Origin of the sequence: Rhizobium sp. YTUHZ045 (assembly GCF_051124255.1) — a bacterium.
In the GTDB taxonomy this organism is placed as follows: Bacteria; Pseudomonadota; Alphaproteobacteria; order Rhizobiales; family Rhizobiaceae; genus Rhizobium.
This window is the reverse complement of the sequence record NZ_CP101432.1, coordinates 1,914,208-2,140,358: the sequence shown is the minus strand read 5'-3', so window position 1 is coordinate 2,140,358 and position 226,151 is coordinate 1,914,208. Positions and strand designations below refer to the sequence as shown.

Sequence of the window (226,151 nt, the reverse complement as noted above, 5' to 3'; positions counted from 1 at the left end):
GCGCTATAGGGCGCGCCCGTTGCGACCGAGATCATGTTCGAGGAGTCGGTGCTGGTCACGTCGCGATAGAAGAGCTCGGTTTCAATGCCGGGGCACATCTTGGCGCAAGTCTGGGCATCGCGGCCGAAATCCACCGAACTGGTATTTGAGCTAATCGGGAAGAAGCCACCGTCGCAGCTGCGCACGCAGATGGTGCTGATCGGTGAAAACATTTCGGCCCTCGGCAGGCCGTAACGCAGATCGGTCTCTTCACCGCCGCCGAGCGGAATGAAGGTATCGGTGCGCATCGCCTGTTCCTCGACACTCGGGGCGGGGTCGTCTGCGCTACGCTCGGTCGGGGCATAGAAATTGTCGCTGTTGCAGCCGTTGCGTTCGAGTGCCGCCGTCAATTCTCGGCGCGCGTCGTCAGTGCCGTCGCCCTGGTTGCGCAGCTCGTCGCGGCGCTCCTGGAGATAACGGATATTGTCGATCATCCGGGCTTCGGCGTCAGAGAGTTCGGCGCAAAAATCGGCGTTGTCACTGCCAATCACGACCATGCTGCCGGAAGTGCATCCGTTATTGCGCAGATCGTTGCGGACCTTGCGCAGCTCGAGGTTCTGCTCGGCCATGGCATTTGCATATTGGCGCGCTTCCGGCCCGTTATTGCTACCGATCGATCGTGGCAGGTCGGCAAGGCGACCGCGCAAGTCGTTGCAAATAGCGCTGGTCTGTGCTGCGGCCGGTGATGCCAGCGCAAGCATAAGAGCAAGAGACAGATTTCGGCGTTTCACGGCGTCGTCCGGGAATGAGAAAGTGTCGATCGGTCAAAGGTGGCGTCCATCCGCCGTACCTTGTCTCTTAACGTGTTTCTCTTAATAAGCTTGGATCAATTCCTAGCGCATTTTCGAGATTTTATCCAGAAGATGCGGGTATTCTTCCGTGAGGTAAGTCGGCACTCGTTGCATCCGGAGGCGGACACTGAGCCGTCACCAGCAGTTCCCTTCTTCATCCGAATTGTTATTCTCGGCGCTCGTTCCCGCGGGGAATTGGTTTCACTGAGGATAAAGCGATGCGCTACATGCTGATGCTGCATGCGGACGAAACTGCCGGGAGGTCCATAGCGCCTCAGGACATGGGGCGCTTCATGTAGCAGATGTATGCCTATCAACAAGCGCTGGAGAAGGCGGCAGCATTTGTCTCCAGCAATGCGCTCGTCAGTTCCTCTGAGGCCAGTCTCGTTCGTGTTCAAGGAAACGAGGTCAGCGTTTTGGACGGCCCTTATGCCGATGTTCGCGAACAGTTCGGTGGGTACTTTATCATCGACGTCGCCGATATGGACGAGGCCAACAAATGGGCGGCACGCTGTCCTGCCGCGACCTGGGGAACGGTTGAGGTTCGTCGCATCAGGGATGCGTCGGAATATGCGGGATGACGGTTTCTGGTTCCAGCGTTGCCCGAGGTGTAGCAGAGCGGGTGGCGCGCGAGAGCTATGGACGACTCGTCGCTTACCTTGGCGGGCGTTTGGGTGATATCGCGTCCGCGGAGGATGCGCTCGCGACGGCTTTCCTCACGGCTCTCGAAAAATGGCCTGTCGATGGCGTGCCCGACAACCCCGATGCCTGGCTGTTGACCATCGCGCGCAGGCGCAAACTCGATGACTGGCGCAAAGACAAAGTGAAGGCGAAGAGCGCCGATCATCTTGCCCTCGTTACCGAGGAACTCTCGGCCGCGGCGGAAATGGACGAGGAGATTGCGGACAGGCGACTAGCGCTCATGTTTGCCTGCGCACATCCTGGCATCGATGCGTCGGCGCGAACGCCGCTGATCCTCCAGACCGTGCTAGGCCTGACCGCTGCGGACATCGCCGCGCGGTTTCTCGTCTCTCCGAAGGCCATGGGGCAGAGGCTTGTAAGAGCCAAGGCGAGGATCAGGGATGAGAAAATTCCGTTCCTCGTGCCGGAAAAGGAGGAACTGTCGGACCGCCTGCCGCCAGTACTCGCCTCCATCTACGCCGCCTATACCAACGGGTGGATGGACGTCGACGGGGCGGAAGCGCTTGGACATGAGGCAATCTGGCTTGCAAGCGTGGTCGTATCCCTGCTTCCGCAAGAGCCGGAACCGAAAGGTCTTCTCGCGCTGATGCTTTATACGGAGGCGCGGCGATCGTCTCGCAGAGGCCCCGATGGCGCATTCGTATCGCTGGACAGCCAGGATGTCGGGCTTTGGGATCATGAGCAATTGCGCCTCGCTGAAGGTCTCCTCAGAGAAGCAAATGCAAACGGTCCGACCGGCCGCTACCAAATCGAGGCGGCCATCCAATCCGCTCATGTCGCGCGCCGTTTGAGCGGCATCTTAAACTGGCAGGCCGTGATTTCCCTCTATGACGTGCTGGGCAGGATTGCTCCGTCGCCCGTCGTGACGCTCAATCGGTCCGTGGCTCTCATGCGGATAGGGCAGGCAGAGGCGGCTCTTGCTGACATACATGCGCTTGCCGGGGATCTGCGAATGGCCGACTACCTGCCGTACTGGACGGCCCGCGCGCAGATTTGCGCCGATCTAGGCAGGCTTGTCGAGGCGGCGGAAGCTTTCACGGTCGCTATCGGATTGTGTTGGTCGGAGGCAGAACGACGCCACCTCGAAGAACAGCGCTCGAAAGTTTTGTATTGACGCGAGCTTTTTTTGCGCGGCCAGTCGAAATCGAGAACTCCTGCACGACATCCACTTGTCCAACCAAGGAGTACGACATGACCACCACTTCAATAATCGTCCAGAGCATCTTCGCCTCCGCCACCGTTTCCAACTTTGACGAGGCGCTCGTCTGGTATGAGAAGTTCATGGGACGTCCCGCAGACAGCAAACCGATACCGGGCATGGCTCAGTGGCGTAATATGGGCGAAGCCGGCCTGCAGGTCTGGAAGGATGACGAACGCGCCGGCAACGGGATCATAACGATCGTCGTACCCGAGCTCGAGGTTGAGCTCGAAAGGCTTTCGCACCAGGGCTTGCAACCCGCCAACAAAATCGAAGGCGACTTTGGGCGCGTGGCTCAGATATTCGACGGTGAGGGCAACCGGATCAACCTGGCCGAGCCTCCCAAACGATCTGCGAACAACTGACTTCGCCGTCTCCAGACCATTAAGCCTTTGGCCCAGAGCAATTTGGGCCAAGACCGGTGATAACTGAATGGCACGGAAGCGGCTGCCAGACCATCAAACACCCTTGGAGCGCGCCATTTCAGCGCGCATCCAGCTTGAGTCTCCCCATGTCGAGAGCCAGATCATCAGGTCGGTGAGCGCGGCGACGACTGGCACAAGCAGGGCGTGGCCGATGCCGCGTTTCGTCTGGTTGCTCTCAGCCTCCCTGAGATGCGCCAACTCCTCTTGCTGGATCGAGGCGATGAGGCCGTGAAGCTCCCGATCACGGGTCGTGAGGAAGGCCAGTTGATCTTCGAGATGGCGGTGAACCGTGCTCTCGACCGCCTCGGTGCAGATCCAGACCATGTTGCGTCCACCGAGGGCCGTCAGCAAACCGAGTAGATAACCGCCGAGGCTCCAGAATGCCATGACGCGGCATGGTCTGGCATTCCTGGATGGCATCGCGTCGTGAAACAGGCGGCAATGCTCGATCTCGTCGTTCCGCATTTTGCGAAGTACTGGCACGATATCAGGAAACAGCCGAGCGGCCATCCAGATCTGCGTTCCGTAGATGCGAATTGCGCCGAATTCGCCGGCGTGATTGACCTTGAGAATGCGGCGAACGGTTACGGCATGATCGCGCTTGCCGGCGCTGCTCAACGGATTGTCCATGGCGCTGCCCCTCACAGTTTCCCATCGGCAGTAGGCGCTTTCGGTGCCACCGTCGTCAATAGTTGACACGAGGGAACGTGCAATTCCAATGTCGGCTTCGGGTGGCCGTCGCAAACCGCGCAGGTCAGGGCAGGGGCGCAGCGAAGGCGAAAATGGCAGGCATTTGCAAGGAGCTAAGCTCCCCCACAACGACGGCCCCGACAGCCCAACACGGTCTCCACGTCTTCGTGGATGGTTGTTATGACCCCGGTTCCGGGCACGGAGGCTGGGCCTTTGTCGCCTATCGCGATTCTGTGGAAATCGCGTCCAGCTTCGGCGGTGTGCGTGAGTCCGCCAATAATTCGATGGAATTGACCGCCGTCTTGCAGGCAGTCATGTGGATCAGTAGCGATGCAACGGGCGAAGCCGCGACCATCTGGTCGGATTCGATCTATGCCGTCAAAGGCTGCAACGACAGGCGGCACATTTGGAAGAACAACGGCTGGAAGAAAAACAATCCGAATGGGAACGCCCGCAGCCGGGCAATCGCTAATGCGGAACTCTGGAAAGCGGTCGATCTTCAGCTATCCCGGAACGCCCTCGTAACCATTGCCTGGTGCAAGGGCCATTCCGGCATATCAGGCAACGAACGCGCGGATGAGCTTGCGGATGGAGGACGGCTGTCGATACGGGGCCCGTGATATGGGGATATCCACTGGCTGCGGATGCCTGGGATGGCACGGCGTCAAAACTCCACGCGGCGCCATTGCATCAGGGCACAAGGCCGCCGCCAGAGATGGCATAAATGCACCCTTCAGTGATTTCCGGTTTATGTCCAAGTTTCAGCATCAGCTAACGGCGTCATCGAGGCCGATCAGGCTTGAAGAATGTGCCTGCGCGTCAGCTCCATCAGACCATCGGTATCGCGTCGCTCTATCGCATCGACCATCTGCTGATGTTCGCGGCCGGATTGCTCGATGCGGGCGCGCGTTCGCCACTGCGACACCGGCGCGGAGGATGTCCGCTGGCGAATTTCCGTGATCAGCTCCACGAGTTCCTGGTTGCCTGCGAGAGCAAGCAGATGGCGGTGGAAGGCGAGATTGGCTTCGTAAAGTTCGAGCGTGGTGCCGTTCAGCACCAGATCGTCGAAGCGTGAAGCCAGAACCCGCAACTTCGCAATATCTGCCTCGCTCGCATTCGCGACGATGCGGTCGCTGACGGCGACTTCGAGGATGACGCGAATGTCGCTGACCTCCCGGGCGCGGCGCCCGTCTTGCTCATGGACGTGGTAACCACGATTGGGGACATGCTCCACCAGTCGCTTCTGCACCAACCTGTCGAGAGCTCTGCGGACCTCGGGCCGCGTACAGTTATACCGCCTTTCGAGATCGATCTGCTTCAGCCAGGTTCCGGGCGGGAGACGGCCGGCAAGGATATCCTGGAGAATGAGTTCGGTCACATCGGAGGTTTGCGGCTCTTGTGCTTGCGCCGTCGCTCCGCTTTCCAGCGAATTCATGCAATTCTCCCCAGCCCGATTTCGGCGATGACTATCATAGCTCTCCCCCGGCCAACAACGAGGCCGATTGACAGCGTCGAAAAATATTCCAGCTCATGGCTTGCGTGCCCGATTTAATTGGAGCATAAAATTGGCGCCAATTTGATTACCATTATATGAGGCGGGTTGTAAATCCATGCAGAACTCCGATGCGGTCTGGGAAATCGTCGAGAGAAAGCGCGCGGCGTTCTTCGAGTTGAGTGACCGCATCTGGGATATTCCCGAGACCAATTACCTCGAACATCAATCTGCCGAAGAGCACGCCCGCATGCTGGAAAGAGAGGGCTTTCGTGTCGAGCGCGGCATTGCCGGGTTGCCGACGGCGGTCATGGGAGAGGCGGGCGAGGGTGGCCCGGTCATCGCAATCCTTGGCGAGTTCGATGCGCTGCCGGGATTGAGCCAGGAGGCCGGTATTGCCGAGCAGCGGCCCTTGGTCGACGGCGGCAATGGTCACGGCTGCGGCCATAATATGCTGGGCGCCGGATCCATGCTCGCTGCCGCTGCGGTCAAGGATTTCCTTGCCGAAAGCGGCTTGAAGGGAAGGGTGCGCTATTATGGCTGCCCCGCGGAGGAAGGCGGCTCTTCGAAGGGTTTCATGGTGCGCGCCGGCGTTTTCGACGACGTGGATATCGCGATCTCCTGGCATCCGGCAGCCTTTGCCGGCGTCAACAACCCCATCTCGCTCGCCTGCAATGAGATCAACTTCCATTTTTCGGGGCGGGCGTCGCATGCCTCCGCGACGCCGCATCTCGGCCGCAGCGCTCTCGACGCAGTGGAACTGATGAATGTAGGCGTCAATTATATGCGCGAGCACATGCCTTCCACCGCGCGCATCCACTATGCCATCACTGACGCGGGTGGTGGGGCGCCTAACGTCGTGCAGGCACGCGCGACGGTACGCTATCTCGTCCGTGCTCGGACCTTGCCGGAACTCCTGTCTCTGGTTGCCCGGGTCAAGAAAGTTGCCGAAGGTGCTGCCCTGATGACCGAGACGACGGTCCGGAGTGAAATTGTCAGCGGGGATGCCAATCTCGTTGGCAATACCCCACTCGAAGAGTGCATGTTCGCCCATCTGCAGCGGCTTGGCCCACCCGTGTTTGATGATGCCGACCGAGAAACGGCCCGCAAGTTCCAGCAGACCTTCAACGCAGAGGATATCGCCGCGTCCTATGGTCGTTTCGGGCTGAAACCGAACGACGACCAGCCGCTCTGTGAGGAGATTTTTCCGTTGAATGCCGGTGACGGCACTCTGGTCGGCTCCACTGATGTCGGGACGGTCAGCTGGGTGGTGCCGACCGTGCAGATGCGAGGGGCTACCTACGCTGTCGGTACGCCCGGACACTCCTGGCAGCTGGTTGCGCAAGGGAAACTGCCGGCTGCCCACAAGGGAACCGAACACGCCGCCAAGGTGATGGCGAGCACGGCCGCCGATCTCATCGGTAACCCCGCATTGATCGAAGCTGCCAAGGCCGATCACAGGGCGCGTCTGGAGCGTACGCCTTTCGTCAATCCGATACCGGATGACGTTAAGCCGCCATTGCCGGAGAAGGCTGATGCCTAACCCCGACCTGCTGCCCGACCGTGACCGCCTGATGGCGCATATCCGCGAGTTTGCCCGTCGGGTGAAATTGTCCGGAACGCCGGAGGAGCTCGAGAGCTTTCATTATCTTCAGGCGCAGATGGAGAGCTACGGATACGGAACGCAGCTGCTGTCGCATGATGCATTCATCAGCCTGCCCGGCCCGGCGAAGGTCGGGGTCGAAGGCGAAGACCTCCGTTGCATTACCCATTCGATGTCGGTTTCCACGGCTGCAGCGGGCATCAGCGGAGACCTTGAATATGTCGGCGACGGCAAGGAAGCCGATTTCGTCGGCAAGGACTTGTCCGGCAAGATCGTCCTGGTCGACGGGATTGCGACGGAGGAAGTCGCCGCGTTGGCGAGCGCGGCCGGCGCCCTCGGCGAAATCCATGTCAGCCCGAATGAGCATCTCTACGAAATGTGCGTGTCGCCGGTCTGGGGCAGCCCGTCGCAACACACGTGCGCCTATCTGCCGAAAACAGTGATCTGCACCATCGCGCGGGAAGATGGAGTGCGCCTGAGCGACAGGCTCGCGCGCGGCCAGAAGGTCCGTGCGACGCTCACGGCAGAGGTCGACACCGGCTGGCGCAGGACGCCGCTGCTTGTTGCAGAGCTTCAGCCGGCAGGCGAGGACAAACCGTTCGTACTGTTTTCGGGCCATCATGACACCTGGCACTTCGGCGTCATGGACAATGGCGGCGCGAACGCGTCCATGCTTGAGGCGGCACGCTTGCTTGCCCTTCATGCGGGTGATTGGCGACGCGGCCTGCGTATCTGCTTCTGGTCAGGCCATTCGCACGGTCGCTATTCCGGCTCGGCCTGGTATGCGGATGAATTTTTCGACGAGCTCGATCGCCGGTGCGCAGTGCATGTCAACGTCGATTCCACGGGCGGAGAGGGCGCAACCGTCCTCACCAATTCCGGTGTCATCGATGAGTTGAAGCCGCTGGCGCTTGAGGTGATCGAGAATGTCACCGGACAAAGACATGCCGGCAGGCGGCATGGCAGAGCCGCGGATCATTCATTCTGGGGTGTCGGCATCCCCTCAATGTTCGGCAGCGTCAGCCATCAGCCGCCCGGGCCCGTCAAGACGCTGACGGCGCTCGGTTGGTGGTGGCACACGCCGCATGACACGGCAGAGCACATCGATGCCGGCAATCTGAGCCGGGATACGCGAATCGTGCTGGAAACACTTTGGCGGCTGCTGACCTCGCCGGTCCTGCCACTTGACTATTCCGTCTACGCACAGGCTCTCAGCCAACAGCTTGCGCGACTGCAGGCTGAGCTTTCCGGTCGCATCGACATTTCGGCTCTCGCAAATGCAATTGACGAGTTGGGCAGCAGCGCGAAGGCGGTATTGGAAATGAAGGGCCTGTCTTCCGCTAAGACTGCGCGCGTCAACGCATCGCTGATGCGCGCCGGCCGCCATCTCGTGCCGCTGAATTATACGAGCGGCGAGCGCTTTCACCATGATTCCGCCCTCCCGCACCCCGCCTGGCCGTCACTTGAGGGGCTGCGGGCGCTGGCCGCGCAGCCCGTCGGATCGCCAGACATACCTTTCTACGCTGTTCATGCGCGCCAGACGAGAAATCGCCTGATCCATGGACTGAGGGAAGCCAATGCGGCTTTGCGTGCGGCCCTGGAGGACTGACGCAGCCATAGCAGAACTGACAGGTGGCCATTTGGCCGCCGAAAGGGGAACAGAAAATGAAAAATAGAAAATTGCCTGCCGTTTTCTTCGGCGCCATTGCCTTCCTGACTTCATTCGCTGCCGGCGCCAAGGACTGGACGCATGTCAAGGTCGGCATCGAAGGGGCTTTCCCGCCCTGGAACCTCATGGATTCCAGCGGCAAGCTGGCCGGCTTCGACGTCGACCTCATCAATGACCTGTGCAAACGCGCCAAAGCCGACTGCGAACTCATCGCAGGCGATTGGAATGCGATGATCCCGAGCCTCAATGCTGGAAAATTCGATCTAGTGATGACCCTCGGCATCAACGAGAAGCGGAAGCAGGTGGTCGATTTCACCGTGCCCTACGCGAGCGGGGTCGCGAGCTTCCTGCTTCTGAAGGACGGGCCGGTGTCCCCTCTGCCGATGGCCGGCGAGCGGCTGAATTTGAACGATAAGTCCAAGGCAGATCCGGTGATGGCCGCAATCGGCGAAGCCCTCAAAGGCAAGACCGTCGGCGTCGTCCAGTCGACCAGCCAGGAGCAGTTGATCAACGCCTATTTCGGCTCCGACGTAACAGTGCGCGCCTACAAGAATTCCGGCGAGCGCGACCTCGATCTGAAGGCCGGGCGCATCGATGCAGGCTTCGATAGCGGCGTTTATGAAACCTCCGTGCTCGGCAAGCCCGGCAATGACGATCTGATGATGTCCGGCCCGCTGGTGAAAGGCGCGATGTTGGCTACCGAAGTCGCACTCGGCATGCGCAAGGGCGAGACCGATCTGAAGGCCAAATTTGATGACGCAATCAGGCAAGCCGCCAAGGATGGCACGATCAGGCAGCTCTCGGAAAAATGGAGCAAGATCGACCTGACACCGACCTTTGACGCTCCCTAAGCGCCTTTTCGGCGCATCATGCTCAGCAGAGGCTATGATAATGTCAGTTGCTGCAAAAACATGCTCTTCCGGAGCAGCATCATGAGCCAGCCTGGTTTTTTTGAGCTTGCCGGCTTCGGTGCGGATGGCTGGGGCCATGCTCTTCTGGCCGGAGCCTGGATGACCATCCTTGTTGCAATCGCCGGCTATGCCGTCGGCGCCTGTATCGGGACCCTTGGGGCATGGGCCAAGATTGCCGGCAACGGTTTTGCTCGCGCGGCCGCCGATGCTTATACGACGGTGCTGCGGGGCATTCCGGATCTGCTGGTCATCTACCTCTTCTATTTCGGCGGCAGCGCCGTGGTTACGGCGGTCGGCCGGCTTCTCGGCGCCGAAGGTTTCCTCGGCTTTCCGGGCTTTCTTGCGGGCTCCCTCGCCGTGGGCGTCACCTCCGGCGCTCAGTTCACGGAAGTGCTGCGAGGTGGATTCAGGGCGGTCCATCCGGGTGAGATCGAGGCGGCTATTGCCTGCGGCATGCCGCGCTGGCTTCGCCTGCGGCGGATCGTTGCGCCGCTGACCCTGCGTCACGCGCTTCCCGGTCTCGGTAATGTCTGGCAGGTCGTCCTAAAGGAGTCGGCACTGGTATCGATCACCGGTGTTGCCGAACTCCTGCGCCAGGCGCAGGTCGGCGCTGGATCGACCGGGCTGCCATTCGATTTTTACCTGATGGCCGGCGCGATCTATCTGATGATCTCGACAGTTTCGAGCATCCTTCTCCAGCAGGCGGAGCGGCATCTGTCGCGCGGCGTGGGGAGGAGCGGATGATGGATTGGCAGTTTCTCAACGAAACATTTGTGAGCCTGGTCGCCGCAATTCCGCTGACGATCGAGCTTGCCGTGACATCGATCTGCCTTGGTGCCATTCTGGCCCTGTTGCTGGCGCTTGCCCGCCTCTCCGGCGTTGCCGCGCTCGATTGGTTCGCGCGGCTCTATGTCTTCATCTTCCGCGGCACGCCCCTGTTGGTGCAGATATTTCTTATCTATTACGGTCTCGGCCAGTTTCCAGCCGTACGGCACAGCGTCTTCTGGCCGTTTCTCCGCGATCCTTATTGGTGCGCGGTGCTGGCGCTGACCTTGAATACAGCCGCCTACGCCAGCGAGATCATTCGCGGCGGCCTGCTCTCGGTACCGCACGGGCAAGTTGAGGCTGCCCGCGCTTGCGGCATGCATCGCTTCCTGTTGTTTCGCCGGATCGTCCTGCCGCTGGCAATCCGGCAGGCATTGCCCGGATACGGCAACGAGATGATATCAATGGTCAAGGCGACGTCACTTGCCTCGATCATTACGCTGATGGAGGTAACCGGAGTCGCCGCCAAGATCATCTCCGAGACCTACCGGGCAATCGAGGTCTTCGTCGTCTCCGGTGCCATCTACCTCGCCCTCAATTTCTTGCTGACGCGTCTCATTCAATTCGCCGAGTACAGACTTAGCCCGCATTTGCGCGCTCCCGTTCCTGTCAGCCGAGAGAGCAGCACCATAGCCACCCCTGCAGGAGAGCATCGATGACGGCCACAACAATCGCACTCAGCGTGCGCGACATGCACAAGAGCTTCGGACCTCTCCAGGTCATCAGGGGCATCTCGCTTGATGCTCTGGAAGGCGATGTCGTTTCCATTGTCGGCTCGTCGGGTTCCGGGAAATCGACGTTCCTGCGTTGCATTAATCTGCTGGAAACGCCGGATTCGGGTGAAGTGACTGTCGACGGCGAAACGATCTCGATGCAGCGCAACGCCGACGGTGTGCACCGCCCGGCGGATCGAAAGCAGGTCGATCGTATCCGCTCTCGGCTCGGAATGGTGTTCCAGAGTTTCAATCTCTGGTCTCACAAGACGGTCCTCGAAAACCTTATCGAGGCACCGATCCATGTTCAGCGCCGTTCACGCGCCGAATGCATAGATGAAGCTGAAGCGTTGCTGGCCAAAGTCGGCATCGCCGATAAGCGCAATTTCTATCCCGCTCATCTTTCCGGCGGTCAGCAGCAGCGCGCGGCCATTGCCCGCGCCCTCGCCATGCATCCAAAGGTGATGCTCTTCGATGAACCGACATCGGCGCTCGATCCGGAGCTTGTAGGAGAGGTCCTACGCGTCATGCGCGCCTTGGCGGAAGAAGGACGCACCATGCTGGTCGTCACACATGAGATGGGATTTGCGCGCGACGTCTCCAGCCGCGTCGTCTTTTTACACAAGGGCGTGGTCGAGGAAGAGGGCAAACCTCAGGATGTCTTTTCGAATTCGAAGTCGGAGCGCTTCCGCCAGTTCATCAATCAATAGTTCATCAAGCTCAATCAAGAAGGGGAACTCAGTATGAAATACCTGACCGCAATCATAGCCGCGATCACTATGGTCGCCAGCTTAGCCGTTTCGACGGCGGCACGCGCCGAGGAGAAGAACTGGACGCATGTGACGATTGCGACCGAGGGAGCGTTTCGGCCGTGGAACTTCACCAAGGCAGACGGTAGCCTTGACGGGTACGAAATCGAGCTGATCAAGTATTTTTGCGCTCATATGAAGGTCGAATGCACGACCGTGATCCAGCCTTTTGACGGCATGATCCCGGCTCTTAACGCTGGAAAGTTCGACGCAATCGTTTCGGGGATGTCTGCAACCGCCAAGCGCGAGGAGGTCATTGCCTTCAGCGATTCCTACGGCACGACGGGTCAGACCTTTGCGACATTGAAAGACTCCCCGCTCGCAAATCTGCCTTTGAAGGGCGAGGTATTTTCGCTCGCCACCGATGAGGCTGGCGCTGTGGCCGCGCTGAAGCAGATCGAGCCGTTGCTCAAGGGTAAGACAGTCGGCGTGCAGACTGCATCGATCGCCGCGAGCTTCCTCGACAAATATTTGAAGGGCGTCGTTGATCTCCGTGAGTACAAGACGACGGAACAGCACGATCTCGATCTTAAGGCCGGTCGCGTCGACCTCGTCATGGCGTCCATGGCATATCTTTCGACAGCGGCGGCGAAGCCGGGCAACGAGGACTTCATCGTCACTGGCCCTCGTTTCCAGGGCGGCATGCTTGGGCGTGGAAGCTCAGTTGGTCTGCGTAAGGAGGATACGAAACTCAAAGCTATGTTCAACGAGGCGATCGCAGCAGCCAAAGCAGACGGCACGATCGTCAAGCTATCGCAGAAGTGGTTCGGCTTTGACGTAACGCCGAGGTAAAACGCGGCTGGATGCCAGCACTTGCGAAATCTCGGCGAGTGCTGGTTATCCGTGAATCTTCTGGTCGCAATGCCGGCTTATGCCGGCTGCGATGCCTCGACGACGGCGAGCGCTGCCATGTTGACGACGCCGCGCGAGGTAACCGACGGCGCGAGGATGTGCGCGGGCATGGCGGCGCCGAGCAGAATCGGGCCAACATGCAGGCCGTCGGTCATCGACTTGACCACACCGAGCGTGATGTTGGCGGCGTCGAGGTTGGGGAAGACGAGCAGGTTTGCCTCGTCGTGCAGCGTGGTGTGCGGCATGACGCGCTTGCGCAGCGCTTCGGTGATCGCGCTCTCGCCGTGCATTTCGCCGTCGACTTCGAGATCCGGGGCAGCATCGCGCACGAGCTGCAGGGCATTGCGCATTTTCGTGGCGCTTTCGGATTCGCGTGAGCCGAAGTTGGAATGCGAGACGAGGGCGGCGCGCGGGGTGATGCCGAAGCGGCGGATTTCCTCGGCAGCCATGACAGTCGCCTCTGCGATCTCTTCGGCGCTCGGATTGAAGGTGACGTAGGTGTCCGTGAAGAAGGTGGCGCCGCGCTGTGAGATCATCAGGCTGAGGGCTGAGAAATCGCGGACATTCTTGCGCTTCCCGATGATCTGGCGCACGTCGCGCAGGTGTTTCTCGTAACGGCCTTCGAGGCCGCAGATCAGCGCATCGGCCTCGCCGCGCCTCAGCGCCAGCGCGCCGATGACGGTCGTGTTGGTGCGCACGATGGTGCGGGCGGCCTCGGGGATGACACCACGCCGGCCGACGAGCGAGAAATAGAGATCGACATATTCGCGGAAGCGCGGATCGTCTTCCGGATTGATGACTTCGAAATCCTGCAACGGCCGGATGCGCAGGCCGTAGCGCTTGAGACGCGTCTCGATGACCTGCGGGCGGCCGATCAGGATCGGTTTTGCCAAGCCTTCCTCAAGCAGCACCTGGGCGGCGCGCAGCACGCGCTCGTCCTCGCCTTCTGAGAAGATGACGCGCTTGCGCTCGGCGGCCTTTGCCGCGGTGAAGATCGGCTTCATGACGAAGCCGGAACGGAAGACAAAACGGTTCAGCTGATCGAGATAGGCGTCGAAATCCTGGATCGGGCGGCGTGCGACGCCGCTCTGTTCGGCGGCCTTGGCGACGGCAGGGGCGATGCGCAGGATGAGGCGCGGATCGAAAGGGGAAGGGATCAGATAGTCGGGCCCGAAGACCGGGGTCTCGCCGGAATAGGCGCGGGCAGCGACGTCGGAGGGTTCTTCGCGGGCAAGCGCTGCGATGGCGCGCACGGCCGCCATCTTCATTTCCTCGTTGATCGTCTCGGCGCCGCAATCGAGCGCGCCGCGGAAGATATAGGGGAAGCAGAGGACGTTGTTGACCTGGTTGGCGAAATCCGAGCGGCCGGTGCAAATCATCGCGTCGGGGCGGGCGGCGCGGGCGAGATCCGGCATGATTTCCGGCGTCGGATTGGCGAGCGCCATGATCAGCGGCTTGTCGGCCATCTGCGCCAGCAGCTCCGGCTTCAGCACGCCGGCGGCCGAGAGACCGAGGAAGACGTCGGCTCCGCCGATATTTTCGGCGAGCGTGCGTGTCTCGCTCTTCTGGGCATAGACGGACTTCCATTCGTCCATCAGTTCGGTGCGGCCCTCATAGACGAGGCCTTCGAGATCGTGGACCCAGATGTTTTCGCGCTTGGCGCCGAGGGTCACCAGCAGATTGAGGCAGGCAAGGGCGGCAGCACCCGCGCCCGAGGCAACGATCTTGACGTTCTCGATCGCTTTGCCGGCGAGTTCCAGCCCGTTCAGGATAGCGGCGGCGACAATGATCGCCGTGCCGTGCTGGTCGTCGTGGAAGACCGGGATCTTCATCTTCTGGCGCAGGCGCCGCTCGACGTCGAAACATTCCGGCGCCTTGATGTCTTCAAGGTTGATGCCGCCGAAGGTCGGCTCCAGCGAGGAAACGGTCGAGACCATCTGTTCGACGCTCGCGGCGTCGATCTCGATGTCGAAGACGTCGATGCCGGCGAATTTCTTGAAGAGCACGGCCTTGCCCTCCATGACCGGCTTCGAAGCCAGAGGCCCGATATTGCCGAGACCGAGCACGGCGGTGCCATTGGAAATGACGGCGACAAGATTGGCGCGCGAGGTATATTCGGCCGCCATTTCCGGATTGTCACGGATGGCAAGGCAGGGCGCGGCAACACCGGGCGAATAGGCGAGCGCGAGGTCGCGCTGGTTGCCGAGCGGCTTGGTTGCCTGGATCTCCAGCTTGCCGGGGCGGGGATAGCGATGAAAGAAGAGCGCCTGCTCGTCGAGATCGCCGCCCGGCAGGTTCTTGTCCGTCTTGGATTTATCCTGGTGATCCATTGCCGCCTCCGTGCACGTCTTTTTCTGGAGTTTCTCCATACATCAATCGGATACGGGCGACAGTATGGAAATGAGGGATGGGAGAAGTTTTCGCGCGGGGCATGTCCCACGGAACCACGGGCCGGCCGAGTATCGGCATCGCCGGTACTAATCCTTTTGGAAACTTGTTTGATGCCGCCTGCAAGCGCAAAATGCCGCCGCGACGGTGCGGGGCGCCGGTCGCATGGAGGAAATCATGGACAATTTGAACCTCACGACCCTGCAACGGGGTCAGACGATGGTCAATGACGTGGCCATGGATGCGTTTGCCGCCGGTTTTCGCGGCAGTCTCCTGACCAGCAAAGACATGAATTACGGTGAGGCGCGGGCGATCTGGAATGCGATGATCGATCGCCGGCCGGGTCTGATTGCGCGCTGCGCAGGGGCGGCTGATGTCGTGCGCGCGGTGCGCCTTGCACGCGACAACAATCTACTGGTTTCGGTGCGCGGCGGCGGGCACGGCATTGCCGGCAACGCGGTCTGCGAGGGCGGCGTGGTCATTGATCTGTCGCCGATGAAATCGGTGCGGGTCGATCCCGAGACGCGCCGCGCCAGGATCGAGCCGGGCGCAACGCTAGGTGACGTCGACAAGGAAACGCTGGCCTTCGGGCTGGTGCTGCCAACCGGCATTAATTCCACGACCGGCATAGCCGGCCTGACGCTCGGCGGTGGTTTCGGCTGGCTCACACGGAAATTCGGGCTGACCCTCGACAATCTGATTTCGGTCGATGTGGTGACGGCCAACGGCGAACTGGTGAAGGCGAGCGAGACGGAGCGGCCGGACCTGTTCTGGGCGCTGCGCGGCGGCGGCGGCAATTTCGGCGTCGTGACGTCCTTCGAATTCCAGCTCAACCCGCTCCAGCCCGAAGTTTTCGCCGGACTGGTCGTGCATCCCTTCGCCGATGCGGAAAACGTTCTCAGGGAATATCGCGAGGCGCTGGAAACAGCACCCGACGAGCTGACTTGCTGGGTGGTGATGCGCCAGGCGCCGCCGCTGCCGTTCCTGCCGGCCGAATGGCACGGAAAGGAGATATTGGTGCTCGCCATGTGCTATTGCGGGGACATGGCGGCGGGCGAAAAGGCGGCAGCGAGATTGCGCGGAATCGGAAAGCCGATCGCCGACATCGTCAGCCCGATGCCGTTCATCGGCTGGCAGCAGGCATTCGACCCGCTTCTAACGCCCGGCGCCCGTAACTATTGGAAGAGCCAGGATTTCGCCTCCCTTTCCGATGCGGCGATCGAGGTTCTCATCAATGCCGTGCGGAAGCTGCCAGGGCCGGAATGCGAAATATTCGTCGGCCATGTCGGCGGCGCCGCCGGCCGCGTGCCGACCGAAGCCACGGCATTTCCACAGCGCAGTTCGCATTTCGTCATGAATGTCCATGCACGCTGGCGGGAAACCGAGATGGACGGAAACTGCATCGGCTGGGCGCGCGAACTTTTCGAGGCAACCAAGCCGCATGCTGTGGGCACTGCCTACATCAACTTCATGCCTGAGGACGAGACCGACCGGGTCGAAATGGCCTACGGGGCTAATTATGCGCGCCTTTCGGAAATCAAGCTGCGCTACGATCCGAACAATTTGTTCCGGATGAATCAGAATGTGAAGCCGATGGCGGCGGTGCGAGCTGCTTGAATAGATGCAGCGTAGAAGACCCCGCCCCAAACCGCTCCCCACAAGGGTCCCTTGTGGGGAGCGGTTTACCCACCACGCTTCGGCGTCATCGTCACGTCAGCGCCATAGGCATCGCGCAGCTTGTTCTCCTGTCCCGGCTGCCGGTCGGCGGCCTGGTGCAGCGGTATCGTGTCGTAGCCCTGCAAACGCGTTCCCTCGATCAGCGTAACGTCGGAATTCCCAGGATTGTCGGAGCGCTCGAACCAGTCAACGGAGTGGTGCAGGAAATTCATTTCGACCGCCCGGTTGGTGACCCCGTGGCCGACGATCGCGACGTTGTGGTCGCCGTTTTCGGCCTCGCGCATGACGGTCTGAAGGAAGAGACGCACCCGCTGCGCCACGTCCGCCCGGCTTTCGCCGTCCGGCGGCCGCGCATAGAACTTGCCGCTATTGTTGCGCAGCCTCGCCCATTTTTCGAACTCCTCGGGGAATTTCTGCTTCTGCTCGGCACGGTCGTAGATTTCGGTGAAGAGGCCGAAATCCTGCTCGCGCAGAAGATAATCTTCCCTGACATCGCCGACGAAGTTTTCCGGCAGCGCTTCGAGCAGCGCATCCTTGCTCTGGCGCGTGCGCAGAAACGGCGAATACCAGATATGCAGCTTCTGGAATCCCTGGCTCGGCAGCCCTTTGAGGTACGAAGCGATGACAGCGCCTGCCTCAGCCGCCTGGCGATAGCCCCATTCAGTCAGCGGCACATTATGATCGCCGAATTGGCGGTAGGCCTGTTCGTTGATGTTGCCGAGGGATTCGCCGTGGCGAACGAGAAAGAGACGCATCGGCCATCCCGCTTTGTCGGACATGGAATCGTTGTCATCATGAACGCGCTCGATCGGCAGGGCAATATTGCCGGCCGAAAAGGGGCGTAGCGTCTGGTCGCCGCTTGCCCCCAATCCGCTTGGCCCGTCGATCTTGTTCACTCGGTTCCAAATCGAGGAGCGAGAGAGCGTCTTCCGGGCTATCAGCGGCCCTGGAAGATCTTGATGAGCTTTGGCGTAAACCGGTGAGCCTTGATGTCGAGCAGATCCTGATACGTAGCGCGACCGGAGATCGCGGCCGTCAGATATCGCTGGCAGGCGATCCTCGGAGCGTCATTGTCGGAGACGTTTGTCACGATCCCCGCGGCGCGCCGCGCATTTGCATCGAAATCCTTTGTGCACACTTTGACGAACTCGTTTCTCGCTCTCGCGCTGCCTTGCAGCAGCGTTACTGTCGCATCATAGTCCTGCTGCGTCGGTGCACAGCCGGCAAGCAGTGCAATAGAAATCATTATTGTCGCGGTTCGGGCGCGCATCATCAATATCCCCAGGTTACGCCTTGATCGGCAGCTGCTGTTAATTTGATTCTCGGCATGCGGGAAAGATCCAGGACCTCGCGGCGAGAAATTATGATAATCGGATTTGCGATGTCGCTATTGCGGGCTTCGATGGGATCTGCGTTTACCACCAGACGGAACGGCGGGTTTGCAGGGCTTTTCCCCAGCTTGTCATCTTCCTGAAACACGAGTCTGGTTTTGGAAGGCTAGATGAAAGATGGGGCACGAGCACTGTTCGTGACAGACATGATGGAACCCAGACATTTCCGCACGCTCTTCATTTCCGATGTGCATCTCGGCTCGAAGGCCGCGAAGGCTGATTTCCTGCTGGATTTCCTGCGCTACCACGAAGCCGATACGATCGTGCTCGTCGGCGACATCGTCGACGGCTGGCGCCTGAAGCGCAGCTGGTACTGGCCACAGGTCTGCAACGACGTCGTCCAGAAACTGCTGCGCAAGGCGCGCAAGGGCACGCGCGTCGTCTACATCCCCGGCAATCACGACGAATTCCTTCGCGACTTCCCGGGCATGCATTTCGGCGGCATCGAGGTCGTCGAGCGCATGATGCATGACGGCGCGGACGGCAAGAAATACCTGATCCTGCACGGCGACGAGTTCGACGTCGTTGTCCGCAACGCCCGCCTGCTCGCCTATCTCGGTGACTGGGCCTATGATACGGCAATCCGCATCAACATCCTGCTCGCCGCCGTCCGCCGTCGCCTTGGCATGCCCTATTGGTCGTTTTCCGCCTGGGCGAAGCTGCAGGTCAAGCATGCGGTCAATTTCATCGGCGAGTTCGAACGCGTCGTGGCTGAAGAGGCGCGCAAGAGCGGAGCCGACGGGGTGATCTGCGGCCACATCCACCACGCCGTCATCCAGGAGATGGACGGCATCCGCTACATCAACACCGGCGACTGGGTGGAAAGCTGCACAGCGGTTGCAGAGCATGAGGACGGCACGTTCGAACTGATCACCTGGCGAGCGCTTGCTAGCGCAGTGCCGGCGCTTACCGCAGTCGAGCGTCTCGAAGAGGCGGAACTCGCCGCGCAGGCAGCGTGATTTTACAGCCGTCGCAGTCGCGGCGGCTCGCCAGCAATTTAGCCGTTACCGCGAGGTAACAGGCCCAATTTATTTTCTAATACGTTTCCGGACGGCTATTTCTCGCAATGGTCGCCCCCCGGGGTGGTGTGTTAGGAAAACATCTAGTTTCCTTCAGGTCCACCGATGATTCCCGCTCAACATTCTCCGGGTGAGGGAGCGCCGCCGCGCTTCCGGCTGCTCAGCGCGCTGTCCTATTGCGCGCCGCTGCTCGTCAATGGCGTCGTGCTGCCATTTTTCCCGGTCTGGCTGCAAACCCATAGTTTCAGTGACCGTGAAATCGGCATTATTCTCGCCATACCGATGGTGGTTCGAGTCCTGGTAGCACCTGTCGTCGCCATGATCGCCGACCGCATGAAGGAGCGCGCCACCGTGCTGCTCTGGTCGGGTGGCCTGTCGCTGCTGACGGCGATCGCGCTTTACTGGACGACCAGCTTTTGGCCGGTGACAATCGTCTTCGCGCTGCAGGGCGCCACCTTTGCGCCCTATGTGCCCGTGGTCGAATCGATCGTCATTTCAGGCGTGCGCCGCTGGGGGCTCGATTATGGGTCGATGCGCGTATGGGGCTCGATCGCCTTCATCGTCTCGACGCTCCTCGGCGGTCAGCTGATCGGGCAGGGGGGCGGCGGCATGGTGCTCGTCGTCATGGTGTTCGGCTTCACGATGACGGTGGCGATGGCGATCTTCTGTCCGCGGATCGGGCCCACACGGCGGCGCGGCCAGCCAATCGACCTGCCGGCCGCCACCGGCAGCGGGTTGCGCGAACCACATTTGCTGCTGCTCCTGATCGGAGTTGCCATCCAGCAGTCGAGCCACGCGGTGCTCAATGCTTTTTCCTCGATTTACTGGCATCAGCTCGGCTTTTCCGGCACCGAGGTCGGCTTGCTCTGGAGCGCCGGCGTTGCTTCGGAGGTGACGGTGTTCTTTCTATCGAAGCGTCTCAATCGGCGCTTCAATGCCTGGACATTGATCCGCTTCGGCTGCGCCATCAGCGTCTGCCGCTGGATCCTGTTTCCCATGAATGCCGGCTTTGCCGGCTTCTTCCTGCTGCAATGTTTCCACGGCTTCACCTATGCCTTCGTGCATACCGGCGTGCAGCGGAGAATCGTGGCGACGGTGCAGGAAACGCAGGAGGCCTCGGCGCAGGGCGCCTATTTCTTCTATGTCGGCATGGCGATGGGGTTGATGACCATCGCTTCGGGCTACCTCTACGCCTGGCTCGGCCTTGTCAGCTATTACGTCATGGCGCTCGTCGCGCTTTCCGGCCTCGGGCTGGTCATCTCAGCCTACTATCTTCAGCCCCAGAGGGTGCTTTCCGGCGGAAAGACCAGGGAAGCGGCGTAGCGCAGGCCCGGTTGGCGGTCGCGGGCAAGCAGCAGCGGGCCATCGAGATCGACGAAATCGGCATCCTGCGCGAGCAGCACGGCTGGCGCCATCGCAAGCGAAGTGCCGACCATGCAGCCGATCATGATCGAAAAGCCGAGCCTCTCCGCTTCGGCCTTCATCGCCAAGGCTTCCGTGAGGCCGCCTGTCTTGTCGAGCTTGATATTGATCGCATCATAGCGGTCGGCAAGGCTTGCGAGGTCTCCGGTGTGATGCACACTCTCGTCGGCGCAGACGAGCAGCGGGCGGCGGATTTCGGCAAGCAGCGCATCGCGGCCTGCTGGCAACGGTTGCTCGACGAGGGCAACGCCCGCCTCCGCGGCGATCTGCAGATGACGTTCCAGCACCGCCTCCGGCCAGCCCTCATTGGCGTCGAGAATGATCGCAGCATCGGGTGCGGCCGCGCGGACTGCGCGGATGCGGCTTTCATCGTCACCGGTTCCCACCTTGACCTTGAGCAGAGCGCGACCGGCATGTTCGCGCGCCTGCGCGGCCATCACTTCCGGCTCGCCGAGCGAGATGGTGTAGGCTGTCGTGAGCGGTTTGAGCGCCGTGAGGCCGAGGCGGGCGGCGACCGTTTGGCCCGTCCGTTTTGCTTCGAGATCCCAGAGAGCGCAATCCACGGCGTTGCGTGCGGCACCCGGCGGCATCGCCGACAAGAGGTCGTCGCGCGAAATGCCGGATTCGATCAGCGGGCGCGCTGCCTCGATCTGGGCCAAGACGCTCTCCATGGTCTCGCCGTAGCGGCGGTAGGGCACGCATTCGCCGTGCCCTTGCGCGCCTTCTTCCGTGACTTCGCAGCTAATGATCTCGGCCTTAGTCTTTGCGCCGCGCGAGATGGTGAAGGTCCCGGCAATCGGAAAGGAATTCATCTGGATATCGAGGGTGCGCGGCATTATTGCTATCCTGCGAGCATGGAAATTGGACGTTGCTTCTGTATATTGACGCGCCGGCGGCGATCCGCTTCGCGAGTCGGCAATGTCGCCGTAAGCCTTGAAAGACACAAGTATCTTGAACGCCGAGAATCGCAACGCCGCCTCACTGCAAGTGGACGACCGGCCAGATGGTTCGGGGCAGCATGTTCGTCTCAGCGGCAATTGGCGCAGCGCCTATGTGCATCTTGTGCTGCGCGACTTCGAAAAGCTTCGGCGAGAGAAGACCGGCAATCTGACGCTCGACCTCTCTGATATATCGGAGATCGATACCGCCGGCATCTGGCTTCTTTGCCGGCTAAAGAAGGGGGAGGAAGCAGCCGGGCGCACGGTGCGCTTCGTCGGCACCAATCCGCATATCGATGAAATGCTGGAGATGTTTTCCGAGGAACCGGCCAAACCGGAGCCGGAACAGAAGGAGAAGGTCTCGCTTGCCGCGCGCATCTTGGCGCCGATCGGCAAGATGACTTATGATATCTGGGATAATCTCGCTGCCTCGATGTATATCCTGGGTTCGGCGGTGCGCGGCGCTCAGATGAAGCTCGGCCGCGGCAGTGGCGTCTCGCCGGCCTCCATCGTCAACCAGATCGATCATATGGGGGTTCGCGCCGTTCCGATCATCCTGCTGATGTCGTTTCTGATCGGCGCGATCATCGCCCAGCAGGGCGCTTTCCAGCTGCGTTATTTCGGGGCGGAGGTTTTCGTCGTCGATCTGGTCGGCATTCTGCAGCTGCGCGAAATCGGCGTGCTGCTGACTTCGATCATGATCGCCGGGCGCTCCGGCAGCGCGATCACGGCTGAAATCGGCTCGATGAAGATGCGCGAGGAAATCGACGCGCTGAAGGTGATGGGGCTGAACCCGATCGGCGTATTGATCTTCCCGCGGCTGGTGGCGCTGACCATCGCGCTGCCGCTTTTGACGGTATTGGCGAATTTCGCTTCGCTGGCGGGGGCTGCCGTCGTCGCCTGGGGCTATTCCGGTATCACCTTCGCCAATTTCCTGGCGCGACTGCACGAGGCGATTACGCTGTCGACCGTGCTGTCGGGCATGATCAAGGCGCCATTCATGGCGCTCGTCATCGGCATCGTCGCCGCCGTCGAAGGGCTGAAGGTCGGTGGCAGTGCGGAGTCGCTCGGCCAGCACGTGACGGCCTCGGTGGTGAAGGCGATTTTCGTCGTCATCCTGATGGACGGGCTTTTTGCGATGTTCTATGCAGCAATCAACTTCTAGTATGGCGGGCAGGGTGGACGAGCAGCCGATCGAAAGCGAAGAACGGGGCAGGGATGTCGTGCTTTCGGCGCGCGACGTGACCGTCGCCTTTGGCTCCAAGGTGGTGCTCGACAAACTGAATCTCGATATCTATCGCGGTGAGATCCTCGGCTTCGTCGGTGCTTCGGGCACCGGCAAATCGGTGCTGATGCGAACGGTGCTGCGGCTGCTGCCGCGCCGCTCCGGCACGATCAAGATCCTGGGCCAGGACTTCGACGAGCTCAACGAGCCGCAACGCAACGCGCTCGACATGCGGCTCGGCGTGCTCTTCCAGCAGGGCGCATTGTTTTCGTCGCTGACTGTCAAGGAAAACATCCAGGTGCCGATGCGCGAATATCTCGATCTGCCGCACTCGCTAATGGATGAGCTGGCGCATCTGAAGATTCGCATGGTGGGGCTCGCGGCCGATGCCGCCGACAAATACCCGTCCGAACTCTCAGGGGGTATGATCAAGCGCGCAGCTCTTGCCCGCGCGCTGGCGCTCGATCCGGAGCTCGTCTTCTTGGACGAGCCGACCTCCGGTCTCGACCCTATCGGCGCAGCCGAATTCGACGAACTGATCGCCAACCTGCGCGATAGTCTCGGACTGACCGTCTATATGGTGACGCACGATCTCGACAGCCTGTTTTCGGTTTGTGACCGTATTGCCGTGCTCGGAAAGAAGCGAGTAATGGTGGAAGGCACGATCGACGACATGCTGGCCTATGACGATCCGTGGGTGCAGGCCTATTTTAGAGGTAAGCGAGCACGGTCGATCGTGCCGCAGGACAATGGCGCGCGGCACGGCAACGGCAGCGGCGGGAAGTGACCGGATAGATGGAAACCAAAGCCAATTACACGATTGTCGGTTTTTTCACGGTGCTGGTGATCGCGGCCGCCTTCGGCTTCGTCTACTGGATGGCCGAATATGGCCGTGGCGGCCCGATGACGGAGCTGATCGTGCGTATTCCGGGCTCGGCGAACGGGCTCAGCGTCGGCTCACCGGTGCGCTTCAACGGTATCCAGGTGGGCTCGGTGCAGACGCTGTCGATCGATGCCGACGATCCGCAATATTCGCTGGCCTTCACCCAGGTGCGCACAGACGCACCGATCTACCCCTCCACCAAGGCCGCGCTTGAAATTCAGGGCCTGACGGGCGCCGCCTATATCGAACTGTCGGGCGGCCGCAAGGGTGAGGAGAGTATCCTTAAACATGCGATCGAAAACGGCAAACGCGCCGTTATCGTCGCCGACCAGTCGAGCGTCACCAATCTCCTGGCGACCGCCGATAAGATCCTTGATCGCGCCAATGACGCGGTTGGCGAACTTCAGGGTTTCATCGAAGATTCGCGTGCTCCGCTGACCCAGACGTTCAAGAATGCCGAAACCTTCTCGGATGCGCTGGCCAAGAATTCCGGCAATATCGACGCCTTCCTGCAGAGCGTCGGTGAGCTCTCCAACACGGTGAAGGCGGTTTCCGGGCGTGTCGATTCGACGCTTCAGGCCGTGGAATCACTGGTCAGGGCCGTCGACGCGCAGAAGGTCGACAATATCGTCTCCAATGCCGAGAAGATCACCGCCAATGTGGCCGATGCCTCAGGCGATCTCAAGGGCGCGATCAGGAAGTTCGACGAGACGGCCACCACCTTCAACGATTTCGGCAAGCAGGCGCAGGCAACGCTCGACCGCGTCGATACGCTCGTTGCCCAGATCGACGCGGCGAAGATCAAGGGTTCGGTCGACGATATTTCGCAAGCCACAAAGGATGCGCGTGCGGCAGTTGCCTCGATCCGCGACGTCGCCAATACGGTTTCGTTGCGCCAGAAAGATATCGACCAGACGATCCAGGACGTGTCGCAGCTTGCCAATAAGCTGAATTCGGCTTCGACACGCATCGACGGCATTCTCATCAAGGTCGATGCGCTGCTTGGAACCGACAACACGCAATCGCTGTTCGCCGAGGCGCGCGATACGCTGGAATCCTTCAAGAAGGTGGCCGATAATCTGAACTCGCGAATCGGTCCGATCGCCGATAATCTTCAGAAATTCTCGAGCGGCGGCTTGCGCGACGTGCAGACCCTCATCAACGACATGCGCGGAACCGTGAGCAATCTCAACGATACGATCAGCAACTTCGACCGCAATCCGCAACGCCTGATCTTTGGCGGGGACACGGTCAAACAGTACGACGGCCGGACGCGGCGTTAACAGGGAAAGTCAGGGGTAGCCCAGTATGGTCGCATCGCATCTGTTGTCGCGCCGTTCGTGGATCAGGGGAACGGCGATCGCGCTGCCGCTGACTGCGTTGATCCTGTCGGGCTGTGGCACTTCAGCCAAGAACGATACCTATGATCTCTCTGCGGCCGTCGATGGCGATGGACCTGCTGCCAAATCCCGCCAGATCCTGATTGCTGGGCCGACGGCACTCAGATCGCTCGACAGCGATCAGATCGTTATCCGCGTCTCGCCGTCGGAAATCCAGTATCTGTCGCGGGCGCAGTGGGGCGACAAGCTGCCGCGCATCGTGCAATCGAAACTGGTCGAGGCCTTCGAGAATTCGGGAAAGCTCGGCGGCGTCGGCATGCCGGGGCAGGGGCTGGCGATCGATTACCAGATCGTCACCGATATCCGCGCATTCGAAATCGACGCCTCGAGCGGCAACCAGGCGGTGGTCGAAATCTCCGCCAAGATTCTCAACGACCGAAACGGCTCGGTACGCGCCCAGAAGGTGTTCCGCGCCATGACGCCGGCCGGCGGCGACAACGTCGGCTTCGTCAAGGGTCTCGACCGCGCCTTTTCGACGGTGGTGTCGGAGATCGTCGGCTGGACGCTGCGCGCAATCTGAGATTGCGTTTTCGCAGGTGCAGCTTGGAAATCATAGGTTGCCGATACGGAAAAAATATTGGCGCTACGAGGTTGAGGCGTTCAGCCTATTAAATTTATTCATGAATTTGTGGAAAGCGTCGTGTTAGCGCTGTCAGGAGGCATGCTGCATGGTGGTCGCACGAGTATTCGGAAAGTCGTCATCTGAAGCGGTTCAGCGAGAAAAGGAACGGCTGGCAGCGTTGCAGCAACTCGATCTGCTCGACACGCCCAAGGACGAAGGCTTCGAGCGAATCGTCCGCCTTATACAGCAGGTATTTTCCGTCGACATCGGCATCGTGTCACTGATCGATGCGCACCGGCAATGGTACAAGGCCTGTTCCGGCATGTCGGGCGACGAGGTCTCGCTCGAAGACACATTCTGCCGCTACGTGGTGGACTGTGACGAGCCTGTCATCGTTCCTGATGCCAGCAAGGATCTGCGCTTTGCAACGCATCCTGCGGTCACCGGCGCGGACCATATCCGCTTTTATGCCGGTGTTCCGCTCAGAACGAAGGCCGGCCACATGATTGGAACCGTGTGCGCCATCGATCGCCGGCCCAGATCGTTCGGCAGCAAAGATCTTTGTATTCTCGAGGAATTGGCGGGAGCAGCGATGGACCGCCTCGAACTCATGCAGTCCGCCGCTACCGACAGCCTGACCGAGGCCATGACGCGGCGAGCTTTCAAGCAGGAAGCCGATCAGCTGATTTCCCTCGCCCTGCGGCATCAGCATGACCTGTCCTGCATCGTTTTCGACATCGATCATTTCAAGAAGGTGAACGATGGGTACGGGCATGCCGCAGGTGACGCGGTTCTCAAGTCGGTCGCATCGATCTGCAGGGCGACCCTTCGCGCCGGTGATTTGTTCGGCCGTATCGGGGGCGAGGAATTTGCCGTCGTTCTGCCGCATGTCGATCGGGAGAGAGCGGCCGCCGTCGCCGAAAAACTCAGAACCGCCATCGCCTCGCAGGTCATTTTCGGCGATCACGGCTCGCTGACCGTCACGGCAAGCCTCGGAACTTCGGCGCTATCTATCGTCAGCAGAGACATCGAAACACTGCTCGCTCAAGCGGATGCGGCGATGTATCAGGCAAAACAGGGCGGGCGCAATCGCTGCGTCTCATGGAGTTCTATTCACGCCGATCACGCCATTGGCGCGCGGCGGCGCGTGCTGAAGGCAGGTTCGATCCTATTTAACGACCGGCGCTCGACTATCGACTGCACCGTCAAATCGATCGGCGCGGAGAGCGCAGGCATTTCGGTTTCGAATACGGCGGGCATCCCCTCGGAATTCACTCTTGCCATCAAGGGCGAAGGTTTCGAAACCAATTGCCGCGTGATCGCGCAAGACCGGCAAAACCTGGAAGTGGCTTTTCGGTAGCAAAACGTGTCGCCATCCTTCAACGTCGCATGCCGGTTACCTCGTCGGCTGCGCATCCGTCATCGTCGCTGCAGGCTGGCTGCCTGGCGTGGTGGAGGCGGTGGCGGTGGGCGATGACGGCAGCGTGCTGTCGAGGAGGCTCGCCATCTTGTCGTCGCGCAGGCTTGCAGTCTTTTCACCCATGACGACGCCGACGACGCGGCGGCCATCTTTCAGCGCCGAGGTCACGACATTGTAGCCTGAGGCATCGGTATAGCCCGTTTTGATGCCATCGACGCCGTCATAGCGGTACATCAGGTTGTTGTGGCCGCGCAGTTTCATGCCCCGGAACTTAAAGCCGCGCATGGAGAAGAGCTTGAACTCCTCGGGGAAGTCCCGCATCAGCGAGACGCCCAGGGTCGCCATATCACGCGCCGTGGTGACCTGCTCCGGATCAGGCAGGCCCGAAGGGTTCTTGAAAACCGTGTCGTTCATGCCGAGTTGGTGCGCCTTGTCGGTCATCGTTCTGGCGAAGGTCTGTTCGGAGCCGCTGAGATGTTCGGCGATCGCCACGGCAGAATCGTTGGCGGACAATACCACGATGCTTTCGACAGCTTCACGCAGCGTCACCTGGCGGCCGGCGCCAATAGCGAGTTTGAAGGGTTCCTTGCTCTCGGCATTTTCCGACATGGTGAGCTTCTGGTCCCAGCTGAGACGTCCCTCGTGCAGCGCCTCAAAGGCGAGATAAAGCGTCATCATCTTGGTCAGCGACGCGGGATAGTTGAGATCGTCCTGGTTAGAGGCTTCAAGGACCTGACCGGATTGCGCATCAATCACAAAGCTTGCCTGACCGGCCTCAGCCGGAATGAAAGCGCCCATCAGCAGGGTGGACGAAAACGCGATGGCAAGAAGCCGGGATGTCGTCGTGGTCATCGGTATTGCTGTCTCTTTCGTTACGCGGCCGAGGAACCGTTGGCTTTAAACGCAAGCGGATCGAAAAAGTTTGTGACGGAATGAAGGAAGGCGGGCAATAAAAAAGGCCTGTCCACAGATGATACCTTTTGTCTCGGCCCCTGCGGTTTTGACAATCGCGCGCATGGCACGTAGAAATCCGTCATGAGCATTAAGCGCGCGCCGTTCTCCCATCATGACCGCACCTGCCTGCAGGTCGCGATCGCGCGCGCCATTGGCGGACGAGGTCTCCGCGTCCTGCTGTGACGTCCGGGCGCCACATGCGTCCGGCGCGCCGCCGGACGTAAAGCCCTTCACCACGTCAACAGGGTTGCCAGGGAGACAGGCACCATGCTCAATATTTATCACGTCAATTCGCTCGTCCATTGGGAGGAGCGCGAGATCAATCTTCGCGATCATATGATCGGCTTCTTCTCGCAGGAAGTCCGCAACTTTCTCAGATCGGTCAATCCGGCCTGGGATATGCGAAGGGTCGAGGCGCCGGCGCTGATGCCGCGGCCGCTGGTTTCAAGTGCCTATTCGAACGCCGACATCTGGGTACAGGAGCAACTCGGGGCTGGCGATGCTGTGCTGGTACTGAGGCCGGAGACCACGCCTTCGACCTATGTCTACATGCAGCACATGCTCGGAAACCATTCGAAGACGCGGTTGCCTCTCTGCGTCTGGCAGGCCGGCAGGTCGTATCGCCGCGAGCAGGAGCAGCCGACGAAACACATGCGACTGAAGGAATTCTGGCAGCTCGAATGTCAATGCGCCTTCACCGCCGACAGCGGCAACGACTATCACGCGGCCTGCCTCGAACCGGTCCGCCGCATGATCGCCTCGCTGATCCATCTGCCGACGCGGGTCGTGCCCTCCGACCGGCTGCCGGCCTATTCAGAGGTGACGATGGATATCGAGGTCGATAATGGCGACAAGTGGATGGAGGTCTGCTCGATCTCGCGTCGTACCGACTTTCCGCACCGTTACCGGTCGCAGCCTGGGAAGGGAGCGGCCGTCGATCACAACGTCCTCGTGCTCGAAATCGCCATCGGCCTCGACCGCTGCGTCTACAACTGGGGCATAGCGGCCGAGGCGTGAGGGGCGGAAAACCGGGACCGCATGGCAATCCCGGTTTTCGCTGCAGTTGTTCAGAAGATATAAGCGGTGGTTGCCGGAGCCTTATGAAAAGGTAATGTCGCCGGCAGAGCGGACGTTCACACCCGCCTTGCCGGCATCGAAACCATCAAGCGTTTCATTGTGGTGAGCGATGATCGCGGAGAAGGTGAGGGTCGCCGTGTCACCGGTTGTGTGGCCGTCGGCAACCAGGGTCACGTCATAGCCGAGCGAAACGGCCCGCCTGACGGTCGTGTCGACGCAGAATTGCGACATGCAGCCGCCGACTATGAGGTGTGTAATTGAACGTTCTTGCAAGGGGTCGGCAAGATCGGTCCCGAAGAAGGAGTCGGCGCTTTTCTTGCGCACGACGATCTCACCTTTTTGCGGCGCAATCTCCCGGCGCAGCGCCCATCCCGGCGTGCCCACGGCCAATCGATGACCGCTGTCGCCATCATGCTGCACTAGCACGACCGGCACGCCGGCCTGTCGCGCTTTTTCCTTGAGCAACGCCAGCCGAGCAACGGTCTCATCAAGTGCGGAATCGACCTCGGCCTGGCGCTCCGGCGTTGCCTTTCCGGAGAGAATTGCATTCTGTACGTCGATAATTAGGAGGGCCTTGGTCATCTTGTTCGCGGTTCCAGGCTGGGGAGAAGATCATACCCCCGGCATCAGTGAAAGCCGCCTGACACATGTTCAGGCGGCTTCATTTCCACGATATCGGCCAGACTCTATCTCAGCCTGCCCGCTGCGTGGGCGAGCATGGTGTAAACCTTGCCCGTATCCGACGTCAGATAGGACTGTGTGACTGTCTGGTTCGGGTCGGTTCGGGCGACGTCGGCGAGCAGCTTTTCGAAATCGCCGATATAGCGGTCGACGGCGGTGCGGAATTCCGGTTCGCGGTCGTATTTGCGCTTGATCTCGTCGAAGGTCTGCTGGCCCTTCAGCGTGTAGAGGCGTCGGGTGAAGACGTCGCGCTCGCCGCGCTGGTAGCGGCGCCAGAGATCGACCGAGGCATCGTGATCGATGGCGCGGGCGATATCGACGGAGAGAGAATTCAGCGATTCCACGACATGGCGCGGATTGCGGCTGTCGTTGCTGCGTGCGGTCGGTGCGGCGGTTTCCGCCGAGCGGGCGGGAGCACGGGCAGGCGCTTGGTCGGCGGCCTCTTCACGGGATGCGCCCCGCAGAAGATCGCTAATCCAGCCACCGCTTTCCCGGGCCGGTTCCTGGCGGCCCAATTCCTGGCGAGTGGGGGCTGGCTGCTGCGCGGCCCGCTGAGGAGCGGCGGCCGAAGCGGGCGGCGTAATCGTTCCGCGCAGACCTGCCGCTTCGATCGGCGCAGGCGCTGCCGGCCGCGGCGGCTGGGCTGCGATCGGCTGAGCCGGGCGCGGAGCCGGCTGCGCCTGGGCAAGCGAGCGGGCGGCGGGTTCGGAGATTTCGAGCTGCTGGCTGGAGCGGCCGACAAGCTGCGAGATATCCTGCAGGGCCTTGATCTGTTCGGCGACGGCGCGGCGCATGGCCGAGGCGCTTTCCTTGGCTTCCTCGGGCAGGTCGAAGGCGCCGCGCTTCAGTTCGGCGCGGGTGGCGTCGAGCTCGTTGCGGATGTCGGCAGCGGAGCGGCGGATGTCCTCGGTAGCGCCGGAGAAGCGGCCGACGGCATCTTCAATCGCCTCGCGCAGCGATTCCCGCATGTGCTGGGCAGCACCGTCGGAGGCGCGGCCGGCTTCGCCGAGCATGCGCTCGACTTCCGACAAGGAGGCGGTGAGGCCGCCGCGAATGCGATTGGAGAGATCGCCGGAACGGCGTTCGACATTGGCGAAGGTGCTGTCGATCGTCGTATTGGCCTCATCGCCGGCGCGGGTGATCGCCTCGCGCATCGTCTCGGCGGCCTCCTGAGCGCGCTTCTCGGTCTCCGTCAGAACGCGGCCAATATCGGCGAAGGAAGATTGTACGCCCTGGCGCAGGTTGCCGGTGACCTGGTTGGAGCGTTGCTCGGCCCGCTCGAACACGGTTTCGATCATGTCGCCGAGGCCGCGCATGGTCTTTTGGATCTCATCGGAGCGCTGGACCAGGCTGACGGATAGGGCCTGCAGCGCGCCTTCACGCTCCTCGAGCGTCGAGGCAAGGTTGGACTGGGCGGCACCCAGAAGCTGCGAGGCCTGGGTCAGAACCTTGGAATGTTCGTCGAAGCGGCCGATGATGCTGCCGACCTGGGCCAGCGTCTGGCCAGAGATGTCGGAGAGGCGGTCGACCTTGCCTTCGAGAAGCCTGGTCGATGCGTTGACCATTTCGGCCGCCTTGGTGGCGGAGTCGGCAAAGCGGGTCGTGGTTTCGCCGAGACGCCCGTCGACGCTCGTCAACTGTTCGGCGGCGCGGTTCATCATCATCGCCATCGCCGCGCTGCTTTCCGACATGCGCTGAACCAGGCCGTTGACGTTGCCGACCAGGCTATTCTCGATGGCGCTGACGGCGTTGGCGACATTCTCGGTGCGGGCGGCAACGGCGCTGGCGAGCGCTTCGTTCTCGGCGCGCAGACGGTCGGCGCTGAGATTGGCTGCGGCGGTAATGCGGGCAGCCGCCTGTTCGCCGGCATCGGTGTAGCGATCGATGATCGGGCGGGCGGTTTCGTCAAGGATGCGGGTCAATTCGACAGAGCGGCCTGACAGCATCGAATTGAGGTCGCGGGTGCGTTCCTCAAGCGTCGAGCGGATCGAGTTGCCGCGCGCTTCAAGCGCCCGGTCGACGTCGGAGAGAGAGGTATCGATCTCGCGGGCGCGCTCCTCGAGATTGGAGCGGATGGCGCTGCTGCGCGCTTCGAGCGCCCGCTCGACATCCGCCATGGTGGCGGAAATCTCGCTGCCGGCCCCCGACAGCGTCGTGCGGATGGCATTGCCGCGCGCCTCGAGAGACTGGCCGGCGTCCGACAGGGCCCTGGAAATGGCATTGACCTGCGTGCCGACAACGGTCTCCGCCTCGGCGACCTTGTTGACGATGGCATTGCCGGCTTCCGAGAAGGTCTGGGCGACGGCAGCGGCCTGGGTTGCCAGGCGGTTCTGAGCTTCGGCAACCCGCGTGACGATCTGCGAAGAGCGTTCATCCATGGTGCGGGTGAATTCGTCGCTTTTCGCATTGAGATCCTCGGCGAACTGCTGGCCGGTCTTGCCGAGCAGTTCCGTCGTTCTCGTCGCTTCGCCTTCCATTCCCTGGGCTGCTTCGGCCACCGCGCTGCGCAGCGTCGAGGCGAGGCCGGCGGCCTTGCCCTCGATGGTGCGGTTGACGGCGTCGAGGCCGACGGTCAACGCGCGATCCATAGTGGAGAGGCGTTCCTCGATGCGTGCGTTGCCGCGGTCCAGGGTTTCGCCGAGACTTGCCGTGCGGCCCTCGATGGCGCCTGCAAGCGTGGTCGTGCGGCTGTCCAACGTCTCGGCGAGATTGGCGGTGCGGCTGTCGATTGCCTGTGTAAGATTGGAAGCGCTGCCTTCGAGCGTCGCCGAGATGCGTCGGGTGGCGTCGTCACCGAGCGCGCCGAGGCGGGAAATGCCGTCGGCAAGCACGCCGGAGAGCTGGCTGCTGGCGGCTTCGACCTTTTCGGCAACGCCGCCGACGCCGTCGCGGATGCGGGTCTCGATCGCCGTAAGGCCGGCCTCCATACGAGAACCGGTTTCTTCAAGACGTCCCGCAAGGTTCTCAACCGACTGGTCGAGATGGGCGGAAAGGTCTTGGGCGGAGCTCGAAATCGTGTTCGCCGCCTCCTGGAAGCGGCCGGCGATCTGGCCGGCGCCGGCGCGCATGCGATCTTCCAATGTCTGGGCGCCGGCATCGATCGCCTGGCGGATCGAGGCTTCACGGTCTTCCAGCGACATTTCGAGCATGCTGACGCTCGTCGCCACCGAAGTGCCGATGCTGGTCGCCTGTTCAGTGAGCGTATCGCTGATCTGCGCATGCGCCTGGCTCAGCGACAGCTCGATGGCATTGCCGCGATCCTCAAGCGTCGTGCGGATGCGCTCATGGGCGGAAGCGAGCCCGCCTTCGATGCGCGCCGCGGCCTCCTCGGCCAGGCTCCCGAGCCGCGCATGGGCATCGCTGAGGCGGCCTTCGATGCGGCCGGTCAAGCCGCCGACGAGATCTTCAAAGCGAGCACCGCCCGCATCGAGAACCCCCGAAATCACCGCACTGTGCTCGGAGAGCGCGGATTCAAGCCGCCGCTGATTATCGGCATAGGCGTTATGGATAGCGTCCGTCTTGTCGGCAAAGGCGCCGGCGACGCGGGCCTCGGCGCTGGTGACAGCCTCCATGATTGCATTGCTGCGGGCTTCGAGGGCGCTGTCGAATCGGCTCTGGTTGTCATCGAGCGAAATAGCGAGCGCCATGGTCTTTTCGTCGAGCGCATCGGTGAGCCGATCATGGCTTGCCGTTACGGCACCGACGAGCGCGGCTGCGCGGTGTCCCAGGGCTTCCTCGATGCGGATCTGCCCTTCGCTTAGCGAGGCGGCCAGCGCGCTGGCCTTCTGGTCGAGCACACCATTCAGGCGTTCATGTGTGCCGGAGACCGCATTGTTGATCGCATCGGCGCCGGATGTCAGCGTCTCCTCGAGACGGCTCTGGCTCTCGTTCAGCGAAATGGCAAGGGCCATCGCCCGATCGTCGAGCGTCTCGGACAGGCGGTCATGGGTGGCGGAAACTGCGTTGAGGAAGGATTCCGAGCGGCTCTCCAGCGTGTCCTGCAGACGGCTCTGGCCTTCGTTTAAGGAGGCGGTAAGTGCCGAAGCCTTCTCCTCGAGGGTCGCGGCGATACGCTCATGCGTACCGGAGACGGCCTTGAGGAAAGCCTCGGAACGGGATTCCAGCGTGTCTTCGATCCGCGTCTGGTTCTCGTTGAGAGAGATTGCGAGCGCCATCGCCTTCTCGTCCAGCGTTTCCGACAGGCGGTCATGCGTGCCTGAAACGGCATTCAGCAGCGCCGCCGACCGGGTCTGCAGCGTGTCCTCGATGCGAGCCTGGCCTTCGGTCAGCGAGATGGCAAGCGCCATCGCCTTTTCATCGAGGGTCTCCGAGAGACGCTCATGAGTGCCGGATACGGCATTCAGCAGGGCAGCGGAGCGGGTTTCGAGCGTATCTTCGATGCGTGCCTGAGTTTCGTTCAGCGAGTTGGCAAAAGCTGCCGCCTTACCTTGCAGCGTTTCGGCAAACCGGTCATGCGTGCCGGAGACGGCGTTCAACAGGCCTGCGGAACCATTTTCGAGCGTTTCCTCGATGCGGGCCTGGCTCTCGTTCAAGGAAATAGCAAGCGCCATCGCCTTTTCATCAAGGGTCTCGGCAAGCCGGTCGCTCGTGCCGGACACGCTGTTCAACAAGGCTTCGGCGCGGGTTCCGAGCGCGTCCTCGATGCGGGCATGGCGCTCGTCGAGCGAGGTCGTCAGGGCCGCAGCCTTGGTATCCAATGTTTCCGACAGCCGATCATGCGTGCCTGAGACGGCGTTGAGGAAGGCTGCGGAACGGGTCTCCAGCGTGTCTTCGATGCGGCTCTGGCTCTCGTTCAAAGAGATGGCGAGCGCCATTGCCTTTTCGTCGAGCGTTTCGGAGAGGCGGTCATGCGTGCCGGAAACGGCGTTAAGCAGCGCCTCGGAGCGGGTTTCGAGCGTATCCTCAATGCGGGCCTGGCTCTCGTTCAAAGAGATGGCGAGCGCCATCGCCTTTTCGTCGAGCGTTTCCGCAAGACGGTCATGGGTGCCGGAAACCGCGTTGATAATGGCGTCGGAGCGGGTCGTCAGCGCTTCCTCGAAGCGGCCGTGATGGGTGGTCAACGCATCGATCAGCGCTCCGCCGCGCTCCGCCATGACGCTGTCGATACGCTCATGGGCTGTGCCAACCGCGTCCCGGATTTCTGCTGCGCGCGCTGTCAATACGCTGGTGAGTTCCTCGGCGCGGCCGCCGAAGGCCGTCGTGACCTGCTCGGTGCCGGCGGCAACGGCGGCGGTCAAGTCGGCAGTGGTTGCGCGCAGCGTATCGCGGAATTCGGCTGAGCGGGCCTGAAGATTGTTGTGCAGGTCGGAGGCACCGGATGCCAGCGCCAGCGCGATGTCCGAGGTGGCGCTCTGCAGCGCCGAGGTCAGCTCGCCGGTGCGGCTGGTGAGTGCGGTGGTGATTTCTTCGGTGCGGCTATTGAGCGTGCTCTCCAGCACTTCATGGCCGGTTGCGAGCGCCGTCGCAAGCGCCAGCGACTGGTCGGTCATCGACGAGCCGAGCCGGTCGATACTGGAGCTCAAAATGCCCTCGATCGAATCCGAACCGCCGGTCAGCGTTTCGTTGATGCGGGCAAGGCTCTCCATCAGCTTGGTGTCGAGCGACCCGGTGCGCTTGTCGAAAGCGCTCGTGAATTCGGCAACACGCTCGTCGAAGGCGGTCGACAGCTGGGCAACGGTCGTCTGCAGGCGCTCTTCGAAGAAGCCGGAGCGCAGATCAAGATCCATGACGGCGTCGTCGGCGGTGCTCTGCAGGCTCTGGCGGAAGCTTGCGCCCTTCTCATCGAGCGCGCTGTTCAGCTTCGAGAGCACGTCGTCGAGCGTGCCGCTGATGGTGCGTTCGCCCGATGTCAGGCTCTCGTTGATCTCGCGGGTGCGGGCGATCAGGATTTCATTGAGCTGATGCGTGCGCTCGTTTAGCGCCGCGTTCAGCTTCTCGGTGCTGCTGTCCATGGTCGAGGCGCGCGTCTCAAACTGGCTGAGCAGTTTTTCGCCGTGTTCATTGAGGTTGACGGAGAGCGCCTCGAGGCGGTTGTCGAATTCGGTGGCGAGCGCAAAACCGGAGGCGTTGAGGGTCTGGAGCAGGCTGTCGGTCTTGGCGGCGAGCAGGCTGCCCATCGACTGCAGGGCGCTGTCCGATTTTTCCAGGATCGTCGCTGCGCGCGTGTCGATCAGCGAGGCGAAGGCTTCGCCCGACGTGGCGAGCCGCACGGCGATTTCTTCGGTCGCCAGCGACAGTTCTTCCTTCAGCTGGTCGTGGACGCTGCCGATCGAGGTGCGGATGCGGTCGGCATGGTTGACGATCGCCTCCCGCTCCGAACCGAGTTCATGGACGAGGCCGCGCACGCGCAACTCGTTGTCCGCATAGGAGCGTTCCAGCGCGTTGACCTCGGAATGGACCAGCGTTTCCAGCTCGGAAGCGCGCGCGATGGTGCGCTCGATGCCTTCGTTCATGGCCGAGACCTCGCGACGCACTGCCTGGCCAACGGTCATGATGCGCTCGGAGGCAATGGTTTCCGGCTCCGCCAGGCGCAATGCCACCTCTGCCATGGAGCGGGCGGCGTTGCGCATGTCCTGAGCGCGGGAGATCATGATGGCGAAAGCATAGAACATCATCACCGGAATGATGATGCCGACGAGGCCGGCAATAACGCCGGGCAGGGCAACCAGATCGGCGATCGAACGGATCTGCCAGATCTGCGGCGCATAAATCAGCGACATCAGGCCGAGGCCCGCCATGACCCAAAGCACGGAAAACAGGGTAGCGGTGCGCACTGCCGAGCGGCTGGAGGCGCCGTCGAAGGATTTTAGGATCGAGGCGGGCGTATTGCGGCTGGCATCATTGGCGGGCGCGAAGGCCGGCGCTCGGGAAGCCTGCTCGGCCCCGGCGCCGCGGCGGTTGCGGCGCTGCGCTTCTTCCTGGGCCTGCTGATTGCGCGCATTCGATGGATCAGACACATTTCCCTCCGGCGCCTGAGGCGCGTCGCCGCGGCGAGACGGCGCGTTATCCTTGCCGAAGTCGATCTGGAGCGCCTCGTCCAACGCCTTGAACGCCTTGTCCTCGATCGACTCATTGTATTTGTTATTCGCCATTCGATTACGCCTCGTTACTGTCGGCCGGCCCGGTAGCGCATCCCCGGTTTCCGCCTGCCCGGGAACAACTTTGCCGTTACGGCTCTCCATCCCAATCGCGGACGGATAAGCATGTCATTTCAGAGTAGATAGCCGCTTTTTCAAACGGAAGGTATCAAAACACTACCATTATCCACTCACTCGGCAAAGGCGCGTACCATAAACCCGCTCCACCAGTATCGTAGTGACACATCTGGGCTCAGCACACAATTAATGAAGGCTTGAGATTCACGACTTGTTAACTTGTTGTTAACACCTTTGAATCCGAAGCCCTGCTTAAAAACCAATAATTTAGGGATGTTTAACGGATGTTAACCATATGGTGAGATTTCGGTGCCGATGTGCCGGAATTTAACGCGATGGCCACCCTCCTGACGCAGAACTGTAGCAAGTGCGGACGATGTGAGACGGGAGACGTGGCAAATGGCAGGTCAGTTGGCAGCATTGAAAATCGTTTTCGAGGCGCCTGATAATGGACAAGGGCCGTGTCCCTCGAAGGTACGGCCGATCGATCTCGTCCATCTCGCAAAACAGACAATGGGCGACAAGTCTCTGGAAATCGAAGTCCTTCAGATGTTTGCGCGCCAGGCGCGGGCGTGCCTCCAGGATATGGCGAGCGGCGAAACCGTCCGTGTCGGCGCGGCTGCGCACCGGCTGAAAGGTGCGGCGAGTTCGGTCGGCGCATTCCGCGTTTCGCAGACGGCTGAGGTCGTCGAGGAAACCGGCGGCGATGCCGGCGCAATGGCGGCGCTCGGCGCTGCCGTCCTCGACGCCGAGAATTTCATTCTCAAGCTCTGCCGCGGCTGACCTCCAACTCTTCTTTCGTTGATCGAACGGGGCCCGTTGTTTCATTGCGGAACCACGGGTCTTTTTGCGACGTCCCAGATGACGCTTTGAAGACGGCGGTCGAAGGCCCGATCTGCGAGGTTAGGGCGGATTTCCGAATGTTGACTGACGCGTCGATTTGTCGGAAGAAACTCCGCCCACCCATTTGAAGACCGGAAATAGTCCTGATGCCCAAACTTACCATCGTCGCCTTCGACGGTACGCGCTTCGACCTCGACGTCGACCAAGGCTCCACCGTGATGGAGAATGCCGTGCGCAACTCGGTGCCCGGCATCGAGGCAGAGTGCGGCGGTGCTTGCGCCTGCGCCACCTGTCACGTCTATGTTGACGAGGAATGGACGGAGAAGGTCGGCCAGCCGGAAGCGATGGAAGAGGATATGCTCGACTTCGCCTTCGACGTACGCCCGACCTCGCGGCTCTCCTGCCAGATCCGGATGAAGGCGGCCTATGACGGGCTTGTCGTGCACGTGCCCGAACGCCAGGCCTGAGATATCGCTGCCAGCACATTGTCCCGAAAATCGGAGTCCGATCTTCGAGGCGAATATCCGCCAATCATAACCAAAAAAAAAGACGCCTCGCGCGCTGGTGCGAGCGAGGCGAGGCGGGCGCATTACCAACGGATGAGGGAGGAACATCCGCGGCTTCGGAACGCGCCAGGAGAACCCAGCGAGGAAAGTCCAGATGCCGTACCTGAACTTTCGAATGTGTTCATATTAACGCGTTCCGGTTGAGTCTGCCAGGATGAAAAATGACCATTAAAACGCTGGGGAAGGCGTAAGTTTCGCACAAGTTTCGTTGCGCAGCTAAGTTTTTCTGCTCGTCATCAGCTCGAAAGAGCCTTATTTTCCGCCGGCTCGACCGTTGATTCGATTTTTCAGCAATCTCAGCATGCGCTTCTGGAAGTTGACCGCCTCAACCCGATCGAATCGCGCCTGCAGCCGATCGTGCTCCTCTATGCCGCGAGTTGATTCGTTGGAGACGAGCTCCTGCATGGCCTCGCAGCTGCGCTGCTGCGGCAATGTGCGGATGGCGCGCTCCATGGCGCGGGCCTGATCTCTGGCGATCTCGGCATGACGCTCCTCGTGGCGCTTGATGTCACTCGACAATGCGTCCCATATCATCGACAGCTCCTTGCTGGCGCCTCTGCGGCTGTTCCAGCGCGGCAGGATGATCTGGGTGTGAACCGTGACCTTGACATTGCCGACGCGGCATCGGCCGTCATCCTGGATATAGGTGGCCTCGCCGCCGAAGCGAATCTTGGTGGCGCCGGGATGGCGTGCCGACGATCCGCTCGCCGTCGGGCCGCGGCGGCTGAGTTCCCGGTCTAGTTCATCGGCGGTTTTGCCGCGGATGTCGAAATAGGAATAACTTTTCGATGCGATCACTTCAGCTGCCGCTGGACTGCTGAGGGAAAGAGCAATGGAAAAGGCGACAGGAAGGCACATATAACGCATTGCAAGCGGCATTCTGAACGCAACCCATGTTGAAATCGGCAGGAGCTTGGGGCATAGCCACCGTAAGCGCAATATCGGATGGCGGCTTTTTTCGTCATCAATAGGACAAGTCTGGTGACAGGGCTCGAAGGCAGTTTCTGGCGTGTCGGCCATGGCCGGGAAATCGAACTCGGCCGTCGTTCGGCGATCATGGCGATCATCAATGTGACGCCGGACTCCTTCTCCGACGGCGGACGTTTTGAAACCGTCGATGCCGCCGTCGAACACGCATTGCAGGCGGTCAGCGACGGTGCTGCGATCGTCGATATCGGTGGCGAATCGACCCGGCCGGGTGCGGCGTCGGTCAGTCCTTCGGAAGAGCAGGCGCGGGTGTTGCCCGTGATCGAGGCGCTGCGCGGTCGTACCGAGGCGCTGATCTCGATCGATACGTACCGTGCCGAGACGGCGCGGCTGGCGGTCGGCGCCGGCGCCCATATTGTCAACGACGTCTTCGGACTACAGAAAGATGCAGGTATCGCGGATGTGGCCGCGGCCACCGGGGCGGGGCTCTGCATCATGCATACCGGCCGCGACAGGGTCAAACTTGCCGATGTGATTGCCGACCAAGCGTATTTCCTCGAACGGTCGCTGGCGATCGCCGCCGCGGCCGGAGTTACCAGCGACCGGATCGTGCTCGATCCGGGTTTCGGCTTCGCCAAGGAGACGGCGGAGGAAAACCTGGAGCTGATGGCGCGGTTTTCCGAACTGTCGCGCTTCGGTCTGCCGCTGCTTGCCGGCACGTCACGCAAGCGCTTCCTCGGCGCGGTGACGGGGCGCGAGGCGCCGGAGAGGGATGCAGCGACGGCCGCATCAAGCGCGCTGCTCAGGCTTCAAGGGGCTGCGGTTTTCCGGGTGCACAATGTCGCAATCAACAGGGATGCGCTTGCTATCGCCGATGCTATGCTCAATGCGCGCCAGGAATTCGAGAGGAAGCGGCCGACATGACCACCTACACGATCACGCTGCAGAACTGCGCCTTCTTCGCGCGCCACGGCGTGCATGACGAGGAGGAATTCCTCGGTCAGCGCTTCTTCGTCGATGCCGAGCTCGATGTCGTCGCGGGCGAGGCGCTGGAAAGCGATTCGATCAACGACACCGTCAATTACGGCATTGCCTTTACGGTGATCGAGGAGATCGTCACCGGCAAGCGACGCTATCTCATCGAAGCACTGGCGCTCGATATCGCCAAGGGCCTTTGTCAGACGTTCCCGGAGGTGCGGCGGGCGAAGATCACAGTGCGCAAGCCCAATGCGCCGGTGCCCGGGGTGCTCGATTTCGTGCAGGTGAGTGTTGAGCATTTTGCCTGAGGCTGCATCGCAATCGGCCACACTCGGCCTCGGTGGCAATATCGGCGATCCGGTAAAGGCGATGGCCACGGCGCTGCAGAGACTGGACGGGCGCGACGACTGTCGTGTCACCGCCGTGTCGCGGCTCTATCGCACGCCGCCGTGGGGTAAAACGGACCAATCGTTCTTCTTCAATGCCTGCGCTGCGGTCGAAACCCGGCTCCCTCCAGAGGCGTTGCTCGATGTTTGCCTGTCGATTGAGCGCGAGATGAAACGCGAGCGTATCGAGCGATGGGGACCGCGTACGCTCGATATCGACGTGCTGACCTATGGCAATGTCGTCCAGCAGGCACCGCGGCTGGAGTTGCCGCATCCCCGTATGACCGACCGCGGTTTCGTCCTGATGCCGCTTGCTGATATCGCCCCAGGCCTTCTCGTCAGGGACCGGCCGGTCAGCGATTGGCTGCTCGAGGCCGACGTGACCGGCATCGAGGTCGCCGATGACAGCGGCGACTGGTGGCGGAGCGCGTGAAGCACGGATCCTAAAACGCGATACGGCGGGGAAACCCACCGCTTCAGGAAAATCCGTCATGCAATCCGTCTACTGGATGGAGCCGACGGCCATTTCGTCGACCTGACGAGTCAATGTCAGGCCGATAACCGGGATCATCTGGCTCTCGACCTTGACCGACACGGTGACGTTCATCGTCTTGTCGTCACGCACGCGGGCGATCATTGCGCCGTTCAGTTTGGCGCGGTTGATGCCCACCACGACGGTATCCTCGGTGACGGCGCCGGAGACAACGTCAAGACCCTTTCCGGCGGCGCCGTCGAGGAATTTTCCCTTGTAGGTGGAGCCCGACTGCGAGATGACGGCGCTCATCGGCTGCTTGAAGACGCCGACGCGGCAGGTGCCGTCGAGCTTGATGCCGGCAGTGCCGTCGCCGGTGGGTTCACCGGTCAGATTGCAGGTGAATTTCGTGCCCTTGTACTTGCCGGCGACGATCTCGCCGGGGCCCTTCCACGAGCCGGTGACGGATTCGAAGAAGGCCTTGTCGCGGGTTGCGGCCGTGGCTGCCGGAGCGACGTCTGCGACAGGAGACAATGCCGCGGCGGCGAGGCCGCATAAGAAGAGAAACTGGCGCGAATACATGGATTTTCCTTGGCAAACACCACTCACGAACTGGTGCCAAGTTTTGCCGAAGAATGGTTAATCCTTCCTTGCGATTGTGCCGAAATGCGAGGGATTGGATTTCTGTCATGCCCCGCGGATTTTAGGATCCGGCGGCTACAGTGTTGAATCTCCTTAACTTCGCCAACTTCACCCAAGGGAAGGTGAGAGCTGCGGAATCGCCTCGTCAGTTAAGAATTGTTGCCGCGCGGCGACATTGAAGGTGTGAGATCGCCGATAAAATCGCCGATTCCCGGCCGCTTTACCGCGCGAAAGGCAAGTGGACGACAAAGATCCATCGCCGCGATTCCGATGCGAGCAGTCATCAGACCGTTGATCACGCCCTCGCCGAGTCGGGCCGATAGCTTTGAGGCCAGCCCGTGGCCGAGCACCTGCTGGACGAGACTGTCGCCGACAGCGATCGAGCCGGTGACGGCGAGGTGGGCCAGCACGTCACGCAGGAGGCGGAACATGCCGAGCGTGCCGGGGCGGCCTCCGTAGAGCTCGGCCATGGCGCGGATGAGGCGGACGGACTCGTAGAGCACATAAAGCAGATCGACGATCGCGCGCGGGCTGACGGCGGTGACGATCGAGACACGCTTGGAGGCGTTGACGATGAGCGCCCGCGCTTTGCGGTCGAGTGGGGCCAGCAGCTCGCGTTCGGCCAGGGCGATCAGATGCGGGGGGTCGATGACCTCACCCTCGGTCGCCTTCAGCGTCGCGCGGCCCTTCGATGTCTCGGGATTGGCCGCAAGAAGCATAGTGAGGCGCGCAACGACGGCGCGCGCTTTCGCCGGCCGTGTTTCGAGGATCGCCGCCTCTGCTTCCGCCTTGATCGCCTGAACAGCGGCAAGGCGCATCATGCCCGCGGTTTCGCGGATGACAAGGGCAAGCACGGCGAGTACGCCGATCGCCAGCACGCCAAGAGCTGCATAACCCAGCCAGTCGGCGCGGGTGAAGAGATCGCGGATCAGCCGGTCGGTCCAGAGGCCGATGCCGAGCGACAGCAGGATCCCGAAGGCGCCTAGTGCGATCTTGCCGAAGGAGGAGCGCCGCTTGCGCGGTGTTGCCACCGGCACTGCGCTCGCATCCCTGTCCGGACTGATGAAGGGATCCTCCTCGTCGGGCGTCAAGACGATGTCTTCCGAGAAGCTTTCCGGTCTGCGCCGGCCTTGCTGTTGCCGACCATTGTCGCGCGGCACGGCAGCCTCATCCTCATAGGCGAAGGCGGCGGGTGGGCGGTGCGGCAAATCGGAGGGGGGCTTACTCATGCGAGACGGTCTCCGAACAGGAACTGCATGGCGCGGTCAAGGCGGATATGCGGCACCGAGAGCTTGATGCCGCCGCCGGTCTCCTCGAGATGGGGTGGGCGGAATCTGACGACGTTAACGTCGGGCAGGATATCGGCGGTCTCGCCGGAAGCGATGCGGTCGAACAGGCTTTCCGGATCCCGCGGCAGGTCTCCGGGGAAGATCGCGGTCTTTCTCTGGCCGTCGAATCGTTCGCCGGCAATGGTTTCGCCCTCCATCGGCGTGCCGACGATGACAGGCAGTTCATGGCCGTCGCGTTTTACCGATGCCTCGCGCGTGGCGCGTACGGAGGCGAGCGCCATCACGTCGATGCCGGCTCCGGCCATGCCGATGCGGGCGATGGCGCGATCGACGAGGCGGCGGGTCAGCGCATCGAGCTGATCATGGCTCTCATGATGGAGATGGTCGGCCTTGGTTGCGGCAACCAGCACACGGTCGATGCGGCGCCCCAGCAGCGACGAGAGCAGCGAATTGGTGCCCGGGCGGAAACAGGCGAGCACGTCGGTCAGCGCGCGCTCGAGATCCTGGACGGCTTCGGGGCCGCGGTTCATGGCCTGCAGCGCGTCGACCAGCACGATCTGGCGGTCGAGCCGGGCGAAATGCTCGCGGAAAAATGGTTTGACGACGACGGATTTATAGGCCTCGTAACGCCGCTCCATCATCGTCCAGAGCGAGCCGCGATCGGGACGTGTGCCCGGCGGCAGGACGAGCGGGGCGAAAGTCAGCGCCGGCGAGCCGTCGAGATCGCCGGGTAGAAGCAAGCGTCCGGGCGGCAAGGTGGATAGCGAGCGCTCGTCGGCCTTGCAGGCCTTGAGGTAATCCGCAAAGGCGGTGGCAAGCGCGCGGGCAGCCATCTCGTCGGCGCCGGCATTTAGATCGGCGGCACGGGTCAGCGCCAACCATTGCCGCGACAGTTCGGAGCGCACGCCGATTTGCGCAAGCGCGATCGTTTCCTCGCTGAAGGTGCGGTAATCCTTGCCGAGCAGCGGCAGGTCGAGCAGCCATTCCCCTGGATAATCGACGATATCGATTGACAGCCGGCCGGGCGAGAACAGGCGGTTCCAGCCGCTGGCGCTCTGATAATCGAGCGTGATGCGCAGTTCGGAAATGGCGCGAGTGGAATCCGGCCAGACGCGATCCTTCACCAGCGCCCGGATATGATCCTCATATTGGAAACGGGGCACAGCGTCATCCGGCTGCGGCTCCAGCCGCACGGCTGAAACGCGCCCCGACTGCACCGGCTCGAACAGCGGCAGCCGGCCACCATGCAGGAGATTGTGAACAAGCGAGGAGATGAAGACCGTCTTGCCGGAACGGGAGAGGCCGGTGACGCCGAGCCGCACGGTCGGATTGACGAGGCCGCTTGCCCTGTCGGCGAGATTATCAAACGCGATGCGGGCGTCGTCGGCGAGGGATGTCAGGCGTGGCGGCAAGGCGCAATTCCGGTTGATGACTGCCGGCAATATAGGAAGACTGCGTCGCCCGAAAAAGAAGCGCAGCGAAAGACTTCAGACGACGAGGAAATCGATAAGGCGCCAGCCGCTGGCGGAAGCGTCAAAATCGACAACGGCGAGGCCCGCCGTCGGAAAGCCGGCGGGAAGTGCGTTCACCATAGCCTCGTGGCCGATCAGCGCCTCAAGCGCCTGCTCGATCGTCGGGTTGTGGCCGATCAGCATGACGGCGGCCTTATCCTGCGCATCGACGATCTCGACATACGTATCGACCGTGGCGTTGTAGAGCGCGTCGATGTAATTCACGTCCAGTGCCACACCCATCGCCCGATGGACGGCATCGGCGGTGTCGCGGCAGCGCAGCGCCGTCGAACTGATCAGAAGATCGGGACGGTAGCCCTTGTCGGCGGCTTTGTCGGCGATAACCTCGGCATCGCCGTAACCTTTTTCGTTGAGCGGCCGGTCGAAATCGCGCTGTCCGGGTTCTGCCCAGGCGGCCTCGGCATGACGCAGGAGATAGATGCGATTGGGCGGAGGCAGCGGTACGGTCATGGGCAAATCCAGGATCGGCGGGTCTTTTCAGTAGCGGTAGGGATACTCCGCCGTCAACCGCCAGCCATGCCGCAACGGCCCAAAACGTGGCCGAAAACACGGCGTTTTGAAGACGAGACCAAAATTGCGGCCGGGAATAATCATGAGAAAATAGTCCGTTAGCTGAAAATTGTAACAGATTTAAAAATCTGTTTAGCTGTCGTATTTGGCTTGAATCGCGGCTAGCGCTTGGGATATACACCCCGCCAGATGAGATGTTCTTCAGGAGAATCGCGTTGAGTGAGAAGATCGATCTTAGCAATTACGTTCCCTCGGAAGAGGAAGAATTCATGAACGTAAACCAGCGTGCCTACTTCAGGGCAAAGCTGGTCGCCTGGAAAAACGATATCCTTAGAGAAGCGCGCGAAACACTCGACCATCTGGCCGAGGAAAGCGCAAACCATCCCGATCTCGCCGACAGGGCGTCGTCGGAAACCGACCGGGCGATCGAACTTCGCGCCCGCGACCGGCAGAGAAAATTGATCTCCAAGATCGACGCGGCGCTGCAGCGCATCGAAGACGGCACCTACGGCTATTGCGAGGAAACCGGCGAACCGATCGGTCTCAAGCGTCTCGACGCCCGCCCGATCGCGACGCTGTCGATCGAGGCGCAGGAGCGCCACGAACGTCGCGAAAAGGTCTACCGCGACGAATGACCATCCCCATGCAGAGATGAGACAAATTCAGCGCCGCGATCCGATCGCGGCGCTTTTTGTTGAGCCATCTCCCGGCGTGTCGAAGAAGAGGTTACGGGCAAGCGTCGGTCGCCAGAGCTTTCCAGATTGGTTCCCGCTCCGCCTGCGTGGGGAGATTGATTGTGACGAGGGTGCCATTCATGATCCGCCGTCGCATGATGTCGGCCCGGTCGGGCTCTGTTCGACAGAGGCCCCGATCGTGAAGAGCCTGGAGGCGGGAGCGTGACATCTGCAACTCGCCGGCCAGCAGCCGATCCAGGCGTATGCTCGTTGGAAACGGAGCCGCCAGTTCGATTTCCAGGCTCGTCCAGCCTCCGGTCTCGTGCCGGATCTCCTTGGCGATGTCGAATTCGGCGAACTCGTCCACACGCTGTGACTTGCGCCGCAGCGCATCAAGATTGAAGGTTTCCGCCCGAATCCAGTCCGGGTCGTTGGACTGCAGCGCGTCGAGAATCATCGGATCGACGTCTCGAATATTCCGGCGTTCGAAGATCGGGCGGTTCCATGTCCTTTCGCAGATCAGGCATTTGTAAATCAGCCAGGCGTCGAGCTTGCGACCGTTGGCATTGAGCCGGACCTTGCCGCTGGATCGGAAAGCTCTGAGGCCCCCGCATCCACCGCAGGCAATCCATGGCTGGGGCGCCGTTTTGGGAGTAATGGTCCATCGGACCCGAAGTGTCTTGCACATATCGTCTTGGTCTTCCGTTCGGAAGTCCACCAAGATGGTGCATGAGAAAACCCTTGCGGGCGCGGTATGGCGATGTTGTGGGCGGCTGAAGAGCTGAGACAGCGGAGCTGCACATGGCACATTGTAACAATGCCAAACCGGTCTCTCGCCACCACCCGATGAACATGTTCGCATGCCGCCAGCGCGTCGCTTACGGCTACACGGGTGAAACTGGGGTGAGACCGGTATTTACTTAGGCAAAGTCTACCTCGGATGCGCCAATGCTCTTCAACCTGATCGATAGCAAATGATCGGCGTGATAGGGAGTCCCCAAGGTGTTGGCGAGGTGAAAGCCGCAGCATTGCGGCTTTTATGCAACTTAATGACGAAGCTAACGGATGACAACCGAGATGTAAGCGTTTGTCTTACTTGTCGCGATTGACGCTCATTTCGCCGAAGATGCGGGCGACTTCTTTCTGCAGGTCGGTGTCGGCACCGGTGATGGGGGCAAGCTCGGGATCACGGCGCGGCTGGTTGGCCGGCTGCGGTGCGGCCTGGCGAGGGGCCTGGTTTGCCGGAGCCGGCACGAGCCGCTCGGCCGTCAGATTGTTCGACATTTCCTCTTCCAACACCCGTTGGAAATCACGGCGGATCGCCGCTGCCGATTGGGCAGCCGCTTCATCCTCGGCCGTAGCGGCAGCGGTGCGCGGCGCCGGCATGTCCGGGGCGGAGACCTCGGGCTCGATGCGCTGCTGCGGCAGCACGCGCTGGCGGGCGGCATCCAGGATTTCGGCAGCGCTTGCGGTATCCCGGAACGATGCCGGTTGCGCGCTGGCGGGAGCAGAGGGGCGCTCCGGGGTGCGCGGCTGGGGCGAGGCAGCGCGCAGGGGCTGGTCGCGTTCGGCCGATAGAGGTGCCGTCGCCGGTTCTGGCGGAAGAGGGCTGGTGGCCACCGGCGGCGGCATGGTGGGCGGGGCCGATGGTTCGGGGCGCGGCCGCGGCTCCGACGCGGGCGCAGCGAAGGAGGGCTCGGTGGCCGGCTCGGCGCGGGGGGTGACCGGCGCACGGGCGGCGGAAACAGGCGGTGTTTCCGGCCGCGGGACTGCGATCGGCCGCTCGGCGGCAGGCTCCGGGCTTGAGGGGCTTTCCGGCTGTTCGGACTTCTCCGGCAGGATGCGGCTTTCAATGACGATATCGGTCGGGCCACCGATCATGATAAGATGCTCGACATCATCTCGGCGCACCAGCACCAGCCGGCGGCGGGCGTCGACGGCTGCCGCATCCAGCACCTGCAGGCGGGGCTGACGGTTGCGGCCGCCGCGTACGAAGGGCGAAGGGGCGCGACCTCGCATCAGCCAGAGTGCGAGAATGAGCAGGAGGAGCGCCAGGCCGACGCCACCGGCCGCAAGCAGGAAACGGCTGCCATAGGCTGCGACAAGATCATCGAACATGGTCACTCACTCCATTTCACATTCGGCACATATTGACGACTTTTCCGTTCCTTAGGCAAGGGCAGCCGGTCCTGTCCAGCCATGCACGAACGCGATTTCGTGTTATGCCGAATTGCAGCTGCCGGCTTCGCGCGGGACGCTGCCGCAGGTATCCGGCGCAGATGGCGCTCTTGCCTGTGAATTCAAGCGGTCTTGCCGGCGACCGGTGTTTTTGCCGGCGTGGCAAATTGCTAAGAAGGAAAGAGCGCCTGATTCCCGCTTCTTGTTCGTGCTACGAGGTGGGAAAGGCTTATGCGAGGAATATATGACGAAACCGCGTCAGGTCGACGACTATAACGCACCGCTTGTGGATCGTGGGGGGCGTTCTGGCACGGTTTTGCGCATTCTTCTCCTGGCGCTCGTGCTGATCGCGGCCGCAGGGGCTTTTGTCGTCTTCAAGCGATCGCTCGACAACGAGATGGTACTCGGCGGTCTCGGCGTTCTCGCCATGGTCGGCATCTTCTTCCTGGTATCTTCCGTTATCGGCTTCATCGAGGTGATGCCGCAGCGCCAGTCCGACAGCTTGGCGCGCGCCTTCCTCAACAGCCACCCGGACGGCACGCTGATCACCGACGATAAGGGCCGGATCATCTATGCCAACGCCGCCTATGGCGCGCTCACCGGCGCGCGCAAGGCAACCGAAGTGCAGACGCTGGAAACGCTGCTGTCGCGGCACCGCGAATCCAACGAGGCGCTCTACCGGCTGGTCAATGGCCTGCGCGAGGGCAAGGAGGGCCGGGAGGAATTCCGCCTGCTGCGCGCCGTCGGGCCCGGCAGCAACAGCTCGGGCGCGCATTGGTACCGGCTGAAGGTGCGGCTGCTGCAGCCGGAGGATGATGGCGGCAAGCCGCTGCAGATCTGGCAGATCACTGACATCACCGCCGAACGCGACGATCAGGAGCGCTTCTTCAAGGAGCTGCAGAATGCGATCGATTATCTCGACCACGCGCCGGCCGGCTTCTTCTCCGCCGGCAGGAAGGGCGAGATCTTCTACCTGAACGCGACGCTTGCAGAGTGGCTGGGCCTCGACCTGACCAAGTTCCTGCCGGGCTCGATGTCGATCGGCGACCTGGTGGCGGGCGAGGGGCTGGCGCTGATCCAGTCGGTGCAGGCCGAGCCCGGCCTGAAAAAAACCGTGACGCTGGATCTCGACCTGCGCAAGACCAACGGCCAGAGCCTGCCGGTGCAGATCATTCACAGCGTCACCTCGATGCGCGACGGCGCGCCTGGCGAAAGCCGGACGATCGTGCTGGCGCGCGGAAAGAGCAGCGAGAGCGGCCAGTCGGCTTCGGCGGCCGCCATGCGCTTCACCCGCTTTTTCAACAATACCCCGATGGCAATCGCCTCGGTCGACGGCGACGGACGCATCCTGCGCACCAACGCGCCGTTCCTCAAGCTGTTCTCCGGCATCGTCTCGCGCGACGACCTGGAAAAGGCGCCATATCTGGAAACGATCGTGCAGGAGAGCGATCGGCCGCAACTGGCCGCGGCGCTGACGGCCGCCAAGGACCGGCAGAGCGACATCCCGCCGCTCGACACCCGCACGCCGACAGACGAGGCGCGCTATTTCCGCTTTTATGTCAACGCCGTTATCGACCAGAGCGACGAGGCGCCCGAAGAGGCGGCGATCGTCTATGCCGTCGAGGTGACCGAGCAGAAGGCGCTGGAAGCGCAGATGGCGCAGACGCAGAAGATGAACGCTGTCGGAACGCTCGCCGGTGGTATCGCTCATGATTTCAACAACGTCCTGACGGCGATCCTGCTTTCTTCCGATCACCTGCTGCTGCAGGCGCGTCCTTCCGATGCAAGCTTCGCCGATCTGATGGAGATCAAGCGCAACGCCAACCGCGCCGCGGTGCTGGTGCGCCAGTTGCTCGCCTTCTCACGCAAGCAGACAATGCGGCCCTCGGTTCTGAACCTCACCGATGTCGTCGGCGACCTGCGCATGCTGGTCGACCGGCTGCTCTCCGGCACTAATGTCAAGCTCGATGTGCAATATGGCCGCGATCTCTGGCCCGTCAAAACCGACCTTTCGCAATTCGAGCAGGTGCTGATCAATCTCTGCGTCAATGCGCGCGACGCCATGCCTGACGGCGGCACGCTGACGCTGCGCACCCGCAATTTGACCGCAGCCGAGGTCGCGGCCTTCAATTATTCCTACATGCCGGCCGAGGACATGGTGCTGGTCGAAGTCGCCGATACTGGTACAGGCATCGCGCCCGAGATCATGGACAAGATTTTCGAGCCCTTCTTCACCACCAAGGATGTCGGCAAGGGCACCGGGCTTGGTCTCGCCATGGTCTACGGCATCGTCAAGCAATCGGGCGGCTACATCCAGCCGGAATCCGAAGTCGGCAAAGGCACGACCTTCCGGGTCTTCCTGCCGCGCCACATCCCAGAACCGGCGATTGCCGCGGAGGCGGGTTCGATCGACAACGCCATCAATGAAGTCCCAGCCGCGCCGGCGGTGGCCGCGCAGCAGCCGGAGGACCTGACCGGCTCGGCCGTCGTCCTTCTCGTCGAAGACGAGGAAGCGGTGCGCCGCGGCGGCAAGCGCATGCTGGAAACGCGCGGCTACACCGTGCATGAGGCTGGCTCGGGCGTCGAGGCGCTGAGCATCATGGAGGAGCTCGAGGGCAAGGTCGACATCGTCGTTTCCGACGTGGTGATGCCTGAAATGGACGGCCCGACGCTGCTGCGCGAGTTGCGTAAGAACTATCCCGACCTGAAATTCATCTTCGTTTCCGGCTATGCCGAGGACGCCTTCGCCCGCAATCTGCCGCCGGATGCGAAATTCGGGTTTTTGCCGAAACCGTTCTCGCTGAAGCAGCTTGCCGTGGTGGTGAAGGAAACGTTGGATAGCTGATTACGGCTTGATGGTTTGCGGGGAGGCACACTGTGTGGCACCCCCCTCTGTCCTGCCGGGCATCTCCCCCACAGGTGGGGGGATCGGCTGGGCGCGATGGCTTCCTCAAACAATTGCCGTATGATTGTTCCGCTACTGTAGCGAGGGAACGATGGGGCGGCCTCTTGCCGATCTCCACCCTTGTGAGGGAGATGTCCGGCAGGACAGAGGGGGTGCCACACGGCCAACCCTCTCTGAAAATCCTCAAGCCGATAAAACGAACCCACCAATTACTCACCCAACGCCACGGCAATCTCTGCCGCAAGCCGCGCATTGTTTTCCACCAGCGCGATATTCGTCTTCAGGCTCTGGCCGTCCGTCAGGTCGAAAATGGTCGAGAGCAGATAGGGCGTCACCGCCTTGCCGGTGATTTCGTCGCGTTCGGCACTATCAAGCGCCCGCTCGATATAGATCTCCATCTCCTCACGCGCGATTTCGTCGGCTTCCGGCACCGGATTGGCGACGAGCATGCCGCCGTCGATGCCGAGCTGTTCGCGCACCGTCTGGAAATTGGCGATGGCCGCCGGGCTGTTCAGCGAGAGCGGGCTGCGGATACCCGATGAACGCGACCAGAAGGCGGGGAATTTTTCGCTCTCATAGGTGACGACAGGTACGCCGCGGGTCTCCAGCACTTCAAGCGTCTTTGGAATGTCAAGGATCGCCTTGGCGCCGGCGCAGACGACGATAACGCCGGTGCGCGCCAATTCCTCAAGATCGGCTGATATATCGAAGCTTTCCTCGGCGCCGCGATGCACGCCGCCGATACCGCCTGTGGCAAAGACACGAATGCCCGCGCGGGCCGCCGCGATCATCGTCGCAGCAACCGTCGTTGCGCCGGTGCGCCGTTCGGCGATCGCGAAGGCGAGATCGGCGCGTGACACCTTCATGACCTCCTTTGCCTTGGCAAGCTGCTCCAGTTGCGCAGCTTCAAGGCCGATATGAAGGGTGCCGTGGATGACCGCGATCGTCGCCGGCACCGCGCCCTGTTCGCGAATGATCGTCTCGACGCTGCGCGCCATTTCGATATTGCCGGGATAGGGCATGCCATGGGTGATGATGGTCGATTCCAGCGCCACCAGTGGCGCGCCGCGCTGCTTGGCGCTGGCGACCTCCTTCGAATAGGCGATCGGCAGAAGAGGGGAGATGGGCTTGGTCATGGTCTTGTCCTGTGATCGGCAGAGCATGATACCAAAAGCGTGGGCGGCTTTCGAAACGGCATCTTGCTCAACTCTTTAATTCAGCCGCTTCAATGCAGAATTCTGACCTTGGGAACAAGGGCAAGCGCCTCATTCAAGAGATCCGGAGTCAGATTTTCGTTGACGGCGTGCCGTGACTGCACCGTGAGCGCTGCCGCCGCCGCGCCGTAGCGAACGGCCTCCTCGAGCGGCAGGCCTGATATCAAGGCGGCGAGCGTGCCGGCGGCAAGGGAATCGCCGGCGCCGGTAACATCGGCGACGGTTTCGGCGATTGGCGGCTGCAGCGCCACGGCGCGGTCTTTGCAAATCGCAACGAGCTCGCGCCGTCCGCGGGTGACGACGGCGTTTCTGATGCCGATCTCATTCAGGAGCGGCGGCCAACCGCCCGAATCCTCCGGTTGCAAGCCGGTAACGGCAGCGGCTTCGGCCTCGTTCAGGAACAGATAGTCAATATCCCTAATACAGGGTTTCAGCCGGACCACCTTGGCCGGCGAGATGGCGATGGCTGCAACGGGTTTGGCCAGGGAGTTCGCCTTGGCGACGATCGCCGCGATCGTCTCTTCCGGAAGATTGGCGTCGACGAGAATGAAATCATGCGTGGCGAAGGCCTCGCGCACCCAGCGGATGGACAGGCGCCGCGGCACGAAGAAACGGTAGAGATCCATATCGGCGAGGGCGATCACGAGGTCGCCGTTCTTCTCGATGATCGCCGTATAGCTCGGTGTCTTGCGGTCGAGGAAGACGAAAGGCCGGTCGTCGATTCCGGCGAAATCGGCAGCTTCGCCGACCATTTCGCCGAAGGGATCGCCGCCGCGCGGCGAGATCATCGTCACGTGAAAACCCAGTCTTGCAAGGTTACGCGCCGCGTTGAAGCCGCCGCCGCCCGGCTCCTCGAACCAGGTGCCGGGATTGCTGGCGCCTGGCGCCGTTTCGCCGGAGATGCGGCCACGCCTGTCGATATGGGCACCGCCGAGAACGAGAATCTTTTTCATCAACTTACCCGGGATCATTAAGTGCGAAGGGCGAATCGATGCTCATTGCCCGGCTGCGGCAAAGCTTGCGCAGAGGGTCTAAGCCGTTGCTTTGCATCGATAAAACAAATGTAGAACACGGACCGTTTTACCTTTTTCTTTCAAATGTTTGTGCGCCTATTGCGGGAATGGAACAAATAGGGTACAAACTCGACATTGCTTGAGCGGCTTCAATAACCTAAAGGTGGATCGGATGTCTCAGAATACATTGCGGCTGGTAGAGGACAAATCGGTGGACAAAAGCAAGGCGCTTGAAGCGGCACTCTCACAGATAGAGCGGTCGTTCGGCAAGGGCTCGATCATGAAACTCGGCTCCAACGAGAACGTCGTCGAGATCGAGACGGTTTCGACGGGCTCGCTTGGTCTCGATATCGCGCTCGGAATTGGCGGCTTGCCGAAGGGCCGCATCATTGAAATCTATGGGCCGGAAAGCTCGGGCAAAACAACGCTTGCGCTGCAGACCATTGCGGAATCGCAGAAGAAGGGCGGCATCTGCGCCTTCGTCGATGCCGAACACGCGCTCGATCCAGTCTATGCCCGTAAGCTTGGCGTCGATCTGCAGAATCTGCTGATCTCGCAGCCAGATACCGGCGAGCAGGCGCTCGAAATCACCGACACGCTGGTGCGCTCCGGCGCCGTCGACGTTCTCGTCGTCGACTCGGTCGCCGCGCTGACGCCGCGCGCCGAAATCGAAGGCGAGATGGGCGACAGCCTGCCGGGCATGCAGGCCCGCCTGATGAGCCAGGCGCTGCGCAAGCTGACCGCGTCGATCTCCAAGTCGAACTGCATGGTGATCTTCATCAACCAGATTCGCATGAAGATCGGCGTCATGTTCGGTTCTCCGGAAACGACGACCGGCGGCAATGCGCTGAAATTCTATGCCTCCGTGCGCCTCGACATTCGCCGTATCGGCTCGGTCAAGGAGCGCGAAGAGGTGGTCGGCAACCAGACCCGTGTCAAGGTCGTCAAGAACAAGATGGCGCCTCCCTTCAAGCAGGTCGAGTTCGACATCATGTACGGCGAAGGTGTGTCGAAGACAGGCGAACTCGTCGATCTCGGCGTCAAGGCCGGTATCGTCGAGAAGTCGGGCGCCTGGTTCTCCTATAACAGCCAGCGTCTCGGCCAGGGCCGCGAAAACGCCAAAACCTTCCTGCGCGACAATCCGGATCTCGCCCGCGAAATCGAGCTGGCGCTGCGCCAGAATGCCGGTCTGATCGCCGATCGTTTCCTGCAGAACGGCGGTCCGGATGCCGATGACGGCGATGCCGCCGCGGAAATGTAATTTTCGCGCTTGCACTTGATCCGATATCTCAGCCGGCTGCATTCCCTCATCAGAATGCGGCCGGTTTTGTTTGTCGGCTGGACAGTGGCGGAGGCGAACGTTAAAAGCCGATGGATTTGAATTTATCTGCCTACGGCAGCATTGAAGGGCATAGAATGAGCGGCGTAAACGACATCCGGTCGACCTTCCTCGACTATTTCAAGAAGAACGGCCACGAGATCGTTCCGTCCAGTCCGCTCGTGCCGCGCAACGACCCGACGCTGATGTTCACCAATGCCGGCATGGTGCAGTTCAAGAACGTCTTCACCGGCTTGGAAAAACGTCCTTATGCAACCGCGACAACCTCGCAGAAATGCGTGCGCGCCGGCGGCAAGCATAACGACCTCGACAATGTCGGCTATACCGCGCGTCACCTGACCTTCTTCGAGATGCTCGGCAATTTCTCCTTCGGCGACTATTTCAAGGAGAATGCGATCGAGCTGGCCTGGAAGCTCGTGACCGAAGGCTTCGACCTGCCGAAACATCGCCTGCTGGTGACCGTCTATTCCGAAGACGAGGAAGCAGCGGCTTTGTGGAAGAAGATCGCCGGTTTTTCCGACGACAAGATCATCCGCATCCCGACCTCCGACAATTTCTGGCAGATGGGCGATACCGGACCCTGCGGACCCTGCTCGGAAATCTTCATCGACCAGGGCGAAAATGTCTGGGGCGGCCCTCCCGGTTCGCCTGAGGAAGACGGCGACCGGTTCCTAGAATTCTGGAACCTGGTTTTCATGCAGTTCGAGCAGACCGAGCCGGGGGTTCGCAATCCGCTGCCGCGTCCGTCGATCGACACCGGCATGGGTCTGGAACGCATGGCCTGCATCCTTCAGGGCGTTCAGAGCGTCTTCGATACCGATCTTTTCCGCACGCTGACCGGCACAATCGAGGATACGATAGGAGTCAAGGCGGAAGGCAGCGCCAGCCACCGCGTCATCGCCGACCATCTGCGTTCCTCGGCCTTCCTGATTGCCGATGGCGTGCTGCCGTCGAATGAGGGCCGCGGCTATGTGCTGCGCCGTATCATGCGTCGCGCCATGCGGCACGCCCAGCTTCTCGGCGCCAAGGAGCCGCTGATGTATAAGCTGCTGCCGACGCTGGTGCAGGAGATGGGCCGCGCCTATCCGGAGCTCGTGCGGGCCGAGGCGCTGATCTCGGAGACGCTGAAGCTCGAAGAAGGTCGCTTCCGCAAGACGCTGGAGCGCGGCCTGTCGCTGCTGTCGGATGCGACCGCTGATCTCGGCAAGGGCGGCATGCTGGATGGCGAGACCGCCTTCAAGCTTTACGACACCTACGGCTTCCCGCTCGACCTGACGCAAGACGCCCTGCGCGCTCGCGAGATCGGCGTCGACATAGCTGGTTTCACCGATGCCATGGAGCGCCAGAAGGCCGAAGCCCGGTCGCACTGGGCCGGCTCCGGCGAGAAGGCAACTGAAACCGTCTGGTTCGAGCTTAGGGAAAAGCATGGCGCAACCGAGTTCCTCGGTTACGACACAGAGAGCGCTGAAGGCGTGGTGCAGGCGATCGTCAAAGACAACGCCGTGGCCGACGAAGCCAAGGCCGGCGACAAGGTGCAGATCGTCGTCAACCAGACGCCGTTCTATGGAGAATCCGGTGGTCAGATGGGCGATACGGGCGTCATCTCCTCTGACCACGGTAAGATCGAGATATCGGACACACAGAAGAAGGGGGAGGGCCTCTTCGTGCATTCCGGCACGGTCGTTGAAGGTGCATTCAAGACCGGCGATGCTGTCGTTCTGACTGTCGACCATGCCCGCCGTTCGCGCCTGCGCGCCAACCATTCGGCAACCCACCTGCTGCACGAGGCGCTGCGCGAAGTGCTCGGCACCCATGTCGCGCAGAAGGGCTCGCTAGTTGCGCCCGAGCGTCTGCGTTTCGACGTTTCGCACCCCAAGCCGATGTCGGCCGAGGAGTTGAAGGTCGTCGAGGACATGGCAAACGAGATCGTTCTGCAGAATGCCCCCGTCACGACCCGCCTGATGAGCGTTGATGACGCGATCGCCGAAGGCGCAATGGCGCTCTTCGGCGAGAAATACGGCGATGAGGTCCGCGTCGTTTCGATGGGCACGGGTCTGCACGGCGCGAAGACCGACAAGCCTTACTCGGTCGAACTTTGCGGTGGTACGCATGTGTCGGCCACCGGCCAGATCGGACTCGTCCGTATTCTCGGCGAAAGTGCAGTCGGCGCCGGCGTCCGTCGTATCGAAGCCGTGACCGGTGAAACGGCGCGTGAATATCTTGCCGAGCAGGACGAGCGCGTAAAGACGCTCGCGGCGTCGCTCAAGGTGCAGCCGTCGGAAGTCCTGTCGCGCGTGGAAGCGCTTATCGACGAGCGCCGCAAGCTCGAGAGGGAATTGGCCGACGCCAAGCGTAAACTCGCCATGGGCGGCGGGCAGGGCAACTCGGCCGATGCCGTGCGCGAAGTTGCCGGCGTAAAGTTCCTCGGCAAGGCTATATCGGGCGTCGACCCCAAGGATCTGAAGGGCCTGGCCGACGACGGCAAGACCAGCATCGGCTCCGGCGTCGTCGCCCTCGTCGGCGTGTCCGACGACGGCAAGGCGAGCGCAGTGGTTGCGGTGACGTCGGATCTCGTTCAGCGCTACAGCGCTGTCGACCTCGTCCGCATCGCCTCGGCTGCTCTCGGCGGCAAGGGGGGCGGCGGCCGCCCCGACATGGCCCAGGCCGGCGGCCCCGACGGATCGAAGGCTGATGACGCCATAGAGGCCGTGGCTTTGGCGCTCGCCGGCTGATCATCAGATCTGCGGGATTTTCAAACGGCGGAGGCTCGGCTTCCGCCTTTTTTCGTTTCAGCTTCCGCAGCAGGTCCGCAGGATTTGTCAATTCGATATATGGTTGTCTGTGGTCATTCGGTTTTGCATAAGGCTTTGACATGAACGGCGGCACGGCATGGGCGCTTTACGAGACCCGTCTAAGACGGGTTTCGGCCTACATTCACGACCATCTCGATGAAGAACTGGATATGGAACGTCTGGCCGAGATCGCCTGTTTGTCGAGCTATCACTGGCACAGGATTTACCGGGCGATCTATGGCGAGACGCTGGCGGCCACCGTCAAGCGGCTCAGGCTGCATCGCGCCGCGGGCGAGATCGTCCGCACGGAGCTTGCCGTCAGTGATATTGCGAAGCGATCAGGCTATCCCAATCTCCAATCTTTCAACCGCATCTTCAAATCGGTCTATGGCATGCCGCCGGCGCGCTACCGGAAAGAGGGAAGCCATGCAGCGTTCCAACCCTCACCTAACGGAAAGTCCAAAGCCATGTTTGATGTTACCTTGCGGCAGATCGAGCCGATCGAACTGATCGGCGTCGCCCACACCGGTTCCTACATGCAGATCGGCAAAGCCTTCGAAACATTGTTCGGCACGCTTTACGCCCGCGGCCTTGCCAAGCCGGATATGCGGATGATCGGCGTCTATCTCGACGATCTCGACATCGTGCCGGCCGAAAAACTGCGCTCCATCGCCTGCGTCACCAGCACCCCAGGAGTTCCCACCGAAGCGCCGTTCGAGCGACATACGATCGAGGGTGGCAACTATGCCGTCCTGCGCCATAAGGGTCCTTATGCGGACATGTATAGGGCCAATCAGTGGCTTTATTCCGAATGGCTGTCGAACTCGGGACGACAGTTGAAGGACAGTGTCATGTTCGAGGAATATCTCAACAATCCGCGCGATGTGCCGCCGACAGAACTGATGACGGATATTCACATGCCGCTTGCCTGACGGCTGATCCCAGCGCGGCGTTCCGGACGTCGCGCCGGATTCACAGTCAGGCAGCCTGCATCGTCTTGCCGGCCTCGTCGTCCAATGCGTTCGCGCGTTTGTAGGCCTCGCGCTCGCTGATGCGGCCGAAATAGTCGATGAAGGCCTGGCGCTTCTCGATGCTGCCGAAACCCAGACCCCAGCCGATATGCGCACCGACATAGACGTCGGCGGCGGTAAAGCGCTCGCCGGTGACGTAGGTCGATTGGGAGACCGCCATCTCAAGTGTATTCATGACGTCGCCGAAACCGCCGCAACCGGCCATGCGAAGGCGTTCCGCAGGGATTTCGAAGCCGAGCGCCTTCATCGTCACCGCCGATTCCAGGGGGCCGGCAGCAAAGAACATCCAGCGGTAATAGCGGGCGCGTTCCTCCGGCCTCGGCGCCAGGCTCTTTTCCGGGAAAGTTTCTGCCAGATAGGCGCAGATCGCTGCACATTCGGTGACGACGGTGTCGCCGTGGCGGATTGCCGGCACTTTGCCCATCGGATTGACCCGAAGATATTCCGGCGCCTTCATGGTTTCGCCGAAAGTCAGCAGCTCGGTACGATAGGGCTGGCCGATCTCCTCCAGCATCCAACGCGCGATGCGGCCGCGCGACATCGGGTTCGTATAGAATACCAGCTCTTCGCTCATGACGTCCTCCTCGTGACGCTGTTGTGCGGAATCAATAGCGCGGCGAAGTCTTTGTGCAAGCCCGGAGCTAGAGCGCTTTGCGGTACTGGATGAAACCCGAGCGCTCGGCGATCCTGTCGTAGAGGCGCCGCGCGGTCGCATTGCTTTCATGAGTCATCCAGTAGAGCCTGCCGGCACCCCTTGAGCGGCCAAGCTCGGCGACGGCTTCGATCAGCGCGGCTCCGGTGCCGAGCCCGCGTTGACTGTTTTCGACATAGAGATCCTGCAGATAGCAGGTCCATCGCGGCAGCCAGCAGGAGCGATGGAAGATCGCGTGCACGATGCCGACGAGGCGGCCGTCTTCGTCGAAGGCGCCAAGCGCATGCATGGGTTCGTCGGGATCGTGGAAGCGAGCCCAGGTAAGATCGGTCGTCTCGGCCGGGATAACCACTTCGTAGAACCGCTGGTAAGCTGCCCATAACGGCTCCCAGGCGGCACGATCTGAAGGTTTGAGCGGGTGCACGGTCACCGTCATTTTCTCTCCCAAATGAAAACGGCGGGGAAATCCCCGCCGTTCAATGCTATTGCGAAAAGACGGGCTTACGCCATTGCCTTCTGCAGGTTCTGGTCGATCTTGTCGAGGAAAGCGGTGGTCGAGAGCCACGGCTGATCGGGGCCGATCAGCAGCGCCAGGTCCTTGGTCATGAAGCCGGATTCGACGGTGTCGACGCAGACCTTTTCCAGCGTCGAGGCGAACTTGGCAAGTTCGGCATTGTCGTCGAGCTTGGCGCGGTGCGCGAGGCCGCGGGTCCAGGCGAAGATCGACGCGATCGAATTCGTCGAGGTTTCCTGGCCCTTCTGGTGCTGGCGGTAGTGGCGGGTGACTGTGCCATGAGCCGCTTCGGCTTCGACCGTCTTGCCGTCGGGCGTCAGCAGAACCGAGGTCATCAGGCCGAGCGAGCCGAAGCCCTGGGCGACGGTATCGGACTGAACATCGCCGTCATAATTCTTGCAGGCCCAGACATAACCGCCGGACCACTTCAGGGCCGAAGCGACCATGTCGTCGATCAGGCGGTGTTCGTAAGTGATGCCGGCTTCCTTGAACTGATCCTTGAATTCGGTCTCGTAGACTTCCTCGAAGATGTCCTTGAAGCGGCCGTCATAGGCCTTGAGGATGGTGTTCTTGGTCGAAAGATAGACCGGCCACTTGCGCATCAGGCCGTACATCATCGAGGCGCGGGCGAATTCGCGGATCGATTCATCAAGGTTGTACATGGCCATGGCAACCCCGGCGCCCGGCGCGTTGAAGACTTCCTTTTCGATGACGGTGCCGTCTTCGCCGACGAACTTGATCGTCAGCTTACCCTTGCCGGGGAATTTGAAGTCGGTGGCGCGATACTGGTCGCCGAAGGCATGGCGGCCGACGACGATCGGCTGCGTCCAGCCGGGAACGAGGCGCGGTACGTTGCGGCAAATGATCGGCTCGCGGAAAATGACGCCGCCGAGGATGTTGCGGATCGTGCCATTCGGGCTCTTCCACATTTCCTTGAGGTTGAATTCCTTCACGCGGGCTTCATCAGGCGTAATGGTCGCGCACTTGATGCCGACACCGTACTTCTTGATGGCGTTGGCGGCGTCGACCGTGACCTGGTCGTTGGTGGCGTCGCGATTTTCGACCGAGAGGTCGTAATAGTCGATGTCGAGGTCGAGATACGGATGGATCAGCTTATCCTTGATGAGCTGCCAGATGATGCGCGTCATTTCATCGCCGTCGAGATCGGCGACGGGATTAGCGACCTTGATCTTCTTCATGTATCTGCCTCGTTAAGCTTAGAAGGGGATGTTGTCCCGGCTGGGTGATGTAATCCGGAGCGCTATAGCATTGTGAGCCGGGAACGCAAAGCTGCAACGGGCAGGGACATGACGTTTTTGCCTCCATTGCCAAGTGCTGGAAAATGGCTACCCTCCGCCGCCTGAGCCCCGAGTCCCGGACATTTACCATGAAGAAGATCGCCGTTCTGTTCGCCGGCCTGCTTGCCGCCGGGTCTGCCGCACCTGGCCTCTCGCTTGCAGCTGACACGGCTGCGCCGGTGAAGGAAATTGTGAAGGACACGCAGACGAACTGGGCGAGCGACGCCAGCGACTGGATCGATGTCTTCGAGGAAAGCATCCTCGGCCGGCTCTACAGCAAGGATTTCAGCGACAAGTACAAAGCAGCCGCTCAGAACCCCGCTGCCGACGAGGATGGCATTTCTCCCTTCGACTATGACGTGATCGTCAACGGGCAGGATGCCTGCCCGCTGCAGGATCTCTCTATCGAAAACGGCCAGCCGGCAAACGGCACGACAGAGGTGACTGTGAAATTCAAGGCAGCGACTTGCCTGGAAGGCGCCCCCAACAGAGATGACTTTACGACGGTGCGTTTCGAGGTAATCGAGGAGAATGGCAAATCGGTCGTCGACGACATCATGGTTCAGGGTGAGGAGGGGCAGGGGCCGATCTCGCTCAAGGCTACCATGGCGCAGATTGCCAACGGCCAGTAAGCGAGACATTCGAGCGGCGGTTTGATTTCCGCTCCCGCGGCGGTATCTATCGATCGTCATGGCATGAGGGGCTCATGCATTTGTCTTCCAAGTTTCAGTTCCGCGACTGGCTGCTTGCCAACGATCCGGCGCTGTCACGCCTTCGCATGGCGACGCGGGTGACATTGACGATCGTCCTTTCGGTCTTGATCCTGCTTGCCATCCAGGCGCTGATCGCACCACTGCCGAGGGCCGCCTTCGGCCTCGGTATCGTTCTGTCGATCGAGGGCGGGGTGGCTGTGCGCGACAAGGGCAATTCGCGCCAACTGGTGACGCGGCTTCTCGGTTGTGGCGCAAGCATTGCAGTTGTGGGCATCGCGGCCGGGCTGGAGGATCACCGATTTTTCTCCGATCTCGTCTTTCTGGCAGTGATCGCGCTGGCGTCAGCCGCACGGGTGTTCGGGCCCCGCGGCTTTGCGATCGGCATGTTCGCTTTCACCTCCTATTTCATGGGCGCCTATTTCCAGCCGTCGTTTGCCGAGCTGCCTGAAGTGGCGTTCGGTCCTATTGTCGCGGTGCTTGTCGGCCATGTGGTGAGGGCGGTGCTGCTGCCGGACGATTGGCGGCGCGATCTGCTGCGCTCGCTAGAAAGCGTCCGCGGCCGGATCAACCAGATCCTCTTCAAGCTTGCTGCCCTTGCCGCCGGCGATGTCGGCGACGACGACCGGCAGGAGCTGCGCCTACTGGAAGATCGGCTGAAGGAGGCGGTGCTGATGGCCGAGACCTTCATCCCGCGTCCGCCCGGGGGCGTGTTCGACGGCGCCGCAGATCCGGCCGCGGAGCTGGCGATCCGGCTCTTCGATGCCCATCTTGCCGCTGAAAGCGCAATCGTGCTGAGCGTTCAGAGCCCGCCGCCCTTTGCACTCGTCCACGCAGTGATCGAAGCGGATACGGCGGAGCTGGCAAGATATGAGGGTATGGCCGAAGCCATCAGGGATCAGCCGCAGGGTGAAACCATGCGGGCGCTTCTCTGGCTCGGTGAGGCGCGGCAGCAACTGAGCGAAGTGATCAACCAGGGTCAGGCCCACTTTTTTTCCCGTATCGATGTGGCCGAGGACACCGGACGATCCCCGGTGGTCGATTATTCGTTGGCCAACCCGCTGCTGAGAGCAGCGTTGCAGATCACGATCGCCGCGGCGATCGCCATGAGTTTCGGCCTGCTTTTGTCGCGCGAGCGTTGGTTCTGGGCAGTGCTTGCCTCCTTTCTGGTCTTCACCAACACCAATTCGCGTGGTGATACGGCGATGAAGGCGCTGTCGCGTTCACTCGGCACCGTGCTCGGAATTGCCATGGGCCTCGTGCTTGCAACGCTCATTTCAGGCCAGTCGGCGATCGCCATTCCAGTCGCGGTCATCTGCATCTTCCTCGCCTTTTATTTCCTGCAGGTTTCCTACGCGACGATGACCTTCTTCATCTCGATCGTGCTATGTCTGGTCTACGGCATGACCGGCGTGCTGACGCTCGATCTCCTGAAGCTGCGTATCGGCGAGACCATGATTGGGGCAGCGGCCGGAACGGCGGTCGCTTTCCTCGTTTTCCCCACCCGCACGCGCGGCGCGCTCGATACGGCGCTCGACCGCTGGTTCCTAGCGCTGCGCGCCCTGCTCGATGCGATCGGCGAGGGCAAGAGCGGCTTCGAGCTGATCGCCCTGTCGCAGAGGATCGATGCCTGCTACCGCGATGTGACGGTGGCAGCCCGCCCGCTCGGCTCCTCCTGGTCGGTGGTGACGCGGCCGGGCCAAATCCGCCAAACGCTGGCGATCTTCCTCTCCTGCACCTATTGGGCACGCATCCTGGCGAAGAATTACGAAGCGACGGCTGTCACTGATCAGGAGAAACTGATCGCTGCGGATCTGGCGCTGATCGCTGATGCGGCGCCACGCGGCTCTGCTTGTTTCTTCATCAAGCGCAAGGCGTCGCGAACGACGGGAAGGCATTTGCCGGTGTCGCGCGAGGGCGCCAGGGTGGGGCTCGAAATGATCGGTTCGGCGCTGGAGAGGCTCTATCCGCAGCCTGACGTCTTGCCGTTTGCGTCAGGCGAGGCTATTGCGCGCTCGAAACAGGGATAAGAGCATGGCAGGCACGAACAGCGAGCGTCAACTTTTGGCCGAGGGACCGGCCATCATTCTGGTCGAGCCGCAGATGGGCGAAAATATCGGCATGGTGGCGCGTGCCATGGCGAACTTCGGCCTGGCGGAACTGCGCCTCGTCAATCCGCGCGACGGCTGGCCAAATGAGAAGGCGCAGGCGACTGCCTCCAAGGCCGATCACGTGATAGAAGCGACGAAGGTCTATGACACGCTGGAGCAAGCGATCGCCGACCTCAATTTCGTGTATGCGACGACGGCGCGCAGCCGCGACAACTATAAGCCGGTGCGCTCCCCGGTCTTTGCCGCGCAGACCCTGCGCACAAGGTTCCGGGCAGGCGAGGCAACGGGTATTCTCTTCGGCCGCGAGCGTTGGGGGCTGACCAATGAGGAAGTGGCGTTGGCCGACGAGATCGTGACCTTCCCGGTCAACCCCGCCTTCGCCTCGCTGAATATCGCTCAGGCCGTGCTTCTGATGTCTTATGAATGGATGAAATCCGGCATGGAAGATCTGGAAGCGGTGCCGTTCCAGGCGCTCGAGCAGCGGCCTTCCACCAAGGAGCAGCTCTTCGGCCTGTTCGAGCAGCTGGAAGAAGCGCTCGATTCACGCAACTATTTCCATCCGCCCTCGAAAAAGCCGAAAATGGTCGACAACCTCCGCGCTGTTCTCTCCCGCCGTGCCTTCACCGAACAGGAAATCAGCGTGCTGCGCGGCGTCATCTCCTCCCTCGATCGCTTTTCGCGAAACAGTCCGCGCAAAGGCGGTTCCACCAGATCCGGCAAGGAAGCGCCAACCGATGACAGCGCCGATCAATGAGCTGAAACCCGTCCTGGTCTTCGATTCAGGCATAGGCGGGCTGACCGTGCTGCGCGAGGCGCGTGTGTTGATGCCGGAGCGCGGCTTCATCTATGTCGCCGACGATGCCGGCTTTCCCTATGGTGGTTGGGAAGAACAGGCGCTGAAGGAGCGCATCATCGGGCTCTTCGGCAAGCTGCTTCAGGAGCACGATCCCGAAGTCTGCATTATAGCCTGCAACACCGCCTTCACGCTCGTCGGCGCCGAACTGCGCGCGGCCTTTCCTCAGATGACCTTCGTCGGCACCGTACCGGCGATCAAACCGGCGGCGGAGCGGACGCGTTCGGGCCTGGTCTCGGTGCTGGCAACCCCGGGTACCGTGAAGCGAGCCTATACGCGCGACCTCATTCAGTCCTTCGCGCAGCAATGTCATGTGCGTCTTGTCGGCTCGGAAAACCTTGCCCGCATGGCCGAAGCCTATATTCGCGGCGAAGCCGTATCCGACGAGGCCGTGCTCGCCGAGATCGACCAGTGCTTCGTCGAGAAAGAGGGTCACAAGACCGATATCGTGGTGCTTGCCTGCACGCACTATCCCTTCATGGCAAATCTCTTCCGCCGGCTTGCACCCTGGCCGGTCGACTGGCTCGATCCGGCCGAGGCAATCGCGCGGCGCGCCCGCACGCTGGTGCCGCTGGTTGCCGATGCCGTGCATCCGGACAATTTCGACTTTGCACTCTTCACATCAGGCAATCCCGATTTTGCCACGCGGCGGCTGATGCAGGGATTCGGCTTGAGGGCATGAGCGGAATTGTCCTGTGGGTTGGCAAAATCCGGCCCTGAAAATCAGCAGATTCTTTGATAGACGGGGCGCTGCCGTTTCGGAAGAATGGCACTTCATTCATGTGAGTCTCTTCGCCGCGAGGATCAGCATTGCAGGTTGGCATCGATATGGGATTGGCGTCCGGCGCTCCGGCGACGCTCGATATCGAGGAGCTGCTGGCGACCCGTCTGCTCGTGCAAGGCAATTCAGGCTCCGGCAAATCGCATCTCCTGCGCCGCCTGCTCGAGCAATCCGCCCAATGGGTGCAGCAGGTCATCATCGATCCCGAGGGTGATTTCGTCACGCTTTCAGACAGGTTCGGTCATATCGTCGTTGACGGCGAACGCACCGAGGCGGAACTGGCAGGCATCGCCAACCGCATCCGCCAGCATCGCGTTTCCTGCGTTCTGACGCTCGAAGGCCTGGATATCGAGCAGCAGATGCGAGCTGCCGCTGCCTTCCTCAACGGCATGTTCGATGCCGATCGCGAATATTGGTATCCCGTCCTCGTCGTCGTGGACGAGGCGCAGATGTTTGCGCCGTCCGTCGGCGGCGATGTTTCGGAAGATGCGCGCAAGATGTCTTTGGGCGCGATGACCAATCTGATGTGCCGCGGCCGCAAGCGCGGGCTTGCCGGCGTCATCGCCACGCAGCGGCTTGCGAAGCTCGCAAAGAACGTCGCGGCGGAAGCCTCAAACTTCCTGATGGGCCGCACCTTCCTCGATATCGACATGGCGCGCGCAGCCGACCTGCTCGGCATGGACCGGCGCCAGGCGGAAATGTTCCGGGATCTGAAGCGCGGCAATTTCGTCGCCCTCGGGCCGGCCCTGTCGCGCCGGCCGCTGCCGATCCAGATCGGCGCGGTGGAGACCTCGGCGCGCTCATCGAGCCCCAAGCTGATGCCGTTGCCCGATGCGCCGCAGGATGTGGAAGAGCTGATCTTCACACCCGACCCGGAGGAATTTCAGCGCCCGATCATGCGTCGCGCGCCGCCGGCGCCGCGGCCCACGACCGATATCCTGGCGGAACTCTCGCGCTCGACGCCGGCCGCATCCCCAGCACCGGTGGAGGCGAGGGCGAGCCAGGTGGAGATCTCCCCCGAGGAACGGGAGGAGCGCCTGGCCGGCGTGCTTGCCGAAATTCTTGACGATCCCGCATCCGGCTTTCGCACCGACTCCGTACTCTACCAGGATTTTCTCGTCCGGCTGCGCATGCGTCGTGTTCCAGGACCGCCGATCGCGCTGCCGGATTTTCGAAGGCGCGTGGCGATCTCCCGCTCCGGAGTCGATGCGGCGACGGCCGGAACGGAGGCCTGGGCAACGGCACTGTCGCTATCGGCGCGAGTCACCGACGACCTGCAGGGCGTCTTCCTGATGCTCGCCAAGGCCGCGGTCTGCGATGAGCCGTGCCCGTCGGACGCACGCATCGCCCGCGCCTATGGCACCCATTCCGCACGCCGCGCCCGCCGTTTGCTCGGCTATTTCGAGGAGCAGGGCATCGTCGTCGTGCATACGGATTTTTCCGGCAAGCGCATCGTCGCTTTCCCCGACATGAACTGCCAGACGGCACCTGGCGACGCAAACGCGCCGGATACGGGCGATCAGCCTCTGGCTGCGGAATAGTAGCCTTATTGCGCTTCGGCGCTGTTGACATTTTCATGACGGGCCTCTAAAGACCGCCCCAAGCACCGGGCAGCAATGTCCGGTGTTTCATTTGACATGTCCCGTGGATCGTTTCTGTTCGCGTAACCGAAACATCCTGTCAGGCCTCGGAAGAGGTCAGAGGAGGGCGTGTTTCCTTCGCGCGGTTTGGCAGCAAGCCGGGATAAACCTTTGAAAGGAAATACGATGAGCAAGCGCGAATCGTCCAAGTATAAAATTGACCGCCGTATGGGCGAAAACATCTGGGGTCGTCCGAAGTCCCCGGTGAACCGCCGCGAATACGGCCCGGGCCAGCACGGCCAGCGCCGCAAGGGCAAGCTGTCGGACTTCGGTGTGCAGCTGCGCGCCAAGCAGAAGCTCAAGGGTTACTACGGTGACCTGCGCGAGAAGCAGTTCCGCGCGATCTTCGCCGAAGCCGCCCGCCGCAAGGGCGACACCTCGGAAAACCTGATCGGTCTGCTGGAATCCCGCCTCGACGCGATCGTCTATCGCGCCAAGTTCGTTCCAACGGTCTTTGCTGCCCGTCAGTTCGTCAACCATGGCCACGTGACCGTCAACGGCGTGCGCGTCAACATCGGCTCCTACCGCTGCAAGGCCGGCGACGTCATCGAAGTTCGCGAAAAGTCGAAGCAGCTGGTGACTGTTCTGGAAGCCGTCAGCCTCGCCGAGCGTGACGTGCCCGACTATATCGAAGTCGATCACAACAAGATGGTCGCCACTTACGGCCGCGTTCCGACGCTCAGCGACGTTCCGTTCCCGGTCGTCATGGAACCGCATCTGGTCGTCGAATTCTATTCGCGTTAAAAAACCAGGCGTTTCGCATATGGAAAAGCCGCTCTTTCGGGCGGCTTTTTTGTTATCCGGAGAGAAGCGATGGCGGATTTGCAGGCGACCCTTGATAGCATCTACAGCGATATCCTGCCGCGCATCGGCGAGGGCAAGGTCGCCGACTATATTCCCGAGCTTGCCAAGGTCGATCCACGGCACTTCGGCATGGCGATCGTCACCGTCGACGGCCAGGTCTTTCGTGTCGGCGATGCAGACATCTCCTTCTCGATCCAGAGCATCTCCAAGGTCTTCATGCTGACCTTGGCGCTCGGCAAGGTGGGGGAGGGCCTGTGGAAGCGCGTCGGGCGCGAACCATCGGGATCGGCCTTCAATTCGATCGTGCAGCTCGAACATGAGAGCGGCATCCCCCGCAATCCCTTCATCAATGCCGGCGCGATCGCCGTCACCGACGTCGTCATGGCCGGCCATGCGCCGCGCGAGGCGATCGGCGAGCTGCTGCGTTTCGTGCGTTATCTTGCCGATGACGAGTCGATCACCATCGATGACAAGGTTGCGCGGTCGGAGACGCAGACCGGATACCGCAACGTGGCGCTTGCCAATTTTATGCGCGCCTATCGCAATCTCGACCATCCCGTCGACCACGTGCTCGGCGTCTATTTCCATCAATGCGCTCTGTCGATGAGCTGCGAGCAACTGGCGCGGGCGGGGCTGTTCCTGGCGGCGCGCGGCAGCAATCCGATGACCGGTCACTCCGTGGTCTCGCCGAAGCGGGCGCGGCGCATCAATGCGCTGATGCTGACCTGCGGCCATTATGACGGCTCGGGCGACTTTGCTTATCATGTCGGCCTGCCCGGCAAGAGCGGCGTCGGTGGCGGCATTTTTGCGGTGGCGCCCGGCATCGCCTCGATCGCGGTATGGTCGCCGGGGCTGAACAAGGTCGGCAATTCACAGCTTGGCGCCGTGGCGCTTGAGATGCTTGCGGCCCGCACCGGCTGGTCGGTTTTCGGCGATTGAGACTGTGTTGCCGGATGACTTTCTGCTAAGGCAGGCAGACTTTCGATAGGACGGAGCAATGAATATCGCAGCCAACATCGCTGATGATCCGGGGACTGGCGAAATCGACGACGGCGCCGGCCCTGCACTCTTTGCCGATGCGCCACGTTCGGTCTCCTTCAACAAGCTGCGCAAGCGCCTGCTCAGGCAAGTACGTCAGGCTTTCGATGACTTCGACATGCTGAAGGGGCAGAAGCGCTGGCTTGTCGGCCTTTCCGGCGGCAAGGATTCCTACGGTCTCTTGGCGCTGCTGCTTGATCTCAAATGGCGCGGGCTGCTGCCCGTCGAGCTCGTCGCCTGCAATCTCGACCAGGGACAGCCCAACTTTCCAAAGCATGTGCTGCCGGATTATCTGACGAAGATCGGCGTCCGGCATCGCATCGAATATCGCGACACCTATTCTATCGTGAAGGAGAAGGTGCCCGAAGGCGCCACATATTGCTCGCTCTGTTCGCGGCTGCGGCGCGGCAATCTCTACCGCATCGCGCGGGAGGAGGGCTGCGACGCCTTGGTGCTCGGCCATCACCGTGAGGACATTCTCGAAACCTTCTTCATGAATTTCTTCCACGGCGGGCGGCTTGCCTCGATGCCGGCAAAACTTCTGAACGACGAGGGTGACCTGATGGTGCTTCGGCCGCTCGCCTATGCCGCCGAGGACGATCTTGCCAGGTTTGCCGTCGCCATGCAGTTCCCGATCATCCCCTGCGATCTCTGCGGCTCCCAGGACGGGCTGCAGCGCAATGCGATGAAGGACATGCTCGCCGATATCGAACGGCGCATGCCTGGACGCAAGGACACGATGCTGCGGGCGCTTTCGCATGTGAATCCGTCGCATCTGCTCGATCCGAAACTCTTCGACTTTTCCAGCCTTGGTGTCACCGATCCTTCATGAAAGGCCGGCTAAGCAGGCTGGCTCTTTGCATGAAGGACAGCAATTCGCATGACTATTTCAGATCAGGATATTCTCTTTCTCGGCGAATGCGTGAGGGAGGCGGCGCGCGCGGAAATCATGCCGCGCTTTCGCAACCTCGGCGATACGGATGTTTCTGAAAAGACCTCGGCAACCGATCTGGTGACGCAGGCGGATCTGCTTGCCGAACACCGCATCACCGCGGCCCTGAAAGAGCGCTTTCCCTCAGCGCTTGTCGTCGGCGAGGAAGCCTATGACGCCGACAGATCGGTGGTGCCGGCGCTTGCCGATGCCGAGCTTGCCTTTGTCATCGATCCCGTCGACGGCACGTTCAATTTCGCTGCCGGGCTTCCCGTTTTCGGAACGATGCTTGCGGTTACCGTCAGGGGCGAGACCGTCGCCGGCATCATTCACGATCCCGCTCTTGGCGACACGGTGACGGCGATCAAGAGGGCGGGCGCCTTTCTGGTTCGCCAGGATGGACAATCGAGCAGGCTGAAGGTGGCTGAGCCTGCCGCCTTGAACCAGATGGTGGGCGGCATGTCGTGGGGCCATATGGAAGAGCCCGATCGCTCGCGCATCTGCGCCAACATGGCAAAGGCGCGGATGACCTTCGCCTTCAACTGCTCAGCCTACGAATATTGGATGGTCGCGTCCGGCAAGATGCACTTCATCGGGCATGCGAAGCTGATGCCCTGGGACCACCTGGCCGGCGTGCTCGCGCACCAGGAGGCGGGCGGCCACACGGCGAAATTCGATGGCACGCCCTATCGTCCGGGCGAGACAGTCGGCGGCATCATCTCGGCGCCTGATGAAGAAAGCTGGCAGCTGATCCGGCGCGAAATCGTCGGCATCTGAGTTGAGGCTTCGGCCGCAGTGAGAGGATTTGATATGACAACCAGTATTGACGTGACTGTTCTTGCCGATCTCTTGCGCCGCGCGGCAAAGGCCGAGATCCTGCCGCGTTTCCGCCGGCTCGGCCGGGACGAGGTGCGTGCCAAGAGCGAGGCGACCGATCTTGTCACCGAGGCCGACGAGCGGGCCGAGCGGATGATCAAGGCGGAAGCGCAACAGCTCTGGCCGGACGCGCTGTTCCTCGGGGAAGAGTCGGTCGCGGCCGATCCGGCGCTGCTTGGGAGGCTTGCCGATGCCGATTTCGCGATCGTGGTCGATCCGGTGGACGGAACGTTCAACTTCGCCGCCGGCATCCCGGCCTTCGGTGTCATGGCTTCGGTCATATCAGGCGGCGAAACCATTGCCGGCATGATCTACGACCCGATGGGCGATGATTGGGTGATGGCGGAGAAGGGCGGCGGCGCCTGGCTGCGCAGGCCGGATGGCGAGGCGCAGCGATTGCGTGCAGCCGAGCCTGTTGCCCTCGACCAGATGGTCGGCATGGCTTCGACCGGCTACCTGCCGGTGGAGAAGCGCGCCGAGGTGCTTGGCAATCTCGCCAAAGTGCGGTTTCTCACCAACTACCGCTGTGCTGCCCACGAATACCGCACTCTTGCCGGCGGGCACGTCCATTACCTGATGTACAACAAGCTGATGCCTTGGGATCATCTTGCCGGCACGCTGATCTCGCAGGAGGCCGGCGCCTATGCCGCCCGCTTCGATGGCTCGCCCTACCTGCCGCAGCATCTCGACGGCGGACTGCTGATTGCGCCCGACAAGGCATCCTGGGACACGCTGCGGCGTGAGGTCGTTACCGTCTAAACCTATGCGACCGGCCGTCGCAAGCCGGTCGCAAATTGACAATTCAGGTGCAGAATTTTTCCATCAAAAAGTTTTCCAGGTCCTGTCCGCGCTTTTTGACGATTTGCCGGGTTATCACGCGAAATCCTTTGCGTTCAAAAAACGGGCGAGCAGTTCTGCTTGCTTCTGTATATATTCGGCGAAACCCTAGCGTGAGAGCCTCTTCTTCGACTCTGCCCAATAGGCGGGTTGCTACGCCGATCCCTTGATAGCCAGGGTGCACGAACATCATGTCGAGGCACCCGTCGCTGGTGAGATCCGAAAAACCCACGCGGTTTCCGGCAATCTCTGCCATCCAGGCCGGCCTGTTCATCCTTCGTTCCGCCCACGAGCGGCGATCCTCCACCTCTGCCCAAGCTTCGATCTCGGCGGCGGAATAGTCCTTTGACGAGATCTCCCGAATGGAGCGCAGAAATATCTCGATCGTGGCGTCCACGTCACTTGGCGCATAAGGCCTGATCAGAATTCGTTCGTCCATCGAGGATGCCTTGAATTGACCGGGTTCACCTGCCTCAGAAATGGGCGGCGCCCGGATCGAGTTGCGGACTGTCGCCCGGATGGGTGAAGAGCTTGCCATTCTCAGCCCACAGCGTGGCTGCGATCGTCAGCAGACCGAACAGCGCGAATCCGCCGAAGAGTGGCTGCACCGTGCCGTTGAACATCTGCCCGACCAGACCGCCGAGGATGGCGCCGAAGGTCGTCGAGACAAAGCCGGTGATGGCGGTCGCCGTTCCGGCGAGATTGCCCATCGGCTCAAGGCTGATGGCGGTGAAATTGGTGGCGATCACCGCAAACATCATCAGAACAATTGTGAAGATGCTGTAGGCGGTGGCGAAATCCGGCTTGCCCGCCAACGCGGTGACGAAGCCGAGTGCTGACAGCGCCGTGAAGATCAGCAGCGCTGCGTGCGAGATCCGACGCATGCCGAATTTGCGGACGAAGAAGCCGTTGGCGAAATTGGCGACGGCAATGCCGCCGGCGGTCGCCGCAAAGGCAATCGGCAGCCAATCCCCAAGGCCATAGACTTCGCCGAAAACCTGCTGCACGGAAATCACATAGGCGCTGATGACGCCGGTGAACATGGTCAGACCGATCATGTAGCCGCAGGTGATGCGGTTGGTGAGCACGGTCTTGAAGCCGTCCGCGACGGAGCCGACCGACAAAGGCAGGCGTTCTGCCGGGGGAAGCGATTCCTTCAGCCGCAGAAGAGCCCAGACGAACAGGATGCTGGCGACGGCGCCGAGCAGGATGAAGATCCAGTGCCAGTTGGCATAGAGGATGATGAGCTGGCCGACCGAAGGAGCAACGATCGGCACGATCATGAAGACGATCATGACATAGGACATAACGCGGGCCATTTCGCGGCCGCCGAAGCAGTCGCGGACGATGGCCATGGTGGTGATGCGCACGGCCGCGCCGCCCACGCCCTGAATGAAGCGCATGAGGAGCAGCATTTCGAAGCTACCGGTTGCGGCAGCGGCAAACATTGCGACCACATAGCAGGCGAGGCCGCCGAGCAGGATATTGCGGCGGCCGAACGTGTCTGAAAGGCTGCCGAAGAATATCTGCGAGACGCCGAAGCCGAGGAAGAACACGCCGATGATGAGCTGGGCGTCGTTGGTGTTGGTGACGCCGAGTGAATGGCCGATATTGGGCAATGCCGGCAGCATGCTGTCGATCGCCATGGCAATGCTGGCGGTCATGACGGCGATGGTGACGACGAATTCGCCGAAGCCCATGCCGATGCGGCGGGACCCCTGGTTTTCCTGGTGCGGTTTGTGCGGCGTCATGCGGTGAAATCCTGGATGCGGAAGGGACCGGCCGTTCAAACGGCCGGATTATGCTGATGGAAGAGCCGGCCCTTCTCGGCGATCAGCACGAAGATAAGGCCGATGATCGAGACGATGAAATAACCGGCGACCATCGGCAGTGCCGTGCCGTCGAAAGCCTGGCCGATGCCGGCGCCGATAAGGGCGCCGCCAACCGTGCTCATGAAGCCGAGAACGGAGGAAGCGGTGCCGGCGACGTGTCCCAGCGGCTCCATGGCCAGCGAATTGAAGTTCGAGCCGATCCAGCCGAACTGGAACATGGCAAGCCCGAAGAAGGAGATGAACAGTGCAAAAGGCATCGGCTCGGAGCTTGCCATCTGGACGATCAGCCAGATGGTGTTGATGGCGATGAAGCCGATGAGCGAGCCGTGTGACAGGCGGCGCATGCCGAGCTTGCCGACAAAACGGGAATTGAAGAAGGACGACAGCGACATGAAGATCGCCACGCCGGCAAAGGCGAACGGGAAATACACGCCGAGGCCGTAGATGCCGACATAGATCTGCTGGGCGGAGTTGATGAAGCCGAACAGCGCACCGAAGATGAAGGTGCTGGCGATGGTATAGCAGAGCGCCACGCGGTTGGTCAGCACCAGCTTAAAGGCGCCGAAGATCGAGCGGGCGGTGAAGGGGCGGACATTCCGTGGATGCAGGGTTTCCGGCAGGCGGACATAGGCCCAGACGCCGATCGCCGTCGCCATTGTGGCGATGAAGAGGAAGATCAGGTGCCAGTTGCCGAAGAACATGACGACCTGGCCGGTGCCGGGCGCAATCACCGGCACGATCATGAAGACCATCATGATGAGCGACATGACCTCGGCCATCTGTCGGCCGCCATAGATGTCGCGGACGATGGAGATGGTGATGACGCGGGTGGCGGCCGAGCCGACGCCCTGGATGAAGCGCAGCACCAGCAGGCCTGCGAAGGAGGGAACGAAAACGATTCCGATGGCGGACGTGATATAGACTACGAGGCCGATCAGCAGCGGCGTGCGGCGGCCGAAGCGGTCGGAGAGCGGACCGTAGAAAAGCTGGGCGCAGCCGAAACCGAGCAGATAGGAGGAGACGACGAATTGCCGGTGATTCTCGCTCTCGACTCCGAGGCTCGCGCCGATCTGCTGCAGCGCCGGGAGCATGATGTCTATGGCAAGCGAGTTGATGGCCATCAGGAAGGCGGCAAGCGCGATGAACTCACGCTTGCCCATGGGCAGGCGGCCCGCGGACACGGCTTGTGATGAATCTGTCACAATGAAATTCCCATAAACAGGCCAAGGCGCTGCTCACCGCAGCGCCTCGGACTCGAGAAACAGATTTGGAAACCGGGCGGACGTCCGGTGACCGGTCAGGCGGCGCCGCGAACGGTGACGCCGTTTTCCTGGAGATGCTGCTGCAGTTCACCGGCCTGGAACATTTCCCGCACGATGTCGCAGCCGCCGATGAACTCGCCCTTTATGTAAAGCTGCGGAATCGTCGGCCAGTTGGAATAATCCTTGATGCCTTGGCGGATTTCCGAATCGGCGAGCACATTGATGCCCTTGTAGTCGACGCCGATGTAATCGAGAATCTGCACGACCTGGCCGGAGAACCCGCACTGCGGAAACTGCGGCGTGCCCTTCATGAAGAGGACGACGTCGTTGCTCTTGATTTCGTTGTCGATGAATTCGTGAATGCCGCTCATGGGATCTGATCCTTTCAACAGGCGAGTTAAAGGCCCGCCGTTTCAATCGTTTTCCTTAGATAGCATGTGACAACAGGAATTCCAGCCGCCCGATCCAAAAAAACCAATGTGGTGAGACCACTTCGGGATTGTTGCCGTCGCGTTACGGCCGAAGTGTTGCCGCGTGTCTCAGACGCGACGCTGACGGCTGCGGCCGGCGGCGGTTCTGCGCTTGCTGATCTGCTTGCGGGCCGGCTTGCGCTTGGGCGCCTTGCGGGCAGCCGTCGTGGTCGCGGCAGGGCGCGCCTTGCGCCTCCTGCGCTTCGTCGTGACGCGGCCGGTGGTTTTCTTCAGAATTTCCTTCAGAACGCTATCGACGACGCCCGATATCAATTCTTTGACAAGATCAGCCACAAAACCCCTCCATTCGCCGCGAAAACAACGTGGCTGCTATTGAATTCCAGAAGAGTTCGGTTAGCAAGGCGCCTTTGAGATCATGCCTGCTTTTTGGCGATATCAGTGACCGGCAGCCGGATCGCTGCAACAGACCGGTCTTTGGCCGGGCGGAACAGTGAAATGAAATTGATAAAGAAGCGGGTCGTCCTTCATTTCCCAGGCTTCGAGCCGCTCGACGGGCTTGCCCACAGGGCACGGTACGAACGCTCAGCCAGACAGAGTGCTGCCGTCTGGGGCTACTCGGTCGAAACCGGCGCGCCGGAGGCGGGAAGCGATCCTCTCTGCTTCGAGGTCACGACGGGCAGCGCAGAAGTGCGCGAAACGGCGCCTGCGGCCGAGACCGGTTCCGCCGGCTGGCGGACGAAGAGCCGGATCCACATGGTTGATCACGACATGCTCGTGCGCGGGCTGCGCAGCCGCAATACGCTGAGCCGGATCATTGCAGGCTTTCGAAGCTGCGCCGAGATCATGCTGGAAGGTGGCATGCGGGGATATTTCAGGCATGCGTGGCGTTTTGGCCTGTTCTTCCTCTTTCCATTCCTGCTGACGGCGCTGGCAATCGCGCTGACGCCAGAGATCGTTATCCTGCCCTATAGTCTCGGCTTCTCCGCCTGGCATGTGCTCTGGAGCGGGCCACTGGCGCTTTGCTTCTTCATCTTCGCCTTCCTGCCTTTTTCCGAGCGTTTCCATACGCTGCATCTTTTTGCCGATTGGGAAATGGCAGTGGCGCTCGGCCGTATGGATCGGGTCGACTTCAACGACTGGCTGGAAGAGCGGGCGACCGCGGTGCGCAAGGCGCTCGCCGAGGAGGCGGACGAGTACGTGATCTCCTCGCATAGCATGGGATCGAGCGTCGCCGCCCATGTGATCGGCATATTGCTTGAAAGGGAGCCGGAGATCTTCAAGGGCAGGCGCGTCGTGTTTGCCACACTCGGCAGCGCCATTCTGCAATGCGCCCTGCTGTCATCGGCAAGCCTGCTTCGCGCTCGCGTTGGCCTCATCGCCCGCTGTCCGGAGATCTTCTGGCTTGACGTGCAATGCCTGACGGATTCGATCAACTTCTACAAGGTGCCGGTTGTGGCCGTCTCCGGCCATGCAGATGCGCCGCCGGCAAAGATCCTTCTTATCCGCGTCAAGCAGATGCTGACGGGCGAACATTACCGGAAGATCCGCAAGGACCAGCTGCGGGTCCATCGGCAATATGTGCTAGGCCCAGATCTCAAGGCGTCCTTTGATTTCACCCTGATGACGTCAGGACCGATGCCGGCCTCTGTCTTTGCCTCTCCGGAACAGAATAAGCTGCCGGCTTGAAGGCTGGCCTCCAGCGCTGTTGGCTGGTTACGATATTGCCGATCTGATCCCGCCACAGCCAGCACGCGTCCAAGAGCCGAGGACGTTACGTTACGGCGCTCCAGCGCTTGCATTCAGACGGTGTACGAAATCCGCAAAGAAGGCTGAGGCATGAATGGCTCTTCGGTGGACGGCGATCGTCTGGGGAATTTCAGAGAACGCTCCCTCTACCAGCCGGAAGCCGGAAATTCGCTCCGAACTCTGAACGAGGAATTCGGTCAATCCTGCAGCCGCGTCGCACTGCGACCCGACAAGAAGATCGATTGCCGCTGCCGGGCTGTCAGTATGCGAGACAGTGGCTTTTTCAAGAATACGATCGAGCTGCTTCGTATAGGCGGCGCTTCTTGCGGAGGCTATCCGCACTCCTTCAGCATCGACGTCTCCGACCGTTCGAAACGCTGAGTCCTCCGGCACCAAATAGGTCGCTCTGACGGAGATGTAGGGAGGTGAAAAGGAAAACCGGTCGGCTCTCGAGGGGTCCGAGGCAATGAAAGCAATGTCCCACTCGCCGCGATCCGAAGCGGCGAGGATGTCGGCGGCTGAGCCGTACTGGATCAGCGACAGGCCGCGATCCAGTTGCTCGGCAATTTTGTGACCGATCTGAGCGCTTGGACCCACCAAGGCGCCGGCCTGATCGTCCCAACGGACCAGCGCTGCATTCGACATGTTGACGGCGGCCCGGATTACACCCGCCGGGGCTATCTCGGACAGAACTTTCTCTCGCGTCGACATCGGCGCGAACTCCTAAGATGCAAACCGGGCTGCGAGCGCCTCCGATCCTCTTGCAAGGAGGGCGACGTCTACGCCAACGGCGGTGAACAACGTCCCGAGCGAAATGCAGCGGGCCGCGAAGGTCTCGTCCGGCGTGAGGATGCCTGCCGGCTTTCCAAGAACTTTCAGGCGTCCGATCGCATCTTCGATCGCCGCGACCACCTCGGGGTGTCCCGGTTGTCCAGGATGGCCGAAGCTAGCCGCCAGATCAGCAGGGCCGATGAAAATGCCGTCGACGCCGTCGACCGCTGCGATGGCCTCTAGCCGACCGAGTGCCTCGCGGGTCTCGATCTGCAGAAGCAGACAGATCTCCTGTTCGGCAATCCGCGCGTAATTCGGCACACGCCCGAAGCGGGTGGCGCGCGTCAAGGCGGAGACGCCGCGAATCCCGCGCGGCGGATACCGTATGGCGGCGACCGCCGCCTTCGCTTCGTCTTCGTTCTGCACATAGGGAATGAGGAGCGTCTGGACGCCGATGTCCAGAAAGCGCTTGATCAGCACGGGATCGTTGAATGCCGGGCGTACGACTGGGGAAACGTCGTAAGGCGCGACCGCCTGCAATTGCGGTAGGACAGTAAGGACGTCGCTTGGAGAGTGTTCGGTATCGAACAGCACCCAGTCGAAGCCCGACGGCGCGACGATTTCCGCCGCGTAGCTTCCGGGAAGGCCGCACCAGAGACCGATCTGGCTCTGACCGGCTATCAATTTCCGTTTGAAGTGATTGATGGGAAGTTCCATGGGAGCGCTCACACGAACGAGACGCCGATCGAGCCGACCGGACCATAGTCGGCTTGGATGACATCGCCTTTAGCGATGTCCACCGGGCGAGTAAACGAGCCTGCAAGAACGATCTGGCCCTTCTTCAACCCGGCTCCGACGGCATGAAGCTTGTTCACAAGCCAGGCGATTCCGGCAGCCGGATGCCCCATGATAGCTGCTGAAACACCCGATTCCTCGATGATGCCGTTTTTCGAAAGCGTCGCGCCGACCCAGCGGATGTCGATATCCATTGGCCGGATGATGCGGCCGCCCACGACGATCGCTCCGAAAGCAGCGTTGTCGGCAATCGTATCGGTGATCGCTCTGGGCACCTCCGTTCGGTAATCGATGATCTCAAGCGCGGGGACGACAAACTCCGTCGCGCGCATGACATCATAGATCCGAGTGCCCGGTCCCTCGAGATCCTCACCCATCACGAAGGCAAGTTCGACTTCGAGGCGAGGCTTGATGAAGAGCTCCGCCTTGATCTGCGCTCCGTCGTTAAAAAGGGCGTCGTCGAGAATGACGCCGTAGTCGGGCTCCGTCATTTTCGAGGCCATCTGCATCGCCCGCGATGTCAGTCCGATCTTATGACCCGCGATCCGTGCGCCCTTTGCAATCCGGGCTTGCGCCCAGAGTGCTTGGATCTTGTAAGCGTCTTCAAGTTCCAAATTCGGATATGTCCTGCTTGGCTGGACGATGGGTTTGCGTTCGGTTTCTGCCTTCAGCAGTGCGTCGGCTGCCGCCTGGCGTTCCTTTTCCGTAATCATGATGTGGCTCTGCTGGTTTCGTTATTTGATCGGAGGACGCGGCAGGATCGCCTCGCCCGGCTCCATGACGTAGGTGTAGTCGAGCGAGAACCACGGGCCAGTAACGTCCGTGTCGGATGGGTGCGGCTCGTCATGACGGACAAAGTCGCCTGTCAAAGCCGCGGTGACGCCGAACTGCACATCGGAATCAATGTTCGGATCGCTCGGGTCGAAGACCTGGGAGATGAGGGTTTTGTATCCCTCTTTGAAGATCAGGGCGTGCAGATGAGCCGGTCGGTAAGGGTGGCGGCCTTGCGCTTGGAGAAGCCGACTTACGACCCCGTCGACAGGGATGGGATAGCCCACCATCTTGACCGTTCTAAACCAGAACCGACCCTCGTCATCTGTGGTGAACTTGCCGCGCAGGTTCATTTCCGCCTGATCAGGATCCTGGTTTTCGTAAAGGCCGACAGGAGAGGCGTGCCATACGTCGATCTCGGCGCCTTGGACGGGCTTGCCTCCCCGATCAACCACCTTCGCGTGGACGAACAGGGGTGTTCCCGGCGTTTCCGAGCGGATGATGGTTCCGCCGTTCTCGACCCGCGGTGAGTTGAGCCGCCAGAAGGGCCCGAGCAGCGACTGTGACGTCTCGGTCTGCCCGTTGTCGCCGTTGTTGAGCAGGCACACGAGCGACGAGACGCCAAGCGATCCGGCCATGAGCACGAACTCATTGTGGCTGTCGGTCTGCAACTGCCCAATTTCGTTGAGGATGGCGGTCGCTTCGCGAAACTCGACTTCCGACAGCCTGACCTCCCGCACGAATGCGTGGAGGTGCTTCACCATTGCAACGAGTATCTCCCGGAGTCGTGGATCCGCGGTGCGGTTCATCACGGCGAGAACGGCAGGCGTCAACTCGCTTTCGGTTCTAATTGCCATAGGGCTACCTCCCAATGAGGTTCGACTATCAGAATAATCGATTATCTGTCAACCGACGACCGAGCGCTCAATACTATCGGCAGGGGAGGGTGCGTGATTTATGTCGAGTGAACATGCTGAAATACACAGATAAATAGGATTCGATTAGGGCGCTGACGTAGACGTCTAGTGGTTTCTGACGTATTCAAGTTGACATCAATAATCGTTTATCATATCGATTATCGAAACTTTGGCAGGTTGCTTTGGGAGGAAGGATGAACTCGGCCGACGACAGCTCTCTTGCGCCGTTGACAGAAGACGCGCCGTCAGCCGGCTTCCTCGACGATGGCAAGAACACCATCGGCAGCCAGCTCGCATCGCGCCTTCGGGAGGCGATCATTTCCGGTGAACTGGAAGCGGGCAGCAAGATCAATCTCGACAAGGCGCGGAAGACTTTCAACGTCAGTCTGAGCCCGTTGCGGGAGGGCTTGGCCAGGCTCATTTCAGACGGTCTGGTCGAATTTCAGGACAACAGAGGCTATCGCGTCGCGCCGATCTCCCTGGCCAATCTCGAAGAGGTCACCAGCCTACGCGAGGAACTCGAAGTGTTCGCGCTGCGTGAATCCATGCGTCTCGGAGACGTCGATTGGGAGGGCAACGTCATGCGTGCACTTCATCGTCTCAACCGCACGGAGCGCGACGCCGCGCATCCCGAAACGCTGGAGCACTGGGAAGCGCTTCACCGCGAGTTCCACCTGACACTGATCTCGGGCTGCGGGAAACCTCTGCTACTTCATTTCTGCAGTCTTCTGCTCAATCTCAACGACCGATATCGCCGCGTCTTCCTGATCCGTACGTCGGGCGATCGCAACGTCGGGCAGGAGCATAGCGAGATTGCCCAGGGCGCAGTCGCTCGTGATGTCGACTATGCCTGCGACAAGCTCCGCCAGCACATTCATCGCACCGGCACCAATCTGCGCAACCATCTCGCGACGAAGGGAATCGTGTGATGGCCGCCGCAACATCAAAAGCGGCGCCCCCGATTGGCGTCGCGCACTTCTCATCGATATTGCTGCCTCCCGTGGAGTTTGCGAAGGCCGCAGCGCGTGCGGGGTTCTCCAGGGTCGGGCTCAGGCTGCATCCGGCGTTCCCCGGTGCGCCCTACTACGAGCTGCCTGTCGGTGGTTCGGCTGCAGGCGAGTTCAAATCCGTGCTTGCCGGTGAGGGCGTCGAGGTTTTCGATATCGAGTTCTTCGTAATCGACCCCTCGTTCGACGCGTCGTCGATGGAGGCGACAGTCGCCGCGGCTGCGAACATTGGAGCACGCCGGCTCAGTGTCTGCGGAGATGATCCTGATCAGGTCAGATTGGTATCGAACTTCTCGGATCTCTGCGGCCTTGCGGACCGGTACGGCTTGGCTGTCGACATCGAGAACATGGGTTGGCGGGTGATTAAAACCTTCCAGGACAGCGTCGGCCTTGTGAAGGCGAGTGGCGCCCGCAATGCCGGCGCCCTCGTCGACGGAGTACATTTCTTCAGGAATGGCGACACGCTCGCCTCGCTCCGAACCGAGATTGACCGGGTAAAGCACGTTCAGTTGTGCGATGTCACTGGGCCAGCGCCGGTGACACCAGAGGAGATGATCACTGAAGCTAGAGGCGGGCGGTTCGCACCGGGGGAGGGCGAATTGCCGTTGAAGGAGCTTGTTGCAGCGGTCGATAGCTCCACGGCGATCTCGGTGGAAGTCCCACTCGCAGGGTCTGCCGCGCCCGAGACGCATTTGAAACATCTGTACGACAGGGCCGAAGAATTATTCGGGTCGGATCGCTGATCCGGCGCCGGCAAGGTGAGCCGCGCCGGAGGGAGGAAGTCAACATATGGGCTATACGTTCGATTTTGGTGCGGTCTTCGACCGCGCCCCGGAATTGTTTTGGGGTTCGCTTGGGACGCTCGGTCTCGCGGTTGCCGGAATGATCCTTGCGCTCGCCATCGGTATTCTCGGCGTCGCTGCAAGAACATCCAGGAACAAACTCGTTCGATCTCCAGTGATTGCCTTCGTCGAGATCGTTCGAAATACACCATTCCTGGTACAGATATTCTTTATCTACTTCGCCCTTCCGCTCATGGGCATCCGTCTAAACCCTACGGCTACGGCCATTATCGCGCTGGGGATCAATGGCGGCGCTTATGCGATTGAGATCATTCGAGGCGGCGTGGAAAGCGTGAACAAGGGACAGGTTGAGGCAGGTTTCGCGTTGGGCTTGCACAAGGCCGATGTGTTCCGGCTGATCGTTTTGAAGCCGGCTCTGCGAGCGATTTATCCGTCCCTGACCAGCCAGTTCGTGATGCTGACCTTGACGACTTCGGTCTGCACTTCAATCGCCGCCTACGAGCTGACCTCGGCGGCGCAGCGGATCGAATCCGACACCTTCCGAAGCTTCGAGGTCTATTTCAGCGTGACTGCAATCTACCTCGTCATCTCGAGTCTGATGATGGGCATCTTCGCCCTTATCTCTCGGTCCTACTTCAACTACCCGACCCGATAGGAGGCGTTCATGGGTCCCATCGGCGAAAACGAGCTGTTCTTCCTCTTGCAGGGTCTGAAGTGGACCGTGCTGCTGGCCATCATCGGCTTCGTCGGAGGAGGTGTATTCGGAATTCTGATCGCTCTGGTGCGCACGTCGAAGAACCGCTTCGCACGTTTCGTATCGTCGGGCTACATCGCGCTCTTCCAGGGCACACCGCTCCTTATGCAGCTCTTCGTCGTCTACTACGGCGTCGCGCTATTGGGCGTCGACGTCAATGCATGGATCGCTGTGGCCATCGCGTTCACCCTCCATGCGAGCGCCTTCCTGGGCGAGATCTGGCGCGGCTCGATCGAAGCCGTTCCGAAGGGCCAGACCGAAGCCGCGAATGCACTCGGGCTGCATTACATCTCCCGAATGAAGGACGTTGTCCTGCCGCAGGCGCTGAAGATTTCGATGCCTGCAACCATCGGATTTCTCGTTCAACTCATCAAGGGCACATCGCTTGCAGCGATCGTCGGCTTCATCGAGCTGACCCGTGCCGGACAGATCATTTCGAACCAGACCTACCGCCCACTGCTCGTCTTCGGGATCGTCGGAATGGTCTACTTCATCATTTGTTGGCCTCTCTCCCATATCGGGAGCGGCCTCGAGAAACGGATGGCGAAAGCTGCCCGCTAACCTTGCTTCGACCGAAGCAAAGACCACAGAGGAGGAGAATGGAATGTATAGCAATCGCAGACGATTTCTTGGAATGGCCCTGGCTACGGCCGCCTTCGCCACGGTAGGCGCCGCAGCGGCTTCCGCGGCGACCGTTGAGGAGATCAAGGCCAAGGGCACGATCGTCGTCGGCATTCAGGGCGACAACGCGCCATGGGGCTTCGTCGACTCGAGCGGCAAGCAGGACGGGTTCGACGCCGATGTCGCGACACTCTTCGCTAGGGAGCTCGGGGTTAAGGTCCAGTTCCAGCCGCTCGCCGTCGCCAACCGCATTCCGGCCCTGACCACCGGCAAGGTCGACATCTTGTTCGCCACCATGGCCATGACCGAAGAGCGCGCCAAATCGATCCAGTACAGCAAGCCATACGCGGCGAACACGATCTCGCTTTATGCGGCAAAGGCCGATACCGCAAAAACGCCTGCCGATGTTGCCGGGTGGGAAATCGGCGTGCCGAAGTCCAGCTCGCAGGACAAGGCCATTACCGACGCCGTGGGATCGACGGCGACCGTCCGCCGCTTCGACGACGACGCCTCGACCATTCAGGCGCTGGTCTCCGGACAGGTCAAGGCCGTCGGAGGCAACATGTTCTACGGACAGCGGCTCGATGCCGCCAGCGCCGGCACTTACGAGCGCAAGATCGACTTCCTGACGACTTACAATGGCGTCGGAACGCGACTGGGCGAGAAGGACTGGAACGAGGCCGTCAATGCCTTCCTCGACAAGATCAAGGCCAATGGCGAACTTGCAGCCATCACCAAGAAGTGGATGAAGATTGATCTGCCGACGTTCCCGGAATCCATCCCCAACATCCCGTTCACCGTCAAGTAAAGCATACCATGGAGGGCGCCGTGCTCAGTTCCGCTAATGATCAGTCGACATTGATATCCCTTGAAAAGGTGGAGAAATGGTACGGCTCCTTCCATGCGCTGAAAAACATCAGCCTGTCGGTTCGCAAAGGTGAGAAGATCGTCCTTTGCGGGCCTTCGGGTTCCGGCAAGTCGACGTTGATCCGCTGCATCAACGCTCTCGAGTTGATCCAGGAAGGCAGGATCATCGTCGACGGGCAGTCGCTCGACGGTACGAGCAAGGCGGTTGACGCCATTCGGCGCGAAGTCGGGATGGTGTTCCAGAACTTCAATTTGTTCCCGCACATGACCGTTCTGCAGAACTGCGCGCTTGCGCCGATGAGGGTGCGGGGAACCAGCCGGGCTGACGCCGAGAGACTGGCGAGAAAATACCTCGAACGGGTTCGAATCCTTGATCAGGCGGAGAAGTATCCGGCGCAGCTCAGCGGAGGGCAGCAACAGCGTGTCGCCATTGCCCGGGCGCTCTGCATGGAACCCAAGGCGATGCTGTTCGATGAACCCACATCGGCCCTCGATCCGGAAATGGTCAAGGAAGTGCTGGACACGATGATCGGTCTCGCACGCGACGGCATGACCATGATCTGCGTGACCCATGAAATGGGTTTTGCCCGCCAGGTCGCAGACAGGGTCATCTTCATGGCTTCCGGCGAGATCATCGAAGAGGCCGAGCCCGAGGTCTTTTTCAGGTCTCCGAAGCATGAGCGCACCAAGGCTTTCCTTGGCGAGATCCTCGCACATCATTGAACCGATTGGTTTTATCGAGATGAACAGCAGCACATTCCTCGTCGGCCTAATCGGGGCTGACATCCAGATGTCGAAGTCGCCCGCGCTTCATGAAACTGAGGCGCGGCACCTGAAGCTGGATTACCGTTACGAACTCGTTGATCTCGCGGAGCGCGATCTACCCGCTTCTGCGTTGTCCGGACTGCTCGCAGAACTTGAGGACCGTGGATTCGCAGGAAGCAACATCACGCACCCGTGCAAGCAGATGGTCATCCCTCATCTTACGAGCCTGTCCGAGGACGCCGAGATGCTCGGAGCGGTCAACACGGTCGTGCTTCGGGACGGAAAGCGGATCGGGCACAATACGGATTGGTATGGCTTCTATAAGAATTTCGAGCGAGGCATGCCCGACGCAGCCAAAACGCATGCCGTCCTGCTCGGCGCAGGCGGCGCAGGGGTCGCCGTTGCGCACGCGGCCATCAAGCTCGGTATCGAGATGCTCTCGATCTTCGACCAGGACACAAATCGCGCCGCCGCGCTGGCCGATCAGCTCAACCGGCGCTTTTCAAGAACCTGCGCACAGCCGATCAGCGACGTCGGCGCGGCGCTTGATTCTGCGGATGGGCTGATCCACGCTACCCCCACGGGCATGCGAAGTCATCCGGGTCTCCCCATCGATCCGGAATGGCTTCATCCATGTCACTGGGTCGCCGATATCGTCTACATGCCGCTCGTGACCGAACTTCTGGCCCTGGCCGAGAAGAAGGGGTGCAGGACCTTGCCGGGCGGCGGCATGACCGTGTTCCAGGCCGCGGCGGCCTTTGAACTGTTCACGGGTGTAAACCCGGATGCGGAGCGCATGTCGCGCCATTTCGAAGAATTGTGTCGAGCTACAGCCTGACCGGGAGGACATGCCTTGCCGCACATCATTATCGACTATAGCCGGGGTGCTGCCGAACGGGTGGCGATCGATGAATTGACCAGAGCGGTCCACCACCGGGTGCGCGACGGAGGCTTGGTGAAGCCCACTGCCGTGCGGACCTTCGCCAGGGAGGCGACCTTCTCCTGCGTCGGCGACGAGCATCCGGAAAATCACTTCATCCAGATAATCGTGCGCATGGCGCCTGGCCGGCCGACAGAAACGAAGCGGGAGTTGTTGAAGGCGGTCCTCGAAGCTGCGCGCGATGTCGCAGCTCCCGCGCTGCAAGCAGGCCGGCTGGGGCTGCGGGCCGATCTTTACGAGTCCGATCCGAATTTCGCATTCCAGGAAATAGCGTTCGCCTGAGCTTGGCAACGCCCTCATAAGGAAAAATCGCAATGAGCCTGATCTACGTTCTTAATGGCCCAAACCTCAATTTGCTCGGCAAGCGTCAGCCTCACATCTATGGCCACGAGACGCTGGCCGATGTCGAGGCAGACTGCCGGAAACTGGCCTCGGAACTCGGCCACGAGATCCGTTTCCACCAGAGCAACCGTGAATATGAAATCATCGACTGGATTCACGAAGCGCGCGAAGACGGAGCCGGTATCGTCATCAATCCGGCCGCATTCACGCACACGTCGCTTGCGATCCTCGATGCCTTGAACACGTTCGAAGGTCCCGTCATCGAGATCCATATCTCCAACGTGCACAAGCGTGAAAGCTTCCGTCATCATTCCTTCGTTTCCCACCGCGCCGACGGCGTCATCGCCGGTCTTGGTACGGAGGGCTATCAGCTCGGAATCCGCCGGGTCGCGACGATGCTCAAGGCGCCGAAGAAGGACTGACCATGGCTCCCGCTGTCAAACTGGCGGTCCTCGGCGCGGGGCTTATCGGAAGGCGTCACATCAAACACGTGCTGGACGAACCGATGGCGGAGCTTGTCGCGGTCGTCGACCCGAGCCCGGTTGGAGAGGCGATCGCCAGCGAAATTGGCGCCAAATGGTTTTCGACCTTCGCTGAGATGGTCGCCGCAGCGCGCCCTGACGGCGTCATCATCGCGACGCCCAACCAGATCCACCTCAGAAATGGGTTTGAGGCCGTAGAGGCCGGCATCCCGGCATTGATCGAGAAGCCCATCGTCGACGATATTGCCGCTGGCGAGAGGCTCGTTGGGATGGCCGAGGCCAAAGGCGTTCCGCTGCTGACCGGACATCATCGCCGACATAATCCGATGATGCAAAAAGCTAAACAGATCATCGACAGCGGAAAGCTCGGGCGAATATTGATTGTGAATGCAATGTTCTGGCTATTCAAGCCGGAGGAATACTTCAACACTCCCTGGCGCCGCGAACGCGGCGCGGGACCAGTCTTTCTCAATCTGATCCACGACATCGACAACCTTCGCTACTTATTCGGGGATATCACGGCGGTCCAGGCGCTCGAATCCAACGCAGTTCGCGGAAACGCCGTTGAAGAGACCGCGGTGATCCTCATCGAGTTCAAGAATGGAATTCTCGGCACGGCTTCCGTTTCGGATTCCGTCGTCGCGCCATGGAGTTGGGAGATGACGACCGGCGAAAACCCCGCTTACCCTAAAACTGAGGAGGCCTGCTACATGATCGGCGGCACCCACGGGTCGCTGTCAGTGCCGTCACTCGATATGTGGAGCAATCCGGGCAAAATCAGCTGGATGGAACCGTTTGAATGTCATCGCGCCGAAATCGAGAACGAGGATCCACTCGTCCTGCAGATACGCCAGCTTTGCAGGGTCATAAGAGGCGAGGAGGCACCGCTGGTCAGCGGACGTGAGGGACTGGAAACCTTGAAGGTTATCGACGCCGTGAAGCGATCCGCCGCAGCGGGCCAGCGTATCAGCCTGATCTAAATGATTGCGCGCCAGCTCGCCCAACGAGTCCGACTTCTCATGGGGAACCGCTTTGAAATGAAACAGACCCGGCAGGAAGGAATCCTTCCACCCGGGTCTGGTTCACTTCAAAGCTTCAACCGGCCGAAGCTGGCATGTCAATCCGGCGCGGAGGTCTGCAGGGCGAGAGCGTGCAATACGCCGCCCATATTGCCCTTCAGCGCCTCGTAGACCATCTGGTGCTGCTGCACGCGGCTCTTGCCGCGGAAGGCTTCGGCGACGACTTCGGCGGCGTAGTGATCGCCATCGCCCGCCAGATCGCGGATCGTCACCTTGGCACCGGGAATCCCAGCCTTGATCATGTCTTCGATATCGCCGGGTTTCATGGCCATGATCGTTACTCCTTGCGCATTATTCCGCGGCAAGTTCGCCGCGGCCTTCCATGAAATCAGGGAACCACGATTCATGGGCGTCGCGCAATTGCTGAATTGGCAGTGAGATGAGATCGCCGACATCAAGGGCATCTCCGCCGACCGTGCCGAGGCGGCGGAAGGGAACGCCGGCGCCTTCTGCATTGACGCAGACGAAATCGGCCACATCGGCCGGCACCGTGAGCACGTAGCGGGCCTGGTCCTCGCCGAAGAGCAGCGCATGCGGTGCGCCTTTGCCTTCGCTGAGATCGATCGTCAGCCCCTTGTTCGAAGCCATGGCCATTTCGGCGAGCGCGACGGCAAGGCCGCCCGATGAAATGTCGTGGCAGGCGGTCGCCTGGCCGTTGCGGATGACGGAGCGGACGAAATCGCCGTTGCGGCGCTCTGCGAAAAGATCCACTTCCGGCGCCGGGCCTTCGCGGCTGGAAAGCACATCGCGGAGATAGACCGACTGGCCGAGGTGGCTGCCGTCGAGGCCGATCATGATCACCTTGTCGCCGTCGTTGGCGCTGCCGATGCGGACCATCTTGCGCCAGTCCGGCAGCAGGCCGACGCCTGCAATCGTTGGGGTCGGCAGGATGGCGATGCCATTGGTCTCGTTGTAGAGCGAGACGTTACCCGAGACGATCGGAAAGTCGAGCGCGCGGCAGGCTTCGCCGATGCCTTTCACCGCCTGAACGAACTGGCCCATGATCTCCGGTTTTTCGGGATTGCCGAAGTTGAGATTGTCGGTGGCGGCGAGCGGTTCGGCGCCTGTCGCGGTGATGTTGCGCCAGCATTCGGCAACCGCCTGCTTGCCGCCTTCGAACGGATCGGCCTCGACATAACGCGGCGTCACGTCGGAGGAGAAGGCAAGCGCCTTGCTCTTATGGCCATCGACGCGCACGACGCCGGCGTCGCCGCCGGGAAGCTGCAGAGAATTGCCCTGGATCAGCGTGTCATACTGCTCGTAGACCCAGCGGCGGCTCGACTGGTTGGCGGAGCCAACGAGTTGAAGCAGTGCCTGGCCGTAATCCTTAGGAGCGGCGACAAGATTGGCGGGCAGGGGCGCAGGTTTGCCGGATTCGCGCCAGGGGCGGTCATATTCCGGCGCCTGGTCGCCGAGATCCTTGATCGGCAGGTTGGCGACTTCCTCGCCCTGATGCATGACGCGGAAGCGCAGATCATCGGTCGTCCTGCCGACGATGGCAAAATCGAGGCCCCATTTGACGAAGATCGCCTTGGCCTCTTCTTCCTTTTCCGGCTGCAGCACCATGAGCATGCGCTCCTGGCTTTCCGACAGCATCATTTCGTAGGCGGTCATCCGCTCTTCGCGCACCGGCACCTTGTCGAGTTCGAGCAGGATGCCGAGATCGCCCTTGGCGCCCATTTCGACGGCCGAACAGGTGAGGCCGGCCGCACCCATGTCCTGAATGGCGATGACGGCGCCGGTCTGCATCAGCTCGAGGCAGGCTTCGAGCAGGCACTTTTCGGTGAAGGGGTCGCCGACCTGAACGGTCGGGCGCTTCTCCTCGATCGATTCGTCGAATTCGGCCGAGGCCATCGTCGCGCCGCCGACGCCGTCGCGGCCGGTCTTGGCGCCGAGATAGACGACCGGGAGACCGACGCCCTTGGCCTCCGAGAGGAAGATAGCATTGGACTTGGCGATGCCGGCGGCAAAGGCGTTGACGAGGATATTGCCATTGTAGCGGGCATCGAACTCGACTTCGCCGCCGACCGTCGGCACGCCGAAGGAATTGCCGTAGCCGCCGACGCCGGAGACGACGCCGGAGACCAGGTGACGGGTCTTGGGATGATCCGGCTCGCCGAAGCGCAGCGCGTTCATCGCGGCGATCGGGCGCGCGCCCATGGTGAAGACGTCGCGCAGGATGCCGCCGACACCGGTCGCGGCGCCCTGGTACGGCTCGATGTAGGAGGGGTGGTTGTGGCTCTCCATCTTGAAGACGACGCAATCGCCATCATCGATATCGACCACGCCGGCGTTCTCGCCCGGGCCCTGGATGACGCGCGAGCCCTTGGTCGGCAGCGTCCGCAGCCATTTCTTCGAGGACTTGTAGGAGCAGTGCTCGTTCCACATCGCCGAGAAGATGCCGAGCTCGGTAAAGGTCGGTTCGCGGCCGATCAGATCCAAAATGCGCTGGTACTCGTCCGGCTTCAGGCCATGGCTTGCAATGAGTTCCGGCGTGATCGGGATGGTATTTGGAATGGTCATGAGCGAAAAGTCCCTGGCGCGTTTTGCGCTGTCTTTAGCTTAAGTAGCGGCCGCGCGCGACAGAAAAAAGCCCGCCGTCAACAGAGGGCGAGCAGGCTTTTCTCATAAAGGCGGCGATCGTTCAGAACTTGTAGCCGATCTGGATGCCGGCGCGGGTCATGCCGTCGTTCGGGCCGTCGCAGAGATTGGCATGTGAGGAGTGGGCAATCTGGGCCATTACGTTCCAATTGCGGGTGAAACGGTAACCGGCGCCGGCATATTCGTGGAAGAGGACGCGGCAGCCGAGTTCCGGGCCGTCATCATTGCCTTCCAGGTCGCCGGTATGGATGACGCCGCCGAATCCGGCTTCGGCAAAGAGCTTCTCGTTGAGGTCGATCGTCCAGGTGAAGCCGGTAAAGAATTGAGTTGCTTCACCCGAAGTGCCGATCGAGGTGCCCAGATGCACGCGCGGATGCAACAGCTGTTGCTGCCAGCCAACCGCTTCCTCGTATCCAAAAGGATCGAAGAGGGCAGTAATCTCCGGAAAGACGCCGTCTTCCCCGGAGCGGCCTGATTGCACCGAGGCGGAGACACCGAAACGCAATTCATCGAATATCTGCTCGCCGGCATTTGCCGAACCTGCCATCGCGGTGCCGGCCACGGCCGCCACTGATGCCAGGCCCAGGAAGCGCAATGCGATCCTTCCGAACTCGACCCTCATCTGCTGTCCTTTGATTCGCACCAAGCGGGAATAGCAAAGAGGTAGCATGGGGGTTGGAGCGGTAAAGCGCTCTCGTCAGGCGTGTGCGTTTTTTCCGAATTATGGCGTGTATTTGCAACAGGTCATATTTCGCCGTCATAGGCCGAACCGCCATTTTCCAGCAGTCGGCGCAGGATCATCAGGCCCGCGGTCAGCTCCTGGCCGGTCTTGGGCGAGGAGAAGCCGATGCGAACGCGGTAGTAGGTTTTCTCACCGCGCGCCGCCTTGAACTCGTCTTCGTCGTCGACAAGCACGCCGTCGCGGAAGGCGGCATTCTTGAAGGTACCGGACATCCAGGGGTCCGGCAGTTTCAGCCAGAGGAAGGGCGCATGCGGATGCGAGGCGAAGTCGAAGCCCTGCAACTGCTCGCGGGCGATCTGGGCGCGCCGGGACAGGTCCTCTATGACCTCCTTGCGGATCTCGTGCGCCGTGCCGCTTTCGACGAGGCGGGCGCAGGTCTCCGCCAGGATGAAGGGCAGGCCGCCGGTGACCATCCTGTGTGTCACCTTGATGCGCTGGGCAAAATGCGGCGGACAGGCGACCCAGCCGCCGCGCACGCCGGCGGCGACCGATTTCGATAGGCCGTTGACCAGGAAGGTGCGGTCGGGCGCAAGCGAGGCGATGAGCGGCGTTTCGTCGTCGGCCATGCCACCGTAAAGATCGTCCTCGATCAGCCAGACGCCATGCTTTCGGGCAATTGCGGCAATCGCCGCACGCCGCTCATAAGGCATGATCGTGACCGTCGGATTGTGGACGGTCGGCATCAGGAAGGCGATTTTCGGATGCTGCTGCTGGCACAGACGCTCGAAATCCTCGGGAATCACGCCGAATTCATCGGAGTCGACCGTCACCGTGCGGCGGCCGAGAAGGCGGGCGCTGCGGCTGACCTGGGTGTAGGTGAGATTCTCGAAGACGATCTTGTCGCCCGGGGCCGAGACGGCGGCGATGACGGCGACCGCCGCCGCATGTGCGCCGAGCGTCGGCACGATGTTTTCGACCTCCGGCGTCCAGCCGCAGCGCGCAAGCCAGCGGCGGCCGGCCTCGAACCAGTTCGGCGGAAAACTTCGGGAATAGGAGGAAATTTCGGCGAGATGCTGTTCGCCGATCTCGGCAAGGATGCCTGAGATGATCTTGCCCTGGCCGAGGTCGGGGGCGGCTGTCGTATCGAAACGGATCTTGTTGGCGGGCGCGTCCTGATAGCGGGTGCCGCCGAGCGAGACGGCCAGAGGGTCGGTCTGTTCGCCGGGCGGCGTCTCGGCGCGGTTCAGGACATAGGTGCCGCGCCCGACCTCGCCGGCGACCAGGCCGCGTTCGTGAACCAGCGCATAGGCGCGACCGATCGTGCCGATCGTCACGCCGATATCATAGGCAAGGTTGCGCTGCGGCGGCAATTTGCTGCCGGCAGGCAGGGCGCCGCTCGCAATGGCGGATTCGATGCTGTCGGCCAGCCGAAGATAGACCGGCCCGGAGCCGCGGGAAAGATCAGGAAGCCAATTTGTCATGGTGACAATTGTATATATTGGCATATTGTATTGGTCAAGCGTAAGAACAATTCCACGGACGAACCGAGAGGATTCCTGGAATGTCTGCTTTGCCGGAAATCACCACGCCAATTGTACCAATTGTCTCCTATGACGACAGGCGCGTCATTCTGCCCAGCCCGCCGGTTGAGGTCACGACGCGCTTGGGCCGGATCTGGGCCGCCATTCTTCTCTGGCATCAGAAGCGAGAGGGGCGGCGTGCGCTGAGAGAGCTTACGGCGGCCGGACTCAAGGATATCGGGGTGTCGCAGTCCGACGCCGCGCGCGAAGTCGGCAAGTCGTTTTTCTGGGACTGATTGCGCGGGGATTGATCGCAGCGATCAGCTGCAGGCCTTGTTGCCGCCGGACCAGCGATTGACGTCGGCGGCGATGCGCCCGGCGACCGGCTCCTGCATCATCGGGCCGAAGGCCTGGAGGCGTGCCGGGCTGCCCTCGGCCTGGACCACCAGCAGCGGACGGCTTTCCGGGCTGCCCTTGTGAACCAGCAGGATGCGCGGCCGGCCGGAGAAGGAATTAAGCTCCGGCGCGAGCTTATAGGCTGCAAAGGCCGGATCGCCGGATTTGAACCAGCAGGCATTGGCGCCGAGCGCCACGCGCTCCATCGTCGGCAACGCAGCCCGGTTTGGACCTGCTGCCGGTGCCGGCGATTGGCAGGCTGCTACAACAGCGGCGAGAGCAGTCCACAAGGCGGCGTGTGCGACGGAGAGGCGAGGGCGCATTGATCGTGCTCCAGTGATCCGGACGAAGGTCTTTTCGAGTGCATGCCGTTGCCCGCGGTCGGTCTGCGGGCGGCGTGCTTTAAAGGCAGGTTCAGGCGGCGACGACATCGAGCGCCGAGGCGAAGAGGCCGCGGCCGTCCGAACCGCCATGGGCGGCCTCGATCAGATTTTCCGGATGCGGCATCATGCCCAGCACGTTGCCCCTTTCGTTCGTGACGGCGGCAATGTCGTTGAGCGAGCCGTTCGGATTGGTGCCTTCGGCATAACGGAAGACAACCTGGCCATTGCCCTCGATCTTCGCCAACGTCGCTTCGTCGGCGAAATAATTGCCGTCATGATGGGCAACCGGGCAGCGGATGACCTGGCCTTGCGCGTAGGCGCGGGTGAAATCGGTCTCGGCATTGACGACTTCGAGCTTGATCTCCCGGCAAACGAACTTCAGCGAGGCGTTGCGCATCAGTGCGCCCGGCAGCAGGCCGGCCTCGACGAGGATCTGGAAGCCGTTGCAGACGCCGAGCACCTTCACGCCCTTGGCAGCCTTTTCAATGATCGCCTGCATGACCGGCATGCGGGCGGCGATCGCGCCGCAACGCAGATAATCGCCATAGGAAAAGCCGCCCGGGATGACGATCAGGTCGACATCGGGGATCTCGGTTTCCGTCTGCCAGATCGTCACCGGCGGCTTGCCGGAGATCTTGGTCAGGGCGGCGATCATGTCGCGGTCGCGGTTGAGGCCCGGAAGTTGAACGACGGCTGATTTCATGGAGTCCCTGCGTCTGGCGAAAGAAATTGAACTGGAACGCTTTCCGTGAGCCATACTCCATTGTCGGAGACAAAGAAAGAATGACCCTCTGAAAACATGCGGGCCGCATCCACCCGCAGGATGACATACTCACCCTTGCGGCGCATCGCGACGATCCTGGCCGTTTCGACATCGGCCGAGAGATGAACGTGGTGCCGCTGCATCTTCTTCAGACCTTCGCCGGCAATCGACGACCAGCTTGCCAGGGACGTGCCGCGAAAAAGAGCGGCGGGCGGTTCAACCGGCGTCAAGGCGAGATCGACGTCGATGCTATGACCTTGATTGGCGCGAATTCTGTTGTCGGCAAGCGTGAAGCGCTTCTTCGGACTGTTTTCGACGATCTCGATGATGTCGGCGCGGGAAACGTCATATTTCGACGCCAGCGCTTTTTCGAGTTCGTCGAAGGATAACCAGCCCTCGCCATCAAGCGTCAAGCCCTCGGCTTCAGGCGCATGACGCAAAACATAGCTCATATATTTCGAGACTTCCGTCTCCAGCTTTGTCTTCGTCATGACGCCCAACCTCACAATCCGCCGGCCGACGGGTCTGTGATCATCCGTCGATCGCGATTGCGAAGTTCTCGATCACCGTATTGGCGAGCAATTTTTCGCACATGGCTTTGAGCTCGGCCTCGGCCTTGGCTTTGTCGGCGCCTTCGAGCTCCAGGTCGAAGACCTTGCCCTGTCTTACATGGCCGACGCCCGAAAAGCCGAGAGCGCCGAGCGCGCCTTCGATGGCCTTGCCCTGGGGATCGAGAACGCCGTTTTTCAGCGTGACGGTGACACGAGCCTTGATCACTTTGTCTTTCCTGCCCTACTTGACGAGAACCGGGCCGGTGCCGCGCACAGGCTCGTTTTCATTGATGATGCCGAGACGGCGAGCGACTTCGGAATAGGCTTCGAGCAGCCCGCCGAGGTCGCGGCGGAAGCGGTCCTTGTCCATCTTCTCGCGGGTTTCGATGTCCCAGAGCCGGCAGCTGTCCGGCGAGATCTCGTCGGCGAGGATGATGCGCATAAGATCGCCTTCGAACAGGCGGCCGCATTCGATCTTGAAATCGACGAGCTGGATGCCGACGCCGAGGAAGAGACCGGTCATGAAATCGTTGACGCGGATGGCAAGTGCCATGATGTCGTCGAGCTCGGCCGGATTGGCCCAGCCGAAGGCGGTGATGTGCTCTTCGGAGACCATCGGATCGTCGAGCGCATCGGACTTGTAATAGAACTCGATGATCGAGCGGGGCAGCACGACGCCTTCCTCGATACCAAGGCGCTTGGCGAGAGAACCGGCAGCGACGTTGCGCACGACGATCTCCAGCGGGATCATCTCCACTTCCCTGATCAGCTGCTCGCGCATATTGAGCCGGCGGATGAAATGGGTGGGGATGCCGATCTTGTTCAGGTGGCTGAAGATATATTCGGAAATGCGGTTGTTGAGGACGCCCTTGCCGTCGATGACTTCGTGTTTCTTCTTGTTGAAGGCGGTGGCATCGTCCTTGAAGAACTGGATCAAAGTGCCCGGCTCCGGACCCTCATACAGAATCTTTGCCTTGCCCTCGTAGATACGGCGGCGACGGTTCATCTTGGTCATTCTCTGTTGTTGGCGCTCTTGGGATAGCGCGAGTGGATCGATCTCGTGGCGTCCCCTTAAAGGAAAAGAGTGTGTTTCACAATCCGCCTGTCGCTCCTTCCCCGGTTTCCGGATTTCGTGGCCCCGGTTCCCGGATTTGGTGGCCCTATTTCCGGATTTTACGGAATAGCGCCAAGAGAATCGAATGAATTCGCTTTACGAGTCTAGCGGCTTTTCCTCTACGGTGGAATGAAGGCGAAATGGCGGGCCGCTTATACAGGTTTTATTTGACTCTTCTGCTTGGCAGCGAGCGGCGAAGATGCGTCTGCAGGCCGCGCGCGGCGGTCAGCCCGAGGCGCCAGCATCCGGCGCGAATGAAGGAGGGGATCTGCATGGCCGGCATCGGCCGGGCGAGCGCATAGCCCTGCAGCGTGTCGCAGCCGAGTTGCTCCAGAATGCGGATATGATCCGCCGTCTCGACGCCCTCGGCAATGACGAGAATATTGAGCGAGCGCCCGATATCGATGATCGCGCCGACGAGCTTACGCTGCTCGGCCGAGTGCGGCAGCATGCGGATCAGCTCGCGATCAATCTTCAGCGTGTTCGGGCTCAGGCGCAGAAGACTGACGATCGAGGCGTGGCCGGTGCCGAAGTCGTCGATATGGATGTCGATGCCGAGCTTGCGCAGCTTTTTCAAATTGGCGGCCACCGCCTCGTCGCAATCGTCGAGCGAGATCGATTCCAGCAGTTCGAAGGCGATGGCGCCGGGTTCGATCTTCAGGGCGCGGAGCTTTTTGCCGAGGTCGGGATCGGTCAGCCGCCGGGCGGAAACGTTGACCGATATTTTGGGGATCGACAGCCCATCCTTGATCCAGGCACGCCGGTCTGCCAGCGCGCGCTCCAGGATCAAGGCGTCGATCGTCGAGACGACGTCGAGATCCTCGGCGATATCGAGAAAGCGATCCGGCGTCAGCAGCCCGTGCACGGGGTGTTGCCAGCGGGCGAGCGTCTCGATGCCTGTGACATCGAGCGTGCGGGCGTCGAACTGCAACTGATAGAACGGCACGAATTCATCGCGCTCCAGGCCGATGAGGATTTCATCGGCGAGCTGCTTGGCGGAGACGATATCGTTGCGGGCCGATGCCGAGAAGAATTCGAAGCGGTTTCGGCCAAGACCCTTGGCGCGATAGAGCGCAATGTCGGCGTCGAGCAGCGTCTGCTTGGCGTCGAGCTTGGCGCCGCCATCGACCGCGATGCCGATGCTGGCGCCGAAACGGCAGTCATGGCCCTCATATCTGACGGGCCGGCGCAATTCGCGGATCAAGCGTTCGGCCAGGCTGGCGATCTTCTTCAATGCAGCATCGACGGCGCAGAGGATGACAAATTCGTCACCGCCGATACGCGCGACGAAATCAGCGGCGCGAACGGAATGTCTGAGCACATTTGCGGTGTGTTGCAGCATGGCGTCGCCCGCACGATGGCCGAGGGTATCGTTGATCTGCTTGAAGCGGTCGAGATCGATATGCAGAACCGCCAAAGCGAGGCCGTTAGCCCGGCATTCTGCCGCGCGGTCGTCCAGCATCTTGTCGAGATAACGGCGGTTCGGCAGACCAGTGAGATAATCGTGCAAGGCCAGATGCTCGATGCTCTCCTTGGCGGCTTCGAGTTCGCGGTTACGGGCTTCCGCCAGTTCCTTGGCGCGCTGCAGCTCGTTGCGAAGCGCGACCTCCTCGGTGACGTCCCAATTGGCGCCGATCAGTTTGCGTTGGCCATTGCCGTCGACGAAGAAGGCCGAGCGGGCACGGATGATTCGTTCGACTCCGTCGCCGCGGATGATGCGGTATTCCTGCTGAAAATCGCTGCCGCTTTCGACGCTGCGATCGGCGAGGCCGAGCACGCGTTCACGGTCATCCGGATGCAGGCTCTTGGCCCAGGCGTCACCGCCGATCTTGCGTGCCGCACCCTGCAAGCCGTAGATGGCAATCAGGCGATCATCCCATTCGACGACGTCATTTTCGATATCGGCCTCGAAGACGCCGATGCGGGAAATTTCCAGCGCCAGGTCGAGCCGGCGCGACAGGCGCGACAGCGTCTCCTCGGCTTCCTTGCGGGCGGTGATATCGATATCCGTTCCAACGACGCGCGTCGGTACGCCATTCTCATCCCACTCGACGCAGGCCCCACGGCAGTCGATCCAGACCCAGTGGCCGTCCCTGTGGCGTTCACGATATTGGAAGATCTGATAATCCGGATCGCCGGCATTCTGCCGCTCGATCGCATGGGCGACGAAGTCGCGGTCGTCGGGGTGGACGAGTTGCAGCCAAGCCTCGTAGTCGCCGGCGACGTCCTCGTCCGGCGCCATTCCCCGGATGGTTTTCCACGTCGGCGAATAATATTTGCGGTTTAGACGGTAATTGTGGTCCCATACGCCGAGGCCGGAACCAACAAGCGCATGGTTCCAGCGGCTCTCGCGCTCAGCCAGATCAGAATCGTCGGTCGACCCATCGCCGGCCTCAGCCGCTGCAGGATCGCCATGCGCTTCATGGGCCCCTGAATGGGCTTTCCTCACGGGCATTCTCGCTGATTTCATCTCGGCGCAGTCTGCGGCACTTCTATTAAGAAAGCCTTAGAAAGTAATCGCTGAAATGACGAGCGCCGGGTCTCCCAAATCAGACAGAGAGGCGGCTGAGGAACTGGGCGAAGACCATTGTTCCTTCCGGCCAGGGGCCGTGCCCGGATTCAGCGCTGATATGTCCCGCCTCGCCGGCATCGACGAGGAAGGAACCCCAGCAACTGGCGATATCGTCGGCATGCTCGTAGCTGCCGAACGGATCATTGCGGCTAGCGACGGTGATGGAAGGGAAGGGCAGTGGGTCGCGCGGATAGGGCCCGAAGGTCATCAGGTGCTTGGGGCGGATATCCGGATTGGTGACTTCAGGCGGAGCGACGAGGAAAGCGCCTGCCACCCGCTTGCGGAAATGCGGGATGGCATGGATTGCCGAGGGCACGCCGAGCGAATGGGCGACGAGCACAACGGGGCGGGTCGAGGCGTTCACCTCTTCGGCGATACGGGCGATCCAGTCCTCGCGGACCGGCTTCGTCCATTCGGCCTGTTCGACGCGCCGCGCCGTGCTGAGCTTCGCCTCCCAGCGGCTCTGCCAATGGCCGGGGCCGGAATTGGTATAGCCGGGGATGATAAGGATATCTGCGTCTGAGGCTTTCATAATGCCGCCGATGTGAGAAAGCCCGCCCAAGATGTCAAGAGGGGGCGGCAAGGGAGAGAGCGACACGGGCGATGAATTTTGTTATGTTGCTCCAGTGCCGGTTGCGGATTTCGTATCGGCTTGCCCGCCGATGCCTATCCGCGGCCGACCAAAGTCTCGGCTGAGGAGGAGAAAGCCATGGCGGCATTTCATGTCATGACGGGTGCCAGTGAAAACCTGGCGCGGCCCGTGGTCAATCGTATTAGTATCGCCGACGTCTTCGACGCGCTGAAGCGCGGGCTCGACGATTTCAGTGAAAAGCCTTCCCACTATGTGTTCTTGTGCCTGATGTATCCAATCGCCGGCGTCTTCCTGACGCTGTGGACCTCCGGCGCCAACCTGCTGCCGATGGTATTCCCGCTGATGTCCGGTTTCGTGCTGATCGGTCCGATTGCGGCGATCGGTCTTTATGAGATCAGCCGCCGACGCGAGGAAGGCCTCGATACGTCATGGACGCATGCGCTTGAGGTGCGCCATTCGCCGGCGCTGCCATCGATCATCGCCGTCGGACTGATGCTCTTTGCCCTTTTCGTCGTCTGGCTGGTGACGGCACAGACGCTGTACGCCAATCTTCTCGGTGATGTGTTCCCGCGCACCATGACGGACTTCACCCGCCAGGTCTTCGGTACGGCCCAGGGCCTGCAGTTGATCATCTGGGGCAATCTCATCGGTTTTGTCTTCGCGCTCGTCGTGCTGGCGATATCGGTCATCACCTTTCCGCTTCTGCTCGACCGCGACGTCGGAGCGGTTGCCGCCGTCGTGACCTCGATTCGTGCGACGATCGCCAATCCGGTACCGGTGCTGCTCTGGGGCCTGATCGTCGCCGGACTTCTCGTCGTCGGCACCATCCCGGTCTTTGCCGGACTCGCACTCGTTATCCCGATCCTCGGCCACGCGACCTGGCATCTCTACCGCAAGCTGATTGCGCGGGAAGCTGTGTAGCTTCGGTCCTGCCCGCGGGAAAACCTTGATACCGTGGGATCCCCGATTTTCGGGAACCTCGAACCTGCCTCGGAGTTTTTTTACTCCGAGGAGAGATTTCAGAGGTGATGATGACGCATCTGTTTGCCCGCTTCGCAAGCAAGACATCGGAATGGGCGGGTAAGCCCGTCATCTTCATCCTGGCACTGTGCGTCGTTATTATCTGGGCCTTGCTCGGACCTTTCTTCGACTATTCGGAAACCTGGCAGCTCATCATCAACACGGGAACGACCATCATCACCTTCCTGATGGTCTTCGTCCTGCAGAACGCCCAGACGCGCGACACCCGGGCAATCCAAGCCAAACTCAACGAAATCATTTTGACAAGCCATGCGGAGAACCGCTTTATCGGCATCGAAAATCTCGACGAGGAAGAGCTGAAACATCTCGACGAACTGGTCGCCAAGGCCGCCAAGGGGCGGGGGCAGACGGAGGCCTGCCAAACGACCGAGATTGCGCAAGCGATGCCACCACCGAAAAAGGCGCAGGCGCGCAAACGCTCTGCGAATGCCAAAGCATCGAAGCAGAAACAACGGCCACTTGAGAAAAGCTAAACCATCATCCATTCCTGCAATCACAAAAAGAAAAAGACAGAAATGAAAACGGCGCCTGCGTAGTCCCCGTCAGTCTGTTAAAAAAGTCTCGTCCGTCATGCTCGGCCTTGTGCCGAGCATCTAACCACTGCAGTTTCTTGACAGGAAAACATCTATTTTCAGTCACTTAACTGGGTCGGCGCAGATCCTCGGCACAACAAAGCCGAGGATGACGTCGCGGCTTTCGCAGTGGTTTGTCAACAGTCGGACGGCGGCTACAAGACGCCGTCACATCGTTGCAGTCCGCTCAAGCGTTGCCGAAGACGCGGCGGAAGATCGTGTCGACGTGTTTGGTGTGATATCCGAGATCGAACTTCTCCCGAATATCCTCCTCGGACAAGGCAGCCCTGACCTCAGCGTCAGCCAGCAGCTCTTCCAGAAAATCCTTGCCCTGTTCCCAGACTTTCATGGCATTGCGCTGCACCAGCCGGTAGGCGTCTTCGCGGGAGGTGCCGGCCTGGGTCAGCGCCAGGAGGACGCGCTGGGAGTGGACGAGGCCGCGGAACTTGTTGAGGTTCTTCTCCATGTTTTCGGGATAGACCAGCAGCTTTTCGACGACGCCGGCCAGACGCGACAGGGCGAAATCGAGGGTGACTGTGGCGTCCGGGCCGATCATGCGTTCGACCGAGGAATGGGAGATATCGCGCTCGTGCCAGAGGGCGACGTTTTCCATGGCCGGCATGGCGTAGGAGCGGACCATGCGGGCAAGGCCGGTAAGGTTTTCGGTCAGCACCGGGTTACGCTTGTGCGGCATGGCCGAGGAGCCCTTCTGGCCGGGCGAGAAGTATTCTTCCGCCTCCAGCACTTCGGTGCGCTGCAGATGGCGGATTTCGGTCGCGAGCCGCTCGATCGACGAGGCGACAACACCGAGGGTCGCGAAATACATGGCGTGGCGGTCGCGCGGGATGACCTGGGTCGAGACCGGCTCGGCCTTCAGGCCGAGTGCTTCGGCGACATGTTCCTCGACGCGCGGATCGATATTGGCGAAGGTGCCGACGGCGCCCGAGATGGCGCAGGTCGCGACTTCCTCGCGGGCAGCGACGAGACGCTGGCGGCAGCGCTCGAATTCGGCATAGGCAAGCGCCAGCTTGACGCCGAAGGTGGTCGGCTCGGCATGGATGCCGTGCGAGCGGCCGATGGTGACGGTGTCCTTGTGTTCGAAGGCGCGGGTTTTCAGTGCTGCGAGCAGCCGGTCGAGATCGGCGATGAGGATATCAGTGGCGCGCACCAGCTGGACGTTGAAGCAGGTGTCGAGCACGTCTGATGAGGTCATGCCCTGGTGGACGAAGCGCGCATCCGGGCCGACGATTTCGGCGAGGTGAGTCAGGAAGGCGATGACGTCATGCTTGGTGACCGCCTCGATTTCGTCGATGCGGGCGACGTCGAAGGTGGCCGCACCCCCTTTTTCCCAGATTGTCCTTGCCGCCGATTTCGGGATGACGCCGAGTTCGGCCAGCGCGTCGCAGGCATGCGCCTCGATCTCGAACCAGATGCGGAACTTGGTTTCGGGAGACCAGATGGCGACCATTTCGGGCCGGGAGTAACGCGGGATCATGGGCGGCTGCCTTCACTTCGAGAGGTTTGCTTCATTGAGTTAGCGCCCCTGTAGCAAAGACCGGCGGCAATCTCAACGCATGCGTTTGGTGAGATGATAGCTGCTGACGACAAGGCAGACGAGGCCGAGCGGCAGGAAAAGGCGAAGGCCGATCACCAGGAACTGGTAGACGGCACTGATGCCGGTGAAGACAAACTGGAAGGCCCAGGCGACGCTGCCGAAGGGCGCGTGCCAGCGCGAATAGAAGATCCGGTATTCCATGGCGAAGAGGAAGGCGGTCATCAGGATCGTGGCTGCCGTCAGCGTCACGAAAAAGGCGGCGAAGCGCGCTTCCGGTGGCCTGTTATAGGCAAAAAACCGAGCGACCGGCAGGGCGAAGGGCCAGGAGAGCAGGCCGCCGAGAAAATAGAGTGCCGCCACCTCGGCGAGCCGGCTCGTCTCGAGGCCGTTGCGGAGGTAAAGGCCGAGCATGGCGGCGGCCAGCATCTGCACGCCCCAGAGCAACGCGCCGGCAAAGAGATCGGAGGAGGGCGGCTTTGCCGCCCTTAGGCGATCCATCCTGGGGCGATCCATGCTCAGGGATGGACCGGGACGGCGATCCAGCGTCCGTTCCTCTCAGCATCGAAGGCGAGAACCAGCGCAATGTGAATTTGATTTCCGTCTTCAGGCTGGTAGACCACCGCGCCGCCGATCCTGAATTCGACCGAGCATGTGCGCTCGGCCGGAACAGCCGTTGCCTGCCGCGCAGCCTGACGGTTCGGGACACCTTCCTTCTCGATCATCTGCAGGCTGAAACCAAGGACACGCTTGTCGACCGTTGCGCATTCCTTCGGCGTCGGCACCGGCATCTCGCCGAGTGAGAGCGTATAGGGCGTCTTCGGTGGCCCATCGATCGCAAGTGTGGTGTAGCGAAGTGTCTTCGAGGGCGAGCCGAGCTCGGTTGGTGGGTTGAAGGCGGCAATCAGACCCGGATTTGTCAGAAGGTCGTACTTATCCATCTGGCTGCGCGCCGCCGTTAAGTTCTGCCGGCGGGCCCTGGAAAGATTGGCGTCCTTATCCGTCAGTTCGGTGCGAAAGGGGGTGCCTTCGAGATATTGGCCGCCGTCGGTATTGATGAAGTAGGTTTCCGAATAGGGAGTCTTGCTGTTTTCTTTGATGCCGAATTCCTGAAATGCGAAGACCTTGCCGTCAGCGGAAAAGCCGATCGGCTGAATGCTGGCAATGTCTCCGGCCAGCGACAAGCCGGGCAGGCCGGCCAATGCGGCGGCAATCATGCCACCAAAGATCAGACGCTTCCTCATGCTCGTGCCCCTTCGGCTGCCTGACGCAATTCGGCGACGGTCTTACGATAGCTGTCGACCGTACCGCCCTTGAAAATTGCCGAGCCGGCGACGAGCACGTTGCCGCCGGCGCGCGCGATATCAGGCGCCGTTTCTACGGTGACGCCGCCGTCGACCTCGAGTTCGATCGGCCGGTCACCGATCAGAGACTTTGCCGCGGCGATCTTGGCCGTCATCGCCGGAATGAATTTCTGCCCGCCGAAACCGGGATTTACCGACATGATGAGGATGAGGTCGACGTCGTCGACCACGTTCTCGATGGCGCTCAGCGGCGTCGCCGGATTGATCGTCACGCCGACCTTCTTGCCAAGATTGCGGATGGTTTGCAGCGAGCGGTGCAGATGTGGCCCGGATTCGGCATGCACGGTGATGCGGTCGCAGCCCGCCTTGGCGAAGGCTTCGAGGTAGTCATCGACCGGAGAGATCATCAGATGGCAGTCGAAAGTGGCATTCGTATGGGAACGCAGCGACTTGATGACATCGGGACCGAAGGAGATGTTCGGCACGAAATGCCCATCCATCACGTCAAGGTGGATCCAGTCGGCGCCGGCGGCCGTTACGTCGCGCACCTCCTCGCCGAGCCTGGCGAAATCCGCCGCGAGGATCGAAGGGGCAATGCGAATGGGCAGCGTCATCAAGTCTTACTCCCGTATGGGCGCCATCTGCGCACGGCGCCGGAATTCAGGGCTGGCGGCCGCTCATTGCGTCGGCGCAGCAGGTGGAAAAAAGCCATTGCCCCGCCATTCAAGCAGGCGGTAGGGGTTTTGCGAAAGTTCGTGCGCGCCGGTGAAGGCGACCGCGCCGATCGGTGTCTGGAACGTCGTGCCGACAAGGGTCTCCCGCAGCGGCTTACCGGCGGCAGCGGCGGCTTCGGCCGCCTGGCCGGCAATTAGGGCCGCCGCCAGGGATGGCAGGACATAACCTTCAGGCTCGGTGCCCTTGGCGCGCAAAGCGCCGGCCGCCGGCGCGCCTTCTGGCAAAAGCGCATATTCGGGCAGGGCGACCGCACGCACGCCGGGGGCGAGAGGCAGCGGCTGATCGGCGGCGCGCATGGCGTCGCCGCCGAGGATCGACAGCGGAATGTTTTCCGCCTTGGCGTCGCGGGCCATGACGGCGACATCGTTGCGGTCGCCGCCAACGAAGACCCTTGTGGCGCCGGCCCGTTTCAGGCGGCGGACGAGGGCGATCTGCTGCTCCTGTCCCGGCCGGTAGGTATCGGTGAAAACTGGCTTCAGGCCGTTCTGCTCCAGCGCATTGCGCACAGCTTCCGTCAGTTCGCGGCCATGAATGGTGCCGTCCTCGATCAGCGCGATCGGGTCGGCTGCCCAGTCCTTGAGGATCACCTCGATGATCTTTGCCGCCTCAGTGCCGTCGGCCGGTGCCAAGCGGAAGAGCGGCCAGCCGTTTTTCAGCGCATCCTCCATCAGGATGCGCGAACGTGCCGAAACGGTGATCGCGGGAATATTGGCGTCCTTCAGCTTCGGCAGTGCGCCTTCCAGCGTCTCACTGCAGAGAAAACCAACGGCAATCTGCACCTTGGCACTCACGAGCGCATCGGCGACCGCCGCGCCGCTATTGTCCTCGCAGGTCTCGTTGACGGCGACGAGCGTATTGCCTGATTGCTGGATCTCGAAACCGGCGCCGGCGGCGATCTGCGCGCCGAGCAGGCCGAGCGGCCCGCCCTGCGGGGCGACGACGCCGATCGTCACGCCGGCCGCATGACCTTGCGCCGCCGTTCCGAGCAGCGTCAGAAAGGCTGCTATGCCACGCAGGTTGATCATGAAAGGCGAAGATCCCTAGCCATCGTCCATGCCCTTTTATCCGTAAGGCCGCAATCGTCAAAGAAAAACAAGCGGAACCCAGCGCTTTTCACCGGTCCTATTGTAGAAAAGGTAACCGATGCTCGCCATATTGGCGCGATAGCAACTCGAACTACGGTGCCGGACCTCATTTCAGTCGCGCAAAGGACACTGTAGCATTTTGAATTGCTGCATAGTTCTCTTAAATCGATCCCGATTTAAGGAACGACGCAGGCAGAAGAGCGCGCGGGAGAAGCACGTGTTGAACAGGCAGCATATCGACCCCGGCCTTTATCGCGATGCCATGAGCCGTTATGCCGGTCATGTGCAGCTCGTGACGACGGCGATGGAAGGTCTGCGCCGCGGCGTCACCATCACCGCCGCCTGCTCGGTCTCGGACAACCCGGCTTCGGTGCTGATCTGCCTAAACAATACCAATCCGAAGAACGAGATCTTTTTCCGCAGCGGCATCTTCGTGCTCAACACGCTCGGCGCCCACCACCAGGCCGTCGCCGACGCTTTTTCCGGGCGCACCGCGATTGCCAATGACGAGCGCTTCGCCAGCGGCCGTTTCGACACGCTCGTCACCGGCGCCCCCGTTCTTGCCGATGCGCTCGCCGCCTTCGATTGCCGGGTGACCGACATCAAGGAAATGCCGACACACAATGTCATCTTCGGTGAGGTTGCCGCCGTCCGCTTCAGCGAGAAGCACCCGGCGCTCATCTATATGAACCGGGATTATCACACGCTGTAACGCGGCTGGCGGGTATGCGAGGAAACAGAGAATGGATAATGCCGGGATCGAGGAAATGTTTCAGGGGCTCGGCCCCGTCACGATCAAGCGCATGTTCGGAGGCAAGGGCATCTATCATCTCGGGCGCATCGTCGCCGTCGAAGTGCGCGACGAGATGCTGCTGAAAGCCGATGAGACGAGTGCACCGGAATTTGCTGCCGCCGGCGCCACGCAATGGGCCTATGAAGTCAAAAAGGGCAAGCCGGTGAAAATGCCCTACTGGTCGATTCCTGAAGAGGCTTACGACGATCCCGATCTGATGGCGAAGTGGGTGCGGCTCGCCTATGAGGCGGCGCTTCGCGCCGAAAGTTGAGCGGGTGGCAAGGCTGCGATCGCCGCCTTGGTGAAGGCTGACAGCGGTTCCGGCAAATCCGTCAAGGGAAACCAGCCGAAATCCGAAAGCTTGTCCGGCTCGGTCAATTACGGCTCGCCATCGACGTCGCGCGCGAGGTAAAGGATGGAGATCCAGTGCTGGCGGTCGGCATCGATGATCTGTTCGGTCATGCCGATGCGCTCGATCCGGCCGATCCTGAGGCCGGTTTCTTCCTCGGCCTCGCGGCGCGCAGCTTCTTCAGCCGGCTCCATGTGATCGACCTTGCCGCCGACGATGTTCCAGTAGCCGGTTTCAGGTGGGCGCATGCGCTTGTAGAGAAGGATCCTACCTTGGCGTAGGATCACCAAGCCGACGCCAAGGCCCGGGAAGTCGACGCCAGGCTTGCCCAATGGATGTTAGACCTTGGCGCTGCCGGCGATCAGCATGAAGGCGGGGATATCGTCGCCGAAACCGACCGGAGTCGGGCCGTCATCGTGATCACGATGACGGCGGCGGTCGCGGCTGTCGTCATTTGCCGGATAAGGCCGATTGTTGCGCGCATTGTTTTGCGGCTTCTGCTCTGCTTTGCGCTCGTTCTTCACGACTTCGGCCTTTGCTGGTGCTGCTGTGATCACTTGGACGTCATTATCCTGTATGTCGTTATCAGATTTATGACTCGCAGTACTGTGTCTGCCGCGTCCGCGCCCGCGATCCTTGTCGCCACGTTCGCGTCCGTTGCGGCGAGGACGGTCGCTGTCCTTGCCTTCTTCCGCCGGTGGCAGCGAGTTCAGGTCGCCATTCAGCCATTCGACATTTTCGCCGATCAGCCTCTCGATGGCGTCAACGAATTTCGTGTCGCGCTTGGTGACGAGAGTGAAGGCGGCGCCGGATCGGCCGGCGCGGCCGGTGCGGCCGATGCGGTGGACATAGTCCTCGGAGTGGATCGGCACGTCGAAATTGAAGACGTGGCTGACATCGGGAATGTCGAGACCGCGGGCGGCAACGTCGGAGGCCACCAGCAGCTGGAGGTTACCGTCACGGAAGTTCTGCAGCATCGTCGTGCGGGAACGCTGGTCCATGTCGCCATGCAACGCACCGACGGAGAAGCCGTGGCGTTCGAGCGAACGGAAGAGATCGGCGACATCCTTCTTGCGGTTGCAGAAGATGATGGCGTTCTTGAGTTCGGTCTGGGCGCGGACCAGCTCACGCAGAACCGCGCGCTTCTCGTAATCCTTGCTGTGCGAGGCGACGAAGCGCTGCGTCACGGTCTTTGCGGCCGAAGCGGGCTTTGCCACCTCGATACGCTCCGGGTTCTGCAGGAACCGGTCGGCGAGCTTCTGGATCTCCGGCGGCATGGTGGCCGAGAAGAACAGCGTCTGGCGGGTGAAGGGGATGAGCTTGGCGATGCGCTCGATGTCGGGAATGAATCCCATGTCGAGCATGCGGTCGGCCTCGTCGATGACAAGGATTTCGACGCCGCTCATCAAGAGCTTGCCGCGCTCGAAATGGTCGAGCAGGCGGCCGGGCGTGCAGATCAGCACGTCGGCGCCGCGCTCGAGCTTGCGATCCTGGTCCTCGAACGAAACGCCGCCGATCAGAAGGGCGACATTGAGGCGGTGGTTCTTGCCGTACTTCTCGAAATTCTCGGCGACCTGAGCGGCGAGTTCGCGCGTCGGCTCGAGGATCAGCGTGCGGGGCATGCGGGCGCGGGCGCGGCCCTTTTCCAGAAGCGACAGCATCGGCAGGACAAAGGATGCCGTCTTGCCGGTGCCCGTCTGCGCGATGCCGCAAATATCGCGGCGTTCGAGCGCAAAAGGAATGGCTCCCGCCTGAATAGGCGTGGGGGTCGAATAGCCCGCATCGGCAACGGCCGATAGCACTTTTTGGCTCAAGCCAAGGTCAGCGAATGTCGTCAAAGGGAAAACTGTTTCCGTTCCGGTTCGGCCGAGCTCTGAACGAGTCGGCGGGATTGCATGCCGCAATGCAGCGCGACATAGCCCCGAATGGCCGGCAAGTCAAGAAATAGAGAGGCCGCACCCTGTGCAGAATGAAGCTTTGGTTACCGGGCGGGTATTACTTGATATAGGTGGCGAGTTTAAGGCCCGCATTCATGAAATATACTGGATCGACCGCATGGCCGTTCTGGCGCACTTCATAATGCAGATGGGTACCGGTCGAGCGGCCGGTGCTGCCGGCAAGGCCGATGACGTCGTTGCGGTCGACCGTATCGCCGGCCGTGACCAGAACCTGGGACATGTGGCCATAACGCGTCGAGATGCCGTTGCCGTGATCGATCTCGACCATATTGCCGTAACCGCCTGTCCAGCCGGCTGATATCACCTTGCCGGGCGCTGTCGGGCGGATCTTTTCGCCCGGCGAAAATCGGAAGTCTACGCCGGAATGCAGCGCCAGGCGGCCCAGGAAAGGATCGCGCCGGTTGCCGAAGGGGCTGGTCATTTCCTTGCCGACGGCGGGGTTGCGGAAGGGCAGGGATTCGGCGGTGTTACGCACAGCTTCGAGCCGTGTCAGCGCGCCGTCGAGAGCGATCAGCGAATTGTTGAAATCATCATTGCTCTCCGGCTCGACGAACGGGCCGCCAACGGCGCTGTCATCCCAGTCCTGCTTGGTAGCGGTCTCGGGCATCGGAATCTTGAACCGGGTCAGCACGCTCTCGATGGCATTGGCGGCATTGCCGGCGTCGCTCGTCAGTTGCTCGATGCGGTTGCGCTGGTCCTGTTCGACATCCTTCAGCGACAGCGTCACCTTGGAGAAGATGCGGTCGGCGCGATCGCCGACCGTCTCTGTGGCCGGCACGTAAGCAAGAGTCGTATTGTCGGGAGTGGCGTCGGCTGGTGCGCCGCCTGCGAGCTGTTTCTCGATAGCCTCGATGCCGCTTTCGCCGAGCGAAGCGCGCTTATCCTTAATGGCCGGGGCATAGGATTGCGCAGGCGAAGACGGCGCGCTGTCCTTATCTGTGAGCCCGGAGCTTTCGGCACGATCGAGCAAGTTGTCGAGTTTGCCGTGGCGTGAGGTGAGCGCCATCTGCTGCTCCATCAGCTTGTCGACTTTGTCTTCCACTACCTGTTGGTCAAGAAGTTGACGGGAGGTGATGCGGTCGACCTGGGCGCGAAGGGCGGCGATGCGGTCCTCATAGTCGTGCTGCATGCGGGCCTGGCGCGCCATAGTGGCGCCGATCAGGTCGTCGCGCAGGACGAGATAGGAGGTCGCCAGGAGATAGCCGATGGAAAAGACGCCGAGGAAGCAGAAGGCGAGAGCGGCCATCCACGGGCGAACTGTCATGTGGCGGACCTTGTCACCGCTTGCCAGGATCAGAATATGTTCCTGCGCCCGCTTGCCGAATACCCGGTGCTGATGTCCGCCGTTCACGCAGGCTCTCCCGATTGATGCTCTACGCCTCTTTCGGAAAATTAGACACGTTTATGGTTAATGAATGCTTTCGTCGTCGCGGTTTACGTTAGAAAATCGATCAGCTCATGCATGGCTGATCGATGCCAGGGAGCGGTAGAAGGATGGCGTCAGCCCGGCTTCGGCGCGAGCGAGATCGTTGAAAGGCGGCTTCAGCGGCCCGCGGAAATTGGCGCGCACCAGTTCCTGAAAGGCCTTTGCCGGATCGCGTTTCTCCCGCGCGCAGAGGAAGCGGAACCATTTGGCGCCGACGGCGACGTGACCTTTCTCGTCGTTGTAGATGACATCGAGCACCGCAGCGCTTTCGAGATCGCCGGTCTCACGCATCTTCGCCTGCAACGAAGGGGTGACGTCGAGACCGCGGGCTTCCAGAATGAGCGGCACGACGGCGAGTCTCGCCGTGAGATCATTGCGCGTCGAATGAGCCGCCTGCCACAACCCGTCATGGGCGGGAAGATCGCCGTAATCGGCGCCGAGATCGTTGAGGCGGGCGCGCACCATGCGGAAATGCTTCGCTTCCTCGAAGGCGACCTGCATCCAGCCGTCGAAGAAGGAATTGGGCACAGGCTCGGTCGCGAATCGTGCGACGATATCGAGCGCCAGATCGACAGCGTTGAGCTCGATATGAGCAATGGCATGGAGAAGGGCGATCCGGCCTTTCAGCGTGTGCAGCGAGCGCCTTTCCACCTGGGTCGGCGGCGTCAGTACCGGTTTCTCGGGGCGACCGGGCCTCTCCGGCAGGGCTGCGTCGAGCGGTGAGCGCAGCGACACCCGGCGGGCGAACCAGCGGGTGGCGCTTTCCTGCGCAAGGGCGGTCTTGCGGTCGAGATCGGCTGAGCGGATGGCGTCGATAGCGCCGCCGCGCAGCGAGCTTATCGCGAGATCACCGGTCACGCGGCCAGGTTCCTGACGGCTTCGAGGACGGTCTCGGCATGGCCCTGCACCTTCACCTTCTGCCAGATCGTCGCGATCGTGCCGTCCTGGCGGATGAGGAAAGTCGTGCGCTCCACGCCCATGAAATTGCGGCCGTACATACTCTTTTCCTTCCAGACACCGTAGGCCTGGAGCGTCGTCTTCTCTTCGTCGGAGGCGAGCGCCACCGAAAGACGGTGCTTTTTGATGAACTTGTCATGGCAGGCTGCCGAATCGGGTGACATGCCGATAACGGCAGCACCTGCTGCTTCAAACTCCGGCGCCAGCGCTGTGAAAGCCAGCGATTCAGCCGTGCAGCCTGTCGTGTCGTCCTTGGGGTAGAAGAAGATAACGAGGGGCCGGCCGTGAAAATCGGAAAGCGAGACACGGCCGCCGCCATCGCGGGGGAGGTTGAAGTCGGGGGCCAGGGCACCGATGCCGGGAACCGCCATTGGGAAAACCTTTCTTTTGCCGGGTTTATGGATGACACTCTCTGTCCCCGAATTATATATTGGACGGAAACCCGTCCAGCATGGCCGGGTTCAATTCTTCGATTTAAGGGAGAGCCCGAGGGCGCATGTCAGCCATCCGCGGCGAAAAGGTCACGTTTCGCAAGAAGGATATCGTTGCGCTGGACCGCTTGCCGTCCGCTCAGGCCGAGGATCCGATCATCGTTCATTGCCCGCCGCCGCGTTCGCCGATGCGCCGGACGGCGAAGCTGACGTCAGTTTTTCTAGGACTGATTCTCATTATCCTTGCTGCCATCGTGTTCACCATCGAAGGCGGCATGTTCGACAAGCCGCTGTCTCAGCAGGCGCAGGCGGCGCTTGATGGCGTGGCGGGACCGCGTTACCGCGCCGAAGTCGGCTCCACCGTCATCCGTTTCACCTCCGACTTCCGACTGGCGCTGGAAGCGCGCAACGTCAATATGATCGACCAGAAGAGCGGCCAGCACCTGTCGACGACGGGTTCGGTGCGCCTGGGCCTCGATCCGCTGCAGCTTTTCCGCGGCCGCATCGCCGTTGCGGATATCGAAGCGGAGGATATCGCACTCGACACCGCGCTTCTGCCCTCCGGCAACCCGGTCAAGCTTGACGATCTGCGCCTCGACGCCATGCCGGCGGCGATGGAGACGATCTTCGCGCAACTCGACGTGTTCGACAGCATCGTGACGCGCGGCTCGACGAATTCGGTGCGCATCTCCGGCATCGACATCAAGCTTGCCGATACCGCGAACGGCCCGCTGTCGCTCGTCGTCGACAATCTGGTGTTTGCTCTTGGCGGGCCATCCTCGCTGCAATTGAGAGGCGAGGTGGCGCTTAACGGCGAGGTGGCGGAACTCGACGTGCTGGCCGAGAAGGAAGACGGCCAGGTGTCGAAGGTGACGGCAACGCTCAAGCATGCGAACCTGACGCCGTTTACGCTGAAGCGCAACGATCAGGGCGTGATACGGCAGGGACTTAACACTTTTGCCGATCTGACGGTGTCGGCCACCAGGGCGCGCGATGGCGTCGAGCCGGCGCTCGGGGCGACGATCGACGTCGATCCCGGTCTGATCTATGCCGACGGCGATCCGCAGGAACTGTCGGGCGGGCAAATCAATCTGGCCTATGACTTCGTCAAGCAGACAGTCGAGATCGCTAAATCGAATCTCCGGTTCGGCGCAACCACGCTGCCCCTCAACGGCGCGCTGATCGATCTCGACAAACTCGATCCTAAAGCCGGCAAGGGCTTCGGCATCGATCTGCTCGTCAGCGGCGGCACTGCCGCCCCGAGCGGCTCCGGCGAAGAGCCTGTTGCTTTCGACGTCCAGGCGACCGGACGCTATATGGTCGCCGGCCGGGAATTCCTGTTTCCCAATATGACTGTCTCCAGCCCGCTCGGCGCGCTCTACGGGGCGTTGCACATCAGGCTCGGTGACAAATCGCCGGAAATCAGCTTTGCCGGCCAGTCCAGAGAGCTGCAGACGACGGCGATCAAGCAGCTCTGGCCGTTCTGGATGGCGCCCAAGGTGCGCACTTGGGTGCATGGCAATCTCTTCGGCGGCACCGTGACCGATGCCTCGATTTCAGTCTTCATTCCCTTCGGTCGGCTTGACGAGGCAGCCGGCGGCAAAGGATTGAAGCTCGACACCAATCAGATCCGCATCGGCTTCGATATTGCAGGCGCGCGGATGAACGTCGCCGGCGACATTCCGCCGGTCCGTGATACGGCGGCGCATTTCGATCTGACCGGTCCCGTTGCAACGATTTCGATCAAGAGCGGCATGTCCTATTTTCCTTCCGGCCGGTCCGTCGGCCTCGGGCAGGGAACGTTCGTCATACCGTCCGCCTACGACAAACCCCTGATGGCCGATATCGATCTTGCGGTCTCGGGCGCGGCGGACGCCATAGGCGAGCTCCTCACCTATAAGCCAATCCGGGTGCTGCAGCGCGCGGGCTTTACGCCCGACGATTTCAAGGGGCATATCGATGCGAATGTGAAGGCGCATTTCGGACTACTGTCGTCACAAAACCCGCCGCCGGCCGAGTGGAAGGCCGCCATGAAGCTCGCGGACGTCGATCTTGCCAAGCCGTTTTCCGGCCGCACGATCAGCAATGTCAGCGGCATGCTGAACGGCGATCCGAAGCAGATCACGCTCGACGCCAAAGGCGAGATCGACGGCATTCCTGCCGATATCGATCTGACCGAGCCGGTCGAGGCGTCGTCTGGTGTGCAGCGGCAGCGCGTGATTACGGCGACGCTCTCCGATGAGCAGCGCAGCAAGGTGATGCCCGGGCTTTCCGATATCGTCAGGGGCAACCTGAAGATGGTGCTGACGCGGATCGACGATGACCGGCAAGACGTTCAGCTCGACCTCACCAAATCGATGCTCGACCTGCCCTGGATCGGCTGGTCGAAAGGTAGCGGCATTGCCGCCTCCGCGGAATTCGAAATGTCCGGGCCGCCCGAGAATACCGAGATCAAGAGTTTCCGGCTGAAGGGTGACGGCTTCGGCGCCAGCGGATCGCTTGTTGTCGGCAAGACCGGCCTTATCTCGGCGGATTTCGACAGCGTCAGGCTCTCCTCGCTCGACGATTTCGCTCTGTCGGTCAAACGCAGCAAGGGCAATTTCGACGTCTCCGTTTCCGGTGACAGCGCCGATGCGCGGCCGATCATCGCCCGATTAAAATCGGGCTCGGAGGGCGGCGAGGACGGCGATGGCGGCAACACCGGCGTATCGGTGCGCGCCAAGCTGAAAAACGTCGTCGGCTTCAATGACGAGAAGGTCGGCAATTTCCAGGCGCAGGTGTCACTGCGCGGCGACAGGCTGCAGACGCTGAATTTTTCCGGCATCACGGACAGCGGCGAGGCCGTTGTCAGCCAGATGAAGGACGGCGGTGTCATCAATATCACCAGCGGGGACGCCGGTGCGGTATCGCGTTTTGCCGATCTCTATCAGCACATACAGGGCGGCCTGCTCAACCTGGCTATCCGGCTTTCGCCGCAGGGTGGATGGGACGGCTCGCTAGATGTGCGCCGCTTCTCGATCGTCAACGAACAGCGCCTGCATTCGATCGTCTCGACACCTGTCGGAAACGAGCAGCGAAGCCTCAATGAGGCGGTCAAACGCGACATCGACACCTCTTCGCAACGCTTCCAGCGCGGCTTTGCCCGCGTCATCTCGCGCAATGGCATGGTCGGTATCGAGAACGGCGTGCTGCGCGGCGACCAGATCGGCGCGACTTTCCAGGGCGTGGTGCGCGACCGCAAGGGCAATATGGATATGACCGGCACCTTCATGCCGGCCTATGGCCTCAACCGCCTCTTTGCCGAATTGCCGCTGATCGGCGTCATCCTCGGCAATGGCAGCGACCGCGGCCTGATCGGCATCACCTTCAAGCTCACCGGCAAGTTCGACCAGCCGAACCTGCAGATCAATCCGCTATCGATCATCGCGCCTGGTGTTTTCCGGCAGATTTTCGAATTCCAGTGAGGAAAAGCGACTTAGATATCTTTCCGCCTGAGGAGATAGTCGAGACCGCCGACTCGATACCAGCGGTAGCCATAGGCATCGAGCATGACCGTGTGGCGCCCTTTGTCGTCGGCTTCGCTGCTTGCCCCATCGGCAATATCGATCAGCAATCGCCCGAGTTCACCAACATCAGGATCGAAGGTCACTTCCGTCGGGTGCGGATGCAGGTTATGCAGGATCAGCACCGAATTGCCGCGCCAGTCATAGCGCAGCGCCAGCACGCCGTCGTCACCTGTGTCGACCGTTGAGAAATCGCCCCAGCCGATCTCGGGAGCCTCCTTGCGCATCCGGATCATCCGCTCGGTCCAGTTCAAGAGCGAATTCGGATCGCGCCGCTGGACGGCGACATTGATATGTTCGAAACCGTAGGGGCCGTCCTTTATAACAGGCGAAACGGACTTCGCGCTTTTGGTGAAACCGCCTTCCGGCTCCGTCGACCATTGCATCGGCGTGCGCGCGCAGCTGCGCTCCGGCAGGCACAAATCGTCGCCCATGCCGATTTCATCGCCGTAGCGGATGACTGGCGTTCCGGGCAGCGAGAACAGCAGGCTGTAGGCCAGCTCGATCCTGCGACGGTCGCCGCCGAGCATGGGCGCGAGGCGCCGGCGGATGCCCCTGTCGTAAAGCTGCATGCCCTTTTCGGGGCCAAACGCGGCGAATACCGCGTCGCGCTGCTTATCCGTCAGGCGACCGAGATCGAGTTCATCGTGATTGCGAAGAAACAGCCCCCATTGCGCGGTCGCCGGGCGCGGCTTGGTGACCTCCATCGCCTTCTTCAGAGGCCGCGTGTCGGCGGTCGCGAGCGCATAAAACAGCGTCTGATTGACTTGGAAATTGAACATCATCTGCATGCGGTCGCCGTCGTCGCCGAAATATTCGAAATTGTCCTTCGGCAGGATATTGGCTTCCGCCAGCACGATGGAGTCTCCCAGGCGCCATTGCAGGAATTCGCGAAACTTTCTCAGCATGTCAAACTGCTCGACCGGCTTGGTGACCTCGGCGCCCTTCGTGGCAATGATGAAAGGGGCAGCGTCCATCCGGAAGCCCGAGACGCCGAGCTGAATCCAGAAGCCCATTATCTTGAGGATCTCCGCCTGCACCTCAGGATTGGAGGTGTTGAGATCAGGCTGGTGATCGTAGAAGCGGTGGAAATAATAGGCCCTGGCTTTTTCGTCATAGGTCCAGGTCGTCTTCTGGACACCCGGGAAGACCATGCCCTGATCAGCGTTTGCAGGCTTTTTGTCTGACCAGACGTACCAGTCGCGATAGCGTGACTGTGGATCGCTTCTGGCGTCTTCGAACCAGGGATGATCCTTCGAGGTGTGATTGATCACCAGATCGATCAACACCCGGATGCCCCGCTGTTTGGCACCATGGGTGAACTCGACGAAGTCGCCGAGCGAGCCATAGCGCGGGTCTACATTATAGTAATCGGAAACGTCGTAGCCGTCGTCGCGACCGGGCGAAGTCTGGAACGGCATGAGCCAGATTGCCGTCACGCCGAGGCCGGAGAGATAGTCGAGACGGCGCATCAGGCCTTGAAAATCACCGACGCCGTCGCCGTTCGCATCCATGAAGGTCTCGACGGACAGGCAGTAGATGACGGCGTTCTTATACCAGAGGTCGTTGATCATGACGGCGCTCCAAATGCATCTGGTCGCAAATCCCGTCGGGCGGAAAAGGTTCCGGGAGGGCGATATCGTGGCGCGGCCGGTTGGATAATCGTGATCTATAGCGACAGGCTGGTCATTGATGCTTTGCTTATTTTAGATAATTCTGATGTATTGTTGGTGCCAGCTGCAGCAGAGGCTGGCGCAATGTCGGAGAATGCCATGCAGTGCGCCCGGACAGTCTCTTTCCTATCGGCCACCATGATGGCCGTGACAGTCGGTGAGGCCTCGAATTCTGCAGAAAGGGGCGCACGGCTGAAGCCGGTGAAGAGCATCCCCTCCGAGCATGTCCTGCTGGTTCCGCTCGACGCAAAGATGACGCCGCCGATCTTCTCGATCGGCTGGTGGTCGCGCGTACGACCCGCTTCGGAGGTCAATCCGCCCGGACCTCTCCTTCGAGAGACGAAACAAGACGAAGCGGAATACCGATGGCGGGCCGACTGATCCCGCGCCAAAGGAAAAGCCGGCGTGGCGGCCGGCTTCAAGGTGCGTCTAATTCGAAGCCACCTACGCCGCGCGGCGGATCAGGATGTGCTTCTTCTTGCCGAGCGAGAGCTTGATGACGCCATCGGCGGTGATTTCGCCGCTGCCGATCAGGCGACGTTCGTCGCTGACAGCCTCATCATTGATGCGCACTGCGCCGCCCTGGACGTGGCGACGAGCCTCGCCGTTGGAGCCGGCCAGGCCGGCGCGGACCATCAGCGAGAGCAGGCCGATGCCGCCGTCAAGCTCCGTGGCCGGGATCTCGACCGAAGGCAGGTTTTCGGCAACGCGGCCTTCCTCAAAGGTGGTGCGCGCCGTTTCGGCGGACGCCTCGGCTGCCTCACGACCGTGGACGATCGCGGTCGCTTCCGTGGCGAGAATCTTCTTCGCCTCGTTGATTTCGGCACCGCGGAGGGCCTCGAGTCTGGCAATCTCGGCCAGCGGCAGGCGGGTGAAGATCTTCAGGAATCGGCCGACATCGGCATCCTCGGTGTTGCGCCAGTACTGCCAGAAATCATAGGGGCTGAAGACGTCCTCGTTCAGCCAGACGGCGCCGGAGGCGGTCTTGCCCATCTTGGCGCCCGAGCTCGTGGTCAGAAGCGGCGTCGTCAGGGCGTAGAGCTGCGGCGTCCCCATGCGGTGACCGAGATCGACGCCGTTGATGATGTTGCCCCACTGATCCGAACCGCCCATCTGCAGGCGGCAGCCGTAGCGGCGGCTGAGCTCGACGAAGTCATAACCCTGCATGATCATGTAGTTGAATTCGAGGAAGGAGAGCGACTGCTCCCGGTCGAGGCGCAGCTTGACGCTGTCGAAGGAGAGCATGCGGTTGACCGAGAAATGCCGGCCGACGTCGCGCAGGAATTCGATATAGTTGAGCTTCATCAGCCAGTCGGCATTGTTGACCATGAAGGCATCGGTCGGGCCGTCTCCGAAGCGCAGGATGCGAGAGAAGATCTTTTTAATGCCTTCGATGTTGGTGGAGATCGCCTCCGGCGTCAGAAGCTTGCGCTGCTCGTCACGGAAGGAGGGGTCGCCGACCATCGAGGTGCCGCCGCCCATCAGTGCGATCGGCCGGTGGCCGGTCTCTTGCAGCCAGTACAGCATGGTGGCGGAGATCAAGTTGCCGATATGCAGGCTCGTCGCCGTTGCGTCGTAGCCGACATAGGCCGTCACGACCTCCTTCGCGAACAGGTGGTCGAGGCCGCTTTCATCGGAAACCTGATGAATGAAGCCGCGCTCTTTCAGCGTGCGGAGGAAATCGGACTTGAACTCGGACATGGCTTTCGTCTCTTCGTGCCTGCGCTGCGCCCACCGGGCTTCGCGCAACTTCGTTGTTGTTGATCTGTGGCGGCGCGTTTAGCACTGTTTTTGCAAAAGTGCATCCGGGAATCGCATGGGAGGCAAGCCTCATGGATGTGGTCAGAACAGCGATCGGCCTGATGAGCGGCACGTCGATGGACGGAATCGATGTCGCGCTGATCAGAACCGACGGCCGCGGCTTCATCGAGCGCGGGCCGTTCGTGGGCGTGCCGTATGATGCAGAGTTTCGTGCGCGTCTCAAACGGGCGCTGGAACTGGCACGGCCGCTTCGCGACAGGAACGGACGGCCGGGGGAACTTCGCGAGATCGAGGACGAATTCACCCTACGGCATGCAACTGCCGTTACGGCATTCCTCGAGCGTTTCGGGTTCACGGCCAATGGCATCGACGTTGTCGGTTTCCATGGCCAGACGGTGCTTCACCGGCCGGACGAGGGACTGACGATCCAGATCGGTGACGGCCGGGAACTGGCGCGCCGAACGGGCCTGCCGGTGGTTTACGACATGCGTGCCAACGACATGGTGCATGGCGGGCAAGGTGCGCCACTGGTGCCGGTCTATCACGCTGCCCTTGCGGGAAAATTCCAGCAGGCGGGAGAGGCGGTGTGCTTCGTCAATATCGGCGGCATCTCCAACCTCACCTATGTCGGCGCTGACGGCCGGATTGCCGCCTTCGATAGCGGCCCTGGCAATACGCTGATCGACCAATGGATAGAGATGCAGACCGGCAAAACCTATGATCCCGGCGGCCAGATCGGCGGGCGCGGCAAGATCGTCCCGGCTCTGGCGGAGCGGTATCTGGACAGCCCGTTCTTCCGCGGCAATGTCCGCCGTTCGCTCGATCGCGGCGATTTCGCACCACTTCGGCCTGGCGATGCGAGCCTCGAAGACGGCGCCCGGACGCTTGCGCATGTCGCCGCCGCGTCGATCGTCAAATCCGCCGGGTTCCTGCCCGAACGTCCCTCGGCCTATATCGTCTGCGGCGGCGGACGGCTGAACGGCACCTTGATGGCCGAACTCTCGGCGATGGCCGAGGGATCGAAAGTGTTGAGCGCCGAGGCCGCGGGCTTCGACGGCGATGCGATGGAGGCCGAGGCCTGGGCCTATCTTGCCGTACGCTCGCTGGACGGGCTGCCGCTGACCTTTCCCGGCACGACGGGAGTTGCGGCTCCCGTCAGCGGCGGCGTGCTGGCAACGCCATGATGAACGAAGGGCTGATATTGCAGACGACGAGGCTGCGTTTTGTCATGTGGGGCGAAGGCGACGCCGGCCTGCTGCGGCAACTGCATTCGACCATGGCGACGACGCGATATCTTCCAGGCAACGCTCCCTGGAGTCTCGAGAAGGCCGAGCAACGGTTGCGCGGCTGGTTCGCGGAGCAGGCGCGTGACGGTACGACCAAATATAAGCTTCTCGCCGCGGATGGCAGTTTTATTGGTCGCGCCGGCATTTCGCGCTTCGGGAGCGACGAATTCGAACTGGGCTATTCTCTGCGCGAGGAAGCGTGGGGCGAAGGGCTGGCGACAGAGGCGGCGAGCGCGCTGGCCAGCTGGTTCTTCACACGCGAATTGGCTTCGGGCCTCATCGCCTTCACACATCCCGAAAACGTCGCTTCGCAGAGGGTCCTCAGGAAGATCGGCATGCGCGAACGCGCGCCGATCCTGATCGATGGAATGCTTGACACGGCTTTCGAAATGACTGCCGACATGCGGTCGGAAAACCCCGGGGCATGATGACAATGACGGCAGGCAGACGCCGGCGCCGGTCAGCGGATGCGCTTGGCCGCCGGCTCGGGCACCAGTTCGCCATTGAGGCGACGGTCGAGATAATCCTCGCATTCGCTCATCAGCGTCTCCACCTGACCATTGAAGAAGTGGTTGGCGTTTGCAACGGTGCGATGGGTGATGAGGATGCCTTTCTGGGTTTTCAGTTTCTCCACAAGGCCGTTGACATCCTTTTCCGGCGCCACCTTGTCGGCCTCGCCGTTGATGATCAGGCCGGACGAGGGGCAGGGCGCCAGGAAGGAGAAGTCGTAAGTATTCGGCTGCGGGGCGATCGACATGAAGCCCTCGATCTCCGGCCGGCGCATCAGAAGCTGCATGCCGATCCAGGCGCCGAAGGAATAACCGGCGACCCAGCAGGTTTTGGAATCAGGGTGCAGGCTCTGAACCCAGTCGAGCGCGGAGGCGGCATCCGAGAGTTCGCCGGCGCCATGATCGAATTCGCCCTGGCTGCGGCCGATGCCCCGGAAATTGAAGCGCAGCGTCGTGAACCCGCGCTTCTGGAACATGTAGAAGAGCTGATAGACGATCTGATTGTTCATCGTGCCGCCGAACTGCGGATGCGGATGCAGGATGAGCGCGATGGGCGCGCTTTTTTCTTTGGAGGGCTGGTAGCGGCCTTCAAGACGGCCGGCTGGGCCGTTGAAAATAACTTCGGGCATTGGTACTCCGGGTTTTATTTCGTGTTCGCGCTGCGTTGGATGACAACATGACTTGACTAATGTTGTCAGCTTTTCTAAAACGCAGTTTAGAACAATTCGAAACTTGCATGGCGATCCACGCGTCGTGGAACGTGTCATAAGGCAAGCCCGGCGGAAATTTCAAGAAAAATGCACCGCGGCCGCTGAAGCAAGCTCGTTAAGCGCAGGACTGAGGATCATGGCGCCGCCACGCCTTTATCTCGACTGGAACGCCACATCGCCGCTGCACCCCGCAGCGCGGGATGCGATCATGCGCGCCATCGACATATTCGGCAATCCGAACAGCGTACATGGAGAGGGCCGTGCCGCCCGCGCCGCCATTGAGGGAGCACGGCGCAAGGTGGCCGCCCTTGCCGGCACCGATCCGGGCAACGTGATCTTCACCAGCGGCGCGACGGAAGCTGCCAATCTGGTACTGACGCCGGATTTTCGGATGGGCCGTACGCCGCTTCAACTCGGCCACCTCTATTTTTCCGCCGTTGAGCACTTGGCTGTACGAGAGGGAGGCCGGTTCCCGAAGGATCGCACGACCGAGATTCCGGTAACGAATGCCGGTATCGTCGATCTGAACGAGCTGGCCGCGCTTCTCGATGCCCATGACAAATCGACGGGCCTTCCGATAGTGGCGATCATGTTCGTCAACAACGAGACGGGCATCGTTCAGCCGGTCGAAGAGGCGGCCAAGATTGTGCGGGCGCACGGTGGTCTCTTTGTCGTCGACGCCGTGCAGGCGGCCGGCCGTCTGCCGATCGAGATCGAGCGCATCGGCGCGGATTTCATCATCGTCTCCTCTCACAAGATCGGTGGACCGAAGGGGGCGGGTGCACTGATCGCGCGCGGCGAGGCGCTGATGCCGAAGGCGCTTATCCGCGGCGGCGGGCAGGAAAAAGGTCACCGCTCGGGGACACAGAATTCGCTGGCGCTGATCGGCTTCGGAGCTGCGGCGGAAACCGTGCTTCAGGATCTTGAGGAACGGAACGCTGCGATTGCTGCGCTTCGCGACAGGCTGGAAGCCGGCATGCGCGCTGCCGCGCCCGATGTTATCATCCACGGTACCGGTGGTCCGCGGGTCGCCAACACGATTTTCTTCACGCTCCCTTGCCTGAAGGCGGAGACCGGGCAGATCGCTTTCGATCTTGAAGGCGTTGCCCTTTCGGCGGGCTCTGCTTGCTCATCCGGCAAGGTTGGCGAAAGCCATGTGCTGACGGCGATGGGGCGCGACGCTAAGCTCGGTGCGCTGCGCATCTCGCTCGGCTTTTCGACCACTGAAGAGGATATCGACAGGGCGATCGCCGCCTTCGCGAAGATCGCCTGCCGGCGCAAGTCGGCGGGCGAGGCGGCTTGACCGCCTCATAAACTTGCGGAAACACAAATTTCCGCTTGCCAATTGGGCTGAAAAGTTCCTTTTGGCCTCCTACATCAGGGCAAAGAATTTGCCGGGGCAAGTCAATTGCCCATACGCTACAAGCTGCCGGACCTTGTATCCGGCGAGATTGGAGAACGAAATGGCTGCCGTGCAGGAAACGATCGACCAGGTCCGCCTGATCGATGTGGACCAGTACAAATACGGTTTCGAGACCGTCATCGAAATGGATAAGGCGCCGAAGGGCCTGTCCGAGGAGATCATCCGCTTCATTTCTGCCAAGAAGCAGGAGCCGGAGTGGATGCTGGAATGGCGTCTCGAGGCCTATCGGCGTTGGCTGGCGCTGGAAGAGCCGACCTGGGCGCGCGTCAACTATCCGAAGATCGATTTCAACGACATCCACTATTACGCCGCGCCGAAGAGCGCGCCAGGTCCGAAGTCGCTCGACGAGGTCGATCCGGAGCTCTTGAAGGTCTATGAGAAGCTTGGCATCCCGCTGCGCGAGCAGGAGATCCTGGCCGGGGTCGAGAAGCCGAAGATCGCCGTCGATGCCGTTTTCGACAGCGTCTCGGTCGTCACCACCTTCAAGGCGGAGCTGAAGAAGGCCGGCGTGATCTTCATGTCGATCTCCGAAGCCATTCGCGAGCATCCCGATCTGGTTCGCAAATATCTCGGCTCCGTGGTGCCCACCTCGGACAACTATTACGCGACGCTGAATTCGGCTGTTTTCACCGACGGCTCCTTCGTTTTCGTGCCGAAGGGCGTTCGCTGCCCGATGGAGCTTTCCACCTATTTCCGCATCAACGAGAAGGGCACCGGCCAGTTCGAGCGCACGCTGATCATCGCGGAAGAGGGCGCTTACGTCTCCTATCTCGAAGGCTGCACGGCGCCGCAGCGCGATGAAAACCAGCTGCATGCGGCCGTGGTCGAGCTCGTGGCTCTCGACGATGCCGAGATCAAATATTCCACCGTCCAGAACTGGTATCCGGGCGACAAGGAAGGCAAGGGCGGCATCTACAACTTCGTCACCAAGCGCGGCGATTGCCGCGGTCACCGATCGAAAATCTCCTGGACGCAGGTCGAAACCGGCTCGGCGATCACTTGGAAGTACCCGTCCTGCATCCTGCGCGGCGACGACAGCCGCGGTGAATTCTACTCGATCGCCGTCTCCAACGGCCATCAGCAGATCGACAGCGGCACCAAGATGATCCATCTCGGCAAGAACACGTCGAGCCGCATCGTCTCCAAGGGCATCGCCGCCGGCGTTTCCAACAACACCTATCGCGGCCAGGTCTCGGCTCACCGCAAGGCGTCGAACGCGCGCAATTTCACCCAGTGCGATTCGCTGCTGATCGGTGACAAGTGCGGCGCTCACACCGTGCCTTATATCGAGGCGAAGAACTCGACGGCACAGTTCGAGCACGAAGCGACGACCTCGAAGATTTCCGAGGACCAGCTGTTCTACTGCCTGCAGCGCGGCATCCCCACCGAAGCGGCGATCGCGCTGATCGTCAACGGCTTCGTCAAGGAAGTCCTGCAGGAACTGCCGATGGAATTCGCGGTCGAGGCGCAGAAGCTGATCAGCATCTCGCTGGAAGGCAGCGTCGGCTGACATGAATGAGGCGGACAAAAAGCGCATTTTTGGACGTCTGGAGAATATGCGCGGGGAGATACTGGCGAAAATTCGTTCCCGCGAGAGGAAATACGAGACGGAGACGCCGTCGGAGCAGCCTTATGTGTTTCTCCGACAGCGGGTGGAGAAACCAGGAGAGGTCCTCTTGGCTCTACCCGCGTGGATCGAATGGCTTCGGTTCATAACAGTCGCGGTTTTCCGTCTGATCCATTCTTGGCGATAGCGCCAAGCACAACATTTCGATGCCCTTAGAAATTGCGCGAGGCTCAGACGAGCTACGCGGAGGAACGCAGGAACCAAAGATGCTTGAAATCAAGAACCTTCACGCTCGTATCGCCGAAGATGGCACCGAGATCATCCGTGGCCTGAACCTCACGGTGAAGGCCGGCGAAGTGGCGGCGATCATGGGGCCGAACGGCTCCGGCAAGTCGACACTCTCCTACGTGCTGTCGGGCCGCGAAGACTATGAGGTGACCGAGGGCGACATCCTATATAACGGCGAGAGCATTCTCGAGCTCGATCCGTCCGAACGCGCCGCCAAGGGCATCTTCCTCGCCTTCCAGTATCCGGTCGAAATCCCCGGTGTCGCCACCATGCAGTTCCTGAAGGTGGCGATGAACGAACAGCGCAAAGCGCGTGGCGAGGACGAGCTGACGACGCCGGATTTCATGCGCCGTGTCAAGGAAGCAGCGACCAAGCTGCAGATCAATACCGAAATGCTGAAGCGGCCGCTCAATGTCGGTTTCTCCGGCGGCGAGAAGAAGCGGGCCGAAATTCTGCAGATGGCGCTGCTGGAGCCGAAGCTCTGCGTGCTCGACGAAACCGATTCCGGCCTCGACATCGACGCGCTGAAGATCGTTGCCGACGGCGTCAACGCGCTGCGTTCGCCCGACCGCGCCGTCGTCGTCATCACCCACTACCAGCGCCTGCTCGACTATATCGTGCCTGACACCGTCCACGTCCTTTACAAGGGCCAGGTGGTCAAGTCCGGCGACAAGACCCTGGCGCATGAGCTGGAAGCCAATGGTTACGCCGACATCATCGGCGCAGCAGCGGCCTGAGTTCGGGTGGAAAGGACAACGTCCATGAACATGCAGACGACGAGCCGTCTCACCGCGGCCGAAACGGCGCTGATCGAGGCCTTCAACCATCAGATCGGTGACCTGCCCGGCAATGGTGCAGTGACGGCGCTGCGTGACCGGCTTCTCGACGATCTCAAGAAAGCCGGCTTGCCGACGCGCCGAATCGAAGCCTGGCACTATACCGACCTCAAGAATCTGCTGCGCGCCGTACCGGCGCAAGTGGGTGATGCCGGCTCCAACGCACTCGAGCCGGTCGTTGCCGGTTCCTCGGTGCTGGCGGTCATCCAAGGCCATTCCAATCAGAAGGCAACCATCGATGGTCTTGGGCTTTCGGCCTATTCCGAACGGCTGATCGACGGTTCGGCTGTCGAAAGGCTCGATGCATTGGGCAGCGACGATGCGGTCGGCCGGATCAACGGCAGCTTCGTGCGCGACGGCTATGTCGTCGATGTGCCCGATGAAACCGAGCTTGAAAATCCGCTGGAAATCCAGTTCATCCATGCCGGCGGGCAGACGCATACGCGTCTCCCGGTTTCCTTCGGCGCCGGCGTCAAGGGAACGGTCATCGAGCGTCACCATGCGGTGACGGGCGATGCGGCCTTCGTGTCCCACGTCAGTGACATCGCGGTTGGCGAGGGCACGGAGTTGACCTGGATCATCCTGCAGCAGCAGGGCGTCGACGACACGCATCTCGGCCAGATCCGCGTCGATCTCGGTGCTAACGCCAAGCTTCGCCTGTTCGTCATCAATGCCGGCGGCAAGCTGGTGCGCCAGGAACTGAATATCAAGGTGACGGGCGAGGGCGCCGATCTGACGCTGCGCGGCATCAATCTGCTCGGGGCCGAGAGCCATACCGATGTGACAATGGTGCTCGGCCACGATGTGCCGCATACCGGTTCGACCGAAGTGATCCGCAACGTCGTCTTCGACCGCGCAAAGGGCGTCTTCCAGGGCATGATCCGGGTTGCGCCTGACGCCCAGAAGACCGACGCCAAGATGGCCTGCAACACGCTCTTGATGTCCGACGACGCCGAATTCTCGGTGAAGCCGGAGCTCGAGATCTTCGCCGACGACGTGCAGTGCGGCCATGGGGCGACGGTGACCGATATCGACGCCAATCATCTCTATTACCTGATGGCGCGCGGCATTCCGGAAAACAAGGCGCGGGCGATGCTCGTCAATGCTTTCGTCGCCGAGATTGTCGAGGAACTGGAAGACGAGGCCCTGGTCGAAGCGCTGGAAGGCGTGATCTCGGCCTGGCTCGAAAAGCACGCCTGATCGGATAAATGCCATGGACAAGATAGTTCCGGCCACTGAGTACGACGTCGAAGCCATCCGCCGGGATTTTCCGATCCTGGCGGAGAAGGTGCACGGCAAGCCGCTGGTCTATCTCGACAGCGGCGCGTCGGCGCAGAAGCCGCAGGCGGTGATCGACGCCATCTCGCATGCTTACGCCCATGAATATGCGAATGTGCATCGCGGGCTGCATTACCTCTCCAATGCCGCGACGGATGCTTATGAGGCAGCGCGCGAGAAGGTCCGCCACTTCCTCAACGCGCCTGATGTCAACGACATCGTCTTCACCAAGAATTCGACCGAAGCGATCAATACTGTCGCCTATGGCTGGGGCATGCCTAAGATCGGCGAAGGCGACGAGATCGTCCTGACGATCATGGAGCACCATTCCAATATCGTGCCCTGGCACTTCATCCGCGAGCGCCAGGGCGCCAAGCTGGTCTGGGTGCCGGTCGATGAGGAAGGCGCCTTCCATATCGAGGATTTTGAGAAGAGCCTGACGGAGCGTACCAAGCTTGTCGCTATTACCCATATGTCGAATGCGCTCGGCACGATTGTTCCGGTCAAGGAAGTCTGCCGCATTGCCCATGAACGCGGCATCCCGGTGCTGATCGACGGCAGCCAGGGCGCCGTGCACCTGCCGGTCGACGTGCAGGATATCGACTGCGACTGGTATGTCATGACAGGCCACAAGCTCTACGGCCCGTCGGGAATCGGCATTCTCTACGGCAAGAAGGAGCGGCTCTCGCAGATGCGCCCCTTCCAGGGGGGCGGCGAGATGATCTTCGAAGTCGCCGAGGACTCGGTCACCTACAACGATCCGCCACATCGCTTCGAAGCCGGCACGCCGCCGATCGTGCAGGCGATCGGGCTCGGTTACGCCCTCGACTATATGGAGAAGGTCGGCCGCGAGGCAATCGCCCGGCATGAGGCCGATCTCGCAGCTTACGCGACCGAGCGCCTCCGGTCGGTCAATTCGCTGCGGATGTTCGGGACAGCACCCGGCAAGGGGAGCATTTTTTCCTTCGAACTGGCAGGCATTCACGCCCATGACGTCTCGATGGTAATCGACCGGCAGGGCATTGCCGTGCGGGCCGGCACCCATTGTGCGATGCCGCTCTTGAAACGCTTCGGCGTCACCTCCACATGCCGTGCATCGTTCGGCATGTACAATACCCGCGCCGAGGTCGATGCCCTGGCCGATGCGCTTGACTATGCGCGCAAGTTCTTTGCCTGAGGAGTGTCCGTGATGAGCCTGGACGAAAGCGAACAGAAGATCGATGTGCGCGAAGGCATCGTGCATTCCAGCATCCCGGCCGATGAACTGGCGCGGCTCAGCGATGACGTCATTGCCGCGCTGAAGACCGTCTATGACCCCGAAATCCCCGCCGACATCTTCGAACTCGGTCTGGTCTACAAGATCGACATCGAGGACGACCGGATGGTTAAGATCATGATGACCCTGACCGCGCCCGGCTGCCCGGTTGCCGGCGAGATGCCGGGGTGGGTGGAGAATGCCGTCGGCGCCGTCGAAGGCGTGTCGGGCGTGGAGGTCGAAATGACCTTTGATCCGCCGTGGACGCCGGACCGGATGTCCGAGGAGGCGCAGGTCGCCGTCGGCTGGTACTGAGCTGCGCTAGTAGCAGTACCGCGCGCGGTATTGATCCGTTTACCTCGGGCGACTACATTTGATTCACGAAGCACCGGATCTTGACCCCGGTTGTGGAAGGAGAAAAAGCCGATGGGCTTTGCAGTGATGAGCATGACGGAAGGGGCTGCCGCCCGCGTCAAGGCGATCGTCGAAAATTCCGGACCGGAAGCCAAGGGCGTGCGTGTCGGCATCAAGAAGGGCGGCTGCGCCGGGATGGAGTACACCATCGACCTGGTGACCGAGCCGAACGCCAAGGATGACCTGATCGAGCGGGACGGCGCCAAGGTCTGGGTCGAACCCTCAGCCGTGCTGTACCTGCTCGGCACCGAAATGGGCTTCGAGCAAACGACGCTGCGCTCCGGCTTCACCTTCACCAACCCTAACCAGACATCGGCCTGCGGCTGCGGCGAATCCGTCGAGCTGAAACCTGCCGATCTCGCGGCGTTTGCCGCACAACGCCAGAGCGAACCTGCGCATTCCTAAGCCGTTCAGGCCGGCGAGACTTCTCAGCCGGCTAGCACCCGGTGAAATACGGGCGCTCAGTCGCGCTTGATGCTCATCAGCATTTCCCACATATCAGCGCCGGTCTCGAAGACCACGGCGTTTGCCTTGTAGCTCTGCTCGGCTTCGATCAGATCGGTCAGTTCTGTGGCGGGATCGATGTCCGAATCCGTCTGATTGACGCTCGCCTGGACGCCGCCTGGTTCGACCGAGGTGAAGCTGGTGCTCAGCTTGGCAAAACCTGACGTGCTGCTGTTTGCGATGTTGCTCGCAATCGCGCCGACCCGTGCCGTCTGTGCCCGCATTCCCGAAAACGCCGTGCTCGCAATACCTGATATGCTCATCGCTGTTTTCCCCAGGACTGGATGAAATTGTTATACAAGCAAGGGCTTAGGGAATGCTGAAGCCGTTGCGTTAGTAAAGACCTGCAGACGAGCACGTCCTGCCGCTGCATCTGCCCCGAATTGGCACGGAACGGGATCTGGAGACGGCATTCGCTACCGCGACGCTATCCAATCGTGCCAATCGCTTTCATTACCGTTGAACACATTGAGGTCGATCTTGCCGTCGACGCCGTCGGAAAGGCCCGAGCCGGAATATTGCCAGAAGAGCCACTTCCTGCCGGGATAAACCTTGGACGGGTGAGCGGCGACCGAGCGCAGCCAGAAGGGATAATCGAGCATCTGGCCCTTCAGATTGTCGCGATAGAAATCCGGCGCCGTGTAGATAATCGGGCGCTGGCCGTAATGACGCTCCAGCTTGTCCATGAAGACCTGCATCTTTTCCCGGACCCGAGACGGGGAGATGCGCCGCTTGCAGCTCGATTCACCGTTCCACTCGACGTCGATGACGGGCGGGAGGGCGTTGGCTTCCTTCGGAACGTTGCGGATGAACCAGTCGGCCTGTTCGCCGGCTGTCCGGCACCAGTAGAAGAAGTGATAGGCGCCGTGTTTCAGGCCGGCTTCCTTTGCGCGGCGCCAGTTCTTCTTGAACATCGGATCGAGGTGGTCGCCGCCGTCGGTCGCTTTGATGTAGACGAAGTTGGCCCCCTGCTGGCGCAAAGTTTCCCAGTCGATCTCGCCCTGCCAGCGCGACACGTCGACGCCATGCACGGCAAGCTTTCTCGGCGAAGTTCTGCCGAAGTTGATCGGTTTGGCATCGCGGAAGCGGTGGCTATAGATTCGCGAGCGTTTGGGGGATTTCGGGCCGGCGTCAGGATCGACATCCGGGGCATCGGGCATCAGCATCGCGACAGGCCTTTCCGTCGGCATCGGCATGCCGACCGGCCTGTCCGCTGGCGCAAGCGCTTGCGGCTCCGGGACGGGCCCTGTCCAGCTCAGCGCCTGCTGCGGCGGGCTTGCCTGTGGCGCAGGGTCACCGACAGCAGCAGCCGGTATCGGGCCGTTTGGCTTGCTGATGGCATTGGTGGTTTCCACCGACGGCACAGGGGTGAGCACATCTTCGGCGCCGGAGCTTGCGGCGCATCCCGACAGGATCAGGGTGGCGAGGAGAATTGCTGGCACAGCCGATGGACGCATGAGAACCCGCACGCAAAACAGAGGTTGACGGCAACATCCATCACAGGTGGAAACCGCCCATTTCGAATTGCTAACAGAGACTTGCTAAGAAAGGTTAAATTTGAACCCTGTGCCTCGCAATGGGCTGTGTCAGGGATGGCACGAGCGGTGCATGGAAGGCCGAAGTGTCGGCAGCCCCTCCCGAATTCGTCGGGAAGGGCTTACCAAGTCATTTCATTCCGCCGCTTCGGCGTAGCTTTCCACCGGCGGGCAGGTGCAGATGAGGTTGCGGTCGCCGTAGACATTGTCGACGCGGTTGACCGGGGACCAGTATTTGTCGACGCGGAAGGCGCCGGGTGGGAAGCAGGCCTGCTCCCGGCTGTAGGGGCGATCCCATTCGCCAACGAGATCTTCGACCGTGTGCGGCGCGTTTTTCAGCGGGTTGTTGGCCTTGTCCATGCGTCCTTCCTCGATGGCGCGGGCTTCCTCGCGGATCGCCAGCATCGCCTCGCAGAAGCGGTCGAGCTCGGCCTTGGTCTCGCTTTCCGTCGGCTCGATCATCAGCGTGCCTGCAACCGGCCAGCTCATGGTCGGTGCGTGGAAGCCGCAGTCGATCAGGCGCTTGGCGACATCGTCGACGGTCACGCCGGCGCTATCGACCAGCGGGCGTGTGTCGATGATGCATTCATGCGCGACGCGGCCGGTCTTCGACTTATAGAGCACGTCATAAGCGCCCTTCAGCCGGGTGGCGATGTAGTTGGCGTTGAGGATCGCCACCTTGGTCGCCTGGGTCAGGCCTTCGCCGCCCATCATCAGGCAGTAGCTCCAGGAGATCGGCAGGATCGAGGCCGAGCCGAAGGCCGCCGCCGATACGGCACCCGGCCGCCCATCGGTTTCCGGATGTCCTGGGAGGTAGGGCGCCAGGTGCGCCTTCACGCCGATCGGGCCCATGCCGGGGCCGCCGCCGCCATGCGGGATGCAGAAGGTCTTGTGCAGGTTGAGGTGCGACACGTCGGAGCCGATGTCACCGGGGCGGGACAGGCCGACCATGGCGTTCATGTTGGCGCCGTCGAGATAGACCTGGCCACCATGCTGATGCACGAGATCGCAGATTTCCTTGACCGTCTCCTCGAACACGCCGTGCGTCGAGGGATAGGTGATCATGCAGCAGGAGAGGTTTGCTGCGTGCTCTTCAGCCTTGGCGCGGAAGTCGTCCATGTCGATGTCGCCGTTCTCACGGACCTTGACGACGACAACCTTCATGCCGACCATCTGGGCGGAAGCGGGGTTGGTGCCGTGTGCCGATGTCGGAATCAGGCAGACGTCGCGATGACCGTCGCCATTGGCGATATGATAGTTGCGGATCGTCAGCAGGCCGGCATATTCGCCTTGCGCGCCGGAATTCGGCTGCATCGAGAAGGCGTCGTAGCCGGTGACGGCGCATAGCTTTCCCGTGAGGTCATCCAGCATCTCGCGATAGCCGAGCGCCTGGTCCGATGGCACGAAGGGATGGATATCGGAAAATTCCGGCCAGGTGATCGGCAGCATTTCCGCCGTCGCATTGAGCTTCATCGTGCAGGAGCCGAGCGGGATCATCGCACGGTCGAGCGCGAGGTCACGGTCGGAGAGCCGCCGGATGTACCGCGTCATCTCGCTTTCAGCCCGGTTCATGTGGAAGATCGGGTGGGCGAGATAATCGCTGGTCCTGAGGAGGTCCTTCGGCAGGCGGTAGGAAGGCTCGAAATCCGCGACGGCGAAATTGCCGCCGAAGGCGCGCCATACCGCTTCGAGTGTCGCGGGCCGCGTGCGCTCGTCGAGGCTCATGCCGATCTTCGTTTCGCCGACCTTGCGCAGATTGACGCCTTCGGCGACGGCAGCGCGTAGGATCAAGCCCTGCATATGGCCGACATCGACAGTGATCGTATCGAAGAAGCTTTCCGGCTCGACCTTGTAGCCGAGTTTCTCCAGGCCCTTGGCCATCAGCACGGCCTTCTGGTGCACCTGCTGGGCGATCGCCTTGATGCCCTTCGGACCGTGGAAGACCGCATACATCGAGGCCATGACAGCAAGCAGCACCTGGGCGGTGCAGATGTTGGAAGTCGCTTTCTCCCGGCGGATGTGTTGTTCGCGGGTCTGCAGCGACAGTCGATAGGCGCGGTTGCCACGGGCGTCGACGGAAACGCCGACGAGGCGGCCGGGCATGGAGCGTTTGATGGCGTCCTTGACCGCCATATAGGCGGCGTGCGGACCGCCGTAGCCGACCGGAACGCCAAAACGCTGCGAAGAGCCGACGGCTATATCGGCGCCCATCTCGCCCGGCGATTTCAGCAGCGTCAGCGCGAGAATATCGGCGGCAACGATTGCGATGGCGCCAGCCTGGTGCAGGCGCGCAATCAGGCCGGTGTAGTCATGCAGGTGGCCGTGCGTGCCGGGATATTGGAAGATCGCGCCAAAGACGTCGACGGGATCGAGATCGGTGAAGGGATTGCCGACGATGACCTGCCAGTCAAGCGGCTCGGCACGGGTGCGAATGAGGGCGATGGTCTGCGGATGGCAATCGGCATCGACGAAGAAGGCTTTCGCCTTCGACTTCGAAACGCGCTCGGCCATCGCCATGCCTTCGGCGGCGGCGGTCGCCTCGTCAAGCAGCGAGGCGTTGGCGACGTCGAGGCCGGTCAAATCGCAGATCATCGTCTGATAGTTGAGCAGCGCTTCGAGACGGCCTTGGCTGATCTCAGGCTGATAGGGCGTATAGGCCGTGTACCAGGCGGGGTTTTCCAGAATGTTGCGCTGAATCACCGGCGGCGTGATCGTGCCGTAGTAGCCCTGGCCGATCAACGAGACCAGCACCTTGTTCTTGTTGGCGGTCTCGCGCAGCTTGTCGAGCGCTTCGCGCTCGGTCATCGGCGCGCCCCAGACGAGCGGCGCCTTCTGGCGGATGGCGGGCGGCAGCGTCGCGTCGATCAGGCCGTCGAGGCTGTCATAGCCGATCACCTTCAGCATCTCGGTCATCTCGGTCGGTGAGGGGCCGATGTGACGGCGATTGGCGAAATCGTAAGGCTGATAATCGGTAAACTGGAATTCGGTCGGCGTCGTCATTACGCGATGAGCTCCTTGTAGGCGGCCTCATCGAGCAGACCATCGGCATCGGCGGGGTTCTTGAGCTTCAGCTTGAAGAACCAGCCGGCGCCTTGAGGGTCGGAGTTGATGAGCGAGGGGTCGGCGACGATCGCCTCGTTGACCGCGGTGATCTCGCCATCGAGCGGACAATAGACCTCGGAGGCCGCCTTGACGGATTCAACGGTTGCGGCATCGTCGTTCTTGGCGAAGCTCTTGCCCACTTCAGGCAGTTCGACGAAGACAAGATCGCCCAACTGTTCGACGGCATAGGTGGTGATGCCGACGGTTGCGACATCGCCGTCAAGTTCGAGCCATTCATGTTCAGCGGTAAATTTCAGCATGGAAATATCCTCTCGGGAAACAGGTTTCAGCGTTTGTAGGTCGGCTTGACGAAGGGCAGGGCGGAGACGGTGACCGGCAGGAACTTGCCGCGCACCTCGGCGTAGACAAGGGTCCCTACGGTCGAATGGGAGACGGGCACGTAGCCCATGGCGACGGGACCTTCGACGCTGGGGCCGAAGCCGCCCGACGTGACTTCACCGATTTCGACCTTTCCCTCGGCATCGGCGTAGAGCTTGGCATGGCCGCGCACCGGCGCCTTGCCTTCCGGCTTCAGGCCGACACGACGGCGGGCGGCGCCGTTTTCGAGTTCGGAGAGGATGCGGCCGGAGCCCGGAAAGCCGCCGGCTCGGGCCCCGCCCGTGCGTCGCGCCTTCTGCATAGCCCATTCGAGCGCTGCCTCGACCGGCGAGGTGGTCGTATCGATATCGTTGCCATAAAGGCAAAGGCCGGCTTCCAGACGCAGCGAGTCACGGGCGCCGAGGCCGATCGCCTGGACGTCCGGATGTTCGAGCAACCGCATAGCGACATCTTCGGCCTTGTCGGCCGGGACGGAGATTTCGAAGCCGTCCTCGCCACTATAGCCGGAGCGCGAAACCAGGCAGGAAACGTCGTGCAGCCGGCAGTGGCGCACATCCATGAACTTCATCGCCGCGACGTCGGCCCAGAGCTCGGCGAGAACCTCGACCGCGCGCGGTCCCTGCAGCGCGATCAGGGCGCGGTTCAGAAGCGTGATGTAGCACTGGTCGCCGATGTGGGTCTGCAGATGGGCGAGATCGGCCTCCTTGCAGGCGGCGTTGACGACGACGAAAAGGTGGTCGTCGACATGGGTGATCATCAGATCGTCGAGGATGCCGCCGGTGTCGTCGGTAAAGAAGCCGTAGCGCTGGCGGCCGGCCGGGAGCCCGAGAATATCGACCGGCACCAGGCTTTCGAGCGCCAGCGCCGCATCCTCATAGCTGCCCGACTTAGCCTTCACGATGACCTGGCCCATGTGGGAGACGTCGAAGAGGCCAGCCTCGGCGCGGGTATGAAGATGTTCCTTCATAACGCCCGCCGGATATTGCACTGGCATGTCGTAACCAGCAAACGGCACCATGCGGGCGCCGAGCGAAAGATGCAGGGCATGCAGCGGGGTTTTCTTGAGGGCAGCAGTATCGTCCAAACGACGCCTCCGGGGTTTGCGCCTCTTATTAAGGCGCGGGCTCAAATCTGAAGGCGCGGCTGCGCGCTTCTCTCCTGAGCCCCCTCTGTCCCTTTGCCTGAGATTGTTATCCCTTCGGCGAGCGTTTCGAAAACGCTTCTCTCCAGAGTTCCGTCTGCCCCCTTGCTGGTCCTTTGGCCTGAGAGTTTCCGGGGCGGTTGCTCCTTCGGCACCGGTGGCAGAAGCACCGGATTCTCCCAACAGGGTTGGCCGCAATTATCCGGCGGGCGCAGCGCTTGGCAAGGCCAAATGTCGTGACCTGACAAATTTTTGTCGCCAAAGTCAGGGAAGGGCGCGATCTGCGGCAAATCTGCTTTTGCATTCGGCTGGGAAAACGGCTATCGCGACATGCTGTTGAAGGGGATCTCATGCGGCAGACAGGACTGAAAGCGACGCTCTTCCTGCGCATGCTTTGCGCCTTGGGCCTGCTTTTGCTCGGATTCGCCCATCAAGCGCCGCAGGCTGTCGCCTCCGATGGTTATGATGCCGCGGCCTACGTGCTGCCCGACGGCAGCTTTGCCTCGCTCTGCGTCACCGTGAAGGAGGCCGAAGGCAAGACTGTCGGCTTCAAGCCGAATTGCGAAGCCTGCCGGCTGTCTGCATCGGTGATCCTGCCGACGCCGGATGCGGGTTGGTGGCTCGAGCGCAAGCTCGCCTCGCTCGTCAATCCGCCAATCGAGACTGCAGCCGTTGTCACCGTCAGTACCGTCAGCCGACCGAATTCGCGTGGACCTCCCACCCTCATCTGATCTGCCTCCGCAACCTACGACGCAAAATGCCGGTTCGCCCGAAGAGGGCCGCGGCCGGCGAGGAGATATCCGATGAAAACAATCAAGACTTTAGCGCTTGCCGCGCTTCTTTCCGCAACCGCCTTCGCAGGCGCCGAGGCGCATGTCACCTTCCTCGACAAGGAGGCGAAGCTCGACAGCACCATTCTTGCGACGCTGCAGGTGCCGCACGGCTGCGATGGCAAGGCGACTACGGAAGTGCGGGTCAAACTGCCGGAAGGCTTCGTCTTCGCCAAGCCGCAGCCGAAGGCCGGCTGGGAACTCGAGGTGATCAAGGGCGATTACCAGAAGAGCTACGACAATCACGGCGACAAGGTGAAGGCGGGCGCCATCGAGATCCGCTGGAAGAACGGCAATCTTTCCGATGATTTCTACGATACCTTCGTCATCCAGGGCAAGGTGTCGGGCGTCGAAGCCGGCAGCTCGCTTGCCTTTCCGGTGACGCAGCTGTGCGGCGATAAGGTCACGGCCTGGGATCAGGTGGCCGGAGAAGGCGGCGATCCGCACGCGCTTAAAAGCCCGGCGCCGCTGCTGAAAATCGTTGCCGGTGATGATCATGGCCACGACCATGACGATATGGCCGGGATGAACATGTCCGGAATGTCCCCCATGCCCGGCATGGACATGTCGGCAGCAATGCCAGCCGGCGACACAGTCAAGGCCGGCGACCTCGAAATCTCCGGCGCCTTCGCCAAAGCGATGCTGCCCGGCCAGCCGGTCGGCGGCGGCTTTTTCACGGTGAAGAACAACGGCAAAACGGATGATCGCCTGCTCTCCATCAGCTCGCCCGCGGCGGGCGAGGTTCAGATCCACGAGATGGCTACCAAGGACAATGTCATGCGGATGCGCCAGCTGAAGGATGGCATCGCCATTGCCGCGGGCGAAACGGTCAAGCTCGAGCCCGGCGGCCTGCATTTGATGTTTCAGAAGGTGAAGACGCCATTTAAACAGGGTGACACGGTGCCGGTGACGCTGAGCTTCGAGAAAGCCGGCAAGGTCGATCTGGTGCTGCAGGTGCTGTCGGTCCAGGGCAAGTAGGGCCGGCCGATTCAGACAGAGAGCCTGCGGTTGCGATTACAGCCGCGGGCTTTCTATTGGAAGCGGCTTGTCTGTTAGACATCCTCGTAGGATTGCAGCGCCTGCCGCAGGCCTGTCTGTGGTTGCTGGTTGCCCTTTGCCATCAGGTCGAGCGCCACCTCCGTCGACTGGATGATGCTGGAGGGCTCCTCGGCCTGATCGGACGCCCCGCCGTTCAATTGCCGGTCGGCGATGCGCTTTGCATCACGCGCCGCCGTGCTCGTAGCGACGCGCTGGGGGATCCTCAGCGATTCGAAGGCAATGGCGGCGGTGTTGGCCGATATGGACAGGAGCTGCGTCATGCCGTCACGATATCCGCATGGTCTTGGTGCTATCGTAACAAAATCATTGGCATTTTACCGAGTGGCAAGAATTCGCGCGGTTCCATTGGAGTCGTCGCCGAACTGAGGTAAATCCGGCTTATGATTCAGGCTCTCCTTGTCGCGCTGGGCGGCGCAATCGGTTCCGTCCTCAGATATTATGTCGGCCAATGGGCGCTAAGGCTCATGGGGCCGGCTTTTCCCTGGGGCACTCTTGCCGTCAATGTCGTCGGCTGCTTCGTCATCGGTGTCTTCGCCGAACTGGTCGCGCGGAAGTTCAACGCATCGATGGAACTGCGCCTGCTGCTGATCACCGGCTTTCTGGGCGGCTTCACCACCTTCTCGGCTTTCTCGCTCGATGCCATCTCGCTCTTCGAGCGCGGCGAGGCTGTCGCCGGCGGCCTCTACATAGCAGCCAGCGTCGGCCTTTCGATGGCGGCCGTGTTCGCTGGCCTCGCCATCATGCGCGCTTTGGTCTGATTCCGGTTTCCGTTTTGCATGAAAATGCTCTAAGGCTGCGGCAAAGAACGCCGGCTTGGCCCGCGCTGCAATTTCCGAAAGACTATTCATGGCTGGCATAGAACATATCAAGGTTGAAGCCGACGAGGCGGGCATGCGGCTCGATCGCTGGTTCAAGGTGCATTTTCCCGGGCTGGGCTTCGGGCCGCTGCAGAAGCTGCTGCGCTCCGGCCAGATACGCGTCGACGGCGGACGGGTGAAATCGGATGCACGCGTGCAGCCCGGCCAGACGGTACGCGTGCCGCCGCTCGATGTCGACGCCAAGCTGAAAACCGGGCCGATCGCCGGCAAGGATCTCAAACATTCCACGGATTTCGACCTCCTGTCACGCATGGTGCTGCACGAGGATGACAAGGTGATCGTGCTCAACAAGCCGGCCGGCCTTGCCGTGCAGGGTGGCTCCGGCGTCGCCAGGCATATCGACCAGATGCTCGAGGCCTGGACCAGCCCGAAGGGAGAGAAGCCGCGGCTCGTCCACCGCCTCGACCGCGACACGTCAGGCGTGCTCGTCATCGCCCGCACCCGGGGTGCGGCACAGAAGCTGACCGCCGCCTTCCGGGAGCGTGATACGAAGAAGACCTACTGGTCTCTCGTGAAAGGGGTGCCGCGCAAGCGTGAGGACAAGATTTCGACCTGGCTCGTCAAGGAGCCGACCGCCGACGGCGACCGCATGCGCATCGCCAAGCATGGCGAAGACGGCGCCGATCATGCAGTGTCCTACTACCGCATCGTCGAGACGGCAGCGCAACGTCTCGCCTGGCTGGAGATGGAGCCCTATACGGGGCGCACGCACCAGCTGCGTGTCCATGCTTTGCATATCGGCCATCCGATCATCGGTGATCCCAAATATTTCGACGACGATCCGAACTGGGATTTTCCCGGCGGTATCCAGAAGCGGCTGCACCTGCACGCCCGCCATATCGATATTCCGCATCCCTCAGGCGGCCGGCTACGCGTCACCGCGCCTCTGCCGCCGCATATGGTGCAGAGCTGGAACCTGCTCGGCTTCGATGAAAATTCGGCTCCCATCCTGGACGACCAAGAATGAAACTTGCGCTTTTTGATTGCGACGGCACCTTGGTCGACAGTGCCGGGCTTATCCATGAAACCATGCGGCGCACCTTCGAGAAGTTCGGCAAGGCTGAGCCGCGATTTGAGGACACCAAGGCCATTATCGGCCTGTCGCTGGATATCGCGATCGCCCGCATGCAGGGCAAGCCGCACGTCGAGCAGGAAGACGTCGAGATGACGGCGCATTACAAATCGCTGTTTACCATCGTGCGTCAGGATCTCGACTACCGGGAGCCGCTGTTTGCCGGAATCCGCGAGATGATCGATGCGATCAGCGGCCGCGAGGATCTGCTGATCGGGGCGGTGACGGGTAAATCCCGCCGCGGTTTGAAGCTCGTAATGGACACGCACGGCTTCGACAGGCATTTCGTCGTTGCGCGCACCGCCGACGACTGCCCCTCCAAGCCGCATCCGGCCATGGTGACGGAATGTTGCGACGAAACCGGGATGAATGCCGCCGATACCATTGTCATTGGCGATGCGGTTTACGATATGCAAATGGCAAAGGCTGCCGGCGCAAAAGCGATCGGTGTTGCCTGGGGCTATGCCAGCGTGGATGAACTGATCGCCAACGGCGCCGATGCGATCGCCTATCATCCGAACGAGATATTGCGCCATTTTTCTTGAGGTGAGCCCATGCGCGATCTGCTGAACGATCTTTCCGAGGGTCTGAGCCATCCCGATCCCATCCGTCGGGCGCAGATCCAGATGAAGAAGCCGCTGCCGAAGCGTTTCTATACCAACGTGGCGGTCGCCGATCACGAGGGCAGCTTCGCGATCACGCTCGACGGCAAGTCGGTGCGCACGCCGGCACGGCAGGTTCTTGCCGTTCCCACAGAGGCGCTCGCACAGCTTGTCGCCGCCGAATGGCGTGGGCAGGGCGAGGAAATCGATCCGGTCACCATGCCGGTGACCCGGCTGGTCAACACCGCGCTCGATGGCGTGGCGACCAATACGCAGGCCATCTTCGAAGACATTCTCCGCTTTTCCTCGAGCGACCTCATCTGCTACCGCGCCGACACGCCGGAGCTGTTGGTCGAGCGCCAGAGGGAGCGTTGGGACCCGGTAATCGACTGGGCGGCCCACGATCTCGGCGCCCGTTTCATCCTCGTCGAAGGGGTGATGCCTCACGAACAGCCGCGAGAGGCGACGGCGGCCTTCGCCGTGACACTGGCGCGGCATCAGAGTCCCATGGCGCTCGCTGCCCTCCATACGGTCACGACGCTGACCGGCTCGGCGATCCTGGCGCTCGCGTTTGCCGAGGGCCGGCTGACGGCGGAGGAGGCGTGGTCGCTTGCTCATCTCGACGAAGACTGGACGATCGAGCATTGGGGACGGGACGAGGAAGCCGAGGAGCGAAGAGCCAAGCGCTTCGCCGAGTTCAAGGCGGCAGCGGATGTTTTTTTCGCCCTAAGCACCTGAAACATATTGCCTTCCCAGACATTATGGCGAAATCTGCGACTCCAACGGGGTGGTGCGGGATTTTGCGATGGATTGGCTGAGGTCGAGTTTTTGCCGGACCGTGCTCGTCTGTATTGCGCTGACGGCCTGCGGCAGCCTCTCGGCCAACAAGCCGAAGGCACCGCTCTATGATGTGCGCAGCGCTGTCGTTCTCTCCGGCCCGAACATCCCCGCCGAGCTGCTTGCCGGGATCAACGACCGCGTCAATGCCGCCATCAATGCAACGATGCGCGACACCGTGCTGCCGCGGGTGGTGCTGACAATTCGCGTGGTTTCGATTGAGAAGGGACTCGGTTTCCAAAAGGACCGCAACGTCGCCAAAATCAGGGTTGACGCGGCTTCGGTCGACGACGGCTCGGTGATTGCCGTCAGCGCCTTCGACGTAACCAGTATGGCCGCCGACCCGAAACTTGCCGACGACATCATCGCCGAGGACGTCGCTGCACGGATCCGCTCGGTTTTCTCGCTCAGCGGACGCAGCCGCTAGCGCATATCGACCGCGAGAGCGGCGAGGGGAGATCGCATGAAGGAAATTCTCGAAGAACTGGAACGCCGCCGCGGCATCGCGCGTCTCGGCGGTGGCAAGGAGCGGATCGATGCTCAGCACAAGCGCGGCAAGCTGACGGCGCGCGAGCGCATCGACCTCTTCCTCGACGAGGGCACCTTCGAAGAGTTCGACATGTTCGTGGAGCACCGCTCCACCGATTTCGGCATGGATAAGAGCCGTATCGCCGGCGACGGCGTCGTCAGCGGGTGGGGCACGGTCAACGGCCGCACGGTCTTCGTCTTCGCCAAGGACTTCACCGTCTTCGGTGGCTCGCTTTCGGAAGCGCATGCCGAGAAGATCATGAAGGTGCAGGACATGGCGCTGAAGAACCGCGCGCCGATCGTCGGCATCTACGATGCCGGCGGCGCCCGCATCCAGGAAGGGGTCGCCGCGCTTGGCGGTTATGCCGAAGTCTTCCAGCGCAATGTGCTTGCCTCGGGCGTCATTCCGCAGATCTCGGTGATCATGGGCCCCTGCGCCGGCGGCGACGTCTATTCGCCTGCGATGACCGATTTCATCTTCATGGTGCGCGACACCTCCTACATGTTCGTCACCGGTCCCGATGTGGTGAAGACCGTGACCAACGAGACGGTGACAGCTGAGGAGCTTGGCGGCGCTACGGTGCACACGACACGCTCATCGATCGCCGACGGCGCCTATGAGAATGATGTCGATACGCTGTTGCAGGTGCGCCGGCTGATCGATTTCCTGCCGCTTTCGAACACGTCGCCGTTGCCGGAGATCGAATGTTACCAATCGGTGACCGAGACCGATGCGTCGCTCGATACGCTGGTGCCGGCGAGCGCCAACAAGCCTTACGATATCAAGGAGCTGATCCGGAAGGTGGCGGACGAGGGGGATTTCTTTGAGATCCAGGAGAGCTTCGCCAAAAACATCGTCTGCGGCTTCGGCCGCGTCGAGGGCTCCACCGTCGGTTTCGTCGCCAACCAGCCGATGGTGCTGGCCGGCGTGCTCGACAGCGACGCCTCGCGCAAGGCGGCGCGCTTCGTGCGCTTCTGCGACTGCTTCAACATTCCGATCGTCACCTTCGTCGACGTGCCGGGTTTTCTGCCGGGCACGGCACAGGAATATGGCGGCCTGATCAAGCATGGCGCCAAGCTGCTCTTCGCCTACGCGGAGGCGACGGTGCCGAAGCTCACCGTCATCACCAGGAAAGCCTTTGGCGGCGCCTATGACGTGATGGCGTCAAAACATCTGCGCGGTGATTTGAATTATGCCTGGCCGACGGCGCAGATCGCCGTGATGGGCGCCAAGGGCGCGGTCGAGATCATCTTCCGCAAGGATATTGCCGATCCGGAGAAGATCGCCGCCCACACGAAAATGTACGAGGACAGGTTCCTCTCGCCCTTCGTCGCCGCTGAGCGCGGTTATATCGACGAGGTGATCATGCCGCATTCGACCCGGCGGCGGCTGGCGCGCGGCCTGAAGATGCTGCGCAACAAGGATCTCGCCAATCCTTGGAAAAAACACGACAACATCCCGCTCTGATATCTGGCCGCGTTGCCTGCTGTCGAAAAAGTGAACGGCCGTCAGCGATCCGTGTGTTCAATCGCGGCCGGGGACGGGCTAACGCTCGGCTGCAATTTCTTTAATGGAGAGGTTTAATGTCAACTTTCGAGCGTCTTTCCGCCTATCGCCCCTATGGGCTGGCCGCTCTCAGAATCATCACCGCGCTGCTGTTCATCGAGCACGGCACGATGAAGCTTTTCGGCTTTCCGGCGTCACAAATGTCAGGTTCGCTGCCGCCGCTGATGTTGTTTGCGGCCCTTCTGGAACTGGTCGGCGGCATCCTCATTCTCGTCGGCCTGCTGACGCGGCCTGTGGCCTTCCTGCTGGCGGGCGAAATGGCGGTTGCCTATTTCATGGCGCATGCACCTAATAGCTTCTTCCCGGCCGTCAACCAGGGCGACGCGGCAATCCTGTTCTGCTTCGTTTTCCTTTACCTGTTCTTCTCCGGTCCCGGCGCCCTTGCCGTCGATAACCGGAAGACGGCTTGAAATGAACATTGTTTGCGGGGCGTTTCGGCGCCCCGCAGCGTTTCGGAATCAGGCGGTGAGCTTGAGGCCGGTGATGCCGGCGACGATCAGTGCAATACAGGCAAGACGGGAGACACTTGCCCCATCGCCGAGCAGCCAAATGCCCAGGAGCACGGTGCCGACCGTGCCGATGCCGGTCCACACCGCATAAGCGGTGCCGATCGGCAGGTACTTCACCGCCAGGCCGAGCAGGACGACGCTCACCACCATGGAAATGACAGTCAGCGCCGTCGGCAGCGGCCGCGTGAAACCCTCGGTGTATTTAAGGCCGATCGCCCAGCCACATTCAAAAAGCCCAGCGAGAAAAAGCAGAAACCAGGCCATACGCCTCTCCTTGTTCAAGAGCGAGGCCGTCCCCGCGACGGTGCATCCTCAGGACGCCGCAGTCGTCTGCGATAGTGCCTATATCAGTGAGGGAACGGCTGTCTTCAAGGTAGGAATCGGCATGGCTGCCATGCCACCCGTTTCTTGCCGGCCGCCAAAGAGGTCATGACTGGCCGCCGGCCTCGGCGGAAAGGTTCTTGGCGCGGCGGCAGAGGCGGTCGAAGGTTTCGAGGAAACGCGAGCGGTCTTTCGGGCTGAAGGCGGCGTTGTAACCTTTGCTTTCCCCGGTTTCGCGCAAATGTGCACCAAGATCGCGCATGGCGCTCGCCATGCCGATATTAGTCTCGTCGAAAACACGCCCGGTCGGACCGCTGACGAAGGCGCCGGCGGCGACGCAGCGCACGGCAAGCGGCACGTCGGCGGTAACGACGACGTCGCCGGCGCTGGCGCGCTCGGCGATCCAGTTATCGGCGGCATCGAAGGCATTGGAGACGATGACGTTGTGGACCATCGGGTCGCGGGACGGGCGCAGGCCGGAATTGGCGACGAAGGTGACTTCGATGCCGTGGCGTTCGGCAACCTTCAGGATCTCCGGCTTCACCGGGCAGGCATCGGCGTCGACATAGATCATGGCGTTGTCCTCATGCCGTCTGAATGGCCGGCCGTCTGACCATATCGATATGGGGAATGCCGTCTTCCAGATATTCCTGCGACGTCCCGACAAAGCCGAAGGATTCGTAGAAGCGGCGCAGATGGGCCTGCGCTGACAAGGCAATCGGATTTGCCGGATAACGTCGCTCACAGGCGGTGATCGATTCACGCATCAATGCGTCGCCCAGACGTTTGCCGCGATGGGCAGGCGAGACGACGACGCGGCCGATCTTGGACGGGTCCTGCGGCTCATGCGGTTTGAGGATCCGCGCCGCCGCCAGGAGGTCACCGCCCTCCAGCAGTCTGAGATGCAGGGCATCGATGTCCTTGCCGTCGAGTTCCGGATAGGGACAGTTCTGCTCGACGACGAACACATCGACCCGCATTCGCAGGAGGTCGTAGAGCTCCCGCGCGGGGAGCTCATCGAGAGTCCTCAGATCGACCCGGTAGCTTGCTGCAGGCATCAATAGACCACCACGCCGCGGATGCTTTCACCCTTGTGCATCAGGTCGAAGCCCTTGTTGATGTCTTCGAGCGGCATGGTGTGGGTGATCATCGGATCGATCTGGATCTTGCCCTGCATGTACCAGTCGACGATCTTCGGCACGTCGGTGCGGCCGCGCGCGCCGCCGAAGGCGGTGCCCATCCAGTTGCGGCCGGTCACCAGCTGGAACGGACGCGTCGAGATCTCCTGGCCGGCGCCGGCCACGCCGATGATGATCGATTTGCCCCAGCCGCGATGGCTGGCCTCCAGCGCCTGGCGCATGACCTTGGTATTGCCGGTGCAGTCGAAGGTGTAGTCGGCGCCGCCGATCAGGTCGCCGCCCCGCTTGGTCATGTTGACCAGATAGGGAACGATGTCGTCGCCGACCTCCTTCGGATTGACGAAATGCGTCATGCCGAACTTCTCGCCCCAGGCCTTGCGATCCGGGTTGATATCGACGCCGATGATCATGTCGGCGCCGGCAAGCCGCAGGCCCTGAATGACGTTCAGGCCGATGCCGCCAAGGCCGAAGACGATCGCCGTCGATCCGACCTCGACCTTGGCGGTGTTGATGACGGCGCCGATGCCGGTGGTGACGCCGCAGCCGATGTAGCAGACCTTGTCGAAGGGCGCGTCGGGGTTGATCTTGGCGAGCGCGATCTCCGGCAGCACCGTGTAATTGGCGAAGGTCGAGCAGCCCATATAGTGATGGATCTTGTCCTTGCCGATCGAAAAGCGCGAGGTGCCGTCCGGCATCACGCCCTGGCCTTGGGTGGCGCGGATGGCGGTGCAGAGATTGGTCTTGCGCGACGTGCAGGAATAACACTCGCGGCATTCCGGCGTATAAAGCGGAATGACGTGGTCGCCCTTCTTGACCGAGGTCACGCCAGGGCCGACATCGACGACGACGCCGGCGCCCTCATGGCCGAGAATGGCAGGAAACAGGCCTTCCGGATCGGCGCCCGACAGGGTGAAATCGTCGGTGTGGCAGATGCCCGTCGCCTTGACCTCCACCAGCACTTCGCCGGCCTTCGGGCCGTCGAGCTGCACGGTCATCACTTCCAGCGGTTTTCCTGCCTGAACGGCTACGGCGGCGCGAACGTCCATCTTCCTATCTCCTGCTGATTTGTCGGTTCCCAACTGCTTGCATCGGCCAAGCTTGACATGGCTGGCGAGCAGGGCTCAAGCGAATTCCATGATGACGGCGTCGACGGCCAGGCTTTCGCCGGCGGCGGCATTGATCTTCGAGACGACGAGATCGCGCTCGGCGCGCAAGACGTTTTCCATCTTCATCGCCTCGACGATCGCAAGCGTCTCACCGGCCTTGACCTCCTGACCCTCGGCGACCGCGATGGACACGACCAGGCCGGGCATCGGGCAGAGCAGGAGCCTAGAGGTATCCGGCGGCAGCTTCACAGGCATCAGCCCGTCGAGTTCCGCATGGCGCGGCGAAAAGACCTTGGCGATCACCGACAGTCCCTGCCAGTCGATGCGCAGGCCGTTGAGGACGGGGCGGATCTGCGCGGCAATATCCTGGTCGCCGACTCTGCCGCTCCAGACCGGATCGCCCGGTCTCCAATCGGTGACAACGCTCCGGCTTTCGCCCTCGATCTCCATCTCCATATCGAAAGGAATAGTGACGAGGCCATCGAGCAATCTGACAGCGACGTAGCTGTCTCCTGTTTTGACCACCCAATGCTCCCGCAGTGTGGCCGATGCGGCGCGCAGGCGATCGGCGAAACGTTCGCGGCGGTTCGCTTCGATGAGCGAGGCAGACAGCGCGATTGCGGAAAGCATGGCTTCCTCCTGCCGGTCCGGCTTCATCGGCGCGAAACCGTCAGGATATTCCTCGGCAATGAAGCCAGTGGAAAGCCGGCCCTCGCGCCAGCGCGGATGTTTCATCAGCGCCGACAGGAAGGGAACATTGTGCTCGATGCCGTCGACGACGAAGCCGTCGAGCGCCCGACCCATGGCCTCGATCGCTTCGCTGCGCGTCGGCGCCCACGTGCAGAGCTTGGCGATCATCGGGTCGTAATACATCGAGATCTCGGCGCCCTCGTAGACGCCGGTATCGTTGCGGACGACAATGTTGCCGGTCCTGCCTTCGGCCGGAGGCCGGTAGCGTGTCAGGCGGCCGATCGAAGGCAGGAAGTTGCGGTATGGATCTTCGGCATAGAGCCGGCTTTCGATCGCCCAGCCGTCCAGTCTGACATCCTCCTGGCTGAAGCTGAGCGGCTCTCCCGCGGCGATGCGGATCATCTGTTCGACGAGATCAATGCCGGTGATGAGTTCGGTCACCGGATGCTCGACCTGCAGGCGGGTGTTCATTTCGAGGAAATAGAAATTGCGGTCGCGGTCGACGATGAATTCGACGGTGCCGGCGCTCTGGTAGTCGACGGCCTTCGCCAGCGCCACCGATTGTTCGCCCATAGCCTTGCGCGTTTTTTCGTCGAGGAAAGGCGAGGGCGCCTCTTCCGCCACCTTCTGGTTCCGCCGCTGGATCGAGCATTCTCGCTCGCCGAGATAGACGACCTTGCCATGCGCATCAGCCAGCACCTGGATCTCGATATGGCGCGGCTCGACGATGAACTTCTCGATGAAGACGCGGTCGTCCCCGAAGGAGCTCTTCGCCTCGGAGCGGGCGCGCTCGAAGCCGTCGCGCACCTCGGCCTCGTTCCAGGCAATGCGCATGCCCTTGCCGCCGCCGCCGGCAGACGCCTTGATCATGACCGGATAGCCGATGCCGCCAGCGATCTTTTCCGCGCGCGCGGCGTCCACGATGATGCCGAGATGGCCGGGCACGGTGGAGACGCCGGCGGCATTGGCGAACTTCTTCGATTTGATCTTGTCGCCCATCGCCATGATGGCCTTCGGCTTCGGGCCGATGAAGACGATGCCCTGCTTTTCCAGCTCGTCGCAGAAAGAGGCGCGCTCGGAGAGAAATCCGTAACCGGGATGCACCGCCTCGGCGCCGGTCGCCTTGCAGGCGGCGATGATCTTGTCGGCGATCAGGTAGCTTTCCGACGCTGCGGCGGGGCCGATATGGACGGCTTCGTCGGCCATTTCGACATGCAGCGCATCCCGATCCGCGTCCGAATAGACCGCAACGGTCGAAATGCCCATGCGGCGCGCGGTCTTGATCACGCGGCAGGCAATCTCGCCGCGATTCGCGATCAGGATTTTCTTGAACATCGAGACTCCACCCAGAAATGCGTTCCGGAGTTTTACGCATAAAACACCGGAACGCACAATTGGGCTTGGAACCGGCAGCCGGGAGACGTGAGATTAAGCCGCCTAATGTCAGGCGACGGCGGCTTCCGCGACTGATTCCTCGTCGATGATGCGCAGCCAGCGGCTGCGCCGCGGTTCCGGGCGATCGCGCAGCGTGACCGCGGCCATGATCCCAGCCCAGTGCGGATGGTTGGCGCCCGGCAGCGTTGCCTGGTCGATCTGGCGGAGGACGCCATATTCGGCCGGCGACACGGCGATCACCCCGTCTGCGGCGATGCTTCTGAAAATGCGCATCGCAAAATCGACGTCCTGGCGTGTGATGTTCTTGTGGTCGACGGCGCGCGACAGCTTATAGCCGCCGATACCGTCTGTGATCGCCAGGCGAAGCTGGTCGAGGGCAAGCGCTCTCAATTCACCCGGGATATCGGCTGAAATCTCCATGACGTGAAGAATGAGCTCGAGCTCCAGCGCCGAGTTGACGACGCCGTCGGTCGTGAACATGCGCATGATCCAGGCAACGTTGATTTCATCGAGCGAGCCCTGCGGATAGGTGTAATGGACGATGAAACCGGCGATCTGCTCTACGAAGAAAGCGTTCCACTCGGCACATTTTTCGGGACAGGAATTGTTGAGCGCCAACATTGCAACGACATCCTGGGACGTGCGGATCCCCTCGGGGAAAGCATGTTTGCGCAGCAGCACGATATCTTCGGCAGTCAGCCGATGCTTGCCGGCCACGACACAGGCCGGAAAAGCGAGACGGAATTCGCTCATGTTTTAACTCCAGGCTTCATCATGAAGCCGGAGACAGTTTTAGCGACTGCGAATTGACGATCCCTCAAGAAGGGGAGTTAACCGCCTGCTGCGCGAATCACGAAGATTTTAGCGATCGCGCCTGCAGCCGCTCTCGCCAGATGATGAAGAGGCCGGATGCGACGATGATGAAAATGCCGATCCATTTGGAGAAATTCGGGAAATCATTGAACAGCGCATAGCCGAGCACGGTGGCCGAGATGATCTCGAAATATTGGAACGGGGCAAGCAGCGACAGCGGTGCAAGCCGGAACGCTCGCACCACCACCATATGCGCATATCCCGAGATCGAGCCGAGGGCGAGAAGCAGCACAAGGCCGAGGCCGGAGGAGGGCAGGGAAATGGCGAAGTCCCCATTGCCGGCGCTGCTGCCGACGAGAAGGGCGGCCGCCATGAAGATCGTTCCGCCGATGCCCGCCGTCGTCTGCATGGTGAGCGGCGAATCAGCCTCGCCGATCGCGCGATTGAGGAAAAGATATAGCGAGAAGAGAAAGGCGCAGGCCACCGGCAGCAGCGCCTTCAGGCCGAAAATCTCATAACTCGGCTGGATGACAATCATGGCGCCGCCGAAACCGACAGCGATCGCCATCCAACGGCGCCAGCCGACATTCTCCCCGAGAAACAGGGCCGACATGGCGGTCAGCATGAAGGGTTCGACGAAATAGATGGCAAAGACGTCGGCCAGCGGCATGTATTTGACGGCGACAAAAAACAGCAGGCTCGCCGCACCGTGCAACACGCCGCGCAGCAGATTCATCCACGGCCGCTTTGCGGAAAGCGCCCTGCGTCCAAAAACAGCAAAGAGAATCGGCAGGGTGCAGGCGATCTGGAAGAAGAAGCGATAGAAGGTGACCTGACCCGGCGACATCGCTTCAAAGGTCGCCATATATTTGGCGATGGCATCCATGGTGGGCAGAATGAACATGGCGCCTGACATGATGGCCATGCCCTGCAGGGAATTTTGATGGGGCTTTGACATGGCTGCCGATTCTTGTGGGAACAGTGCCCATCAATCATGGGAAAGGCGGGCAAATCAAGCCCGTGAAACCCCGTAAACGGTCAGGCGTCATTGACCGTTTCGCCAAAAACCGTCTCGAAAGCGGCGCGCAGCCGGATGTCCACATCCGCCATCATGACGGGAAGGCCGAGATCGACGAGGCTGGTGACGCCATAGGCAGATATCCCGCAGGGCACGATGCCGCTGAAATGATCGAGATCGGGATCGACGTTGAGCGACAGGCCGTGGAAGGTCACCCATTTGCGCAGCCGGATGCCGAGGGCGGCAATCTTGTCTTCAGCCATCGTGCCGTCTGACAGCAACGGCTTTTCCGGGCGGCGAACCCAGACGCCGACACGATCCTCGCGCCGCTCGCCGCGCACGTTCATCATGTCGAGCGTACGGATGACGACCTCCTCGAGCGCGGCGACAAAGGCGCGTACATCCTGGCGCCTGCGCTTCAGGTCGAGCATGACATAGGCGACGCGCTGACCGGGTCCGTGATAGGTATATTCACCGCCGCGTCCCGTCGCAAAGACCGGAAAGCGATCCGGCTGGACGAGGTCGCCCGCATTGGCGCTGGTGCCGGCAGTATAGAGCGGCGGATGTTCCACGAGCCAGACAAGCTCGTCGCCGCCTTCTCCGATCGCCGCCACCTCGCGCTCCATCGTCTCCACCGCCGCATCATAGGCAACGAGTCCATCGGCGATGCGCCAGCGCACCGGGCGGGTGCCGAGTTTCGGGAGCATGGAGAATTCGAGATCGGTGCGAAGCATGGCCATTCCTTGCCGCCTGTCCCAAATGCCTGACGAAACAGGGGCGGCAGGAGACCTATATGGACCCGTTTTCCGGCCAATTCAAATGCCGTGAAAGGTTTTCAAAAAAACTGTCACATCGCCCTTGTGCACCCCAAATGCTTTTGCTACATGCTGCCCCGCCGACGCAAATCGGCACCTACCACGATGCGGTCGTGGCGGAATTGGTAGACGCGCAGCGTTGAGGTCGCTGTGGGGCAACCCGTGGAAGTTCGAGTCTTCTCGACCGCACCAGTTTATTTAAAAAACCCTCGTGACCATTGGTTCCACGAGGTTTTTTTACGTCTTAATTTTCCCAGATATACGCGAGAGTGCCGCGACGCATGATATCAGCGCGTCGGACAGCTGAACAGAAAAAAGGGCCGACTGCGGCCCTTTTGTCCCGACGTCTGTTATGGCCGATCAATGCATTGCGCGGCAGGCTTCTGTGCGCGAGGCGCCGCTGTCGGCACCTTTGGTATGGGAGCCGCTCGGGCCGACCATGCTATGGCACGGGGGCAGGGGCTTGATGCTTGCGGTCGCGGTCCTGTCGATCGCCGGTTTCGTCATGGCAACCGGGGCGAAGCCGTCGCTGTCATTGGTGTAATCGCTGGAATAGGCCGGAGCCTTGTGGTTGTTACTATAGTGCACGGGAGCAGGCGGCGCCATCTTGGAGGGCGCAAAGCCATCACTGTCGTTGGTATAATCATCGGAATAAGTCGGCTGAGCGAAGGCAGAGCCTGCAAGGCTGACGGCAAACAGGGATGCGGCGAGAGCAAATTTGATGCGCATGGTTCTTCTCCTCAATCTGTTGTTGCATTCAACAACATAAACCATCCCCGGCGGATAAGATTTCGCGCGTCAATTGCGGCAATATTGTGAATTGAAGCCGTCGCTTCATTGCCTTTTGTTCAAATGAAATCACGGTGTTGTCAACGAACGTGACGTTTCCGTTACGGCAGTCGCCTATTAAAATAGACTGCAGGCTACCTGCTCCTGCTACAATTGGAAATTGTTAACTTTTGGTAATGTCCGGAACCAATAGGAGGCGGCGCACCCGCCTCCTGGCGATGGTCGTGATGCGGGACTTTTCAGTCTTCGTTCGGGATATGGGCGTCAACCCCGGTCAGCTGCAGCTTGTTGCGGACATGGTGAACGCCGTCGACCGAGAGCGCGCCGAGCTCGACCTTGCGGGCAATGCCGATCGTCTCGACCGAGCCTTCGAGGGTGATGACATGACCGTCGGCATGAACCTCGATACTGTTGATATCGACCTCGGGAATGTTTTCGAGAGCGTCGTTCACCCGCGCCTCGAGCTCGTCGCTTTCGTCGCGATCGATCATACCGGCGCGTAACGAATCCTTGAGGCGATTCTCGTTGCCGTCTTGGTCTGTGCCATCGACTCGGAAACCTGTGTTGGGATCGCTGTCGAAATTTGCGGCAGTCTCGCCATACGGACGGTTTGCCGGGTCGCTGCCAGCGGTGCCATCGGCATAGGGCCAGCCGTCATCGAGATTGCGTTCTTCGAGGTCGCGATAATCTTCTTCACGGGAAAGCTCGGGGGCCTCGCGTGAAATCGGGGTCTTGTCACCGATCCTTGCCATTATAGTCGCTCCTAGTTTCTCTCGGGACAACGCCGACAGAGGCGAATGGTTCGGTGTGGCAGGCGTTTTGTCAGCCTTGGGTTTTCTCCCATTTTTTGACGAGGCGTTCGCGTTTCAGCCGCGAAAGCCGCTGCAGCCAGAAGATACCGTCGAGCTGGTCCACCTCGTGCTGGACGCAGATGGCGAGGAAACCTTCGGCGGCCTCCTCATGCATGATGCCGCCGGCATCCTGATAGCGAAAGCGGATCGCCCGTGGGCGTGTGACCTCTTCGATCGCGCCGGGCATGGAGACGCTGCCCTCGGCATGGTTCATCGTCTCCTGCGACCTCCAGGTAATCTGCGGATTGACGTAGAGGCGCACGCCGTCGGCCCGATCGAGCTCTAACACCGTCACGCGGAGGAAGACGCCGATATGGGCGGCGGTGATGCCGACGCCGGGGGCTGCGCGCATGGTCGCCAGCAGGTCGTCGGCAAGCGCGGGCAGCGACGCATCGAAGGCAGTCACCGGTTTGCAGAGGGTCTTTAGGCCCGGATGCGGATAGCGCAGGATCGGACGGATGGGCATGAAGTGGGCTCCCCTCTCTTTGAGCGGCGGGAAACTATCGCCGGCCGCAGACATTGTCATCACGAAGCACGGTTGGCGCTTTACGACAAGGAAGCTTTGAGCTAGCAGGGGCCAAGAATTCCGACCGCGGGAGCCTCGCGCGGGATTCGCTTATCCGCTTGTTGACAATGTGTTTTCGGCCGACATTTGCGAATGCGGTGCGGCAGTCGTTGAAATTCGAACCAGGTGCGAGGGCGGCAGATGACGACGACCGACACGGAAGACCGCATTCGCCGGCGCGATGACGAGGAAGCGGATATCTACGACGAGGACGGCAATGTCCGCGGCGATTTCCTGGCGCTCGTCGGTGCGGCGATTGCCGATCGCGACACGCTGTTCCTGCGCGGGAATGTCGCCCGCCTGCATGAATCCGAGATAGGCGACTTGCTCGAATCGATCCAGCCGGATCAGCGCTTGGCCCTGGTGCGGCTGCTCGGCGAAGATTTCGACATGACGGCGCTGACCGAGGTCGACGAGGCAATTCGCCGCGAAATCGTCGACCAGATGCCGAACGAGCAGATCGCGGCCGCCATCGGCGAGCTCGACTCGGACGATGCTGTTTACATTCTCGAAGATCTCGACAAGGAGGACCGGGAAGAAATCCTCGCCCAGATGCCGTTTACCGAGCGGGTGCGGCTGCGCCGGGCGCTCGACTATCCGGAAAGCTCGGCCGGACGCCGCATGCAGACCGAGTTCGTCGCCGTGCCGCCATTCTGGACGGTGGGCCAGACGATCGACTATATGCGCGACGAGGAGGATCTGCCCTATTCCTTCTCGCAGATCTTCGTCATCGATCCGACCTTCAAGCTGCTCGGCGCCGTCGATCTCGATCAGATCCTGCGCACCAAGCGGCAGACGAAGATCGAGCAGATCATGCGGGAAACCAACCATCCGGTTCCCGCCGAGATGGACCAGGAGGAGGCCGCCCAGCTCTTCGAACAGTACGACCTTCTGTCTGCTGCCGTCGTCGACGAGAACGGCCGGCTGGTTGGCGTGCTGACCATCGACGACGTCGTCGACGTCATCCACGAAGAGGCGGACGAGGACATCAAGCGCCTCGGCGGCGTCGGCGACGAAGAACTGTCGGACAACGTGATCTCGACGGCGCGGTCGCGTTTCCTCTGGCTTCTGATCAATCTCGGCACGGCGATGCTGTCGGCAAGCGTTATCGGCCTGTTCGATGCCTCGATCGAGAAAATGATCGCGCTTGCGGTGCTGATGCCGATCGTCGCCTCGATGGGCGGCAATGCCGGCACACAGACGATGACGGTGACGGTGCGCGCGCTCGCCACTCGCGATCTCGACATTTACAATGCCGGCCGCATCATCCGCAGGGAGGCCGGCGTCGGCCTTCTTAACGGGGCCGTTTTTGCGACGATCATGGGCGCGATCGCCGGAATCTGGTTTCATGACTATCAGCTTGGCGGGGTGATCGCGGCGGCGATGATCATCAATCTGATGGCGGCCGCGCTTGCCGGCATTCTGCTGCCGCTGCTGCTCGACAAGGTGGGTGCCGACCCGGCGATCGCCTCGTCGGTGTTCGTCACGACGGTGACCGACTGCACCGGATTCTTCGCCTTTCTCGGCATTGCCACCTGGTGGTTCGGCATCTGACGGTTCGCCGAAATTGACTATTACGTAAAAGTCAATATTATTGCCGGTTCGAGGACGGGGAACACATGCCGGTGAACAAATATTATAGCATAACGGAGCTGACGCGCGAATTTGGAGTATCGACGCGCACGCTCCGCTTCTACGAAGACGAGGGACTGATCCATCCGGAGCGGCGAGGGCGCACGCGTCTTTTCCGGCCGGCAGACCGACGGCTCATTGGAGAAATCCTGCGCGGGCGGCGGATCGGTTTCACCATCGCGGAAATCCGCGAGATCATCCAGGTCTACAAGGAGCCGCCGGGCGAGCTCGGCCAGCTGAAACTTCTGATGAAGCGCGTCGACGAGAAGCGTGAGGACCTGCGCCAGAAGCGCAAGGACATAGACGATACGCTGACCGAACTCGACAATATCGAAGAGGCCTGCCTCGGCCGCCTTGCCGAAATCGGCGTTACCACCTGAGACTTGCCGCAGGGTGGCGCCGAACCTTTATTGCGCCTCGGCGCTGCACTCGCCGGCGATCGTCTGGACTCGCTCATCGCTCTGCAGATCGATCTTGCCCGCCTGCAGCGGTGTCAGCAGCGCCTGAGCCTGCAATCTGTCGAGCGTGCACTGGCAGAAGCTGCGGCAGAGCGCTTCGCCTTGCTGCATGACGCAAGCGGAGTTGCATTGCCCAAGGTAAGTTTCGACCGGATCCGGCTGCGGCGGCGGGACGACAAGGGAAAGTCCGTAAGCGATCGCGATCAGCACCGGCTGATGAACGAGGTAGAAGGCAAGGCTGTGGCGGCCAAGCTTCGCCGGCCACCAGGAGCCTGTGCCGATGGCCGCGAGCCGATGCGGCAGCCTGGTTCTGATGGCAATCAAGGCGCTGCTCAAGCCCACGAAAAACGGCGTAGCCCAGGGAAACAGCGGCACATAATCGTTAGAGCGTTGCGGCGTTTCGGCAAGCCCGATCCAGGCGAGATATCTCGGATCGAAGAAGGATGAGCGGAGAAGGCCCGGTGTGCCGAAATTATCGAGAATCCAGGCGGCAAGGAGCGCGACTGTGACGAGGAGCGTGAAGGCGAGCGGCAATCTGACAAAAACGACGCCGATGAGCGTGAGCACCGCGATACAATGCAGGATGCCGAAATAGATCCACGTGTCCGGCATCGCGATGCGGGTGGCGATCGAAATGACCGCAGCCGCCGCGGCAATCATGCCGACACGTTTCCAGAAGGACGGCCAGCGAATTGTCGGCGTGCTGGAGAGCACCAGGCTGATGCCGACGATGAAGAGAAAGGTCGTGGCGATCGCCCGGGCATAGATCTTCAGCCAACCGGTCTCGGCCGTGCCCGGCGCCAGATAGGCCATGAACTCCATGTCCCAGGTGAAATGGTAGCTCGCCATGGCGATCAATGCGACGCCGCGCGCCGTATCCAATAGGCCGATGCGCGGCGGTCTTGCCACCCCATCGGCCTGCATTGCCGGCATTGTCATCAAAGTCCCCCGGTCAAATCATTTCCGTCGTTCGATGGCATATCGCGGCGAATAGCAGAAAGGTGTGGATTTGATGGCGGGCCGGCATCCATGATTGCCAGCCGCGCCTGCGAGAAGAACTGCCGCCGTGTCAGCACGAAGATCACGGTCGCCGTCGTCAGCATGAAGACGTAAGGGTTGATGAACCAGCCGAGATAGCCGATCGACAGGAAGATAGCCCTGAGGCCCTCGTTGAAATTGCTGCCGGCGATGACATTCATGCGGATGACGCGTTCGGCGGCCCGCTCGGCGGCGATGATGTCGCTCTCGGCTTCGCGCATCATCGGGATGGAGCCGAAAAGGATGGTGCAATAGTTGAACAGCCGATAGGACCAGCCGAACTTGAAGAAGGCATAGCCGAACAGCGCCGCCAGTCCACCCACCTTCATCTCGAAGGCGGCATGGCCGCTGTGGAAGACGAAGGGCAGGTCGGCAAAAACAGCGTCGACTTTCTCCGTTGCGCCAAGCAGGGCGAAGCAGCTGCCGATCGCGAAAATCGAGGTCGAGGCGAAAAAGGCCGTGCCGTTCTGCAGTCCTGCCATGATCTGCGTGTCGATCATTTTCAGGTCACGGCGCAGCGAATTGTAGATCCACTCCCGCCGCCGTTCGGTCATCGCGTGGGTGAGGCTGGTGCGGCCGAAGAAGGTGCGGCCCTTCAGCAGCCAGGAATAACCCACCCAGACACAGGCAAAGAAGGCCAGAGCGATATAATCCGCCGTCGTCATCAACGATTCAGTCTCCGCATGAATGCGGCCACCTTACATATGCGCCGCGATGCTGCAATGACCGGCAGGGCGCGCCCGGGGCGATATACCGCTTTGAAAAGCGATTTCGATTTTCAGGGCTCTGCGTTAATGTGAAATGTCGCACCGACTCCATGCGATGTCGGTTCGCCGCTTGGATCCGAAACCGGCGCCGTTTAAATTTGCATTCCAGTGTTCAGAAGGCGCATCCATGTTTCTTTCGGTATTCGACGTGTTCAAGATCGGTGTCGGACCGTCGAGTTCGCACACGATGGGTCCGATGTCGGCCGCCAACAGGTTTCTCGACCTGATGCTGTCGAATGAATGGCCGCGCCCGTCATCGGGCGCTCAGGTCGTCGCGATCAAGGTCAGCCTGCATGGCTCGCTCGCCCATACCGGGATCGGTCATGGCACGGGCAGGGCTGTCATTCTCGGACTGATGGGCGAGGCGCCCGACAGTGTCGATCCCGACAGGATGGACGGAATCATCGATACCGTGGAGCGCACCGGCCGCATCACACCTGCGGGCCATCCGGCATACCAGTTCCAACCGAAGACCGACCTGATCTTCGACAAGAAACAGCCACTGCCCGGCCATGCTAACGGTATGATCTTTTCCGCGTTCGACAAGGACGGCCGGCTGCTCCTCAAGCGCATCTATTATTCGGTCGGCGGCGGCTTCGTCGTTACCGACACCGAGCTGGAGCAGATGCGGGCGAAGAAGAATGCGACGGGCGGCGTGCGCGTGCCCTATCCCTTCTCGACCGCCAAGCAGATGCTTGACATGGCGGAGCGCTCGGGGCTTTCGATCGCGCAGATGAAGCGGGCGAACGAGGAGAGTCAGCGCAGCCGTGAAGAGCTCGATCAGGGGCTCGACCGCATCTGGGAAGCAATGCGTTCCTGCATCGAGCGCGGCCTCAAGGTCGAAGGTGTCATGCCCGGCGGTCTCAACGTCAAGCGCCGTGCCCGCCGCATCCACGATAAGCTGCAGGAGGAATGGCGCAGCAACCGCGTCAATCCGCTGCTCGCCAATGATTGGCTCAGCGTCTATGCAATGGCCGTCAACGAGGAGAATGCGGCGGGCGGGCGCGTCGTCACCGCGCCGACCAATGGCGCGGCCGGCGTCATTCCGGCAACGATCCGCTACTACGAGCATTTCCACGAGGACTGGGACCAGAACGGCATCCGCGATTACCTGCTGACGGCTGCGGCGATCGGCGGGATCATCAAGCACAATGCCTCGATCTCCGGCGCCGAGGTCGGCTGTCAGGGCGAGGTCGGCTCGGCCGCGGCGATGGCGGCTGCGGGCCTTGCGGCCGTAATGGGCGGTACGCCGGAGCAGATCGAGAACGCCGCCGAGATCGCGCTCGAACATCATCTCGGCATGACCTGCGATCCTGTCGCAGGCCTCGTGCAGGTTCCCTGTATCGAGCGCAACGCGCTTGGCGCCGTCAAGGCCGTCACGGCGGCATCGCTTGCCGTCAAGGGCGACGGCCAGCATTTCGTGCCGCTCGACGCCTGTATCGAGACGATGCGCCAGACCGGCCACGACATGAGCGAGAAATACAAGGAAACTTCGACCGGCGGCCTGGCCGTCAACGTCGTCGAATGCTGAGCGTGCGAACTCCATAGCTTCACACTTGACGCCCGCCGCCAAAAGGATTTCAACGGCGGCATGGCATTGCATCTCATCAAACTCTGTGTCGGCGCCGACTCGATCGAGGATCTGCGCGAATGGGTGGCGGAGCGCTCGCTGCGCGCCATTGCCGCCGGGCTCGAACCGCATTCGGTTCACACGACGCGCATGGTGCCCAAACGCATGGAGGAGCTTCTCGACGGCGGCTCGCTCTATTGGGTGATCAAGGGACAGGTGCAGGCGAGGCAGAGGCTGCTCGACATCGAAACGTTCACCGACGATGAAGGAATTTCACGCTGCCGTCTAATTCTCGGCCCGGAGGTCGTCGAAACCGCGGTGCAGCCGAAGCGGCCGTTCCAGGGTTGGCGCTACTATATGCCGGATGACGTGCCGCCCGATCTGACGAGCTTGGGCGCCGGGATCGCCGAAATGCCCGCGGAGCTGCGCCGCGAGCTGACAGAGCTCGGCCTGCTCTAATTTTACCGCCCTAAATGCCGGTTTCGGACAACGGCGTGTGGATTTCAGCGCAGACGCAGTTGCACCGGGGCGCTGCCGTCCGGCGACGTCACATGCAGATGAATGTGGGCTTCCGGCTGCGAATAGCGCCAGGCGCGGGCGCCGTGGCAAAGCAGCAGGTTGATGAGATCCCGGGTCTTGGCAGACTTCGCCCTCGGTCGTTGCAGACCGATTTCGGCAAGTCGCAGAGCCGCTTCGTGCAGCGGATGCAGGGGTGAACGCCCTTTGGCCCCGCCGCGGCGGTCTGCTGGCATTCCCGGAACATTCTCATTGATCGCCATTGTTTTCCCCGTACGCACTACTGATCGAGTTCAAAACCGGTGGCCGGAAACGCAAACACCGATTCCGGCCGTTAGGGGTGCCGCCGGCCTTGTCGCAGGCAGCACCGAATAGCTCATTGTGCGGCTGCCCAGCACTTGATGCCGGCCTTCTTCAAGGCCTTGCAGGCGTTGACCGCATCGCGCTGATCGTCAAAGCCGCCGAAACGGGCGCGGTAGACCTGGTCGCTGCCAGCGCCATAGGCAACGGCGAAGGGCTTTGCCGAGGCCAGCGCCTTGCCGCCCTTGCTCTTGGCGCTCTCCAGGAGGTCCATGGCCATCTGGCGGCTCGGCGAGACGCCGACCTGCACGACCCAGCCCGCCGGTGCGGCGCTTGCCGGGGTGCTGCTGGTCGAAGCGGTCGTGACGTGGTCGACGGCGGCGTCGTCCTGGGCAGCCGGTGCGGCCACCGGAGCCTGCTGCTTGAAGCTCGTGGTCTTGACCCTGGTCGGCGCCGGCATCGTCTGGGCGACCAGCGGGTTGTCGGACTTCGGCGCCGATGTTTCGGTATAGGCAACCTCGGTCTCGGCCACCTCGCGCGCATCCGGCAGCGGGCCCTTATGCGGCAGGCTGAGATCGGCTGCAGCGGCAGAAACCGGCGGCTGCGCCGCGGTGATCGTCTTTGCGACCTGCTGGGGGGCAACCTGCTGTGAAGCGACCTGCTGCCGGGCCTTCTGCGGCTGAACCGGAGCGGGGGTTTCGATCATTTCAGGGGCGGGGGCTGTCTGGGCCACCAGCGCCGAATTTCCGCCGCGGCTCGACGCCTTCGGCAGGTAGGTGGCGATCAGGTTGCGCATCTGGGCGTCGCGAGCCGACCCGGAAGTGCCGCCGAGCACGACGCTGACGATCGACTTGCCGTCGACCTGCACCGAACTCACCAGATTAAAGCCGGCGGCGCGCGTATAACCGGTCTTGATGCCGTCGACGCCGCGCACGGAGCCGACCAGCCGATTGTGGCTACGGATCGTGCGGGTGCCGAACTTGAAGGCGCGGGTGGAAAAATAGCCGTAATATTGCGGGAAGTGCTGGCGAAGGGCGATGCCGAGGCGGGCCTGGTCGCGGGCCGTCGTCATCTGCGCCGTATTCGGCAGGCCGTTGGCGTTTCGATAGGTGGTGCGCGTCATGCCGAGCGCATGCGCCTTGGCGGTCATCATCTGGGCGAAGCGGTCTTCGCTGCCGCCGAGCATCTCGCCAAGCGCGGTTGCGGCATCATTGGCCGACAGGGTGACGAGACCGAGGATGCCCTGCTCGACGGTGATTGTGCCGCCGGCACGCACGCCAAGCTTGGTCGGCGCCTGGGCGGCCGCATGAGCGGAGAAGGGAACCGGTGTATCGAGGCGGATGCGACCCTGCTCCAAGGCCTCGAAGGTCATATAAAGGGTCATCATCTTGGTCAAAGAGGCTGGGTATTGCAGCCGATCGGCATTCTCGCTGTAGAGAACGTTGCCGGTCTTGGCGTCGACGACGATGCCCGCATATTTCGGATTGGCCGCCTCCGCGTCGGCATTGACCGAATCAACCAGGACGACCGTGAGAGCCATCGAAAGGATCGCCAGGAGCTTCGCGAAGAAGCTGCCGGACCGGGACGATGATACGGAGGAGACTGACCTTGACACTATTCCACTCTTCGCTTTGCATTTCAGATATTGGGCAGGAACCGCACACCCCCCGCCGCACAGCTCGTCTTTTGAAATTACCGATTCAGCGTTACCAATCCGTTTATGATGAATCGTTTCAATCCTTGTCCGGCAGCATTTTAGGGACTTGTCACAGAACGGTTCACGAGACGCGCTTCCACAAAGAGGCGGATCGCGGCATCAATATGTTCCCAGTCGGCGAGATGGCTGCTGGAGAAGCGGTAGAGGACGCTGAGATCCTTGCCGATCTTGATGTCGCGCTGACAATCTCCGCTTGCAGCCTTGTCCGGAGTTGAAGGCAATATGCAGCGCACGACGTAGTCCGGCCCGCCTGTGACCGGTGCCGTGAGCAGCACTTCTCCGCCGTAACCGGCGTCGGCGCGAAGTCGATGGAGTGCCAAGCCGTCCCGGAAAGGCTCGGCTGCTCCTTCGATCAGATGCGAATAGATCGGCTCCAACCGACCGGACATGTCGCGGGACATGGTGCTCTGGGCGATCTGCAGGAAGATGAGGCCGGAGGATTGGGCGATATCGTCGAATCGCAGATGGTTGTCCTTGCCGTAACCCTGCATGGAGGGCCAGGCGAGGTAGAGATCGACGCGCTCGGCAGCGCCGTCATGTCTCTGGCTCGGGAAGCGGATGGCATTTTCGGGGAATTTCACTGTGTCGCGGCCGATGGTCAGCGTGATTTCAGCCGTGCTGTCGGTGTTGCCGGCAAGGGAGATATGCCGGCCGAACCAACGGCCGGCGATGCTGATGGCGACGGTCAGGACCGCCAGGACTGAAATCACCGCCATCGTGCGCAGAAGAAACCTCCTCGAAAGAAGCGGCTGCTCGTCGGGTGCGCTTTGGGCGGCTTGGCTCATGGCGGTTCTTCGCGTTTCGGTCCGCCGTAGGAAGAACATGAGCCGCCGGTGCCGATGATGAATCTCATCGCCATGATCGAGCCGGCAGGGTTAATACTTCGCTAAGATTTCGGGTCGCAGTTGTACCGGGATGGACCCTTGTCCCAAAAATGAGCGAGCCGTTCCCGGGACAGCGGGAACGGCTCTTGGGCACCGGTCGGGGACGGGATGCGGGGACTGACCGGGCCGAAACCTGTGCCGGCTTTGCCGGCGGGCTGGCTTACCTGACGCTGCCGACGGCGACAGCGCGGCCGTCCTGAAGCTTCGACCAGCGGGCCGGATCGCTGGCGGACTGGCGCTTCAGATAGGTGTATTCGGTGTCCGACCACAGCAGCACCTTGTTGCGCATGTTGTCGAGAATGAAGTCGCCGTGATCGGTGCGGACGGTCAGCACAGCGTGGCCTTCGCCGTTCGGCTGCAGCACGACGGTGATCAGCGTGTCGGATGGCGAGAAGCCGTCCTCGATCAGCATCTTGCGCTTCAGCAGGGCATAGTCCTCGCAATCGCCGACGCTGGTCGGATAGGCCCAGCGCTCTTCGACGCCATAGATCTGTTCATCCGTCTCCGGCTGGATCGATGAATTGACCGTGTAGTTGACCTTGAGAATTTCCTTCCAGCGGTCCTCCGTGAGGACGGCTGGCCCGGCATCGCCGCCGGCATAGGCGCATTCCGTCGGATTGGCCTTGCAGAATTCGTAGTGTCCGATCGGCGGGCTGGCATTGCCTGCCAGTGCCATGCTGGCGGGCGTTGCCTGTCCGGAGCCCGCCATTCCCATCATGATCGCACTAGCCAGAAGGCCGCCTTTCAGGATGTTCGCAGTCGTCATTGCCGTCTCCCCTAAGTTGAGGCGACAATGACACGGACGTTTTTATCTCACGCAAAATTACGCAATAGAATTAAAGTCTTAGTTGATTCAAATGCCGATAAAACTTGGCTCGAATGCGAATAAACTTCGGTGCGTATTTGAGTCGAAATCGATTAAAATTGTAATGGGCGCGACAAGGACTTCGTCCACGGAAAGCCTGCGCCGCCGTCGCGGCGTTAAGAGTTTTCGCTGGGCCGGATAAGTGCCGGCGGCGCTACGGCGGGACGTGTGCGGCGGAAATGCCGGTGGAATCGATCGGTTGGAATGGGCCGAAAGCAGAATATCGCTCGGATTCCGGCGTCCGGCATTAAAATTATTTTTGAGAAAAATCGCGAAATCGATCGGTGGCGGCGACGATTGCTGCGCTCATGTCGGGACCTGCGGTGGAATGGAAAGCGTGCGGAAGGATTACGAGTTCGCTTTGTGGCCAGGCGCGGGCCAGTTCCCAGGCGGTGACGAGCGGCGCCTCGATGTCGAACCGCCCCTGCAGCAGGATGCCGGGAATGTCGGCAAGCCGCGCGGCGTTCTTCAGGAGCACGCCATCCTCCAGCCAGGCTCCGTTGACGAAGTAGTGGGTGATGATGCGGGCGCGCGTCAGCACATAAGCCGGATCGGCCCAGCGGCGCGGCAGTCCTTCCCCGGCGAGCAGGATCGAGGCTGCTTCCCAATCATGCCAGTCTCGCGCCGCCTTGAGACGCGTCTTAGGATCCGGATCATTGAGGAGGTGGTGATAGGCGCTGGCCATGTCGTCGTCCAGCCCTGGCGTGCCGGACGGGATTCCCTGACGGAAGCGGTGCCATTCTTCCGGAAAAAGCGGCGCCATGCCGCGGCAAAGCCAGTCGATTTCCGATCGCCGCGTGGTGGTCACGCCCGATATGACAATCGCCCTGACGCACTGTGGATGCGATTCGGCATAGGCGAGCGCCAGCGTCGAGCCCCAGGAGTTGCCGAACAGCAGCCAGCTCTCGATGCCTAGGAAGAGCCGCAGCTTTTCGATATCGGCGACGAGATGCCAGGTCGTATTGCGGGAGAGATCGGTTTCGGGATCGGCTGCACTCGGCAGGCTTCGGCCGCAATTGCGCTGGTCGAAGAGGATGATCCGATAGGCGTCCGGATCGAACTGGCGGCGCGCCGCGGTCGAACAGCCCGAACCCGGCCCGCCGTGCAGGACGAGTGCCGGTCGCCCCATCGGGTTTCCGCAGGCTTCCCAATAAATCAGGTTGCCGTCGCCCGCATCGAGCATGCCGTGATCATAGGGTTCGATTTCCGGATAGAGGGCTGGCATCGGTGCACCTGCGGTCGAGATAGGCTTATTCATCATATCCATGACGAAGGGAGGACGGATGACAGGACGGGAATTGCCGGCCAAAACAATCCTGGCCGATTTCACGCGACCTGCTCCGGGCGAACGATGTCGCAGGTTGTTCCACTCATAACTCTATGTTCTTACTGGTTGGAAGGACTTGCGACAAGACTCGCGCCAATCTTCCAAAGCCGGATTTGCTGCCCGCTTGCAGATCGCTTGCGGGGAGGCTTGTGCGTTTCAACACGACCTTACCCGGTGCACGACAGACCCGGTGCGGCTCCGATTTGACAAACGCTTTCGGCGCTGTCCGTCACCAATGAACCCGCCACAAAGGCTCGCGGCAGGGCATCGGTTTTTTCAGGCTGTCAGAGGAATTCGCGCAGCGTCTCGCGGGACTGGATCGACAGAAATTCGATCGCCACGCCTTCGACGAAGTGACGCACGACGCGGCCGCGCATGTTGCCAAGGCGCACCGCCGTTCCGATCGAGGGACGCATTTCGACGTCGATGGCGGCGCCGGACAGCGACAGGTCCATGATGCGGCAGGTATAGCGCGTGCCATCCTCGAGCGTGAGTTCGGTCTTCGTATCACGCGGCGTCAGACGGTCGTGGCGACGATCTTCCGGCAGGCCGAGCTCGTGCTTGTTGGCAAGCCAGGTGAGCTGTGCGGCGAGCTTCTCGCGCTTGCGCTCGGTGGCGTTGATCGACATGGTGAATCCGCGGCCGTCGAGTGTCTGGACGTAACCTTCGACGCGCCCGAGATGGTCGATATAGGCGACAACGCGTTCGTTGGCGCGCGGCCGGCCGGAGCAGGTGACGTACATGTCGCCGGGCGACATGTCGATCACCATGCATTCGAATTCCTCGTAATTCGCAAGCATGAGCCGGCCCTGCATATTGATCGGCACACGCTGGAAAACGCCTTGTTCAGGGCGCGGCGCAGGTCGTTGCGTCTGAGCTGGCTGGAACGAGTGCATCAAAGGGCTTCTTCATGAAAACTGGAGAGATTAATCCTTACCTCCAATCCATTAACAGAAGGTTGTTTCGACCCGTTGTGACATAGCCGAAAACGAGTGCGCGCCTTGTCCCGAAACGAGACGCTTTAACGCGCCTCGGCGCTCAGCAGCTGCGACACCATGCGTCGCATGGCCTGGCCGAATCCGATGCCTTTTGCCGCGACGACCTCGTTGATCGAGCGCAGTTCGGCCGGCGTGGCCTTGCTGAATTTTTCGGGCAGCAGACGGCTGCGGTCGAGCGCCAGGAATTCCAGCGGCACGACCTCCAGCCAGCTCGCAGCCGCCGTCGGTGCGATCGCGCCGAGCAGCCGGTCGCAGGCGCCGTTAGACGAGCGCAGCGGCATCATGATGATCTCAAAGGAGGCCTGATGACCGACGGTGCTGTAGCCGGTGGTGTTGAACAGGGCCGGCATGGCATGGTCCATGACGCCCATCGCCGTGCGTTCGATGTCCGCATGCTGGCCATGCGCCCAGAGGGATGAAAAATGTTCGCCGCGCAGGTCGCGCCCGAAGAAATCGCAGATGCGGGTGCCGGCGAGCCGGAAAACGATGTCTCCGTCGTCGCGCGTCTCAAGGATAAAGAGACTTTGCAGAAGATGGGGAACGGCAGAGGGTTCAACCTGTGATTTCAGCGGCGCATCGGCAGCGCCACGGATACGGTTCCAGTAGTCAAAAATCTCGATGGTCGTTTGCACACGCATTTCACACCAACCTGTCCCATTCCGGAGCATTTTCGGGCAGTCATTGCCCGTACAGCTTCTACCTTGCGGATTTCATGCCAGATCCGGGCCGTTAAGGTTAAGAAAGGGTTTCGGTTGAGGCGCGGCGTCTATCGTGACAATGTCCAGCCATCGCTCCGACTTTCGGAGTTCAGCACAATCTGCCGATCCGGGGTCTTTCCAGGAATTCGGGTTACGCCGCCCGGCACTACGGGCGGCTTTTTTTTTGGTCATGCCTCCTGTATGGCTGAGGCCTCAACGAGGCGATAAAGATGAACGAGCAGACGGGCGCGCCAGATAAGGCGCCCGAACCTTCCGAGGCCGAGCCGCCGGCGCGGCCCCCGCGCGTACCGGTCTTCAACCTTCCGCCGGCGCTGCTCTTCAGCCTATGCCTGCTTATCCTCATCTATGCAGTGCAGGCGCTCGTTCTATCGGACGATGCGGTGGGCTGGCTGCTGTTTACCTTCGGTTTCGTCCCCGCTCGCTACGTGATTCCGCTATCGCAGCAGGGGCTGGAGCTGTTCTGGACGCCCGTTACCTATTCGCTGCTGCACGGCAGCGCCCAGCATATCCTCTTCAACGCCTTCTGGCTGATGGCCTTCGGCGCACCGGTCGTGCGCCGCATCGGGACGTTACGCTTCCTGTTCTTCTGGATCTTGTCCGCCGCCGCTTCCGCCGCCCTGCACGCGATCCTGAATTGGGGAGACGTATCGCTGCTGATCGGCGCGTCGGGCGTCATTTCCGGGCTGATGGGGGCCGCCTGCCGATTCGCCTTTCCGGCCGATCGGCGACCGATGCCGGTTGCGCATCTCAACGCCCGGCTTTCTGTCGTCGACGCCCTGAAGAGCCGGACCGTCGTCATTTTCATTCTTCTCTGGCTGGTCGGTAACGCCCTGATCGCCGTCGGCATTCCGCTCGTAGGCGACAGCGACCAGGAGATCGCCTGGGATGCGCATATTGGCGGCTTCGTCTTCGGATTCCTTTTGTTTTCGATGTTCGACCGGGCGCCACGGCCGCCTGCAGAACCGAAGGGAGCGGAGAAGGATATGTTGCAATCCTGAGCCGGGCGGTGCACCATCGAACGATCCGCGATTGGGGGGAGAAGCCGTCGTGGATGCCTATGACACATGTCACAGGCTCGACAAAGGAGGTTCGAATGACCAATTCAGTCAAAGCAATCCTCGACCTGAAGGGCAGGGACGTCGTCACCGCCGGGCCGAACACCACCGTCGCCGAGGCAGCCGCGATTCTGAGCAAGAAGAAGATCGGCGCCATCGTTGTCGTCGGCATGGAGAACCGGATTTCCGGCATGTTCACCGAGCGCGATCTCGTGCATGCCATCGCCAAACACGGCAAGGGGAGTCTCGATCAGCCGCTCTCGCAGGTGATGACTTCAAAAGTCTACCGTTGCCACGAGGAGACGACCGTCAACGAGCTGATGGAACTGATGACCAGCCGCCGCTTCCGCCACGTACCGGTGGAAAGTAACGGCAAGCTTGCCGGCATCATCTCGATCGGCGACGTGGTAAAATCCCGGATCGCCGAAGTCGAGCGCGAAGCCGAGGACATCAAGGCCTATATTGCCGGCTGAGGGTCCGGCTGTTCGTTCAAACGTGCTGTCGCTCCTGTCGGGGCGACGCGTCACGGAGCGCTGGCGTAGACTTCCTGCATGCGCTTGATCTCGGGAAGCCTGGCTCTGGCTTCCTCGTAGCCCCGCTCGATGGCCTCACCGGCGCGGTGGAATTCCGAGAGGCCGATATAGCTCAGGCGCGGCTGCAGCGAAATGTCGGGCGGATCGCCGGCAAGGCGAGCGCGGGCAATTCTGTCCTGGATAATGTTGAAGGCCTGCACCATGACTCCGGTCATGCCGAGGCGGGCATAGGGCGCTTCTTCCTGTTTCTGCACTTCCTGCTGCGAGAGGCTGGCATTGTGCCGGACGACCGCCGAGCGGCCGTAGAGATCGTAATTGAGATTTACGGCGACGACCAGCGGCTGCTCATAGGCGCGGCAGACGGAGACGGGAACCGGGTTCACCAGCGCGCCGTCGACCAGCGTGCGGTGATTGCTGCGGACCGGCTCGAAGATGCCGGGTAGCGCATAGGAGGCGCGCAGCGCCGTGATCAGCGAACCATTGGCGATCCAGACCTCATGGCCGGTATTGACCTCGGCCGCGACTGCGACGAACGGCCGGTCCAGATCCTCGACGTTCAGGCCCTCGAGATGCTCCTGCATGCGTTTGGTCAGCCGCATGCCGCCGAACAACCCGCTGCCGCCGATCGTCAGATCGAGCAGACTGGCGATGCGGCGCATGGTCAGCGAGCGCGCAAAGCTTTCGAGTTCATCGAGTTTGCCGGCGAGATAGCAGCCGCCGACCAGCGCGCCGATCGATGTGCCGGCGATCATGCCGATCTCGATCTTTGCTTCGTCCAAAGCACGCAAGACGCCGATATGGGCCCAGCCGCGGGCCGCGCCACCGCCAAGAGCGAGCGCGATCTTGATTTTGGTGACAGGCGCGGGCGCAGGGATTGTCTCGAGTATCGTCGCCATGCCAGAACCGGAACCTTCGCCTTCAGCGCTTTGACGGTGCAGACTCCAGTTCAGCATTGCGCTCTCCCCTCCAGTAGAACACGTAAGTCTTGATAGTGTGCCCGATCGGTTGCCAAATGGTATATAGAACTGGTTTCTGGCACAATAAGGGGCAAATGCGAGTATAGTTCAGTCTATTTTCCGTAGACGTCCTGCGGATCGAAATGACGCTCGTCATCGACGATGTCGAGCATCGGCTTTCCGTCGCGCAGCGTCACCGTCCGATAGAAGCAGGAACGGCGGCCGGTGTGACAGGTCGCGTCATGGCCGGCGACCTCGACCTTCAGCCATATGGCATCCTGATCGCAATCGGTGCGAATTTCCTTCACCGTCTGAAGATTGCCCGAGGTCTCGCCCTTTTTCCAGATCTTGCCGCGCGACCGGCTGAAGTAATGGGCCGTGCCCGTCTGGATGGTCAACGCCAGGGCCTGGGCATTCATATGCGCCACCATCAGCAGTTCGCCATCGCCGGCGTCGGTGACGATCGCAGTGATCAGGCCACGGTCATCGAAACGCGGCGTGAAATCGCCGGCGTCTTCCAACGCCGACTTGTCCTCGGATGGTTGATTGAAGATCAGTTGACTCATTGCGGCCCTCCTGAGGGAGCCGGTATCAGCGGCTCCGCACCATGCTCATGAAACGGGCCTGATCGGCCGGCTCGGTCTTGAACGTTCCGGTAAACGTCGTGGTCAAGGTGGTCGAACCCTGCTTCTGAACGCCACGCATCGCCATGCACATATGTTCGGCCTCGATGAGTACGGCAACACCGCGCGGGTTAAGCGTATCGTCAATGGCCCGGGCGATCTGCGCGGTCATCGTTTCCTGGGTCTGCAGGCGCCGGCCATAGATCTCGACGACACGGGCAATCTTCGACAGGCCGAGCACGCGGCCATCAGGCATGTAGGCGACATGCGCCTTGCCGATGATCGGCACCATATGGTGTTCGCAATGCGAGTAGAACGGAATGTCCTTGACGAGGACCATGTCGTCGTAACCGGCGACCTCCTCGAAGGTTCGGCCGAGCACGTCTTCCGGCGCCATGTCGTAACCGGCGAAAAGCTCTCGGTACGCTTTGGCGACACGAGCCGGCGTCTCGATGAGGCCTTCGCGCGTCGGATCGTCACCGGCCCAGCGCAACAGAACGCGAACGGCTTCTTCCGCTTCCTGCTGGGAGGGGCGGTCCGATTCACGGTTCGGCTGCGGAAAGTTCTTTACGATGGCGTCCATGATCAATGGTCTCCTGGCCCGCATCGCGGACCCATCTGTCGGAATCGCCACTGGTCAGTCCCATGCGGGAATTCATGCACCTTTGGCAGGCTCCGGGGCTTTCAGGGCTGATTTCAAGCGCCCATCCGGCACGGTTTCCCAATCAAACTTACACAAGGCCATTGCATTTTCATGGCCTTGGAACGACATACATATAGGAAGACGGCCATTATATGTAAGTATCCTCGGATGACACGGTGTGTTTTTTGTTTCAACGACAATGACAGCCCTATTTAGGCCGATCCGCAGCGATTTTGGAGCGGAAATCCAGCATGGACGACATCTACAACAGCAAAATCCTCGAATTCGCCGGCAATATTCCGTTGACCGGGATGCTTGATGATGCCGATGCGACCGCCCAGGCGCATTCCAGGCTTTGCGGCTCCAAGGTGCGGATCTGGCTGAAGATGGATGGCGATGTCGTGACCGGTTTTTCCCATGACGTGAAGGCCTGCGCGCTCGGCCAGGCCTCGTCCTCGATCATGGCCCGCCATGTCGTCGGCGCGACATCGGGCGAATTGCGGCAGGCGCGACTGGACATGCTCGCTATGCTGAAGGCGGACGGGGCAGGGCCCAGCGGACGGTTCGAAGACATGCGTTATCTCCTGCCCGTGCGGGACTACAAGGCTCGTCACGCTTCCACGATGCTGACCTTCGACGCCGTCGTCGATGCGATCGGGCAGATCGAGGCGAAACGAGCGGAAGTTGTCGAGGCGTAACCGAAATGTGCGAGTCTTGCGTCCGGCATGCTGACGATGAGGACGATGGCGGCGCGGCCGCATCTAGACGGCCGCACGCGAGAACTGCGCACTACTCCCGCAATTATAGCGGACCGTTTCGCAAGACCCCGGACCGCCTGCTCGGCATGGGGTTTATCCGCCTCTATCAGCTGACTCTTTCCGGCTTTGTCGGCAATGCCTGCCGCCATTTCCCCACCTGCTCGGAATATGGTTACGAGTCGATCGCCCGCCACGGATTATGGGCCGGCGGCTGGATGACGCTGTTTCGAGTGGGCCGTTGCGGCCCGGGCGGCACCAGCGGCCTCGATCCGGTTCCGGAAGTGCTTGGCGACGGCTTCCGCTGGTGGACACCGTGGCGGTATCTCTCGCTCGGACGCAAAAGAGGGTGAGGATGATGACGATGCCCGGCGAGTACAGGCGTGCATCCTCAGATTTCGACGCCTACCTTGACGACGTCCGCACCGATACGCTGATCGACAGCCGAAATGCGATCTATAGGATGACCCAGGGTGTCTTCCAAACGTTTCGCCGACGGCTTGATATCGAGGAGGCGATCCGCTTTGCCAATCTGCTGCCGCCGGTGCTGCGGGTGATTTTCGTCGCCGACTGGGATCCCGATGAGGTCAAACGTCCCTTCGAGGATCGCAGGACGATGACTCGCGAAGTTCAGTCACTGCGGAGTGACCACAATTTCTCGCCCGACACCGCCATTCGCGACGTGGCGGCGGCCGTGCGAAAACGAGTCGACGAAACGGCATTCGATAGGGTGCTACAGACCTTGCCAGAAGGAGCAGCGGAGTTCTGGCGGCCATGAGCACGTTCATCGCCCTGCTGCACAGCATCGTCCTGGCGCCAGGTCGCCGGGTGATCATGGAAGACTTGCGCGCGCTTGCCAGAGAGCTCGGCTATCGCGAGCCGCGCACTCTGGTTTCAACGGGCAATCTCGTTTTCGAGGCCGACGAAATGCGTCCGCACGAACTCGAGGTTGCGCTGGAAGAGGCCTTTGAAGAAAAGTTCGGCAAACATGTCGATATCATCGTGCGCAGCGACTGCACCTGGATGGCGCTCTGCGGCACCAACCCCTTCAGGGACGGCAGCGGCGACCAGGTGATCGTCCGGGTGATGCGCCTGCCGATCGATCCTGAGAAGGTGGAGGCGCTGAAGCCGCTGATGGCGGAAGGGCAACGCATCGCCGTCGTCGGCGGCGACCTCTGGATCGATTTCGCCGGCAAACCGAGCCAATCGAAACTGCTTTCGGCGCTGACGACCAAGCGGCTTGGCGTCGGAACGATGCGCAACTGGAACACCGTTTGCGGTCTTGCGCAAATGATCATGTGAGCCGGCTGCTTCTTTACTCCCAGGCGAAATCTGAGTATCAGGCGGCAGCGGCTCCCGCTTGGGTGTCGCGTCGTTTCAACCACCCGCATTCGTTGGCGGGACTGGACAAGGAGAATTTCGATGTCCCAATCCGTTTCCCTGACATTTCCCGATGGCTCCGTGCGCAGCTTCCCGGCTGGCGCAACCGGCAGGGATGTCGCCGAATCCATTTCCAAGTCGCTTGCGAAGAGCGCCGTCGCCATCGCGATCGACGGCGCCGTGCGCGACCTTTCCGATGCCGTGACCGACGGCAGGATCGAAATCATCACCCGCAAGGACCCCCGCGCGCTGGAGCTCATCCGCCATGACGCCGCGCATGTGATGGCCGAAGCCGTGCAGGAACTTTGGCCCGGCACTCAGGTGACGATCGGCCCGGTCATCGAGAACGGCTTCTATTACGACTTTGCCAAGAACGAGCCCTTCACACCCGACGATCTGCCGAAGATCGAAAAGAAGATGAAGGAGATCATCGCCCGCAACGCGCCGTTCACCAAGCAGATCTGGTCGCGCGAGAAGGCCAAGGAAGTCTTTGCCGCCAAGGGCGAACAGTACAAGGTCGAGCTCGTCGATGCGATCCCGGAAGGGCAGGATCTGAAGATCTATCATCAGGGCGACTGGTTCGACCTATGCCGCGGCCCGCATATGGCCTCCACCGGCCAGGTCGGCACGGCCTTCAAGCTGATGAAGGTTGCCGGCGCCTATTGGCGCGGCGACAGCAACAACGCCATGCTATCGCGCATCTACGGCACGGCATGGGCCGATCAGGCCGACCTGGACAATTACCTGCATATGCTGGCGGAAGCCGAAAAGCGCGACCACCGCAAGCTTGGCCGCGAAATGGACCTGTTCCATTTCCAGGAAGAGGGCCCGGGTGTCGTCTTCTGGCACGGTAAGGGCTGGCGCATTTTTCAGACGCTCGTCGCCTACATGCGCCGTCGGCTTGCCGTCGATTATGAAGAAGTCAACGCGCCACAGGTGCTCGATACGTCGCTCTGGGAAACCTCCGGTCACTGGGGCTGGTATCAGGAAAACATGTTCGGCGTAAAGTCGGCGCATGCGATGACGCATCCCGACGACAAGGAAGCGGATAATCGCGTCTTCGCGCTGAAGCCGATGAACTGCCCCGGCCACGTGCAGATCTTCAAGCATGGCCTGAAGTCCTATCGCGAACTGCCGATCCGCCTTGCCGAATTCGGGCTGGTGCACCGCTACGAGCCGTCGGGCGCGCTGCATGGTTTGATGCGCGTGCGCGGCTTCACGCAGGACGACGCGCATATCTTCTGCACCGACGAGCAGATGGCCGCCGAATGCCTGAAGATCAACGATCTGATCCTCTCAGTCTATGAAGACTTCGGATTCAAGGAAATCGTCGTCAAGCTTTCCACCCGTCCGGGAAAACGCGTCGGCTCCGACGCCCTCTGGGATCGCGCCGAAGCCGTCATGACCGATGTGCTGAAGACGATCGAGGCTCAGTCAGAGGGCCGCATCAAGACCGGCATCCTGCCGGGCGAGGGCGCCTTCTACGGTCCGAAGTTCGAATATACGTTGAAGGATGCGATCGGCCGCGAATGGCAATGCGGCACGACGCAGGTCGACTTCAACCTGCCGGAGCGCTTCGGCGCCTTCTACATCGACAGCAATTCCGAAAAGACGCAGCCGGTGATGATCCATCGCGCCATCTGCGGCTCGATGGAACGCTTCCTCGGCATCCTGATCGAGAACTTCGCCGGCCATATGCCGCTCTGGGTGTCGCCGCTGCAGGTGGTTGTCGCAACGATCACATCGGAGGCTGATGCCTACGGGCTTGAAGTGGCCGAGGCGCTGCGCGAGGCCGGTCTCAACGTCGAGACCGACTTCCGCAACGAGAAGATCAACTACAAGATCCGCGAGCATTCCGTCACCAAGGTTCCTGTCATCATCGTCTGCGGCAGGAAGGAAGCCGAGGAGCGCACGGTCAATATCCGCCGCCTCGGCAGCCAGGACCAGCTTTCGATGGAGCTTGACGCCGCCGTCGAGAGCCTCACCCTCGAGGCCACGCCGCCCGACATACGGCGCAAGGCCGACGCAAAGAAAGCCAAGGCGGCGTGAAAATAGGGGGAATACGACAGCGCCGACTTCGGCGCTGTCGGAAATATCTTTCGCGAAGGGCAGCCGCCCATGAGCCTCCCGTCTGCACTTCCAAATCTTCCTGTCAATGAATGAGATCCGCGCCTAGCGCATTGGCCGTTGCGTAGATCCAAAATGATAGCGTCCTTTGCGCGTCTCATCAGACGCGCGGCGCTGCAGAGCGCCGGCCGATCGGCTTGATCGCTGGCACGCCGCAGAAGCGTGCCTGGTAGGATCAATCCAGGCTGGCGCCGTCGCCGCCGCCCTGTGGCACGAGCTGTTCGTAGGAGGGCAGAGGCTCCTCCGGAGCGGCCTGGACACCCGCAGGCGGCGGCGTGCCGGCTGGCGCCTGCTGCACCGTGCGGGCCGCCGGGCTCTCGGGCTGCTGCGGCTCCTGGTCCTTCATCAGAACCTCTACATCGGTATTCCGGCCGGCAACCACTGTAAAATCGCGCTGATAGATCTTGTCCTTGTTGCGGGCGATGGCAGAATATTCGCCTTCAGCAAGGACCATGGTCGGAAAGGCGCTGACGCTTTCGCCGACACTGTCGCCGGCTGCCGTCAGGATCGACCAGGCCGTGTCGGCAATCGCCTCGCCGCCGGCTTCGGAGACCAGCTTGAAGGTCATCTGGGCGGCGCGGTGCTGGATCGTTGCCTCTGTGAGCTTGCCGGCCTCGACCTGGATGTCGGCTCGAATGACGGCGTTGACGCTGCCATATTCGGAAACGATGTGATAGGTGCCGGCATTGAGGCGCACGACGGTGTTCGGCGAGACGTCGGCCATCACGAGACCGCGCTCGCCATCGTCGCGCACTTCCGAGGAATAGATCGAGAAGCTCAGCTGGTCGGGGCGGATGCGGGCATCAGTGCCGGAGACGGCATTGAGCAGCAGGCCGCCGGCATCAAGGACCATCACCTGCTTGTCGACCTCGCCGTCAGCAGGCACGGTCAGCTTCTTGGTGACACCGGCGCGGCCGAAGGAGACATTGACGAAATAATCGCCCGGAGCGAGCTGGAAGGCGGCGGGTCCGCCCTTGGCGCTGGCGATCAGCGGCAGCTTGCCGTCGGCGCCGGCGATCGGGCTGAAGACATACCAGGAAAGGCCATCCTCGACAGGCGTACCGTCGGCCGTCAGTTTGGCTTCCATCGCGACGTCGCGCAGCTTGGCGCCCTCAGGCGCGGCGCCGGGCGCGATGAAGGCATTGAGCTTAGGCATCTTCGACGTCGAGTCGAGCTGTTTGAAATCCTTGAAGGCATCCTGCGCACCGGCGCCGAGGGGCATCAATACCATCAGGGCGATGGCGAGGCCGATGCGTGCAAGAGGCGAAATGCCAAACATCTGTTTCGTGAACCGATTGACTTCTGAAATCGCAAAGGCCACTTCAAGACCAACGCGATGGCAAATTCAAGACCCACGCTTTGCAGCAGCATAAAAATGAAAGTTTCTCCCGCATGAAATCCGATATCAAGCTGATCGATTACCTCGCCGTGCGCCGTTCAATTCCCGCTTTTCAGATGTGCGAACCGGGCCCGGAAAAGGCCGAGATCGAAGAGATCCTGCGGCTCGCTTCGCGCGTTCCCGACCACGGCAAGATCGCTCCCTGGCGCTTCATCGTCTATCGCGGAGATGAGCGTGCGCGGCTCGGCGAGGAGCTTCTCAAACTGGCGCTCGAGGCAAAGCCGGACCTTTCCGAAGAGATGATCCAGGTCGAGCGCACCCGCTTCACCCGCGCGCCCGTGGTTGTCGCCGTTGTCAGCAAGGCGGGGCCGCACATCAAGATCCCGGAATGGGAGCAGGTCATGTCGGCGGGCGCGCTTTGCTTCAACGTCATTCTTGCCGCCAATGCCAACGGCTATGTCGCCAACTGGCTGACGGAATGGTTCGCCTATGATGAGCGCGCCTATCCTCTGCTCGGCGTCGGTCCCGGCGAAAAGGTGGCGGGCTTCATCCATATCGGCTCGACGACATTCCCGGCGATAGAGCGGCCGCGGCCGGAGCTTGCCGATACCGTGACCTGGGTCGGGGGAGCGGACTGATGTTCTACACCACCGACAGCAACCGGCATGGCCTCGCGCACGATCCCTTCAAGGCGATCGTTTCGCCGCGGCCGATCGGCTGGATCGGAAGCAAGGGCAGAGACGGCTCGATCAATCTTGCGCCCTATTCCTTCTTCAACGCCGTCGCCGACCGGCCGAAACTGGTGATGTTTTCTTCCGCCGGCCGCAAGGACAGCCAGCGCAATGCGGGGGAAACCGGCGCCTTCACCTGTAATTTCGTCAGCCGCGATCTCGCCGAAAAGATGAATCTGTCCTCGGCGGCGCTGCCGTACGGCAACAGCGAATTCGATTTCGCCGGGCTGACGCCGAAACAGTCCGAACTGATTGACGCGCCCTATGTCGGCGAGGCTTACGCCGTGCTCGAATGCAGGGTCACCGAAATCATAGAGCCGAAAACGCTATCGGGCGCGCCGTCTGAAAACGTCCTCGTCTTCGGCGAGGTGGTCGGCATCCATATTGACGAGGCGATCGTCAGGGACGGCCGCCTCGACATGTCGATCGCCCGCCCTGTCGCCCGCATGGGCTACATGGATTACAGCGAAGGCAGCGATGTTTTCGAGATGTTCCGGCCGCAGATACCAAAGGCGGGAGCCTGAAGGCAAGGCATAGAAAGGCTTAAGAAATATGGTGAACCAATCTTAAACCTTTTGTCGCTACGGTCACAGCATTGAATGAAACGCGAAGGAATCGCGTTCAAGTGCTGGGGCGTCGCGTGATCGTAGAAGCTTTCCTTCGTTGGATCGAAACGGCCAAGACCGGTGATCGGGCCCGGGCCGCGAACGCACTCGGTCGAGCCTATCTGCAATCCGAGATGAGCGGAGAGGAGCGGGCCGCAGCCGAAATGGCGATGACCTTTCTTCTCGATGACCCGTCGCCGCGTGTGCGGCTTGCACTGGCCGAGGCGATCGCCTGGTCACCCGACGCACCGCGCAGCCTGATCCTTTCGCTCGCCGCGGACCAGCCCGAGGTTGCGTGCCACGCCGTTACCTGTTCGCCGCTTCTCAGCGACGCCGATCTCGTCGACCTCGCCGCGCGCGGCAATGGCGCCACCCGCATGCTGATCGCGGCCAGGGCCCATGTCACGCGCCCGGTCTCGGCTGCACTTGCGGAGGTCGGCGATGAAGACGAAGTGCTCTGCCTGCTCGAAAACGATGGCGCGGCCATCTCGAGCCAATCGTTGAAACGGATCGCCGAGCGGCTTGGCGATTGCTGCGATATTCGCAACCTGCTGCTCGACCGCAGCGATCTTCCGGCCGATGCCCGCCAGCTGCTCACCCAGCATGTCAGCAATGCGCTGGTCGGCCTGCCGTTGGCGCAGGCGGCGATCGGCCTGCAGCGGCTCCAGCGCATCAGCCGCGAGGCGACCGAGGCAGCCATCGTTTCGATCGCCGGTGATATCGCGCCGCGGGAGATCCCGGATCTCGTCGAACATCTGCGCCTCAACGGCCGCCTGACGCCGTCCTTGCTGATGCATGCGCTCTGCGCCGGCAAGCTGGACTTCTTCGCTGCTGCAATCGTCGATCTGACAGCGTGCAGCGAGCGCAGGGTGCGCTCGATTCTGGCAACCGGGCGCATGCACGCGGTTCGCGCCCTCTACGAATCTGCCGGCCTGCCGAGGGATATCAGCGTGATCTTCGTCGAGGCGACGCTTCTGTGGCGCGAGGCCGCTCGAAGGGCCCCGGGCAGCATCCTGGGCACGGTCGGCGGCCGTCTTCTCGAAAAATTCCGCCATCACTATGGTGCATACGGCGCGGCCGGTGAACTGCTCGACATGGTCGAAAAGCTTCATGTCACCGAGCAGCGCCAAACGGCCCGCGTCTATGCGGCGCTTGCGGCGGCTTAGTCGTTCAGCCGGGTCACCACCCAGGAATAGCTGGTGGATACGAAATGCACGGGTTTGGAAAGCGTCTCCCTGACGTCTCGGCCGGATGGCAGATGTGCGCGGACCTGGCCGGCGATGTTTTCAGCAAAGCCGGCGAGGCCTGTCGGTTCTTCGGGTGCCACAGGAGCGGTGTCGGCCGCGGCGGCAGGCAAGGGCGCCGGTTTCGGCGGTTCGGCGGCGGCCAGCGCTTTCGGCGCCTCGCACACGGCGATGACAGAGGGATAGCTGACACTGGCATAGGCCTTGAGCCGGCGTTCGGCTTCGGCATCGCAAGCGGCAACGGTTTCCCAGCGTTTGTCGACCGTTGCGACATAGCTGCATTGACTGACGGAATCGTCGCAACCGAGAATGGTCATTGCGATGAGCACCGCTTGCATATTCTGCCTCCTTGGCTATTGAACCTTGAGATCGCCTTAGACGGCGCAATTCCAACCGAAACAAGGCGAAGGCATTAACTCTTCGTCATGTCGCAAAATTTGCGCCTACCGCAAACATTGGAAACCATCATGTCCGTCACTATCACCCAGGAGCCGCCGCGCCAGGACGGCGTCATCCGCCTTCTCGATCTTTCCGACGCCTATGCAGCGTCGCTCTATCCCGCGGAGAGCAACCACATGGTCGACCTCTCCTTGCTGGAGAAACCTTCGGTAAGCTTCTTCGTCGCCCGCAATGAGGGGGCAATCGTCGGATGCTGCGCGCTGGTCGAGGCCGGCGACGGCACGGCGGAGATCAAGCGCATGTTCGTTGACCCGCAGGCGAGGGGATTGAAGATCGCGAGCGGATTGATGAATGCGCTGGAGGCGATCGCGGGGGAAAAGCGGCTGACGGCGATCCGGCTCGAAACCGGCATCCACCAGCCGGAGGCGATCGCCCTCTACCGTAAATACGGATACCAGGAGATCGAGGCTTTCGGCACCTATCTTCCGGATCCGCTCAGTCTGTTCATGGAAAAGCGGCTGGGATAGCAGCCTGCGAAGGCAGGTTCAGCCTTCGGCGACGCGCGGGATCGGTTTCGCCGGCGGCGCCTGTTCGTCGATGACGATCTGCGGCACCCTTTCGCTGCTCTCGGCGTTGCGGGCCTCGTGGATCCATTCGCGCCAGATGGCGACGATCAGCGCCATCAGCACCGGACCGATGAAGAGGCCTAGAAAACCCATCGTCTTGACGCCGCCGATAAGGCCGAAAAAGGTCGGTAGGAAGGGCAGCTTGATCGGCCCGCCGACGAGCTTCGGTCGCAGCGTCTTGTCGACGATGAAGAGCTCGACAGTGCCCCAGACGAAGAGGCCGATGCCGGCGACATGCGAGCCGCTCGCCAGGAGATAGATGGAGACGAGCGTGAAGGAGAGCGGCGCACCGCCGGGTATCAGCGCCATCACCCCCGTGAGCACGCCGAGCGTTACCGGCGACGGCACGCCGGCGATCCAATAAGCCACACCGAGTACAATGCCTTCGCCGATCGCAATCAGCGTCATGCCCATGACGGTGGAGCTGATCGTTGCCGGGACGACGCGGGAAATGCGTTCCCAACGGTTCGGCAGGATGCGCTCGCCCAGCATGTCGATCTGCTTGGAGAAGGAGAAGCCGTCGCGATAGACGAAGAACAGCGCGATCAGCATGAAGAGCAGCGTCAGGAGAAGATGGAAAGCGCCGCCGCCAGCTGCCAGCACGGCGCGATAGATGTTGCCGATATGAGCGCCGCTGATCGCCTGAATGAGTTCGCCGAGCGCGCCGGGACTGCCGACATATTTGGTCCAGAGATCATCGAGATAGGGGCCGGCAAACGGCAAGGCGACGATCCAATCCGGTGTCGAGGCGCCGGCGCGGTTGGCGTGGATCGCCCACGCGAGCCAGGTGCGCACTTCGCCCGTCGTATAGGTGACCGCGAGCCCGATCGGGATGACCAGGAAGGTAAGGATCATGAGGATGGCGATGGTGGCGGCGACCGTCGTATTCCCGCCAACGCGGGCAAGCAGCTTGCGATAGAGCGGCCAGCTGGCAAAGCCGATGACCAGGGCAGCAAGCACCGGCACGAGAAAACCATAGAAGAAATAGACTCCAGCGGCGACGACCAGCACTAGCAGCCAGCGCGCCGCAGAGATGGAGGGAATCAGCGGCGTGCGCGTCGGCGCCGATGGCCCCAGCCATCGCGGCTCATGATTGGTTTTCTGACGGTCGAACACACCCACGCGCGCCTCTTCTTATTGTTGTACTCTGGTTATGGGCCATGAACCCGGCGGTTTCAAGGTGCGCACGGTGAAAGCCCATACAAAGCGTCGCAGTTCGACCATTCGAAAGCGTATCTTACTGTTGCGACCGGCGGAGAACCTTGAAGGCGTAGAATTGCGACTTCTGGCTTGTCGAGAAATTATTGTCGGAGCTGAGGATGAGAACGTCGGTACCGTCCCGGGCCTTGCCGAGCGACATCGCCCCGATGTTGTCCGGGACGAGACCGATTGGCGTCAGATCGAGAACCTGGCTCTCGCGGGGCAGGCACTTCGTAGGTGGCGCCGACCGTTGCGGTGCTGGACAGGAGAACGAAAACGGCAGTCGCGGCAAATCGCTTCGTCATGGCAAGATCCGGCAAGGTTGAAACGATTCGAACCGACGCACCCACCATTTCCTGGAAAGGTCGCGCGCCGTCCGCTTCATGCGCCGGTTCTTTGACGGAGTTGTTACGGTTCTTCGTCAGTTCCGTGAAATCGCCGATGCTAAAATGCGGCGCGCCGGGCGTATCAGTCAGATCGCTCGGCGCGCCTTACACGTGTTCAAATATCGAGGTTTTCGGCGAAGGCCGCGCGCTCCTGGATGAAGCGGAAGCGGGCTTCCGGCTTGGTGCCCATCAGATCGTCGACGGCGCTGCGGGTGCCTTCGAAATCCACCTCGTCGATCAGCACCCGGAGCAGGGTGCGCTTGGCCGGGTCCATGGTGGTTTCCTTGAGCTGGGCTGGCATCATTTCGCCGAGACCTTTGAAGCGGCTGATCTCCACCTTGGCCTTGCCCTTGAATTCCGTCTGCATCAGCTCGGCGCGGTGATTGTCGTCGCGCGCATAGGCGGATTTCGCTCCTTGGGTGATCTTGTAGAGCGGCGGCACGGCGAGGAAGAGATGACCGCCACGCACCAATTCCGGCATTTCCTGATAAAAGAAGGTGATGAGCAGCGAGGCAATGTGAGCGCCGTCGACATCGGCATCGGTCATGACGATGATGCGCTCGTAGCGCAGATCTTCCTGACGGTATTTCGAGCGCGTGCCGCAGCCGAGCGCCTGGATGAGATCGGCGAGCTGCTGGTTGGCGCCGAACTTCTCGCGGCCGGCGCTGGCGACGTTGAGGATCTTGCCGCGCAGCGGAAGGATCGCCTGATTGGCGCGGTTGCGCGCCTGCTTGGCCGAACCGCCCGCCGAATCGCCCTCGACGATGAAGAGTTCGGCGCCCTCTGCGGTATTCTGAGAGCAATCGGCGAGCTTGCCGGGCAGGCGCAGCTTGCGCACCGCCGTCTTGCGGTTGACTTCCTTTTCCTTGCGCCGGCGCAGGCGCTCCTCGGCGCGCTCGATCACCCAGTCGAGCAGCTTGGCCGCCTCGTTCGGATTGTCGGCAAGATAGTGGTCGAAGGGATCGCGCAGCGCGTTCTCGACGATGCGCTGGGCCTCGACCGTCGCAAGCTTGTCCTTGGTCTGGCCGACGAATTCCGGCTCGCGGATGAAGACCGACAGCATGCCGACGGCCGAGATCATCACGTCGTCGGTGGTGATCTGGGCAGCGCGCTTGTTCTGCGTCAGCTCGGCATAGGCCTTCAGGCCCTTGGTCAGTGCGATGCGCAGGCCTGCCTCATGCGTGCCGCCTTCGGGGGTCGGGATGGTGTTGCAGTAGGAATGCACCTGCGGATCGCCTCCATACCAGGTGATCGCCCATTCCATCGAACCGTGGCCGCTGGCCTTCTCGGTCTTGCCGGCGAAGATTTCGCGGGTGACGGTGAATTCCTTTCCCATCGTCGCCTGGAGATAGTCCTTGAGACCGCCGGGGAAATGGAATGTCGCCTTGTCGGGCACCTCCGACCCTTCGGGCAGTACGCCAGGCTCGCAGCTCCAGCGGATCTCGACGCCGCCGAAGAGGTAGGCCTTGGAGCGCGCCATGCGAAAGACGCGGGCGGCTTCGAACTTCATGTGCTCCCCAAAGATCTGGGGGTCGGGATGGAAGCGCACGCGCGTGCCGCGTCGATTGTGGACGTCGCCCAGTTCTTCGAGCCCGCCTTGCGGCAGGCCGCGGGAAAAGCGCTGGCGGTAGAGCTTGCGGTTGCGCGCCACCTCGACTTCGAGGAAGTCGGAGAGGGCATTGACGACCGAGACGCCGACGCCGTGCAGGCCGCCCGAGGTCTCGTAGGCCTTGCCGTCGAATTTGCCGCCGGCATGCAGTTTGGTCATGATGACTTCGAGCGTCGACTTGCCTGGGACCTGCGGATGGTTCTCGACCGGAATACCGCGGCCGTTGTCGGTGACGGTCAGATAACCCTGCAAATCGAGATGTACTTCGATGAAATTGGCGTGTCCGGCGACCGCTTCGTCCATCGCATTGTCGATGACTTCGGCGAAGAGGTGATGCAGCGCCTTTTCGTCGGTGCCGCCGATATACATGCCCGGGCGCATGCGCACCGGCTCGAGGCCCTCGAGAACGCGGATCGACGAGGCGCCGTAATCATCCGCGTTGGAGGCGACGGAGGCGGGACGGGGAGAGACGGGCTGTGCAGCCGCCGGCGCACGCTCGGGCGCGGCCGCAGGCTTCTGCGCCTCCTCGCGTTTTTCAGAAAGGGGCAGTCCGGAAAAGAGGTCGTTGCTGTCGTCCATGGAGCCGTTCAGATCTTCGTCCTGTCTTGGGTCTGGCTTGGCGCTTGCATCCGCCGCCGACCCAAAATCACCGCATTTCATGTCACGTTTGCGAATCAGGCAGATTCTGCCAGAAAGCGCCGCGAGACGCGACACCGCCGGATTGGCGGGGTTTTGACACATGATTTGCGTTGCCGGGCGCGGAATGGCAAGCGGCGGCAGGCTTCAGGAAACCATCCGCATGCGAATGTCCACAAGTGATTATACAGTTATATCAGCAATTGCGGCCTTTTTCTTGTCAGCAGCCGTTCTTTCCGCCGGTGGACGGGCGCGGGCGGCCGACACCCTGCCGCCTTTCAAGGACGATCTGTTTTCGAAGCAGACTGTGCTCCAGACGAGCGACGGTGGCGCCTCCGAGGTTATCGATTACGACGAGATGCGCGATATCAACGGCCGCGACCAGATCCCGGAGAAGCGGGCGCAGCAGAAATATGTGTCTCTCGCCATCCGCAAGGCCCAGGCGGACGAAACCCTCTCACTCGACGAAGTCAGGCTCGATGTCACCAGGGTGGGACCAGCCCAGAATGCTGCCTTCACGGTGATTTTCATCCACGGACGCGATGGCGACCGCCGGCTCGGGGCCAATGATTACAGCTTCGGCGGCAATTTCAACCGGCTGAAGAACCTCGTCGCCGGCAATGGCGGCGTCTATTATTCGCCGACGGTCAGGAGTTTCGACAGCAACGGCGTTGCCGCGATCGAAGGCCTGATCCGTTATGCCAGCGCGCAATCACCGGGCCGGCCCATCGTCCTTTCCTGCGCCTCAATGGGCAGCCAGGTTTGCTGGGGCATTGCGCGTGACGGCGACAGCGTCAAGCGGCTGAAGGGCATGCTCGTCATGAGCGGTGTCACCGATCCCGATTTCACCAGGAGCGCGTTTTACAAGGCGAAACTACCGCTCTGGTTCGCGCATGGCAGCCGCGACCCGGTCTATGCCGCCGCCGACCAGCAGGCGCTGTTCGAGAGCCTGCGAAAGGCGAAATATCCGACGCACTTCACGCTGTTTCAGACCGGCAATCACGGAACGCCGATCCGGATGATCGACTGGCGCAGGGTCTTGAACTGGATCCTTGCGGCTTAACGGGCGTTTTCCGGCAGAAATATGCTCGAGATCGCGGAGATTCCCGTTACGTCATGGGCATGATGCTTTTCTTTGCCGCAGGCTTTTGATAATGCGGCCGGGGATATGAAGTTTGTGGAAGGCCGGCATGACACCTGACGTGCGCCCGCTGGTGGCGGGAAACTGGAAAATGAACGGCACGCGTGCCTCGCTCGATCAGATCAAGGCGATCGCCGAGGGCGTTCGCCCGCCGCTCGCCGACAAGGTCGAGGCGCTGATCTGCCCGCCGACGACGCTGCTCTACGTGGCAACCGCGCTCTGCACCGACAGCCCGCTTGCGATCGGCGCGCAGGACTGCCACCAGAAGCCGTCGGGCGCGCATACCGGCGACATCTCGGCCGAGATGATCGCCGATAGCTTCGGCACCTATGTGATCGTCGGCCATTCCGAACGTCGCACCGACCATGCAGAGACGGACCATCTGGTGCGCGCCAAGGCGGAAGCGGCTTTCGCCGCCGCGCTCACAGCGATCATCTGCATCGGCGAGACGGCGGCCGAGCGCCGGGCCGGGCAGGAGCTCGACGTCATCAAGCGCCAGCTTTCCGCCTCGGTTCCCGATGCCGCAACCGCCGAGAACACAGTCATCGCGTACGAGCCGATCTGGGCGATCGGCACCGGGGTCACGCCGACATCAGGCGATGTCGAAAAGGCGCATGCCTTCATGCGTGCGGAGCTCGTCTCTCGCTTCGGCGATGAAGGCCGCAAGATGCGGCTTCTCTATGGCGGCTCGGTTAAACCCGCCAATGCCGGAGAACTGCTGGGCATCGCCAACGTCGACGGCGCGCTGATCGGTGGAGCGAGCTTGAAAGCCGCCGACTTCCTCGCCATCTACCGGGCTTATGAGGCGCTGCTCGCCTGACGCGTTGTTCATAGCTCGGTTTATTCCGGCAGAAGGGCTTGGAATAGGCGAGAGCCTCATGTAAAGAGCCGCCAGAATTCTTACTTATGTCCGTCTCCAGGCGGGCAGGACTGGACCCATGCAGACAGTATTGATTGTCATCCATCTCATGATCGTGCTCGCCCTCGTCGGCGTCGTGCTCATCCAGCGCTCGGAAGGCGGCGGCCTCGGCATCGGCGGCGGTTCGGGCTTCATGTCGGCCCGCGGCACGGCCAATGCGCTGACCCGCACAACCGCAATCCTGGCGACTTTGTTCTTCCTCACCTCGCTCGGCCTCGGCATATTGACGCGCTACGAGGGCCGTCCGAGCGACATCCTCAACCGCATCCCCGCGACGAGCGGCCAGGGCAACGGCATTCTCGATTCGCTCGGCGGCGGTGCACAGGCCCCGGCGAACCAGCCGGCCGGCAACGGCGTTCCGAGCAGCGGTGCGGCTGCGCCCGCACAACAGGCTCCGGCCGCGCAAGCTCCCGCAGCAGAGGCTCCGGCAGCCACCGCGCCTTCGACGACTGCTCCGGCAGCAACTGCCCCATCGACAACTGCGCCGGCAACGCCCGCAGCCCCGGCCGCGCCGGCGCCGGCTCAGCCCTCCGGCGTCCCGACGGGACAGTAAACCGGGCTTCGACATAAACCGCCGGCAGGCCCTCGGGTCTGCCGGTTTTCTTTTGTGCAGATTCCCGGTCAGGCTCCGAAAATTCTGGAAAAGAATTTTTGGGCTGGTGGAATCGTTTTTGAAAAGGTATCCGGTGAATCCCATGGCGCGATACGTATTCATCACTGGCGGCGTGGTTTCCTCTCTCGGAAAAGGAATTGCGGCCGCGGCTCTCGGAGCGTTGCTGCAGGCCCGTGGATATCGGGTTCGGCTTCGCAAGCTCGATCCCTATCTGAATGTGGACCCGGGCACGATGAGCCCGACCCAGCACGGCGAGGTCTTCGTCACCGACGACGGCGCGGAAACCGATCTCGATCTTGGCCACTACGAGCGCTTCACAGGCCGTTCGGCGACCAAGACGGACAACATCACCACCGGCCGCATCTACAAGAACATCATCGACAAGGAACGCCGCGGCGACTATCTCGGCGCGACGGTGCAAGTCATTCCGCACGTCACCAACGAGATCAAGGATTTCGTCACCGAGGGCAATAAGGACTACGACTTCGTCATCTGCGAAATCGGCGGCACGGTCGGCGACATCGAGGCGATGCCCTTCATGGAAGCAATCCGCCAGCTCGGCAACGACCTGCCGCGCGGCACCGCCGTCTACGTGCATCTGACGCTGATGCCTTACATTCCGGCCGCCGGCGAGCTCAAGACCAAGCCGACCCAGCATTCGGTGAAGGAGCTGCAGGCGCTTGGCATTCACCCCGATATCCTGCTGGTGCGCGCCGACCGCGAAATTCCGGAAGCCGAGCGCCGCAAGCTCTCGCTGTTCTGCAACGTGCGTCCCTCTGCCGTCATCCAGGCGCTCGATGTGGCCAACATCTACGACGTGCCGATGGCCTACCACAAGGAAGGGCTCGACGACGAAGTGCTCGCCGCCTTCGGCATCGAGCCGGCGCCGAAGCCGCGCCTCGACCAGTGGGAAGAGGTCTGCAACCGCATCCGTACGCCGGAAGGCGAGGTAACGATCGCGATCGTCGGCAAATATACCGGCCTGAAGGATGCCTATAAGTCGCTGATCGAGGCGCTGCATCACGGCGGCATCGCGAATCGGGTCAAGGTCAAGCTCGAATGGATCGAGTCGGAAGTCTTCGAGAAGGAAGATCCCGCGCCTTATCTCGAAAAGGTGCATGGCATCCTGGTGCCCGGTGGCTTCGGCGAGCGCGGCTCCGAGGGCAAGATCCATGCGGCGCGCTTCGCCCGCGAGCGCAAGGTGCCTTATTTCGGCATCTGCTTCGGCATGCAGATGGCCGTCATCGAGGCGGCGCGTAATCTCGCTGATGTGCCGGACGCGTCGTCGACCGAGTTCGGCCCAGCGAAGGAGCCGGTGGTCGGCCTGATGACAGAGTGGGTCAAGGGCAACGAGCTGCAGAAGCGCACGGCGGCCGGCGATCTCGGCGGCACCATGCGCCTCGGCGCCTACAAAGCGGCGCTGAAGAAGGGCACGAAGATCTCGGAGATCTACGGCTCGACGGATATCTCCGAGCGTCATCGCCACCGGTACGAGGTCAATATCGACTACAAGGACCGGCTCGAGAGCTGCGGCCTCGTCTTCTCCGGCATGTCGCCGGATGGCGTGCTGCCGGAGACGATCGAATATCCCGATCATCCCTGGTTCATCGGCGTGCAATATCACCCGGAACTGAAGAGCCGGCCGCTAGATCCGCATCCGCTGTTTGCAAGCTTCATCGAAGCAGCAACCGAGCAGAGCCGTCTCGTCTGACGACTGCGGCGCCAGATCGCGCGGCTATCGCGCGATCTCGTCAATCAGCCATTCTATTTTCAGGCAGCGGTCGGCAGCGGCCCGATATAGACCGAACGCGGGCGGATCAGCCGGCCGTCGAGCGCCTGTTCGCGAGCATGCGCCAGCCACCCCACAGTGCGGCCGATCGCAAAGACGCCGGTGAAGGCCTGGCGCGGGAAGCCGAGCGCTTCGAGCAGCAGCGCGGTATAAAATTCGACATTGACATCGAGCGGCCGGTTGGGTTTGCGTGCCTTCAGGATCGCCAATGCGGCGGCTTCCACCGCCTCGGCGAGTTCGACGCGGGCGCTGTCGACCTGGCCTGACGAGATCAAAGGCGTCAGCGCGCCTTTCAGCGCATCGGCGCGGGGATCGCGGACGCGGTAGATGCGGTGGCCGAAGCCCATCAGCCTTTCGCCGCGATCGAGTGCATCGGCGAGCCATGTGCCGGCATTATCCGGCGTTCCCACCGCATCCAGCATATCGAGGACGGGACCGGGCGCGCCGCCATGCAGCGGCCCATTCAGCGCGCTCAACGCCGCCAGAACCGAAGAGGTGAGGCCAGCCTGCGTCGAGGCGATGACCCGCGATGCGAAGGTCGAGGCGTTGAGCCCATGATCCGATATCGTCACGAGATAGGCGTCGAGTGCCGCCGTCTGCTCCCTGGTCGGCAATCGTCCGATAAGCATGCGCAGGATATCGGCCGCCTGCGGCAGCGAGGCGTCGGGCGCGATCGGTCTCTGCCCGCGCTGCAGCCTGAGAATCGCCGGCAGGAAGACCGCCGGCGCTGCCAGAAGGCTGAGCGCGATGTCGAAATCCTCGCCATCGGGCAGCCGGGCTAACAGTGCCCGCATCGCATCGACCGGCGGCAAGGCGATCAAGGCGGCGTCGGCGGCTTTGATATGGGCGAAAACCTTCGTTCGTGCCTGTGCCAGCCAGTCGCGTAAGAGCGCCTCATCGAAGCTTCGCTCCATCAGGCCGTCGAGCAGCAGTGCAGCGACGCGCTCATAGGTGCCGCCTGCGACCAGATGATCCAGCGATACGCCGCGGATGATCAGTCGACCCGCTTCGCCATCGACATCCGACAGCTGCGTTTCGGCGGCAATGACATCTTCCAGCCCGTTTTTCATGTGGGTTCTCCTTTACGGCTCGAATGATCCGACCTAGTCTTATTGACGTCAATCTTGACGCAATTGATCAATGTGAGGCTGTGATGCCGTGGTTGACCACCCACGAGGCGCTGCAGGCGCTGAAGACCAAACCGCAGACGCTCTACGCCAATGTCAGCCGAGGGCGCATCCGCGCCAAGCCCGATCCCGCCGATCCGCGCCGCAGCCTCTATCACGCTGCCGACGTGCGGCGGCTTGCAGATCGCCATGCCGGCCGCCGCAAGGCCGAAATAGTGGCGGCCGAGACGATCCGCTGGGGCGATCCCGTACTTTCCTCGGCAATCTCCACCGTGACGGGCGGACGCCTTTTCTATCGTGGGAAGGATGTGGCCGGTTTCGCCGAGACGGCGACGCTGGAGCAGACCGCGGCATTGCTGTGGAATGGAGCGGAGACGCCTGCCTCCTCGACCGCGACCACGCATGGCTCTCCATCGCTTCAGGCCGCGTTCCTGGCGCTTGCCGGGCGGGTGACATCGGACCTGCCGTCGCTTGGCCGCTCGCCGGCGGCACTCCGGCGTGAGGCGCACGGAATTCTCGCCACGATCGCAGATGCGTTGGCACCAGGCGCTTCGGACCGGCCGCTGCATCTCAGACTTGCGGCAAGCTGGCAGCGGCCGGAGGCCGGCGAATGCCTGCGTCGCGCGTTGGTGCTGCTTGCCGATCATGAACTCAACGCCTCGGCCTTTGCTGCACGAGTCACGGCCTCATCGGGTGCGGCGCTATCGGCCGCCGTAATTTCCGGCTTGGCGACGCTGACGGGACCGCTGCACGGCGCCGCCTGGCAGAGCGTTGATGCATTGATCGAGGCAGCCTGCGCCCTCGGTCCGGCGCAGGCAATCCGCCGCACCCTTGCCCAGGGCAATCGCTTATCCGCCTTCGGTCATCCGCTTTATCCGGACGGAGATATCAGAGCGTTGGCGCTGCTTTCGCAATTTCCACTGCCACCTGAGTTCGCCGAGGTCAGGGATAGGGGCGAGGAGATCGTCGGGGAAAAGGTCAACGTCGATTTCGCGCTTGCCGCGATGGCGGCAGCCTTCGATCTGCCGAGAGAGGCGCCGATCGTCATTTTTTCGCTTGCACGCTGCACCGGTTGGCTCGCGCATGCGTTGGAGCAGATCGAAAGCGGCGAATTGATCCGGCCACGGGCACGTTATACCGGACCGGCGCCCGATATGAAGAGCAGCACTTGAGGATGCGGGGTTCGCTTTTTTCGCCTATTGAAATATCCGAATTCGGCTATCATGCCTCGTATGGAAGAAGACGGTTGGCGGGCGCTTTCGCAGATGCAGTTCCGCCCGGTCACGGGGGCTTTCCATGAATATAACGTTTCTCAAGCTGTTTGCCGCCGGGCTCGCTGCCGGCCTCATTCCGCAGGGCGCGGTACTCGCGCAATCTGCGGGCTGCGCGATCTCGCGCGATGGCGGCGCCCGCCAGACGCTCAGTTGCCCTGGTGGCGTCAAGGTGACGGCGGAGGCCGGCGCGTCTTTCCAACTCTCCGACCGCAATCGCGACGGCAGTCCCGATTCGGCGTCGCTACGGCGCAAAGCGATCCTCGTCGATGTCGACGGCAGCCAGCATGCGGGTGGTTTCCAGGTGGTGACACCGCAGGCGATCGCTGCCGTGCGCGGCACGCAATGGGCTGTCGACGTCGCGGGCGGCAAGACCTCGGTCCTTGTCGTCAGAGGCAGCGTGGCCGTCCGCCGGCCTGCCGGCGAGCCGGTGGTGTTGTCCCCGGGCGAGGGCGTCGATGTTAGCAGCGGAACCGAACCGCTGGTCGTGCGCCGCTGGCCCGCGCCCCGTGTCGCCGCCCTTCTTGCCCGCTTCGGCCAATAAATGCCATGAGTCATCGCCTGCTGACCATGATCGCGCTGCTGCTGGCCGGTCTTTGGAGCGCGGCGCTCGGCTATCTCAATCTCAATGGCGGGATAGGCTTTCTCGACCGGATGGAGGCCTCGCTCGCCGACATTCGCAGCATCGTCGTCGGAGCGAAGGCGCCGCCTCCCGTCGTCTCGATCGTCGCAATCGACGACCGTACGGCGGCGGCCCACGGCTATCCGCTCGACCGGGCGACACTGGCGCGTCTGGTCAATGCAATCAACGCTTTGAAGCCGAAGGCACTGGCTCTCGACATCCTCCTCATCGATCCGGGACCGGAGGAGGGCGATGCAGCACTGACCGCTGCCCTTGGAGAGGGACCGAGCGTGATTGCGGCGGCGGCCACCTTTGCGCAGAGCCGGCAGCGGGTTACCGACTTGGCAGACGATCCGCTTGCCGCCATCCCTGAAGCAGATCAGCTTCTCTTGCCGCTTCCGCGCTTTGCCAGCGCGGCCGCGGTCGGTGTCGTCAATGTCGCCACCGACCAGACCGGCACGCCTCGTTTCATTCCACTGATCTCGCGCGCCGCAGACCGGTTGGATCCGGCTTTTCCGCTGCGAGCCGCCTCGGTGGCGCTCGGTGTCGATCCCAGCATCGAACGCGATGCGATCATGCTCGGAGCATTGCGCATTCCCACGGATATCGGCCAGCGCCTGCCGGTGACCTTCTATGGCCGGCGCGGCAGCATCGCCACGTCAAGCGCCGCCGATGCGCTTGACGGCAAGCTTGCGGCGGACGCGGTCACCGGCCGCATCGTCGTCATCGGCTCGACCGTCACCGGTGGCGGCGACGTCTTCCCGACGCCCTTCGATCCCGTGATGCCGGGCGTCGAGGTGATGTCGACCGCGATCACCCATCTCGTCACTGGCGACGGCATGGTGCGCAACCACAGGATCAGGCTGATCGATGCCGCCATCGCCGTCGGGCTGGCGATCATGCTGATTTCGCTGACCGCCTGGCGGCGAAGTGCTGCGGGCTACGCAATCATAGTGCTGGTGCTGGTCGTCTGGGCAATGCTCAATCTGGCGGCGTTTGCGCATGGCTATTGGCTGAGTGCCGCCCTGCCGATCGCCGCAGCGTTGCCGCCAGTGCTGATCTTCGGCGCAGCCGAGCTCTGGCTCGACCGCGGCCGCGCCCGCCATTTCGCCGAGCAGAGCGCGCTGCTGCAGCGCATCGAGGCGCCCGGTCTTGGAGAATGGCTGGCGCGCCATCCGAACTTCCTCGCCGCCCCGGTGCGCCAGAACGCGGCCGTCGTCTTCATCGACCTCTCGGGCTTCACCGGCCTCAGCGAAACCCTCGGGCCGGTCAAGGTGAGCGAAATGCTGAGCGGTTTCTTCGAAATCATCGATGAGGAGGCACGGGCCCACGGCGGCGCCATCACCAGCTTCATGGGCGACGGGGCGATGATCCTGTTTGGCCTGCCGGAAGTCGCCGACGACGATGCCGCCCGGGCCATCGCCTGCGCGGTCAGGCTCTGCGAGCGCACCCGCGCCTGGCTTCGGACGCAGGGGGGCTTTGCCGGGAAGAACATCGGTTTCAAGGTTGGCGCCCATTGTGGGCCGATCGTCGCCTCTCGGCTCGGCACCGGCGACAGGCAACAGATCACGGCGGCGGGCGATACGGTGAACGTCGGAAGCCGCCTGATGGAGGTCGCCGCCCGTCATGGCGTCGAGCTGGCGCTCAGCGCCGAAATCGTCGGCGCCGCAGGCCCGGACAGCGTGCTCCTCAAATCAGGCCGGATCGAAGGGCCGCTGGAAACCGAACTGCGCGGCAGGGCAAGCCATATCGATGCCTGGCTGTGGCGCAGCCGCACGCTTTGACAATCGCTGCGGGAGCGGCTAGGAACGGCGCAAATATCCCGCCGGCTGGCTCCGGCCATGGCGCATTTCGCGCCTGAAAGCTCCGAAAGATCGAACTCATGACAGAATTCAACGGCGTCGTTCCGGCGATCGCCAAGGCGTTGCAGAAACGCGGTTACGCCGAACTTACCCCGGTACAGCAGGCGATGCTCGATCCGGCGCTTGCCGCTTCGGACGCACTGGTCTCGGCCCAGACCGGCTCCGGCAAGACTGTCGCCTTCGGATTGGCGCTGGCGCCGACGCTGCTCGACGGCAGCGAACGCTTCGGCAACGCCGGAGCGCCGCTCGCCCTCGTCATCGCGCCGACGCGCGAGCTTGCCCTGCAGGTGAAGCGCGAACTCGAATGGCTTTATGAGATGACCGGTGCGGTGATATCAAGCTGCGTCGGCGGCATGGACATCCGCAGCGAGCGCCGGTCGCTCGAGCGCGGCGCCCATATCGTCGTCGGCACACCCGGCCGGCTCTGCGATCATATCCGCCGCCATGCACTCGACATGTCGGAGCTGAAGGCCGCCGTGCTCGACGAGGCCGACGAGATGCTCGATCTCGGCTTCCGCGAGGATCTGGAATTCATTCTCGACTCGGCGCCGGACGAGCGCCGCACGCTGATGTTTTCGGCGACGGTGCCGGCGGCGATCGCCAAGCTCGCCAAGAGCTACCAGCGCGATGCCGTGCGGATCAGCACCGCGGCCGAGGAGAAGCAGCATGTCGATATCGAATATCGAGCGCTTGTCGTGGCCCCGAGCGACCGCGAGAACGCGATCATCAACGTGTTGCGCTATTACGAGGCGACCAACGCCATCGTGTTCTGTTCGACGCGCGCCGCCGTCAATCATCTGACCGCGCGCTTCAATAACCGCAATTTTTCCGTGGTAGCGCTGTCCGGTGAGCTGACGCAGAACGAGCGCAGCCACGCGCTGCAGGCGATGCGAGACGGGCGCGCCCGCGTCTGCATCGCAACCGACGTCGCCGCCCGCGGCATTGACCTGCCGGGTCTCGACCTCGTCATCCATGCCGACCTGCCGACCAATCCGGAAACGCTGCTGCATCGCAGCGGCCGCACCGGCCGGGCCGGTCGCAAGGGCATCAGCGCCATGATCGTGCCGCTGAATGCCCGGCGCAAGGCGGAACGCCTGCTGGAGAATGCCGGCATTTCGGCGGCCTGGGCGCGGCCGCCGTCGGCCGAGGAGGTGAGCGAACGCGACGACGAGCGGCTGCTTGCCGATCCGATCTTCCACGACGCGCCGCAGGAGGAAGAGCGGGGACTGGTGCAGCAACTGCTTTCCAGCCATGGCGCCGAAAAGCTCGCCGCCGCTTTCCTGCGCCTTTACCGCACCAATCATTCGGCGCCGGAAGATCTGATCGAGGTTACCGTTCAAGACGATCGCAGCCGTAAGCGCCGCGACAATGCCGCCCCCTTCGAGCCGGCGCAAAAGGGACCGCGCGAAGATTTCGGCCCGAGCGTCTGGTTCTCGGTCTCGGTCGGGCGCAAGCAGAATGCCGAGCCGCGCTGGCTGATCCCGATGCTCTGCCGCAACGGCAACGTCACGAAGCGCGAGATCGGCGCGATCAAGATGCAGCCCGAGGAAACCTATGTGGAGATTGCGGCAGCGAGCGCCGAGAGCTTCCTGAACGCCATCGGACCGAACAAGGCGCTCGAACGCGGTATCCGCGTGACGAGGCTTGCCGGCACGCCGGATTTCAGCCGCGCGTCGTCGCCGAAACCTTATGCCGACAAGGCCCGTGACGAACGGCCTGGCGAGGCGTTCCGTGACGAACGGCCGAAGAAAAAGTTCGGCAAGGGTTCGAGCGGCGGCTATGCGGCAGCCGACAATGGCGGCGGAGAACGGCGCGACGCCAAGCCCTGGAGCAAGAAGGCAAGCAAGCCCGGCTACGATGGCGCGAAATTCGACAAGCCCAGATATGACAAGCCCAAATTCGATGGCGGCAAATATGAAGGCAAAGGCGGAGCGAAAGGCAAATTCTCGAAGAAAAAGCCGGGCTGATTTCTATCGCGCAGGATTCTTGACCAGCAGGATCAGATGACGATGAAACACTCCGGCATATTTCGTGTCGATCCGGCCGCCTTCATCAAGGCCAATCTGCCGATAGCGGCGGTCCCGTCTATCCCCGAGATCCTGCTCCACTCGGCCGGGCCTGCGAGCGGCCTCTGGCGGCTTGCCGACCGCGGAGAGGCCGATCCGCCGCCGTACTGGGCCTATCCCTGGGCCGGCGGCGTCGTGCTTGCCCGCCATCTGCTCGACTGCCCGGAAAAGGTCGCCGGCCGCCGCGTCCTCGATCTCGGTGCCGGCTCCGGGCTGGTGGCCATCGCGGCGGCGAAGGCTGGAGCAGCGATGGTGATGGCGGTCGATGTCGATGCCAATGCCATTGCAGCAATCGGTCTCAACGCAGCCATCAACGGCGTGACCATCTCGGCGGTCGCCGCCGATATCCTCGATGCGCCGGCACCGGAAGCGACTGATCTGATCGTGGTCGGCGATCTTTTCTATGATCCCTCGCTTGCCCTGCGTGTATTGGCCTTTTTGCGGCTTTGCCAGGCAAGCGGCATAGAGGTGCTGGTCGGCGATCCCGAGCGAGCCTATTTGCCGGATCGAGAACTCAGGCGAATCTCGACACAGGCGGTTGCGGACTTCGGCGCGACTGCCAGCGGTAGCGCGGTGCAAGCGGGCGTTTTTTCGCTCTCCTGATCGGGAAGAGGCGAGACTATACGAGAAGATCCGGCCGCAGCAGCATGACAGGGCAGTGTGCTCCGGCCGGCAGTTCCGGCGCGTGCGGCGGACGGATAATGAGACAGTCGGCTTGCGCGAACACCTTCATCATCGAGGAATCCTGCTTGCCGAACGGTTCGGCTAGCCAGTTTCCGGCCGCGGACTTCGTAAGTTTCGCTCTGATATAGTCCTGCCGGTGATCATTGGCGCGCAGTGTGACGGCAGCCTCCACCGTCGTCTCACGCCGTACCGGCGGCAGGGAGGCGAGCTTGCGAATCAGTGGCTCGAGGAACAGCAGCGAACAGACGAGGCTTGAAACCGGATTGCCGGGCAGGCCGAGCACATGGGTTTCGCCAAAGCTGCCGACCATCAGCGGTTTGCCGGGGCGCATGGCGATGCGCCAGAAATCGAGCTGCATCCCGGCTTCGATCAGTGTGGCCTGCACCAGATCATGATCGCCGACCGACGCGCCGCCGAGCGTGACGACGACATCGGCCTTGGCATCCCGGGCCTTATCGACCGCTGCGGTGATTTTTGCCTTGTCGTCGGGCACGATGCCGAGATCGAGTACATCGGCGCCAGCTTTGCGGGCCAGGGCTGCGATACCGAAGGTATTGGAGGCGATGATCTGCGAAGGTCCGGGCGTGCTTCCGGGCGGCAGCAATTCGTCGCCGGTTGCCAGGATGGCAATCAGCGGGCGCTTGAGAACCTCGACATCGGGCCGGTTCATGCCGGCCGCGACCGTCAGCCGGGAGAAATCGAGCACGGTGCCGGCAGGCAGCACCGCTTCGCCTTCGGCGAAATCCTGACCGCGGGGGCGCACATGCTGGCCTAGCCGCACCGGGAACCTGGTTCTGATGCCGCCGTCGATCTTCTCCGCATCCTCCTGCAGCAGGACGCTGTCGGCGCCCGGCGGAACAGGCGCGCCGGTGAAGATACGCACGGCCTCTCCCTTGCCCACGCCTCCCTCGAAGCCGTGGCCGGCGGACGACGTGCCGATGACCTTCAGTTCAGCACCCGGCTCCGGTGCGTCCTCGCGGCGCAGCGCATAGCCATCCATGGCCGAGGCATTGAAGGGCGGCTGGGTCAGGCGCGCGGTGAGATCAACGGCCAGCGCGCGGCCCTCAGCCTCGGAAAGCGGCAACGTCTCGGACGCGGCGACGGGCTTTGCGCGGGTGAGCAGGCGGTCCAAAGCGTCGGCGACCGGCAGAAGGTTCATCTTGCCTCCGGATGACGGAAATCGCCTGATTTGCCGCCGGACTTTTCGAGCAGCCTGATGGCGCCGATCTCCATCGCCTTGTCGGCGGCCTTGGCCATGTCATAGATCGTCAGACAAGCGACCGAGACGGCGGTCAGCGCCTCCATCTCAACACCGGTCTTGCCGGTGAGCTTGGCGGTGGCGGTGACGCGCAGGCCGGGCAGGGCGGCATCTTCCTCGATTTCGACCGTGACCTTGGTCAGCATCAGCGGATGGCAGAGCGGGATGAGATCGGCGGTGCGTTTTGCCGCCATGATGCCGGCCAAGCGCGCCGTGCCGATGACATCGCCCTTCTTGGCGTTGCCTTGGCGAATGAGCGCGAGGGTTTCCGGCGCCATCTTCACATGACCCTCGGCAGTGGCGATGCGTACCGTTTCGGCCTTGTCGGAGACATCGACCATATGCGCCTCGCCGGAGGGATCGATATGGGTGAGGCCGGGCTTCGCGCCGCTCATGTCATTCGGCCGCGATGGCGGCTTCGCCGAAGAGCAGCGCGCGGGTGGCCGCCGCCACGTCGTCCTTGCGCATCAGGCTCTCGCCGACAAGGAAGGTATTGATGTCGACGGCCTGCAGGCGCTGGCAATCGGCATGGGTGAAGATGCCGCTTTCTCCGACGAGGAGCCGATCACCGGGGACCATGGAGGCAAGCATCTCGCTGACCGTCAGGCTGACTTCGAAGGTCCGCAGGTTGCGGTTGTTGATGCCGATAAGCGGCGAAGAGAGCTTCAGCGCCCGCTCCATTTCCGGCGCGTCGTGAACCTCGACCAGCACGTCCATGCCGAGCGAAAAAGCTTCGTCCTGCAGGCGCTCTGCATCGTCATCGCTCAGCGACGCCATGATCAGCAGAATGCAATCGGCACCCCAGGCGCGTGCCTCGTGGACCTGATAGGTCTCGAACATGAAATCCTTGCGCAGGGCGGGCAGCGCGCAGGCGGCTCGGGCCGCCGTCAAAAATTCCGGTGCGCCCTGAAAGCTCGGCATGTCGGTCAGCACGGAAAGGCAGGCGGCGCCGCCGGCTTCATAGGCTTTGGCCAGCGCCGGCGGATCGAAGTCCGGGCGGATTAGGCCCTTGGATGGGCTTGCCTTCTTGATCTCGGCAATGAGACCGAACTGGCCAGCCTCACGCTTGGCAAGGAGCGCCCGATGAAATCCGCGAGGCGCTGACTGATCGGCCTGCATCGCCTTCAAATCGGCGAGCGACACCGCGGCTTTGGCGGCGGCTATTTCCTCGCGCTTATAGAGTTCGATCTTTTTCAGGATATCGGTCATCGGCCAATCCTAATCGATATCGTTGGAAACGGCGATGAGTTTGTCGAGGGCCAGCGCCGTGGCGCCGCTATCAAGCGAATGCGCGGCCAGCGCCATGCCGTCGCGGATCGTCTCGGCTTTGCCCGCGATGACGAGCGAAGCGGCCGCATTGGCGAGCGAGACATCGCGATAGGCATTCCTGGCGCCGCCGAGCACTTCGCGAAGCGCTGCGGCATTGGCGACACCATCACCGCCCTTGATGTCGGCGAGCATGCAGGGGCTGACGCCGAAATCGGCGGGCGACAACTCGAAAGTACGGATCTTGCCGTCTTCTAGCGCCGCCACCTTGGTGACGCCGGTCGTGGTGATTTCGTCGAGGCCATCGCCATGCACCACCCAGACGCATTCGGAACCGAGATCGCGCATGACTTCCGCAAGCGGCACCAGCCATTGCGGCGAGAAGACGCCAAGCAGCTGGCGGCGGACGCCGGCTGGGTTGGAAAGCGGCCCGAGCAGGTTGAAGATGGTGCGCGTGCCAAGTTCGACGCGCGAGGGGCCGACGTGGCGCATGGCGGAATGATGCAGCTGGGCGAACATGAAGCCGACCCCGGCATCCGCGATGCAGCGCGTAATGATCTCGGGACCAACATCGATGTTGACGCCGAGAGCTGCCAGATTGTCTGCTGCGCCCGATTTCGAGCTCAGTGCCCGGTTGCCGTGCTTGGCGACGGGCACACCGGCACCGGCGACGATCAGTGCAGCCAGCGTCGAGATATTATAGGTGCCGCTGGCATCGCCGCCGGTGCCGACGATGTCGATGGCATCGGCCGGCGCTTCGACGGTCAGCATTTTCGACCGCATGGTGGTGACGGCGCCGACAATCTCGTCGACGGTTTCGCCACGCACGCGCAGCGCCATCAGGAAGCCGCCGATCTGCGAGGGCGTCGCCTGGCCAGACATCAGGATCTCGAAGGCGGCACGGGCCTCGTCACGCGTCAGCGGCTCGCGGCTTGCGGCCTTGGCCAGGAACGGCTTCAGATCGGTCATAAAACCTCCTAGCGGACCGCCGCCTGTTCGGCGAGCGTCTGGTTGATCGAAGCCCCATACTGTGTCTGCAGCAGGTTGACCATCTGGTCGAGAATATCATCGCCGGCGGCATTGGCCATGGCGGTGAGCTGGGCGTCGCGGTTGTTCAGCACGTCGCCGGTCGGCTGGCTGTTGACCTCGGTGACCTTCATCAGGATCTGCGTCGAGGGATCGGCGCCGACCGCGCTCGCAACCGTATCGACAGGGCCGGAGAAAGCGGCCTTGACAGCGGCGCGTCCGAGAACCGGATCATCGGTGGAGCGTGTGATACCGCTCTTGCTTTCGACGGCAATGCCGAGCGGCGCTGCAATGTCCGCAAGGGCGGTGCCCTTTTGCGCCTGGGCCTTCAATTCATCGGCCTTCTTGGCGAGTTCGGCCTTCTGCTGCTCTGCTGTCCAGTCCTCGACGGCTTTCTCGCGCACCTCTGCAATCGGGCGGTCCCGGTCCGGCGTGATTTCGCGGACGTTGAACCAGACATAGCCGTCATTGCCGATCGGAAGTGGCGAGGCATCGACGCCGACGTCGGTCTTGAAGGCTTCGCCGAGCAGCTGCTGCTTGGCAGGAAGATCCTTGACCTCTTTGCCGTCCTTGTCGGCACCGGTCGCATCGACGGCGTCGACGGTCACCGCCTTGAGCTTCAGCTGACCGGCGATATCCTCGAGCGTCGCGCCGCCGGCGCGCATATCCTCGATACGGTCATGAACATTGATCACTTCCTGAGAAGCGTTGGAAAGCGCCAGCTGCTTGCGGATGTCTTCCTTCACCTCGTCGAAGTTCTTGACCGTTTCCGGCTTGATGTTGGTGATGCGCAGGATGACCGGGCCGAACGAGCCGTCGACGACAGGCGTCGTGCCGCCATCCTTCGACACCGCAAAAGCGGCATCGGCGACGGCCTGGTCGGGAACCTTGTCCTTGGTGAACTCGCCGAGCAGTACGTCGCTTGCCGTCTTGCCCTGGTCGGTGACCAGCTGGTCGAAGCTGGTGCCGCCCTTCAGCGCCGTTTCGGCGGCGGTGGCGAGATCCTTGCTGGTGAAGGTCAGCTGTTCGATCGTCCGGCTTTCCGGCGTGCGATAACTGTCCTTACCCTTCTCGAAAGCTTCGCGGATTTGGTCGTCGGTAACGGTCGCGGCATCGGCGATATCGGCCGGCTGCAGCTTGAGATAGATGAGCTTGCGGTATTCCGGTGCGCGGTAGCGTTGCTTGACGCCTTCGAACCAGCTCGCCAGCACGTCGTCGGCGGGCGCCTTGATCGGCTCGATATTGGCGTTGGTCAGCAAAAGGTAGTCTATGCTGCGGCTTTCATCGCCATAAAGCTTCAGTGCGTCGATCAGCGTCTTCGGCGCGGTAAAGCCGTTGGAAACGGCATCGACGATCTGGCTGCGGACGGCGACCTTGCTTCGCTCCCTGATGTAATCGTCCTGGCGGATGCCCGCATTGCGCAGGCGCGAAACGAACAGCTCGCGATCGAACTGGCCGTTGACAGCCTTGAAGGCCGGGTCGTCGGCAATCAGCTGGGCGAGACGATCCTCGGACAGGCCGAGGTTCATATCTTCGGCGAGCTGGTCGAGCGAGGCGCCGGCAACGAGCTGTGACAGCACCTGCTGCTCAATTCCGAAGGCGCGGGCCTGCTCGGGCGTGAGGCGCATGCCGAACTGCTGGCCGATGCTTGCCACCTGACGCTGATAGGCAAGGTGGAATTCGTTCACCCCCACCTTCTGATCGCCGACGGTCACGACCGTGGTGCTGCTGCCGCCAGATATCAGCTCGCGCGATATGCCCCAGATGCCGAAGGAGGCCACCAGGAGAAGCAGGAGCAGCTTGGCAACCCAGGTCTGAGCAGCTCTTCTCAGAAGATGGAACATGGAAACGCAAACCTCGCAGTATTTATTGACCCGCGCACGGGCAGACATTCGACGTTCCTTAGAACAAAGCCGACAGGAAATGAAGGGTTGTCACGCGAAAAGCTGCGCATGGCCGCAAGGCGTTGATGGCGAACAAAAGATCGGCTGCCGGCGGAACCTTTCAGGCCGCCATTTCGTTGAAGCGGCATCCCATGAAACAGGAGCAGACCATGGCAGAATTGAAAACCGCTTCCGCCGAATCCACCGCTGCGCGCGTCAAGGCGGATATCGCAGCAGACGATCTGTCGGCACAGGTTACGGCACTCCGTGAAGATCTCTCCAGATTGACGGACAGTGTGCGGGCGCTGGGGCAGGGGGCAAAGTCGGTGGTTACGGACGAAGCTTCGCTGATGACGGAACGGCTGCGCGACAAGGTTCGCGAAGAACCGATCATGGCGCTCGCGGTAACGGCAGGCGTAGCCTATCTTTTCGGCCTGCTGAGCCGCCGCTGAACACGGACTTCGGGACAGAAAAGCCGGACGCAAGGCGCGCCCGGCTTTTAGTCATGTCTGCTAGTCATGTCTGCCAGTTATGCAATCAGCGGCGGATGGCGCGGCCGATGAAGATCAGAATGCAGGCACCGATGAAGCCGGTGATCAGGTAACCAAGCCACCCCGCCAACGGCTGGATGTGCAACAGACCCAAGATCCAGTTGGCGACGATCGCGCCGACGATGCCGAGCAATATGTTCATGAGCACGCCCATATTGCTGCTCATGACCTTTTCTGCCAGCCATCCGGCAATGCCGCCGATGATGATGGCCGCAATCCAACCCACGCCTGCGTTTTCCATAGTGATCCCTCCTGGTGAAACAACTCGCAAGAATGCATGAAACAAAGGAAAGTTCCACTCCTGGAGGAACTTAGGGATGCAGCACGGTGACCGGGGTTTCCAGCAGGTACGCGACGAGTTGGAACATTAGGCCACTTAGCGCAAGAATTGCGAAGCCGAAAGGCATGATCAGGCTTTTGCTAAACATTCTCTCCTCTCCCGTTTTGAGTAAAGCATAAGCCGAAGCGCGTGCTACGCAAGGTTATTACTAACAATTGGTTAAGTGAGATATTTAAGTAAAATGATAAATTCCAAGCGTGATCCCGCAGTTGTTCGCGGATATCATTCTGAAAGACACGGATAAATGGTATGTGCCTTCGATTCCCGTCCGGCAATTCTACGTTTCGGAGAGTTTTGGCTGAAGTAATCCGTTTCTCGACGGAACAGGGAGCCATCGGATGCATCAATTCGGCGCAGGTGCTGAGTTATGTCCGGCCGCCGGCGGATTGATTTTGGCTCGGACTGCGTCATTTTTCCGGGGGTTCGTTCAATCAGGGAAAACCTCGATGCCAAAAGCTGCAATCGCTATCGCCTGCTGCCTCTGCCTGCTTACGCTCGCCGGCTGCGGCAATACCGCATACGGGCTGAAGAAGGATGGACAGGAGGCGAGCCACGCAATGGATAATGCGACCAATCGGGTGCTTTCGGCCGGCGCCAAGAAGTAATGGCGGCTGCCGGCGACACGCAGCAAATCTTGCATGAAAAAAGCCCGCCTGGGGTGAGGCGGGCTTAGCATAACAGAGAGAATGGACGGACGAAAACCGTCCGACTGATACAGCATTTCCTTAAGGGGCCGCCGTACGTCATTCGACGTAGCCGCGACCGTTCCGGCAGCGCGTCAGGATCGGGTCAGAAGTTGCCCCAATTCTGAGCGCGGGCACGGGCGCGAATAATCCGGTATTCGCGACCGCCATAGAGCGAACCGATGGTCAGCAGAAGCGTCAGAACGTCCCAGATGATATGCATGTTATCCTCTCAGGTTGGACGGCTCTGCCGTCGATCGGTGAAGGTACAATAGCAATCTTTCGGACCTGCTTATATGACAAGAAATCGGGATGAGCAGGGAAAGGAGCAGGGCGCTTGCGGCGTCTGATAAGACGCGCGGCGCTGTAGGAGCAGCAACGTGAACAAATCAGCCGGCGCTAGCCCATGACGATTTTCTCCGTCCGCCACATCACTTCCTATCGTTACCGCCGGGAGGTCGATTTCGGCGAGCATCGCCTGATGTTCCGGCCGCGCGACAGTTTCGACCAGCGGCTGATCGAGGCGTCGCTGACCACCTATCCGGAGCAAAGTCATGTGCGCTGGATCCACGATGTTTTCGGCAATTGCGTGGCGCTCGTCGATTTTTCCCGGCCGTCGGTGGAGCTTCGTTTCGAAACCTGGATCACACTCGATCATACGCCGCAGCTCGCCCCGGACATTCGGATCGACGAGGCGGCGCTGACCTATCCTTTCTCCTACGACAAGGACGAAATCGCCGATCTCGCGCCGGCGATGCAGCGCCATTATCCCGATTCGGGCGATGAGGTCGGCCGCTGGGCGCGCCAGTTCGTGCGCCTGGGGCACCCGACGGAGACCGGGCACCTGCTGATGACGCTGTGTTATGCCATTCGCGAAAGCTTTGTCTATGCACGCCGCCAGGAACATGGAACGCAAACGCCGCTGCAGACCTTGCACCTTCGCTCCGGCACCTGCCGGGATTTCGCGCTTCTGATGATGGAGGCGGTACGCTCGCTAGGCCTCGCGGCGCGGTTCGTCACCGGCTATGTCTACGTCCCCGACCGGGACGGCTCCACCGTGCTGGGCGGCGGTTCCACCCATGCATGGTGCCAAGTCTATCTTCCCGGGGCCGGCTGGGCCGAGTTCGATCCAACCAACGGCATCGTCGGCAACCGCGACCTTATTCGCGTGGCTGTTGCCCGCGACCCGCGCCAGGCTGTTCCTTTGAGCGGCAGTTACGACGGGCAGGGCTCGGATTTCGAGAACATGACGGTGCAGGTCAACGTGACCACGCGACAGCCGTGGGTTGCCGAGGGGTAATGATGCAGTGGCGGGGCAATGGTGAATTGCCTGGGCCAAGGTGCTTTGCCCGGGAAGGTGCGAGGCATATCGCGGGAACCGGGCGGCGCGATCGACGTTCCATACTCACCTCCGCCCATGCCGGGAGGGACGAGGAAGCCACAATGAAGATTCGCGCCGGGTTTCATCTGGGCTATAAATGCATACAGCCGACGCCGATGCTGCTGGTCCTCAACATTCACCCCTCCCGTCGCGCCGATCTTCTAAGCGAGCAGGTCCTGACATTCGACCGGCCGATCGAGGCGTGGGAATATACCGACAGCTTCGGCAATGCCTGCAGCCGGATCGTCGCTCCGCCGGGGCTGACCACGATTTCCACCGAGTTCGAGATCTATGACACAGGGCAGGCCGACGTCGTCCCCGTCCAGGCCGTGCAGCACGCAATCAAGGATCTGCCCGACGAGGTGCTCGTCTTCCTGCTCGGCAGCCGTTACTGCGACACAGACAGGCTTTCGGATTTCGCCTGGGCGACCTTTTCATCAACGCCGCTCGGCTGGGCGCGCGTGCAGGCGATCTGCGATTTCGTGCATGACCACATCACCTTCGATTATCAGAAGGCCGACGTTCTCAGAACCGCGCATGGGGGCTTCACCGATAAGAGCGGCGTCTGCCGCGACTTCGCCCATCTCGCCATCGCGCTCTGTCGATGCATGAATATTCCTGCAAGGTACTGCACCGGTTATCTCGGCGATATTGGCGTTCCCGCCGATCCGAATCCAATGGATTTCAGTGCGTGGTTCGAGGTCTTTCTCGGCGGGCACTGGCATACGGTCGATGCGCGGCACAACACCCCGCGTATCGGCAGAATTCTGATGGCAACAGGCCGGGATGCGACCGACGTCGCGATTTCGACGGCTTTCGGCCCGGCGATGCTTTCCCGCTTCGAAGTAATCACCGAGGAAGTGCCGTAAGTTGCAGCCACGGACCAACGGCCGCCGTAGGTAGATCTTACGCCTTCTTCAGGAACTCCGTTTTCAGCACGAGGCCTTTGACCTGCTTGGTGTTGCACTCGATCTCGCCAGGATTGTCGGTCAGACGAATGCCTTTGACCAAGGTTCCACGCTTCAGCGTCTCAGAGGTGCCCTTGACCTTGAGGTCTTTGATCAACGTCACGGAATCGCCGTCGTGAAGCTGGGTTCCGTTGCTGTCCTTTACGATAATGTCTTCGGCCATGATGTCCTCGCTTGATGATGCGAGGGGGAAAACACGACGACAGGGGAGAGTCAATCACCGGTCCCGTCCCGTCCCGTCTGATTCTCGTTCTCCTGCCCCCGATCCGCGGCTGAACAGACCTCACGAACACAGCTGCGCAGCCAGCGGTGTGCGGGATCGGCATCCATCCTCGGGTGCCAAAGCAATGAAACCGTGAGCTCCGGAGTTGGAACGGGAAGGGGGAAACTGTGCATTCCCGCTCGCAAGGCTGCCGTGTGCCGTTCAGGAACGCTGGCGACCAGATCCGAGGCGCGGGCGAGCGCCAGCGCCGTGGAAAAGCCGCCGACGATGGTAGCGACCTGCCGTTCCAGCCCGAGCGTATTCAGAGCCTCATCGATCGCTCCTTTGTCGAACCCGCGCCGCGAGACGGCGATATGGCGGCCGGCCGCGTAACGGGAGGGCGTGATCTCATCACCGCAAAGCGGATGGCCTGTGCGCACGACGCCGATGAAGCGGTCGCGGAACAGGGCCTGCGCCCGCACCTCCGGTCCCATCGTCTCGTCGACGACACCAGTTTCCAGATCGACGCTTGCGTCACGCAACGGCGCGCTGTCCTTGTCCGGTTTCTGCATGAAGCGCAGCCGCACGCCAGGCGCTTGCTTGCCGAGGCGAGCGATCAGATCGGGGCCGAAACTCTCGGCAAAACCTTCGCTGGAGCGCAGCGTGAATGTCCGGACGAGCCTGCCGAGATCAAGCGCTTCGCCAGGACGCAGAACCGCCCGAGCATCCTCGACGATGCGGCCGACCCGCTCGCCCAGTTCGAGCGCCCGGGGTGTTGGAACCAGGCCGCGGCCGGCGCGCACCAGCAGCGGATCGCCCGTGGCCTCGCGCAATCGCGCCAGCGCTCGGCTCATGGCCGACGGGCTGAGCCGCAGCCTCTCGGCCGCACGGGCGACGCTGCCTTCGGCGAGCAAGACATCAAGGGTGACGAGCAGGTTGAGGTCAGGAGTCGACATGCATGCGGTATAACATAATTTCCAAGTGATATGGCGCCAGACGCATGAATGAAGTGCAAATGCTGCGCATTCCGCCAGGCCAGTTGCGGGACTAGGGTTCGATGGCTCCTTTTCCAGGAGGGTGAACATGGAGGTCCTGTTGAAGCCGATCATTGCAGAACAGGGCGAGGCATTCGCCGAACGCCCCTATTCCGTCCGCTGGGGACTCGCCAGTCTTTGCCTCTCCATGCTCTTGCCGTCACTCGGCACCAGCATCGCCAACATTGGTCTGCCGGCCCTGGCGCAGGCATTCGGCGGCTCCTTCCAGGAGGTGCAGTGGATCGTGCTGGCCTATCTTCTTGCCATCACCACCCTGATCGTCAGCGTCGGGCGGCTTGGCGACATGACTGGCCGCAGGCGGCTTCTGCTCATTGGCATCCTGCTGTTTACGCTGGCCTCCGTCCTCTGCGGGTTTGCGCCCGCGCTCTGGCCGATGATCGCCGCGCGGGCGCTGCAGGGACTTGGCGCGGCCATCATGATGGCCCTCACCATGGCTTTTGTCGGCGAAACGGTGCCGAAGGCTAGGACGGGCAGCGCCATGGGGCTGCTCGCAACCATGTCGGCGATCGGCACCGCTCTCGGCCCGTCGCTGGGCGGCGCTCTGATTGCCGGGTTCGGCTGGCGGGCGATCTTTCTCGTCACCGTGCCGCTCGGCATCGTTGCCTTCACTCTCGCCTATCGTTTTCTGCCTCCTGACGTCAACATGGGGAAAACGGTGCCCGCCGGCTTCGACACGGCAGGCACTTTGCTGCTCGCCCTGGCGCTCTCGGCCTATGCGCTTGCGATGACGACCGGGCGGGGCAGCTTTGGATTGCTGAATCTCTCCCTGTTGGCGGCAGCTTTTTTCGGGGCCGGTCTCTTCGTCCTCGCCGAGAGGAAAGCCGCTTCCCCGCTGATCCGGGCGGCGGTGTTTCGCAATCCGGTGCTGAGCGCCAGCCTGGTCATGAACGCGCTCGTCTCGACGGTGATGATGGCAACGCTGGTGGTCGGCCCGTTTTATCTCTCCCGTGCGCTCGGGCTCAGCGAGGCCACCGTTGGCGCCGTGATGTCGATCGGCCCCGTCATCTCCATCCTTGCTGGAGTCCCGGCCGGCCGCCTGGTCGATCGTCTGGACACGCCATTCGTGATCGCCACAGGCCTCGTCGCCATGGCGGCCGGCGCCATCGCACTTGCCGTGCTTCCCGGAATGGCCGGCTACATCGCCGCCATCGCCATACTGACGCCCGGCTATCAGCTGTTCCAGGCGGCCAACAACACCGCCGTCATGGCGGATGTCGGCCCTGACCAGCGCGGCGTCATCTCGGGCGCGCTCAACCTGTCGCGCAATCTCGGGCTGATTACCGGCGCCTCCGTCATGGGTGCGGTATTCGCGCGAGCATCGGGAACACCGGATGTCGCCGCGGCAGGGCCCGAGGCCATTCACTCAGGGATGCAGATCACCTTTGCCGTCGCAGCCGTGGCGATCGCCGCGGCAGTCGCCATCTTTGCCGTGACTTACCGCCGCGGCCGCTGAAGCAGGGCTCCGTCGCGACTGAGACCAAGGTCCGATCCGACCCGGACTTCTTGCCGATACCAAATCCTCGGTCGCTGCAATAGGTTTTCGCGATGGAACGAATTTGCGGAGTTTAGCGGTGACCAAAATCTTCGTTGTGGGGATGATACTGACGCCGGTTGTTTTCTGGGGTTCCATCGGTGCGCTGATATACTCGATGCTGTCGTGAACGGAGGTTTTCTGACCGAGCGTGCTGATCAGCTCGGGAGCCGAGCCCTTGTTCATCGGCTCGGAACAAGCCCGTCAAGCAGGAAGCCCAGACCTTTCCTGAAAACGCCGTCCCAGTCATTGTCCAACAGCAGACGAGCACGCTCGATCGTCGGGTATTCTGCGCTGAGACGAGCAAGACGCTGCTGCCCGGCGAACATGTCTTCGTCCGAAAGGTCGAAGTTCTCACGAGTGATGGTCGTGCCCATAACATAATTCCAGAGCGACCATATCGCACCGTTCAAATCCGCCCGCAGGTAAAGCTTCAAGAGGGCGTGCATTACCTCCTGTCGCTCCTGCTCTAGATCCTTGTACGAACACCTGAATCTCTTTTCCATCATTCCCTCGTATCCGGCTGTCAATTGTCAAGCTCGGCAGGGTCAACAAACTCCATGCCCTTTCGGCTAGTGTCCGTCGTCCAGCGATTTACCTTTCGGACAAACCCCCAAACATCGGCGCCACTTGGATAAACGTAGCCTTCCTTCGAAGGGTCTGAGCCCATCGCGCCGAACATCTGTGATAGCCAAAGATCTTTTCGCGCGCTTACCTGGAGGTCGAGAAGCCAGCTCTCAAGCTCTCCATTTCGAACAGTGAAAAGACCATAGCTGTCCAGTTGATCGAAGAAGTCATTGGCAGTTGCTAACTCCGCGCCGGTCAGCATGCCTACTCCCCCGTCAGTTTTGTAATTGCCGCCTTTAGCGCACAACAGCGCTCGTACTTGACGGCGAGTCTCGATTAATCCGGGACGAAGGCCCGAAGGCACGCCCGCCGCAGCAAGGTATCTCAGAGCGACCTTACCGTCTTCCTTGATCCAATCGATGTCTAAAACGAGCGCTGCAGGGATACCCACATTGCGAAGCACACGGGCTATGTGCGTCGCCTCCTGTTTGTTGTGAGCATTAAGGAAGGTCGTGTGTCGAATGCCGCCAGCGTCGTAAAGGTTGATCCTCGTATTGATCTCGTCGTAGAAGGAGCGGTCGCTATCAGCCTCGACTACAACCGCGCTCTCGTAAAAAAGGGCGTTGATTACGCCTACGGATTTCAGAAGTGGGTCCTGCATCATCTTCGCGAGGTCTCCTGACGGGAGGAGTCGCGCGGTTGCAGCGCCGGTTTTGTAGGTAAGGCGCACGATGTCCACTGGTACACCGACAGACATGCAGCCCATAAGGAAATTGGGGCTGTGCGTCGAAACGAACATCTGCTTTTTTGCAATGTGCCGCGTCACCTCTCTGCCGAGCAACTGCGCTAACGCGGGATGCAAGAACGCCTCCGGCTCATCCATGAAAAGGATGTCGTGCACGCCCGCGAGAACTTCGGTTATTATGCCGACAAAAGCTTTCGTGCCATCTGAGGCGTTTTCAATTCTCGATGTGCCCTCGAAAAAGGTAATAGCTTCATCGGTGAACGACCGTTCAAGTTCCGGGGTGGGTTTACTGTCTGAAAAAGCGTAATGCAAGAAGCCCATATCAGTGGGATCGATCACTAAGAACCTGCCGAATGCATCGTGAATGATATCCGAAACGGAGTCTCGGACTGGGTCATCCTTGAATAGAGCAGCGATAGTTGTTTGAGGTAATTCCCTCAGATTCGGTGCTTTGGCATTGCTCGTCAAACCTAACCTATTCTCGCCTCCCAAATTTAGTAGGAAGTGGCGTAGGAAGATATTGTGGACGTATTGGCTATAACGGCCTGCGCCTACATTAAGGGCCCTTCGCAAACTATCAAGGCTGACTTCGTGACTGTTTCCGCGCGACCCAAGCCTAATATTCACAGAATCCGAGGATTGGTAACTTTTATCCCAAAGAAGATCTATTTTCGTTGCAATTTCGTCCTCCTCTAAAAGCGTGTAATCAATCTCCGTGAAAATCGTGTTTTGTGCTATTCCGGTTGCAAGAAATCGGTGTACCTCACGAAGGGACGCGCTTTTGCCGCCATTGTTAGGGCCGATAAAAACAGTGACGCTCTGAGGGTTAAGGTGCAGCGGCGGGGCATGTGGTCCTTCACCCGCCCTAAAAACCAATTTATTCACTTTCATAATGAGGTAATTGCCTTTGAAACCATGGATTTGCCCGCCGAACCGACATGCGCGTAAAGCTGGTTGGAATCTTGCTGTACTTGATCCTTGGAAGACAAGATTGGGCCAGAGCTAGGCGCATGAAGATTTTCACGAAGATAGCCTCACCTTTCCATAAGACGAAACCAATCTCGAACGGTGAGGCGCAACCGCAATTCCTCATCTTCTGCTAGCGGACAACAATGGGCGATTGGGTTCCGAAGTGCATTGAGGCTCGCGAACACCTTTTCCACAGCCTTCTTGCTATTGAAAATGGAACCAAAGATTCCCCAGTTCGAAGTGATGATCACCGACAGTTCGCCGAAGGTAGTGTAGTCTAGCTCGTCGTCAGACCGCCTGCTAACGCCTGCGTCCATCTCTTTCTTCACCCGCTGGTCCACCTCATTTCGTATTGTCTCAGGGACTTTGCCCCTCCACCAGTTGCCGATCGTCGTATCGCCTCGAAAGTTTCAGTGACCAGACGACGGATCGACTTCTCGAGGCTATAAAAAACCTCGTAGTGCCTTGCCATCTTTGCACCCTCGGCGCGCAAATCGGCCTCCAGCTGTGGGTAGTACTCGCGTTCGACTTCTTCGGATGGTACCGGCAGATGTCCAAGCCGAATATCGAAATGTCGCTCCAGACTGGATAAGTCTTCAGCGAGCATCTGATTTGTCATGTCGAACGCCTTGATCTTCCCAATGATCTCACTAACGGCCATTTAGAAGATGCTCCCGGAGACTTCGGAATATTGCGTTGAACACTGCCTGATCGGCTGTAGCGGGTAGATTCAGATTGATTGTATATGACAAATTTAGGCCAAGGCTCTGATTCTCAGAGGTACCCGTGGGTATGGACAACGGTGTCGGTCGGTCGCTCTCTTCCACTAGATCAAGCGATCGGGATTGCGCGTTGAAATCCGCTAAGTCGCGAAGATTTCTGAACGTCGACACGGTCAGCCGGGCAACACTACTATCAGTCGCAGCCCCTGTGACTTGGCATATCAGCGAATGAAGTTCTCGATCACCAAGATCGTAGCAGTACTCGTTCGCTTCAAATAGCTCCCGATAACCAAGTCTGACCGCTTCGGCGATTGCTGCTGCAGCTGTCTGTGCATTCCTGAATTTGTGATAGATGCCAGACGGTGAACCGTCAGAATTTACGAAACCGATTTTTTTCAAGAAAGGCGGAATGCTGGCGCCCGTTCCACCTTTCATTTGAAGCCGAGTTTGCACGAAATCGTGGGTGACTCGCTCAGGTGTTGCTGCAGCCCTAATCCTGTCGAGTGCAGTCTTGATGGTGCCTGGAGAGGATAAATAAGGAAGGTTGACTGGCATTGCACGGCTCCGAGAGGAGATTGTCATTATCTCGAAGGCTCTCAATCTTATTTGATTCGAGCAAGTAGGTGTGCGCTCACGATTCAGCCGTGTCCACGTTCATCGAGAGAATGCGAAGGGTGACGCCCTCTGTCTCAAGCTGCTTGGCGATGGCCAAAAGGTCGGCGGTCGAACGCGCCAAGCGGTCGGGCTTCGTGACGATGAGCGTGTCACCCTCGCGAACGTAGTCGAGCATTCGCTCGAGTTCGGGGCGCTTGGTGGCTCAGGGCTCGTGAGGCGGACCCACCCCCGGCCGGTTTTCAGGAGAGCCGGGAGGGCCTTTGGCTGATGCCGGGGCGGCACCCCGTACCCCACGTCCCTTGCAAATTTTGTGGAATTTTCCCGCCGCTTGACACGAGCCTGTTGAGGGATGTCTTTTTGTCGAACCGTGGAAGGTGGGGAGGAACTATGAAGTACGCGCTTGTGGATGGAGTGCGCCGGGAGGCGGAACCCCGGCTCCGTGGCGCTTGCATCGGATGCGGGGCGCCCATGATCGCAAAGTGCGGGACTAAGAAACTGCACCACTGGGCTCATAAAGGTCGCCTCGAGTGCGATCATTGGTGGGAGCCAGAAACCGAGTGGCATCGGGAGTGGAAGAACCAGTTTCCTCCGGAGTGGCAGGAAATTCGGCACATCGCTCAAAATGGCGAGCTTCATGTCTCTGACGTGAGGACCCCAAACGGAAATGTGCTCGAGTTTCAGTTCTCGGCGATCCGGCCTGACGAGCGCGCGGGGCGAGAGGCGTTCTACGGACCGCAAATGGTTTGGATCGTGAACGGAAGGCGACTGAAGCGCGACCTTACGTCATTTCAGAAATCTCTCGTAGAGAAACGCAGACACACCGATCTGCCAACGTGGTCTCTAGAACTTATAGACCTCTCCGCAAACATTCAGAACTGGGTGGAAAGCGGATGCAGAGTGTACTTCGACTTCGGCAATGCTTACTTTAATCACGACAGACATTATGACGAAGAAGCTCTATCAGCAAAAGACCAAGCCGATGACGGCGCAATCTGGTTGTTGCAGCGCACCGCTACGTGGACAGTCACTGCGACAATGGTTTTAAGGTCGAAACTCATTGAACATTACGTTCGCGGGACAGCTATACCTGGCCTTCCGGCCCATTCGCCACCGCCCCTTCAACCTGCGCAAACCTATCCTGCACCGTCCAGGAGCCCATACATGACGGCGAACGGCTTTCCTGCTTACTGGCAACGACGGGCACGAAGGGCAAGATTTTAGTTCATACCGACTTCAGCAGCACACGCGCCATCGTCATATGCGTATACCCGAACAGCATCCGCGAATCCTTTTGCCCGCTGATCAAACTGACCTCCGGGACGGAAATCCGCAGATTGACGGCACGAAGCGACAGAAATGTGCGGACTTTCAATAGGATCGTGGCGGAAGAGGTGGGATTCGAACCCACGGTACGGTTTCCCGCACGCCGGTTTTCAAGACCGGTTCCTTAAACCACTCGGACACTCTTCCAAGTATTTGGGAAGCCTGAGGAAATTCCGTTTCGGTCTTTCCGGAGGATCGGTGGTTTCTGCCGATCGCTGCCCATGACTCACAGGCCGGCTTTTTAGCAGCTTTGATGGCAGCGTCAACTTGTTCTGCAGAGAAGCGGCTTTGACAGCCGCTTCTCTCTGCCGCCGTCAGACAAGGACGGTGAAGTTGTCGAATGCGAGTTGCGGAAAGCCCGTCGGCTCGACATCGGGCTGAATATCGAAGCGGACAAAATCGACCGCTCCCAAGGCGGCCAGCGAGATATGCTGACCATCGGCAATGGTGTCTCCGTAGACCGTCAGCGACATCTCACTCACCTTGTTGCCGCCGATATAACCCTCGAAGGTTACGAGGGCGTCGACACCTTCATAGGCGGGGTCGAAATTGGTTGCGACATCGACGCCCTCGATGGTGAAGAGCTTGCCGTCAACGCGTTCGAAAAACGGATTATAGGGATTGGTGACGACGTACTCGTTGCCGCCGGATTCGGCGACCGCCCAAAGGTTGCCATCGAGTTTGTCGCCAAATTTGAATCCTGCATAGCCGGAGGCGATGTCAGGCAGCCCGGGATATTCGGTGGGAGCATTCTCGAAATCGATGGAATACTGTCCTTGCGGAGGAGTGTGGACGCCGATGTTGAGATTAGCGACGTCGGTGCCGCCCTTTCCATCGGAGATCTTAAATGAAAAATTCTCGCCGAAGATCCCGCCGGGTTCAAGCGCGCTCGGATCATTGACCGTGTAACTATAGCTGCCGTTGCTCCAAATCGTCAGCGTTCCGTGCTCACCCTCGATGGTAAGATATCCCGGCTCGCCCGCCTTGTTGGGAATTCTCATTCCGTTGACGAACTGAACCTGAAGCAGATCGCCGTCGGAGTCCGAGGCGTTGTCGAGAAGGTTTCCTTCGATGGCCTCCGCTGGTGCGTAGTCGTGGACCTTCACGTCAGGCGCTATTGGTTTGTGATTTGCCATGGCTCGTCTCCCTAAAGATGAGCGTGGAAAGGACGCCGGGCTGCGACGCGAACGCCGCAAATAAACTTTCTACTCCACTTTGAGTCAAGCAACAAACTACACGCGGTAAGGGAGTGGCGCCAGATGCTGGCGCCGTGGGGACACGTATATCGGAGAGGAACAGCTGGTATGCTACCCTGGGAGGAAGGTTCCGGTTGTAACCAACGTCGGAAGAGCAGCTGTTGCGCGTGCCGGTGTCTCAATCCGGTACCGCTCGGACTTTGAAAGCAGGCCGACGTTTACCATGTGGCCCGCATCGGCACACCGATTTCGGCTCTGATTGCAACAACGGGAGAGCTTCCAGTTAGCAATTTATAAACCATATTTATTAGAATTATCGCTATCGCAGCGAAATCGTTCGCAAATTTGCCACGAACTCAGCAAGATTAAAGTCTCGTTAGGCGGGCGGGGATAAGGCGTTGTTGACCCAGGATGGGGCAGAGTTCCTTAACCATAACGATCTTTGAGCGGCGTGGGGCACATGAAACTGGAATACGGGGCGTCTATCGCAACGACAGCACGGTGGCTAGCGATATCGGCGATGTGTGCGACGGTTGCGGCGTGCGGCACGACACAGGCCGTGCCGAAGAAAAGAGCCCACGGCAAGGAATATTTTTCCGAATCCGAATATGGCGTTAAGGCCAGCCCCCGCGTCGCCACCGGCAACAATATCCCGAAGGGCGGCGGCCGCTACATGGTCGGCAACCCCTATGAGGTGAAGGGCAAGTGGTACTATCCGAAAGAAGACTTCGCCTATAACAAGGTCGGCGTCGCCTCATGGTACGGCTCCGCCTTTCACGGACGGCTGACGGCGAATGGCGAAGTTTACGACCAGATGCACCTATCTGCCGCGCATCCGACGTTCCCGCTGCCGAGCTATGCCCGCGTCACCAATCTCGAGAACGGCTCCTCCATCGTCGTGCGCGTCAACGATCGCGGCCCCTATCACGAAGGCCGCATCATCGACCTTTCGAACAAGACGGCCGACATGCTGGATCTGCAGCACAGCGGCACCGGCAAGGTGCGCGTGCAATATGTCGGCCGCGCCCGCATGGACGGCCATGACATGCCCTATCTGATGGCCTCCTACGTGCCGAAGGGCAGCCGCATTCCCGGCATCAATCCGGAAGGGCAGATCGCAACCGGCGTGATGGTCGCCTCCAACAGCCGCAAGATCACCCGCGATCAGTTGCAGAACGCCGAAGACTACGAGACGCCGGCGAATGTGCCGGTGCCGATGTCGGCGACCTCCTATGCCGGCTCGACGCCGAGCGCGCGCTACAATGCGGCGCCGGGCCTTGCGCCGGCCGCCCATGTTCTGGTGGCGCCGTCGACTCCTTCCCCCAATGCCTCGCCGGCCTTCGATCAGATGGTGGTGCTGCCGGAGTTCGGTCCCATGCCTTATGAGCGGCCCTATGGCGGTTCGCAGGGCTCCCTCGCGCTTGGCTATCAGAACGAAGCGGTGAAGACAGTAACGGTCGATCTCGCCTTCGACGCGGTGATGGTGCGCAATGACGGGCTGACGCAGGCTTCCATCCTTGCCTCGGCCAGGCGCCAGCAGGCAAAATCGGCAGCGCGTTGAGCATGGCGATTGCATCGAATTTCGCCGCGCTCTAACCTTCTCAAAAACGCCGTTGACCGAATGGGAATTGCGATGCTGAGGCCTGTGCTTCGTCTGCTTGCATGCCTGATGCCGCTCGCCGCCAGCGCACATGCCGCCGACGGGGGCGCAGCCGGTTTCGCCACCAAGGCGGCGCAGGCCTATATGATCGAGGCCTCCACCGGCACGGTGCTTCTCGCCAAGAATGAGGATCAGAGCTTTTCGCCGGCTTCGCTCGCCAAGCTGATGACGATGGATCTGGTCTTCGATGCCGTGACCAAGGGCCAGATCACGCTCGATACCGAATATCCCGTTTCCGAATATGCCTGGCGCACCGGCGGCGCGCCGTCGAGGACGGCAACGATGTTTGCGGCCCTCAAATCACGCGTGCGCGTCGAGGATCTCATCAAGGGCGTCGCGATCCAGGGCGCCAATGACAGCTGCATCATCCTGGCCGAGGGGATGGCCGGAAGCGAGGAGCAATTCGCTCAGTCGATGACCCGCCGAGCCCGCGAACTCGGCATGGAGAAGGCGGTGTTCGGCAATTCCACCGGCCTTCCGGACGGCAAGAGCAAGGTGACGGCGCGCGAGATGGTGACGTTGGCCGCTGCGCTTCAGCAATCCTATCCCAATCTCTATCCCTATTTCGCGCAGCTGGATTTCGAATGGAACAAGATCTTCCAGCGCAACCGCAATCCGCTGCTCGGGCTCGATCTCGGCGCCGACGGGCTTGCGACCGGCTTTGCCGAGGGAGAAGGTTATTCGATCGTCGCGTCGGTCCAGCGCGACGGCCGGCGGCTGTTTTTGGCGCTTGCCGGCATAGCGTCCGACAAGGAGCGGACGGAGGAGGCCAAGCGCGTGCTCGAATGGGGGCTGACTGCCTTCGAGAGCCGTCAGATCTTCACTGAGCATGAAGTGATCGGCGCAGCCAGCGTCTATGGCGGCTGGGCGCGCACCGTCGATCTCGTCGCCAAGGCGCCGGTCAGCGTCTATATTCCGATCAGCAACCCCGATCGGCTTTCGGCGCGCATCGTCTATCACTGGCCGCTGACGGCGCCGGTGAAGCCGGATTATCAGGCCGGCACGCTCAAGATTTTCGCCGGTAGCCGGCTGCTCAGGGAAGTGCCGCTCTATACCGCGCAGGCGGTCGGGGAGGGCTCACTCAGCAGCCGGGCGGTCGACGCAGTGCTGGAACTCGGCGAATCGCTGTTCTTCTCCTGGCTCTGGGACAAGTCCGCCCCCGGCTGAGCGCCGGGATGAGGCTCTTGCGCACAGCTCTTCTTTTCCCGCGTGCCGTTGCTGCACAGCCATGCTCCAGACTTGAATGCCTGACCTTCTGATACAATTTGCGGGGAAGGTGATTATGTCGCCGCCGCGAAAGGTTTTCCTTCCCGATGTCTTCGGATAGATAGAAGAGGCGGGGCGCGCGTGCGTGCGGCGTCCGGAATGCGGGAATCTGTCATTGTCATCCGGTACGGGACTGTTCGTTACATTTGAAGGCGGGGAAGGCGCGGGAAAATCCACGCAGATCCGCCGCCTCGCCGAGGCGCTGAAGGGCGAAGGTCACGAGGTGCTGGTGACGCGGGAACCGGGCGGATCGCCGGGCGCGGAGGCCGTGCGCCATGTGCTGTTGTCGGGCGCTGCCGAGGCCTTCGGGACGCGGATGGAGGCTATCCTCTTTGCGGCGGCGCGCAACGACCATGTCGAAGAGGTGATCCGGCCAGCCCTTGCCGCCGGCAAGATCGTGCTCTGCGACCGTTTCATGGATTCTTCCCGTGTCTACCAGGGCATCACCGGCAATCTTGAGCCCGATTTCATCGAGACACTGCAGCGCGTCGCCATCAACGGCGTCATGCCGGATTGCACCTTGATATTGGATATTCCCGCAAAGGTCGGCCTGGAGCGGGCGCAGAAGCGCAGCGCTTCGGACGGTCCGGATCGCTTCGAGAAGGAGCGGCTCGAAACGCACGAAAAGCGGCGCGAGGCCTTTCTCGATATCGCCGCCCGCGAGCCGGCGCGCTGCCACGTGGTCGATGCCATGCAGACGGAAGAGGCGATCGCCGCCGAAATCCTGGCGATCGTCAAGCGGCTGATGTCACCCGCAGATCGCGCGCGGATGCCGGAAGCCGCCCATTATGAGTGAAGATCGGCCGGGACTGCTGGACGGCGCTATCTGGCCCGCCGAAAATACCAGGCTGTTTGGCCATGAGGAGGCGGAATCCTTCCTTGCCCAGTCCTACCGATCCGGCAAGGGCCACCACGCCGTCCTGATCGAAGGGCCGGAGGGCATCGGCAAGGCGACGCTCGCCTTCCGCTTCGCCAACCACGTCCTCTCGCATCCCGATCCAGATGCGGCGCCGGCGAAGATCGGCGATCCGGATCCTGCCTCGGCCGTTAGCCGGCAGATCGCCTCCGGCGCCTCGCATAATCTCCTGCATCTCGCCCGGCCGGTGGACGAAAAGACGGGCAGGGTGAAATCGGCGATCACCGTCGACGAGGTGCGCCGCGCCGGCAAGTTCTTCTCGCAGACCTCGGGCACCGGCAACTGGCGAATCGTCATCATCGATCCGGCCGACGACATGAACCGCAATGCGGCCAACGCCATTCTGAAGATCCTCGAGGAGCCGCCGAAGCGGGCGCTGTTCCTGGTGCTTTCGCACGCGCCGGGCCGGCTGCTGCCGACGATCCGCTCACGCTGCCTGCCGCTGAAACTGGCGCCGCTTCCCGACGAGGCACTCGTGGCGGCCCTTGCCCATCTCGGCATAGCAGGCGAGGGCAGCGTGCTTTCGGCGGCCAAGGGCAGCGTCGGCGAAGCCTTGAAACTTTTGAACTATGGCGGCAGCGAAATCATCGCCGGTTATGACGAGGTGCTTTCCGCCGAGGGACCATCCGCCCGCAAGGCGATGCACCGGCTGGCGGAGGCGCTTTCGGGCAAGGAAAGCGATACGATTTTCGATTTTTTCGTCAGCCACGTCGGCGACGACATCATGAGCCGCGCTCGCGCGGCGGCAGGCGATGGGCAGATCGCCGCGGCCGAACGGCTGGCGCGGCTCTACTCGGAGGTTATCGAGCGGCTTACCGTTTCCGACGCCTATAATCTCGACCGCAAGCAGACGATCATCAGTATTCTCGCCGACATCAAGCAGCCCAGACTCTAGCCAAGGTTTCAGCCAAGGTTGGGCGGATCAGCCGGCCAGCAGCTTCCACGCGACGAGCGCAAGGGTGACGGCCAGGACAATGCGAATGATGCGCTCGTGCAGCTTCGGCGCCAGAAGGCTTCCCAGAATAATACCGGGAATCGAGCCGACGAGCAGGGCAAAGAGCATCGCCCAATCGATCTCGCCGATCAGCCAATAGCCGGTGCCGCCGATCAGGGTCAGGGGTACGGCGTGGACGATGTCGGAGCCGACGATTTCGCGCACATCGAGCCTCGGATAGAGCACGAGCAGGATCGTCACCCCAAGCGCACCGGCGCCAACAGAGGTCAAGGTGACAAGCACGCCGAGACAGAATCCGAGAATGACGGTGAGGGCAAGAATGGTCGTCGCTCGCGGCGGCACGCGTTCGCCGATGGCGCGGCGCGCCAATTGAAGTATCGGGCCGCGAAAGATCAGCATGATCGCGGTCATGACGAGAAGCCAACCGAGGGCTGATGTAATGGTGTTGGTCACGCCGATGCTCTTTCGATCGACACCTGCCAGCAACCAGAGCATCAGCAAGGCGGCCGGGACGCTGCCGGCGGCGAGGCTGCCGACGATCTTCCAGTTGACGCGCCCATGCACGCCGTGAACAGCGGTGCCCGCTGTCTTGGTGATCGCAGCATAGAGAAGATCGGTGCCGACGGCAGTTGCCGGATGGACGCCGAAGAGCAGCACCAGCAGGGGTGTCATCAGCGAACCGCCGCCTACGCCGGTAATGCCGACAAGGGCGCCGACAAACAGTCCCGAAATCGAATAGAGAGGCTCGAATGTCAAGCAAGCGCCTCCAACGGCGCCCGGCCACGGGGATTGTGGTGGGTGAAAACTGGCACGTCGTTGGGTCCCGCCTCTCTTTCTGACGACCGGTAAATTGCGTGCGAGACGGAGTCAAGCTCACGACCCCGTGTCCTGGAATTCATGGGCGGCAGCGAAACTTGATGTTTCGCTCGACGGTGACATGCGCTAAGAGCGGCTGACCATTGATAAATAAGCCGGACCTTGGCCGCCATGACAGACAAGACATCCTTCTATATCACCACCGCGATTTCCTATCCCAACGGCAAGCCGCATATCGGCCATGCCTATGAGCTGATCGCGACGGATGCGATGGCTCGGTATCAGCGCCTGGATGGCAAGGACGTCTTCTTTCTGACGGGCACCGACGAACACGGCCAGAAGATGCAGCAGACGGCGCGCGCCGAAGGGATCCCGCCGCAGGCGCTCGCCGACCGCAACTCCGGCGAGTTCCAGGCGATGGCCAAGCTGCTCAACGCTTCGAACGATGACTTCATCCGGACCACGCAGGAGCGTCATCACGAGACATCCAGGAATATCTGGACGCTGATGGCCGACAATGGCGACATCTACAAGGACAGCTATGCCGGCTGGTACTCGGTGCGCGACGAGGCCTATTACCAGGAAAACGAGACGGAGCTGCGCGCCGACGGCGTGCGTTACGGCCCCCAGGGCACGCCCGTCGAGTGGGTGGAGGAGGCGAGCTATTTTTTCAAGCTCTCCGAATACCAGGAGAAGCTGCTGGCCCATTACGAGGCCAATCCCGATTTCATCGGCCCGGCCGAGCGCCGCAATGAGGTGATCTCCTTCGTCAAATCCGGCCTCAAGGACCTGTCGGTGTCGCGCACGACCTTCGACTGGGGCATCAAAGTGCCGAACGACCCTTCCCATGTCATGTATGTCTGGGTCGACGCGCTGACCAACTACATCACGGCGACGGGCTATATCGAGGACAAGAATGGCCCGAGGGCGAAGTACTGGCCGGCGGATGTGCACATCATCGGCAAGGACATCATTCGCTTCCACGCCGTCTATTGGCCGGCTTTCCTGATGTCTGCGAAGCTGCCGCTGCCGAAGCGCGTTTTCGCCCACGGCTTTCTGCTCAACAAGGGCGAGAAGATGTCGAAGTCGCTCGGCAACGTCGTCGATCCGGTCAATCTGGTGAATCATTTCGGGCTCGACCAGGTGCGCTACTTCTTCCTGCGCGAAGTCTCCTTCGGTCAGGACGGCAGCTATAGCGAAGAGGCGATCGGCACGCGCATCAATTCCGACCTCGCCAACGGCATCGGCAATCTCGCCAGCCGGTCGCTGTCGATGATCGTCAAGAATTGCGACGGCAAGATCCCGGAATGCGGGCCGCTGACCGACGAGGACAAGGCGATGCTTGCCCAGACCGATGCGCTGCATGCATCGACGCGCGAGGACATGAGCAAGCAGCTCATTCATCGCGCGCTCGCCTCGATCATTGCAGTCGTTTCGGAGGCCGACCGCTATTTTGCCGGCCAGGCGCCCTGGGCGCTGAAGAAGACGGATCCGGCGCGGATGGGCACGGTCCTTTATGTCACGGCCGAGGTGGTGCGCCAGATCGCCATCCTGCTACAGCCCTTCATGCCGGAATCGTCGGGCAAGCTGCTCGATCTTGTCGCCGCGCCTGCCGACAAGCGCGATTTTGCCGCGCTTGGCGAAGTTGGCCGCCTCGTTGCCGGGACGGTGCTCGAAGCGCCGACACCGGTCTTCCCGCGCTATGTGGCTCCGGAGGCCTGAGGCCGTGCTGATCGATACCCATTGCCATCTCGATTTTGCCGACTTCGAGGCGGAGCGCGACGAGATCGTCACGCGCGCCCACCAAGCCGGCGTCAAGCAGATGGTGACGATCTCGACGCGCGTGCGCAAGCTCGACGGGCTGCTCGCCATCACGGAGAAATATCCGTCGGTGTTCTGCTCCGTCGGCACCCATCCGAACAATGCCGGCGACGAGCTGGACATCCAGACCGAAGAGCTGGTGCGCCTAGCGAAGGCGCATGAGAAAGTGGTGGCGATCGGCGAGGCGGGCCTCGATTATTTCTACGACACGCAGACACCAGAGGATCAGCAGACCGGATTTCGGCGCCATATTGCCGCCGCTCGGGAAACGCAGCTTCCGCTCGTCATCCACAGCCGCAGCGCCGATGCCGATATGGCTGATATCCTGACCGAGGAAACGGGGAAGGGAGCCTTCCCGTTTATCCTGCATTGCTTCTCGGCAGGGCCGGATCTGGCGCGGACCGGTGTCGAACTCGGCGGCTACATCTCTTTTTCCGGCATTCTGACCTTCCCGAAATCGGAAGAGCTGCGTGAGATCGCCAAGACGATCCCGCATGAACGGCTGTTGGTGGAAACGGACGCGCCCTATCTCGCTCCGAAGCGCTGGCGCGGCAAGCGCAATGAGCCGTCCTATGTCGTCAATACGGCCGAAGTGCTCGCCGAGACGATTGGCCTTTCCTATGCGGACGTCGCAAGGATCACGACGGAGAACGCGTTTCGCCTGTTCTCGAAAATGCCAAGGATTTAGCAGGTGCTCTATCGGCGGCGCTTCACCATTCTCGGCTGTTCGTCGTCACCGGGCGTGCCGCGTATCACCGGCGACTGGGGCGCCTGCAATCCCGACAACCCAAGGAATCGGCGCACGCGCGCCTCGTTCATGGTGCAGCAATTCGCTCCCGATGGCGGCGTGACGACCGTCGTCATCGACACCGGACCCGATTTTCGCGAGCAGATGATCCGGGCAGGGGCCGACCATGTCGATGCGGTGCTCTACAGCCATCCGCATGCTGATCATATTCACGGCATCGACGATCTGCGCGGCTATTTTCACAATACCCGCCGGCGAGTGCCGATCTACGCTGACCAATTTACGATGGACAGGCTGCGTGAAGCCTTTGGCTATTGCCTGGAGACGCCGCCGGGCAGCAATTATCCGCCGATCGTGCTGCCTGTCGTCATCGAAAATCTTGACGAACCCGTCGAAATCCGCGGCCCCGGCGGCAAGATCGATTTTTTTCCGCATATCCAGCAGCATGGCGATATCAATTCGCTCGGCTTCCGCATCGGTGATGTAGCCTATTGCAGCGATATCAGCGATTTCCCGCCGCAGACCGTCGAAAAGCTGAAAAATCTCGACGTGCTGATCATCGACGCCCTGCAATACACCTATCATCCGAGCCATCTGTCGCTGGAACAGTCGCTCGACTGGATCGGCCGGCTGAAGCCGAAAAGGGCGATACTCACCCACATGCATACGCCGCTGGATTATGACGCAGTGATGGCGCAGACGCCGGACCACGTGGTCCCGGCGTTCGATCAGATGAGCTTCGAGACGGAGTTTCTCGCTTAACCCGGCGATGCAGCATGCTTACACGCGTACAGCAGGATCGGGGACTGAGCCCCGACCCTGGCGCAGGTCACTGCATATAGGGAAGAACCTCGACCGCGCCGCGATAGATCATGTCGAGCGAGACGTAGAGGATGATCAGCAGACCGATATAAGCGATCCAGCGATGGCGGCCGAGCAGACGGGCGATCAGGTTCGCGGCGATACCCATCAGCGCGATTGACAGACCGAGGCCGATGACCAGGACGCTCGGATGTTCGCGCGCAGCGCCGGCAACAGCGAGCACGTTGTCGAGCGACATCGAAACGTCGGCAATGACGATCTGGGTTGCCGCCTGGAAGAAGGTCTTTTTCGGCGCGCCTTCGCCGCTTTCCGCTACGCGATCCTCGTTATGGCCGTCGCGAAGCTCGCGCCACATCTTCCAGCAGACCCAAAGCAGCAGCAGGCCGCCGGCCAGCAGCAGGCCGACGATTGCCAGCAGATAGACGGCAACACTGGCGAAGAGAATACGCAGGACCGTTGCGGCAAGAATGCCGACGATGATCGCCTTGCGCCGTTGTGTGGCCTCGAGGCCGGCAGCGGCAAGACCGATAACCACGGCGTTGTCGCCGGCGAGAACAAGGTCGATAGCAATGACCTGCAGCAAAGCCGTCAGACCGGCTGCCGTAAAGATGTCCATATGAAATGTCCCCAATGCGTCGAAAGCCGTGCTAGCGTCTCGATGGTTTGACGTCAACCGCCGAAGGCTGCAACAGACGGTGCGATTCACTGCCTGGTGTATCTGAAAAAGGACAGGCGGCAACGTTATGGAACTGCCGTGAAATGCCGCCGATCCGTCCCACTGCCGTGGAACATTCATCTCGGCTGCCGGTTCTTCAAGTCAGAAAGCAGGCGTCGGGTCGACGTCTGGAAAGAGACATCGAGAGGAGCGTTCCGTGAGCAACATTCACCACGATACCAACCCCAGCTCTTCAGGCCCGATGGGCGGCGGCAGCCTTACGGCATTTTTCGACAGCCGGTCCGAAGCCGAATCTGCGATCTCCCGTCTCGAGGACGCGGGCGTGCCGGTCGCAAGAATAAGATTGATGCCGGGCTACGAAGCGGACGGAAAGAATGCCGGCGCCATAAGTGACGACCGCAGCGGCTTCTTCGACGCGCTGGCCGACTTCTTCTTCCCGGATGAAGATCGCGCGATGTACGCAGAAGGGCTGCGGCGAGGCGGCTTCCTCGTTCAGGTCAACGATATCGACGACGCGCTCTATGAGACAGTTCACGATATTCTCGACGACGAAGGCAGCATCGACATCGATGAGCGGGCAGATCTCTGGTTGTCGGAAAGCGGCCGTCAAGGTGGGTCGAATACCGGTTTTGCCGGCTCGGCCCATGGCGGCAAAGCTGCGGATGACCTGGCTGTGTCCGAGAGCGCGTTCGAAGATGAAACGCGACCGGTCGCGATACGCGACACCACGCATGGAAGCGCCAAGGTGCGCGCTTACACCTATCCCGGAGGCAGCTCGCCATCGACCGGTGCAGATCGGCAAACGCAGACACAGACGCAAGGCGGATCGAACCAGAGTCAGGGATTCCGGCGCGATCACTGATGTCCAGTGCCTCGCATGAGAGCCGGCTACGGTCGCTCTAGCTGATATTCGAAGGAGACGTCCATGCAATCCTCCATCAATCGCGACGGTTTCCTTCCGCCGGATCCCGATGAGCTGGTCGCGGAAGGTGAGCCGCCGTTTGCCGACGCCGCCACCGCGACTGCGCGCGAGAAGGCCGACCACGATCTCGACCTCCTACAGCACGAAGTAAGGCTGTTGCGCGCCCGGATCGGCATCCTGCGCGAGGATGCGGAATCGGCGCTGAAAGCCCAGGCGAACCTGATAGACGCAAGCGCCCATGTCCAGCTCGGGAACTATCCCTGGGCAAAGCTCGCCTTGGCCACGGGCGCGGCTTTCATCGCCGCCAGAATCGTTCGCAGCCTTCCGTTCGGCGCTTTGCTGGCCGGCCACCTCTCTGAGACGAGACGGTGGTGAAGGGCTGACATCTGATACGCCCGGTCCTCTGACAATTCGGGGGAGAGCCCAATGTGCTGCCCGCGATCTGACTGCGGGCCGCACTTCGCAGTTGCGCCAAATTCATTTCTGACATTACCAACCGTAGCCGGCACTGTGCCGCAGGGGGTCTGCAGGACGGGGAGGCGCCCCGATGATGCGCGCCGAGACAACGATGATCGCAGCTGGGCAACGATCAGCCTGCCTCGGCCAGACAGGTTCCTCGATTGACGTTGATGGCGTGACGCTTCACAAAGTGCCAATCCTCTACAGCACAAGCGGCACCGTTCCGGGGACCATGATCACATGCGCAGCAATGACGACCGCCATTCCTTGCGGAAAATATTCACAGTCCTGACGATCCTGTTTTCCACACTGCTGCCAATCGGCGTCAATCCTGCTTCCTCGGCTGAGTCATCCGAATCCTCGGCGCCGATCCGCGTCATCATCGAATTGCCGAATGACGATTCCGGTCGCGCTCTGGTCGATCGGATCGTTCCCGGCAATCAGGAGCCCACGCGGCCAGTCGCCGTCTCACCAGCGCCAGCACCGCCGTCGATCGCGACGTCACTGCAGGATTTGCGCCAGCGCTTGCTCTCGCTCGTCAACGCAGTTCCAACCCTTCCGGGACAGATCCAGGCGGCGATCCGGCTCTTCCAGACAGACAATCGTATCGACCCTGTCAGTCTAATCCTGGCGGTCACACTTTTCGTAGCAGGCGGTTTTCTGGCGCAGCGCATCGCCTGGTGGTCGGGGCGAGGGCTTCTTCATTTTATACTGACCGCACCTGCCGACACGGTCCGGCAGCGGATCAAACTGCACGCCGGGCGGCTGTCGATGGGGCTTCTCGCATTGATCGGCTACCTCATCGGAAGCCTCGGCGCCTTTATCCTGTTTCCATGGCCCGCTGTGTTTCGCGACGTTGCGCTCATTCTGCTGTCAGCTGCGCTCATGGTGCGCCTCGGCGTGCTGGTGGGCCGCATCGTGATCGCGCCGGGCGCCCGCCTGCCGCATATGCGGCTTGTGACCCTTGTGACGTCGCTTGCGTGGTTCTGGTACTACTGGCTCCTTGCAACGGTCGCTCTGTTGGCAGCCGGCTGGGCCACCATCGAAGTGATACGAACGATCGCGGCTCCGGCCATATTGGTCGATCTTTTTACCGCGGCATGGCTCGCGGTCGTCTCGATCGCGCTGATCGCGATGATTTGGCTGCGGCAGTTCCGTTCCGACGGGCCGCCGGTGAACCGGCTGATCAGCGTCGGCTTCAGCGCAAGCATTATTCTCTCATGGCTGTTATGGGTGTCGGGACTGCGTGCTGCATTCTGGACGGTGATCGTCATTGCGCTTCTGCCGCTGACGGTATCGGTAGCGCGCGATATCACTCGGCGCATCATCATCAATTCGCAGGATGAGCGTTCAGTGGACGATCCGACCGTCTTGGGATGGTCGGTCGTTATCATGCAGACGTTGCGCAACGGTCTTATCGTGGTTGCCGCGCTGCTCATTGCCCGCGCGTGGGATGTCAATCTCGGTGATCTTGCCGCAGCCGAGACGGTGACCACACGTCTGATCCGGGCGGGAATCCGGATCGTGATCGTATTGCTGGTGACCGACGTCATCTGGAAGCTCGTCAGCACTCTGATCGACACGCAGATGGAAGTGGCGTCGCGGAGCGTGAATGCAGGCCATCAGGAGGGGCCGGAGGCGCGCCGCCGTCAGCGGTTGAATACGCTTCTTCCCATTCTTCGCAATGTGCTGTTCCTCGCGATCGGCGCCGTCGGTTTCCTTATGATTCTGGATGCTGTCGGCATTCAGATCGGGCCGCTGCTTGCTGGCGCTGGTGTCGTCGGCATCGCCGTCGGCTTCGGTGCGCAAACGCTAGTCAAGGACATTATCTCCGGGGTCTTTTATCTGTTCGACGATGCCTTTCGCATCGGAGAATATATACAGGCGGCAAAATACAAGGGTACGGTCGAAGGATTTTCGCTGCGATCGATCCGCTTGCGACACCACCGCGGTCCTGTCACCATCGTTCCATTCGGCGAACTTGGCGCGGTGCAAAATCTGAGCCGCGACTGGGTCATCGACATCATCACGCTTACGCTGAACTATGACAGCGACCTCGAGGAGGTCCGCAAGACCATCAAGCGCATTGGCGTCGAGCTTCTGGAAGATGCCGAGCTGGGGCCCAATATCATCGAGCCCTTGAAAATGCAGGGCATCGAGCAGATGGCGGATTATGGCGTGCAGATCAGGCTGAAATTCATGGCCAAACCGGGCGAACAATTTGGCGTCCGCAGAAAGGCGCTTGCCATGCTGAAGAAGACCTTCGCCGAAAAGGGCATTCAGTTTGCAACACCGACGGTGCATGTCTCCGGCGGAACGGCCGATGCAGCGTCATCAGCCGCCGCGTCGGAGCTCCAGAGACCAACAAAACCAGTCTTGCCGATTGAGGATTAGCAAACCGCAAGGCTTCCACCCCTTGTTTGGAATGCCCGTGGGCGATGTGCGAATCCAACCTGTTGAGCAATCGACCTAGAGGTAAGCCGGATGATTGATTTCAGGTCACTGACAGAAACAGATTTTCCGATATTGTGTGAGTGGCTAAATAAACCTCATATGCGTGCTCACTACCAGAAGACGCCGATAACGATCGAGGAAGTCCAGAGGAAGTATTCTGAGCGCCTGAGCCCAAGCCATCCTACCCATTGCCATATAGCTTGTTATAATGGTGAGCCTTTCGGAACATTGCAGTGCTATTTGCTTCGCGACTATCCCGACTTCGCGTCTGAGATGGGCGAGCACGACGGCGTAGCGGTCGACTTATTTATCGGTGATGAGCAGTTCATAGGGAGGGGCTTGGGGAAAACTATGCTTCGCTCATATGTGCTGAACGTGGTTCCTTCACTTTTTCCCCACGACTGCAAATGTTTCATTTGTCACGCTAAAGAGAACCAAATAGCTATTCGGGGTTCGCTGTCCGCAGGGTTTCTGCCGTATCGAGACGTCATCGAGGGAGGAGTGGAAAGTCTGCTACTTTCATTCGACCGATCGAACCAGGCATGTCTGCCTTTTGTCCGATAATCTCGTTCGGCGATAAATCCCGCTGACCATTGCGGAGAGACGGTTCGGGGCCAAAAGCAACAGTCGGAAAACCGCTCTCCTGTTCCATAATCTACCTTATGCGACACTAAAATGTAGCCGGGTGGGTTCAAGGATGAAGTGCGACTTGCGATAGATGCCAATGGGTTATCACTCGCAAGGAATGGCTGATGAGACGCACCTACTCCCAGATCGACATGGATGAACGTCGCAGGGTCGCTCGCTGGCGAGCGGCCGGCCTGAGCGCCACCGTCATTGCCGAGAAGCTCGGCCGGCATCGCTCGACGATTTTCCGCGAGCTCAAGCGGAATGCTTTTGAAGACCGGCAGATGCCGGATCTGAACGGCTACTATTGCGTGACTGCCCACGAGATGGCGCGTGAGCGCCGAGCCAAGCTGCGCAAGCTCGCCCGGTTTTCCCATGTGCGCCAATCCGTGATCGAACGGATCATCCATGGCTGGTCGCCACAGCAAATCGCCGGCAGCATGCGGCTGGAGCGCCATCCAATCTGCGTCAGTTATGAGACGATCTACAAGTTCGCCTATTCCGCAGACGGTCAGGCCATCAAACTGTGGCGGCACCTGCCGGAGCGTCGTGCGAGACGCAGACCGCGGCATGCCCGCCGGCGTCACGGTCGCCGCTTC

General features: G+C 61.4%; 220 protein-coding genes, 2 tRNA genes, 5 pseudogenes and 2 riboswitches (2 of these 229 only partly in view). Of the genes and pseudogenes, 119 read left to right on the top strand and 108 right to left on the bottom strand.

The genetic code is table 11. From position 1 onward, the window contains the following. On the bottom strand, positions 1–770 hold the 5' portion of the coding sequence (locus NMA58_RS10845) for a DUF2865 domain-containing protein (protein WP_434713302.1). 331 nt of this gene lie to the left of the window's left edge; the window shows 770 of its 1,101 coding nt (coding positions 1–770); it begins with the start codon at positions 768–770; its stop codon lies off the left edge, out of view. A 362-nt stretch (positions 771–1,132) separates the two neighbouring features. Here NMA58_RS10845 and NMA58_RS10840 point away from each other — a divergent pair, with 362 nt between their 5' ends. The 3 genes from NMA58_RS10840 to NMA58_RS10830 all read left to right on the top strand — a co-directional run bounded on the left by NMA58_RS10840 (position 1,133) and on the right by NMA58_RS10830 (position 3,095). Continuing rightward, on the top strand, positions 1,133–1,411 hold the full coding sequence (locus NMA58_RS10840; RefSeq protein WP_434713301.1) for a YciI family protein: 279 nt from the start codon (positions 1,133–1,135) through the stop codon (positions 1,409–1,411). Beyond that, entirely contained in the window at positions 1,408–2,646 is a 1,239-nt protein-coding gene (locus NMA58_RS10835) for an RNA polymerase sigma factor (protein WP_434713300.1), read from the top strand. The genes NMA58_RS10840 and NMA58_RS10835 overlap by 4 nt, the downstream gene beginning before the upstream one ends. Positions 2,647–2,723: 77 nt before the next feature. Beyond that, on the top strand, positions 2,724–3,095 hold the full coding sequence (locus NMA58_RS10830; protein ID WP_183700175.1) for a VOC family protein: 372 nt from the start codon (positions 2,724–2,726) through the stop codon (positions 3,093–3,095). Between the two features lie 93 nt (positions 3,096–3,188). On the opposite strand, the gene NMA58_RS10825 is transcribed toward NMA58_RS10830, so the two are convergent. Then, positions 3,189–3,785: a demethoxyubiquinone hydroxylase family protein gene (locus NMA58_RS10825; RefSeq protein ID WP_434713299.1), complete on the bottom strand. Its 597-nt coding sequence runs from the start codon at positions 3,783–3,785 to the stop codon at positions 3,189–3,191. A gap of 152 nt (positions 3,786–3,937) precedes the next feature. On the opposite strand from NMA58_RS10825, the gene NMA58_RS10820 reads away from it, so the two are divergent. After that, entirely contained in the window at positions 3,938–4,465 is a 528-nt protein-coding gene (locus NMA58_RS10820) for a ribonuclease H family protein (RefSeq protein WP_434713298.1), read from the top strand. 173 nt (positions 4,466–4,638) lie between these two features. Here NMA58_RS10820 and NMA58_RS10815 read toward each other — a convergent pair whose 3' ends face one another. After that, positions 4,639–5,280: a GntR family transcriptional regulator gene (locus NMA58_RS10815; RefSeq protein ID WP_085778371.1), complete on the bottom strand. Its 642-nt coding sequence runs from the start codon at positions 5,278–5,280 to the stop codon at positions 4,639–4,641. A gap of 175 nt (positions 5,281–5,455) precedes the next feature. Here NMA58_RS10815 and NMA58_RS10810 point away from each other — a divergent pair, with 175 nt between their 5' ends. The 7 genes from NMA58_RS10810 to NMA58_RS10780 all read left to right on the top strand — a co-directional run bounded on the left by NMA58_RS10810 (position 5,456) and on the right by NMA58_RS10780 (position 12,659). Beyond that, entirely contained in the window at positions 5,456–6,880 is a 1,425-nt protein-coding gene (locus tag NMA58_RS10810) for a M20 family metallopeptidase (RefSeq protein ID WP_434713297.1), read from the top strand. Beyond that, complete coding sequence (locus tag NMA58_RS10805) at positions 6,873–8,549, top strand: M28 family peptidase (protein WP_434713296.1); 1,677 nt, start codon at positions 6,873–6,875, stop codon at positions 8,547–8,549. The genes NMA58_RS10810 and NMA58_RS10805 overlap by 8 nt, the downstream gene beginning before the upstream one ends. Before the next feature lie 56 nt (positions 8,550–8,605). Continuing rightward, entirely contained in the window at positions 8,606–9,460 is an 855-nt protein-coding gene (locus NMA58_RS10800; protein WP_430959011.1) for a transporter substrate-binding domain-containing protein, read from the top strand. A gap of 81 nt (positions 9,461–9,541) precedes the next feature. Beyond that, entirely contained in the window at positions 9,542–10,264 is a 723-nt protein-coding gene (locus NMA58_RS10795) for an ABC transporter permease (RefSeq protein ID WP_430959010.1), read from the top strand. Continuing rightward, positions 10,264–11,004, top strand: a complete 741-nt coding sequence (locus NMA58_RS10790) for an ABC transporter permease (protein WP_430959159.1) — start codon at positions 10,264–10,266, stop codon at positions 11,002–11,004. Before NMA58_RS10795 ends, NMA58_RS10790 begins: the two co-directional genes overlap by 1 nt. Then, positions 11,001–11,768, top strand: coding sequence for an ABC transporter ATP-binding protein (locus NMA58_RS10785; protein WP_430959009.1), 768 nt, complete (start codon positions 11,001–11,003; stop codon positions 11,766–11,768). Before NMA58_RS10790 ends, NMA58_RS10785 begins: the two co-directional genes overlap by 4 nt. Before the next feature lie 69 nt (positions 11,769–11,837). Beyond that, positions 11,838–12,659: a transporter substrate-binding domain-containing protein gene (locus NMA58_RS10780; protein ID WP_434713410.1), complete on the top strand. Its 822-nt coding sequence runs from the start codon at positions 11,838–11,840 to the stop codon at positions 12,657–12,659. A gap of 77 nt (positions 12,660–12,736) precedes the next feature. On the opposite strand, the gene NMA58_RS10775 is transcribed toward NMA58_RS10780, so the two are convergent. Beyond that, positions 12,737–15,049: an NADP-dependent malic enzyme gene (locus NMA58_RS10775; RefSeq protein WP_434713295.1), complete on the bottom strand. Its 2,313-nt coding sequence runs from the start codon at positions 15,047–15,049 to the stop codon at positions 12,737–12,739. Between the two features lie 235 nt (positions 15,050–15,284). Here NMA58_RS10775 and NMA58_RS10770 point away from each other — a divergent pair, with 235 nt between their 5' ends. Further along, positions 15,285–16,724 (top strand): FAD-binding oxidoreductase, encoded by a 1,440-nt coding sequence (locus tag NMA58_RS10770; protein WP_434713293.1) that lies wholly within the window; start codon positions 15,285–15,287, stop codon positions 16,722–16,724. A gap of 65 nt (positions 16,725–16,789) precedes the next feature. Here the strand turns inward: NMA58_RS10770 and NMA58_RS10765 are convergent, their stop codons facing one another. After that, entirely contained in the window at positions 16,790–17,539 is a 750-nt protein-coding gene (locus tag NMA58_RS10765) for a histidine phosphatase family protein (RefSeq protein ID WP_285193857.1), read from the bottom strand. Between the two features lie 182 nt (positions 17,540–17,721). Then, positions 17,722–18,054 carry a hypothetical protein gene (locus NMA58_RS10760; protein WP_183700438.1) on the bottom strand — a complete coding sequence of 111 codons (333 nt, stop codon included), beginning with the start codon at positions 18,052–18,054 and terminating at the stop codon, positions 17,722–17,724. Positions 18,055–18,321: 267 nt separating this feature from the next. Here NMA58_RS10760 and NMA58_RS10755 point away from each other — a divergent pair, with 267 nt between their 5' ends. Both NMA58_RS10755 and NMA58_RS10750 read left to right on the top strand, forming a co-directional pair. Next, positions 18,322–19,134, top strand: coding sequence for a UDP-2,3-diacylglucosamine diphosphatase (locus NMA58_RS10755; RefSeq protein WP_183700440.1), 813 nt, complete (start codon positions 18,322–18,324; stop codon positions 19,132–19,134). Between the two features lie 165 nt (positions 19,135–19,299). Then, positions 19,300–20,517 (top strand): MFS transporter, encoded by a 1,218-nt coding sequence (locus NMA58_RS10750; protein WP_434713292.1) that lies wholly within the window; start codon positions 19,300–19,302, stop codon positions 20,515–20,517. Here the strand turns inward: NMA58_RS10750 and dgcA are convergent. Beyond that, positions 20,469–21,452 carry an N-acetyl-D-Glu racemase DgcA gene (gene dgcA, locus NMA58_RS10745; RefSeq protein WP_434713291.1) on the bottom strand — a complete coding sequence of 328 codons (984 nt, stop codon included), beginning with the start codon at positions 21,450–21,452 and terminating at the stop codon, positions 20,469–20,471. The genes NMA58_RS10750 and dgcA overlap by 49 nt on opposite strands. Before the next feature lie 97 nt (positions 21,453–21,549). Between dgcA and NMA58_RS10740 the strand changes: the two genes are divergently transcribed. The 5 genes from NMA58_RS10740 (at position 21,550) to NMA58_RS10720 (ending at position 26,984) form a co-directional block, all read left to right on the top strand. Next, complete coding sequence (locus NMA58_RS10740; protein WP_434713290.1) at positions 21,550–22,719, top strand: MlaE family lipid ABC transporter permease subunit; 1,170 nt, start codon at positions 21,550–21,552, stop codon at positions 22,717–22,719. A 1-nt stretch (position 22,720) separates the two neighbouring features. After that, positions 22,721–23,566 carry an ABC transporter ATP-binding protein gene (locus NMA58_RS10735; protein ID WP_434713289.1) on the top strand — a complete coding sequence of 282 codons (846 nt, stop codon included), beginning with the start codon at positions 22,721–22,723 and terminating at the stop codon, positions 23,564–23,566. A gap of 8 nt (positions 23,567–23,574) precedes the next feature. Then, positions 23,575–24,945, top strand: coding sequence for an MlaD family protein (locus tag NMA58_RS10730; protein WP_430959005.1), 1,371 nt, complete (start codon positions 23,575–23,577; stop codon positions 24,943–24,945). 25 nt (positions 24,946–24,970) lie between these two features. Then, positions 24,971–25,582 carry an ABC-type transport auxiliary lipoprotein family protein gene (locus tag NMA58_RS10725; RefSeq protein ID WP_085778358.1) on the top strand — a complete coding sequence of 204 codons (612 nt, stop codon included), beginning with the start codon at positions 24,971–24,973 and terminating at the stop codon, positions 25,580–25,582. Between the two features lie 148 nt (positions 25,583–25,730). After that, positions 25,731–26,984 (top strand): sensor domain-containing diguanylate cyclase, encoded by a 1,254-nt coding sequence (locus NMA58_RS10720; RefSeq protein WP_430959004.1) that lies wholly within the window; start codon positions 25,731–25,733, stop codon positions 26,982–26,984. A 36-nt stretch (positions 26,985–27,020) separates the two neighbouring features. Here the strand turns inward: NMA58_RS10720 and NMA58_RS10715 are convergent, their stop codons facing one another. Beyond that, entirely contained in the window at positions 27,021–27,896 is an 876-nt protein-coding gene (locus NMA58_RS10715) for a D-alanyl-D-alanine carboxypeptidase family protein (protein ID WP_434713288.1), read from the bottom strand. Between the two features lie 369 nt (positions 27,897–28,265). Here NMA58_RS10715 and NMA58_RS10710 point away from each other — a divergent pair, with 369 nt between their 5' ends. Then, positions 28,266–29,015, top strand: a complete 750-nt coding sequence (locus NMA58_RS10710) for an aminoacyl--tRNA ligase-related protein (protein WP_434713287.1) — start codon at positions 28,266–28,268, stop codon at positions 29,013–29,015. An 81-nt stretch (positions 29,016–29,096) separates the two neighbouring features. Here the strand turns inward: NMA58_RS10710 and NMA58_RS10705 are convergent, their stop codons facing one another. Together NMA58_RS10705 and NMA58_RS10700 are read right to left on the bottom strand one after the other, a co-directional pair. After that, entirely contained in the window at positions 29,097–29,657 is a 561-nt protein-coding gene (locus NMA58_RS10705; protein ID WP_434713286.1) for a cysteine hydrolase family protein, read from the bottom strand. A 104-nt stretch (positions 29,658–29,761) separates the two neighbouring features. Then, positions 29,762–36,868: a hypothetical protein gene (locus tag NMA58_RS10700; protein WP_434713285.1), complete on the bottom strand. Its 7,107-nt coding sequence runs from the start codon at positions 36,866–36,868 to the stop codon at positions 29,762–29,764. Positions 36,869–37,330: 462 nt separating this feature from the next. On the opposite strand from NMA58_RS10700, the gene NMA58_RS10695 reads away from it, so the two are divergent. Both NMA58_RS10695 and NMA58_RS10690 read left to right on the top strand, forming a co-directional pair. Continuing rightward, positions 37,331–37,714, top strand: coding sequence for an Hpt domain-containing protein (locus NMA58_RS10695; protein ID WP_085778354.1), 384 nt, complete (start codon positions 37,331–37,333; stop codon positions 37,712–37,714). 206 nt (positions 37,715–37,920) lie between these two features. Continuing rightward, complete coding sequence (locus tag NMA58_RS10690; protein ID WP_011425597.1) at positions 37,921–38,241, top strand: 2Fe-2S iron-sulfur cluster-binding protein; 321 nt, start codon at positions 37,921–37,923, stop codon at positions 38,239–38,241. A gap of 351 nt (positions 38,242–38,592) precedes the next feature. Here NMA58_RS10690 and NMA58_RS10685 read toward each other — a convergent pair whose 3' ends face one another. Continuing rightward, a complete protein-coding gene (locus NMA58_RS10685) occupies positions 38,593–39,219 on the bottom strand; it encodes a DUF922 domain-containing Zn-dependent protease (protein WP_434713284.1) in 627 nt (208 codons plus the stop codon). A gap of 102 nt (positions 39,220–39,321) precedes the next feature. Here NMA58_RS10685 and folP point away from each other — a divergent pair, with 102 nt between their 5' ends. The 3 genes from folP to folK are packed head-to-tail and all read left to right on the top strand — an operon-like array spanning position 39,322 to position 41,064. Beyond that, a complete protein-coding gene (folP, locus tag NMA58_RS10680) occupies positions 39,322–40,191 on the top strand; it encodes a dihydropteroate synthase (protein ID WP_434713283.1) in 870 nt (289 codons plus the stop codon). Continuing rightward, the gene (gene folB / locus NMA58_RS10675) at positions 40,188–40,553 is read left to right on the top strand and encodes a dihydroneopterin aldolase (RefSeq protein ID WP_434713282.1); all 366 of its coding nucleotides are present in this window, start codon (positions 40,188–40,190) and stop codon (positions 40,551–40,553) included. The genes folP and folB overlap by 4 nt, the downstream gene beginning before the upstream one ends. Continuing rightward, positions 40,546–41,064 (top strand): 2-amino-4-hydroxy-6-hydroxymethyldihydropteridine diphosphokinase, encoded by a 519-nt coding sequence (folK, locus tag NMA58_RS10670; RefSeq protein ID WP_434713409.1) that lies wholly within the window; start codon positions 40,546–40,548, stop codon positions 41,062–41,064. The genes folB and folK overlap by 8 nt, the downstream gene beginning before the upstream one ends. 69 nt (positions 41,065–41,133) lie before the next feature. Here the strand turns inward: folK and NMA58_RS10665 are convergent, their stop codons facing one another. From NMA58_RS10665 to NMA58_RS10650, 4 genes are all read right to left on the bottom strand, one after another. Then, positions 41,134–41,685 carry a hypothetical protein gene (locus NMA58_RS10665; RefSeq protein ID WP_085778351.1) on the bottom strand — a complete coding sequence of 184 codons (552 nt, stop codon included), beginning with the start codon at positions 41,683–41,685 and terminating at the stop codon, positions 41,134–41,136. 209 nt (positions 41,686–41,894) lie between these two features. Further along, positions 41,895–42,974: a YcjF family protein gene (locus NMA58_RS10660; RefSeq protein ID WP_434713281.1), complete on the bottom strand. Its 1,080-nt coding sequence runs from the start codon at positions 42,972–42,974 to the stop codon at positions 41,895–41,897. Beyond that, positions 42,971–44,446, bottom strand: a complete 1,476-nt coding sequence (locus NMA58_RS10655) for a YcjX family protein (RefSeq protein ID WP_434713280.1) — start codon at positions 44,444–44,446, stop codon at positions 42,971–42,973. Before NMA58_RS10655 ends, NMA58_RS10660 begins: the two co-directional genes overlap by 4 nt. Before the next feature lie 75 nt (positions 44,447–44,521). Then, the gene (locus NMA58_RS10650; protein ID WP_085778348.1) at positions 44,522–45,016 is read right to left on the bottom strand and encodes a SixA phosphatase family protein; all 495 of its coding nucleotides are present in this window, start codon (positions 45,014–45,016) and stop codon (positions 44,522–44,524) included. Positions 45,017–45,291: 275 nt separating this feature from the next. Between NMA58_RS10650 and dksA the strand changes: the two genes are divergently transcribed. Then, positions 45,292–45,711: an RNA polymerase-binding protein DksA gene (gene dksA, locus NMA58_RS10645; RefSeq protein WP_008525884.1), complete on the top strand. Its 420-nt coding sequence runs from the start codon at positions 45,292–45,294 to the stop codon at positions 45,709–45,711. A gap of 91 nt (positions 45,712–45,802) precedes the next feature. Here the strand turns inward: dksA and NMA58_RS10640 are convergent, their stop codons facing one another. Together NMA58_RS10640 and NMA58_RS10635 are read right to left on the bottom strand one after the other, a co-directional pair. Further along, positions 45,803–46,438, bottom strand: a complete 636-nt coding sequence (locus tag NMA58_RS10640) for a DUF1062 domain-containing protein (RefSeq protein ID WP_434713408.1) — start codon at positions 46,436–46,438, stop codon at positions 45,803–45,805. Between the two features lie 404 nt (positions 46,439–46,842). Further along, on the bottom strand, positions 46,843–47,868 hold the full coding sequence (locus NMA58_RS10635; RefSeq protein ID WP_434713279.1) for a flagellar biosynthetic protein FliO: 1,026 nt from the start codon (positions 47,866–47,868) through the stop codon (positions 46,843–46,845). A gap of 304 nt (positions 47,869–48,172) precedes the next feature. Between NMA58_RS10635 and cckA the strand changes: the two genes are divergently transcribed. Further along, entirely contained in the window at positions 48,173–50,773 is a 2,601-nt protein-coding gene (gene cckA / locus NMA58_RS10630) for a cell cycle histidine kinase CckA (RefSeq protein ID WP_434713277.1), read from the top strand. 269 nt (positions 50,774–51,042) lie between these two features. Here cckA and NMA58_RS10625 read toward each other — a convergent pair whose 3' ends face one another. Together NMA58_RS10625 and NMA58_RS10620 are read right to left on the bottom strand one after the other, a co-directional pair. Next, positions 51,043–51,969 carry a pseudouridine-5'-phosphate glycosidase gene (locus NMA58_RS10625; protein ID WP_434713275.1) on the bottom strand — a complete coding sequence of 309 codons (927 nt, stop codon included), beginning with the start codon at positions 51,967–51,969 and terminating at the stop codon, positions 51,043–51,045. Between the two features lie 89 nt (positions 51,970–52,058). Beyond that, positions 52,059–53,003, bottom strand: a complete 945-nt coding sequence (locus NMA58_RS10620) for a carbohydrate kinase family protein (RefSeq protein ID WP_434713274.1) — start codon at positions 53,001–53,003, stop codon at positions 52,059–52,061. Positions 53,004–53,232: 229 nt separating this feature from the next. On the opposite strand from NMA58_RS10620, the gene recA reads away from it, so the two are divergent. The 3 genes from recA to NMA58_RS10605 all read left to right on the top strand — a co-directional run bounded on the left by recA (position 53,233) and on the right by NMA58_RS10605 (position 58,123). After that, positions 53,233–54,321, top strand: coding sequence for a recombinase RecA (recA, locus tag NMA58_RS10615; RefSeq protein ID WP_085780083.1), 1,089 nt, complete (start codon positions 53,233–53,235; stop codon positions 54,319–54,321). A gap of 155 nt (positions 54,322–54,476) precedes the next feature. Then, positions 54,477–57,131, top strand: coding sequence for an alanine--tRNA ligase (gene alaS, locus NMA58_RS10610; protein ID WP_434713273.1), 2,655 nt, complete (start codon positions 54,477–54,479; stop codon positions 57,129–57,131). 140 nt (positions 57,132–57,271) lie between these two features. Next, positions 57,272–58,123, top strand: coding sequence for an AraC family transcriptional regulator (locus NMA58_RS10605; RefSeq protein WP_434713271.1), 852 nt, complete (start codon positions 57,272–57,274; stop codon positions 58,121–58,123). A gap of 46 nt (positions 58,124–58,169) precedes the next feature. On the opposite strand, the gene NMA58_RS10600 is transcribed toward NMA58_RS10605, so the two are convergent. The 3 genes from NMA58_RS10600 to NMA58_RS10590 form a co-directional block, all read right to left on the bottom strand. Beyond that, positions 58,170–58,796 carry a glutathione S-transferase family protein gene (locus NMA58_RS10600; protein WP_085778342.1) on the bottom strand — a complete coding sequence of 209 codons (627 nt, stop codon included), beginning with the start codon at positions 58,794–58,796 and terminating at the stop codon, positions 58,170–58,172. A gap of 67 nt (positions 58,797–58,863) precedes the next feature. Further along, positions 58,864–59,310 carry a GNAT family N-acetyltransferase gene (locus tag NMA58_RS10595; protein WP_221112509.1) on the bottom strand — a complete coding sequence of 149 codons (447 nt, stop codon included), beginning with the start codon at positions 59,308–59,310 and terminating at the stop codon, positions 58,864–58,866. A gap of 65 nt (positions 59,311–59,375) precedes the next feature. Then, positions 59,376–60,587 (bottom strand): NADP-dependent isocitrate dehydrogenase, encoded by a 1,212-nt coding sequence (locus NMA58_RS10590; RefSeq protein WP_020921416.1) that lies wholly within the window; start codon positions 60,585–60,587, stop codon positions 59,376–59,378. A gap of 188 nt (positions 60,588–60,775) precedes the next feature. Between NMA58_RS10590 and NMA58_RS10585 the strand changes: the two genes are divergently transcribed. From NMA58_RS10585 to NMA58_RS10540, 10 genes are all read left to right on the top strand, one after another. After that, positions 60,776–61,318, top strand: a complete 543-nt coding sequence (locus NMA58_RS10585; RefSeq protein ID WP_434713270.1) for a hypothetical protein — start codon at positions 60,776–60,778, stop codon at positions 61,316–61,318. Positions 61,319–61,392: 74 nt separating this feature from the next. Next, complete coding sequence (locus tag NMA58_RS10580) at positions 61,393–63,426, top strand: FUSC family protein (RefSeq protein WP_434713268.1); 2,034 nt, start codon at positions 61,393–61,395, stop codon at positions 63,424–63,426. Positions 63,427–63,430: 4 nt separating this feature from the next. Beyond that, the gene (locus tag NMA58_RS10575) at positions 63,431–64,261 is read left to right on the top strand and encodes an RNA methyltransferase (RefSeq protein ID WP_434713267.1); all 831 of its coding nucleotides are present in this window, start codon (positions 63,431–63,433) and stop codon (positions 64,259–64,261) included. Beyond that, positions 64,242–65,042, top strand: a complete 801-nt coding sequence (murI, locus tag NMA58_RS10570) for a glutamate racemase (RefSeq protein WP_434713266.1) — start codon at positions 64,242–64,244, stop codon at positions 65,040–65,042. Before NMA58_RS10575 ends, murI begins: the two co-directional genes overlap by 20 nt. A 128-nt stretch (positions 65,043–65,170) precedes the next feature. Further along, positions 65,171–66,682, top strand: coding sequence for a helicase HerA domain-containing protein (locus NMA58_RS10565; protein ID WP_434713265.1), 1,512 nt, complete (start codon positions 65,171–65,173; stop codon positions 66,680–66,682). Positions 66,683–66,907: 225 nt separating this feature from the next. After that, a complete protein-coding gene (gene rpsD, locus NMA58_RS10560; protein ID WP_064685423.1) occupies positions 66,908–67,525 on the top strand; it encodes a 30S ribosomal protein S4 in 618 nt (205 codons plus the stop codon). Positions 67,526–67,594: 69 nt separating this feature from the next. Further along, positions 67,595–68,524 (top strand): glutaminase, encoded by a 930-nt coding sequence (locus NMA58_RS10555; RefSeq protein WP_183700249.1) that lies wholly within the window; start codon positions 67,595–67,597, stop codon positions 68,522–68,524. Positions 68,525–68,582: 58 nt separating this feature from the next. Continuing rightward, the gene (gene ttcA / locus NMA58_RS10550; protein ID WP_434713264.1) at positions 68,583–69,455 is read left to right on the top strand and encodes a tRNA 2-thiocytidine(32) synthetase TtcA; all 873 of its coding nucleotides are present in this window, start codon (positions 68,583–68,585) and stop codon (positions 69,453–69,455) included. A gap of 48 nt (positions 69,456–69,503) precedes the next feature. Next, positions 69,504–70,331: an inositol monophosphatase family protein gene (locus NMA58_RS10545; protein ID WP_434713262.1), complete on the top strand. Its 828-nt coding sequence runs from the start codon at positions 69,504–69,506 to the stop codon at positions 70,329–70,331. A 33-nt stretch (positions 70,332–70,364) separates the two neighbouring features. Continuing rightward, on the top strand, positions 70,365–71,189 hold the full coding sequence (locus NMA58_RS10540) for an inositol monophosphatase family protein (protein ID WP_183700255.1): 825 nt from the start codon (positions 70,365–70,367) through the stop codon (positions 71,187–71,189). A 43-nt stretch (positions 71,190–71,232) separates the two neighbouring features. On the opposite strand, the gene NMA58_RS10535 is transcribed toward NMA58_RS10540, so the two are convergent. The 5 genes from NMA58_RS10535 to NMA58_RS10515 form a co-directional block, all read right to left on the bottom strand. Next, positions 71,233–71,706, bottom strand: a complete 474-nt coding sequence (locus tag NMA58_RS10535) for a GNAT family N-acetyltransferase (RefSeq protein ID WP_434713260.1) — start codon at positions 71,704–71,706, stop codon at positions 71,233–71,235. A 34-nt stretch (positions 71,707–71,740) separates the two neighbouring features. Continuing rightward, entirely contained in the window at positions 71,741–73,018 is a 1,278-nt protein-coding gene (locus NMA58_RS10530) for a multidrug effflux MFS transporter (RefSeq protein ID WP_434713259.1), read from the bottom strand. Between the two features lie 35 nt (positions 73,019–73,053). Further along, on the bottom strand, positions 73,054–74,259 hold the full coding sequence (locus NMA58_RS10525; protein WP_434713407.1) for a multidrug effflux MFS transporter: 1,206 nt from the start codon (positions 74,257–74,259) through the stop codon (positions 73,054–73,056). 137 nt (positions 74,260–74,396) lie between these two features. After that, the gene (grxD, locus tag NMA58_RS10520; protein ID WP_011425564.1) at positions 74,397–74,732 is read right to left on the bottom strand and encodes a Grx4 family monothiol glutaredoxin; all 336 of its coding nucleotides are present in this window, start codon (positions 74,730–74,732) and stop codon (positions 74,397–74,399) included. A 168-nt stretch (positions 74,733–74,900) separates the two neighbouring features. Then, positions 74,901–75,125 (bottom strand): hypothetical protein, encoded by a 225-nt coding sequence (locus NMA58_RS10515; RefSeq protein WP_097599236.1) that lies wholly within the window; start codon positions 75,123–75,125, stop codon positions 74,901–74,903. Between the two features lie 162 nt (positions 75,126–75,287). Here NMA58_RS10515 and NMA58_RS10510 point away from each other — a divergent pair, with 162 nt between their 5' ends. Continuing rightward, the gene (locus NMA58_RS10510; protein ID WP_434713258.1) at positions 75,288–76,478 is read left to right on the top strand and encodes a hypothetical protein; all 1,191 of its coding nucleotides are present in this window, start codon (positions 75,288–75,290) and stop codon (positions 76,476–76,478) included. A 90-nt stretch (positions 76,479–76,568) separates the two neighbouring features. On the opposite strand, the gene NMA58_RS10505 is transcribed toward NMA58_RS10510, so the two are convergent. From NMA58_RS10505 to NMA58_RS10490, 4 genes are read right to left on the bottom strand one after another with little or no spacing between them, the layout of a single operon-like run. Next, positions 76,569–77,249 carry a transporter substrate-binding domain-containing protein gene (locus NMA58_RS10505; RefSeq protein WP_434713257.1) on the bottom strand — a complete coding sequence of 227 codons (681 nt, stop codon included), beginning with the start codon at positions 77,247–77,249 and terminating at the stop codon, positions 76,569–76,571. Between the two features lie 12 nt (positions 77,250–77,261). Then, entirely contained in the window at positions 77,262–78,026 is a 765-nt protein-coding gene (hpaI, locus tag NMA58_RS10500; RefSeq protein WP_434713256.1) for a 4-hydroxy-2-oxoheptanedioate aldolase, read from the bottom strand. An 8-nt stretch (positions 78,027–78,034) separates the two neighbouring features. Further along, positions 78,035–78,817, bottom strand: coding sequence for a 2-oxo-hept-4-ene-1,7-dioate hydratase (gene hpaH, locus NMA58_RS10495; RefSeq protein ID WP_434713255.1), 783 nt, complete (start codon positions 78,815–78,817; stop codon positions 78,035–78,037). Between the two features lie 21 nt (positions 78,818–78,838). After that, positions 78,839–79,732 (bottom strand): dioxygenase, encoded by an 894-nt coding sequence (locus NMA58_RS10490; RefSeq protein ID WP_434713254.1) that lies wholly within the window; start codon positions 79,730–79,732, stop codon positions 78,839–78,841. Between the two features lie 254 nt (positions 79,733–79,986). Here NMA58_RS10490 and NMA58_RS10485 point away from each other — a divergent pair, with 254 nt between their 5' ends. The 10 genes from NMA58_RS10485 to NMA58_RS10440 are packed head-to-tail and all read left to right on the top strand — an operon-like array spanning position 79,987 to position 87,353. Beyond that, complete coding sequence (locus tag NMA58_RS10485) at positions 79,987–80,721, top strand: GntR family transcriptional regulator (RefSeq protein WP_183700266.1); 735 nt, start codon at positions 79,987–79,989, stop codon at positions 80,719–80,721. Beyond that, positions 80,721–81,542, top strand: coding sequence for a sugar phosphate isomerase/epimerase family protein (locus NMA58_RS10480; protein WP_434713253.1), 822 nt, complete (start codon positions 80,721–80,723; stop codon positions 81,540–81,542). The genes NMA58_RS10485 and NMA58_RS10480 overlap by 1 nt, the downstream gene beginning before the upstream one ends. Positions 81,543–81,588: 46 nt before the next feature. Beyond that, positions 81,589–82,257 carry an amino acid ABC transporter permease gene (locus tag NMA58_RS10475; RefSeq protein ID WP_434713252.1) on the top strand — a complete coding sequence of 223 codons (669 nt, stop codon included), beginning with the start codon at positions 81,589–81,591 and terminating at the stop codon, positions 82,255–82,257. Between the two features lie 9 nt (positions 82,258–82,266). Next, positions 82,267–82,917 carry an amino acid ABC transporter permease gene (locus NMA58_RS10470; protein ID WP_434713251.1) on the top strand — a complete coding sequence of 217 codons (651 nt, stop codon included), beginning with the start codon at positions 82,267–82,269 and terminating at the stop codon, positions 82,915–82,917. 43 nt (positions 82,918–82,960) lie between these two features. Next, positions 82,961–83,785 (top strand): transporter substrate-binding domain-containing protein, encoded by an 825-nt coding sequence (locus tag NMA58_RS10465; RefSeq protein WP_434713250.1) that lies wholly within the window; start codon positions 82,961–82,963, stop codon positions 83,783–83,785. An 8-nt stretch (positions 83,786–83,793) separates the two neighbouring features. Then, positions 83,794–84,567, top strand: coding sequence for an amino acid ABC transporter ATP-binding protein (locus NMA58_RS10460; protein WP_434713249.1), 774 nt, complete (start codon positions 83,794–83,796; stop codon positions 84,565–84,567). Between the two features lie 19 nt (positions 84,568–84,586). After that, on the top strand, positions 84,587–85,447 hold the full coding sequence (locus tag NMA58_RS10455; protein WP_434713406.1) for a shikimate dehydrogenase: 861 nt from the start codon (positions 84,587–84,589) through the stop codon (positions 85,445–85,447). A gap of 15 nt (positions 85,448–85,462) precedes the next feature. Further along, positions 85,463–85,831 (top strand): 5-carboxymethyl-2-hydroxymuconate Delta-isomerase, encoded by a 369-nt coding sequence (locus NMA58_RS10450; protein ID WP_434713248.1) that lies wholly within the window; start codon positions 85,463–85,465, stop codon positions 85,829–85,831. 32 nt (positions 85,832–85,863) lie between these two features. Continuing rightward, a complete protein-coding gene (gene aroQ / locus NMA58_RS10445) occupies positions 85,864–86,313 on the top strand; it encodes a type II 3-dehydroquinate dehydratase (protein WP_064712615.1) in 450 nt (149 codons plus the stop codon). 2 nt (positions 86,314–86,315) lie between these two features. Further along, positions 86,316–87,353 carry a Gfo/Idh/MocA family protein gene (locus tag NMA58_RS10440; protein ID WP_434713247.1) on the top strand — a complete coding sequence of 346 codons (1,038 nt, stop codon included), beginning with the start codon at positions 86,316–86,318 and terminating at the stop codon, positions 87,351–87,353. 137 nt (positions 87,354–87,490) lie between these two features. Here NMA58_RS10440 and NMA58_RS10435 read toward each other — a convergent pair whose 3' ends face one another. From NMA58_RS10435 to NMA58_RS10420, 4 genes are all read right to left on the bottom strand, one after another. After that, positions 87,491–87,724: a BolA/IbaG family iron-sulfur metabolism protein gene (locus tag NMA58_RS10435; RefSeq protein WP_004676237.1), complete on the bottom strand. Its 234-nt coding sequence runs from the start codon at positions 87,722–87,724 to the stop codon at positions 87,491–87,493. A 19-nt stretch (positions 87,725–87,743) separates the two neighbouring features. Next, on the bottom strand, positions 87,744–89,975 hold the full coding sequence (gene purL / locus NMA58_RS10430; RefSeq protein WP_434713246.1) for a phosphoribosylformylglycinamidine synthase subunit PurL: 2,232 nt from the start codon (positions 89,973–89,975) through the stop codon (positions 87,744–87,746). A 121-nt stretch (positions 89,976–90,096) separates the two neighbouring features. Further along, positions 90,097–90,675, bottom strand: a complete 579-nt coding sequence (locus NMA58_RS10425) for an acyloxyacyl hydrolase (protein ID WP_434713245.1) — start codon at positions 90,673–90,675, stop codon at positions 90,097–90,099. Positions 90,676–90,797: 122 nt separating this feature from the next. After that, complete coding sequence (locus NMA58_RS10420; RefSeq protein ID WP_434713243.1) at positions 90,798–92,216, bottom strand: PLP-dependent aminotransferase family protein; 1,419 nt, start codon at positions 92,214–92,216, stop codon at positions 90,798–90,800. 80 nt (positions 92,217–92,296) lie between these two features. Here NMA58_RS10420 and NMA58_RS10415 point away from each other — a divergent pair, with 80 nt between their 5' ends. After that, positions 92,297–92,551: a DUF1127 domain-containing protein gene (locus tag NMA58_RS10415; RefSeq protein WP_434713242.1), complete on the top strand. Its 255-nt coding sequence runs from the start codon at positions 92,297–92,299 to the stop codon at positions 92,549–92,551. 24 nt (positions 92,552–92,575) lie between these two features. Here NMA58_RS10415 and NMA58_RS10410 read toward each other — a convergent pair whose 3' ends face one another. The 7 genes from NMA58_RS10410 to NMA58_RS10380 form a co-directional block, all read right to left on the bottom strand. Then, entirely contained in the window at positions 92,576–92,974 is a 399-nt protein-coding gene (locus NMA58_RS10410; RefSeq protein WP_434713241.1) for a hypothetical protein, read from the bottom strand. A 91-nt stretch (positions 92,975–93,065) separates the two neighbouring features. Continuing rightward, positions 93,066–93,737, bottom strand: a complete 672-nt coding sequence (gene purQ / locus NMA58_RS10405) for a phosphoribosylformylglycinamidine synthase subunit PurQ (RefSeq protein ID WP_434713240.1) — start codon at positions 93,735–93,737, stop codon at positions 93,066–93,068. Continuing rightward, positions 93,734–94,288, bottom strand: a complete 555-nt coding sequence (locus NMA58_RS10400) for an RNA 2'-phosphotransferase (protein WP_434713239.1) — start codon at positions 94,286–94,288, stop codon at positions 93,734–93,736. The genes purQ and NMA58_RS10400 overlap by 4 nt, the downstream gene beginning before the upstream one ends. Before the next feature lie 40 nt (positions 94,289–94,328). Further along, positions 94,329–94,574 (bottom strand): phosphoribosylformylglycinamidine synthase subunit PurS, encoded by a 246-nt coding sequence (purS, locus tag NMA58_RS10395; RefSeq protein WP_434713238.1) that lies wholly within the window; start codon positions 94,572–94,574, stop codon positions 94,329–94,331. Positions 94,575–94,589: 15 nt separating this feature from the next. Then, entirely contained in the window at positions 94,590–95,354 is a 765-nt protein-coding gene (purC, locus tag NMA58_RS10390; protein ID WP_085780082.1) for a phosphoribosylaminoimidazolesuccinocarboxamide synthase, read from the bottom strand. Between the two features lie 271 nt (positions 95,355–95,625). Beyond that, on the bottom strand, positions 95,626–97,917 hold the full coding sequence (locus NMA58_RS10385; protein WP_434713237.1) for a putative bifunctional diguanylate cyclase/phosphodiesterase: 2,292 nt from the start codon (positions 97,915–97,917) through the stop codon (positions 95,626–95,628). A gap of 94 nt (positions 97,918–98,011) precedes the next feature. Then, positions 98,012–98,566 carry an RBBP9/YdeN family alpha/beta hydrolase gene (locus NMA58_RS10380; RefSeq protein ID WP_085778306.1) on the bottom strand — a complete coding sequence of 185 codons (555 nt, stop codon included), beginning with the start codon at positions 98,564–98,566 and terminating at the stop codon, positions 98,012–98,014. A 177-nt stretch (positions 98,567–98,743) separates the two neighbouring features. Here NMA58_RS10380 and NMA58_RS10375 point away from each other — a divergent pair, with 177 nt between their 5' ends. Both NMA58_RS10375 and NMA58_RS10370 read left to right on the top strand, forming a co-directional pair. Then, a complete protein-coding gene (locus NMA58_RS10375; RefSeq protein ID WP_085778305.1) occupies positions 98,744–99,547 on the top strand; it encodes a DUF2189 domain-containing protein in 804 nt (267 codons plus the stop codon). A 110-nt stretch (positions 99,548–99,657) separates the two neighbouring features. Beyond that, the gene (locus NMA58_RS10370) at positions 99,658–100,140 is read left to right on the top strand and encodes a low affinity iron permease family protein (protein WP_434713405.1); all 483 of its coding nucleotides are present in this window, start codon (positions 99,658–99,660) and stop codon (positions 100,138–100,140) included. A 286-nt stretch (positions 100,141–100,426) separates the two neighbouring features. Here NMA58_RS10370 and purB read toward each other — a convergent pair whose 3' ends face one another. The 5 genes from purB to NMA58_RS10345 form a co-directional block, all read right to left on the bottom strand. Then, positions 100,427–101,734, bottom strand: a complete 1,308-nt coding sequence (gene purB, locus NMA58_RS10365; RefSeq protein WP_097599261.1) for an adenylosuccinate lyase — start codon at positions 101,732–101,734, stop codon at positions 100,427–100,429. Between the two features lie 72 nt (positions 101,735–101,806). Beyond that, complete coding sequence (locus NMA58_RS10360) at positions 101,807–102,292, bottom strand: hypothetical protein (protein ID WP_097599262.1); 486 nt, start codon at positions 102,290–102,292, stop codon at positions 101,807–101,809. A 17-nt stretch (positions 102,293–102,309) separates the two neighbouring features. Then, positions 102,310–103,035, bottom strand: a complete 726-nt coding sequence (locus NMA58_RS10355) for a DUF2259 domain-containing protein (protein WP_430959434.1) — start codon at positions 103,033–103,035, stop codon at positions 102,310–102,312. Next, entirely contained in the window at positions 103,032–103,709 is a 678-nt protein-coding gene (rpe, locus tag NMA58_RS10350) for a ribulose-phosphate 3-epimerase (RefSeq protein WP_434713236.1), read from the bottom strand. The genes NMA58_RS10355 and rpe overlap by 4 nt, the downstream gene beginning before the upstream one ends. Before the next feature lie 63 nt (positions 103,710–103,772). After that, positions 103,773–104,855 carry an ABC transporter substrate-binding protein gene (locus tag NMA58_RS10345; protein ID WP_285193759.1) on the bottom strand — a complete coding sequence of 361 codons (1,083 nt, stop codon included), beginning with the start codon at positions 104,853–104,855 and terminating at the stop codon, positions 103,773–103,775. A gap of 277 nt (positions 104,856–105,132) precedes the next feature. Between NMA58_RS10345 and NMA58_RS10340 the strand changes: the two genes are divergently transcribed. After that, a complete protein-coding gene (locus NMA58_RS10340; RefSeq protein ID WP_085778299.1) occupies positions 105,133–105,627 on the top strand; it encodes a flavin reductase in 495 nt (164 codons plus the stop codon). Positions 105,628–105,658: 31 nt separating this feature from the next. After that, a complete protein-coding gene (locus NMA58_RS10335) occupies positions 105,659–105,979 on the top strand; it encodes a TfoX/Sxy family protein (protein WP_434713235.1) in 321 nt (106 codons plus the stop codon). Here NMA58_RS10335 and NMA58_RS10330 read toward each other — a convergent pair. The 5 genes and pseudogenes from NMA58_RS10330 to NMA58_RS10310 form a co-directional block, all read right to left on the bottom strand. Further along, positions 105,949–106,389, bottom strand: a pseudogene (locus tag NMA58_RS10330) (NUDIX domain-containing protein). The gene NMA58_RS10335 and the pseudogene NMA58_RS10330 overlap by 31 nt on opposite strands. A 6-nt stretch (positions 106,390–106,395) precedes the next feature. Continuing rightward, the gene (locus NMA58_RS10325; protein WP_085778297.1) at positions 106,396–107,895 is read right to left on the bottom strand and encodes a DEAD/DEAH box helicase; all 1,500 of its coding nucleotides are present in this window, start codon (positions 107,893–107,895) and stop codon (positions 106,396–106,398) included. A gap of 157 nt (positions 107,896–108,052) precedes the next feature. Beyond that, positions 108,053–109,366: a peptidoglycan DD-metalloendopeptidase family protein gene (locus NMA58_RS10320; RefSeq protein ID WP_097599270.1), complete on the bottom strand. Its 1,314-nt coding sequence runs from the start codon at positions 109,364–109,366 to the stop codon at positions 108,053–108,055. Between the two features lie 105 nt (positions 109,367–109,471). Continuing rightward, complete coding sequence (locus tag NMA58_RS10315; protein ID WP_097599271.1) at positions 109,472–110,299, bottom strand: ferritin-like domain-containing protein; 828 nt, start codon at positions 110,297–110,299, stop codon at positions 109,472–109,474. After that, entirely contained in the window at positions 110,296–110,769 is a 474-nt protein-coding gene (locus tag NMA58_RS10310) for a peroxiredoxin (RefSeq protein ID WP_183700307.1), read from the bottom strand. The genes NMA58_RS10315 and NMA58_RS10310 overlap by 4 nt, the downstream gene beginning before the upstream one ends. A 125-nt stretch (positions 110,770–110,894) precedes the next feature. Here NMA58_RS10310 and NMA58_RS10305 point away from each other — a divergent pair, with 125 nt between their 5' ends. Next, positions 110,895–114,293: a hypothetical protein gene (locus NMA58_RS10305; protein WP_434713234.1), complete on the top strand. Its 3,399-nt coding sequence runs from the start codon at positions 110,895–110,897 to the stop codon at positions 114,291–114,293. Positions 114,294–114,304: 11 nt separating this feature from the next. Here the strand turns inward: NMA58_RS10305 and NMA58_RS10300 are convergent, their stop codons facing one another. Beyond that, positions 114,305–115,966 carry an alpha-amylase family protein gene (locus NMA58_RS10300; protein WP_085780080.1) on the bottom strand — a complete coding sequence of 554 codons (1,662 nt, stop codon included), beginning with the start codon at positions 115,964–115,966 and terminating at the stop codon, positions 114,305–114,307. A gap of 183 nt (positions 115,967–116,149) precedes the next feature. Between NMA58_RS10300 and NMA58_RS10295 the strand changes: the two genes are divergently transcribed. Then, complete coding sequence (locus NMA58_RS10295) at positions 116,150–116,446, top strand: hypothetical protein (protein ID WP_434713404.1); 297 nt, start codon at positions 116,150–116,152, stop codon at positions 116,444–116,446. A gap of 63 nt (positions 116,447–116,509) precedes the next feature. Here the strand turns inward: NMA58_RS10295 and tyrS are convergent, their stop codons facing one another. Continuing rightward, the gene (gene tyrS, locus NMA58_RS10290) at positions 116,510–117,766 is read right to left on the bottom strand and encodes a tyrosine--tRNA ligase (RefSeq protein WP_434713233.1); all 1,257 of its coding nucleotides are present in this window, start codon (positions 117,764–117,766) and stop codon (positions 116,510–116,512) included. Between the two features lie 131 nt (positions 117,767–117,897). Between tyrS and NMA58_RS10285 the strand changes: the two genes are divergently transcribed. Continuing rightward, the gene (locus NMA58_RS10285) at positions 117,898–119,010 is read left to right on the top strand and encodes an anhydro-N-acetylmuramic acid kinase (protein WP_434713232.1); all 1,113 of its coding nucleotides are present in this window, start codon (positions 117,898–117,900) and stop codon (positions 119,008–119,010) included. Next, positions 119,010–119,540 carry a GNAT family N-acetyltransferase gene (locus NMA58_RS10280; protein ID WP_434713403.1) on the top strand — a complete coding sequence of 177 codons (531 nt, stop codon included), beginning with the start codon at positions 119,010–119,012 and terminating at the stop codon, positions 119,538–119,540. The genes NMA58_RS10285 and NMA58_RS10280 overlap by 1 nt, the downstream gene beginning before the upstream one ends. 32 nt (positions 119,541–119,572) lie before the next feature. Here NMA58_RS10280 and NMA58_RS10275 read toward each other — a convergent pair whose 3' ends face one another. Next, positions 119,573–120,250, bottom strand: coding sequence for an alpha/beta hydrolase (locus NMA58_RS10275; RefSeq protein ID WP_064705075.1), 678 nt, complete (start codon positions 120,248–120,250; stop codon positions 119,573–119,575). A gap of 217 nt (positions 120,251–120,467) precedes the next feature. Here NMA58_RS10275 and NMA58_RS10270 point away from each other — a divergent pair, with 217 nt between their 5' ends. From NMA58_RS10270 to sufA, 7 genes are all read left to right on the top strand, one after another. After that, positions 120,468–121,634 (top strand): cysteine desulfurase family protein, encoded by a 1,167-nt coding sequence (locus NMA58_RS10270; RefSeq protein ID WP_434713231.1) that lies wholly within the window; start codon positions 120,468–120,470, stop codon positions 121,632–121,634. Between the two features lie 160 nt (positions 121,635–121,794). Then, positions 121,795–123,264: a Fe-S cluster assembly protein SufB gene (gene sufB, locus NMA58_RS10265; RefSeq protein WP_434713230.1), complete on the top strand. Its 1,470-nt coding sequence runs from the start codon at positions 121,795–121,797 to the stop codon at positions 123,262–123,264. 323 nt (positions 123,265–123,587) lie between these two features. Continuing rightward, positions 123,588–124,346: a Fe-S cluster assembly ATPase SufC gene (gene sufC, locus NMA58_RS10260; protein WP_434713229.1), complete on the top strand. Its 759-nt coding sequence runs from the start codon at positions 123,588–123,590 to the stop codon at positions 124,344–124,346. Positions 124,347–124,370: 24 nt separating this feature from the next. Beyond that, entirely contained in the window at positions 124,371–125,645 is a 1,275-nt protein-coding gene (gene sufD, locus NMA58_RS10255) for a Fe-S cluster assembly protein SufD (RefSeq protein WP_434713228.1), read from the top strand. A gap of 13 nt (positions 125,646–125,658) precedes the next feature. Next, positions 125,659–126,900: a cysteine desulfurase gene (locus tag NMA58_RS10250; RefSeq protein WP_434713227.1), complete on the top strand. Its 1,242-nt coding sequence runs from the start codon at positions 125,659–125,661 to the stop codon at positions 126,898–126,900. Between the two features lie 12 nt (positions 126,901–126,912). After that, positions 126,913–127,293 (top strand): SUF system Fe-S cluster assembly protein, encoded by a 381-nt coding sequence (locus NMA58_RS10245; RefSeq protein WP_064705069.1) that lies wholly within the window; start codon positions 126,913–126,915, stop codon positions 127,291–127,293. Positions 127,294–127,404: 111 nt separating this feature from the next. Then, the gene (gene sufA / locus NMA58_RS10240; protein WP_434713225.1) at positions 127,405–127,797 is read left to right on the top strand and encodes a Fe-S cluster assembly scaffold SufA; all 393 of its coding nucleotides are present in this window, start codon (positions 127,405–127,407) and stop codon (positions 127,795–127,797) included. Positions 127,798–127,853: 56 nt separating this feature from the next. On the opposite strand, the gene NMA58_RS10235 is transcribed toward sufA, so the two are convergent. The 5 genes from NMA58_RS10235 to gcvT form a co-directional block, all read right to left on the bottom strand. Beyond that, positions 127,854–128,159 carry a flagellar basal body rod protein FlgC gene (locus tag NMA58_RS10235; RefSeq protein ID WP_434713224.1) on the bottom strand — a complete coding sequence of 102 codons (306 nt, stop codon included), beginning with the start codon at positions 128,157–128,159 and terminating at the stop codon, positions 127,854–127,856. A gap of 153 nt (positions 128,160–128,312) precedes the next feature. Then, entirely contained in the window at positions 128,313–129,353 is a 1,041-nt protein-coding gene (locus NMA58_RS10230; RefSeq protein ID WP_434713223.1) for a GH25 family lysozyme, read from the bottom strand. 213 nt (positions 129,354–129,566) lie between these two features. Next, positions 129,567–132,431, bottom strand: coding sequence for an aminomethyl-transferring glycine dehydrogenase (gene gcvP, locus NMA58_RS10225; protein ID WP_434713221.1), 2,865 nt, complete (start codon positions 132,429–132,431; stop codon positions 129,567–129,569). Continuing rightward, entirely contained in the window at positions 132,431–132,793 is a 363-nt protein-coding gene (gcvH, locus tag NMA58_RS10220) for a glycine cleavage system protein GcvH (protein WP_064705064.1), read from the bottom strand. The genes gcvP and gcvH overlap by 1 nt, the downstream gene beginning before the upstream one ends. Before the next feature lie 26 nt (positions 132,794–132,819). Next, positions 132,820–133,956: a glycine cleavage system aminomethyltransferase GcvT gene (gene gcvT, locus NMA58_RS10215; RefSeq protein WP_434713220.1), complete on the bottom strand. Its 1,137-nt coding sequence runs from the start codon at positions 133,954–133,956 to the stop codon at positions 132,820–132,822. Between the two features lie 75 nt (positions 133,957–134,031). Beyond that, positions 134,032–134,112, bottom strand: a riboswitch (glycine riboswitch). Further along, positions 134,113–134,205, bottom strand: a riboswitch (glycine riboswitch). It lies immediately after the preceding riboswitch. Between the two features lie 158 nt (positions 134,206–134,363). Here gcvT and NMA58_RS10210 point away from each other — a divergent pair. Beyond that, positions 134,364–134,744, top strand: a complete 381-nt coding sequence (locus NMA58_RS10210) for a hypothetical protein (protein WP_434713219.1) — start codon at positions 134,364–134,366, stop codon at positions 134,742–134,744. Between the two features lie 72 nt (positions 134,745–134,816). After that, positions 134,817–135,821, top strand: a complete 1,005-nt coding sequence (locus tag NMA58_RS10205; RefSeq protein WP_434713218.1) for a copper chaperone PCu(A)C — start codon at positions 134,817–134,819, stop codon at positions 135,819–135,821. Positions 135,822–135,895: 74 nt separating this feature from the next. Here the strand turns inward: NMA58_RS10205 and NMA58_RS10200 are convergent, their stop codons facing one another. Continuing rightward, complete coding sequence (locus NMA58_RS10200; protein ID WP_085778270.1) at positions 135,896–136,162, bottom strand: hypothetical protein; 267 nt, start codon at positions 136,160–136,162, stop codon at positions 135,896–135,898. Between the two features lie 120 nt (positions 136,163–136,282). On the opposite strand from NMA58_RS10200, the gene crcB reads away from it, so the two are divergent. The 7 genes from crcB (at position 136,283) to NMA58_RS10165 (ending at position 141,796) form a co-directional block, all read left to right on the top strand. Then, a complete protein-coding gene (crcB, locus tag NMA58_RS10195; RefSeq protein WP_430959417.1) occupies positions 136,283–136,660 on the top strand; it encodes a fluoride efflux transporter CrcB in 378 nt (125 codons plus the stop codon). 88 nt (positions 136,661–136,748) lie between these two features. Beyond that, a complete protein-coding gene (locus tag NMA58_RS10190; protein WP_430959416.1) occupies positions 136,749–137,747 on the top strand; it encodes an RluA family pseudouridine synthase in 999 nt (332 codons plus the stop codon). After that, positions 137,744–138,397 carry an HAD-IA family hydrolase gene (locus NMA58_RS10185; protein ID WP_434713216.1) on the top strand — a complete coding sequence of 218 codons (654 nt, stop codon included), beginning with the start codon at positions 137,744–137,746 and terminating at the stop codon, positions 138,395–138,397. The genes NMA58_RS10190 and NMA58_RS10185 overlap by 4 nt, the downstream gene beginning before the upstream one ends. 9 nt (positions 138,398–138,406) lie before the next feature. Then, on the top strand, positions 138,407–139,192 hold the full coding sequence (locus tag NMA58_RS10180; protein WP_434713215.1) for an ATP12 family chaperone protein: 786 nt from the start codon (positions 138,407–138,409) through the stop codon (positions 139,190–139,192). A gap of 67 nt (positions 139,193–139,259) precedes the next feature. Beyond that, complete coding sequence (locus NMA58_RS10175; protein ID WP_434713214.1) at positions 139,260–139,718, top strand: hypothetical protein; 459 nt, start codon at positions 139,260–139,262, stop codon at positions 139,716–139,718. A gap of 36 nt (positions 139,719–139,754) precedes the next feature. Next, positions 139,755–141,287, top strand: a complete 1,533-nt coding sequence (locus NMA58_RS10170; RefSeq protein WP_434713213.1) for an acyl-CoA carboxylase subunit beta — start codon at positions 139,755–139,757, stop codon at positions 141,285–141,287. Positions 141,288–141,403: 116 nt separating this feature from the next. Next, positions 141,404–141,796, top strand: a complete 393-nt coding sequence (locus NMA58_RS10165) for a DoxX family protein (protein WP_097599300.1) — start codon at positions 141,404–141,406, stop codon at positions 141,794–141,796. A 48-nt stretch (positions 141,797–141,844) separates the two neighbouring features. Here NMA58_RS10165 and sugE read toward each other — a convergent pair whose 3' ends face one another. The 8 genes from sugE to lipB form a co-directional block, all read right to left on the bottom strand. After that, entirely contained in the window at positions 141,845–142,159 is a 315-nt protein-coding gene (gene sugE / locus NMA58_RS10160) for a quaternary ammonium compound efflux SMR transporter SugE (RefSeq protein ID WP_097599301.1), read from the bottom strand. Positions 142,160–142,322: 163 nt separating this feature from the next. Beyond that, on the bottom strand, positions 142,323–142,790 hold the full coding sequence (locus tag NMA58_RS10155) for a YaiI/YqxD family protein (protein ID WP_097599302.1): 468 nt from the start codon (positions 142,788–142,790) through the stop codon (positions 142,323–142,325). A 10-nt stretch (positions 142,791–142,800) separates the two neighbouring features. Next, the gene (locus tag NMA58_RS10150) at positions 142,801–143,274 is read right to left on the bottom strand and encodes a GNAT family N-acetyltransferase (RefSeq protein ID WP_097599303.1); all 474 of its coding nucleotides are present in this window, start codon (positions 143,272–143,274) and stop codon (positions 142,801–142,803) included. After that, a complete protein-coding gene (locus NMA58_RS10145) occupies positions 143,274–144,401 on the bottom strand; it encodes an S-(hydroxymethyl)glutathione dehydrogenase/class III alcohol dehydrogenase (RefSeq protein WP_434713211.1) in 1,128 nt (375 codons plus the stop codon). Before NMA58_RS10145 ends, NMA58_RS10150 begins: the two co-directional genes overlap by 1 nt. Positions 144,402–144,476: 75 nt before the next feature. Beyond that, positions 144,477–146,486: an acetyl-CoA carboxylase biotin carboxylase subunit gene (locus tag NMA58_RS10140; RefSeq protein WP_434713210.1), complete on the bottom strand. Its 2,010-nt coding sequence runs from the start codon at positions 146,484–146,486 to the stop codon at positions 144,477–144,479. A 108-nt stretch (positions 146,487–146,594) separates the two neighbouring features. Next, the gene (locus NMA58_RS10135) at positions 146,595–147,299 is read right to left on the bottom strand and encodes a hypothetical protein (RefSeq protein WP_434713209.1); all 705 of its coding nucleotides are present in this window, start codon (positions 147,297–147,299) and stop codon (positions 146,595–146,597) included. 97 nt (positions 147,300–147,396) lie between these two features. Then, the gene (locus tag NMA58_RS10130; RefSeq protein WP_434713207.1) at positions 147,397–148,317 is read right to left on the bottom strand and encodes a DMT family transporter; all 921 of its coding nucleotides are present in this window, start codon (positions 148,315–148,317) and stop codon (positions 147,397–147,399) included. 80 nt (positions 148,318–148,397) lie between these two features. Beyond that, positions 148,398–149,117 (bottom strand): lipoyl(octanoyl) transferase LipB, encoded by a 720-nt coding sequence (gene lipB, locus NMA58_RS10125; RefSeq protein ID WP_434713206.1) that lies wholly within the window; start codon positions 149,115–149,117, stop codon positions 148,398–148,400. Between the two features lie 182 nt (positions 149,118–149,299). On the opposite strand from lipB, the gene NMA58_RS10120 reads away from it, so the two are divergent. Next, a tRNA-Leu gene (locus NMA58_RS10120) sits at positions 149,300–149,384 on the top strand. Positions 149,385–149,552: 168 nt separating this feature from the next. Here NMA58_RS10120 and NMA58_RS10115 read toward each other — a convergent pair. From NMA58_RS10115 to NMA58_RS10105, 3 genes are all read right to left on the bottom strand, one after another. After that, positions 149,553–149,921: a hypothetical protein gene (locus NMA58_RS10115; RefSeq protein ID WP_430959407.1), complete on the bottom strand. Its 369-nt coding sequence runs from the start codon at positions 149,919–149,921 to the stop codon at positions 149,553–149,555. Between the two features lie 299 nt (positions 149,922–150,220). Further along, the gene (locus NMA58_RS10110) at positions 150,221–150,733 is read right to left on the bottom strand and encodes a BON domain-containing protein (protein ID WP_085778253.1); all 513 of its coding nucleotides are present in this window, start codon (positions 150,731–150,733) and stop codon (positions 150,221–150,223) included. A 70-nt stretch (positions 150,734–150,803) separates the two neighbouring features. Further along, the gene (locus NMA58_RS10105) at positions 150,804–151,298 is read right to left on the bottom strand and encodes a peptide deformylase (RefSeq protein WP_434713205.1); all 495 of its coding nucleotides are present in this window, start codon (positions 151,296–151,298) and stop codon (positions 150,804–150,806) included. Between the two features lie 240 nt (positions 151,299–151,538). On the opposite strand from NMA58_RS10105, the gene mgtE reads away from it, so the two are divergent. Next, a complete protein-coding gene (mgtE, locus tag NMA58_RS10100) occupies positions 151,539–152,951 on the top strand; it encodes a magnesium transporter (protein ID WP_085778252.1) in 1,413 nt (470 codons plus the stop codon). A gap of 65 nt (positions 152,952–153,016) precedes the next feature. Continuing rightward, complete coding sequence (locus NMA58_RS10095; protein ID WP_011425479.1) at positions 153,017–153,409, top strand: MerR family transcriptional regulator; 393 nt, start codon at positions 153,017–153,019, stop codon at positions 153,407–153,409. Between the two features lie 27 nt (positions 153,410–153,436). On the opposite strand, the gene NMA58_RS10090 is transcribed toward NMA58_RS10095, so the two are convergent. Beyond that, on the bottom strand, positions 153,437–154,426 hold the full coding sequence (locus NMA58_RS10090) for a heparan-alpha-glucosaminide N-acetyltransferase (protein ID WP_430959405.1): 990 nt from the start codon (positions 154,424–154,426) through the stop codon (positions 153,437–153,439). Beyond that, positions 154,426–155,190, bottom strand: a complete 765-nt coding sequence (locus tag NMA58_RS10085; RefSeq protein ID WP_434713203.1) for a DUF599 domain-containing protein — start codon at positions 155,188–155,190, stop codon at positions 154,426–154,428. Before NMA58_RS10085 ends, NMA58_RS10090 begins: the two co-directional genes overlap by 1 nt. Before the next feature lie 229 nt (positions 155,191–155,419). On the opposite strand from NMA58_RS10085, the gene NMA58_RS10080 reads away from it, so the two are divergent. Both NMA58_RS10080 and NMA58_RS10075 read left to right on the top strand, forming a co-directional pair. Beyond that, positions 155,420–156,823 carry an L-serine ammonia-lyase gene (locus NMA58_RS10080; RefSeq protein WP_430959403.1) on the top strand — a complete coding sequence of 468 codons (1,404 nt, stop codon included), beginning with the start codon at positions 155,420–155,422 and terminating at the stop codon, positions 156,821–156,823. A 60-nt stretch (positions 156,824–156,883) separates the two neighbouring features. Continuing rightward, positions 156,884–157,321, top strand: a complete 438-nt coding sequence (locus NMA58_RS10075; protein WP_434713201.1) for a DUF1489 family protein — start codon at positions 156,884–156,886, stop codon at positions 157,319–157,321. A 44-nt stretch (positions 157,322–157,365) separates the two neighbouring features. On the opposite strand, the gene NMA58_RS10070 is transcribed toward NMA58_RS10075, so the two are convergent. The 7 genes from NMA58_RS10070 to NMA58_RS10040 form a co-directional block, all read right to left on the bottom strand. Continuing rightward, positions 157,366–157,641: a hypothetical protein gene (locus tag NMA58_RS10070; protein WP_430959401.1), complete on the bottom strand. Its 276-nt coding sequence runs from the start codon at positions 157,639–157,641 to the stop codon at positions 157,366–157,368. 113 nt (positions 157,642–157,754) lie between these two features. After that, positions 157,755–159,293: a serine hydrolase gene (locus NMA58_RS10065; protein ID WP_434713199.1), complete on the bottom strand. Its 1,539-nt coding sequence runs from the start codon at positions 159,291–159,293 to the stop codon at positions 157,755–157,757. Between the two features lie 140 nt (positions 159,294–159,433). After that, positions 159,434–160,219, bottom strand: coding sequence for a hypothetical protein (locus NMA58_RS10060; protein ID WP_430959399.1), 786 nt, complete (start codon positions 160,217–160,219; stop codon positions 159,434–159,436). Positions 160,220–160,439: 220 nt separating this feature from the next. Further along, positions 160,440–161,045: a transglutaminase-like cysteine peptidase gene (locus tag NMA58_RS10055; RefSeq protein ID WP_221112463.1), complete on the bottom strand. Its 606-nt coding sequence runs from the start codon at positions 161,043–161,045 to the stop codon at positions 160,440–160,442. A 352-nt stretch (positions 161,046–161,397) separates the two neighbouring features. Continuing rightward, complete coding sequence (gene pip, locus NMA58_RS10050; protein WP_434713197.1) at positions 161,398–162,369, bottom strand: prolyl aminopeptidase; 972 nt, start codon at positions 162,367–162,369, stop codon at positions 161,398–161,400. 386 nt (positions 162,370–162,755) lie between these two features. Beyond that, complete coding sequence (locus NMA58_RS10045) at positions 162,756–163,367, bottom strand: PilZ domain-containing protein (RefSeq protein WP_085778243.1); 612 nt, start codon at positions 163,365–163,367, stop codon at positions 162,756–162,758. Positions 163,368–163,492: 125 nt separating this feature from the next. Next, positions 163,493–164,137: a PAS domain-containing protein gene (locus NMA58_RS10040; protein ID WP_434713196.1), complete on the bottom strand. Its 645-nt coding sequence runs from the start codon at positions 164,135–164,137 to the stop codon at positions 163,493–163,495. 260 nt (positions 164,138–164,397) lie between these two features. On the opposite strand from NMA58_RS10040, the gene NMA58_RS10035 reads away from it, so the two are divergent. Both NMA58_RS10035 and NMA58_RS10030 read left to right on the top strand, forming a co-directional pair. Beyond that, a complete protein-coding gene (locus NMA58_RS10035) occupies positions 164,398–165,186 on the top strand; it encodes a rhomboid family intramembrane serine protease (protein WP_434713195.1) in 789 nt (262 codons plus the stop codon). 95 nt (positions 165,187–165,281) lie between these two features. Then, complete coding sequence (locus tag NMA58_RS10030; protein WP_430959396.1) at positions 165,282–165,716, top strand: CBS domain-containing protein; 435 nt, start codon at positions 165,282–165,284, stop codon at positions 165,714–165,716. 50 nt (positions 165,717–165,766) lie between these two features. Here the strand turns inward: NMA58_RS10030 and NMA58_RS10025 are convergent, their stop codons facing one another. From NMA58_RS10025 to folE, 3 genes are all read right to left on the bottom strand, one after another. Further along, positions 165,767–166,729: a patatin-like phospholipase family protein gene (locus NMA58_RS10025; protein WP_434713194.1), complete on the bottom strand. Its 963-nt coding sequence runs from the start codon at positions 166,727–166,729 to the stop codon at positions 165,767–165,769. Positions 166,730–166,845: 116 nt separating this feature from the next. After that, the gene (hisI, locus tag NMA58_RS10020; RefSeq protein WP_085778238.1) at positions 166,846–167,298 is read right to left on the bottom strand and encodes a phosphoribosyl-AMP cyclohydrolase; all 453 of its coding nucleotides are present in this window, start codon (positions 167,296–167,298) and stop codon (positions 166,846–166,848) included. Between the two features lie 25 nt (positions 167,299–167,323). Beyond that, positions 167,324–167,938, bottom strand: coding sequence for a GTP cyclohydrolase I FolE (gene folE, locus NMA58_RS10015; protein WP_097599323.1), 615 nt, complete (start codon positions 167,936–167,938; stop codon positions 167,324–167,326). A gap of 311 nt (positions 167,939–168,249) precedes the next feature. On the opposite strand from folE, the gene NMA58_RS10010 reads away from it, so the two are divergent. The 5 genes from NMA58_RS10010 (at position 168,250) to thrS (ending at position 172,182) form a co-directional block, all read left to right on the top strand. Beyond that, a complete protein-coding gene (locus NMA58_RS10010; protein ID WP_434713193.1) occupies positions 168,250–168,696 on the top strand; it encodes an iron-sulfur cluster assembly scaffold protein in 447 nt (148 codons plus the stop codon). 5 nt (positions 168,697–168,701) lie between these two features. Continuing rightward, on the top strand, positions 168,702–169,106 hold the full coding sequence (gene yidD / locus NMA58_RS10005; RefSeq protein ID WP_434713192.1) for a membrane protein insertion efficiency factor YidD: 405 nt from the start codon (positions 168,702–168,704) through the stop codon (positions 169,104–169,106). Next, the gene (locus NMA58_RS10000) at positions 169,103–169,531 is read left to right on the top strand and encodes a DUF2267 domain-containing protein (RefSeq protein WP_434713402.1); all 429 of its coding nucleotides are present in this window, start codon (positions 169,103–169,105) and stop codon (positions 169,529–169,531) included. Before yidD ends, NMA58_RS10000 begins: the two co-directional genes overlap by 4 nt. Continuing rightward, positions 169,528–170,055, top strand: coding sequence for a DUF1697 domain-containing protein (locus NMA58_RS09995; protein ID WP_430959392.1), 528 nt, complete (start codon positions 169,528–169,530; stop codon positions 170,053–170,055). Before NMA58_RS10000 ends, NMA58_RS09995 begins: the two co-directional genes overlap by 4 nt. A gap of 120 nt (positions 170,056–170,175) precedes the next feature. Beyond that, positions 170,176–172,182 (top strand): threonine--tRNA ligase, encoded by a 2,007-nt coding sequence (gene thrS / locus NMA58_RS09990; protein ID WP_434713191.1) that lies wholly within the window; start codon positions 170,176–170,178, stop codon positions 172,180–172,182. Positions 172,183–172,435: 253 nt separating this feature from the next. Here thrS and NMA58_RS09985 read toward each other — a convergent pair whose 3' ends face one another. Next, the gene (locus tag NMA58_RS09985) at positions 172,436–173,539 is read right to left on the bottom strand and encodes a hypothetical protein (protein WP_183700412.1); all 1,104 of its coding nucleotides are present in this window, start codon (positions 173,537–173,539) and stop codon (positions 172,436–172,438) included. A gap of 113 nt (positions 173,540–173,652) precedes the next feature. Between NMA58_RS09985 and NMA58_RS09980 the strand changes: the two genes are divergently transcribed. The 3 genes from NMA58_RS09980 (at position 173,653) to NMA58_RS09970 (ending at position 176,101) form a co-directional block, all read left to right on the top strand. Then, positions 173,653–174,237 carry a nitroreductase family protein gene (locus NMA58_RS09980; RefSeq protein ID WP_430959389.1) on the top strand — a complete coding sequence of 195 codons (585 nt, stop codon included), beginning with the start codon at positions 173,653–173,655 and terminating at the stop codon, positions 174,235–174,237. After that, positions 174,237–174,854, top strand: coding sequence for a flavin reductase family protein (locus tag NMA58_RS09975; protein ID WP_097599328.1), 618 nt, complete (start codon positions 174,237–174,239; stop codon positions 174,852–174,854). The genes NMA58_RS09980 and NMA58_RS09975 overlap by 1 nt, the downstream gene beginning before the upstream one ends. Before the next feature lie 101 nt (positions 174,855–174,955). Then, on the top strand, positions 174,956–176,101 hold the full coding sequence (locus NMA58_RS09970) for a DUF2336 domain-containing protein (RefSeq protein WP_434713189.1): 1,146 nt from the start codon (positions 174,956–174,958) through the stop codon (positions 176,099–176,101). On the opposite strand, the gene NMA58_RS09965 is transcribed toward NMA58_RS09970, so the two are convergent. Continuing rightward, positions 176,098–176,517: a hypothetical protein gene (locus NMA58_RS09965; RefSeq protein ID WP_434713188.1), complete on the bottom strand. Its 420-nt coding sequence runs from the start codon at positions 176,515–176,517 to the stop codon at positions 176,098–176,100. The genes NMA58_RS09970 and NMA58_RS09965 overlap by 4 nt on opposite strands. Before the next feature lie 129 nt (positions 176,518–176,646). Between NMA58_RS09965 and NMA58_RS09960 the strand changes: the two genes are divergently transcribed. Then, positions 176,647–177,105, top strand: coding sequence for a GNAT family N-acetyltransferase (locus tag NMA58_RS09960; protein ID WP_097599331.1), 459 nt, complete (start codon positions 176,647–176,649; stop codon positions 177,103–177,105). An 18-nt stretch (positions 177,106–177,123) separates the two neighbouring features. On the opposite strand, the gene NMA58_RS09955 is transcribed toward NMA58_RS09960, so the two are convergent. The 3 genes and pseudogenes from NMA58_RS09955 to parE all read right to left on the bottom strand — a co-directional run bounded on the left by NMA58_RS09955 (position 177,124) and on the right by parE (position 180,978). Further along, on the bottom strand, positions 177,124–178,326 hold the full coding sequence (locus tag NMA58_RS09955) for an AI-2E family transporter (protein ID WP_097599332.1): 1,203 nt from the start codon (positions 178,324–178,326) through the stop codon (positions 177,124–177,126). 115 nt (positions 178,327–178,441) lie between these two features. Next, positions 178,442–178,624, bottom strand: a pseudogene (locus NMA58_RS09950) (esterase-like activity of phytase family protein); the annotation flags it as partial. Between the two features lie 281 nt (positions 178,625–178,905). After that, entirely contained in the window at positions 178,906–180,978 is a 2,073-nt protein-coding gene (parE, locus tag NMA58_RS09945) for a DNA topoisomerase IV subunit B (protein ID WP_085780072.1), read from the bottom strand. A gap of 220 nt (positions 180,979–181,198) precedes the next feature. On the opposite strand from parE, the gene NMA58_RS09940 reads away from it, so the two are divergent. The 4 genes from NMA58_RS09940 to NMA58_RS09925 all read left to right on the top strand — a co-directional run bounded on the left by NMA58_RS09940 (position 181,199) and on the right by NMA58_RS09925 (position 185,419). Further along, on the top strand, positions 181,199–182,098 hold the full coding sequence (locus NMA58_RS09940) for an alpha/beta hydrolase (RefSeq protein ID WP_434713187.1): 900 nt from the start codon (positions 181,199–181,201) through the stop codon (positions 182,096–182,098). A gap of 127 nt (positions 182,099–182,225) precedes the next feature. Then, positions 182,226–182,996, top strand: a complete 771-nt coding sequence (gene tpiA, locus NMA58_RS09935) for a triose-phosphate isomerase (RefSeq protein ID WP_097599334.1) — start codon at positions 182,226–182,228, stop codon at positions 182,994–182,996. Between the two features lie 118 nt (positions 182,997–183,114). After that, positions 183,115–183,648: a preprotein translocase subunit SecG gene (secG, locus tag NMA58_RS09930; protein ID WP_434713186.1), complete on the top strand. Its 534-nt coding sequence runs from the start codon at positions 183,115–183,117 to the stop codon at positions 183,646–183,648. Between the two features lie 142 nt (positions 183,649–183,790). Continuing rightward, positions 183,791–185,419, top strand: coding sequence for a CTP synthase (locus tag NMA58_RS09925; protein ID WP_004673124.1), 1,629 nt, complete (start codon positions 183,791–183,793; stop codon positions 185,417–185,419). Between the two features lie 59 nt (positions 185,420–185,478). Here NMA58_RS09925 and NMA58_RS09920 read toward each other — a convergent pair whose 3' ends face one another. After that, positions 185,479–186,567 carry a citrate synthase/methylcitrate synthase gene (locus NMA58_RS09920; protein ID WP_434713183.1) on the bottom strand — a complete coding sequence of 363 codons (1,089 nt, stop codon included), beginning with the start codon at positions 186,565–186,567 and terminating at the stop codon, positions 185,479–185,481. An 83-nt stretch (positions 186,568–186,650) separates the two neighbouring features. On the opposite strand from NMA58_RS09920, the gene NMA58_RS09915 reads away from it, so the two are divergent. From NMA58_RS09915 to NMA58_RS09895, 5 genes are all read left to right on the top strand, one after another. Then, complete coding sequence (locus NMA58_RS09915) at positions 186,651–187,796, top strand: citrate synthase (protein ID WP_434713182.1); 1,146 nt, start codon at positions 186,651–186,653, stop codon at positions 187,794–187,796. Between the two features lie 124 nt (positions 187,797–187,920). After that, positions 187,921–188,439: a FecR domain-containing protein gene (locus NMA58_RS09910; RefSeq protein ID WP_434713181.1), complete on the top strand. Its 519-nt coding sequence runs from the start codon at positions 187,921–187,923 to the stop codon at positions 188,437–188,439. 5 nt (positions 188,440–188,444) lie between these two features. Further along, the gene (locus NMA58_RS09905) at positions 188,445–190,301 is read left to right on the top strand and encodes a CHASE2 domain-containing protein (RefSeq protein WP_434713180.1); all 1,857 of its coding nucleotides are present in this window, start codon (positions 188,445–188,447) and stop codon (positions 190,299–190,301) included. Positions 190,302–190,399: 98 nt separating this feature from the next. Continuing rightward, positions 190,400–192,346: a DEAD/DEAH box helicase gene (locus NMA58_RS09900; protein ID WP_430960825.1), complete on the top strand. Its 1,947-nt coding sequence runs from the start codon at positions 190,400–190,402 to the stop codon at positions 192,344–192,346. A 42-nt stretch (positions 192,347–192,388) separates the two neighbouring features. After that, positions 192,389–193,048, top strand: coding sequence for a class I SAM-dependent methyltransferase (locus tag NMA58_RS09895; RefSeq protein WP_434713401.1), 660 nt, complete (start codon positions 192,389–192,391; stop codon positions 193,046–193,048). 16 nt (positions 193,049–193,064) lie between these two features. Here NMA58_RS09895 and NMA58_RS09890 read toward each other — a convergent pair whose 3' ends face one another. From NMA58_RS09890 to NMA58_RS09870, 5 genes are read right to left on the bottom strand one after another with little or no spacing between them, the layout of a single operon-like run. Further along, the gene (locus tag NMA58_RS09890; protein ID WP_434713178.1) at positions 193,065–194,288 is read right to left on the bottom strand and encodes a molybdopterin molybdotransferase MoeA; all 1,224 of its coding nucleotides are present in this window, start codon (positions 194,286–194,288) and stop codon (positions 193,065–193,067) included. Beyond that, entirely contained in the window at positions 194,285–194,782 is a 498-nt protein-coding gene (gene moaC / locus NMA58_RS09885; RefSeq protein ID WP_097599343.1) for a cyclic pyranopterin monophosphate synthase MoaC, read from the bottom strand. The genes NMA58_RS09890 and moaC overlap by 4 nt, the downstream gene beginning before the upstream one ends. A 1-nt stretch (position 194,783) precedes the next feature. Continuing rightward, the gene (trpC, locus tag NMA58_RS09880) at positions 194,784–195,596 is read right to left on the bottom strand and encodes an indole-3-glycerol phosphate synthase TrpC (protein WP_434713177.1); all 813 of its coding nucleotides are present in this window, start codon (positions 195,594–195,596) and stop codon (positions 194,784–194,786) included. Between the two features lie 9 nt (positions 195,597–195,605). Beyond that, complete coding sequence (trpD, locus tag NMA58_RS09875) at positions 195,606–196,622, bottom strand: anthranilate phosphoribosyltransferase (RefSeq protein ID WP_434713176.1); 1,017 nt, start codon at positions 196,620–196,622, stop codon at positions 195,606–195,608. Between the two features lie 8 nt (positions 196,623–196,630). Next, entirely contained in the window at positions 196,631–198,523 is a 1,893-nt protein-coding gene (locus NMA58_RS09870) for a SurA N-terminal domain-containing protein (RefSeq protein WP_434713400.1), read from the bottom strand. Positions 198,524–198,732: 209 nt separating this feature from the next. On the opposite strand from NMA58_RS09870, the gene NMA58_RS09865 reads away from it, so the two are divergent. Beyond that, a complete protein-coding gene (locus tag NMA58_RS09865; RefSeq protein WP_085780070.1) occupies positions 198,733–199,014 on the top strand; it encodes a hypothetical protein in 282 nt (93 codons plus the stop codon). A gap of 85 nt (positions 199,015–199,099) precedes the next feature. On the opposite strand, the gene NMA58_RS09860 is transcribed toward NMA58_RS09865, so the two are convergent. Next, positions 199,100–199,354: a GlsB/YeaQ/YmgE family stress response membrane protein gene (locus NMA58_RS09860; protein ID WP_064802691.1), complete on the bottom strand. Its 255-nt coding sequence runs from the start codon at positions 199,352–199,354 to the stop codon at positions 199,100–199,102. A 545-nt stretch (positions 199,355–199,899) separates the two neighbouring features. Between NMA58_RS09860 and NMA58_RS09855 the strand changes: the two genes are divergently transcribed. From NMA58_RS09855 to NMA58_RS09845, 3 genes are all read left to right on the top strand, one after another. Next, a complete protein-coding gene (locus NMA58_RS09855) occupies positions 199,900–200,058 on the top strand; it encodes an entericidin (protein ID WP_434713174.1) in 159 nt (52 codons plus the stop codon). 484 nt (positions 200,059–200,542) lie between these two features. Then, positions 200,543–201,436: a transglutaminase family protein gene (locus NMA58_RS09850; RefSeq protein WP_434713173.1), complete on the top strand. Its 894-nt coding sequence runs from the start codon at positions 200,543–200,545 to the stop codon at positions 201,434–201,436. Between the two features lie 143 nt (positions 201,437–201,579). Next, entirely contained in the window at positions 201,580–202,386 is an 807-nt protein-coding gene (locus NMA58_RS09845; protein ID WP_434713172.1) for a transglutaminase-like domain-containing protein, read from the top strand. 37 nt (positions 202,387–202,423) lie between these two features. Here NMA58_RS09845 and NMA58_RS09840 read toward each other — a convergent pair whose 3' ends face one another. Both NMA58_RS09840 and NMA58_RS09835 read right to left on the bottom strand, forming a co-directional pair. Further along, positions 202,424–202,648, bottom strand: a complete 225-nt coding sequence (locus NMA58_RS09840; protein ID WP_184459645.1) for an alkylphosphonate utilization protein — start codon at positions 202,646–202,648, stop codon at positions 202,424–202,426. Between the two features lie 50 nt (positions 202,649–202,698). Further along, positions 202,699–203,643, bottom strand: a complete 945-nt coding sequence (locus tag NMA58_RS09835) for a LysR family transcriptional regulator (protein ID WP_430960833.1) — start codon at positions 203,641–203,643, stop codon at positions 202,699–202,701. 127 nt (positions 203,644–203,770) lie between these two features. Here NMA58_RS09835 and NMA58_RS09830 point away from each other — a divergent pair, with 127 nt between their 5' ends. Continuing rightward, positions 203,771–205,195, top strand: a complete 1,425-nt coding sequence (locus NMA58_RS09830) for an MFS transporter (RefSeq protein WP_434713171.1) — start codon at positions 203,771–203,773, stop codon at positions 205,193–205,195. Between the two features lie 260 nt (positions 205,196–205,455). Here the strand turns inward: NMA58_RS09830 and NMA58_RS09825 are convergent. The 6 genes and pseudogenes from NMA58_RS09825 to NMA58_RS09800 all read right to left on the bottom strand — a co-directional run. Further along, positions 205,456–205,692: pseudogene (locus NMA58_RS09825) on the bottom strand (TetR family transcriptional regulator); the annotation flags it as partial. Between the two features lie 107 nt (positions 205,693–205,799). Next, positions 205,800–207,476 carry an ATP-dependent nuclease gene (locus tag NMA58_RS09820; RefSeq protein ID WP_434713169.1) on the bottom strand — a complete coding sequence of 559 codons (1,677 nt, stop codon included), beginning with the start codon at positions 207,474–207,476 and terminating at the stop codon, positions 205,800–205,802. Between the two features lie 143 nt (positions 207,477–207,619). Next, positions 207,620–207,883 (bottom strand): Swt1 family HEPN domain-containing protein, encoded by a 264-nt coding sequence (locus NMA58_RS09815; RefSeq protein ID WP_434713168.1) that lies wholly within the window; start codon positions 207,881–207,883, stop codon positions 207,620–207,622. Continuing rightward, entirely contained in the window at positions 207,880–208,215 is a 336-nt protein-coding gene (locus NMA58_RS09810) for a hypothetical protein (protein WP_434713167.1), read from the bottom strand. The genes NMA58_RS09815 and NMA58_RS09810 overlap by 4 nt, the downstream gene beginning before the upstream one ends. Further along, on the bottom strand, positions 208,205–208,831 hold the full coding sequence (locus tag NMA58_RS09805; protein WP_434713165.1) for a DUF5343 domain-containing protein: 627 nt from the start codon (positions 208,829–208,831) through the stop codon (positions 208,205–208,207). Before NMA58_RS09805 ends, NMA58_RS09810 begins: the two co-directional genes overlap by 11 nt. Before the next feature lie 85 nt (positions 208,832–208,916). Continuing rightward, positions 208,917–209,090, bottom strand: a pseudogene (locus tag NMA58_RS09800) (recombinase family protein); the annotation flags it as partial. Positions 209,091–209,158: 68 nt separating this feature from the next. Between NMA58_RS09800 and NMA58_RS09795 the strand changes: the two are divergent. Beyond that, on the top strand, positions 209,159–210,112 hold the full coding sequence (locus NMA58_RS09795; protein ID WP_434713164.1) for a competence protein CoiA: 954 nt from the start codon (positions 209,159–209,161) through the stop codon (positions 210,110–210,112). A 159-nt stretch (positions 210,113–210,271) separates the two neighbouring features. Here NMA58_RS09795 and NMA58_RS09790 read toward each other — a convergent pair. Further along, positions 210,272–210,361, bottom strand: a tRNA-Ser gene (locus NMA58_RS09790). A 167-nt stretch (positions 210,362–210,528) separates the two neighbouring features. After that, a complete protein-coding gene (locus NMA58_RS09785; protein WP_434713163.1) occupies positions 210,529–211,350 on the bottom strand; it encodes an Ig-like domain-containing protein in 822 nt (273 codons plus the stop codon). Positions 211,351–211,870: 520 nt separating this feature from the next. Here NMA58_RS09785 and NMA58_RS09780 point away from each other — a divergent pair. The 4 genes from NMA58_RS09780 (at position 211,871) to NMA58_RS09765 (ending at position 216,147) form a co-directional block, all read left to right on the top strand. Next, positions 211,871–212,971 carry a septal ring lytic transglycosylase RlpA family protein gene (locus NMA58_RS09780; RefSeq protein WP_434713162.1) on the top strand — a complete coding sequence of 367 codons (1,101 nt, stop codon included), beginning with the start codon at positions 211,871–211,873 and terminating at the stop codon, positions 212,969–212,971. Between the two features lie 72 nt (positions 212,972–213,043). Next, positions 213,044–214,237 carry a D-alanyl-D-alanine carboxypeptidase family protein gene (locus NMA58_RS09775; RefSeq protein WP_434713161.1) on the top strand — a complete coding sequence of 398 codons (1,194 nt, stop codon included), beginning with the start codon at positions 213,044–213,046 and terminating at the stop codon, positions 214,235–214,237. 214 nt (positions 214,238–214,451) lie between these two features. Further along, entirely contained in the window at positions 214,452–215,132 is a 681-nt protein-coding gene (tmk, locus tag NMA58_RS09770; protein WP_430960844.1) for a dTMP kinase, read from the top strand. Then, a complete protein-coding gene (locus NMA58_RS09765; RefSeq protein WP_434713160.1) occupies positions 215,125–216,147 on the top strand; it encodes a DNA polymerase III subunit delta' in 1,023 nt (340 codons plus the stop codon). Before tmk ends, NMA58_RS09765 begins: the two co-directional genes overlap by 8 nt. 27 nt (positions 216,148–216,174) lie before the next feature. Here the strand turns inward: NMA58_RS09765 and NMA58_RS09760 are convergent, their stop codons facing one another. Continuing rightward, complete coding sequence (locus tag NMA58_RS09760; protein ID WP_183706673.1) at positions 216,175–216,963, bottom strand: sulfite exporter TauE/SafE family protein; 789 nt, start codon at positions 216,961–216,963, stop codon at positions 216,175–216,177. Positions 216,964–217,194: 231 nt separating this feature from the next. On the opposite strand from NMA58_RS09760, the gene metG reads away from it, so the two are divergent. The 3 genes from metG to NMA58_RS09745 are packed head-to-tail and all read left to right on the top strand — an operon-like array spanning position 217,195 to position 220,354. Next, complete coding sequence (gene metG / locus NMA58_RS09755) at positions 217,195–218,745, top strand: methionine--tRNA ligase (RefSeq protein ID WP_097599355.1); 1,551 nt, start codon at positions 217,195–217,197, stop codon at positions 218,743–218,745. A 4-nt stretch (positions 218,746–218,749) separates the two neighbouring features. Beyond that, positions 218,750–219,532 carry a TatD family hydrolase gene (locus NMA58_RS09750; protein WP_097599356.1) on the top strand — a complete coding sequence of 261 codons (783 nt, stop codon included), beginning with the start codon at positions 218,750–218,752 and terminating at the stop codon, positions 219,530–219,532. A 3-nt stretch (positions 219,533–219,535) separates the two neighbouring features. Further along, positions 219,536–220,354: an MBL fold metallo-hydrolase gene (locus tag NMA58_RS09745; RefSeq protein ID WP_085778201.1), complete on the top strand. Its 819-nt coding sequence runs from the start codon at positions 219,536–219,538 to the stop codon at positions 220,352–220,354. 67 nt (positions 220,355–220,421) lie between these two features. Here NMA58_RS09745 and NMA58_RS09740 read toward each other — a convergent pair whose 3' ends face one another. Then, on the bottom strand, positions 220,422–221,030 hold the full coding sequence (locus tag NMA58_RS09740; protein WP_020921320.1) for a TerC family protein: 609 nt from the start codon (positions 221,028–221,030) through the stop codon (positions 220,422–220,424). A gap of 256 nt (positions 221,031–221,286) precedes the next feature. Here NMA58_RS09740 and NMA58_RS09735 point away from each other — a divergent pair, with 256 nt between their 5' ends. From NMA58_RS09735 to NMA58_RS09715, 5 genes and pseudogenes are all read left to right on the top strand, one after another. Continuing rightward, positions 221,287–221,952: a hypothetical protein gene (locus tag NMA58_RS09735; protein ID WP_434713157.1), complete on the top strand. Its 666-nt coding sequence runs from the start codon at positions 221,287–221,289 to the stop codon at positions 221,950–221,952. 63 nt (positions 221,953–222,015) lie between these two features. Continuing rightward, a complete protein-coding gene (locus tag NMA58_RS09730) occupies positions 222,016–222,387 on the top strand; it encodes a hypothetical protein (RefSeq protein WP_085778199.1) in 372 nt (123 codons plus the stop codon). Between the two features lie 324 nt (positions 222,388–222,711). After that, positions 222,712–224,865, top strand: coding sequence for a mechanosensitive ion channel family protein (locus NMA58_RS09725; protein WP_434713156.1), 2,154 nt, complete (start codon positions 222,712–222,714; stop codon positions 224,863–224,865). A 90-nt stretch (positions 224,866–224,955) separates the two neighbouring features. Beyond that, a complete protein-coding gene (locus NMA58_RS09720; protein WP_221128313.1) occupies positions 224,956–225,489 on the top strand; it encodes a GNAT family N-acetyltransferase in 534 nt (177 codons plus the stop codon). A gap of 188 nt (positions 225,490–225,677) precedes the next feature. Further along, positions 225,678–226,151, top strand: a pseudogene (locus NMA58_RS09715) (IS30 family transposase); its annotated part runs 121 nt beyond the window's last position; the annotation flags it as partial.

Coding starts and splice junctions, on each gene's coding strand:
- NMA58_RS10840 (WP_434713301.1), top strand. CDS start 1,133: ATGTATGCCTATCAACAAGCGCTGGAGAAGGCGGCAGCATTTGTCTCC.
- NMA58_RS10835 (WP_434713300.1), top strand. CDS start 1,408: ATGACGGTTTCTGGTTCCAGCGTTGCCCGAGGTGTAGCAGAGCGGGTG.
- NMA58_RS10830 (WP_183700175.1), top strand. CDS start 2,724: ATGACCACCACTTCAATAATCGTCCAGAGCATCTTCGCCTCCGCCACC.
- NMA58_RS10825 (WP_434713299.1), bottom strand. CDS start 3,785: ATGGACAATCCGTTGAGCAGCGCCGGCAAGCGCGATCATGCCGTAACC.
- NMA58_RS10820 (WP_434713298.1), top strand. CDS start 3,938: ATGGCAGGCATTTGCAAGGAGCTAAGCTCCCCCACAACGACGGCCCCG.
- NMA58_RS10815 (WP_085778371.1), bottom strand. CDS start 5,280: ATGAATTCGCTGGAAAGCGGAGCGACGGCGCAAGCACAAGAGCCGCAA.
- NMA58_RS10810 (WP_434713297.1), top strand. CDS start 5,456: ATGCAGAACTCCGATGCGGTCTGGGAAATCGTCGAGAGAAAGCGCGCG.
- NMA58_RS10805 (WP_434713296.1), top strand. CDS start 6,873: ATGCCTAACCCCGACCTGCTGCCCGACCGTGACCGCCTGATGGCGCAT.
- NMA58_RS10800 (WP_430959011.1), top strand. CDS start 8,606: ATGAAAAATAGAAAATTGCCTGCCGTTTTCTTCGGCGCCATTGCCTTC.
- NMA58_RS10795 (WP_430959010.1), top strand. CDS start 9,542: ATGAGCCAGCCTGGTTTTTTTGAGCTTGCCGGCTTCGGTGCGGATGGC.
- NMA58_RS10790 (WP_430959159.1), top strand. CDS start 10,264: ATGGATTGGCAGTTTCTCAACGAAACATTTGTGAGCCTGGTCGCCGCA.
- NMA58_RS10785 (WP_430959009.1), top strand. CDS start 11,001: ATGACGGCCACAACAATCGCACTCAGCGTGCGCGACATGCACAAGAGC.
- NMA58_RS10780 (WP_434713410.1), top strand. CDS start 11,838: ATGGTCGCCAGCTTAGCCGTTTCGACGGCGGCACGCGCCGAGGAGAAG.
- NMA58_RS10775 (WP_434713295.1), bottom strand. CDS start 15,049: ATGGATCACCAGGATAAATCCAAGACGGACAAGAACCTGCCGGGCGGC.
- NMA58_RS10770 (WP_434713293.1), top strand. CDS start 15,285: ATGGACAATTTGAACCTCACGACCCTGCAACGGGGTCAGACGATGGTC.
- NMA58_RS10765 (WP_285193857.1), bottom strand. CDS start 17,539: ATGCGTCTCTTTCTCGTTCGCCACGGCGAATCCCTCGGCAACATCAAC.
- NMA58_RS10760 (WP_183700438.1), bottom strand. CDS start 18,054: ATGCGCGCCCGAACCGCGACAATAATGATTTCTATTGCACTGCTTGCC.
- NMA58_RS10755 (WP_183700440.1), top strand. CDS start 18,322: ATGATGGAACCCAGACATTTCCGCACGCTCTTCATTTCCGATGTGCAT.
- NMA58_RS10750 (WP_434713292.1), top strand. CDS start 19,300: ATGATTCCCGCTCAACATTCTCCGGGTGAGGGAGCGCCGCCGCGCTTC.
- dgcA (WP_434713291.1), bottom strand. CDS start 21,452: ATGCCGCGCACCCTCGATATCCAGATGAATTCCTTTCCGATTGCCGGG.
- NMA58_RS10735 (WP_434713289.1), top strand. CDS start 22,721: ATGGCGGGCAGGGTGGACGAGCAGCCGATCGAAAGCGAAGAACGGGGC.
- NMA58_RS10730 (WP_430959005.1), top strand. CDS start 23,575: ATGGAAACCAAAGCCAATTACACGATTGTCGGTTTTTTCACGGTGCTG.
- NMA58_RS10725 (WP_085778358.1), top strand. CDS start 24,971: ATGGTCGCATCGCATCTGTTGTCGCGCCGTTCGTGGATCAGGGGAACG.
- NMA58_RS10720 (WP_430959004.1), top strand. CDS start 25,731: ATGGTGGTCGCACGAGTATTCGGAAAGTCGTCATCTGAAGCGGTTCAG.
- NMA58_RS10715 (WP_434713288.1), bottom strand. CDS start 27,896: ATGACCACGACGACATCCCGGCTTCTTGCCATCGCGTTTTCGTCCACC.
- NMA58_RS10710 (WP_434713287.1), top strand. CDS start 28,266: ATGCTCAATATTTATCACGTCAATTCGCTCGTCCATTGGGAGGAGCGC.
- NMA58_RS10705 (WP_434713286.1), bottom strand. CDS start 29,657: ATGACCAAGGCCCTCCTAATTATCGACGTACAGAATGCAATTCTCTCC.
- NMA58_RS10700 (WP_434713285.1), bottom strand. CDS start 36,868: ATGGCGAATAACAAATACAATGAGTCGATCGAGGACAAGGCGTTCAAG.
- NMA58_RS10695 (WP_085778354.1), top strand. CDS start 37,331: ATGGCAGGTCAGTTGGCAGCATTGAAAATCGTTTTCGAGGCGCCTGAT.
- NMA58_RS10690 (WP_011425597.1), top strand. CDS start 37,921: ATGCCCAAACTTACCATCGTCGCCTTCGACGGTACGCGCTTCGACCTC.
- NMA58_RS10685 (WP_434713284.1), bottom strand. CDS start 39,219: ATGCCGCTTGCAATGCGTTATATGTGCCTTCCTGTCGCCTTTTCCATT.
- folB (WP_434713282.1), top strand. CDS start 40,188: ATGACCACCTACACGATCACGCTGCAGAACTGCGCCTTCTTCGCGCGC.
- NMA58_RS10665 (WP_085778351.1), bottom strand. CDS start 41,685: ATGTATTCGCGCCAGTTTCTCTTCTTATGCGGCCTCGCCGCCGCGGCA.
- NMA58_RS10660 (WP_434713281.1), bottom strand. CDS start 42,974: ATGAGTAAGCCCCCCTCCGATTTGCCGCACCGCCCACCCGCCGCCTTC.
- NMA58_RS10650 (WP_085778348.1), bottom strand. CDS start 45,016: ATGACCGTACCGCTGCCTCCGCCCAATCGCATCTATCTCCTGCGTCAT.
- NMA58_RS10640 (WP_434713408.1), bottom strand. CDS start 46,438: ATGTGCAAGACACTTCGGGTCCGATGGACCATTACTCCCAAAACGGCG.
- NMA58_RS10635 (WP_434713279.1), bottom strand. CDS start 47,868: ATGTTCGATGATCTTGTCGCAGCCTATGGCAGCCGTTTCCTGCTTGCG.
- cckA (WP_434713277.1), top strand. CDS start 48,173: ATGACGAAACCGCGTCAGGTCGACGACTATAACGCACCGCTTGTGGAT.
- NMA58_RS10625 (WP_434713275.1), bottom strand. CDS start 51,969: ATGACCAAGCCCATCTCCCCTCTTCTGCCGATCGCCTATTCGAAGGAG.
- recA (WP_085780083.1), top strand. CDS start 53,233: ATGTCTCAGAATACATTGCGGCTGGTAGAGGACAAATCGGTGGACAAA.
- alaS (WP_434713273.1), top strand. CDS start 54,477: ATGAGCGGCGTAAACGACATCCGGTCGACCTTCCTCGACTATTTCAAG.
- NMA58_RS10605 (WP_434713271.1), top strand. CDS start 57,272: ATGAACGGCGGCACGGCATGGGCGCTTTACGAGACCCGTCTAAGACGG.
- NMA58_RS10600 (WP_085778342.1), bottom strand. CDS start 58,796: ATGAGCGAAGAGCTGGTATTCTATACGAACCCGATGTCGCGCGGCCGC.
- NMA58_RS10595 (WP_221112509.1), bottom strand. CDS start 59,310: ATGACGGTGACCGTGCACCCGCTCAAACCTTCAGATCGTGCCGCCTGG.
- NMA58_RS10590 (WP_020921416.1), bottom strand. CDS start 60,587: ATGAAGAAGATCAAGGTCGCTAATCCCGTCGCCGATCTCGACGGCGAT.
- NMA58_RS10585 (WP_434713270.1), top strand. CDS start 60,776: ATGAAGAAGATCGCCGTTCTGTTCGCCGGCCTGCTTGCCGCCGGGTCT.
- NMA58_RS10580 (WP_434713268.1), top strand. CDS start 61,393: ATGCATTTGTCTTCCAAGTTTCAGTTCCGCGACTGGCTGCTTGCCAAC.
- NMA58_RS10575 (WP_434713267.1), top strand. CDS start 63,431: ATGGCAGGCACGAACAGCGAGCGTCAACTTTTGGCCGAGGGACCGGCC.
- murI (WP_434713266.1), top strand. CDS start 64,242: ATGACAGCGCCGATCAATGAGCTGAAACCCGTCCTGGTCTTCGATTCA.
- rpsD (WP_064685423.1), top strand. CDS start 66,908: ATGAGCAAGCGCGAATCGTCCAAGTATAAAATTGACCGCCGTATGGGC.
- NMA58_RS10555 (WP_183700249.1), top strand. CDS start 67,595: ATGGCGGATTTGCAGGCGACCCTTGATAGCATCTACAGCGATATCCTG.
- ttcA (WP_434713264.1), top strand. CDS start 68,583: ATGAATATCGCAGCCAACATCGCTGATGATCCGGGGACTGGCGAAATC.
- NMA58_RS10545 (WP_434713262.1), top strand. CDS start 69,504: ATGACTATTTCAGATCAGGATATTCTCTTTCTCGGCGAATGCGTGAGG.
- NMA58_RS10540 (WP_183700255.1), top strand. CDS start 70,365: ATGACAACCAGTATTGACGTGACTGTTCTTGCCGATCTCTTGCGCCGC.
- NMA58_RS10535 (WP_434713260.1), bottom strand. CDS start 71,706: ATGGACGAACGAATTCTGATCAGGCCTTATGCGCCAAGTGACGTGGAC.
- NMA58_RS10530 (WP_434713259.1), bottom strand. CDS start 73,018: ATGACGCCGCACAAACCGCACCAGGAAAACCAGGGGTCCCGCCGCATC.
- NMA58_RS10525 (WP_434713407.1), bottom strand. CDS start 74,259: ATGGGCAAGCGTGAGTTCATCGCGCTTGCCGCCTTCCTGATGGCCATC.
- grxD (WP_011425564.1), bottom strand. CDS start 74,732: ATGAGCGGCATTCACGAATTCATCGACAACGAAATCAAGAGCAACGAC.
- NMA58_RS10510 (WP_434713258.1), top strand. CDS start 75,288: ATGAAATTGATAAAGAAGCGGGTCGTCCTTCATTTCCCAGGCTTCGAG.
- NMA58_RS10505 (WP_434713257.1), bottom strand. CDS start 77,249: ATGTCGACGCGAGAGAAAGTTCTGTCCGAGATAGCCCCGGCGGGTGTA.
- hpaI (WP_434713256.1), bottom strand. CDS start 78,026: ATGGAACTTCCCATCAATCACTTCAAACGGAAATTGATAGCCGGTCAG.
- hpaH (WP_434713255.1), bottom strand. CDS start 78,817: ATGATTACGGAAAAGGAACGCCAGGCGGCAGCCGACGCACTGCTGAAG.
- NMA58_RS10490 (WP_434713254.1), bottom strand. CDS start 79,732: ATGGCAATTAGAACCGAAAGCGAGTTGACGCCTGCCGTTCTCGCCGTG.
- NMA58_RS10485 (WP_183700266.1), top strand. CDS start 79,987: ATGAACTCGGCCGACGACAGCTCTCTTGCGCCGTTGACAGAAGACGCG.
- NMA58_RS10480 (WP_434713253.1), top strand. CDS start 80,721: ATGGCCGCCGCAACATCAAAAGCGGCGCCCCCGATTGGCGTCGCGCAC.
- NMA58_RS10475 (WP_434713252.1), top strand. CDS start 81,589: ATGGGCTATACGTTCGATTTTGGTGCGGTCTTCGACCGCGCCCCGGAA.
- NMA58_RS10470 (WP_434713251.1), top strand. CDS start 82,267: ATGGGTCCCATCGGCGAAAACGAGCTGTTCTTCCTCTTGCAGGGTCTG.
- NMA58_RS10465 (WP_434713250.1), top strand. CDS start 82,961: ATGTATAGCAATCGCAGACGATTTCTTGGAATGGCCCTGGCTACGGCC.
- NMA58_RS10460 (WP_434713249.1), top strand. CDS start 83,794: ATGGAGGGCGCCGTGCTCAGTTCCGCTAATGATCAGTCGACATTGATA.
- NMA58_RS10455 (WP_434713406.1), top strand. CDS start 84,587: ATGAACAGCAGCACATTCCTCGTCGGCCTAATCGGGGCTGACATCCAG.
- aroQ (WP_064712615.1), top strand. CDS start 85,864: ATGAGCCTGATCTACGTTCTTAATGGCCCAAACCTCAATTTGCTCGGC.
- NMA58_RS10440 (WP_434713247.1), top strand. CDS start 86,316: ATGGCTCCCGCTGTCAAACTGGCGGTCCTCGGCGCGGGGCTTATCGGA.
- NMA58_RS10435 (WP_004676237.1), bottom strand. CDS start 87,724: ATGGCCATGAAACCCGGCGATATCGAAGACATGATCAAGGCTGGGATT.
- purL (WP_434713246.1), bottom strand. CDS start 89,975: ATGACCATTCCAAATACCATCCCGATCACGCCGGAACTCATTGCAAGC.
- NMA58_RS10425 (WP_434713245.1), bottom strand. CDS start 90,675: ATGAGGGTCGAGTTCGGAAGGATCGCATTGCGCTTCCTGGGCCTGGCA.
- NMA58_RS10420 (WP_434713243.1), bottom strand. CDS start 92,216: ATGACAAATTGGCTTCCTGATCTTTCCCGCGGCTCCGGGCCGGTCTAT.
- NMA58_RS10415 (WP_434713242.1), top strand. CDS start 92,297: ATGTCTGCTTTGCCGGAAATCACCACGCCAATTGTACCAATTGTCTCC.
- NMA58_RS10410 (WP_434713241.1), bottom strand. CDS start 92,974: ATGCGCCCTCGCCTCTCCGTCGCACACGCCGCCTTGTGGACTGCTCTC.
- purQ (WP_434713240.1), bottom strand. CDS start 93,737: ATGAAATCAGCCGTCGTTCAACTTCCGGGCCTCAACCGCGACCGCGAC.
- NMA58_RS10400 (WP_434713239.1), bottom strand. CDS start 94,288: ATGACGAAGACAAAGCTGGAGACGGAAGTCTCGAAATATATGAGCTAT.
- purC (WP_085780082.1), bottom strand. CDS start 95,354: ATGAACCGTCGCCGCCGTATCTACGAGGGCAAGGCAAAGATTCTGTAT.
- NMA58_RS10385 (WP_434713237.1), bottom strand. CDS start 97,917: ATGCCCGTGAGGAAAGCCCATTCAGGGGCCCATGAAGCGCATGGCGAT.
- NMA58_RS10380 (WP_085778306.1), bottom strand. CDS start 98,566: ATGAAAGCCTCAGACGCAGATATCCTTATCATCCCCGGCTATACCAAT.
- NMA58_RS10375 (WP_085778305.1), top strand. CDS start 98,744: ATGGCGGCATTTCATGTCATGACGGGTGCCAGTGAAAACCTGGCGCGG.
- NMA58_RS10370 (WP_434713405.1), top strand. CDS start 99,658: ATGACGCATCTGTTTGCCCGCTTCGCAAGCAAGACATCGGAATGGGCG.
- purB (WP_097599261.1), bottom strand. CDS start 101,734: ATGATCCCGCGTTACTCCCGGCCCGAAATGGTCGCCATCTGGTCTCCC.
- NMA58_RS10360 (WP_097599262.1), bottom strand. CDS start 102,292: ATGGATCGCCTAAGGGCGGCAAAGCCGCCCTCCTCCGATCTCTTTGCC.
- NMA58_RS10355 (WP_430959434.1), bottom strand. CDS start 103,035: ATGAGGAAGCGTCTGATCTTTGGTGGCATGATTGCCGCCGCATTGGCC.
- rpe (WP_434713236.1), bottom strand. CDS start 103,709: ATGACGCTGCCCATTCGCATTGCCCCTTCGATCCTCGCGGCGGATTTC.
- NMA58_RS10345 (WP_285193759.1), bottom strand. CDS start 104,855: ATGATCAACCTGCGTGGCATAGCAGCCTTTCTGACGCTGCTCGGAACG.
- NMA58_RS10335 (WP_434713235.1), top strand. CDS start 105,659: ATGGATAATGCCGGGATCGAGGAAATGTTTCAGGGGCTCGGCCCCGTC.
- NMA58_RS10310 (WP_183700307.1), bottom strand. CDS start 110,769: ATGGCGGTTCCCGGCATCGGTGCCCTGGCCCCCGACTTCAACCTCCCC.
- NMA58_RS10305 (WP_434713234.1), top strand. CDS start 110,895: ATGTCAGCCATCCGCGGCGAAAAGGTCACGTTTCGCAAGAAGGATATC.
- NMA58_RS10300 (WP_085780080.1), bottom strand. CDS start 115,966: ATGATCAACGACCTCTGGTATAAGAACGCCGTCATCTACTGCCTGTCC.
- NMA58_RS10295 (WP_434713404.1), top strand. CDS start 116,150: ATGTCGGAGAATGCCATGCAGTGCGCCCGGACAGTCTCTTTCCTATCG.
- tyrS (WP_434713233.1), bottom strand. CDS start 117,766: ATGTCCGAGTTCAAGTCCGATTTCCTCCGCACGCTGAAAGAGCGCGGC.
- NMA58_RS10285 (WP_434713232.1), top strand. CDS start 117,898: ATGGATGTGGTCAGAACAGCGATCGGCCTGATGAGCGGCACGTCGATG.
- NMA58_RS10280 (WP_434713403.1), top strand. CDS start 119,010: ATGAACGAAGGGCTGATATTGCAGACGACGAGGCTGCGTTTTGTCATG.
- NMA58_RS10275 (WP_064705075.1), bottom strand. CDS start 120,250: ATGCCCGAAGTTATTTTCAACGGCCCAGCCGGCCGTCTTGAAGGCCGC.
- NMA58_RS10270 (WP_434713231.1), top strand. CDS start 120,468: ATGGCGCCGCCACGCCTTTATCTCGACTGGAACGCCACATCGCCGCTG.
- sufB (WP_434713230.1), top strand. CDS start 121,795: ATGGCTGCCGTGCAGGAAACGATCGACCAGGTCCGCCTGATCGATGTG.
- sufC (WP_434713229.1), top strand. CDS start 123,588: ATGCTTGAAATCAAGAACCTTCACGCTCGTATCGCCGAAGATGGCACC.
- sufD (WP_434713228.1), top strand. CDS start 124,371: ATGAACATGCAGACGACGAGCCGTCTCACCGCGGCCGAAACGGCGCTG.
- NMA58_RS10250 (WP_434713227.1), top strand. CDS start 125,659: ATGGACAAGATAGTTCCGGCCACTGAGTACGACGTCGAAGCCATCCGC.
- NMA58_RS10245 (WP_064705069.1), top strand. CDS start 126,913: ATGAGCCTGGACGAAAGCGAACAGAAGATCGATGTGCGCGAAGGCATC.
- sufA (WP_434713225.1), top strand. CDS start 127,405: ATGGGCTTTGCAGTGATGAGCATGACGGAAGGGGCTGCCGCCCGCGTC.
- NMA58_RS10235 (WP_434713224.1), bottom strand. CDS start 128,159: ATGAGCATATCAGGTATTGCGAGCACGGCGTTTTCGGGAATGCGGGCA.
- NMA58_RS10230 (WP_434713223.1), bottom strand. CDS start 129,353: ATGCGTCCATCGGCTGTGCCAGCAATTCTCCTCGCCACCCTGATCCTG.
- gcvP (WP_434713221.1), bottom strand. CDS start 132,431: ATGACGACGCCGACCGAATTCCAGTTTACCGATTATCAGCCTTACGAT.
- gcvH (WP_064705064.1), bottom strand. CDS start 132,793: ATGCTGAAATTTACCGCTGAACATGAATGGCTCGAACTTGACGGCGAT.
- NMA58_RS10210 (WP_434713219.1), top strand. CDS start 134,364: ATGCGGCAGACAGGACTGAAAGCGACGCTCTTCCTGCGCATGCTTTGC.
- NMA58_RS10205 (WP_434713218.1), top strand. CDS start 134,817: ATGAAAACAATCAAGACTTTAGCGCTTGCCGCGCTTCTTTCCGCAACC.
- NMA58_RS10200 (WP_085778270.1), bottom strand. CDS start 136,162: ATGACGCAGCTCCTGTCCATATCGGCCAACACCGCCGCCATTGCCTTC.
- crcB (WP_430959417.1), top strand. CDS start 136,283: ATGATTCAGGCTCTCCTTGTCGCGCTGGGCGGCGCAATCGGTTCCGTC.
- NMA58_RS10190 (WP_430959416.1), top strand. CDS start 136,749: ATGGCTGGCATAGAACATATCAAGGTTGAAGCCGACGAGGCGGGCATG.
- NMA58_RS10185 (WP_434713216.1), top strand. CDS start 137,744: ATGAAACTTGCGCTTTTTGATTGCGACGGCACCTTGGTCGACAGTGCC.
- NMA58_RS10180 (WP_434713215.1), top strand. CDS start 138,407: ATGCGCGATCTGCTGAACGATCTTTCCGAGGGTCTGAGCCATCCCGAT.
- NMA58_RS10175 (WP_434713214.1), top strand. CDS start 139,260: ATGGATTGGCTGAGGTCGAGTTTTTGCCGGACCGTGCTCGTCTGTATT.
- NMA58_RS10170 (WP_434713213.1), top strand. CDS start 139,755: ATGAAGGAAATTCTCGAAGAACTGGAACGCCGCCGCGGCATCGCGCGT.
- NMA58_RS10165 (WP_097599300.1), top strand. CDS start 141,404: ATGTCAACTTTCGAGCGTCTTTCCGCCTATCGCCCCTATGGGCTGGCC.
- sugE (WP_097599301.1), bottom strand. CDS start 142,159: ATGGCCTGGTTTCTGCTTTTTCTCGCTGGGCTTTTTGAATGTGGCTGG.
- NMA58_RS10155 (WP_097599302.1), bottom strand. CDS start 142,790: ATGATCTATGTCGACGCCGATGCCTGCCCGGTGAAGCCGGAGATCCTG.
- NMA58_RS10150 (WP_097599303.1), bottom strand. CDS start 143,274: ATGCCTGCAGCAAGCTACCGGGTCGATCTGAGGACTCTCGATGAGCTC.
- NMA58_RS10145 (WP_434713211.1), bottom strand. CDS start 144,401: ATGGACGTTCGCGCCGCCGTAGCCGTTCAGGCAGGAAAACCGCTGGAA.
- NMA58_RS10140 (WP_434713210.1), bottom strand. CDS start 146,486: ATGTTCAAGAAAATCCTGATCGCGAATCGCGGCGAGATTGCCTGCCGC.
- NMA58_RS10135 (WP_434713209.1), bottom strand. CDS start 147,299: ATGAGCGAATTCCGTCTCGCTTTTCCGGCCTGTGTCGTGGCCGGCAAG.
- NMA58_RS10130 (WP_434713207.1), bottom strand. CDS start 148,317: ATGTCAAAGCCCCATCAAAATTCCCTGCAGGGCATGGCCATCATGTCA.
- lipB (WP_434713206.1), bottom strand. CDS start 149,117: ATGGCCATGCTTCGCACCGATCTCGAATTCTCCATGCTCCCGAAACTC.
- NMA58_RS10115 (WP_430959407.1), bottom strand. CDS start 149,921: ATGCGCATCAAATTTGCTCTCGCCGCATCCCTGTTTGCCGTCAGCCTT.
- NMA58_RS10110 (WP_085778253.1), bottom strand. CDS start 150,733: ATGGCAAGGATCGGTGACAAGACCCCGATTTCACGCGAGGCCCCCGAG.
- NMA58_RS10105 (WP_434713205.1), bottom strand. CDS start 151,298: ATGCCCATCCGTCCGATCCTGCGCTATCCGCATCCGGGCCTAAAGACC.
- mgtE (WP_085778252.1), top strand. CDS start 151,539: ATGACGACGACCGACACGGAAGACCGCATTCGCCGGCGCGATGACGAG.
- NMA58_RS10095 (WP_011425479.1), top strand. CDS start 153,017: ATGCCGGTGAACAAATATTATAGCATAACGGAGCTGACGCGCGAATTT.
- NMA58_RS10090 (WP_430959405.1), bottom strand. CDS start 154,426: ATGACAATGCCGGCAATGCAGGCCGATGGGGTGGCAAGACCGCCGCGC.
- NMA58_RS10085 (WP_434713203.1), bottom strand. CDS start 155,190: ATGACGACGGCGGATTATATCGCTCTGGCCTTCTTTGCCTGTGTCTGG.
- NMA58_RS10080 (WP_430959403.1), top strand. CDS start 155,420: ATGTTTCTTTCGGTATTCGACGTGTTCAAGATCGGTGTCGGACCGTCG.
- NMA58_RS10075 (WP_434713201.1), top strand. CDS start 156,884: ATGGCATTGCATCTCATCAAACTCTGTGTCGGCGCCGACTCGATCGAG.
- NMA58_RS10070 (WP_430959401.1), bottom strand. CDS start 157,641: ATGGCGATCAATGAGAATGTTCCGGGAATGCCAGCAGACCGCCGCGGC.
- NMA58_RS10060 (WP_430959399.1), bottom strand. CDS start 160,219: ATGTTCTTCCTACGGCGGACCGAAACGCGAAGAACCGCCATGAGCCAA.
- NMA58_RS10055 (WP_221112463.1), bottom strand. CDS start 161,045: ATGACGACTGCGAACATCCTGAAAGGCGGCCTTCTGGCTAGTGCGATC.
- pip (WP_434713197.1), bottom strand. CDS start 162,369: ATGCCAGCCCTCTATCCGGAAATCGAACCCTATGATCACGGCATGCTC.
- NMA58_RS10045 (WP_085778243.1), bottom strand. CDS start 163,367: ATGCACTCGTTCCAGCCAGCTCAGACGCAACGACCTGCGCCGCGCCCT.
- NMA58_RS10040 (WP_434713196.1), bottom strand. CDS start 164,137: ATGCTCCGGAATGGGACAGGTTGGTGTGAAATGCGTGTGCAAACGACC.
- NMA58_RS10035 (WP_434713195.1), top strand. CDS start 164,398: ATGAACGAGCAGACGGGCGCGCCAGATAAGGCGCCCGAACCTTCCGAG.
- NMA58_RS10030 (WP_430959396.1), top strand. CDS start 165,282: ATGACCAATTCAGTCAAAGCAATCCTCGACCTGAAGGGCAGGGACGTC.
- NMA58_RS10025 (WP_434713194.1), bottom strand. CDS start 166,729: ATGCTGAACTGGAGTCTGCACCGTCAAAGCGCTGAAGGCGAAGGTTCC.
- hisI (WP_085778238.1), bottom strand. CDS start 167,298: ATGAGTCAACTGATCTTCAATCAACCATCCGAGGACAAGTCGGCGTTG.
- folE (WP_097599323.1), bottom strand. CDS start 167,938: ATGGACGCCATCGTAAAGAACTTTCCGCAGCCGAACCGTGAATCGGAC.
- NMA58_RS10010 (WP_434713193.1), top strand. CDS start 168,250: ATGGACGACATCTACAACAGCAAAATCCTCGAATTCGCCGGCAATATT.
- yidD (WP_434713192.1), top strand. CDS start 168,702: ATGTGCGAGTCTTGCGTCCGGCATGCTGACGATGAGGACGATGGCGGC.
- NMA58_RS09995 (WP_430959392.1), top strand. CDS start 169,528: ATGAGCACGTTCATCGCCCTGCTGCACAGCATCGTCCTGGCGCCAGGT.
- thrS (WP_434713191.1), top strand. CDS start 170,176: ATGTCCCAATCCGTTTCCCTGACATTTCCCGATGGCTCCGTGCGCAGC.
- NMA58_RS09985 (WP_183700412.1), bottom strand. CDS start 173,539: ATGTTTGGCATTTCGCCTCTTGCACGCATCGGCCTCGCCATCGCCCTG.
- NMA58_RS09980 (WP_430959389.1), top strand. CDS start 173,653: ATGAAATCCGATATCAAGCTGATCGATTACCTCGCCGTGCGCCGTTCA.
- NMA58_RS09975 (WP_097599328.1), top strand. CDS start 174,237: ATGTTCTACACCACCGACAGCAACCGGCATGGCCTCGCGCACGATCCC.
- NMA58_RS09965 (WP_434713188.1), bottom strand. CDS start 176,517: ATGCAAGCGGTGCTCATCGCAATGACCATTCTCGGTTGCGACGATTCC.
- NMA58_RS09960 (WP_097599331.1), top strand. CDS start 176,647: ATGTCCGTCACTATCACCCAGGAGCCGCCGCGCCAGGACGGCGTCATC.
- parE (WP_085780072.1), bottom strand. CDS start 180,978: ATGGACGACAGCAACGACCTCTTTTCCGGACTGCCCCTTTCTGAAAAA.
- NMA58_RS09940 (WP_434713187.1), top strand. CDS start 181,199: ATGCGAATGTCCACAAGTGATTATACAGTTATATCAGCAATTGCGGCC.
- tpiA (WP_097599334.1), top strand. CDS start 182,226: ATGACACCTGACGTGCGCCCGCTGGTGGCGGGAAACTGGAAAATGAAC.
- secG (WP_434713186.1), top strand. CDS start 183,115: ATGCAGACAGTATTGATTGTCATCCATCTCATGATCGTGCTCGCCCTC.
- NMA58_RS09925 (WP_004673124.1), top strand. CDS start 183,791: ATGGCGCGATACGTATTCATCACTGGCGGCGTGGTTTCCTCTCTCGGA.
- NMA58_RS09920 (WP_434713183.1), bottom strand. CDS start 186,567: ATGAAAAACGGGCTGGAAGATGTCATTGCCGCCGAAACGCAGCTGTCG.
- NMA58_RS09915 (WP_434713182.1), top strand. CDS start 186,651: ATGCCGTGGTTGACCACCCACGAGGCGCTGCAGGCGCTGAAGACCAAA.
- NMA58_RS09910 (WP_434713181.1), top strand. CDS start 187,921: ATGAATATAACGTTTCTCAAGCTGTTTGCCGCCGGGCTCGCTGCCGGC.
- NMA58_RS09905 (WP_434713180.1), top strand. CDS start 188,445: ATGAGTCATCGCCTGCTGACCATGATCGCGCTGCTGCTGGCCGGTCTT.
- NMA58_RS09900 (WP_430960825.1), top strand. CDS start 190,400: ATGACAGAATTCAACGGCGTCGTTCCGGCGATCGCCAAGGCGTTGCAG.
- NMA58_RS09895 (WP_434713401.1), top strand. CDS start 192,389: ATGAAACACTCCGGCATATTTCGTGTCGATCCGGCCGCCTTCATCAAG.
- NMA58_RS09890 (WP_434713178.1), bottom strand. CDS start 194,288: ATGAACCTTCTGCCGGTCGCCGACGCTTTGGACCGCCTGCTCACCCGC.
- moaC (WP_097599343.1), bottom strand. CDS start 194,782: ATGAGCGGCGCGAAGCCCGGCCTCACCCATATCGATCCCTCCGGCGAG.
- trpC (WP_434713177.1), bottom strand. CDS start 195,596: ATGACCGATATCCTGAAAAAGATCGAACTCTATAAGCGCGAGGAAATA.
- trpD (WP_434713176.1), bottom strand. CDS start 196,622: ATGACCGATCTGAAGCCGTTCCTGGCCAAGGCCGCAAGCCGCGAGCCG.
- NMA58_RS09870 (WP_434713400.1), bottom strand. CDS start 198,523: ATGTTCCATCTTCTGAGAAGAGCTGCTCAGACCTGGGTTGCCAAGCTG.
- NMA58_RS09865 (WP_085780070.1), top strand. CDS start 198,733: ATGGCAGAATTGAAAACCGCTTCCGCCGAATCCACCGCTGCGCGCGTC.
- NMA58_RS09860 (WP_064802691.1), bottom strand. CDS start 199,354: ATGGAAAACGCAGGCGTGGGTTGGATTGCGGCCATCATCATCGGCGGC.
- NMA58_RS09855 (WP_434713174.1), top strand. CDS start 199,900: ATGCCAAAAGCTGCAATCGCTATCGCCTGCTGCCTCTGCCTGCTTACG.
- NMA58_RS09850 (WP_434713173.1), top strand. CDS start 200,543: ATGACGATTTTCTCCGTCCGCCACATCACTTCCTATCGTTACCGCCGG.
- NMA58_RS09845 (WP_434713172.1), top strand. CDS start 201,580: ATGAAGATTCGCGCCGGGTTTCATCTGGGCTATAAATGCATACAGCCG.
- NMA58_RS09840 (WP_184459645.1), bottom strand. CDS start 202,648: ATGGCCGAAGACATTATCGTAAAGGACAGCAACGGAACCCAGCTTCAC.
- NMA58_RS09835 (WP_430960833.1), bottom strand. CDS start 203,643: ATGTCGACTCCTGACCTCAACCTGCTCGTCACCCTTGATGTCTTGCTC.
- NMA58_RS09830 (WP_434713171.1), top strand. CDS start 203,771: ATGGAGGTCCTGTTGAAGCCGATCATTGCAGAACAGGGCGAGGCATTC.
- NMA58_RS09820 (WP_434713169.1), bottom strand. CDS start 207,476: ATGAAAGTGAATAAATTGGTTTTTAGGGCGGGTGAAGGACCACATGCC.
- NMA58_RS09810 (WP_434713167.1), bottom strand. CDS start 208,215: ATGGCCGTTAGTGAGATCATTGGGAAGATCAAGGCGTTCGACATGACA.
- NMA58_RS09805 (WP_434713165.1), bottom strand. CDS start 208,831: ATGCCAGTCAACCTTCCTTATTTATCCTCTCCAGGCACCATCAAGACT.
- NMA58_RS09795 (WP_434713164.1), top strand. CDS start 209,159: ATGCCGGGGCGGCACCCCGTACCCCACGTCCCTTGCAAATTTTGTGGA.
- NMA58_RS09785 (WP_434713163.1), bottom strand. CDS start 211,350: ATGGCAAATCACAAACCAATAGCGCCTGACGTGAAGGTCCACGACTAC.
- NMA58_RS09780 (WP_434713162.1), top strand. CDS start 211,871: ATGAAACTGGAATACGGGGCGTCTATCGCAACGACAGCACGGTGGCTA.
- NMA58_RS09775 (WP_434713161.1), top strand. CDS start 213,044: ATGCTGAGGCCTGTGCTTCGTCTGCTTGCATGCCTGATGCCGCTCGCC.
- NMA58_RS09765 (WP_434713160.1), top strand. CDS start 215,125: ATGAGTGAAGATCGGCCGGGACTGCTGGACGGCGCTATCTGGCCCGCC.
- metG (WP_097599355.1), top strand. CDS start 217,195: ATGACAGACAAGACATCCTTCTATATCACCACCGCGATTTCCTATCCC.
- NMA58_RS09740 (WP_020921320.1), bottom strand. CDS start 221,030: ATGGACATCTTTACGGCAGCCGGTCTGACGGCTTTGCTGCAGGTCATT.
- NMA58_RS09730 (WP_085778199.1), top strand. CDS start 222,016: ATGCAATCCTCCATCAATCGCGACGGTTTCCTTCCGCCGGATCCCGAT.
- NMA58_RS09725 (WP_434713156.1), top strand. CDS start 222,712: ATGCGCAGCAATGACGACCGCCATTCCTTGCGGAAAATATTCACAGTC.
- NMA58_RS09720 (WP_221128313.1), top strand. CDS start 224,956: ATGATTGATTTCAGGTCACTGACAGAAACAGATTTTCCGATATTGTGT.